Origin of the sequence: Hoeflea phototrophica DFL-43 (assembly GCF_000154705.2) — a bacterium.
Taxonomy (GTDB): Bacteria; Pseudomonadota; Alphaproteobacteria; order Rhizobiales; family Rhizobiaceae; genus Hoeflea; species Hoeflea phototrophica.
Genome location: NZ_CM002917.1, coordinates 3549276 through 3775956, shown reverse-complemented (window position 1 = coordinate 3775956; position 226681 = coordinate 3549276). Strand labels below are relative to the sequence as shown.

Genomic DNA, 226681 nt, shown 5'->3' with positions numbered 1-226681 from the left:
CCGATGGCGCCGAATGTTGATCTCAAGGTGCTGGCGCGCGGGACCCCCGGTTTCTCCGGTGCCGATCTGATGAACCTGGTCAACGAGGCCGCCCTGATGGCAGCGCGCCGCAACAAGCGGCTGGTGACCATGGCCGAGTTCGAGGACGCCAAGGACAAGGTGATGATGGGTGCCGAGCGCCGCTCCACCGCGATGACCCAGGAAGAGAAGAAGCTGACCGCCTATCATGAAGCCGGGCATGCGATTGTCGCGCTCAATGTTGCGGTGGCGGATCCGGTTCACAAGGCGACGATCATTCCGCGTGGCCGTGCGCTCGGCATGGTCATGCAGTTGCCTGAGGGTGACCGCTACTCGATGAGCTACAAATGGATGATCTCGCGTCTGGCGATCATGATGGGTGGCCGTGTTGCGGAAGAACTGACCTTCGGCAAGGAGAACATCACCTCCGGTGCTTCATCCGATATCGTTCAGGCGACCAAGCTGGCGCGTGCGATGGTCACCGAATGGGGCTTCTCGGATGAGCTGGGACAGGTTGCCTATGGCGAGAACCAGCAGGAGGTCTTCCTTGGTCACTCCGTGGCACAGCAGAAGAATGTCTCCGAGGCGACAGCCCAGAAGATCGACAGCGAAGTTCGCCGTCTGATTGATCAGGCTTACGAACAGGCCCGCGGTATCCTGACGAAGAAGAAGAAGGCTTTCATCGCCATTGCCGAGGGTCTGCTTGAATACGAGACCCTGACCGGTGATGAAATTCAGGCCATTATCCGTGGCGAGAAGCCGGCACGCGACCTTGGCGACGATACACCTCCAAGCCGTGGCACTGCTGTTCCAACGGCGGGCCCGAAGAAGGGCGGGGCCGGGAAGAAGGGCGATGAGCCCGATCCCGGCATGGAGCCGCAACCGCAGTAACGGCTAAGACGAGCACTGTCTGATACCGGGTTCGATGTAGCAGCCGCCATCTTGGCGGCTGTTCTGGTTCGTTGAAATTAATTGTAACAAAAGCTGATTTCATTCTTCTGGTGCAGTGACGGAAAACATCGCTTATAGGTATCTGTGAATTGGGGACATCGCGGGAGACGTCATGAGCAGACGATATTTCGGAACTGATGGAATTCGGGGCCAGGCCAACAAATCACCCATGACACCGGACATCGCGATGCGGGTTGGCATTGCCGTGGGCAATCTGTTCCGCCGCGGCGATCATCGCCACCGTGTCGTCATCGGCAAGGATACGCGGCTCTCGGGCTACATGATCGAAAACGCACTGGTTGCCGGGTTCACCGCGGCGGGGCTGGATGTGTTTCTGCTTGGTCCGATTCCGACGCCGGCTGTGGCGATGCTGACCAGATCTCTGCGTGCGGATATCGGAGTGATGATCTCCGCGTCTCACAATCCCTACCAGGACAATGGCATCAAGCTGTTTGGACCCGATGGCTTCAAACTCTCCGATGAGCTTGAGAGCCGGATCGAGGATCTGCTGGATGATGACATCCATCTGCAGCTTGCGCGTCCCGATGCGATCGGCCGCGCCAAGCGCATTGATGGCGTTCATGATCGCTACATCGAATTTGCCAAGCGCACTCTTCCCAAGGACATTACGCTTGCAGGCCTGCGCGTCGTTGTCGATTGCGCCAATGGCGCCGGTTACAAGGTCGCGCCGGCTGCCTTGTGGGAGCTGGGCGCGGATGTGATCGCCATTGGCGAAGAGCCGAACGGCACCAACATCAATCTCAATTGTGGTTCCACTCATCCGGTTGCCCTGTCGCGAAAGGTGCATGAAGTTCGCGCCGATATCGGCATTGCGCTTGATGGGGATGCCGACCGGGTTCTGATCGTTGATGAAAACGGTTCGGTGATCGATGGCGACCAGCTGATGGCCGTGATCGCGGAATCCTGGGCTGCTGACCAGATGCTGCGCGGCGATGGTATCGTGGCCACCGTCATGTCCAATCTGGGGCTTGAGAGATTCCTTGATGATATCGGCCTTTCACTTGCCCGGACAAAGGTTGGCGACCGCTACGTGGTCGAACATATGCGTAAGAACGGTTTCAATGTTGGCGGCGAGCAGTCCGGGCATATCGTGTTGTCGGATTTTGCCACAACAGGTGACGGGCTGGTTGCTGCGCTCCAGGTGATGGCCTGCGTCCAGCGGATGGGCCGCCCGGTTTCGGAAGTGTGCCGCCGTTTTGAACCGGTGCCGCAGGTGCTCAAGAATGTCCGCCATTCCGGTGGCAACCCGCTCAATGACAGCCGGGTCAAGGCGGCGATCACGGATGCCGAGTCCACATTGGGCAACAAGGCCCGGCTGGTGATTCGTCCATCCGGCACCGAGCCGCTGATCCGGGTCATGGCTGAAGGTGATGACCGCAGCCAGATCGAAACGGTCGTGGACCAGCTGATAAGTGTGATTTCCGCAACCCGCGATGCCGCCTGAGGCAACTCCCGTGCCGTGTTCGAGCCGCGGCTGCGCCTGCATAGCGCTTTGAACGCCAGTTGAACCTGTGGCCGTGCGGACCGGCGGAGGCCGTACGGGCGGCGTTTCATCCCGTGCCTGGCAGGCCTTTCAGGCCTTCAAATCTTGCCTCAGGCTTTGCCGTAACAACCAGCCTTGTGACTGGCCTTTCGGCAACGGGTTTTCTCTGTTCTGCAGTCTATCGTGGTAAACATTCGTGGTTAAGTGCACCTTAACCTTTATCCTTCATTGTCCATCCAAAGCAGTTCGCGTGGTGTCTCTTAGACAGTGACCGCGCATTCCTTGACGATGGAGTCGACCATGAAAAAAGTATTGCTGGCCGGTGTGGCCTTGGTGTTGGGTGGCGCAGGGGCAGCTGCTGCAGCTGATGTTCTTCCGCCTATCGTTGAGACACCTTACATCGAGGCGCCTGTCTCTCATAAGGTCGCAGCCGCAAGCGGATGGTACCTGCGTGGTGACGCCGGATATGCATGGAACTCGATCGAGACTCCACACTACTTTCAAGGGTCAAACGCCAACTATGTCGGCTTCAACACCTCGGACCTGCGCGGTTCCTACAGCGTCGGTGTCGGCGTCGGTTATCAGATCCGCAGCTATCTTCGCACGGATGTGACGCTGGACTATTTCTCCGATGCGGATTTCACCGGATCGACCCGCGGTGGCTGCGGTGTTGCCGTTGCCTGTACCTCGCGTGATTTGTCGACAGCCAATGGCTTGAGCCTGCTCGCCAATGCCTATGTCGATTTCTACAAGCATGGACGCTTCACCTTCTACGGTGGTGCCGGTATCGGTGGCACGCATGTTTCGTGGGATGGTTTGAGCAACACCTCCTGTTCTGACGCCGCTCCGACGCTTTGCGATACCACCGTGCACCATTCGGGCGACAAGTCCTGGCGCTTCACATATGCCTTGATGGCGGGTGCATCGATTGATGTGACGTGTAACCTGAAGGCAGACATCGGTTACCGGTATCGCAACATCAGCGGCGGCAAGATGTTCGGCTATGCACTCAATGGCGGACCTGGCTACGACAAGGGCTTTTCTTCGCATGAGGCCCGTGGCGGCTTGCGCTACAGCTTTGGCGGATGTGCTCAGGAAGAAGTCTATATCGAGCCGGCACCGGTCATGCCGGTGGTCTACAAGTAAACCATCCAGCCTCGATCTGGTTTCAGCCGCCCGGTTCATCACCGGGCGGTTTTGCTTTGCGTGGCAGCTTCAGGGCTGTGCCTGAGTCAACTCCGACAGCACCTGTATCGATTTTTTCGCTCTCCAAACATGCTTAACAAACATGCTTAACCGCCACTTAACCTGTCCCGGCCATAGTGGGTGCCAGACGTGTTCGGGCACAGGTTTGCGCGCCCGGAACCATTGAAGGGAAATCAGTCATGTTGACGCGTATTGCGGTGAGTTCATGTCTTGCGGTTTTGGGAATGGCAGCATCTGTGAATGCCGCCGATCTCGATGATATCATCTATGCCAAGGAACTTCCGGTGACCCAGCCGGTTGAAATCGGCACCGGCTGGTACCTGCGGGGGGATCTGGGATACTCCGTCGACACCAGCGGTGGCGCGACCTCCTATCGGGTGTTCAACGCCGGTCCGCCGGTGAGCTACGGCACCGGGCTGTTCAACGGATCGTCGATTTCGAGCGATTGGTCCGGTTCCCTGGGGTTTGGCTACAGCTTTACCGACTATCTGCGCTCGGATCTGACACTTGACTATTCGACAGGAACCTTTGGTTCGGGGACAGGCGCCGGAGCTGACTGCGCCGGGCAATGCGCAAACGTCAATGGCCAGGATTTCGAACAATACACTGTCATGGCAAATGCCTATATCGATCTGGGCACCTATGCCGGCTTCACACCCTATGTCGGTGCCGGTGCAGGCGTGTCCCGTGTTTCCTGGGATCCGATCAGCAGCACGCAATCGGGTGAAGACGACTGGCGCTTCACCTACGCATTGATGGGCGGGCTTTCCTACGACATCTCGAAGAATTTGAAGCTCGACCTCGGCTACAAGTACTCGAAGGTCAACAGCGGAACGCAGTTCAACTTCACCACCGCGAACGTGGCTCTCGGCGCCACCGGCGGTCAGGCCGAGGATGATGGCATCGAAAAGCACGAAGTCCGCGTCGGCCTGCGCTACGCTCTCTGGTAGGGCTGCCGGCAAGAACCTGACTGAGCCTGAGGGCGGGATCTGGTCCCGCCCTTTTGTTTTGGTGCAGCGCATGATGGAACTTGACTTCGGATCGGCCCGGGATTAACCCCGTCAGTGGGCCACCCCTCCCCAACGAGGGGCCACTATCTGGAAGGATAGCCATTATGACGAACCTACCCACGCCGGACTTGCGTCCGGCCAATCCCCGTTTTTCTTCTGGTCCCTGCGCGAAGCGTCCCGGTTGGACGCCCGAAGCGCTCATTGATGCGGCTCTCGGCCGCTCACACCGGGCCAAGATCGGCAAATCCAAACTCAGCCAGGCCATCGACCTGACCCGCGAGATCCTCGGCGTGCCCGATGATTACCGCATCGGCATCGTTCCGGCATCCGACACCGGCGCCGTCGAGATGGCGATGTGGTCGATGCTGGGCGCCCGCGGCACCGACATGGTCGCCTGGGAAAGTTTTGGCGAAGGCTGGGTCACCGACGTGGTCAAGCAGCTCAAGCTTGACGACGTGCGCAAGATCACCGCGCCCTATGGCGAGCTGCCGGATCTTTCGACCATCGATTTCGACCGCGACGTGGTCTTCACCTGGAACGGCACCACCTCGGGCGTCCGCGTGCCGAACGCCGATTTCATCCCCGCCGGCCGCCAGGGCCTGACCATCTGCGACGCGACGTCGGCTGCTTTCGCGCAGGACCTCGATTTCGCCAAGCTCGATGTCACCACCTTCTCCTGGCAGAAGGTCTTGGGCGGGGAGGGCGGCCATGGCGTGCTGATCCTCAGCCCCCGCGCCGTCGAGCGGCTCGAGAGCTACGTTCCCGCCTGGCCGCTGCCAAAAATCTTCCGCATGACCAAGGGCGGCAAGCTGATCGAGGGCATCTTCAAGGGCGAGACCATCAACACGCCGTCGATGCTCTGTGTCGAGGATTACATCGATGCGCTGACCTGGGCTCAAAGCGTGGGCGGCCTCAAGGGCCTTATCGCCCGCGCCGACGCCAATGCCGATGTGCTGCATCGCTTCGTGGCGGAGAACGCCTGGATCGCCAATCTGGCCAAGGTCGATGCGACTCGCTCCAACACCTCCGTCTGCCTGGTGATCGCCGACCCTGAGGTGGCAGCCCTTGCGCCTGACGCGCAGGCCGCCTTCGCCAAGGCGCTGGTTGGCCGCCTCGACGCCGAAGGCGTGGCGCTCGATATCGGCGCCTACCGTGACGCGCCCGCCGGTCTTCGCATCTGGTGCGGGGCAACGGTCGAGACCTCCGATCTCGAGGCCCTGACGCCGTGGCTCTCCTGGGCCTTCGCCCAGGAAAAGGCCGGGCTGAAACAGGCCGCCTGATCAAACGCCTCGCGGCCGCGCGGTGACACCCGCGCGGTCCGGCATCCCGATTTTCCCAATTCAGACACTCTCAATGGAGGCCATCATGGCACCTCGCGTACTCGTATCCGACGCCCTGTCGGAAACCGCCGTCCAGATCTTCCGCGACCGCGGCGTCGATGTCGATTTCATGCCCGCGCTCGGCAAGGACAAGGAAAAACTGCTCGAAATCATCGGCCAGTATGACGGCCTGGCGATCCGCTCCGCCACCAAGGCGACGGAAAAGCTGATCGCGGCCGCCACCAATCTCAAGGTGATCGGCCGCGCCGGCATCGGCGTTGACAATGTCGACATTCCGGCCGCCTCGCGCCGCGGCATCATCGTCATGAACACGCCGTTTGGCAATTCGATCACCACCGCCGAGCACGCGATTGCGCTGATGTTCGCCGTCGCCCGCCAGCTTCCCGCCGCCGACGCCTCCACCCAGGCCGGCAAGTGGGAGAAGTCGAAATTCATGGGCGTCGAGATCACCGGCAAGACGCTCGGCGTCATCGGCGCGGGCAATATCGGCGGCATCGTCTGCAAAAAGGCGATCGGGCTCGGCATGCATGTGCTGGCCTATGATCCGTTCCTGTCGAAGGAACGGGCCGAGGAAATGGGCGTGACCAAGGTCGAGCTCGACGAGCTGCTGGCCAAGGCCGATTTCATCACGCTGCATGTGCCGATGACCGACAAGACCCGCGGCATCCTCAACGCCGAAGCACTTGCCAAGACCAAGCCCGGCGTGCGCATCGTCAACTGCGCCCGTGGCGGCCTGGTCGATGAGGCGGCCCTCGCGGAAGCCATCAAGTCCGGCCATGTCGCCGGCGCCGGCTTTGACGTGTTCGAGACCGAGCCCGCCACCGAAAGCCCGCTGTTCGGCCTGCCCAATGTCGTCTGCACCCCGCATCTCGGGGCCTCGACCACCGAAGCGCAAGAGAATGTGGCGCTGCAGGTGGCCGAGCAGATGTCGGACTATCTCGTCCGCGGCGCGGTCAGTAACGCCATCAACATGCCGTCGATCACGGCGGAAGAAGCCCCGATCCTCAAGCCCTTCATAAGGCTGGCCGACGTGCTCGGCGCCTTTGCCGGCCAGGTCACCGAAAGCCCGATCAAGCAGATAGAGATCCTCTATGACGGCGTCACCGCCGGCATGAACACCAAGGCGCTCACATCCGCGCTGCTGGCGGGCCTGATCCGCAACCAGGTGGCCGACGTCAACATGGTTTCGGCCCCGATCATGGTGAAGGAAAAGGGCATCATCCTCTCCGAGGTCAAGCGCGACAAGACAGGCGTCTATGACGGCTACATCAAGCTCACCGTCACCACCGAACGCCAGACCCGATCGGTCGCCGGCACCGTGTTCTCCGACGGCAAGCCGCGCTTCATCCAGATCAAGGGCATCAACATGGATGCCGATGTCGGCCAGCACATGATCTACATCGCCAACACCGACGTGCCCGGCATGATCGGCTTCATGGGCTCGACGCTGGGCGACGCAGGCGTCAATATCGCCAACTTCCATCTGGGCCGCGAAACCGAAAGCGGCGACGCGATCGCGCTGCTCTATGTCGACGAACTGGTCAGCCAGGACGTCCTCGCCAAGCTCACCGCCCACCACGCCATCAAGCAGGCCAAGCCGCTGGTGTTCAACGTGGACTAGGCTCTAAGGCACTGCTGCCTGAATTAGCCGCCTCCCGGAGCCTGAGGGCTTCGGGGGGCGGTTTTGGTTTTGTGGGGTGTGGGGGCGCAGGCTATGCGTGCCATGCCCCCGGGCCTTCAGGCGAGGAGAGACCTAAACGCTCGTGAAGCATTCGATGCCTATGGTGTTCGATATTCGTTATTAGCTACTACGACGTAGCAAGAGTACTAAGCAGCGCCATCAACGAATAATGGCTCAGAAGGATCGGCATTTAGGGTGAGCGCGGTTCAACGCCCTAAATGGCCTTGCAAAAATTAGCTGCTCAGGAAAGACTGCTTTTCTAGACCCGGTCTGCTTCGAATGTAGTTTGATCGGGAGGCTATGAAATGAGGTCGGAAGCGATTGTTTGGATTGAATAGGATGCGACGAAATGACCTCAACTGACCTGATCGACGAACCCAATGAAGTGCTGCCGTTTGAAGAAAATTTCGTTGAGCAGGCTGAGTACATTGGAAGAGAGAAGTTTTTACTGCTAGCCGCTGAGCACCCCAACGAGGCCAGCATACTAAAGAAGCTGATGGGCGGTGGCGCAAAGTTGCTAATCGGCCCTCGAGGGTGCGGTAAAAGCACCCTGATGCGAAAAGCTTTCTATCGAATTATTGAAGATGATGCGGACAAAGCGGTTCCGATCTATGTGAATTTCAAGCTAGCATTGAAGCTTGAGCCATTTTACGTGAATGGACCAAATGCTTCTTATTGGTTTAAGGCTTGGCTGGTTTTGAAGGTGATTGCGGCGGTTTGGGACACCGAAGAACAATCAAACAACCTTACATTGCCGGAAAATTTCCCTCCTAAGGCCAAAATCACAAAGTTGATCGATGCACTGGAAGCAAGTCGTGCTGATGGAGAAATAATTCAACAGTATACAATTGGTTTTCTCTCCGCTCTTGTAGATGATCTTGCTGTTGAAAACGGTTTGAAAAGAGTAGTCATTTTGATCGATGACGCTGCACACTCTTTTTCAGAGAAGCAACAAGAGGATTTCTTTGATTTTTTCAGAGCCATAAAATCGCGCCTAATCTCACCAAAGGCAGCCGTATATCCTGGAATTACCTCCCATTCGGCCAGTTTTCATGTTGGACATGATGCCGAACAAATTGACGCATGGGTAAAGCCTTCAGGAGATGAGTATGAAGATTTCATGGTTTCACTAGCTCAGAAGAGGTTTGTTGGCACTGGGCTCGACTTCGTTTCTGAAAATGAAGAAGATATTAGATTTCTAGCTTATGCGTCATTTGGCATACCTAGAGGTTTTTTGAGTATGCTTAGATCTATTTACAATTCTCCCGAGTCTTACACTACCTCTGATGGATTGTTGAATAAAAGCAAGGTTTTGCGTTTGTCGCGTGTGGGGCGGGATATGTCACATGCAGTCTTTGATTCGTTGACTGCAAAGCTCCCTTCTTATGAAAGCTACGTCCGGAACGGATCGAAGGTTTATCAAGCCATCCTGTCGCAAATAAAGGAATATAATAAGGGCAAGGCGCTTGAAAAACAGGGGTTTCAATTTGCCATCAAGGCACCCATCGGACCGGATATGGATAAAGTATTTGGATTTTTGCAGTACTCTGGATTAATTATGCCGTCAGGATCAATACTGAAAGGTGAAAAGGGTACCTTTGAGCATTATCAAGTTCACACTGGTGATATAACAACTGAAAATATCATTGTTGGTAAAAGGACTAAATCTATTGCCTCTTTTCTAAAGGTTATACGTGCTCCTAAACATCAGGCTTGGCCCCGCCTTAATACTGCATCAATACTCGAAGCTGCTGGGATTGGTGAAAAGGACTTTGTCCTCTCGCTGCCTCTATGCCATGTCTGTTCAACTCCCAGAAGCAATCCTGAAGCAAGGTTCTGCTCCAACTGTGGAGCGCAACTCAAACCATCTTCCACGTACGAAGCACTTGTTCAACAGAACATATCTGTCCTGCCTATCTCAAAAAGAATGGAAACTCGGATCAAGAATAACTCAAGCATACGCAAAGTGAGGGACATTTTAATTGACGCAAACAAAGAAGCATTGCTTGGTATCCCCTACGTTGGAAAAGTGCGGGCTCAAATAATAGTTGGTCACGCCGAAGAGCATGTATCATGAATTTTTCTATCGAAGATTACGTAAATGCTGCGCCTTCTTCGAGCAGTATTGGTTCGATAGACGCTTTTCTAGAAGAGGTCCAATTTCCAAATCCAATCGACTCTTATATTGAGAATTCACGCAGTCTACTGTCATACGGTACGGCGGTACGATTGTCTGAAAACGAGCACCTAGGGGGATTGCTCTTGCTGGGCTCAGTTTCTGCGGCGGAAGCCTACTTTCGCTCTATACTATCTGTGACACTCGAAACGTGCCCCATCTGTCGTCATGTAGCGGCGGAAAAGCAGATAAATCTTGGCGGAGTGCTCTGGCACGGTCCTGCAGAATTCAGAAGGAGCGCGTTTGAACACCTGTCTTTCAGTTCCAAGGCTGAGCTTGTTAAGGCCGCTCGTGGTTACTTAGGCTTTGAATTAAGAGACTCAAGTTTCAAAGGCCCCCTTGAACAATTCGATATTGCTTGTCATCTGCGGCACGGTATCGTCCATAATGGTGGTGTCTTGCCTGGTAGGAATGCAGTCCAGATAGGTGCAAGAAGCTATAGCAATCCGGTTCGGATAGCAGTGAACTTTGCATTGCTTCAGAGGACGATTGAAGCTGTGGATACACTGGTGCTCACGTTCAACCGTGAGCTTTTTGGGGAGATGTGCAAACGTTGGGCCGTTGACTGGCGACAGCGAGGAGACTGGGACTCTTCAAGAGAAGAAAAGCTCTTCAAGAAAATTTGGGATTCGTTTTTTTGCAAAGAACTCAACAAAACCAGAATCGGAAGGTCTAACATAACGCGTAATCGGTGCGTCACTAAGGTTCGCAATATTTATAACCTTTAACAAGATTAGGCTAATTTATATATATGGAGGATGTCGATTTTCCCGATTTGTAGCCAAGTAAGTATTGGTAATTCTTCGATTATGTACAGCTTTCTGCTACGTGATGTTGCGTTGCATTTTACTATGATCAAAGTAGACGGAAGCGTGGAGTCCGAACCGTCTATATTACCAACAGCAAAATCGCAGTGCTACAATTAGAGGCCTGACTGTTTGTGTCCGTCGCGCGGTTGGTTTTGCTGACCAGACATTGTGAAGCCAAGTCCGTCTCACATCAGGTTTGGCGTAGCGATATTTCAATACCATGCCCTGTCGCCCCCGCTGGGCTTGGTTCCCCCCCCCCCCCTACCGCTTCCCCCGCTCCGACAGCCATATCCCGCCCAGCACCAGGCCCAGCGCCACCACATGATAAAGATGCAGCATCTCGCCGAGGATCATCACCGAGAGCAGCGTGCCGAAGATCGGGACCAGGTTGATGAAGATGCCGGCGCGGTTGGAGCCGATGATTTCGTTGCCCTTGATGAACAGCACCTGGGCGACGAGTGAGGGGAACACGGCGGTGAAGGCCGCGACCAGCCAGCCGGTGGTGTCGGGCCAGGTGACTGAGCCGCGCGCCACCTCGAAGGCCGCAAACGGCAGCGAGATGAGGAAGGCGGAAGCCGCCATCACCGTGATCATCGATTGCCAGTGCAGCACCGGCTTGTAGCGCAGCGCCACGGTGTAACCGCCATAGCACAGTACCGCGAGCAGCATCAGCGCGTCGCCGCGGTTGAGTTCGAGCCCGATCAGGCGCGTGAGGCTGCCGCTCGAGGCGGTGATCGCCACGCCGGCGAGCGTGAGCATAAAGCCCAGGATCTGCGCCGGGGTCACCTTGATGCGGAACAGGATGAAATTGGCGAGGAAGATCAGCATCGGCATGCCCGCCTGCTCGATGGCGACATTGATCGCGGTGGTGTACTGGAGCGCCGAATAGAGCAGGATGTTGAACGAGGTGAAGCCGACCGCGCCATAGGCCATCAGCAGCGGCAGGTTGGCCTTGATAACCTTGATGTCGCGGCGGACCTGCGGCAGCGTGAAGGCCATCAGGATCATCAGCGCCATGGCCCAGCGCAGCGAGGTCAAGAGCATCGGCGAGATGTGGCCGACGGCGAGTTTGCCGGCAACGGCATTGGCGCCCCAGGACAGCGATGTGATGGTCAGGAACAGATAGGCGCGCAGGATCAAGTGAGTCTGTCCGGGGGCTTGCGGGCGTGGCGTGGCGCGGCGCGGGGCCGGCTTTGCCGGGCCGTGCGGGTGAAATCGCTTCGTCGTGGCTCCCTGTTTGGCTCCAGCCAGTCAAAATGTCACGTAAAAAAGCCTTATCGCGCCGGGCAAGGCTCGATTTTGGGCGGCTAAGTCTGTATGCATGCGCGGGTTTTTCATTTCCAGAACGCCGCATCGGGGTTCGTTGCAAAGAGGTTTCCATGGCCAATGTAGTTGTCGTCGGATCGCAATGGGGCGACGAGGGGAAGGGCAAGATTGTCGACTGGCTGTCCGAGCGCGCCGATGTGGTGGTGCGCTTCCAGGGCGGCCACAATGCCGGCCATACGCTGGTCATCGACGGGGTCAGCTACAAGCTGTCGCTGCTGCCCTCCGGCGTCGTGCGTCCCGGCAAGATGGCGGTGATCGGCAATGGCGTGGTGATCGATCCGCATGCGCTGGTCAGCGAGATCGACCGGCTGGCCAAGCAGGATGTGGTGGTCAATGGCGACAATCTGCGCATCGCCGACAATGCCACGCTGATCCTGTCGCTGCACCGCGAACTTGACGCGCTGCGCGAGGATGCGGCGTCCAATTCCGGCACCAAGATCGGCACCACGCGGCGCGGCATCGGCCCGGCCTATGAGGACAAGGTCGGCCGCCGGGCGATCCGGGTGATGGATCTTGCCAATCTGGAGACGCTGCCGGCCAAGGTCGACCGCTTGCTCACCCATCACAATGCGCTCAGGCGCGGTCTCGGCCAGCCGGAAATCGCCGTCAAGACGATCCTTGACGAACTGATCGCGGTGGCCGAGCGGATCCTGCCGTTCCGCGAGACCGTCTGGCTGCTCCTGGACAAGGAGCGCCGCCGCGGCGCGCGCATCCTGTTTGAAGGCGCGCAGGGCTCGCTGCTCGATGTCGATCACGGCACCTATCCCTTCGTCACCTCATCGAACACCGTCGCCGGCCAGGCCGCTGCCGGTTCGGGTCTCGGACCGGGCTCGCTCGATTATGTGCTCGGCATCACCAAGGCCTACACCACGCGTGTGGGCGAGGGGCCGTTCCCGACCGAGCTCAATGACGAGACCGGGCAGTTCCTGGGCGAGCGCGGCCATGAATTCGGCACCGTGACCGGGCGCAAGCGCCGTTGCGGCTGGTTCGATGCGGCGCTGGTCCGCCAGTCGGTGGCCGTCAATGGCACCACCGGCATCGCGCTGACCAAGCTCGACGTGCTTGACGGGCTCAAGCAGCTCAAGATCTGCGTCGGCTATGAACTCGATGGCGTGCGCATCGATCATCTTCCTGCAAGCCAGGGCGCGCAGGCGCGGGTCACGCCCATCTACGAGACCATCGAGGGCTGGGAAGACACAACCGTGGGCGCGCGCAGCTGGGCGGATCTGCCGGCGCAGGCGATCAAATATGTGCGCCGCATCGAGGAGCTGATCGGCGCACCGGTGGCGCTGTTGTCCACAAGTCCGGAGCGCGACGACACGATACTTGTGACGGACCCGTTTGAAGACTAGTTTAAGGCCGATTGGCGCGTCTTGCGCGCAATGGGATGATACCAGGGTAGGACATGGCGGATTTTGTAGCAGTCATCCGGAAGGCGGTCGACAACCTTTCGGAGAACACACCGGAGAACCGGGCCAAGGTCTATGACAAGGCGCGCGCCGCCATCCGCCGGCAGCTCGAAGCGATCAACCCGCCGCCATCGGACGAGGTGATGGCGAGCCAGCTCGACAAGCTGGGCGCCGCCATCGACGAGGTCGAGAGCGAGCACGCCGAGGCGCTGCCCGCGGATCTCGACGAGACCGATGCGCTGATGGCCGAGCTCGAATCGATGGTCGAGAAGAGCCCGGTGGTGGCAGAGCCCGCCCGGGCCGCTCCACCGCCTGCGCCTGTCGCGCCTGAACCTGTTGCATCCGCGCCTGTTGCCCCCCGTATGGAGCAACAGCCCGCAGCGGCTGTCTATGAGCCGCAGGCGGCGGTGCCCCAAGCCGCGCCGATTGATGAGCGTGAACCCGAAGCGGTGATGGCGTCAGGTGACCTCTCCGGCCCGGCGCATGACGATGCCTTCGGCCTCGGGCCTGATGCCAACGCAACGGGCGCTGCGCGCAAGCCGGCCCTGGGCAGCGGCGGGGTGCTGGCGCTTGTCGTGGCGCTGGCGCTGGCGGGTGTCGGCTATGCCGGCTGGGCCTACAAGGACACATTCATGGCGATGTTGGGCACATCCCAGAGCGAGACGGCTGAGCCTGCAGCCCCCAGCGAGACCGCGCCTGAAACCGCGGCCGTCACGCCTGAAACGAGCACGCCCGAAACGCCTGCCGCGCCCGAGACAACGCCATCGGAGCCCGCGCCCGCCGAGCCCGTCACATCCGATGCAGCGCCATCCGAACCGGCCGATCCGGCTGAGGGCGAAAAGTTCACCCAGCGCCTGAACGCCGATGGAACCGAGACCGATGCGGGCCCGGCGCCGGGGCCTGCCACTGATGCCCCTGTCGAGGGACGTTCGGTGGCCGGGCTGACCGACACCACCCCGGCCGATGAAGCGATCGCGGAGGAAAGCACCGCGGAGGCCGAGGTCACGACCGAGGAGGCGGCTGTACCGCAATCCGATCCGCTGGGCGTTTCGCAGAAGATGATCCTCTACGAGGAGCGCCTCGGGCAGCAATCGCTCGAGGTCAAGCCCGGCACCGTGGTCTGGACGCTGGTCAGCGAGCCCTCCAGCGAAGGGCCTGACAGCCCGGTGATCCGAGGCGAGATCAACAATCCCGACACCGGATTGTCGGCGCTGCTGACGATCAAGAAGAACAATGATCCCTCGCTGCCGGCGAGCCATCTGGTCGAGATCGTGTTCGCGGTCCCGGAAGGGTTTTCCGGTGGCTCGATCGATCAGCTGCAGCGGATCTCGTTCAAGCAGACCGAGGCTGACCAGGGCAGCCCGTTGATTGCGGTGCCCGCCAAGATCACCCAGGATTTCTACATGGTGGCGCTGAACGATCTTCCCGAGGCCGCCGAGGCCAACACCGGGCTGATGCGCCAGCGCAGCTGGATCGACATCCCGGTGGTCTATGCCAATGGCCGCCAGGCGCTGATCACGCTGGAAAAGGGGACCACCGGCACCGAAGTCTTCAACCAGGCGCTTGATGCCTGGGCGAGGGGCTCGCAATAGAGCCAGAGGCTGCCTCCTGCCAGCAGGAAGCTTTCACCCTGAAAAGCAAGACCCCTCCCCAAGAAGCAAGACCCCTCCCCAACCCCTCCCCACAAGGGGGAGGGGCTAAGTTGCCGCCAACTCCTGCCCATAAAGCCGGCATCTCAACGGGTTCAAGATTCGAGTTAGGGGAAAGGCCACGAAGCCGGGTCGAGCCCCTCCCCCTTGTGGGGAGGGGTTGGGGAGGGGTCTTATGGAAGTGGGAGGTATCTCGTGCCCCCCACACATCATCCGCAGCCCGTAACCGCTGCAAGCGCCTGCCTGCGCTCACCTTTGCCGAGCCGGCCCAGCCGTGCCACGGCCGCGTAGAAGCGCTCATAGTCGTCCGAACAGAGCTCGAACAGGCGCAGGAAATCCGGCACCAGATCGTTGTAGACCGACATGGCGGCGAGCTTGGCGTTGTTGATCGGGCCGTCGATCCAGCCATCATAGCCGCGGTACCCGCCCCAGCTTCCGTCGCGCAGCTTCCGGTGGCGCGCTCTCAGCCGTTCGATTGCGGCAGCCTTCCCGGCGCGCTTTTCGTCTGCGCTGGCGGGCCGGGAATAGACGCGGGCCAGCTCGCCCCTGGTCTCTGCCACCAGCGTCAGAAAGTCCGCGCTGCGCCTGAGGCCGGCCCGATAGCGCTCAAGCCCTGCCGGATCGCCGCCCGCGCGCAGCCATTTCTTCACGCCGGTGGTCTCCACCGCCACGGCGAAGGCCTCGTTGAAGGCGGTGTCGCCATTCACATAGACACGCTGATGCGCCAGTTCATGAAACACCAGGCCCGCGAGATAGGTTCTGTCCCCGTCAAACATCGTCGAGAGCAGCGGATCGCTGCTCCAGCCCAGCGTCGAATAGGCGGTTATGCCCGAGATATACACGTCAAGGCCATCCTCCTTAAGCCCGCGCGCGGTCTTCAGCGCGGCGTCGCGGGAGAAATACCCCCGGTAGGGCACGCAGCCGAACACCGGAAAGCACCAGAGCTGCGGCGCCAGTGAGAATTCTGGCGCCGCATAAACCGCCAGCGTCACATAATCCCGGCCGATGTCGACGTAGGTGCGGTAGCTCGCATTGTCGGGCAGACCGAGCGCGTCGCTGGCAAATTGCCTGATTGCGCCCGCCGCCGCCATCTCCGCCCGCAACGCCGAGGGCGTCGAAGGCGCACCGATCAGCTTCTCGACACTCTGCCGCGCCGCCAGTATCTCCACATGCCCCTTGAGCGACTGCGCGTAGTAGCCGGGCCCGATGCAGCCGGAGAGCACGGCAGCAAGGGTGGTCAGAAGCAGGGATTGGAGGATGATGCGTAGCACGGTTTGTCAGCAGTTGCCCGGATGCCTGGAAAGCGGGAGGTTTCACATGCCCCACTGTACCAGGTGCTGCCGCGGGGCAATGAGGAGTTACAACTGGTAAAGCGAGTAACGGGTTTGGGCAATATGTAGTCCGTGGTCCCCAGGCATGCAGTCTTATGGGGAAGGTTCCGCGTCAGCGGCAGGGTGCAATCCGTCAAGTGGGCTTAAGGTGGTGTGTGCTATCCCGGATGCGGATCGGCAGACCATTTCAATTCTACAAACGGCGCCTGTGCAAACAAGAACGAGCCCCCGGGGACGTATCCAGGGGCTCTGGTTTTCGGGTTTGGTTCGTTGTCCGGTTAGGCGGCCGCCGGGTTCTGCCGGAATGCTCCCGGCTCCTTACTGGCCGGATCTGATGTGGTTGCTGCCATGAACGGCCTGACCACCAATGCCAAACCAATCGCCGCCAGGGCGAACATTGCAAACATCGCCATGACGGTCAGGCCAAGCCCGGCCATTGCAAGGCCGACAAACAGAACTGCGAAACCGGCTGCGCCGGAAGTGATTTTGGTGAAGAGGTCTTTCATCGGGATGGTCTCCATTGGTCTGTGTGTTTCGATGTGCACAGATATGAAGGTCCGGGTTTGCCGCAGCCTGCGCTGCTGTTTACAAATCTGTAAACTTGACTGTCGCGCGCAGGCCTTTGGGAGTGTTGCGGGTCAATTCCAGAAGCCCGTTGTGGCGGTCGGCCACCGCACGGACCAGCGCCAGGCCCAAACCGGTGCCCTCGGTTTGGCGCGCGGAATCGAGACGCACCATCGGCTTGATGATTTCATCATATAATGCCGGATCCACACCTTCTCCATTGTCGGCAACACCGATGCTGCGCGCATCAGCGAACAACTCAACATCGGGACCGCCGTGAACAATGGCATTCTGAATGAGGTTGGCCATGGCCTGAACCAGCATTGCCTTGTCCGCAAAGACCGATTTGGCGGACACGAGTTTCACCGACAGGCTCTTGTTGTTGTCTTCGACAACCGGTCCAAAGGTCTCGGCCAGTTCGGAGGCAAGATCGCCGAGGTCGACGTTCTCAAAGCCCTCGTCTCCATGCGCGGCCTCGATCCTTGCAACGCGCATGATGGCATCGAAAACACCGGACATGTGTGATGCTTCCTCAAGGGCCGCGCCCCTTTCCTCGCTCTCCGGCAGGGTCTCAAGCCGGGCGCGCAGCCTGGCAAGCGGGGTGCGCAGATCATGGGCGAGGCTGGCGCTTAGATTTCGGGTTTGCGCAACCAGCCGTTCCAGTTCTGCGGCCGTGTTGTCGAGTTGTCGTGCCAACTCATCAAGATCATCGGCGGATCTGCCGGTTCCGGTTCGGGCCTTGAGATCACCTGATCCAAGCCGCTGGAGCACGCCGTTGATGCGGGCCAGCCGCCGTTGCGCCAGCAAGCCTGTCCCGAGCCCGATCAGAACCACGATCACCAGAACAAAGCCGGTGGTGGTCCACAAGGCGTTGCCCAGCACCTCCAGTGCTTCCTCGCTGTCATCGAGGGGGACGGCGACCAACACCGGTGTGCCTTCGTTGTCCCGGGCGACCATGGCCCGCCAGCTTTCCTCTCCCCTGAATTCTCTGCCGAGATCCACGGTGCCGATCCCGGTCTCCAGGATCTCAGCAAATCCGGGCGGCAAATCGGCGAGCTGGGACAGGGGGCGGACCAGCACGGAATAGATGTCTTCACGGTCGTCATCGATCTCGACTGCGGCGGCGAGGTTGGCCAGGTGGGAATCCACCCGGCGGATTAAGGCGTCATGTCCAAGTGTCAGCGCCACGAGAATGGCGACGACCATTCCGAATGCAAAGATGACCGACAGCAGCAATGTCAGCCGCAGAGTCGAGGAGCGGTTGATCCATCCGATTTGCCTGAGCAACCTATTTCCCGAAGACATAACCCTCACCCCGTCTGGTGCGAATCAGCTCTTCGTCGAATGGCTTGTCGACCTTGGCGCGAAGCCGGCTGATATGTGTTTCCACCACGCTCGTGGTCGGATCAAAGCTCATGTCCCAGACCTGTTCGAGCAGCATGGTGCGTGTGACCAGACGCCCCGGGCGCCGCATGAAATATTCGAGCAACTTGAATTCCTTGGCCATGAGATCGATCGGTTGGCCCTGGCGTTCGCAGCTGCGCGCCAGCAGGTCCAGCTTCAGTCCGGCATAGTGAAGGACTGAAGGTTCGCTGTCCTGCGTCCCCTCGCGCCGCCTGCCAAGAGCGTTGACGCGCGCCGAAAGTTCGACGAAGGCAAAGGGCTTGGTGAGGTAGTCGTCGCCCCCGGCTTCAAATCCCTCGACGCGGGAATCGACCTCGCCGAGCGCGGTGAGAAAGAGCGCAGGCGTAGTGTTCTTTGAGGCGCGCAGGGATTTGAGCACCGCCAGGCCGTCGAGCCCGGGGACCATGCGGTCGAGGATCAGCAGATCATAGTCCTGCCCCATCGCGGCGATGAGCGCATCCTTGCCGTCCGGAAAATGGTCGACGACATGACCGGCCTCGCGCAGGCCCTTGGTGATCCACGGACCAAGGTCCCGGTCATCTTCCAGAAGCAATATCCGCATGTGTGTTCATCTCGCAAAGTGTCGAGAAGGCCGCATGGAGATGCGGCCTTCCGGTTTCAGGGGAACCTAGCACACTCAGTTTTTGTCGTCGTCGTCCTCATCATCTTCGTTGTCGTCATCTTCCGCTTCGACGTCCATGACTTCACCGGTTCCGGCGTGGATTTCGACTTCCATTTCCTTGCCCTCGGCGGTGAGGATTTCGATCTCATATACCTGGAGGCCGTCTTCGCTTTCCAGCTCCGTTTCCTTGACTTCGCCGGGAACTTCAGCGAGGGCAATTTCGATGGCCTGCGCTTCGCTCAGGGTTGGTGCCGCCGTCGCGTCTGACTGCGCCAGCGCAATGCCCGCACCGCCAAGTGTTGCCAGGAAAGCTGCTGCAAATCCGCCGGTGATAAGTTTCTTGTTCATCTCATGTCTCCATCTTGGTTGTTGCGAAAGACACCGCGTCTTTCGATGGACCCAAGATGGATGGGCCAGGTTACGGCACGCTCCGGTCTACCTTACAATTCTGTAAGGCGGGATTCCCGAGGTTCGACGGCAAAGCTCAACCCGGGGCGGACATGTCGCCCGGTAGCTCCTGGGCCATGGCGGCCATCAGGAATGTGCCCGCGGGTCCCAGGGCTCGGTCCTTGTGTTTTGCAACCACGGTCTTGAACCGTGGCATGATGTTGGAGGAATCCCATTGTGCCGGCTGCAGGACGACGAGGTCTCCGCGTGCCAGATCGGCCTCGACCATCGGCCGCGGCATCGATCCCCAGCCGACCCCCTGCTTGATCAAGTCATAGCGCAGCCGCACTTCGCTGACGCGCCACTGGTTGACCCCGACAACGCCGTAGATGGTGGCATCGTCTGGTGCCTTGGGGTTGGAGACGACGATCTGCAGATGGTCGCGCATCGCTTCCTTGGGGAAATGCGGCGGCAGTTTTGCAAGCGGGTGATCGGGAGCTGCCACGGCAAGGAAATCCATTTCCGCGACCAGCAGGCTTTCTAGATCCGTCTGCGGCTTTGGTGCCAGCATGAACAGGCCGAGATCGGCGTCGTGTTCCTGCAGCTGCCGGGAGGCATCTTGCGGCCGGACCGAGATGATTTTGAGCTGCACCATGGGAAATTTTACGTGAAAGGCGCTGAGCGCGGGTGCCACCATCGAAAGATGGATGAAGGTTTCCACCACCAGAACAAGCTCGGCCTCGATGCCCTGCGACATGCTCTTTGCCTGAATCCGGAATTCGCCCAGATCTTCCATGATGCGCCGGACCCGCGGCAGCAGGGCGCGGCCCTGCTCGGTCAGAACAGGGCGATAGGCGGTCCTGTCAAACAGCTGCACCGCGCACTGGTCCTCGAGCTTGTGCACCGCATAGGTGATGGCCGATTGCGCGCGTCCGAGCTTGCGGGCGGCCGCAGCAAAGCTTCCCTCCTCGATGATGGTGAGAAAAACGGTGAACTGATCAAGCGTGATGGCGTCCATAACGTTCAATTTATTCGAAGATGTTCTTAAAAACTATCTCTATTTTTTTTGCTCAATATTTCCAGCTATCACTCTCGGCAAGCGTCAACCACCGAAATTCAGGCAAAAGGCTTCCCCGATGACCACCGCAACCGCAAATCTCAATGGTGTCTCAAAAGGCGCCAACATTGGAATCTGGATCGCCCAGGTTCTCGGTGCCGCCGCCTTCATCATGGCCGGCGTCATGAAACTCGGAACCCCGATCCCCGAGCTGTCGGCGATGATGCCATGGACCGGGGAGTATTCCGAAGGCTTCGTGCGCATGATCGGTGCGATCGACCTTGCCGGCGGGCTCGGCCTTCTGCTGCCGTCGCTGACACGGATCATGCCGCGCCTCACCGTGATTGCCGCAGCCTGCTGTGTGCTGCTGCAGATCATTGCCATCGCTTTCCATGCTTCCCGTGGCGAGTTTATGGTGCTGCCGACGAATGCCGTCTACATCGCCCTTTCGCTGATCGTCCTGTGGGGCCGCGGCCACAAGGCGCCGATTGCGCCCCGGTCGTAACAAACGGCGTAAGACACCCGCCCGCTTCTCCCTCTGCATACAGGATAGGCCCTTGCGGCCTGTCTTTTCACCGGTTCGAGGCTTGAATGACACGCGCCCTTCCCACCTATTTCATCTCGCATGGCGGCGGCCCCTGGCCCTGGGTTCCGCCGATGCGCGAGTTCTTTGCAACGCTGGAGACGTCACTCAAGCAGATGGTCGCCGACCATGGCGAAAAGCCCCGCGCGATCCTGATGATCTCAGGCCACTGGGAAGAGGATGATGTGGGCATCATGGGGGCCGCCAGGCCGCCGATGCTCTACGATTATTCGGGCTTTCCGCCCCATACCTACGAGATCACCTATCCCGCACCCGGCGCGCCGGATGAGGCTGCGCGGACGCTCAAGCTTCTGCAGGAGGCCGGGATCGCGGCCCATATCGACCCCGACCGCGGCTTTGATCACGGGCTGTTTGCGCCGATGGAGGTGATGTACCCGCAAGCCGACGTGCCGATCTTCCAGGTCTCGATGCTCAGATCCTATGACCCGGCGGATCACATAGCGATCGGCCGGGCGCTCAGGCCGCTGCGCGATGAAGGGATCATGATCATCGGCTCCGGCCTCAGCTTCCACAATCTTTCCCTGATGCGCGGGGGTGGGGCAGCACCATCAGCCGATTTCGATGCCTGGCTGTACCACTCGATGATGGCTGCCCCCGACGCCCGGCGTCAGGCCATGATCGACTGGGAACAGGCACCCGCTGCCCGGATCTGCCATCGCGAAGAGGACCATCTGGTGCCGATTTTCGTGGCGCTGGGTGCGGCCGAGAACGAGCCGGCCGAGCGGATCTACCATCACACCAGCGAGATGACCGGCATCACCGTCTCGAACTACAGATTCGGCTAGCTGCGCCCGGACCCGGCGCCACTGGAACCCCCTTCAAGACACGATCCTGAACCCACACCCCTTAACCAACACAGCCAAGCCTGGCTCGGGTCGAAGCCGAGCCCTCCCGGAAAGGACACAAACATGAAACTTCTTATCTTGGGCGCCAGCGGGCGCACCGGCAAATTCATTCTCGAACAGGCCCTGGCCCGTGGCCATCAGGTCGTCGCCCTGGCGCGCAACCCCGACAGCCTGGCCGCCCAGGCAAATCTGACCATCATCAAGGGCACGCCGACCGATGCCAATGATCTCGCAATCGCGGCCGCAGGCTGTGAGGCCATTCTGGTGGCGCTGAACAATCCGCGCAGCTCCGATGCGCCCTGGGCGAAGCCGCTGACAAAGGAGAAAATTCTCACCAAGGTCGCGCAGAACATCATCGCGCTGGGTGAAAAGCGGGTGGTCTTCCTCTCGGCTGCCGGCGTTGGCGACAGTTTCGACACCGCACCCTGGATCATGCGCTTTTTGATCCAGCGGACCAATCTCGGCTATGCCTATGCCGACCACAACAGCGTCGAACAGGCCTTCCGCGCCTCGAACGCCTCCTGGACGCTGGTGCGGGCGATGGGCCTGTCCAACAGCGAGAAGGAAAAGAAGCTGATCGTCGGAACCGCCACAGATCCGAAACCGGGCATGATGATCCGCCGCAGCACGGTGGCAGGCTTCATGCTCGACTGCGCAGAATCCGGTGCCCACATCCATGAGACCCCGGTCGTTTCGGAAAAATAACCTTGCACGGCGGGAGGCTTCGGTTTCCCGCCTGTCCGCCGCGCTCCTCATCGCTGGCGACACTCACCCCGCCTTCCGTTGCAACGGATGGGCGGGGTTTTGTTTTGGGTGATGTTGGAGGCTTATATCAGCATGCTGGCAGATGGCCGTTTCGTGCCCTTGTGCCGGCGGTTCGCAATGCTTGCTCCATCTCCCATGAACAGCCATTCGTCGTGTTACGTAACAAGGTCCTGAGAGGGCGGAGAGTGGGCGTTCGCGGCGGAACCCAGCCGGGTTCAACTATGCGAACAAAGCGAATGTACCGCGAGAATAGGCTCAACGGTTGAAACGCTTTGTCTTATATGCGATTCAAACAACCGACTTCGGTGATTTGAAAGGTCAGAATGCGCAGGCATGCAGAATCCTTCTTGCGAGCCATACTGACCATTACGTTGATGGTCGGCATAGTCGCGTCCGCAGGTGCACGCGGTGTTGCCCACGAGCCTCTGGACATCCTGCAAGTTGTAGCTGAGCATAAGGCGGAAATCGCCATGCATGGCCATGCCCACGAGGATATCCGAGACCTGCTCCACCACCATCATGGCCATTCGCATGACTTCTCGGAACATGATCACAACGTGCTATCCCTGCCACCACGTTTGGATGGAACGGCTGCAATGGCCCCGAGCGTTGACCGGACCATGACGGACGATACCATGGTCAGCCGCCGAAATTTCAACCTGGATCGACCTCCGCGCGTTTGATGTAGCGCCTTATTGGGCGCACCCACCCGACACCTCAAACAAACGGAAATCTGAAATGACCATCAACCGATTCGATGGATCGGCGCGCGTGTCGCATGCGATACGGGATGTGCTGATCCCAACCGGTGGGGCTCTCGCAATGCTCGTTGCATTTGCTGCCACCGCCCATGCCCATGACGTCACGCCCGGAGACGCTGGATACATCCAGGAAATCTTCGGCGTTCACATCATCCCGTTCATCTATCTTGGCGCAAAGCACATGATAACGGGATATGACCACATTCTTTTCCTGCTAGGTGTGGTCTTCTTCCTCTACCACATGAGGGACGTTGCGATTTACGTCACCCTGTTCGCTGTCGGCCACTCCGTCACCATGCTCTTGGGTGTCTGGTTTGGCTGGGGCATCAACGCCTACATCATCGATGCCATCATCGGCCTGTCGGTCGTCTACAAGGCTCTCGATAACCTTGGCGCGTTCCAGAGATGGTTTGGCTTCCAGCCCGACACAAAGGTCGCAACATTGGTTTTCGGCCTGTTTCACGGCACAGGTCTCGCCTCAAAAATCCTCGAGTACCAGATTGCCGAGGATGGACTTCTGGCCAACCTTCTCGCCTTCAACGTAGGCGTGGAACTCGGCCAGCTCCTGGCTTTGTTCGTCATCCTGATTGTCATGGGATATTGGCGCAGAAGCCCCAATTTCGTGCGACAGGCCTCTTTCGCAAACATCATCATGGTCTTCCTTGGCGTGTTGCTCACCTATCAGCAAATCGCCGGTTACATCGCCAACACCTAAGGATTGGAGATACAAATGTACAATGCACCACAACCAAAACTCGAAGACCTTCCAACCAATGCGCAGTTGCGTCGCGCGACGGTGATCGCCGTCATTGGCGCTGCAGCCATCGGCGTGATGGTTTACCTGCCAGCCGAGTACGGCATCGATCCAACAGGTGTTGGCAGCGTTCTCGGCCTTACCGAGATGGGCGAAATCAAGCAGCAGCTGGAGGCGGAAGCCGAAGCTGACCGCCTGCTCCATGGTGATGATGCCTCATCGTCGCTGATGGACAGTGTGTTTGGCCTGTTTGTCTCAGCTGCTCATGCGCAAGAGGCATGGACAGACGAGCTGACCTTCACGCTAGAACCTGGCGCTTCCACCGAAGTGAAGGCAACCATGGAGGCCGGTGCGACGCTGACCTATGCGTGGGTTGCGACAGGGGGACGGGTCAATTTCGATCTGCACGCCCATGCTGGCAGCGAGGCCGTAACCTATGAAAAGGGCCGTGGCCAAACTTCGGGTGAAGGCAGCTTCGAGACCCCATTTGCGGGCGATCACGGCTGGTTCTGGCGCAACCGTGATGATCAGCCCATCACAGTGACACTTCAACTGCGCGGTGACTACAGCGGCATCGTTTGGAGCGATTAGCACTCAAGCTGCGGCCATTGACGTTTGTGTCGCCAGTGGCCGCAGCGACCAACGCGAGGTCGGAAACGGGCCCCTTCATGACAGCCATTTTGTTCGGCACGAACGTCCGCTCAGGGCCGGAAATGACGTTGAGCCCGTCAACACCGAATGTTCGCTTCCGGGCTTTGTTCCGATGAGCCGCCTGACAGGTTACATTGCCGACATTGGTCCCAATTCCCCCACCAAAAAAGTCCTGCCACTTTTTCCCCACCCTCTCCCCCCATGCGATACTCGTCCCACCTTCCGTCCCAACGGATGGCCGGAGCGAACGGAGCTTTGGCTGGCGGGAGGCGGTGAGTGCCGGTTTGCGGGGGCCGTACCTGCGGGCCGGGAGCTTGCGAAGCCTGTCCCCGGCCAGCGCGGGGGCCTGTCCCATCGCGGTGGATGGGGCGAGGGCATGTCGCGCGAATGGCCGGAACCGGTTGCGTCCTTTATTAAAGGGGTGCAGCCGGCGGCGTCTGATCCGCATGGTTGTGAGGGCCGGCCGGGCCCCCACGCGATGCGGCGTCACCCCGGATGCCGGCCTGACACGTCCCTGCCGCACCGGATGGAGCTTACCCTCTGGTGCCGGGTGGGAGAGGGCGGGGTTCGCTCCCCAAAGGGGCGAACGTGACGAAACCGCCCAGGGCTTGAGCCTGGTTTCGCTTGAAGGAGGGCCGGCCTCGCGCCCGGAAGGCGCGGGCATCCCTCACCGGTGGGGCGCGGGTGAAACGCGCCAAGCCAATTTCTGCATGCCACCACGGGCCTTTCGCCCGCGCCCCACAGTCCGGCCTTTGCCCGGACCCGCAAATGCCTCAAGCCGCTGGCGGATTTTTCGCGCGCGGGGTTTTGGTGTGGGGTGTGGGTTCGGACTTGAGCGGCGCGCGTGATCTCACAACCGTCATGCCGGACTTGATCCGGCATCCAGCGACCCGGCGTCTGCCGGGTCAAGAGACTCTCTCCGCCCAAGGACTTGGGCGGGCTGGATACCGGATCGAGTCCGGTATGACGGGTGATCGGAGTTGCCTCGGAAGCATGTCGCAGACCACAAAAAACCCCCGAAAGCGCCGCCGCCTCCGGGGTTTCGATGTCAGTCTGGCGGGGCCGTCAGTCTTCGACCGAGACGAGCGCCTTGTCGCTGGCGGCGGCGGCCTTCTGGACCGCGTCCTGGACCTTTTCGAAGGCGCGGACCTCGATCTGGCGGACGCGCTCGCGGCTGATGTCGAATTCGCCCGAGAGATCCTCAAGCGTGATCGGATCGTCGCGCAGGCGGCGGGCCTCGAAGATCCGCTTTTCGCGCTCATTGAGCACCTCGAGGGCGGATTTGAGCATGGCGCGGCGGCTTTCGAGTTCGTCCTGTTCGACCAGCATGTCTTCCTGGCTGTCGGACTCATCGACCAGCCAGTCCTGCCACTGGCCGGATTCGCCCTCGCTGGCCTTGATCGGCGCATTCAGCGAGGCGTCTCCGGAGAGGCGGCGGTTCATCGAGATGACCTCCTCCTCCGACACGTTGAGCTTGGTGGCGATTTCGGCCACCTGGTCAGGGCGCAGATCACCGTCCTCGACAGCCTGAATCTTGCTTTTGACCTTGCGCAGATTGAAGAACAGCCGCTTCTGGTTGGCGGTGGTGCCCATCTTGACGAGCGACCAGGAGCGCAGGATGTATTCCTGGATCGAGGCCTTGATCCACCACATGGCGTAGGTGGCGAGGCGGAAACCGCGCTCGGGATCGAATTTCTTGACCGCCTGCATCAGCCCGACATTGCCTTCGGAGATCACTTCCCCGATCGGCAGGCCGTAGCCGCGATATCCCATGGCGATCTTGGCGACCAGCCGGAGGTGGCTGGTGACGAGCTTGTGCGCGGCCTTGGTGTCCTCATGCTGGAGGAACCGCTTGGCAAGCATGTATTCTTCCTGCGGCTCCAGCATCGGGAACCGGCGGATCTCGGCGAGATAGCGGTTAAGACCGTTCTCGCCGGCGGAAATGGTTGGCAAACTTGTCTGGGCCATATCAGCACCCCCTTTTTGCAATCGTCAGGCTTCCTTGCGGCAAGCCCTGTGGCCCGGATCGTCACACGCCTCCGGGCACAGCTATATCCCATCTAATTGTGGCAAAAGCCGGGTTCAAGACGGGAGGGCTGCGGTGGGTTCACATTCCCGTTACGAGCGGTTGCCGGTCGGGGCCGGATGTCGGGGCCGGATGTTGGGGGCGGACGTTGTCTCAGATCGCCGCAAAGGCCGCGCGCATCTGCTCCATGTCATCAGGCAGCGGGGCCTCGAAGCGCATGGTCTCGCCGGTTGCCGGGTGCTCGAACACCAGAAGAAAGGCATGCAGGGCCTGGCGCTTGAAATCACCGACAATCCCGCGCAACGGCTCGGGCAGGCGGTTGGCCTTGGTGCGGTAGCCTGCGCCGTAATCCTCGTCGCCGATCAGCGGATGGCCGATATGGGCCATGTGCACACGGATCTGGTGGGTGCGGCCGGTCTCGAGCCGGCATTCCACCAGCGTCGCGGCGCAGGTGCCGTCGGGCTTCTCGCCATAGCGCTCGCGCACCAGATAGTGGGTCACCGCATGGCGCACATCGGGGGCGTCATCGGTGCGGACGGCACGGCGGATGCGGTCGCGGGCGCGGCCGAGGCCCGCGTCAATGGTGCCCTTGAGGCCGGCCGGCTTGCCCCAGACGACGGCCTGGTAGGCGCGCTCCAGCGGTCCGGTCAGACCGTGATCGGCGAACTGGTCGGCGAGATGACGGTGCGCCTGGTCGTGTTTGGCGACCACCATCACCCCGGTGGTGTCGCGGTCGAGCCGGTGGACGATGCCGGGCCGGCGCACGCCGCCAATGCCCGAGAGGCTGTCGCCGCAATGGTGGATCAGCGCATTGACCAGCGTGCCGGTCCAGTTGCCGGCGCCGGGATGCACCACCAGCCCGGCCTGCTTGTTGATGACGATCAGGTCCGCATCCTCATAGAGAATGCTCAGCGGAATGTCCTCGCCCTCGGGCTCCGGATCCTCGGGGTCCGGCACCACCAGGCTGATCTCGTCGCCGGGCTTGATCTTGTGCTTGGCCTGACGGGCCGGCGTACCGTTGACTGAGACCGCGCCGGCTTCGATCAATGCCTTGACACGGCTGCGCGACAGACCGGGCGCGAGCGCCTCGGCCAGCCACGCATCAAGCCTGCCTGCGGCGTCTTCGCCCACCACCAGGGTTTCATGGCCCTGTTGGGCTTCCCTATCGGGCATTGCTTCGCTAAACGGTGTCGCGTTCTTCAAATTCAGGGTCCGCCCGGCAAGGAATAAAAATGTCGCAAGTCAACCAGGACGATCTCGAAGAGAAACCGCTCGATCCGGACATGGAGAAAGTGCGGCGCAAGATGGTGCGGCTGCTGGCGGTGTCAATCGGCATCATGTTCATCGGTCTTATGGCGGTGCTTGGCGCAATTGTCTACAAATTCACGCAGGAGGATGCGTCGGGCAGTGGCAGCCAGATCGCGGCAGGCTCGACGATGGCGCTGCCGGGCGATGATGTGAACGAGGCGGTGGCAACGCTTCCGCAGGGGTTTGCCGTTCAAAGCGTGGCGCTTGACGGTGTCCGCATCGGCTTTTTCGGCCGCGCCGCCGATGGTTCGCAGCGCCTGATCATTCACGATGTGTCGCTGGGCCGGATCGTCAGCGACGTCGTCGTGATTTCGCGCTGACAATGGTGACAGCTGGCTCCTGGCCAGACCGCACGATCCGCATCACCGATCCCGCGGATCCCCGCATTGCTGAATTCACCGCGATGCGCGACCGCGATCTCGCGGGCCGGGGCGACCGTTTCATTGCCGAGGGACGGGTGGTTCTGCAGGCGCTGACCGATGTGCTGGATGACGCCGGAAGCGGGCGCGGTGAGGCGCGTTTTGTTATCGAGAAGGTGTTGTTCCTGGAAAACCGGATCGAGGGGCTGGGCGATCTGATCGACCGGTTGGACGCGGATTGCCCGGTCTATGTGGCGGGCCGCGAGGTGCTCGACGCTGCAGTGGGGTTTGCCATGCATCGCGGCATTCTCGCCCTTGGCCGTCACCTGCCGCCGCCGTCGCTTGGCGGATTTCTCGAAGGCCTGCCGGATCAGGCCCTGGTCGTGGTGGCCTGCGGCATTGCCAATCATGACAATGTCGGCGGCATCTTCCGCAATGCCGGGGTGTTCGGCGCGGATGCGGTGGTGCTCGATCAAAGCTGTTGTGATCCGCTGTACCGTAAGGCGATCCGCGTCTCGGTCGGCGCCGCACTGCGGGTTCCGTTCTGCCGGGGCGGTTCGATTTTGGCTTTGGTAGGCGAGCTGGTCAGCCACGGTTTTGAAGTCGTCGGGCTGTCGCCGCGCGGAGCGGAAGAGCTGAGCCGGTTTCAGCCCGGCCGCCGCCAGGTGCTGCTTTTGGGAACGGAAGGCGAGGGATTGCCTGAAGAGCTGCTGAATGCTCTCGCCACCCTCCGGATCGAGCAGGCGCCGGGGCTCGACAGCCTCAATGTGGCGACCACGAGCGGTATTGCGCTTTGGCACATCGCCAAGACCATGGGCCGGATCGGGCGCTGACAAATCTGGGACTGAAACCGCTTCAGGATTGCGAGGCGGCTATCATTTCGCGGGCGCGGGCCGCAAGGCTCGGACCGGAACCTGCAGATCTGGACTGGTCTTCGCTGCCGGCGAGGATCTTGGCAATTGGCGAATCCGTGCCATCGCGTCCGGCTGTCAATTCCACCATCATGGCCGCGACCGTGGCGATTTCCTGGCGCAATGCGGCATCGTTGCCGCTCTTGTCGGCTTTCAACAGCCGTTCGGTCAATGCAGCCTGACGCGCACGCAAACGGTCGACCTTCTCGCTGTCGGAGAAAGCAGGGGATGGTTCTTCTTTGCGAACAGGCTCGGCCTTCTGAACGGGTTCGGCTTTTTGAACTGGCTCGACTTTCGGAACGGGCCCGGTCTTTTGAACGGAGTTGATCTTGGGAGCCGGTTCGGTGGTTTCCTGTTTCGTCTCGGTCTGCGCGGGTTTGCGCGCGGAGATCGGGGTGACGTTGGAGACGGCCGGCGTCTTTGGTTCTGATGTCCGGACCTGGGCCCTGTTCATTTCCGCTGCGGTTCGATCGCGTTTGGCGGCGGCGAGTTCTTCTGAAAGGCTGCGGTTCTTCTGCTTCAAACGGTCCATTTCCGACACGCGCCGATCCAGCGCGTTTTCGCGGTCGGTGAGGGTGGTGATTGCCTTTGCGAGCTTGGCTTCGGCTTCCGCCAGCCGGCTTTCATCGCGCTTGAGCCTGAAGACGAGTTCCTGTTTGGCCTCTTCGGTCTCCTGGAGAGTGTCGCGCAAGGTGCGGCGTTCGTCTCTCAGCTCATTGATCTGGGCCTTGAAATTTTCAGCTTCGGTGTCGAGTGTGGCGACATCGATCCGCAATTCCTCGATCTCGGCGCCGAGACGGTTGATCGTGTCTTCCTTCTCGGCGATTTCCTGACTGCGGAGCTCGGTGAGACGGATGGCGGCGGCGAGATTTCCGGTCAGACTTGTGATGTCATCATCGCTTTTGTGCACTTTAGCACTGAGGTCGCGGATGCTTGCATCGCGCTCCTCGATGGTTTGTTCGGCCGCCAGTTTTTCGGCGCGGATCGCGACGAGCTCATTGCTCAGGCGCGTGCTGCGTGCCGTCGCTTCGGTCAGCGCTTCCCTTTTCTGTTTGAGGTCGACCGCAAGCCGGGCATTTTCAGCGGCATAGCTTGCCCTGGCCATGTCCTTTTCGGCGCGGATCTCGGCTGCAGACAATGGAACACTGGCGCGGATCCTCCGCTCCGTAAGGGTGACCACCCGGCGCTGAATAATCGGCGCCACGATCAGTGCTACCAGCGCAGCGGCCAAAAAGCCCAATCCGAACAGCAGGACAAACTCGATCACGGCGTATTCAAACCCTCAAAATCCGGGCCGAAACGCCCTGACGGATGTGAGGGTGCTTTAAGCACGACCACAGCTGATCAGCAAGCAGATTGGTGCATTGGGGGCATTGGCGGCAAAGAAAAGGCGGCCTTTTGGAACCGCCTTTCAAGAACATTCACAGAAATGGAAGGTTTAGAACGGGTTCCAGGTCGGTGAAGCTGTCATCTTGAGATAGCCGACATTGAGGCCGAGGCGCGCGCCCACACCGGTGCGGATGGGCACCACCAGCACACCGTTGCGCTGAAGCACGGTCATGCCCAGGCCTGCAATGGCATAGGCCGAGCCCGAGACACCGCCAAAGCGGCCGTAGACACCTTCGATGCTTGGCAGATTGTAGACCAGCATCATGGTGCGGTTGCCGTTGCCGCCATAATCCCAGCCAAGAGAGGGCCCCTGCCAGAACACATTATGCTGGCCAGCATTCTTGGTGTACAATTCACCTTCGCCATAGGTCAGTCCACCAATGAAGGCGCCGGAGGCTTCCTGGCCCAGGATGTAGCCATTGGGAAGCCCGTAGGAGGTGAAGGCCTTTTCGACCACCTTGGCGAGACCACCGGAGGTGGCCCCGAAGAAACCATGACCAGCGTCAACGATCTCCTGGGCAGTGTATTGCGATGAATTGGCCGCATTCTGGGCGAAAGCGCCTGATGTCAGGCCGACAGCCAGAAGCAGCGGCAGAAAGAGCGAGGCGAGGGGGCGAAAGCAGGACGCGATCATGAGGTCCACTCCGTTGATGGGACGGCAGATACCGCAGGAAACAGTGATCATATTGTGACGCGCTGATCTTAATAAGCGGTTTACCAAATGTGGTGTCTTTGGGGCAGGCGCGTTTTGTCTGTAAAAGGCTTGCAATAACCCGAAGCCTTGGCGTCAGTTGCGCTTGCGATAATAGCCGCCCGGTGCAATTTTGCCGTTACAATGATTCGGCACCGTGCTGGCAATAGGAGATTTTAATGGCGAAGAACAAGAATCTGACCCTGGCTGGCCCTGATCTTGCGGCATTGCTTTGCAGTCGTGTGTGCCACGATATCATTTCGCCGGTGGGTGCTATCAACAACGGGCTTGAATTGCTCGACGAGGGCGGCGCGGATGAAGACGCGATGGATCTGATTAGAACCAGTGCGCTCAATGCCTCGGTCCGGCTCAAATTTGCACGGCTTGCCTTTGGTGCATCCGGTTCGGTCGGCGCATCGATTGACACCGGCGAAGCTGAAAAGGCCGTGCTTGATTACGTGTCCGCAGACAAAAAGACCGAAGTGAAGTGGTCCGGCCCGCGCGCGATCATCCCGAAGAATCAGGTCAAGCTGTTGCTGAACCTGTTTCTTGTTGCCTATGGGGCAATCCCGCGTGGCGGCGAAATTGATGTGATCCTTGAGACACTGGATACCGATCCAAAGTTTCGCCTTGTGAGCCGTGGCCGGATGGTGCGTGTCCCGCCGAAGTTCCTCGAGATTCACTCGGGCGAGTTGGACGAGGCTATCGATGCGCACTCCATCCAGCCCTATTACACAGTTCTTCTGGCTGATGAGTCCGGGATGGCGCTCTCCTGCTCGGCGAATGCCGATGAGGTTGTCTTCACGGCTCAGCTTGCGGAAATGGCGGTCGCCTGACCACCGTTGCACCGGCGAATGAGCAGTCCCGAAACGCAGATCACGCAAGCCGGGTCTGCGGTTTCTTTTATGCCGGAGTTGCCGGTCCCTCGCTTGGGGACATGCCGGAAGGCCGCTTGCATCTTGCCGTGATGCCAAAACGGGATCGCGGCCGTTGACGCCGATCGTGTTGGCAACCCTCCGTTAAGCCTGTCTGATTACCGAATCTTTGCTCAATCCTGCTAGTCTGCGATCACTCAATGGTGGTTCGGATTTTCGAACCGCCATGGACAAGGAAGAGGAGAGTCGCCATGCGACGCTTGATGATTGCCGATGATTCCGCCGTGATTTGCAAGGTTGCCAAGCGCATCCTGACCGGGCTGGACTATCTTGTCGTAGAAGCTTCGAATGCTGGCGAAGCGATGATCATGTGTGATGCGGAACTGCCCGAGGTGCTGCTTGTTGACTCCGGGATGACCGGCGCACTGGACCTGATCTCTGCTGTTCGGCAGATGGAAGGCGGCAAGGATGTGCAAATCCATTATCTGATGATCGAAAAGGAATTCAAGCAGATGATGATCGGCAAACGCGCTGGCGCCGATGGTTTCCTGCTCAAGCCGTTCGACCGCCGCACCCTGACCGAGGCCTTCGCGCCTTATGCCGCGGCTGCCTGAGGCATTCTCATTTGCCTTATTGGCCGGGACAGCCTTTTATCGGCAATAAAAAAGCCCGCCTTCCGGCGGGCTTTTTTTAACTGTCAGCGTCTGTCCAGGAGGACGTCAGGCGCTTTCCAGGATCTCGCTTTCGTCCGGCTCGCGCAGCACATATCCACGCCCCCAGACGGTTTCGATGTAGTTCTTTCCGCCTGCAGATGTTGCAAGTTTCTTGCGCAATTTGCAGATGAACACGTCGATGATCTTCAGTTCCGGCTCGTCCATGCCGCCATAGAGATGGTTGAGGAACATTTCCTTGGTCAGAGTGGTGCCCTTCCGCAGTGAAAGCAGCTCCAGCATCTGATATTCCTTGCCGGTCAGGTGGACGCGCTGCGATCCAACTTCGACAGTCTTGGCGTCGAGATTAACCACCAGGTCGCCCGTGGTAATGACCGACTGGGCATGGCCCTTCGAGCGCCGGACAATTGCATGGATGCGTGCAACCAGCTCATCCTTGTGGAACGGTTTGGTCATGTAATCATCCGCGCCGAACCCGAGGCCGCGAACCTTGTCCTCGATGCCTGCCATGCCTGAAAGGATCAGGATTGGCGTTTTCACCTTGGAAAGCCGCAAGGTCCGAAGAACCTCATAACCGGACATGTCCGGCAAATTGAGATCCAGCAGAATGATATCGTAGTCGTAAAGTTTGCCGAGATCGACACCTTCTTCGCCCAGATCCGTGGTGTACACGTTGAAGCTTTCAGACTTCAGCATCAACTCGATGCTCTGCGCTGTGGCGCTGTCGTCCTCGATCAATAGAACCCGCATTTTTATCCCCTTTTCCGCCGTCGCAAAGTCTTGATGATCCACCTACGCGATACGGATCCAGTCGTTGCCTGATTTGGAGGCTGCCACGGAATGGTTAACAAATTCTAATCGGGTTACGCAACCGGTATCGAAATGTTAATTTTCATAGGCATACTCCTGATTTTTCTCCAGAAAACCGCTTTGAAAAAATTGATGTGAAACTTGAGAATTCACAGCTAACTGATTCAAACGACTCTGAAAAAGCGGATGAAAAATCGTGTTTCCCGTTTACTCCGCCTTAAACCATGACCGTTATTATTAACGATGCCCGTAAACGAATGGTTACCGTGATGGCAAAAAGTTAACGTCGCGGTCATTATTGGACATAGGGGCTGGCGCTTGCGCCAGAGTTAAGAGTTTTCCGTAACCGGGGTCTCGCATCACGGGAGTATTGCGTATGAAGTCGCGTGAGAGCCACGTCCGCCTGAAACAGTTTCAGGTTAATGAAAAAACCCGTCAGCTTGGACAGATCCAGCTGATGATGGCAGAAATGGAAAAAATGGCGGCCGAACTGGAGTACCAGATCGCGTCCGAGGAAAAGAAGGCGGGTAACACCGATCCTTCCCATTTCGCCTACCCAACCTTCGCCAAGGCGGCGCGTCAGCGGGCGGACAATCTGCAGACTTCAATTCGCGAATTGAAGACGCAGCTTGATGCGGCTGAGTTGGCGCTCGAAGAGGCGCAGGCAGATTATGACAAGGCTGCTGCACTTGAAGAGCGCGACGCCGGTCAAAGGGCCAACCGCGCGGTCTGACCCGTCGATTGGTTTCAGTCTACCTATTGCGTTGAAAGCTTCTCAACGGGTGCGCATCATGATGCGCACCCGTTGCTTTTGTTGTGATCGAACGGGATCCAGCACGCCGGGCTGCCTGCCTGTCCGTAAAAATACTGGTTTGAGTCCCGCCAGCAGACAGATCTTTCCCGGCCGGGGCCGTCAAACATCGCTTGAGGTTACATGACGGCATCGCGCCACTCCGGGTGGCGCTGCGCCTGGGCCTTGAAAAACGGGCAGAGCGGAATGATCTTCCAGCCGCCGGCCCGCGCGGCTTCAACCGCGTAAGCGGCCAGGGCCTGGCCGACGCCTTTTCCGCGAAGACTGTCCGGAACGCCGGTATGATCGATGATGATCAGTTTGTCCGACGTGCGCGAGTAGGTCATTTTGGCCTCTTCGCCATCCAGGCGCGCCAGATACCGGCCGCCGCTGGCGGTGCTTTCCTCGAGGATGTCCATAAAGATCCACCGTTTGCCAAATGAAATGGGACTCGGATATGGAACATAGCAGCGCCCGCTCAGGGATAAAGGGGAAACGGATGCGTTGGATGCTTGTGACGGCGCTGGTTCTGGCCCCTTTGTTTTTCGGGCTTGGCATAGTCTTGCCGCTGGTGCGGTTTGAAACCCTCTATTTTTTCGATCGATCACCATCGCTGTTGGGCGTGGTGGCGGCGCTGTGGAGCGGTGACGATGCTGTTCTCGCTGTTGTGGTGGCTCTGGTGTCGTTGGTGTTTCCGGTGATCAAGATGGTTGCGATCACCGCGGAGGCACTGGGCGAAGGGTTCGATTCCACATTTGCGCGGACATTGCTGCCCCAGCTCAGCCGCTGGTCGTTGATGGATGTGGTGCTGGTTGCGCTGGTCATCGTGGCGGCAAAAACCGGCGGGATCGCCGAGGCTTTCTCCCAGCCCGGGCTCTGGTTTTACGCCGGCTCAGCCTTGATGGCGGTGCTTGCGCATGGGTTGGCCGGGCGCAGAGCCGGAACCTGACCTCACGGTTTGATCACGGTTGCAGCGCTGCATCTGTTGCCGCGGGCCCGGTGGCTTGTTTGGGCTGGTCTCAAAAAGGGTGTTCCACGCAAGCCAACAGGCTGCCTGCTCCCGTCAGAGGAGGTCAGTCTGCCAAGCGTAGCCTGTTTGATCGCAGAATTTACCAGCAGGGATTTTCACACGCCCACAGCGCTGCGCATCCAGGCGGATGCGCCAAGCACTCTGTCATCCCTTGAAATGATGCATTTGCGGTGCCGCTCAATTGAGTCCAATCGAGCGCGACATGCATGGAGCGCGATCAGTGGCGGTATTGCTGGATGCGCGTGGTGCGCAGGCCGGCGAGACCATGATCACTGATTGAGGACTGCCAGGACAGGAACTCCTCAACTGTCAGCGTGTAGCGCTCACAGGCTTCTTCCAGGCTCAGAAGGCCGCCTCGCACTGCTGCCACCACTTCTGCCTTGCGCCGGATCACCCATCGACGGGTGTTGGCTGGAGGCAGATCGGCGATCGTCAGCGGACTTCCGTCGGGGCCGATCACATATTTGACACGGGGTCGTACCATATCGGTCATTGGACTCTCTTACATACTCAAGACCTACTCACCGCAGACTACAGGCGGGGTTTTAAAATTTGCCTAAGGCGCTCTCAAGGTTTCGGTAATCTTTGGCACACCCTGATACGGCTCCCGGACCGCCGGCTTTCTCCGGTCTCCCGCCAAGGTTCGGCAAGCCCGATTGCGATGCCGGATCGCGATGGCCGGATCACGATGACACATTGCTGGGGAAAATCATGATGGCCAGCGCGTTCCAGCGCGATCCATGGCTTGGTCTTGTTGGCGGCATTTGAACGCCCTATAAAGGGAGGGTCCGATGCGGACGTAATTGCAACCGCTTGATCAGCGCCTTGAACGCTGTTGAATGCCGGGGAAGACAGTGAACAGTCTCGATATTGATAAGGACCCGCGTGATACGCGGGTTGTGGTCGCCATGTCCGGCGGCGTCGACAGCTCGGTCGTGGCGGGTCTTCTCGCCCGCGAGGGCTATGATGTGCTGGGTGTAACGCTGCAACTTTATGACCACGGTGCCGCGGTGCACCGGGCGGGGGCCTGCTGCGCGGGTCAGGACATCGATGATGCGCGCCGGGTCTGCGAGGTGCTCGGCATCCCGCATTATGTGCTCGACTATGAAAAGCGCTTCCAGGAAGCGGTGATCAATCCCTTTGCCGAAAGCTATGTCGCTGGCGAAACCCCGATCCCTTGCGTGGCCTGCAACCAGACGGTCAAATTCGCCGATCTGCTGGCCACCGCGCGCGATCTCGGCGCCGACGCTCTGGCGACCGGACATTACATCCGCTCGCGCGCTAACCCCTCGGCGGACAATCCCGGCCGCCGGGCGTTGTACCGCCCGATCGATTCGGAGCGTGACCAGAGTTACTTCCTGTTCGCCACCACCCAGGACCAGCTCGATTATGTGCGCTTTCCGCTGGGCGAGCTGCCCAAGATCCGCACCCGGGAACTGGCCGAGGAAATGGGGCTGACGGTGGCGCAGAAGGCCGACAGCCAGGACATCTGTTTCGTGCCGCATGGCAAATACGCCAATGTGATCGAGAAGCTGAGACCCAATTCAGCGCTTGCGGGCGAAATCGTGCATATTGACGGTCGTGTGCTGGGGGAACATCCCGGCATCGTGCATTTCACCATTGGCCAGCGCCGCGGCATCGGTGTTGCCGTTGGCGATCCGCTTTATGTGGTTCATCTTGATGCCCGCTCCAAGCGGGTGATCGTCGGTCCGCGCGAGGCTCTCGACACAAGGCGGCTGATCCTGCGGGACATGAACTGGCTGGGTGATTTTGCGCTTGACGACTTGGGGCCGGAAGGCCTCTCCTGCTTTGCCAAGGTGCGCTCGACCCGGCCGCCGCGCCCCGCGGTGCTGCGCTATGAGAATGGCGAGATTTCGGTTGAGCTTGTCGAGGGCGAATCCGGCGTGGCGCCGGGCCAGGCCTGCGTGCTCTATTCGGCGCCGGGCGATGAGGCACGGGTGTTTGGCGGCGGGTTCATCGACCGTTCGGAGCGTTCTGCAGCGGCCGAAGCCATGCTTGCCAATCTGTTGCAGCCTGCCGCCTGAGCATCGTAAGCCGGAAAGGCCTGGCGATGGAGGCGGCCTCCTGAGAGGCCGCTCTCCTGCCAGTTTGCGGAACAGGCGGCTCAGTCGTGACGCACGGTGCCTTCGGACAGGATCTCGATGACGGACAAGCCGTCCGCCACCGGGGTGCGCGGCGCGGTGCCGTCGCGGATGCAATCCACAAAATGGGCGCATTCGCGGGTCAGCGGCATGCCGTCCGGGATGTCGGCATAGTCCGGATCGACCATTTCCGATTGCCAGCCATTGTCGTCCTCCCACAGCTTGTGATGGTAGACGGCGAGTTTTTCGTTCCAGGGCGCGACATCATCAAACACCGCCATGGCCTTTGATCCGATCACTGTGAGCTTGCGCTCGCGGTAGGGATTGAGCCTTGAAGTGAAGACATGGCTGCGCACGCCGCCGGGGAACTGCAGATGCAGATGGGCGAAGTCCGACAGGCGGTTGAGCATGGCCGAGCCCACGCCACGCACGCTGACCGGTTTCTCGCCGGTGAGCGCCAGGATCAGCGAGAGATCATGCGGGGCGATGTCCCACAGCGCGTCATTCTCGGCGTGGAACTTGCCCAGGCCGACCCGGTGGGAGTGAATGTAGCGCACGGTGCCGAGCTCACCGGCGGCGACCAGGCCTTCGAGCGCCTCGAAGGCGGGGTGGAAGCGCAGCACATGACCGGTCATCGCCACCAGGTCCGGGCGTTTGGAGGCCGCGTCCACCACCCGCCGCGCATCGGCGATGGAGAGCGCTATCGGCTTTTCAACCAGCACATGCTTGCCCGCCTCGAGCGCGGCGATGGCCATGTCGGCGTGATATTGCGGCGGTAGGGCGAGCACCAGACCGTCGATTTCGCCGTCGTTCAGCAGGTCATCGATGGACACCGTTTTCACGCCGTGCTGGCCGGCCAACGCCCCCGCGCGGTCCTCATGCCGGTCGGCAACCGCACAAAGCGCGCCGAGTTCGGCGAGCGTGCGGGCGTGATTGGAGCCCCAGTATCCGCAGCCGACAACCGCGATTCGGGGCGAGGGGGTGGTGTGCATGGCCGGGGATGTCCTGTGGTGTTGAAACTGCGGTGTGAGGGCAGGGCACCGCGTGTCCTGATGGTTGCGGGCAGGGGCCCTTGCCTGTCCAAACTGCGCATCGTGCCTCTGGCCGGAACGCGATCCCCGCCCCAAGGCCGATATGCTGTACCGGGATTAGACCCGATGCCGCGTCAAGGCAAGCTTTGCCGCTGTCGCAGCCTGCGTGAAGCGGATTTCGCCGTTCGGCGCCATGGCGGAAGAAGCCTGTCCGGTCCGCGCGCTGAGCTTGACTGCGGGGAGCCAGCGAGCGGAGGCTTGTGTCGCGATGCCAAAGCCCCGATCGCGGGCGCCCTGTGCCGCGGGCATTGGCGCGCCAGTGATGCCGGCGGCTGCTTGAAGCGTGCGCGGGTGGCGGAACCGGACGGCGATTTTTCCCGCCTGCTCACAATTGCCGCAAAGCGCGCCGGAAATGCCCAATCCACGCTTGACACCAGCGGGCCCCCACCCTTATATCCCGCCCGTCCAGCGCGGTTCTTCAACCGTTGGCCGGCGGCGGGGTAGCTCAGGTGGTTAGAGCAGCGGAATCATAATCCGCGTGTCGGGGGTTCAAGTCCCTCTCCCGCTACCATTTTTCTCAGTAAAATCAATGCGTTGCAATTTTGCGGTGCGCAGCAAATGCGTAGCGCACCCGTAGCGCACTTTTCTACCAAGCGTGTAGCCGGTCGCGCGGTTTTGCCTTTTTTGTCAGCCGGTTTTGCCACAACGTGATTTTCTGAAACCTTCTTTGAAGGCTTTTCAAAGCGGGTTTGAAGCGAGCGGCCAATTGCGCATGATCAAAGCATCCCGTGGCGTCAGCGTTTCTTGATTGTCCTGTCCCGCCTTGTCTCTTCGCCCAATGGCCGGTTTCCCCATTCCGAGACGCTTCGCACGCCCAACAGGCGTCGAATGATCAGGTGCCCATAGTCACCCGCAGACGGTGTCTTGATCCGGACATCCATGTAGCTGGCTGTGCCGCAACGGGAGCAGGCGAAGGGCGGCGCGTCCACCGGGCGCGAGGAATTGAGCACCTCGACAAGGTCCGTTGCCAGATAGTTGATCAGCCGCCGGCACGAATTGCAGCGCACCGCGATGATCTGCCCGTCATCGGCAGCGTGCTGCAGCGTGCGAATCGGCTGGGCCGGGTGACGGTGATATTTGCGGTATTCCTCTGGCATGGCCCGCAAGAATAGGAACATTCGCAGAACACGCAAGCGCATTGCGGTTGCGTGTTCCAGATCCGCTCAGCGGCGCTGACAGGCTATTTGCACCAGCTCTCGCGTTTGCCGCGCCATTTGCGGACCAGTCCTTCGGACATCATGATCTCGCCGGCGGAGCGATCGCCAATCATGATCTTCGCGAGTGTGCGGCCATAGCGGTCCTGGCCGCTGCGTTTGATCGTGAATTGGTTCTCGGTCAGCAAAATGCGCAGCCGCTCGGTGGCCTTGGCGGCGGCGATGAGTTCCTCATAGCAACGGCCGCGGGGTTCGGGCGCGTCGATGCCCTCTAGGCGAATTTTTTCGCCCTCGATCCAGACCGTGTCGCCATCAACAACGCAGGTCACCCGATTCGGTCCGGAACACAGCTCCATTGCCGCAGCAGGTCCGGTCTCCATCAGGAAGCAAGTCAAAATGAAAGAGACGGATAGACGTAAATTCAACATGCTAACTCTTGTACGCGATTCCGATTAGGAAATCCGCAATCTGCAGTTAGGCTAGTTCCGCTGGCCACGGTGGTTCGGAAAACTCGTTCAAGACAAAAGGATATCAAAATGGGCGCGAAACAGATCATCACTGGCGGATACCAGATGGGTACGGAAACGCCGATGTATGGCGTGCCGGGAACCGGAGTTTTCTATTCAATTCACCCAACCATTGATCAGTTCATGCAGTTCTCCGCGCGCACCCCGTTCCCGGCAGGCATGATCAGCAATTTGAGGCTGAACCTTCATACCGACAAAGACATTACTGGCGGCTCTTTCACAATCGAAGTGCATTCTTCGGGCTGGGTTGACAACACAAGTGGCACTGGCCTGCTCATCAAAACCCAAACAAGAGGCTCATTCGACCGGAAGAAGATCCACATCGCCGTTGAAGAGGGTGATCTGATCAGCATCAAGGTCGCCAACGACCTCAAAGGTCCTGACCGCGTTTCATTTTCCTACAGTTTCGAGTTTGAGTTGGATTGATCTTTGAGCAGGATCCCGGGAAGTGTCTGCAATGTCCGGCTTGATACTGCAGGGCTGAAACCGGTGTCCACCACCTCTGGCTGAATTCCTTGCCAGAGCACGACCATTTCGCTCATACTGAACTCCTAAATAATGGGGTTTCTTGGGGCTCATGGCAAAACGGCAATCAACGCCGGACACAGCATTCGATTCTGTCCGGTCCTGCCGGACGGTGGAGGAGGCTGTTTTTGCTTTCCGGGCCGAGTACCAGGTCGCCCATGCCACCTATCATCTTGCGCAAACCACCATCTCAGCGCTCGATTCAGCTTATGTGAGAACGACCTATTCGGCCGAATGGGTTTCCCGATATCTCCAGCGAAACTATGTCGACATTGATCCGGTGCTCAAGGAAGGCGTGCAGCGGCAGCTGCCGTTCGATTGGTCGGAGCTAGAGATGAGCGCCGCCGTTCTGCCCCTGTTTGAAGACGCGTTGGCCCATGGCCTGGGTCCAAGCGGATACTCGATCCCGATAATCGACAAGAATTTCCGCCGCGCCCTGTTGAGCATCAATTCCTTTGAAACAGGCGAAGCCTGGAGCGATCTGGTCAATCGCCACAAGGCCGCATGGGCGGAAGCCGCGTTCCTCATTCACGATATGGCGATGAAGGAAATCCATGGCGGCAACGACCAGGCGCTGCATCTGAGCCCGCGCGAAATCGAGTGCCTCACTCTGGCTGCCCGGGGCAAGGATCACAAGGACATCGCTCTCATCCTGGGTCTTTCCGGCCATACGGTTCAAGGCTATCTCAAATCCGCGCGCCACAAGCTCGGCAGCGTCAATATCCCCCAGGCGATCGCCGAGGCGATCCGGTCCAGGATCATCAGTCCCTGATCCCCCAATATTGGGGGACCAGCGCGCGGGAATACCTTCGCGCGCCAAAACAACCGACCTTGGCAGGGCAAACAAACCTGCTGGGAGGCTCGATATGTTTTTGACGATTCAGGCCCATCAATATGACACGCACAGACCCCTGCTCGATGACATGTACCGGTTGCGCAAAAAAGTGTTCGTGGATGAAGCGAAATGGACCATTCCGCACCAGAACGGCCGGGAGATAGACCGCTACGACACGCTCGGCCCGGCCTATCTGGTCTGGTGCAATTCGGAGCGCACGCGGCTTTACGGCTCTCTGCGCCTGTTGCCCACCACCGGCCCGACCCTGCTCTACGACACCTTCCGGGCGACCTTTCCCGGCGATGCCTGCCTGGCGGCGCCGGGCATATGGGAAGGCACGCGGCTTTGCATCGACAAGGCCAAACTTGGCGAAGATCACCCGGACATCCAACCGGTCCGCGCCTTCGGCCTGATGCTGCTGGCGCTTGGCGAGTGCGCGCTTGCCCATGGCATCCACACCATGGTGACGAATTACGAGCCGCATGTCTCGCGTGTCTACACGCGCACCGGCTTGTCAGTCGATGAGATCGGCCGGGCCGATGGCTACGGCCGCTTTCCGGTCTGCTGCGGTGTGTTTGAGGTCAGCGAGAACGTGATCACTGCGATGAGGCACAAGCTCAATGTAGGGCTTCCGCTTTACCGCCACGCCCATTTGCCGTCGATCATTCGGAACGCAGCCGCGCCCAGAAACTCCGGGACAAGAAAGGTGGCCGCCCATGCATGACCGGCAGGCACGCTATCAAACGATCGAGGTGCATCTGCGCCATGCCATGGAGGACGCCAGGCAGATGGGGGATGATTTCCTCGCCTATCTGATCGAAGTCGCCCTGATGGAGACCTGTATGAAAACGCTGCAGGACCCGAAAACCGGTGGAGAAGCCCGCGCGCGCGAAGATTGCTGATTGCAATCTGGGGCGGCACACCTAGTTTCCCATGCAACCTTTCTCACGAGATTGCATGGGAGACACTGCTGATGGCAGGCGAGCGCGAATCCAAGCTGCGATTGACCCTTGAGCGCATGCGGACCGAATTCGCCAGAGGCACCCCGGCTGCGGATGCGCATGAAATGGCCCGGTCGGTCTTCGTGCACAATATGCGTGATGCCGGGGATCGTGAGGATCGGTTGGCGGTTGACAGAGAGGCCGAGCCGCCGGCGTGATTTTGGGTGTTGGGGCCTAACGTATGTCAGGCTTCTCGATGTCAAGTTTGCCATAGGCGGCGTCGATCGCCTCGGTGATCGCATGGATCGCTTTGTAGCCATCGCCGAAGGCCGTGAGGCTAATAAACAGCGGAATCATGTCCTTCTTGAAGCCTTGTGCCGCTTCGATGAATTGCGCCTTTTGAGCTGCCGTGAGGTGTTTGTCGCGCTTGTGTCGTTTCATAGGGGTGCTCCACAATTGGTGAATCATCCCGCCCGTAGCCCGACAGTGCCGGAGAGGTGGTCTGCTGGTCAATGGGAGTTGATCGGTGAGAATTCTGCAGTTTTTGGTGCTCTTGGTTTAAACAATAGTGTTGGCGTTTAGCGCAGTCTGTTTATCTCTCTGAGCTCACTGCATCCTAATTCTTCGCCCCCCTGACATGCCTTATCGTAGAAAATGGCGGCTTGTTTGCGGTCAGCGACTACGCCCATGCCGCTCTCAAACAATTTTCCGAGATTTATGCAGCCGAGCATTGATCCATTTTCGCAGGCGTTATTGTACAGTGCAAAGACCTGAACAAGATCTTGGGCGACGCCCCGTCCTTCTCGATATAGGTTCGCGAGAGAATTGCAGGCCTCTGGATGGTTGCCTTTGCATGCTTGATCAAAAAACATGGCCGCACGTGTTGGATCCACACTCGTCCCCAAACCGTCGCGATATGACACGCCAAGATTGGAGCAAGCCTGCATTTCTCCACCGTTGCAAGCCTGTTTAGCAAGTTCGATGGCCCGTTTCAGATCTACCGGCATACCAGTACCATTCACAAAATAAACGGATAAGTAGTGGCAGGCCGTCATTTCTCCAGCATTGCATGCCTGCTCGTAGAGCTCAGAGGCTCGCTTCGGATCTGCTGGAACGCCCAAGCCGCGTGAATAGAAAGTACCTAGATTGGTACAACCCACGAAATCACCGCCGTTGCATGCCTGCTCGTAGAACTGGGAGGCCTTCTTGGGGTCCGTTTTGACGCCGATGCCATTCTCATAAGCATAGCCAAGGCCTTTGCAGGCCTCAGCATCGTTGCCTGTGCACGCCTGGTCCAACGCTTGAACGGCAAGTTCTGGATCCATTGTCTCATTTAGGTCTTCAAGGTAAAGAACCCCAAAATCAGTGCAACCTGCTATGTGTCCTCCCTTACATGCTTTGTCGTAAAGTTCTAAGGCCCGTTTTGTATCTACATTGACGCCACTACCATTCTGGTAAGCGACTCCTAGGCTATGGCAGCCCGCAATTATGCCACCCTCGCAAGCCCGCTCGAAAAGCTCGGAGGCCCGCTTTGGATCTTTGTTTACGCCGCTGCCATTATGATATGCGGCCCCTAGGACCAAGCAGGCAGGCAGTTCACCGCCATTGCAAGCCATTTCGTAGAGTTGCGAGGCCCGTTGAGGATCTGCAGCGACACCTATACCTTTTTGAAATAAGACACCGAGCAATCTACAGCCCGTAATCTCGCTTGCGTCGCACGCCTGCTTGTAAAGCTCGAAGGCCCGCTCTTGATCTGCGTTTACGCCGCTGCCAGCCACATAGGCGCTCCCGAGTTTCAGGCAGCCTGTCGTTTCACCGGCGTCGCACGCCTGACCATAGAGCTCCACTGCCCGCTTTGGATCTGCCTCTACACCCAGTCCATTCTCATAGGCGACCCCAAGATACAGGCAGCCTGACAGTATTCCGGCGTCGCACGCCTGACCATAGAGCTCCACTGCCCGCTTTGGATCTGCCTTTACACCCAATCCATTCTCATAGGCGACTCCAAGATACAGGCAGCCTGTCGTTTCACCGGCGTCGCACGCCTGACCATAGAGCTCCACTGCCCGCTTTGGATCTGCTTCCACGCCGATGCCATTTTCATAGGCGAGGCCGAGGTTTCGGCAGCCTGACATTATTCCCGCGTCGCACGCCTGACCGTAGAGCTCTATTGCCCGCTCTTGATCTGCGTTTACGCCGTTGCCAGTCACATAGGCGACCCCGAGTTTCAGGCAGCCTGACATTGTTCCCGCGTCGCACGCCTGCCCATAGAGCTCCACTGCCCGCTTTGGATCTGCCTCTACACCCAGTCCATTCTCATAGGCGACCCCAAGATTCAGGCAGCCTGACATTGTTCCCGCGTCGCACGCCTGACCATAGAGCTCCACTGCCCGCTTTGGATCTGCCTCTACACCCAGTCCATTCTCATAGGCGACCCCAAGATTCAGGCAGCCTGACATTACTCCGGCGTCGCACGCCTGACCATAGAGCTCCACTGCCCGCTTTGGATCTGCCTCTACACCCAGTCCATTCTTATAGGCGACCCCAAGATACAGGCAGCCTGACATTACTCCGGCGTCGCACGCCTGACCATAGAGCTCCACTGCCCGCTTTGGATCTGCCTCTACACCCAGTCCATTCTCATAGGCGACCCCAAGATATAGGCAGCCTGCCGCTTCAGCGGCGTCGCACGCCCGACCGTAGAGCTCCACTGCCCGATTTGGATCGGTGTTTACACCATAGCCATTTTCATAGGCGAAGCCGAGGCTCAAGCAACCAATGACCTCACCACCCTCGCAGGCGCGCTCGTAAAGTACTGCGGCGCTTGCCTGGTCTGAAGGAATGCCAACCCCATTGCCGATCATCTGCCCCAAGTTATGGCACCCCAACGGATCGCCGCCATCGCAGGCTTGCCTAAATAACTGAGCAGCGATTGCGGGGGATACTACTTCTGCTTTTTCCTCCATATGCAACACGCCTAGACCAACGCAGCCTCGCATGTTTCCACCATCACAGGCTGCTCTTAGCAGTTGCTCCGACCGCTTGGGTTCAATGCTAAATCTCTCACGTCCCTCTTTGAGGCAATCCTCCGTCAACCCGCCACTACAAGCATAGATTTGCAGAAGGAAACGCCCTTCATCAGATTTTGCAATTAGGCTCAGACGATTGCAGATTTCTCCTTGAAAGAGCGCGCAAACTGCCAAATCTAGGTTCGAAAAGCCAGTTTCATTGTCCTTGAGCAACCAAGAGCCGCCCTGTGCACCCAACCAAACAAATAGGCTTAAAAACAGTGCCACGTAGTCAGCAGGTCTGCGCTCTACTTTAAACCATTCCGCAACTTTCAACCGGCTGAACAGCTTCGCGCTCCAGCTTGCAAATATGTAAGCCCATGTCCAAATAGATGTGAAAAATGTTGAATAGAACGGAGCTGTATAAATTGAAAACGCCAAAATAACGGCAAGAGGATCGTCATAATCTCCTCCAAAAATCCCGATGCGTTGAACGGCCCAGATTACTGCGACGATAATGGCAGCAGTTAAGACAAAATCTAGTAGGAGGATAAGAGCCTGCCCGAACCAGCTCCGAATATTGGGAAGTTTACCGAGCAGATAGCGTGTTTCCAGTAACGAGGCATAGTCAGCAATCATGTTGACTACGATGCCGATGACAAGAGCCTCGATCCACGCTCGTTCACCAAGTGCGCCTCGCGTGGATAAGGCGCCAGACTTGTCCATCATCAACCAAATTAGGCTGACGAAAATTATCGAGACTAAGGAAGAGCTGACGAAACATCGGAGTGAGAGGTGCTGCTTGCCAAATAAGGCATCAAAGATGTTTAGATAGCTTTGCGACCACTTTTGCGGATCCCCTTCACTCTTAAACCAGAGTATAAGCTTTTCTCTTTTCTCATCTCTCAGTTCATTGATCGCGATTTTTGTTGCAATAAAGAACGTAGCAGCGATTCCGATCGGGCTTCCTAGAATTGCATAGATCAATGTGAGAGCTTCGAAGCCGATCGACACAATCAGTATCCTATTCAAGAATGCTCAAAAGACCTGCGATAGGGCGCAAAACACCTTCCCAAGTCCAGCTTCATCGATAATCCATAGAACCAACGCAGGCAAACGAGTTGATAACGAAACCACTAAAATTGTCGAGGTTTGAGCTACTCCCCATTCGTTGGACAGTTTCTGGCGTAAATTAAGCTACTCTTTGCACTTGCTGATCGGGTTGGGTTTCGTCTTTTCCCAGCCAATAGACCACGGCAGGTGGTCTTCCACCAAGGGCTGAGTGTGGGCGTTGATGGTTGTAGAACGTCATCCATTTGCGGATGCCCGCCTTCGCTTCTGATCCGGTCTCCCAGGCATGCAGGTAGACACATTCATATTTCAGCGTCCGCCACAGGCGCTCGATGAAAATATTGTCGAGGAACCGCCCCTTTCCATCCATCGAGATGCGCACGCCGGTCCGGCGCAAGCGGTCCGTCCAGGCGAAGGATGTGAACTGGCTGCCCTGGTCTGTATTCATGATCTCCGGCTGGCCGAACTTGTGGATGGCCTCATTCAGCGCCTCGACACAGAAGTCGGCCTCCAGCGTATTCGAGACGCGCCAGGCCAGAACCTTACGGGTGTGCCAGTCCATGATGGCGACGAGGTAGAGAAAGCCACGCCGCATGGGCAGGTAGGTGATGTCCGAGCACCAGACCTGGTTCGGTCGATCCACGCGCAGTCCTTTCAGCAGGTAGGGATAGGTCTTGTGCCCTTTCGCCGGCCTGCTGGTATTGGGTTTCTGATAGATCGGCATCAACCCCATCAGGCGCATCAACCGGCGTATCCGTTTCTCGTTCACCAGATGGCCATCGTTGCGCAGATGCCAGGTCATCTGCCGGACGCCGAAGAACGGCGTTTCAAGGAACTGCTCGTCGATTTGACGCATCAGGTCGAGGTTCTGCTCGGTCTCGCCCTTAGGCGTGTAGTAGAAGGACGAGCGCGCGATCGACAGCAGCTTGCACTGCTGGCCTATCGACAGCTGGGGGTGATCGGGTTCGACCATGCCGCGCCTCACTTCCCGCCCCATGGCTTCAGCTTTCTTTCCAAAAAAGAGTTGGCCACGGCCAGCTCCCCGATCTTGGCGTGGAGTTCCTTCACCTGCTCCTCGTCGATCTCGGGCTTCTTTCGACCGCCGCGTTCGAACACGCCGGACGCGCCCTCAAGGAGCGCACGTTTCCATTGATGGATCATCGTTGGATGCACCCCGAACCGGCTCGCCAACTCAGCGGCGGTTTCCTCGCCCTTCAGGGCTTCCAGCGCGACCTTCGCTTTGAACTCAGGCGCGTGTTGCTTGCGTTTCGACATCTCTGATCTCCTTCTCGTCGAAGATCAGCAGACTGCAAATCGTAGCTTATGTCAGTGTCCAAATTTCGGGGGGTAGCTCAGTTCAACGTTTGTTTGCCTGTTTCGAAACAATGACCTCCTTAACCTTTTTACCAACACCGCCGGCGATCGAGTAAGTGCAGTCGATCGCCTTGATCGCGAAGCCTTTAAAGATCGCACGCACCTCGGGACGGTCGTTCAAAGACAGTATGACGCCGCCTCGAAGCCCCTTCAAAGTGGCTGCCATTTCCTCGAAATCCGATCTTGAGAACATGCCCGGACCATAGTCGTCTTCGTTCCCGTAATAGGGCGGGTCGAGATAAAACAGCATGCCCGGCCGGTCCCAGCGTTTGAGGAAATCGCGCCAATCGAGCTGCTCGATGACGACGCCGGCCATGCGCTCGTGAATGTCTTCCAACACTGGCCCGAGGCGGGTGATGTTGAAGCGGCCGCCGCCATCCTTGGCGACGCCAAAATTCTGACCGGTGACCTTGCCACCGAAACTCAGCCGCTGGAGATAGAGGAAGCGGGCGGCGCGTTCGAGATCGGTGAGGGTTGCCGGATCGCAGCCGACCAGGCGCTGAAACTCGCGCCGCGACGTGATCTGGAATTTGAGCGTTTCCATGAACTGCGGGTAATGCCGCTGCAGGATCCGGAACAAATTGGCGACCTCACCATTGAAGTCGTTGATCACCTCGGTCCTGGGCTTGCTCGCTCGGCGCAGAAACACACCGCCCATGCCGACAAAGGGCTCTGCGTAGCCGGTGTGCGGTGTGGCATTGATTCGCTCAATGATTGCCTTGGCGAGGATGCGTTTGCCACCGATATAGGCGGCTGGCGGCGAGATAGGTTTAACCGGATTTGACAATGTCTGAGCTCCTTGATCGACGCTCCTGGCGTTCGGTCGCGGGCTCGGCTGGCCTCAGATGATTGATGGTGCCGCAACGGCGGCACTTGATTTCGATATCGCCCAAAGTGGCGTTCTGTCCAGCCCTGAACAAGAGGGCCGAACATTTCCCGCATCGAATGTCTTTCATGTCGAATTAACCAGCTGTCGGTCACCCTCCACCTGCCTCGAAAGAGGCGGCGGGTGGTGACGGTTAACTCATCTTGCTGTCCGGCGGATCTGGTTTGGCGACTTGCCCGCCGACCGGAGCGCAAGCCCCGGTCCATCCGTCCATCGTTCACTTGTTGGCGCAGCTTCCGCATTCGTGGTATTCTCGCTGTCATGAGCGGATACGAAAAATCAGAGGATTATGCTGGACCTCCGGTCACCTGGCGCTCCTATGTGGGTGGCGCCATCGGGATCGCGTTTTTGGTGTTCCTCTTCCTCTATCTTCAATTCGGATAGGCTGATTGGCCTAAGCCACCATCTCCCCCCAGAAGCGGGTGATGCCGGCCGAGGCGTAGCCGTCGGTGCTGGAGAACTTGTGCTGAAGCTGCACGGTGTCTCCCGCCATCAGTGGCACGAGGCCGGTGCAGGCCAGGATGATCTTCCCGGAGTTCGCCGCGGCCGTTGTTCCCTGATCGGCTGCCGGCAACAGCTCGTCCGTCCCATTGACAAGGAGCCGGCCGTGACAGTTGGCAGGAAGGTTGGTTCCGTTCTGTGTCCAGCCCATTGTGTAGCCCAGCAGGTATGAAGCCGTTCGAGGCGCGGTGAAGGTTCCCGATGCAAAGACATTTCCGATGTCCAGATCCTCGTTGTTGAGGTCCGTGGTCACATAGCTTGTCGCCGCATAGTGATCGTAATTGAGGTAGGCCGAGAAGCGGCACATATTCGGAAACGACACGCCTCCGGTGTCCTTGTCGACCACCATCGCGTCATGAAAGACCGATCCATCCGGGGTGACCTTGAGGGTAAAATCATCATTTGCCAACAGACCGAACAGCGCGCGGGTGGAAAATCCCGTCTGGAAGGTAAAGCGCGCGTCATCGCCCGCCGCCTGCTTGTTCAGCGTGGCATTGATGTCGTCTGTCTCGCTGTTGAACAGAACCGACGGCGCCGTGACCGAAAGCCGGTTTGTCCAGTCCGCACTGGCATTCACCCCCAGCGTCACGAGCGCGGCGTTCGCCCCGCCCGCGCCAGTCCAGGCCCCGCCATCCCAGGCGATCAGCGTGTCCTCATCGGCCACCCAGGCAAGCCAGCCTTCGCGGGGCGTGTAAAACACCCAGCCGCCGTCGCGCGAGACCGCGATCCTGTTCTCCTGACCGGCCCAGGCGCCGGTCGCGGGGCTGGCGGGAATATAGCGGTCGCCCTCTGTCGCGCCGCCGGGAGGTGCTGTCAGATTGCGGTCAAGAACCGAGATCTGCACCAGGGCGTCCAGATCAGTGAGTGACTCATTGTGGGTCACGTGCTTTTGCGCCTGGCTGGCAGCGAGGAGCGGCAGGGCGAGATTGGCGGTCTGGTCAGGCATGGACGGTGATCCTCTTTGCAATGCCCCGGCCATAGCTGGCCGAAAGCTGGGTGACGGCGATGTCGAAGGGCGCAGCGATCCCGTCGCTGGCGCGCTGGGTGGCGGTGTAGACGGCGGATGGCGAAGAGCTGGCGATGGTGCGCACCGGCGCGCCCAGCCCGTCGAGAATGTCGACCTCGTAGGCCTCGGCCTCTTCGCCAAGCGGCACGTCCGGCTGATCCCAGCTGTCGCCGCTGATGCGGGTGCGCCGGATCCAGCTGATCGCGGTATCGCCCGCAGGCGAGGTGACGGCGCGCAGATGCGCAGGTGCCAGCGGTCTGAGCCCTTTGGCCGACAGCGTCACCTGCTGCTCGGTAAATCCATCCGAGGCGATGTCGAGATTGGCCGGGCCGCTCCGCCAGTTGAGCGGCAGGCCGATCAGCTCCGAGGGCAGTGCGGTCTGACGAAGTGCTGAATTGACCGCCACCACCCGCGCGCCGGCGGGCACCGGATCGCGCATCGCATGCTCGCTGCCCTTCTGGCCGCGCAGCAAGCCGGTCAGCGCCCATTCAAAGGGTCCGGTCGCGGTCGCGGTCGTAAATTGCAGAAGCTCCAATTCGCCATCCTGGTTTTCAACCATCAGCGCGTTGGCGCCGTTCAGCACCAGCTCTTCGGTGGCAGACGACAGCGTACCGCGCGCCAGCCGCAGATGCAGCGTGTTGACCCGGTCCCAGCGCCAGACCGGGCCTGAATGGAAATCACCGGTGGTCTCGCCCAGAATGGCCGGCGCATTCAACAGGCTATCAAGCGTGAAGCCGCTGTCGCCGGGCGACCGCCACAGCGCGATGCCACCGCCAAAGGGCAGCATGATCCCGGCCGCATAGCCGGCATGGCCGGAATCCTCGTCGCCCAGCAGCGGGCCGTCGACAAACACCACCGATGCCGGCCGGGTTGTGGGCGCCGGCCTGGGCGGGCTTGCGGATCTGGGCAGCGGTGCGGATCCGCGCGCCAGCCTGTCGACGCGGAACGCCTCGACCTGCCGCGCACCGGCATCGCCGATGTCGCTCGCTTTGAGCGTCATGCCGGCAGGCACAAAGTCGATCACGTCGCCGGGGTCGAGCGCCAGATATTTTGGCGGCAGCGCGAAACTCGCCTGTTCGCGCGCCGTCCAGGCCGCATGCAGCTCGCGTTCGGCAGCAAGTGCGGCGAGGTTTTCGGCCAGCAGCACCGGCGGCGAGAACTCGCTGATCTTGCGGCCGCCGCCGGCCGCACGCCTTGCCTCGGCGCCGGCCGGCTGGTCGTCTCGGCCCGGATCGCCATAGCGGATCTTCACCGCCGCCGGCAGTTCGGTCTCCTGGGTCCGGGTCAGGCGGTAGCGGACCGGGTCCTCGGGATCGGCCACCAGATCCTGTTCGGTGATGGTCAGCGCCGGGGCGTGGCCGTGGCGGGAGAGAAACTTGATCAGCCCATCGGATTCGACCGCGTCGAACTGGAACACCGGGCGCAGCGCGTCGAGCATGGCGCGCGGGCTGGTCAGGTTTCCCGCCGTCACGCCATCGGCGCCCACGGGCGTGGCCTCGATCAGATAGTCGGCAAAACCCGCATCCTTGAGGATAGCCCGGATGGTCTCCAGCGCCGGCGCGGTGCCGGCGCGGCCGACCAGCCAGTGACCGGTTTCCCAATTGGGCGCGTCGCCCCAGTCGCCGGTCAGCGGAAAATCCGGCCACAGCCTCGCGTCCCAGGACCAGGCGTTGCTGTTCGCCAGATCGATCATCGGCCCGGCATAGACGTTTGAGGCCGGGTTGGCCGCGCCCGACCAGTATCCGATCATCGCCTCCAGCCAGGCCCGCTGCATGGCGTCGTCGCGCGCGCCATTGGAGTAATGCGGGTAGAAGCTCTCGCTCGATTTCGGATCGACAAAGACATTGGGCTGGTTGGCGCCCTTGTCGACCGCCGGGCAGCCGAATTCGATGAAGCGGACCGGCTTGGACTGCGCCGTCCAGCCGGTCGGCGCGCCGGCCTCCACACCGGCCGGGCGATTGTAGTGCGGGTTGAGCCACCAGTTGCGAATGTCCTTCTGGCGGAACACCCAGTGCTTGGCCGCCAGGCCGTCTGTGATCGGTGTCCGGTCTTGCGCGTCGCGCGCGGCCTGGCTGGCATAGTACCAGTCGAAATATTCCCCGCCCTCGATGTTCGCGCGCAAATAGGCCTGGTCGTGGATCGAGGAGCGGCCGGTCGGGCCGTGATCAAGGGCGAGATCGAGATGGCCGGAGCCGTCGCGCCAGTCGCTCAATGGAAAGTAATTGTCGATGCCGATGAAATCGCAATCGGCATGCGCCCAGAGCGGATCGAGATTGAAATAGACGTCGCCTGATCCGTCTGCCGGGCGGTGCGAATGATATTCGCTCCAGTCGGCCGAATAGCCGATGTCCGTTCCCGCGCCGAGAATGGAGCGGCAGTCACTCAAGAGCGCAACCAGCCCGTCGACAAAGGGATAGGTCGAGGCGCCCGAGCGCAATTGCGTCAGCGCCACCATCTCCGAACCGATCAGGAAGCTGTCGACGCCGCCAGCCAGTTGCGCCAATCGCGCATGGTGCAGGATGAAGCGGCGATAGGACCATTCCGCCGGTCCCGAATAGGCGATCGCCGTGCCGGACCCGGAGAAGTGACTTGGCGCTGCTGTTCCCAGAAACGCCGCCACCTGGGCCGCGGCTGTGGCGGTCTTGTCGACGCTTCCGGCATAGCCCACTGCAGGTGAACCGGTGATGCGTCCGCGCCAGGGATAGAGCGGCTGGCCGATGGTGGCCGCATTGTCCGACCAGGGATTGGCGAGCGCGTTGCCGGCGGCGATGTCCATCATGATGAAAGGCAGAAGCGTCACCTTCAGCCCGCGCGCTTTCAGATCCTGGATCGCCCGGATCAGGCTCGCATCATTGGCCGAGCCGCCATAGGCGGGCCTGCCGCCGACCTTGCTGATCACCAGCGCCGTGTCGCGGGTCAGCCCGCTCACGGTCCAGAGATGCGGGCTGGTTTGCTTGGCGTCGTCGTCGACCTTGGGCCGGATCGTGCACTGCCCGCACCGAAGATCGTCGCCGAACCAAGGGGCCACCAGCATGACGCTCTTGGCATTGGGGCAAAGCATCTGCAGCCGGTCGATCGAGGCCGCCCAATCGGTTGCCGCAATCGTCTGGTGACGGTTGAGCGGCCGCTCTTCGCTCGTTCCGGCAAAGGTGTTTCCGGCGCCCTCGTTCACCCGTTGCGTGTCGAAGCCGAACTCGTTGCCGCCGATGATGGCGACGCCCGGAAGCGCTGTTTCCAGATCGCCGGGCGGGCGGAACACCTCGACCGACACTTGAGGAAAGCGGTTGCCGTAACTGGCGAGCGCCAGCCGCTCGAACACGATATAGGCGACGCCGCGATAGGGCGGCGCCTGACCTTCCTTGGCTTCGATCAGCGGATCAGGCATTTGCGTCTCGCTGCCGGAATGGAAGCGGAACTCGATTTCGGTCTGATCGATTTCCTTGCCGTCGGCCCAGATCCGGCCGATGCCTGCGACCGGCCCCTCGCACAGCGCCACAGCGAAATTGCCGAAATAGGCATAGGTGGTGGTCGTCACCTTCGGCCCGCCAAAGCCCTTGCCGCCGGAGGTCTCGGTGGTCACCTGTTCCTCAAAGCGGGTGGCCCAGATCATGTGGCCGGTCAGCCGTGCCCGGCCGTGCAGCCGGTCGATCGGTGCGCCTTCGGTGGCGTCCTGGATGTCGGTGGTGGTGAGCCTCGGCCCGGTGCGTTCGACCGGCGGCGTGAGCGCGCCGACAATGGCCTGGTCGATCAGCGATCCGGCCAGCGCCCCGATCGCCCGTCCGGCGACGACGCCAAGGCCGGGGCCGAACAATCCGCCGCCAAGCGAGGCGCCGGCGAGACCGAGCAGGATCGTCGCCATCAGCGCGCGCCTCCCGGCCTGGGAAAGGCGAAGACGCCTGCGATCCGCTTTTTCCAGTGGCTGACATCGCTCTCGGTGACCTTGCCCGCCGCCTGGTAGGCATGGACCAGCCGGTCGTGTGCTGCCAGAATGCCGCAATGCTTGGCCGGCAGATGCGGCCGCCAGCGGAACACCAGCACATCGCCGGGCTGCGCATTCCCGTCAGAGACTGTTTGAAGGTGGTTTGAAGCGGCTTCGAGAACACTTTCGAGCCCGCGCGCTTCCGACCAGTCGGGCGAATAGGCGAGCATCATTTCAGGCTCTGGACCGTAGAGCGCGCGCCAGACGCCACGGACCAGGCCGACGCAATCGCATCCCGCCAACCTGTCCGAGGCCTGATGCAGATAGGGAGTGCCAAGCCAGGCCCGCGCCTCGCTGACGATGGCGGCGCGCCATTCAGGGTCTCCAATCGCTGTCTGCATCGGTTCAGTCATTGAAGAAGCTCCCCCCGTCATTGACGCCGCCGGTCTTGGCGGTCTGGTAGGCCGCGTCATTGCCCGGAATGTGTGGAAAGCTGCGATGGTTGGCGCCGTTGGAAAACTTCGCCCGGCAGATCTCCCAGGTCTTGCCGCAGCCCGCCGTCACTGTGAAAGTGTCGCCAATCCTGATCGGGCGCTCGGCGCGCCGCCAGAGCTCGATCGTCACCGATCCCGATGCCCCGAGCCGGTGACCGGCGACTTCGCTCCTGGCGCCGGCATTGCTGCCAGCGGTCCAGGTCAGCAAGCCTTGCGCAAACCAGCCGGCCGCAAATCCGCCGAGGCCGGACACCGAAATCAGCCGGTCGTCGGTCACAGCGCTCACCGCGCCGGTGCCCTTGAAGGCCGGCTGATCGAGATTGACGCCGCAGCGCGCGTCGCCGACCACCGCGTCGCAATTGCGCTGAAAAGTGCGCCCGCCGGGTTGCGCCAGCTGGTGCGCCAGGCCGCGGATCTCGGCAAAGAAGCTCTGCGTTCCGCGACTGATTTCGCCCAGCGAGCCCTTGCGCAGGATCACGCGGTTGGCGGTATCGGTCCAGTCGACGCGCCAGATCTCGGCATGGGCATTGTCCCAGAGCCCGAGCGCAATGTCGGCGTCGGTGATCACATCGGCCGACAGCGCGCCCTCGATCTCGGCTGTGTCGACGGCAAGCCCCAGCGACGCGGCGGTCTCGGCCGGGGTGAAGCCGGTTTCGGGCTGGTAGCCGGTCCCGGCAAATCTGAGCATGCGGTCGTGATTGGTGAAGCCGAACACTTCTCCGTCGAGCCGCTCGATGCGCCAGCAGGTGCAGAGCGTGGTGACACCACTGTCGAGCAAGGCCTGCAAGCCGGGTGGTACGGTCTTCATTCCCTGAGCTCCTTGAGAAAGATCGATGGAATGTCGCCGACGGCAGCGGTCCGCATGGCGATCTGGTCGAGCTTGCAGTCAAAGCGCACCGGCACATGAAACTGTCCGCCCCAGGTGAGTTCCGCGTCCACCGCCGGGGCTATTTCGAAACTGACCAGCCCGGTTGTCGCATCGAGGCTCCAGCCGGATGCGGTAGGCACGCCATTGACGGCGATCAGGGTCGTTCCGAATGGGCGTGTGATCCTGCGGTCGAAGCTCTCGCCGGCGAAGGCATAGCGCTTGGACAGCTGGAATTGCGTGGTCACGCCGTCGCCGGTCCCAAGCGCCTGGTCGAGAGCCGCCGGCGCCAGATGCGGCGCGCCGGAGCGGTAGTCGCTCCAGTCGAGAAAGCGGAAACCCCGCAAGCGGCCGAATGCGACCTTGTAGAGCGACAGCACCTCATAAAGTTCGGCCGGGGTGCGCACGCCGAAGCGCGCATCGTAACGCCGCAAGGGCGACGCCCAGGGCGTGTTGCGCTCTTCGTGGCCCGAGGCGAGTTCGACGATCTCCGCCGGCCAGTCCGGTCCGCCGGGCGAACCGCGGCTGATATGGACGGGAAACACCGCGCCGTCGATAAAGCCCGCCATCACATGTGCCTCCCGGCGCGGCCGAGGAACCGCCCGGCGCCGCGGGCGACGGTGGCCTTGGACTCGGCGAAGGCGCGCGGCGAAGCTGTCTCGATGTAGAAATTGTTGACCGTCGATCCGCCGCCATATTTTGCCGCCAGCTGATCGGGCCAGCCGATCTCCTCGCCATCCATGGCGATCACCGGCCGCTCGCCGGGGGCAAACAGATTGCCGCCCTGGCCAACCGTCCCGCCTGTATGCAGGCGCGGCGCGCTGGCAAAGACCGAAAGCGGAACCGTCCTGGTTGGAACCATCGCCGGACCAACCATCGCGCCCTGATGCGCTGTCGGGACCCGCAGGCCCGCCCAGGGATCAGTGGCGCCGAAGGCCGATCCAAGAAAGCCAAGGATCCCGCCCATCCCGCCGCCGCTTGCGCTGCCGGTGAAGATCATGTTGTCGAGCGCCTGAAAGGCGAAATCGACAAACCTGTCCGACACCGATTTGATGACACTGCCAAGTGCCGCGAGCGCATCGCCATTGGTGTTAAGTTCCGAGAGGAACTGGCGGAGCGATCCGCGCAGAACCGCAAAATCTTCGGCGGTGGCGGTCACAATCGAGCCGCCGCTTCTGACCGCGGGAACCGAACCGCCGACATAGCCGCCTGCGGCATAGCCCTTTACGCCTTGCCGGATGGCGTCGAGATTGGAAACGCCGATCCGTCGCGTGGCCTCGGCGTCGAAAACATATTCCTGGCCATGGACGAAACCGGCGATCTGGCTTTCGGGACCGTAACCGGTGTGGCCGCCCCCTGCAAAACCGACTCTGGCAAAATCACCCTCGGCGAAGTCATTCTCGGCAAAGGGAGGGGTCGTCGCCGCGCGCACCGCGTTGAAGGGCCGGAGCGTCCCCGCGCCGCCGATCGCGCCCAGCAGCCGGCTGTATTCTGACAGCGGGGCGATGGCTTGCGTCGCCGCACCGGCGGTAGCGCCGATCGCCTGATTGCTATGGGTTACCGCGCCGCCGGCGGTCGCCGCGCGGTCGGCAAGCGTGCCATATTTCTCGGACTTGCCGCCGAGCGCCGTGGCCGCGGCATCAGCGCTGCCTTTCAATCCGTCGAGCAGATCGCGCGAGCGTTCAAGCTCGGCCTGCAATTGCGCCGCCGCAGTGGTGTCTTCGAGGATCTGCTCGGCCAGGCCGCGGAACGGAGAGTCGGAGGGCAGCGCCTCGGCGATTTCGGCGACCTCGCGGCGGAACGCGATCACATCGGCTGTTCCGTCCTTCAGCTCCTTTCGAAACGCGCTCACCTGATCCCGGAACGGTCCGAAGCGGGCAAATGGCGCGCCCAGCACATCCGAGGGCCGCAAGCCATCGCTGCCGCGAATGAGGTCACGTTGCGCCGCCTCGGCCGAGCGATTGAGGCGGCTCACATTCTGCTGACCCTCGAACCTGAGTTGCGCGATCGAGTCGACGCCGTAGCTCGACGCCGCGCCGCCGGCCTCCGCCCAGGCGTGCTTGATGCGGCCGACCAGGTCTGCATGCGATGTCAGCGCCCGCTCGATCATCGGCTGGTTGGAGGTGATTTCGCGGAAAAGCTCCGCGGCAGCACCCGCGGCGACCCCCAGGCCCTCGCTGACCGCCGTGATGGCGACGCTGGCAGCCAACCCGCCGGCCGCCCCGATGACGACGCTTGAGAGCCCTTCGAATTTCTCCCGCGCCATCCCGGCCGCGTCGCCCGCTTTGGCGATATCCGGTGTGGCGGTCTGCCCCGCTTCGCCCGCGGCCCTTATGCCCGATGCCGCCCGGTCACCCTCGTCGGCGATCTCCTTGAGGCCAAGCCGGGCGCGGGTCGCTTCGCCGCTTTCCCATTCAAACCCCTTGAACGAGGCCTCGACCTTTTTCCCTGCCGTCTCGGCCTTGTTGCCCAGATCCTCGACGGCGATGGCGGTTTCGCTCAGCGCCTTCTTGGCGCCGGCCGGATCGCCGTCAATCACCAGGGCAAGCCGCAGCGTCATGGCAGCATCACCCCGGTCTCGCCATTGAGCGCGTCGCGCGCGGCCATCTCGATGACGGTCAGACGATCAAACAGATCGCTGTCGGGCTCGATGCCGCGCGCCGACCAGGCGATCGCGGCGCCGGCATAATCGAGTCCCAGAAAGCGGGTGACGATGCGTCCGTTCCGGTCCGCGATCATGGTGCGCCATTGGCTGGCGGCAGCGAGGAAGGCGGCGACGGCGTCGGCGTTGTCTGGCCACACGCCGCAAAAGGCAGGTCCGGTTCGGTCAATCGCCCATCGGGCGATCGCAGCTTGCGCCGCAGCGTCGAGACCGGCAGCACTTGCATCGGCGAGCGCGTCGTCATCGGCAACCTGCGGCTGATCGGCAAGTGTCGCGTTTGCCCAGGCCCGCGCCGCCATGATCAGTTTCCCTGGGCGGCCCTGCCGATTCCCTCGACATAGGCGCGCACCATCGCCGCCCTGATGTCCGGCCGGTCGATCAGACGGGCGAGCAGAGGATCGGAAAAGGGGAGCGGGCCGGAACCATCCTCGATGTCTTCCAGTCCGGTGACGGTTGTTTCGAGAAAGCCCGCGACCTGGTCGGGATCGCCAAGGTCGATCTGCTTGAATTCGGACACCGGCATCACCTGGAACCTGGCCCGGAAGCTCTCCGGTTCGGCGTTGGGCAGCCGGACGGTGACGGTCTCCCAGAAGCAGGGCGCGGAATCGATGTTGAACATGCCGGGGTCCTTTTCCGGATTGATTTTACGTCAGGGTCAGCGTCCACTGGTCGTTGCCGGAGACCGGCAGCGGCACCAGCTCAAGCGGCCATTCGGCGATCTTCTGGGCTTCCTCGTAACCGGACAGCCGCTTGAGCTGGGCCGAGGGAACCGACAGCGTGACGATCGAACCGGCGGCGGTTCCATGCACCATCTCGACCGCAACTTTCGTCTGGTCGTTGGCGAGGTCATAAGGATCGAATGTGCTGACCGGCACCGCCTCGACACGCGCCGTGAACGCATCGGCCCGGTCGGTGATCAGGATCGATTCCGATCCGACCAGCAACCTGGGCTCGACCTGGTTGTTGAGCGCCAGCACCGCCTCGCGCAGCACCATGGAAACAGCATCGATCGTGAAATCGGGCGTGTTGGCGTGGGTGACGACGACCGGCGGCCTGAAGCCGGTCAGCACCGGCGCAGGCCGCGCCTGCTCGGAGGGTTCCGACCACAGGCCCAGCATGTCGAATTCGAGATAGGGCAGGCCCTGGGCGGTAAAGCGCATGGTGCACTGGCCGCGGCAGCCGGTCAGTACATGGCGCGTGCCGGCCATCCAGAAATGAAGCGTGCCCGATTCCATGCCGTCGGAAATCGGATTGTAGGTGACCGAGGTTGCCGGCGTGATCGTCTCGGCGACCGCGCAGGCGCGCAGCATCGGCCCCCAGGCCGGCGCGGTGCCCGCTGTGCCGGATCCCGCCAGCTCCACCCGGCCGCGCAGCCTTCCGCGCAGGCCCACCGGGATCATGGCCTGCGCGCCCAGATAGGGCAGCTCCAGATCGCGGCTCACATCCTCGCCTTCCATCGGCGAAAACGAGACATTGGTCATCAGGAAGGCGTTGGCGCCGGCCGGAACCGCGTCGACGCCGTAGCTCGCCTCGATCTTGAACAGGATGATCTTGGATCGCCATTTGAGCGGCATGGCTTAGTCCTTCCTGGGTTTGGCCGACGTGGCCGGCGGATCGGTTTCGGGTTTCGAACCGGTCTCTACCGGCTTCAGCGATCCGTCCTTCTCACGCACGTAACTGCCGCCGACTTGCGGTAACGGGGCCGGTTTCTTTGTCATGCCAAATTCCTCACCTGTCTCTGGATCGAAAAGTCGAGCTGGTACATGACCGCGCCGGCTTCGGCGGAGAGCAGCTGCCCGCGCGCCACGCGGAAGACGCCGATGGCGCCGTCCGGCCCCCAGCCGGCGATGGCGGCGATGAGTGCGTCGACCAGCTCGCCGATGCGCGGCAGCGCGCGTGAGCCGCTGGCGTCGCCGGCCGCGCGCACCACCAGGAGTACGCCGACAGTCTCGTCGAGCATCTGGGTGAACGCCCCGGCGGCCGCGTCGCCCTCGCTGCGCGGCCTCAGCCCGAGCGGCAGGACAAAAACTGTCACGGCGGCCTGAGGCAACGCCTTGCGCCGGACCAGTTCGGCGAGATCGGCGGCCTCTTTGGCGCGGCCATCAAGCGCCGGCACCGCCGCCTCGATCCGGGTGATGAGATCATCGGTCAACATCGACACCTCCCAGCGGATCACCCAGATAGTCGCCGGCGATGTCGCCGATCACTTTCTCGTCGTCTGCGTCAAGGCCAAGGAAGGCGCGCTGTGGAATGTCGACGGATTGCTTGTTGACCCAGCCGCCGGCGACCTGAAAGCGCAGCCCCTTGGCCGTCTTGGCCTTGATAGTCGCACCCATCTGGTGGGGTGCCGCATAAATCACATTGGTGCCGACGGCGACGCCTTCATTGCTCGCCTCATGCGTCATCGAATTCACGAGCCGCCTTGTGTCGGACAGAGTCTTGCCGCCCTCGGTCAGCACCCGGATCGACATCGGCCAGGGCGTGCCGTCAGGCGCTTCCTCGCGTTCGAATCGGTTCTGGGTGGAGACCACCAGCATCGAGCCGATCTCGTCATAAAGCGGCATCGGATCGTCCAGACGGGCCGCGGCAGCGCCAAGTGCGGCCAGAGCGGCCTCCGATCCTTCGAGCTCCAGACGCACACCGGTCATGATGTTGTCCTCGTGCCCAGAACCCAAAACCGGCCGCAGGCCGCAAGGCCGACCGGCCGTCGCGCAGGATTGCGCGCGCCCGCGCAGGGCCAGTGAGCGCAGCGATCGGTGCGGCCCGTGAGCGACATCAGATGTACCCCTTCATGGTCGCCGCTGAGAGCGGCCGCTCCGAATCGTTGGTGCGGACTTCCGAAGCGCCGGACCCGGCGGGCTCCGCGCCCCCGGCGTCGAGCTTGATCAGGCCCGAGGCGATGTCCTTCAATTGCCTCAGTGCCGCCTCGTAATCCTTGGAGATCTTTTCCGAGGCGACATTGGAATGGGCGTAATAGATGGCGATGCGCTGGGCGAGATCGGTGACCAGCGCCGGAATGGTGGCCAGCGGCAGCTGATAGCGGCCAGCGAGATAGCCGTCGATCAGGGCCGTGGCGTCTGTGATGGCGCGGGTGATCAGCTCCGCGTCGATCGTCCCGGTCGGGACATCGGCGCGGTCGGAGATCTCGACGAGCAGTGCCTCGCCGTAGCGGGCTTCGAGCTGGATTTGCGTGCAATAATCCACGTCTCGCCTTCCTTCCGGCGTCAGAGATCCTCGACCACCAGATTGGGTTCGGCCTTCAGCACCTCGATCTCGGCCGCGCTGAAGCGGCCCTCGGGATGATCGACCGCCTCTGCCGGATGATGGACGCCGCAGCGGCGGAACCCTTTTCTCGGCTTGGCGGTAATGCGCAAAACGGGTTCCACCTTCAACGCCTCAGTGGCAGCGTTGTTCGCGGCAGGCGTTGCCTTCGTCTGCGTGGCAGCTTGGCTGGGAGCCGGACTTTCCGACGTTGATGCGTTGGCTTGCTGCGGCATTCCGCCTTGCGCCGCCGCCCCGTTCGCAGACACGGTTTGGTCATTGGCTTTCTTCCTGGCCATAAATGATCTCCTGGTCGGGTTTTGCGTCAGGCGAGCCAGGGCACGACCAGCAGTTCGGCCGTGCCCTTGTAGACATTGGTCGCGCCGGCGGCGTCGCGTTCGGCATTGATGATTTCCAATGCTTCACCCTCCAGCGAGGGCGGGACGACCAGCAGGTCGGGCATGATGCCGAACGGCCGGCCGTAGTCGCCTTTCATGCTCATAAGGGCTTCGCGGGCATTGCGATAATTGGCCTTGTTGAGCGTCTGTTTCGACCCCCAGGTCCACTGCCAGAAACCGAAGCCGGCCGCCCATCGGCCATCGGCGCCGTAGAGAAAACGTTTCTCCATGAAGACATTGTCGTCGGTCGGCTGGTCCTTGGAAACGAATTGCGCTTCCTTTCTGATTTGCAAGATCAGCGGCAGGATCGGCATTTTACTGTCGATCAGATACCAGCCCGCACCGGCACCGCCATCGGTGTTTGCCACGGAGCCGGGACTGCCGTCCTTATCGAGAACCGGATGGTCGGTATCGAAGAAGAACTGGCCGTCATAGCAGGGCGTGGAGAAGCCGGCCTTCAACAGGCCGAAGATAAGCGTGTCCTTGGACGAGGCGACCGCGCGGCCCATGGCCGAAAATCGCGGGGCGTAAATGCCGAGATTGTCGTCCTCGACATTGTCCCGATCAACTCCGATGGTTTCCTCATATGGCTCGTTCTCGATCGAATAGTCGTATTGATTAAGCCCGTGAACGTGGCGTGGTCCGATCCACTTGCGCATGCCGGGAACGTCGCCGAGCCAGCCATATTTGTTGGACGCAGTTGTTGACGTGAACCTCGTGGCGATCTTCGACCACTGGCTGGGCGCCTGAGTGAGGCCTGCCTGGAAGGCGGTGGAAAAGCCGACGCGCAGCGCGTCGAGATTGGCAGAATTGATCAGCATGAAGCTTGCTCCTGAAAGAGGGATTAGAACCCGATCCTGACCCAGACGCCGAGCGTGTCGATCTGGACGATTGTCCCGGCCTTCGACCGTGTGCCGGTGCCGTCGGTCTTGGCCACGGTCTGGTCGTCGACGATGAAACAATCGTCGCCGATTTCGGCCCGGGTGATCTCGTCAGCGGCGGCGGAGTTGTCGAACCGGAACACGCCGGCGCGCACCTTGGCGGTGATCGCCCCGTTGCCGCCTGAGGAATTGTCGGCGCGTTCTTCGGCGCGGCCGGCGGCGATCAGCGTCGTGGCGGTCGTCCCTGGCACCGCCCAGCCGGCGGCGTCGAGGCAGGCGATGGAGCCGGCGTAAATCACTGCGGCAGCCAGCACCGGATATTCCTGGACCTCGCCCAGCTGCGCCAGCGTGTTGCGGTCTTGTGTCAGCGCGGTCATTGCATCGCCTCCCTGGCGTCCCGTTCGGCTTTCAGCGTCTCGGCGTAATCCTTCGGATCGATTCCAAGCATGGTGGCAACGCTGCGCTGTTCTGCGTTCAGCGCCAGCTGGCCATCCTTGGCCGCAGGCGGTGGCTCGATGCTTGCGCCCGAGCGTCCGAGAGACGGAAAGGAATTGATCTCCTTTTCCACCTCCGCCGGATTGGCGGCGTGGCGGGCGATGTAATGGTCGCGCAGCGGCTTGACGCCGACCCGTCCGGCCTTGATCGCGCCGTCGACAAAGGCTGTCGCCCTGTCGGTGGCGATCGATGTCTGAAGTGCGGTGAATTTGGTGGTCACCTCGGTGAGCTCGGCCTGCAGCGCCTTCACGGTCGTGTCGTCACCCGAGGTTTTCGCCTTGGCCATTTGCTCGACGCCGGCCAGCACAGCCTTGGCGTCCGCGCCCTCGGCAAGCCCTGCCGCCCTGGCGATGGGCCCAAGCGCGTCATTGAGTGCTGCCTGCAGCGCGGTCCCACCCTTGGCAGCATTGATGCCAGCGAGCACGGCGTCCTCTCCGGCCTCGTCGCCAAGACCGAGCGCCGCGCGTAACCTGTCCATGAAATCCATCGGGGTCTCCTGGTTGAGCGCGGCCAGTCCGCGCAGATTGGGCTTGTTGACCAGCGACGCGCGCAGGATCGCGGTCACCGTGCCGTCCTTGAGATGCATGATCACCGGCGAAATGTGCCGGTAGGCGCGGTCGGCCAGAAGCGCCAGCCCGGCCCTGGTCCAGTCGACCTTGCCCCAGATGCCATCGGTCCGGGCTTCCAGCGCCGTGATCCAGCCACGCGCAGGCGCCGGCTCCCCTTTGGGCGTTGCCAGATCTGTCGCATGGTTCTCGTCAACGACGCCGGAGCCTGCCATCGCCTCAAGGCTGGCCTCGACCAGCCGGTTGGCGTCTTTGACATGGTAGGGTCCACGCCCGTCCGCACCGGAAAACGATCCGGTCGGCAGCAGATGGATCCACTCTGGTGCCGGCTTGTCCTGGGCGGCATCGGGCAAGGGCAAGGCTGTGCACAGCGCCGTTAGGGCCTGATCGGATCGGGAGTTGCGTTGTGATTGGGCTGCGGTCATCATGGTGACGACAGTGGCCGCCGGGCAGCTCGCAAAACATATGAAACGGTGTTCAGGGGAATGGCCGGAAGGGCATCAGCCCGGTTTGGCGCGAAATGCGGTCGGGCATTCGGTTTCAAATCGAATTTAAAGGGGTTTCAAAGCCCGTGGGTGCGGTTGGCTTGGTTGTAATGTGCAAAGCAGCACAGATCTTCGGATGTGTGCGGTATACACGTAGGCACGCAGTGAGATCCGGCCCGGTTGGCAGCAAACAGGGAATAGTTCGCACGCTTGGCTTGTCCGCGCATGAAAATTGGCAGAGTAAGTTGATGTTGGGGAATCAACGGCAGATAGGAATCCAGGGTGACATTATTGTTCTCCATGAAATCCGGAGACTTGCTGTCCAAGGGAGCAGGCATTGTTGGAAATTTTCGAAAGGATAGCAAAGCGAAACGATAAGCGGACTGAGTCTGAGATTCAAGCCGACGTCCGCCAGTTCATTTTGAGCGCGCCACTCAATCTGCACGAAGACGATGTCACAAATGTCTTGCTCGAATCGCAGACGGGAGACCGCAGGCGCATCGATGTCGAAGTCGGTTCGACGGTTATCGAAGTCAAGCGCGATCTTCGAAAGGGAAAGGTTAAACCGGACGCCGTCGAACAACTGGCCGGATACGTAGAACTACGGATGAACCAGACGGGCCTCCGCTACGTAGGGGTATTGACCGACGGTACTGAATGGCTGTGCTACGACCTCGTCGAAGGTAAGCTGCGTGAAGTATCGACAATAACGGTTGAGCCGACTGCGGTGGATATGGAGAAGTTCACTGTCTGGCTGGAAGGCGTACTTGCAACAGCGCAAAATATCGCCCCAACCGCCCGCAACATTGAGCTGAGGCTGGGTGCCGGGAGCAGCTCGTACCAACTAGACCGCGCCACCATGGCGTCGCTTTATGAGCAATTCAAGGACAGCCCTACTGTCCAAATGAAACGGACGCTTTGGTCGCGGCTGCTGACATCCGCTCTCGGTACCGCATTCGAGGACACGGACGACCTCTTCATCGAACACACGCTTCTTGTGAACACGGCCGAGATCATCGCTCATGCCGTCCTTGGCCTTCCCGTACAATCGCTGAACCCCGCCGCGCTGTTGGCTGGAGAGAAATTTGACGAAAGTGGCATTCATGGGGTGGTCGAGGCGGACTTCTTCGATTGGATCGTAGAGATCGACGGTGGCGACGTTTTTGTCAGGACACTCGCAAAGCGCCTCGCTCGTTTCGAGTGGAGCAAAGTCGAACAAGACGTATTAAAGGTGCTCTACGAGAGCGTCATCGGAACCGAAACAAGGCAACGCCTCGGCGAATATTACACACCTGATTGGCTCGCCGACATTGTCGTTCAGGAAACAGTGACCGAGCCCCTGAATTCCCGAGTGCTCGACGCGGCATGTGGCTCAGGAACCTTTCTCTTCCATGCAATCCGGAGATACATCGTTGCGGCCGAGGCAAAGGGTATGACTGTCGGACAATTAATTGATGGCGTTACGGAGCACGTCATTGGTATGGACCTCCATCCCGTTGCCGTCACGCTGGCCCGGGTTACCTATTTACTGGCTATAGGTAGGCATAGATTAATCGATCCCGACCGCGGAACGATTCACATACCCGTCTATCTCGGCGACAGTCTTCAATGGCAGGAGCAGAACACTGATCTGTGGACGGCCGGGAATCTGGTTATTCAGACGGACGACAAGAAGGACCTGTTCGGCAACAAGCTTTCCTTCCCGGACGCGCTTGTGGACGACGCGGCGAGATTCGACGAACTTGTGAACGAGATGGCCAAAAAGGCTGCGACACGAAAGCCGAAGTCGGCGGTGCCGTCAATGAACGCGGTTTTCCAGCGCCTTGCCATACCGGACAGGTTTAAGCCGACGATTGAGGCGACGTTTGAGACTATGTGTCAATTGCACGATGAAGGTCGTGACCACATCTGGGGCTACTATATCAGGAACCTTGCCCGGCCGCTCTGGCTGTCGCGCCCGAAAAACCGGGTCGATGTCCTAGTCGGGAATCCCCCTTGGCTCGCCTATCGGAAAATGACGTCGGACATGCAGACCTCGTTCCGCAACATGAGTGAGGATCGGGGACTGTGGGCCGGGGGAGAACTTTCGACCCATCAAGACTTGTCAGGACTGTTCGCTGTCAGGGCTTGCGAGCTCTATCTGAAAGTCAATGGCAGGTTCGGACTGGTGCTGCCGAATGCTGCGATCGATCGGGAGCACTACACGGGTTTCCGGAGCGGCTACTATGGAGACGGTTCCGGTAATGCCGCTATAGCATTCGAACCGTCATGGGACTTGCGACGCATCCGTCCGCATTTCTTTCCACGGGCAGCGTCTGTGGTGTTTGGAATGCGCGAAGAACACACTCGTGAGACAAGGCAAGGCGAAGGGACCTGGGCCGGACGCGAGATGCCAGTAAAGGCGGAAATCTGGAGCGGTGGTTTGTCCGAGCCGAACATGCCTTGGATGGAAGCCAGCAAGACCTTAAGCAGGGAGTCGGGTCAGGTCAAATATGTTGGCCAGCTGACGAAATCACCCTACCATCAGGCCTTCGCTCAGGGAGCCACTTTCACTCCAAGGATGGTCTTCGTGGTCGAGGAACAACCCGCAAGCTCGCTTGGGCTTCCAACGGGCAGAAAGGCCATAATCTCCTCAAGGAGCGTTCAGGAGAAGAAGCCTTGGAAAGATGTACCGAGCATAACAGGCGTCGTTGAGACGGAATTCCTTCGCCCCTTCTTCACCGGCGACAACGCCTATCCATTCCGCTTGGGCGACGCGCAGATGGCCGTGCTCCCCTGCCAAAAGAGCGGTATGCTAAATAAATCTCAATTCGATCTTCACCCAGGACTCAGCCAGTGGTGGGAACGCGCGGAGGCTATCTGGCTCGAAAAACGGTCTAGTGATCGGCTAACCCTTACGCAGCGGTTGGACTACCAATCTTCGCTTTCCAAACAGTTCCCGATCCCACAGCTTCGGCTAGTATATAATCGTGCTGGAATGCATCTGATGGCTGCCAAGGTAAAAAACAAGAGGGCTGTAATTGCCAATGGCTTGTACTGGGCTTCAATGGAAACTGAGGCGGAGGCGGACTATTTGTGCGCTGTCATGAATGCACCCGTCACGACCGAGTTGGTGCGACCGTTCATGTCCTACGGTAAGGACGAGAGGGATATTCACAAGCACGTGTGGGAGGTGCCTATCCCCAAATATGATCCGGCGATCGCGTTGCATAACCGCCTCTCCGAACTGGGAAAGCGCGCTGAAGAAATCGCCGCAGTGTTTCCTATCGACCCCAACCTGCATTTTGCGGCAACGCGGCGGCATATCCGTGCTCATCTTGAAGCTACCAGCGAGGGTCAGGAAATAGACGAGCTCGTATTTGAACTGCTTGGGTAGCGGCAACTTAAGACAGAATTAGATCTCACAACTCCCTTCTTCAGAGCTACTGATGAGAAAAATGGGTGCCGCAATGGCTCAGCCAACGCGCCTCTGGTGCACTTGGCAGATGCCTGTTGTCATCCCAATTTGGAGCAGCCATCATCACCCAGTTGGAGGCGGTTTGCCTATCCGGACAAGTTGCAAAAGCCCTAATTTAGGCCATCAAGCAGAATTGATATCCATTTCCCCCAAATTCACCGCAAAACCCGGATCAATCCCCTCCGGCACCTCCACCGGCTTCCGAACGCCATCCACCCCGCGTGCAAACCTGATCACAGTCTTGCGCGACGGCGCTTCCGGCGTAACGTTCAATCCATAGCGCTTAAGATCCCGGTCCGACAACTGCTGCACATGGCAACGGCAGTTGAAGCCGTTGGGCGGGAAATGTGTTTGCCACCAGGGGTCATCAGCTGAGAGGATGATCCCGTGCCAGGCCTTGTGCGCGTCGCGGACGCGGTGGTCGCCGGCGGTGATGTATCTAAGCCAGGGGCGGCGCGCTTTCAGCCGCTGGATCTGCCGCCAGCGTCCGGCTGCCATCGCCTGCGCCGTCATCACCCGGAAGGTCAGCGCCGAACGCCAGCCGACGGTATTATCTCCCGCCCATCCACGCGCGGTGGCGATCGCGTCGAAATCGTCGCGGAAAGTTTCAACCGTTGTACCCTCTTCAAGCGCGGTCAGCACCGCTTCGAGGATGTCGCGCACCATCGCCTCGCTCATCCCGGCAGAGCGATCACGCGCCGCCTTGTCCGCTTCCTGGAACAACTTCAGCCAGACGCCGTCGGGCAGCGCCAGGCGCTGGCGCAGGAAGTTGATCGCCTCGTTGAACTTGACGCTGTCCACCATGGTCTCAGTCCGGACCTGGTAGAGGCTCGATCTCGGCGCGGCCGGCCAGCTCGGCCAGCAGCATCGCCTGGCGCATCGCCGCTTCCAGATCGGCGAGATCGCCGCCGCTGGCCGTTTCCAGCAGGGTGCGCAGTTCGTCCAGGTTCTCCGCTTGGTCCGCGATCTCGCGGATCGTGGTCAGCAGCTGCGCCACCGCTGGCCGGGCCTCAGCCGCTGCGCTCTCGGCGATGGCGTCGAGCGGCAATCGCGCCGGCCTGGGTTCTTCGGCGTGGCGCGCCTCCTTGCGTTCCGGCTCAGGCGGCGTTGAGGTGTTTGAGTCACTGTGTTCGCCTGGTTCGTTGACGGTTGAAGGAACCGGAGCCGCCAGCAAATCATCATCCTCGGCCGGTGCGCCGATGCCGATGATGTCGCGCATCTGGTTTTGTCCGACGCGCAGCCCGAACGGCACCAGCGAGGTCACCGCGTCGACGGCGGTCTTGATGTCGGTCTCCTCGGCGCGGCCGATCTTCACCCGCGGGCAATCCTTCGCCTCGCCATGCTCCAGCATCATCCAGGGCCGGATCAGGTCCCGGTTGATGATCGCCGACAGCGTCTTGGCGTCGGCGCGCTCGATGTCCTCCTGCACCTGGCGGTGCTCGCGGCCGACTGCATGGCCGCCGGCGATGGCGTCGGTGGTCGCGGTCTGGCCAAGCGTGGCTTTGGAGACCTGCTGGTCGAGCCAGTCGGAGCGCTCCAGATAGTTGGAATGACCGGTGCCGAGATTCTTGGCCTCGACAAATTCGATCAGCATCGATTCGGGAATGATGGCGGCGCAGTCGCCGGCGATGTTGGCCACCGCCCGGTAGAGCGTATCGCGGTCCTTCTCGGTGGCGCCGGGGCCGTATTTGCCGATCCGGACCGGCTGGCCATAGGTCTGGGTGAAGATCGCCCAATCGCGCTGGGTAAACGCCTTGAACATCCAGGCCCAGGCGACAATGCGCGCCAGGCCCGAGCGCACCGGCAGGCCGGATTTGGCCCGCATCACCGCGCGCACAAACTTGAAGCCCGGCAGCTGCAACTCCTCGCCATGCTCGCCGATCAGATAGGGCGTGGTGGCGTCATTGCGATCAAACCGGAACCAGCGTGGGTCGCGCCATTCCAGCCGGTCCGGCCGCCATTGGCCTTCCGAGGTGTCCCAGATAATCTCGGTGAAGGAGTAGCCCTTGCCGACGGCGTCGAGCATGTCGAACAGCTCGTCGGCCAGTTCATCGCGCTTGAGCCATTCGCGCACCGCCTCGGCTTGCGCTTCGTGCTGCGCGTCTTCGCAGGCCGCCTCGACGGTGATCTCCAGCTGGCTGACCGAGCGCTTGCGGGTGCCAAGCACGCCGGCATAGTGCAGGTCGCGCTCCTCAACCGTTTCGGCCAGTTCGAGATAGCGCAGTGGATCGCCGGTGTCGGCCTCGCGCAGGATCGCCGCAAGCCGGACCGGATTGAGCCCGTCGCCGGGATAGCCGGTGAGCGGCGAACGCACGCCGGTGATCGTCGGTGCTGCGATCTCCTCGGTCAGCAGCCGCTTTTCGATCGGCCGGCCCCACTGGTCGGTCAGTCCCTTGAAATAGTCCATTCCTAGAAACCTCCTCTAACGCCTGCGCCCAAGGGCGGCGTCCACCAGCCGCGGCCAAAGTCCTCGTCCTCGCCTGGATCGTCGAAACGCCGGGCTTGTTGCGAGGGCGTGGCGGCAGTGACCGGCCGGTAGTCATAATCGGCCCGGCCTTCGGAGGCCGCATGAATGCCGAGAAACGCCGCCCAGGTCCGGTCGGCATGGTCGTCGTCGCGCTCGGCGACAAAACGCGGCGCGCCGGTGGCCGAGGCCACCTTGCGCAATTTGTGCAGATCCGCGCGCAGTTTTGCGTCGCCCATGGTGATGCGCACGCGCCGGTCCTCGAAAGCCTCCTTGCCGGCCGTCGCCATCACCAGCTTGTTGGGGCCGGTGAACAGCACGCCCTCGATGCGGCTGCCGTGACGGGTTTGCGCGTCTTCGACCACCTTCTCGCCCATGCCGGTCTGGTCGATGCAGGCGCGAACCACGCGGTAGCGCTCCATCACATCGTCAAAGGCCGCGTCCATTGAGGCAAAGGTCGCGCGTTTCTGCTCGATCCGCTCGCGCTCCCAGAGCACGTCGCCGACCAGTTCCCAAACCCAGATCACATGCAGATCGTTTCGCCGGCCGATGTCACGGCCGACATAGCAGGGGCCGCCCTGGTACAGATACGGATCGCCCGCGCGCTCGTCCTCGACCGAGGAGATCAGCTCGTAAGACAGCCAGGCCGAAGCCTCGTCGAGCCATTTGAGTTCATATTCCTGCGCCCAGGCGTCCTCGTCAGCCAGGCCCTCGCGCAGCTCCTCGATGTCGCGCGGCAACCCGTCGGCGACGGCTCGGTAGATGTCGACCTCATGCTTGGACCAGCGATCGCCCTCCGCCGTCATCAGCTCATAGAACTTGTTGCCCTTGCCATTCGGGGTCGAGGTGATCCGCAGTTTCCACCCGGCGGAGATAACCGGAAACAGCGCCTTCCAGATTGCGCCCGAATCCTTGTGAAAGGCGAATTCGTCGAGAAAGACATTGGCCGAGAACCCGCGCGCCGTGTCCGGATTGGCTGGCAGCGCTGTGATCTTCGAGCCATGCGGCAGATCCACCTCCATCGCCCGGTAGGAGCCTTCCTGGCCCTGCCAGTCATATTCATGCGCCTCGATGGCCAGATCATAGGCCTTGGCATGCAGCTTGACGCCTTCATTCATGGCCTCGCGCGCCTGGCGTTCGCCGCGCGACAGGATCACCCAGCGCTGCCGCCGGCTGGCGAGCGCTGCGGCGAAGCAATCGTCGACCACCTCAAGCGTGGTGGTGAAGGTCTTGCCGGTCTGGCGGGCGAACATGCCTATTTTGAAGCGCGCCGGATCGAGCATCCATTTGCGCTGGTAACTGTAAAGCGGAACCGCCGGCGTACTCATGATTCGAAAATTCCGTAGACGTCTTCGCGAATGCTCTTGAGCACCGCGGCACCATCGGGCCGGCTGTTCTCGGTGAGCGCGGTTTCCGCCGCGTCAAACACCTCATCCATTTTCTTCCGGGTTGCCGCGTCGTGTTTGGCCCGATTCTCGGCGCTTGAGCGCTGCGCATTGAGCAGCGCCCGCAGCGCGTGTGACATTTCCATGATCTCCTTGGGCTTGGCGTCCCGTGAGGCGATGAACTTGTAGATCGCCGTCATTAGCATCTGCACAAGAAGCAGTGTCAGCTCGTCTGTATCGCCGGGTCCGTATTCCCTGGCGAACGCGGCCGAGATGATCCGGAATTCGCTGGTGCCGGCAAACACAAGGCGTTTTTTCAGCGCGTAGCGGCCGAAGGCCGATTTGGAGACCGGGCCGTGGCCGATCACCGCCAGGCGGTCATTGAACTCGAACAGGATGTCGCTGTCGGTGCGTTTGCCTTCTTCCAGCGTCTTGATCGCCCATTGGATGTCGGCAGTCGCATCTTCCGGCAGAAGGTCGATCGACGAGAGCGCGTGCCTGCCACTGCCGCGCTGCCCCCTGCGACCCATCTCACGCCTCCGGCGACGGGCGGGCGACCCCATCGATCACCGAGCGCCGCTCGACATGGTCGATCCCGGCGCGGGTGATCGAGGCGATGCGCACGGTCCCGGCTTCGACGATCGTGACCGCGCCGAGTTCCTGCAGCTTGGCCATCTGGGTCCGTACCCATTCGCGCGAGCGCCGGTAGCCGAAACTGTCGAGCACCGAGGTCAGGATCGTGTCGTTGAGCCGGCCGTCGGTCTGGGCGGTCAGTTCGCGCAGGATCACCAGCCTGGCGTCCTCGGCCAGATGTTCCTCATAGCCCATCTCAGCTTCCTTCCTTCATCAGGAAATCCTCGACCCGTCGAACAGTCCTCGAAATGCCGTTGAGGCTTTCATCGAGCCGGCCGACCGTGCCGCGCAGTTCGGCCAGCGCCAGTTTGAGATCGTTGACATCGTCCTTGGCCGGCAGATGCTTGAGCTCGCCCTCGATCGCCTGAATCCGCAGCGCGTGATTGGCAAGCGTCGCATCGACGCTTTTGAGGTGCTCTGCATTGACCTTCGAGCGCGAGGTGATCCAGGCATAGATGAAGCCGCCGACCGAGATGGCGAGCGCGGCAAGCCCCAGCCATTCCTTGAGCTCGTTCACCACAGGCCACCCTTCCGGGCCTTCGCCGCTTCTGCGACGCTGCGGCCCAGCTCCTTGATCGTATGGCCGCCCATATAGAGGCCGATGAACCAGCTGGTTAGCGTCATCAGCACGGCCAGGTCGACCGGTTCGATCGGCTGCGCAGCGGCGCGGTTGATGACCGGCAGAACAATGATGCGCCAGATCCAGAAGGCGGCGAGCAGATACATCCAGCCCCAGCGCCATGCCGACTGCCAGAGGCCTTCCCTGGTCTCGGCCTGCAGCAGCGCGAACTGGCCTTCAAGCCCAGCCGCGTAGACGGCGATCAGCTCTGGCGCTTCGGCTTCGGCCTGTTTGATCGCGGTTTCGAGCCTTGGCCGGTCGAGAGCCGGTAGGTCGACAGGTTCCGCGCCGGCTTTCTCGGCAATGGTCTTGATCACCGTCTCGGCCAGCGCTCCGCCGGCAGAACCGATCTTGGGCTCCAGAATTCTCTTGATCAGCGGCGCACCCACTTCGGCGGCGATGCCGGCCAGGATGACCGCGAGCCCGCTCATGCCAGGCCTCCCCTGCGAAGCGTCCCTGACCCCTTCAGGGCAAGCCGCACTTCGTCGCGGTAGCGCCAGGCGAGATAGACCCCGCCAACCACGAGCAACGCCAGGCTGCCGTATAGCACCAGATCGCCATAGCCGGAGACGGCGGCGGCGTGATCGGCCGCGCCAGTTGCCGCGCCTGCTGCTGAACCGGAAGCCCCCTTGGCGGATTTCGCCTTGAGGTCGATCACCCGCTGGAGTTGGTCGAGCGTGGCGCGGCCCATCACCCCGTCATTGCTAAGCTGCGGGTGCGCCTCCTGAAACCGCCGGACGGCCGAGCGGACCCGCTTCATGTCCCCACGCGCTGCGTCTGCCAGATAGCCCAGCTTGATCAGCCAGTCGACGCCCTGTTTGAAATCATCCTCGCCCAGCCGCCAGGCGGGCATGGCAGCCGCGATCTCCTTTGGCGAGGATGTCCGCGGCGCCTTCACCCAGACCGGCCAGCGGTTGAACTCCATGATGGCGGAGGCTTCTGCGCGGCGGCGCACCAGTCCCGGCAGGCGGCGGCCCTTGGCGGTGGTGGCGGTCACTTTCAATCGGCGTGCTGCGTCCTTGATGTCGCCGCGCACAAGCGCCTTGAACCAGGTCCATTTGGCAGCCCCCAGCCCGCAATTGAACAGCATGTCGATCGCCGCCGCCTTGGCATGCGCTGAGGCCTTGGGCGCGTGCTTTTTCACCGGCTGGGAGTATTCCGCGTCAATGATCGCCTTGAGCAGGAAGAAGGCATCGGCTTGCGCGATCGTGTCGCCCAGGCGCAATTGGCGCCCATGCCGTTTGAGCCACCAGTCCTTGAAGACCTTCGAGCCCCAGGTGAAACCGAAGCCGATGGTGATGGCGTTCGCCGGGCAGCGATAGGCCCGCAAGACCTTGCCCTCATGCTGGCCGGTGAACACAATCAGGTTGGGATGATAGTCGGGCATTGCCTTGCTCCGGGGTCACAATCTGTGTCCGGACAATGCAATGGCCAAGCCGGGAAAACCCGATGAAACGGCGTTCACATCAGCGCTCGTCGGCGTCGAACAGGCTTAGTTGAAGATGATCCTGCCGGCCGATAACACGGCGCACGGAAACATGACTGACGCGCATCCTTCTGGCAATCTCGAAGCGGCCAAGGCCGCGCGAGGCGAGCACCCGCATCATCCAGCTCTTGGCCACCGGCACATAGAAATTGCCAGGTCCCCCGAGCGCGTCCGACAGCCTGACCACCCGCTCGCGCCCGAAGCGCTTGACCAGCGGATTGCGCGCGCCGGGATTGCCCGCCAGATAGATCGGCGCGCCGCCATAGTCGTAGAGAAAATCGAAAGCGTCATCCTGGCCGAGGATCTCGACGATGGCCGCAATCTGCGCCGGCGGGCGGATACTCATCTGAGCTGCGCCCGAATGCGCGCGCCGAGCGCGTTCATCGCCCTGTGCCAATCCCGCTCCGAATTGAACTGATTGGGTGCGCCGATCCCGCCAGCTTCACACACCGTCGGCCAGAAATCGCGCGCGCCATGTTCCGGATCGAGGATCAGGCATTGTGCCATGGCGATCCGGCAGCCGTTGCTTGGCTCCCAGTCCTTCCATGCCCGCCAGTCGACGCCGCCATCGCGGGATAGCCATGCCTTCAGCGCCTCGATCGCCTTCGAGGCGTCGTCGGAATAGTGCAGGAACCTGGTATGATCGATGCCGGTCTGGCGTTTGACGAAGGCGAGCAGTGCCGCGTCGTCCCGGTTGCGGATCAGGCCGAGATTGTATCCGGCGATCCACAGCGCTTGCAGCTTGGGTGCATACTTGCCGTCAAGCCGCCGCCTCGACTCCGTCGATGCTGGTTTGAAACCCAGCCGCTTGAGTTCATCAATCAGTGCCTGATGCTGATCCGGCCCCATGGCGCGCAGGCTGCGTTCGCCGGTCAGCCGCTCATAGAGATCGCGGGCATCATCCTCGGCGATGCCCAGCTGCTTCAGGCCAATGTGGATGGTGGCAAGGGCGGTCACTGTCTGGTCTCCAGTCTCAACGCCTCGGTGGTCAGCCGCCTCAATTCCGCCTGCAGTTCGACGCGCCGCCAGGCGTTGGGCTTGAGGGTCTGGATGCGCCGGGCAAGTTCCCGGCGGCGTGCTTGTATGTCGGAGGCCGCGCGCCACCTGAATAGATCGATGATCCCGGTTGAGGCATGTTTGGGCGCGGTCTTGCGCATGGGCTTACGCCTTCGCCAGATCGATGGTGACCGCCTGCCAGGGATCGGTAACGCGCTTGCGTTCGTAGAAGCGCACGTATTCCTTCGAGCCGGTCACCCGCATGGCGTCGCGGATCGCTTCCATGGCGCGAAGCCAGCGCTCGTCCTCGATCTCAAGCCTGAGCAGCATGAAGATCTCCGAGCGGTTGATCTGGCCTTGCTTGTCGGTGTTGAAGGCGCGGGTTACGATTGCGCGGATCTCGGGACGCGAGTCAGCGGACCATTCATTCAGGCACTCGTCGATCAGGGTCTTGGCGACCTGCAACTGCGGGCCGAAATCGACAAAGTCGGCCACAGCGACCGAGACCTTCATCAGCCCGTCAAAACTCTGGTAGGTGCGGTTGCCCTTCTTGCCGCCCTTCCTGGTGCCGTACTCCTGTTCGAGAAGTGCATCGAACTCGCCGAGATCGGTCATGGTGTGACCCCGGAACCGCGCGATCCGGGCCGAGAGATCGCGGGCAAACCCAATGATCTTGCGCACTGTCTCGTCTTCGAGCTTGTCCGCCGCCTTGACCATTTCGAGCGGTACCAGCGCGCCCTTGGCGTCGGCCATGTAGGGCTTACCGTTTACCTGGGTGATGCCCTCATCGGGGCGTTCTTCGAGAATGACGGCCGTGTTCATGGTCATGTCCTTTGTTTGGGCGTTGTGATGTCGGCGACAGCAAAGGCCGCCTTTTCGAGTGCTTTGCGGGCTTGGTTTTCCTCGCTGGAAAAGCGGTTGGCCTCCAGATGCCGCCGGGCTTTGACAAGCGCCTCAAGTGCTGCGGCGAGTTTCGGGTCTCCGCCTGTCATCAGCGGAACGTGAACGATCCCGGGCTTGGCGGTGGCCTGCACAGGCGGCTCCGCCTCGGCCAGAATCATCGCGGCCATGCGCCGGTTGGCGTCTTCAAGCTGCTGGTCGAGGATCAGAACCGCCGCCGCCAGCTCGCGGATCTGGTCGACGGTCAGGTCGAGCGCGGCATGGCGGCTGCCCACCAGGATCCGGGCGGCCTCGACATGGGTGAGCACGGCTTTCTCCGGCGTGTCTGCCTTGAGCGACCTGGCGACATTGGCGTTCATGCCGCTCTCTCCGCGCACCGAAACCGTCATCGCCGTTTCCCCTTGCTGAAATCCGGATAGACAACAGGCGCTCCCTGGGCGCTGTCGAGAACGCCGCCCTGCAGGACTTCCAGGCAGAGATCATCGAGAACACCGGCTGCGCCGCTTGCCTGTTCGACAACGCGGAAGGTGCCGAGTTCGTGTTCAAGACTGGCAATCTGCCGCTTGATCAGGTCGAGCCGCCTGAGGAGAATGCCCGCCTTGTCACCGGGCAGATGAAGACCGTCTTCGCCAAGGTTCTGTGCGATAAGTTCGGCGATCAGGCCAACCTCGCGGCTGACCGGCGATGTTTTTGAGAGCGCCGTGGGCATCTCACATCCCCTCCACATCGCGGTTGGACCAGGCGGCGCGGACAGCCGCCGCATCGACGGGCTTGCCATTGGCTGCAGCCGTCATGGAGGCAAGCTTCAATGTCTTGTCGATCTGGCCGAGCGCGCCGTCCTTCATGCCGATGCCGGTCAGCACCTTGCGGGTATCCGGGTCGGTGATGGCCCAGGCGTCAAGCAGCGCATTGATGTCCTCGGCGCGCGGCTTCGCCAGACGCACCCTTTTGCCGATCCGGCGCTTGATCTGGGCATAGGACGGTCCGTCGGTGTGCCGTGAAAACCGCGAGTAGATTTCCTCGTTGCCGACCAGCGCCACGCCGCAGGAATAGATATCGACAAAGTGCCTGAGCTGATCGACCGCGCTGTCGACCAGGTTTTGCGCCTCATCGACAATCAGCAGCGATCCGCCGCCTGTGTTGAGAAGCCTGCGCCCGACCGCGCGAACCAGCTTGGCCGGATTGTGCTGGGTGACATCAAGCGCAGTTGCCAGTTCGACCAGCATCCCGTGCACGGTCTTGGTGTGCGGGCTCATGGTGACCATGAACACATTGGGCCGGGTGATCGAAAATTGCCTGCAGGCGACCGTCTTGCCGGTTCCCGCCGCCGCCGTGATGGTGACGAAATCAGGCATCATCTGTGCGAACACCAGCGTGTCGGTGATTTCACCCGCCGTGCGTGTGCGGATGAAGCCGGGGCTGGCCGGAACAGTCGCAGAAACTCCCGCCATCTCCTCAACGGCGGCGATCCAGCGTTCGACCTTCTCGTTCTGCGTGTCGAGCCGGCCGTCATACTTGCCGGAAAACCATTGGCTGAAAGTGGCTGTCGGCATGTCGATGCGGCCTGCCACATCCGACTTGCTCCAGCCGTTCATCTCGCCAATCCGGGCAACCTGGGTCACCAGGATGTTCCAGATCTTCAGATCCGCTTCGGAGCGGCCTGGCCGGATCCCGGAAATGTCGGGCTGGATGGTCGGGAGCGCCCAGCCACTGTTCGGGCTGTTCGAATATGCTCCGCTTTGTGTCGGGCTTGTGGCTGCTGTGTCGTTCATCTAGGTCTGTCCTTGCTTCGTTTCTCGGGTCCGCACACAGCACTTAGCGGACCGGTTTTTCTCCTTTGGCGGGAAATTCGACGACGTTTTCCTCAAGCATCCGCATGGCGCGCGAGAACGCTTGCTCCGACTGCTCGTCCCATTCGGTTTGGGCCTGCGGTTCCGCCCGCAAAGCGCCAACCGCGATGCGTTTGAATTTCGGCGGTTCAGGCATGGTGGCGGGAGCGGCCTTGCCCGCTCCATAAATCTCGGCCAGCGCATCGGGTGACAGTTCGGCATGAAGCCGCGCGCTTTCGCGGATCGCCCTGGTCAGTTGATTGCGCTTTGCCGCGTGTTCGCGTGCAGCACTCGTGTCAAAGAAGCCGGTGTCGGCGATGCACTCGGCAATACAGATCAGATTGTCCATGGCGTCATAGACCCGGATGGGCCGCGTCAGATGATCCGGATCGAAGCGGATGGTGACGTGGTCTCCGGCATGGGCGTTGAGCGCCGCGTTCCAGTAGCGGTTGCCGAAGATCTCGATCTCGCCGGATCCCTTCTTGGTCCGGATGCGCTCGCCCGCCAGAAGCCAGAGCGCGCGCTGGTTTTCGGTAGGCCAGCGAATGAGTGTTGCCGGATCCTCAAGCGATGCGGAGAAGGTCTCGTCAAACGACCTGCCCTTGGCGGTGCCGGCCTTGCGTCCGGGCCGCGCATTGTGCTCGGCAATCATCCGGGCGACATGCGGTGTGAATTCATCGAGTGGTATGGCGCGCGAGGCATAGTTCTCGGGCTTGGCGTCCGGCGTGTTGCCTGTATAGGCGCCGGCGCAGAACGGGTGTTTGGCGATGTCCTCGGCCAGATCCCGGAAGGCCCGTTCGATCGGTTTGGATTGGCCGGAATAGGGCATTGCCCAGATGATCTCGACGCCGAGGGTGGTGAACAGGCCCAGAGGGTCTTCGTCCCGGATCTTGAACCGGTAGCGGTTTGGTGAGCCCCCGGAAATCCACTTGGAGGCGAAGGCCCTGCCATTGTCGAGCAGGCACTTGTCGGGAATGCCGTGATTGGTGACCATGTCGCCGATGACCAGGCGAATGGTGTCCTTGTTTTCCGTCGGCGCCAGACGCCAGGCCACGATCTTGCCCGAGTAGAGATCCTGCAACGCAAGCAGGATGACGCGCGTTGGCAGTTTCTTGCCGGGCAGCATCACGAACACATCAATCTTGTGGCCGTCCATATTGACCGCTTCCATGGCGTGCAGCATCGAACGGTCGCGGCGCTGGGCCGGGTAGAGGTTTTTGACCTGGTCGCGCTTCTGCCTTGCGGCGGTCTGAACCGGTTTCGGCACCTCTGCTTCGAGCCTGCGCCGAAGTGCGCGCTCGGCCGGGATCGGGGACCAGCCCTGTTCCTTCGCAGCCGCCTTCATCCGCCGGTAGCAGGCCGAAAAAGCCGGACGTTCGGGCCGCAGGAAATCGCTCTTGAGCGCCGCCCAGGCGTTTGGATCGCATTCGGCAAAGCTTGAGGTGGATTGATACTGGTCCGCGAGCGCGGCGAGCCAGTCCTGCCGTTCATGACCGGCAATGCGCCCGCGCCAGTTCCGCACCGCGCGCGGGCTGACATGATGGGTCTGAGCCGCCATGGCGACCGCCGCCGTTTCGCTCAGCCCTCCGGTGATCAGAAGCGCCACGTCGGCCACGATTTTCAAACGCGCTTCGCAGGCAGCTTTACGGTCTTTCGAGAGGCATTCATATCTTGCCCAGAGTTTTGATCGGGCGTCGGCAAGCTTGTTCCGGTTGGCATTGGCTGGCGCGCCATGGATCACCATCAAACGCGCCTGGGCTGCCTGCGGAAACAGCGAGACATGGTACTCCCAGCCGCCGCCGCGGCCGGCCCGCTTGCGGGCTTTCTGGTCCTGGTGCCGCCAATGCGATTTCCGGGCCATCTGGTTGATCGCCCGCTCGCTGACACCGGCGGCATCGGCGATTTCCTTCGGCGTGAAGAACTGCCTCACGAGAGCCGCCTCCAGTCTTTGGGTTTGACCGGCCGGGCGCGCAGTTTTCTCAGCTCCGCATTGATCGCGCGCCGGTCCTGGTCAAGCCGGGCGATCTCGGCAAGCTTTGCTTCCGAGCCCTCAAGCACGGTCATTCCCGCTTTGGAGACGACGAGATCGAACAGCCATTTGGCGCCTGTCGCATGAACGAAGGCCGAGAACCTGAGCAAGCTGATGTCGTGGCTGTCCTTGCTCTCGGCCGTATAGGCGTCGAGCGTGGTTTTCGACAGGTTCGGCAGGCCGAGATATTGCGCCATGCGAAGCGCAATTGTCTGCCGGTCATAGCCACTCTCGCGGATGGCGCGCGACATCGCCCGTTTGATTTCCGAGCGGAAGCGGTCGAGATCAACGGAACCGGCTTCGATCCGCTCGGGATAGACACGGGTCTCGAACAGGCCCAGCTGGTCGGGATGGTGGTCACTCATGATTGACCGCCTTTTGCTGTGGCCGCGAGACCGGCATGGGCCAGAAATTTCTTGCGGGTGGCGGGCTTCGCGCGCTCCCAGGCGTCGATCAGCCGCGACAGGATCTGCAATTCCGGGTCCGGCTTCTTTGCCGGTGGCTCAAGCAGATCGATTGCCGCCTTGAAATCGCCCTTGGTCTCACGGATCGCTATGTGGGCCTTGGCCCGTTTAGAGGGCTCTAATTTCGCGAGCTTGAGAAGCTGGCTCTGGTGGTTTGCGATCCGAGTGCCGGCGATCTCCTGACGCAGTTCACGTGGTAAATTCTGGGCGATAGTGTTCAGAAGATAAATGGCCCGGCGCGACATCCCGAGACGGTCAGCACATACCTCCGAAAATCCGTTCGCGGTCCCTTGCGCGATTAGATCGACGGGCGAGTTTCCCAATTGTGCAAACTTTGCACTATTGGAGAGTTGTGGGTTCCCGCGCTTTATCTCGCCGCGGGTTTTCTGCCAAATATCGCGATAGGTCTGCACGAACACCGCGCGGTCCATGACCGAGAGATCGTTGCGAAACAGGTTCTCAGCGATTTCCAGCAGCACTGCCTCATTTGCGTCTGCCTTGACCACGATGGCATCGACCTTGTCCCTCTTCAAAAGCTCGATGCCGCGCAGCCGGTGCGCGCCCGCCACAAGTGTGTAGGTGCGTGCGCCATTGGGTGTCTGCCGGATCGTCACCGGGTTCATAAGCCCATGTTCGGCAATCGACTTGCTGATTGCCAATGCATGGTCCTCGTCGACCGCACGAAGCCGGTCAGGCACGAGAATGTTTTCAAGAGGAATGGACTTGGAGATCGCCATCACGCGACCCCCCGCACCTTGTCGTCGAACATGGCGACGGCGCGATCTGCGATGATCCGGTATTGGACCTCGAACTCAGGCTCATCTATGCGGGCATCAACGACTACCAGGGCGCTGTTGACGGCGGTCCGCTTCCGGGCGAACAGTGCACCAGCGCGCTTTTTGACCAGGCCGAACCGTGACACCATTACATGAAGTGCGATCTGTCGGGCAAGTGTGGCATCGAACTGTCCGCGTGGCGGATCGATGATGTTGGCGACGGGAATATGCGGGAAGGCTTGTTTGACCGAGGCCACGCAGACCCGGAAGGTCAGGTCGTAGAGGTCGTCTTCACTGAAACGGTTCATGATGTCGCTCCTACAAAAACAAAAGGGCGAAGACGCCAAGCGCCAGTCCGGTAACCAGCGAACCGATAAGCAGGATCACGGGAACCGGGATCGGCCGGTTGGCGTCAAGGCGAGAGAGAAAAGAGGTCGGGTCCATGTCTAGGCCGCCTGTTCGTTTCGGCGTTGCTCAAGCGTCGGAACCCGTGTCCAATTCTGCGGTGATCGCCGCTGACCGGAGGGCCTGTAACGGGTCGGCCACAGCAGATGTGGTCTTGTGCCGAGAGCAGCGGCGATCGCACGCTCGCCCCTGGCGTTGGGCTCGCGCATGGTGTTTCTGGCGGTGCCATTGGAAAGCTGGTAGATGCGGTCGATCTCGGCGAGGGTCAGCCCTGCCTCAAGCAGCTTGGCTTTGATGCGGGATTGCTCTTTAACGAGCGGATCGACTCTGTCATCGGTCGCGGGCATAGTGTGCTCCGACTCTAAAATTGGAGGGGTTTCAGCCTCCAATCTGGACAACCAAATTCTGCGAATGTGGGGAGAATAGGAACATTTGAAGTTTTTGTAAACCCCAAACGTTCCGATTACCGTATGGCAAGAGCAAGGCAAACCGCACCGGGCGTCGGCGAGCGCATTCAGTCGTTGGTCGGCAAGGACCAGACCCTTGAACAATTCGCGCAAAAAATCGGCGTTTCCAGCAGAACGCTGGGGAACTATCTCCGCGGCGAGCGCGAACCCAGCTACGAATTTCTGCGCCGCGTGAGAACCATATGCGGGGCCGATATCAACTGGCTGATCACCGGCGAGGGGACCGCGGAAAGGGCACTCGCTGTTCGCGGTGAAGCCCCGAACCAGGTCTCGATCCCGAGATATGCCATCCAGGCTTCTGCCGGTGATGGTGCCGTGGTCCTGTCCCAGGAAATCGAGGACTTTTTCACGGTCTCTCCCGATTGGCTTGCCCGCTATTTACCCAAGGGCGCCAAGGCCGGAATCATCGAAGCGCGCGGCGATTCCATGGAGCCCACCATCGCTGATGGCGATATCCTGCTCCTGGATTTCTCAATCTCGAGTTCAGTGGTCAGTGACGGCGGCGTCTTCGTCATCTCCGTCGACGGCGCCCTCCTGGTCAAACGGCTCCAGCTCACTGTCGACGGCCACATCCTGATCCGCTCCGACAACGACCTTTATGAGCAGGAAAAAGTCACCCGCGAATTCGCCGACGAGCGGATCACCGTCCACGCCAAGGTGGTCTGGGCCGGCGGTCCGATCCGGAAGCGCTGACCGGTGATGACGGCCGCGATCTCAGTCATGGCTGCGATCTTAGCTACCCTGATTCTGTTACATCAGCCATTGTGGTTTGTGCTCGGGATGCTTTCCTAAAGCATAGGATTTCTCTGTAAATCAATAGCAAAAGAGATTCGAATATTATCTCTTATGTTCAATCCGAAGTTGACTTATTATTGTTCACGCGATTTTTTCGGGAGGCAAACGTGTTGCAATTAAAGTCATCATCATTTTCATTTTTGGTGTTTTTCTGTTTGGCGTCAATTTCGTTTGCGGACGAGATTGGCAGCAAACACCTACGGCCCGAGAATATGGGGCAGGATTTTAAAGACAATCCGCCAATTTGCTATCCGGTGTCGTCGAAGCCATCGGCTTGGGTCGACCAATACAAAGGTACGCCGCAAGCTGGATATTATTGGGGGGTTGTCGTCTCATGTGATGCGCTGTCCAAGACTCTGAAAAGAAAGTACCAACCTACTGGAGGTGGAATTACACACGCTAGGGACCGAAATAGACAGCTCGTTATTCCTGAGTGGTATCCCGTGCAAATCCAACCGACTGTTCCCTCACCAGGAGTGAATTCCACTGAGGGCTGGAAATGCATTTTTGCGAAACCGAATACAAATATCCCCGAAAATGAATTCACCTGCACGATTAACTGCTGCCAGCTTGGTGATCAGACTGCGGTAGTCACGCCTGCGGAAGAGCCGCCGCTGCCAGCAACCGTGGAGTTGGATCTTCCCAGATACATGACGGATGGTGCTGGTGGCGAGCGACTGGAAGTCCCGATGTTCGCAATTGAAATCGACAAGATACTTTATTTGCCGCGCCTCAAATATACAGCCACCCAAATTTGCTCAGCGATTGAAACCAACGGTAGACCCAAATATGGTCCAGTGGCATTTTTCAATGAAAAATCTGGCTATTTTCGTGTCAATGATAACGGCAAATACAGTGTGTATTCCAACGACGGCTCTGATGGAACACCAATACCTCGGTTTAATATTGGTCAGGGCGAAGTCAGGCTAGTTCAAAGAGTGGTTTGCAAGAATTAGGTTGGTGGGTAGTTCGAATTGTTTCGCCTCAAGCTTGCGGAAAATTACCTAAGGCAGCCTTTGGAGTTTTGGCCGAGCGTCCCGGTCGCATAAAACGGATATATGGAACTGGTTCTGTATCCCGTTGAGTTCGAAGAGCAGCAGAAAATGAAGACCGAGGGTGTCTAGAAAACTCGGGGCTATTCACTTTGACTTCGAACGGCATTCACTTTTCCGCACATTAGCTACCAGCACTACTGACCGGAGATTTCACCTAGCTTCGTCTCCGCGCTAAGAAACATCCACGGTTGAAGCGTTTCATAGAACTTGCTGCTGTCGACCCTCGAGTTGTAGACTTCCGCCCGTAGGCTTTCTGTTGAGATTTGGCCGCTACCCTTGGTTAAAAAGAATGTACAGGAACTGTTCCGGAGGCCGCCCCCCCAACTTGAGATTTCCTCGAACTGCCAGGCTTCTTCATTGCGCCGTGTTCGTGGATCTCGGATCTGACTTATGTTTACGTTGGTCCTAACAAACGATGACTGATCATAGTTCCCTGCCGACAGGCTTTCGGCCCAATTCAGCATGTTGTCACATCCACGCAACAACGTTTCCTGACTAAGTGGAAGTGAAGACAATTGGGTGGCTATTGGGATATCATATAGGCCTGCGTGGTTTACGGTTTCAATCCAAAATATTTGATCCGGCGGTGTTGAAAGCATTTCTATGAAAAGTTCCGGTGAAAGACTCGATTTGCCGTTTTCTGGTGCAACCAATGTCTCCGAAATTTCGCGTATGTCTGCGACTGCCGACTTGTAGGATACGTCAATTGCTGATCGCATAACTTCAACAGGTAAAGTGGTAAGATCGGCGTTCAGTGTGAGGCTTGGAGCATGCAGTCCCAACTTGGCTCTAGCATTCATCACATAAATGTCGAACCGAATATCGGCAAAGATTGATCCGCCAAAAAATGCAATTGCACATGCGGACACGCATTCTGAACCTGCAGGCAGGTATGTAGAAATACCTTTCTCTCGCAGGTAGCGCGCAATCAAAATTCCTTCTGATAACAGCCCGCCGGGACTGTCAAGACACATGTCGAAACCATCACCACCTTGGCCCCAGTAAGGATTTCCTTCCATTAGAGGTGGCTCAAGTTGCCTATATATTTCAGCAAGCTTCTCCGCATCACCCTTGACGATTTCACCTGATAGGGAAAGCTGGCAACTGCCGGCACCACGATCGCTTCCTTTCAGCGGCAATTTACTCTTGACGTAAATTTCCGCCGCAAAAGCCTTAAAGTTCGCTGGGCCAGCCGATAACAAGCATATTGCCAGCAGGACAACTCGCCATATTGTGATATTTAGATTCCAGACCAAATTAAGAAGCCTCCGCGATAGTGGGAATGCAGGCATGATGATCGAAGACAAAATACTAATCATGCGTACGGGCAATGCAATCATGGTTTGTGCGATCAGTCTAATATGTGGCTCTGTCAATGCTGGCGCAGCCGATTACTGGAGGGTATCAGAAGGTCACGTCCGTCAAGGTGGTGTAATTTTCCAGATGGCCTGAGGTCATGATCAGGCGGCTTTCATTGTTATGCTGAGGATGGGGTCGATCTCCTCCTTGTCGATCTGGGCGAAGGCTTCGACCATCATGTAGCGGCTTGAAGTCTGCCACTCGTCATTCTGTTCGAACAACACCGCGCCTATGAGACGCATGATCGAGGCCTCGTTGGGGAATATCCCGACGACGTCGGCACGTCGTTTCACTTCCTTGTTCAGCCGCTCGATCGGATTGGTGCTGTGAAGCTTGGTCCTGTGTTGGCGGGGGAACGCCATGTAGGCCAGCACATCGTTTTCGCTGACATCCATCAGATCGGCGAGCTTGGGCCATCTCGGGCGGAGCTGATCTGCGACCCGTTGCCATGTTTCGCCTGCATGCTTGCGGTCTGGCTGATCGAAGGCCTGCCGGATGGCGGCCGCGACGACCGTGTGCTGGCCCTTTGAGACATGAGCCAGGGCGTTGCGCATCCAGTGAACGCGGCACCGCTGCCAGGTTGCCTCGAAGACCCGGGAGATCGCGCCCTTCAAGCCGCTGTGGGCATCGCTGATCACCAGCTTCACGCCGTCAAGACCGCGGGCCTTCAGCGAGCGCAGGAAGTCCATCCAGAAGGTCTCAGCTTCCGAGGGGCCGACGCCAAGGCCGATGATTTCCCTGCGGCCCTCGGTATTGGCGGCAACAGCGATTATGGCGGCCACGCTGACGATCCGACCGCCCTGGCGCTGCTTGAGGTAGGTGGCGTCGAGCCAGACATAGGGCCATTCGCCGGAGAGCGGGCGATTGAGGAACTCGCCGACCCGCTCGTCGATGTCCTTGCACAGCTTGGACACCGTGCTCTTCGAGATGCCGCTCAGCCCCATAGCCTGAACCAGTTCGTCCACCCGCCTTGTGGACACTCCGCCAATCCAGGCTTCCTGTATCACCGCAACCAGAGCCTGCTCAGAGGTCTTGCGGGCTTCGAGGAAGCCGGGGAAATAGGTGCCCTGCCGCAACTTCGGCACCTTCAGGTTCAGCGTCCCCAATCGGGTATCGAGACAACGGTCACGGTAGCCATTGCGCCAGGTCGTCCGCTGCTCGGCCCGTTCGTGGCGTCCTGCGCCGATCAGGCCGTCGACATCGCTCTCCATCATCAGCTGAAGAACAGCCTCGGCAATCGAGCGCAGCAAGTCGCCCTGATCGTGCTTTTGCAGAAGCTCTGAAAGGTCCATATTGGTCTTGGTCATCGGGGTCTCCGTGTGGCTCGTAGTTGAAGCTGCTAACTCCACCTCGACCATACACCTCGATGGCCACCCAGATTACACCGGCAATGCCGATGAAATTACACCACGTGTACGGACACTACCTATCAGAACAACAGGCGAAATGCCTTCTGGAAAACAAGCATAGCTATCTGGAAGGAGATCGTTCGCCTCTTTTGATTGTGCCCTCGGCCTGCCCGGAGGCGGATACGGTCAAGGCGATGCAACTCGCTTCTCGCAACTCCGCTCTACCTGGCAGCAAAGTGAGCAATAGCGCGCTTGACGATGTCATTGTCTATACTCGGGAGGAGCTAATTTGTCTCAGCAGCGAAATGATAGTGGTTGAAGGAAGCGAAGTCAGGCTGCCATCCAAACCGGAGTGTTAACCACAGGACTTTCTGGGAGATTTGATGAAGATAATTCACTTTGCCAGTATCCGTCGCTGGGTTTCTCTTGCCGCCGAAATCGCGGTAATCGGAGGTGTTGTTTTTGCCGGACTTGCCTATTCCGGTGAATGGCAGCGCTCGCAGCATGAGGCTTCTCTAACATATATTGAGGAGTTCAATAGTGGCGACGTACTGGCAGCACGAAACGAGCTGTACCGGTTTATTAGGCAGAAAGAAAACATGCTGTTGGTCGATATTCCGAATAAGGCGCGATCTGCATTTATCGATAGATCAATGCAAGGCTCAGAAGTCACTGCACACGAATTGGCGGTTGTCACCTTGGTCAATTTCTTTGACAGTGTTGACCTTTGCGCAAAATCTAAGGTTTGCAACCGCGAACTTCTGGAGCAGCATCTCTCCGACTATGCATCACGGTTTAGATGTCTCTACGCCGATTTCATCGACCGCAGGATTGCTGGCGATTTTGGCGCCAGCGGCCCGTTCGGATCTGGGTTGATTGCCCTGGCAGAAAAATCTGGGGACTGCTGACAAGGCCTGCCCCAATAGCTCATTATGAGGCACCTTATTGTCGATGTGAGTTTCGATGTCTGTACGCTGATTCTGTGAAACAGCTAGATTCTATTGCGGAATTGATGTTTCCAACTAGGGCCTGTGGACAATCATCTTGACGCAATCAGGGTCGCGGCAAGGTTCCAACTGGCTGTGTAGCTACAGTCCGTTTTGTCATAGCGTGTTGCTATGCCTCTGAATTCCTTGATCTTCGCGAAGTAGTTTTCAACCAGATGCCGCCACTTGTAGGCTTCGACATCGTAGTCACGCTGTTGCTTTCGGTTTGATTTCGGTGGGATCACGGCGCTTGCGCCACGCTCATCCAACTCCTCTAGAAGCCAGTTCGCGTCGAATGCTTTATCCGCCATTAGCGCGCCGAAGGAGACATCCCGGATCAGCGGCGCAACGCCTTTCATGTCGTGCGCATGACCCGGCAGCAGCAGAAAGCGGACCAAGTTGCCAAGAGCATCGACGAGTGCAACGATTTTGGTCGTCAGGCCGCCGCGTGAGCGCCCGATGGCCTGAGCCTGAGTCCCCCTTTTGCGCCAGCTGCCTTCTGGTGAACCTGAACAATGGTGCCGTCGATGAGCGCATATTCGAGGTCGGGGTCACCGCTCATGGCTTTGAAAAGACCCTCGAATACTCCCGCCTTCGCCCAGCGGCGAAACCGCCGAAACTGACTGTTCCAATTCCCGAAAGCTGGCGGCAGGTCGCGCCATGGTGAGCCGGTCCGAACGCGCCAAAAAACTGATTCAAGAAACAGCCGATTGTCTCTTGCCGTGGCTCCCGCATCGCTGGCCTTTCCACGCAAATGCGGCTCAAGTCGCTGCCATACATCATCCGTCACCACAAAGCGCTGCTCGTTCATTCAAACCTCCGTTTGGAAAGTTTGAATCAGAAATCAAACCCGATGGGAATCCTGAATGTCCACAGGCCCTAGTGGATGGATCTTTTGAATCTGCATTTTCCGCTCAGGTGGCACCAATTCATTGTTTTTTTTGAGTTTTCTGTTGCCGTCTCCAACGGAAAATCGACACCGGAGCTGTCTTCCTGTTTTGGCTTAGAATTAGCCACCATTTTGGCTCCAACCAGCTGACGGCAAAGCTAGGCCTTTGGTTTCGAAAGAGCGTTGATTTGATTGCGTTTCAGGCAGTGCCAAACGGCCCTCACAGCCGTTTTGAAGGGACTTCGAAAGCCCTGCATCACACATCCCGCCCGCCCCGTACTTCCGTTCCCAGGGAACAACCGCCCGTCAAAAACGGCACCCACAGTTCACCCCAACTCCACGCCGTCAAACCCCTGAATTAACGAGCTTTCCCAGCTTTTCCCGCCAAATCCCACCTTTTCCCGCCTCCTGGCAGAACCGGGTGACAAACTACAAAGCGATTTGCGGTTTTTGCTGCGGAAGCACTGTGTTGAACACAGTGATATTGAACGCTGTTTTGAACATACTTTTGCGTTTGGCAGTGCCGGTTTTCGTTGTTTTTGGTGCTGAAACCGGAGAAGCCGTCGTCGAAAGACGGACTTTGCACCGACACTTTCGGCCCTTAGCCGACCTACGTTTATAAGCAGCCCAGGTTCAATTAGAGCCCATACCTACCGAGAGCGCGGTCGAAGTATGCTGACGATCGGATGACATGCCTTCGACAACTGGTTCACTCAAACGCCACAAGTTCACGGTCTTGTCGCAGTTATCATCCAAATTTTCGGGAATATTCCCTCATTTGTGGAGATGTCTTTGATTTCAGATGTTTTTTGTCGATTTTGTTTTTGCCCATATTGCATTGCGTTGCATAAACCTTTGGGTCCGAAATCATTGACTCACTTAACAAAAAGGGTTTTTTTAATCTTTATTTGCAGTCAACCATGGGTGTAACATGATTTTTCTTATTCGCTTTTTGGCGACGCTCGCCCTGGTTTGTTCTGTCACTTCCACAATGCATGCTCAAGAAAACGCTGTCCCATCTGCCAAGGTCGGCAAGGTGATGATCGTGCTTGATGGCTCCAACAGCATGTGGGGGCAGGTCGATGGTGAGGCCAAGATCACCATTGCCAAGGACGTGATGACCGATCTCATCAGCAATTGGGATGATGCGGTTGATCTTGGTCTAATGGTCTATGGTCACCGTCGTAAAGGCGATTGCTCGGATATCGAGGTTGTCGCCTTGCCGGGCAAGGTCAACCGGCCAGCTCTCATTGACAAGGTCCAATCGATCTCTCCACGCGGTAAAACCCCGATCAGCAAGACACTATTGCTTGCGGCCACAAGCGTTGGCTATTTCTCCGGCAAATCGTCCGTGGTGCTTGTCAGCGATGGGTTGGAGACCTGTGATGCTGACCCTTGCGCGCAAGCCAAAGCACTGGGGATCATCAATCCCGGATTTGATGTTCACGTTATCGGCTTTGATGTCACCGAGGAGGAATTCAAAAGCCTGCAGTGCATCGCCACCGAGACGGGCGGAAAGTTCTTCCGGGCCAACAATGCCGAGGAGCTCAAGGACGCGCTCCGCCGGACTGTTGCAACTGCTCCGGTCGTTGAACCGGCGCCCGCGATTGCAGCTCAGCCCGAGCCCGAGCCCGCGCCCGCGCCAGCAGCGGAGCCTGAGCCCGGTTTCTTTCTGTACGCGAAGTTGTGTGAAGCCTGTGAGCGTGCAAAGCCACTCGACGTATACTGGACCGTCCTCAAGGACGGGGAGCCACATTATCAGGGGCTGGGTGTGCTTTATCCAGACGATCCCGAATTTGAACCAGGAGCCTATCAGGTTGCGGCCCGGTATTTGAACTCAGCTCTGCTGCGCGACGCCGAGATCACCATCGGGGACGACGGGCAACAGCTCGGCGAGGTCAATCTCGATGGCGGCGGTGTGTCGCTTTACGCCTTTGCCGGTGATGATGAAACGCTTGCACCGGATCGGGTGCTGTACCGTTTCTACCCGGTGATTGATGGCGTGGACGCCACCACCGAACTGGATGTTGCCATCCAGGGGGGCGATGTCACATGGCTGCCAGCAGGCACCTACAAGGTGGTGGCAACACACCAAACGATCAGCGAAACCGCCCGGATTGAAATCATTGCCGGTGAAATCGTTGAATATACGTTCGATATGCGGTTTGGCAATTTGCAACCGGTCGCGGTCATGACCGAAGGCGGCAAACGGACGGGGCACATGACCTATCGCATATATGCGACAGAAGAGGCTGCGATTGCCGGCGGCATGACGGGCAAGGGCGTTACGGCCGGCATTACAAATGCAAATTTCGCGCTCAAGGCCGGGACCTATTGGGTCTGGGCAAGGTATTCGCCTTCTGCTGCATCATTGGTCGACCGTCTGTTTCCGGTCGTGGTTACGGCCAATGAACTCTCAAGCCCGGTGTTCGATATGAATGTTGGCGTTGTCGACTTCGAAATTACCAGCGCTGGCGAAGACGTCGGAGTGTTTTTCGTGGTGAGAATATTGGAAGTCAATCCGGACGGATCTGATGGCACACAGGCTGGCGGATCTCCAAATCGGGCAGATATCGCCGCACTGCCCCCGGGGCGTTACCGGTTTCTACGACGCCTTCGGGATAAACGCGTGGTAACCGAAGATTTCGAGATTTTCGCGGGACAGACCACGATGTTCAAGGCCACGATCAACTAGGAGACTGCTATGACAAATTCGCTCGTTCTTTCATCAATGCTCGCGTTGTCAATCGGCGGTTTGGTGCTGATGCCAGCCCCGGTCAAAGCACAGGAACTCGATGTTCCGGTTATGGAATATGCGGTTGATGATCTGGACACCTGCGCTTATGGCAAGGTGACCGGATTGAAGGCTGATGGCGATGGTTTTCTGGCTGTGCGTTCAGGGCCAGGGTCGAAATACAAGAAGCTCGATGAGGTTCACAATGATGACGAACTTTGGCTGTTTGAGGAAAAGGGCAACTGGGTTGGCGTGATGTATGACGCGCCGGATATGAGTTGCTCCCGGATAAAGCAGGACCGTGAGGTAAACCACAAAGGCAAAAAGGGCTGGGTTCACAAGAACTGGGTCGAGTTCATCGCGGGTTAAGCCGCGGCGAGTTCACACGGACATGGCGTCACGCCCTGGAACGGGCTGAAATCGCGAGACCTGAGAATGAGCACAAAGATAGCCTCAGCACATCGATCTGGGACATTTCTCTTGTTCCTGGCACTGGCCGCGTCTTGGGCCCGGGCAATGACGCTGGTAGCAGTTCTTTCTCTTGCGCCAAGCGCCGTGGCGCAACCGGCCACAGCTGCCGACAACTCTTTTACCATGATGTATCAGGATGCGGAGCGAAGCTTCAAGCTGATCGGTGAGGTGGTGCAGAATAGCGGCGAGACCGTTCTCAGCTTGTCATCCCGTGAGCCTGAGGGGTCGGATGAATCGATCGTGGAACTGCCCGGCTTTGTCCCCGATTGGGAACCGCCCAAAACCACCACGGCCAGTGCCCAGGAGTTGGTTTTCGAGCACAAGGAACTGGTTGCAATCGTCCAAGGTGAAGAGGCGCGCTATTTTGTTGATGGCAAAGTTGCGACTCAAGAAGCATTCCTGGCCGAACATTGGGTAACTTCCGGTCAATCGTCCAAAAAAAGTGCGCAACGCACTTCACTTTCTCACTTTATTCAAATGTTGGGTGGAGCCGTCGGAAAGAGAGGCGCAGCGCCATTGTACCTTGGAGGATTGCACATTCCAGGCGATGGTCGAAGCATCCTGCAAGGCCTCAAGTTGCGCTTGTTCAATCCACAAAGTGTTGGCCGCACCACGACATGGGATTGGGAGGCCCAGATCGGCTTCGATGGAGCTTTCGGACCTATCCAGAAATTCAGCGGTTCGGCAGAACTGCAAAACCCTATTGTCTGGGGGGCGGCACCGAGAATTGAACAAATATTGGTGGCGTCGGCACAAAAAGCGGTGACCGGCACGCCGCTGGCGCCGGTCTATCCAAAAGTCGAGGAAGGCTCGGTCGAACGTGTCGATGATTCAAAATCGCAGCCGCATCTGCGCGAACTCATCGTCATTGCCCGCGACCTGGAGATTGATGATGCCGAGACGGTTACCAGCCAAACTGATGGAATCACCTATTCCAGTCTGGAGGTTTTCGAACCGGGTTGGGTGCGCGAGCGGCTTAGCAATCTGGCACCCGAGGCGGTGAGCGAGACAGCTCTGAGCGCTGCGCAGGATGCTCAGGCCGATGACGACCTCAAAGTCTATTGGGTCACCGCGACGATCTCGGAACCAATCGAAACAGGTGTTGTTGACCTTCACTATGGAAAGGCCTCGGGCGAATGGCCTCTTCTCTATGGTGATCTGAATGGCCTGATTGCCATTGTCCGCCCCGACACGTCCGAACTTCTTGAAGCAGGAGATGCGGGCAATGAGCTCCGTTCATCGGAGACAACCAGCCGGCCCCTCTATTTTCGTGATGAAATTGTCTTCCAGGCAGAACTCAACAACGAGATTGATCGTGAAACCCTCGCCATTGATTTTGCTGGCGGCAATGTCAGCCTGGCAAGCGAGGCGCGCGCGGGCGCATCTCTGGAGATCAGCCTCAACCGGGTTGCTGGAAAGCCACGAACCTATCGCTCCCAAAGCTATGTTTTGGCGGATAAGGAAACCTATCGCGATTTCGTCTCGGCAGAAGGCAAAGAGACCGGGTTCTTGAAGCTCGATGCTGACGACACGATGGACAGCATCATGCAGTCGACTGGTGGAACGGGTGAAAAGGTCAGATTGGCCAAGACCGATGCCTATGACGATCTGCCAGCGGAGCGGACACTTCTGCTGGCTGAAAACGAATTTCTGAGACCTCGTTTCTCGGACGGGAACTCGAAGATCGAACAGATACCGCCGTCCGGCGATGCGCAGGTGGTGAAAGCTGATGATACAGTTTCCGGCGATTTCATTGCCGCCCTGCGGGAAGCAGCCAAGTGTGCTGATCGTTATGGTACGACCGATTGGGACAAGTTGAGCGTCGAGGAAGAAGAAGCGATTTCCGGTGGCACATTTGTCGCCTCGCACGGGGTACCCATCACGTTCGGGCAGCATGCTGCGATGCTGATGGTTAGAGGCAAGTTTGTTGATACGCTCAACAGCCATATTACGGCAATTGATGGTCTGCTGGACCAGAATGGGGCCAATCCAGCCTTCGCGCGCGCTGCTGAAAGCGTATGGCGTGGCGAGCCTTCGTTCATTACGTTGCTGGCACGATCGCAGCAGAATTCACTTGCTGCAAAAATCCGGCAGCGCAAGGCCAGCGGTGATGCCTTGCGCGGGGCCGATGGCTCCATGTCAGCCGATGTTGCCGGTGATATCCGCGATTTCCTGGCAACTCAGCGCGAAGCCATTGTGGGCACACGCAGCAATCTCAACCTTGTGTCGGGTTGTGATGTCAAAAGACTGCTGGAGATCACGGGCAAGGGCTTCAGCCCGATCATTGATGTACTCAAGAGCACCGTGACCCGTGTTCAGACCAATGGCCGCACCAATGCGCGGGTGCGCCGGCCTGACATGGTGGCGCGTAGGGCACTCGATTCGCTGATCCCAAAATTGGCCGAGTTCGATACGGTTTCGGTTTATGGCAAAGCCCAGTGGGCGACGCTGAATGGGATCGTTTCCACCGTGGGAATCGCCAGTGGCGTCGGTGCCGCCTATTATGGCGCCAGCTATTACGCAGGTCTGGCGCTGGCCGCCAACAGCGCGGATTTTGCCTATACCTGTGCCGACAATTATTGCGGATCGATGGAAGATTATAGCAATCTCACCATCGCGAAGGGGGCGACCGGCGTGCTTGGCGACTCCTATCTCACCGAAGCGGAACGCCTGGCGACCAGTCCGCTCAGGCGTATGTTTGAGGTGGGCTGGTCAGGTCTGGCGCTGCATTCAGGCGTCAAGAGTTGGAAGGCGGGCAATCCTGCAGAGGTGGGGATAGAGGGCTTGCGCAAGCACGTCAAAAGCCTGGACAAGCTCGGGGATATCAGAGATGCACGCACCATTGTCGATTTCGTCAATGGAGAGAATTGAACGGATTCGTTCTGTCGGACGCATGAATTGAATTCACTCACGGAGCAGTACGGCTGTCTGTCTCGTTTCAGCGGGGTGATGCCCTCGCAAGAGCGGTGGTGCTGCTGGCTTCAAATTGGTTTTGAGATCCGAGCACTCGCCCATGTCCTTGTCGCGGCGTCCGGGTTCGCATTTCAGACGCGATGTTGCGGCGGTTCCGTATCTGGCGTGCGCTCGATTGTTTCCACCCAGATGTCGATTGGCCCCAGAAGGCAGCCCACTTCCATGGCGTCGACCAGTTCCGGCGGGCCTTCCAGTTGCAGCTCGATGCGGCCCGAATCTGCCTTTTGAATGATCCCGGTCAGGCCCAGTTTGTGTGCGTAGGCCTCAATCCATGGCACGAAGCTTCCGGCGCTGAACTCGCCGCGCAAGATCATCTGTTCCCGGGCATTTGAGGCTTGCGCCATTTCAGAAATTCTCCACGCCACCAGCATGTTGTTTTCGGTGTGTGCCGAACCGGGTTCTGCCCCCGATTGCAGCTGTTTCGAGAGTCGGGTTTCCGGGTGCGTGCACAATTTGTTTGCACTATTGCAAGTGCATAAAATGCATGCAAGTCTATCTGACGGATATGTGGTGCATCGGGATGGTGCGCTGCTTTTTGAGACAAGTGCGAGTCGGGTTTTCCGTGTTCTTCCCCAATCCAGATTGCCAGTGGGTGCCAGTTGCCCTTTCCAATGATGTGCGGCCAGCAAGTGTTGCGCCGATCAGGACTGTCCAGGGCGCAGCGGCGCTGTGGCGCAGTGCGAGTGGAAAGCTCTCCGCCTGCGCCGACCGGTGCCCGCATCGCGGCATGCGTTTGTCGCATGGCTTTGTGCGTGGTGAAGCGCTCTCATGCATCTATCATGGCTGGAGCTATGGCCTGTCGGGACAGTGTGTGCGCATTCCGGCGCATCCCGACCTGACCCCGCCAACGGCGATCAAGGTGGAAACCCAGACCGCTGCGGAGGTGGGGGGCGTCATCTGGGTGAGCCGCGATGCGGCGGACACGCCGCCGCCTCACATCGCCGGATATGAGCCGCTGCGCTCGATCACCGTGATGGCATCGCCTGACCAGATCAGGTCTTCAGTGGATGAGGCCCGGGAAGAGGGGCTGGCGCTTGGCTGCATGCTTGGCGGGATTGCCGCGAGAGTGCTTTGTGTCGATCAGGGAGACGGCGCGACGCTGGTCCACATTCTGATCGGGCCGGACGCCACCCTGGCGGAGCGTATTGCGGTTTCGAGATCTGCCGAAGCACTGCGGCGGGCGGCCGAGGCGCTGGCGGACAAGGAGCCATGTTCATGAGTGCCAGCGCGATGATCGATCAATGGTATCCGGTTGGCCTTGTCAGCCAGCTCGACGAGGTGGGCAAAGACACCGTGCTGATGGGAACTGCCATCCATGTCTCCAAAGCTGTTGACGGTCTAGCCTGTGTGACGCGGTCCGAGGGGCGCAGCCTGCCGGTGCTGGAACGCTTCGGCCATGTCTGGACATCGCTGGGGACGCCGCCAGAGGATCTGTTCGCATTGTCGGAAGCCGATCAACCAGGCCGTCGGCTGGTTGATGTCGGCGTCGTGCGGGTTCGGTGTTCGCCCTTGCGGGCGGTCGAGAACTTTCTCGATATCGCCCATTTCCCCTTCGTGCATACCGATATTCTGGGCGCCGAGCCGCACACGGAAGTGGCGAAATACGAGGTCGAGATCCGGGAAAAGGAAGATGAGGTCTGGGCGACCAAGGTGTCGTTCTACCAGCCGCAGGCGGCAAAATCGGCCGAGGGCGGGATCACCACGGAGTACATGTACCGGGTGCCAGCGCCCACATGCTCGGTTCTTTACAAGACCTGTCCGGCCCGTCCCGGCGAATGGGACGTGATCTGCCTGTTTGTCCAGCCGATCTCCGAAGATCTGTGTGACGTTTGGCCGTGGATGGCGCTTTATGACGACGAAACATCGATGACGGATCTCATCCATTTTCAGCAGATGATCTTTGTCCAGGACCGTTCGATCCTGGAAAACCAGATCCCGGCGCGGTTGCCGCTTGATCCGGGCAAGGAGATCCCGACGCGCGCGGACATGACATCGGTTGCCTACCGGCGCTGGCTCAAGCGTCACGACTACACCTATGGTGCTCAGTTGGTGGCGCAATGAAGCTTTACGATTACATCCTCTCACCCAGCTGCTACAAAGTCCGCCTGCTGGCCGCGCTGACGGGCACCGAAATCAGTCTGAGATCTGTGGATTTCCATCCCGGCGAGGAACATCGCGGGCCGGAGCTGATGGCGCTCAATCCGGCGGGCTCCATTCCGATCCTTGAGGATGGCGAGCTGATCCTCACGGACTCGTCGGCGATCCTGGTCTACATCGCCGGCAGACACGCGCCGGAGTGGATGGGTGACGGATCGCCCGCGGCAAACGCGCGGATCACGCAGTGGCTGGCTTTCTCGTCGCGGCTGACCGCCTCGCTTGGCGGCGCGAGGCTGTGTGAAATGCTGCTCAGGCCGGGCGATCTGGGAGCCTTGCAAAAGGCCGGCATCCTGGCCCTTCGGGAGTTGGAGGCGGCGCTGTTCGAGCAGAATCTGCGCGGCATGCGCTTTCTTGTCTCCGACCGGCCGACGGTCGCCGACATTGCCTGCTTTCCCTATGTGGCCCTGGCACCCGACGGCAGTGTCTCGCTCGATCCCTATCCAAACATTCGCGAGTGGATGCGCGCGCTCAGGGCGCTTGACGGATTTATCGAGATGCCCGGCATTCACCGTCTGCATGAACTCAAGCCGGAACCCTCCGCCGAAATGGAGCATGGCTGAGATGAGCGGCTATCTTCTGAAAAACTGCGAAGCCGTGATTCTGGAGGAGGGCGCAGGGCCTAAGGTCCATCGCAATATTGACCTTCTCATCGTCGGGCCGGCGGTTGTTGCGGCCGGGGCCGGTCTTGATGCGACCCATTCAATGGATGGCATCGCCACGGTCAAGGCTGATGGCTGGTTTGTCTATCCGGGGCTGGTGAACACGCATCACCATTTCTTCCAGACCTTCGTGCGCAACCGGGCGGATCTGGACTGGACAAAACTCTCCGTGATCGAATGGCTGGACCGGATCTATCCGGTCTTCTCGCGGCTGAACGAGGATTGCTTCTATCACTCGTCGGTGACCGCCATGTCGGAGCTGATCAAGCATGGTTGCACGACGGCGTTTGATCACCAGTACTGCTTTCCCAGGCATGCTGGCAAACGGATCATCGACCGGCAGTTCGAGGCGGCGGAGCTTCTGGGGATGCGGTTTCATGCGGGGCGCGGCGGCAACACGCTGCCAAAATCGGAAGGCTCCACGATCCCCGACGAGATGCTCGAGACGACCGATGAATTCATCGCCGACTGTGCCCGGCTGATCGACAGCTATCATGACGGTTCGCAGTTCAGCATGCGTCAGGTGGCTGTTGCGCCCTGCCAGCCGGTCAATTGCTACCGGGAGACATTCGTTGAATCGGTTGCGCTGGCGCGGGACCGGGGTGTGTTGATGCACACCCATGTGGGTGAGGGCGAAAGCCCGGTGATCGAGGCGCGGCACGGGATGCGCACGGTGGATTACTGCGCCGAACTGGGCTTTGCCGGGCCTGATGCCTTCTACGCCCATTGCTGGGAACTCACCCATGACGAGCTCAGCAAGATGGCAGCTGACGGGACCGGCGTGTCGCATTGCCCGGAACCGGTCTATCTCGTCGGTGCTGAAGTCACCGACATTCCGGCGATGTCGGCATTGGGCGTGCGCGTCGGCCTGGGATGCGACGGTGCGGCTTCCAATGACAATTCCAACCTGATGCACTGTGTGCATTCGGCCTACATGCTGCAGTGCCTGGTGGCTTCGACCCGTGAGCATCAGGTGCCGGAGCCGGCCGAATTTTTCCGCCAGGCGACCAGCGGTGGTGCGTCGCTGCTGGGGCGCAGCGACATCGGGCGACTGGCGCCGGGTATGGCCGCAGATCTGTTCGCCATCGACACCCGCCGCATGGATTATGTCGGCACAAGGCACGACCCTTTGAGCCTCTTGGCCAAGGTCGGCATTGGCATGCCCACCGACCTGACGATGATCAACGGGCGCATCGTCTGGTCGAAAGGCGAGTTTACCGGTCTTGATGAGGCAAAACTGTTTGCCGATGCCGAGGCCGCACTTTCAACCGTGGAATTCTAAACACTCGACAGGAGACAGGCATGACACACAAATTGACACGACGGACACTCATGCAAGGTGCCGCAGCGACCGGCCTTGCAACCGCATTTGGCGGCAAGGCTGCGCTTGCCAGCGAACCGCTGGGTATTTCACTGGTGATCCCGTCGCCGGTGGCCGATGTGGGTTGGGGGCATGCCTTGAAGGCCGGTCTCGATCCGGTCATCGAGGCCTATGGTGATGCGGTCAAGCTGACGGTCATCGAGAACATCTTTGAAGGTCCCGATGCCGACCGGATCATGAACAAGACCGTTGCGGACGGAAACAACTTCCTGATCGCCGGTTCCTTCGGTTATCAGAACGGCGCGCTGCAGATTGCGCGGCGCAATCCGAAGGTCTCGGTGCTGCATGCATCGGGCTTCAAGGTCGCGCCGAATTTCTCGCCGTTTGCCGCGCAGTATTCCCAAGGCACCTATCTGATGGGCATGGCTGCCGCAGCCGTCTCCAAGACCGGCAAGCTCGGTTCGGTGTCCGCTTTTGCCATTCCCGAACTGATCACCTCGATCAATGCCTTCACGCTTGGTGCGCAGGCGGTCAATCCGGACATCGAGGTCTCCGTCGTCTGGCTCAATTCCTGGTTTGATCCGGCCAAGGCGCAGGAAGCCACCAAGGCTCTGGTGGCACAGGATTGCGACGTGATCTTCTCCAACGCGCAGGACACGCCGTCGGTGATCTCGGCTTGCGAGGAAGCCGGTGTCTACGGCTTCAACCTGAACTCCTCGATGAAGGCCTATGCGCCCAAGACCTATCTGGGCTGTGTGCTGACCGATTGGGGTCCGTATTTCAAGGCGCAGGTGGATGCGCATCTTGCCGGCACATTCGAGGGCAAGAGCGCATTCCTCGGTGTTGCCGACAAGGTGGTCGAGGTTGTCGACTGGAGCCCGGATATCCCGGCCGACATGATGGCCACCATCAAGGAAACCGAAGCCAAGATTGCCGATGGCAGCTTCTCGCCCTTCACCGGTCCGATCATGAAGGCCGATGGCAGCGAGGGTGTTGCAGACGGTGTCACGATGAGCGAGGCCGAGGTCGTCTCGATGGACTGGCATGTCAAGGGCGTGACCACGCCGCTGCCGAAGTGAGCTGATGACGGCTCCCCTTCTTTCGCTTCGTGGCGTTTCGAAGAGCTACGGCCAGATCCATGCCAATCAGGGCATAGATCTGGACGTGGCGCCGCAATCCATTCACGCCATTCTTGGCGAAAACGGCGCGGGCAAATCCACGCTGATGAAGCTGATCTATGGTGTGGAGATGCCGGATACGGGCGAGATGCTGTGGGAAGGGGAGCCGCTCAAACTGACCTCGCCGGCGGTGGCGCGGCGCTACGGAATTGGCATGGTGTTCCAGCATTTCTCGTTGCTGGAAACACTCACCGTTGCCGAAAACATTGCGCTTGTCATAGACGGGCGGAAGGCCGAACTGATTGAGCGCATCACCACGCTGGGCCGGGAGTTCGGCCTGGAAGTCGATCCGCTTGCGCATGTTCACGCGCTTTCGGTCGGCGAGCGGCAGCGTGTCGAAATCATTCGCTGCCTGATGACCAATCCCAAACTGCTGATCCTGGACGAGCCCACCTCGGTGCTGCCGCCGCAGTCGGTGACCAAGCTGTTTGAGACATTGAAGAAGCTGCGCGACAGCGGCGTGTCGATCCTGTTCATCTCCCACAAGCTCGAGGAGATCCGGGCCGTATGCGATCACGCGACCATCTTGCGCAGTGGCCTGGTGACCGGAAATGTTGATCCGCGCGAGCATGATGCCCATGATCTTGCGCGGATGATGATCGGCCGGGACATGCCCGAGCCCGCGCCGGCCAAGCCGGTGGATCTGGGCGAGGCGCGGCTCGAACTTTTTGGTCTGTCGCATCAGACGGATGATCCGTTCAAGGTGTCCCTGTCCGAGATCACGCTTTCGGTTCGTTCCGGTGAAATCCTCGGAATCGCGGGGATTTCCGGCAATGGTCAGAGCGAACTCTCGGCCTTGATTTCCGGTGAGACGGTGTTGCCCGAAATGCAGGCCGAGCAGATCCAGATGATGGGGCAGCCGGTCGGCCAAATGATGCCGGCGCAACGCCGGAGCCTCGGCTTCGCCTTTGTTCCGGAAGAGCGGCTTGGGCGCGGGGCGGTGCCTGAACTGCCGCTGGTCCGCAACAGCCTGCTGACGGCTCATCCTCTCGGTCTGCTCAGCTATGGTCTTGTCGACAAGGCGAAGGCCAGGGCTTTCACGCAAGGCTGCATCGACGATTTTGATGTTCGCACCTCCGGGCCCGATGCCGAAGCCGGGTCTCTGTCGGGCGGAAACCTGCAGAAATTCATTGTCGGGCGCGAAATCAAGCTGGCGCCCAAGCTTCTGTTCGTCGCCCAGCCCACTTGGGGCGTGGATATCGGCGCCGCGTCCGCCATCCGCCAGAAGCTGATTGCCCTTCGCAATGAAGGTGTCGCGATCCTGGTGATTTCAGAAGAACTCGAGGAGCTGTTCGAGCTTTGCGACCGGATCCAGGTGCTGCATGCCGGGTCGCTCAGCCCTTCGCTGAACAAGCGCGAAACGCGGCCCGAGGACATCGGCCGCTTCATGATTGGTGCTGAAGCCGGCAAGGAAGCGATTGCGGGATGAGTTGGTTGGCTTCGATGTTCGGTTTTCGTCTGGTCCGCCGTGAACGGGCTTCGCTGATGATGACGGCGCTGGCGCCGGTGGTGGCGCTTGTGGCGGCAACCATTCTCAATCTGGCGCTTTACCTGATTATGGGAAAGAACCCTGTCGGGGTCTTCTACGCAATGCTGCTTGAGCCGTTTCTATCCTGGTACGGCTTCTCTGAGGTGTTGTTGAAAATGGGGCCCCTGCTTTTGGTGGCACAGGGGCTGGCCATCGGCTTTCGTGCCAAGATCTTCAACATCGGGGCAGAGGGGCAGTTCATTCTCGGGGCCATTTTCGCGTCAGCCATTCCGGTGATGTATCCAGAAGCCACCGGTGTCTGGATATGGCCCGCGATGCTGTTGCTGGGGGCTGTGGGCGGGGCGCTTTGGGCGTCGATCACCGCCTTCTGGCGGGCACGTCTGAATGCCAATGAGATTCTGGTCTCGCTGATGCTGAGCCTGGTGGCGGCGCAATTGCTCAACTATCTGCTGCTCGGCCCCTGGAAGGATCCGGCTGGGTTCAATTTTCCGCAAACCGTGATGTTCCAGTATGACGCGATGCTGCCGATCCTGTTTGAGGGAACGCGGGTCAACATATCGCTGCTGTTCGGTCTGTTCTTCTCCGTGCTGGCTTTCATTTTCATGCAGCGGAGCTTTCAGGGCTACAAGCTGGAGGTGGGCGGTCTGGCGCCGGCCGCCGCGCGCTATGCCGGGTTTTCGGAATCCCGGACGATCTGGCTGTCACTGCTGATCGGTGGCCTGGCGGCCGGTTTTGCTGGCGCTGCGGAAGTTGCAGGTCCAATCGGGCAGTTGCAGCGCTCGATTTCGACCGGCTACGGATATGCCGGTATCATCGTTGCCTATCTCGGCGGCCTGCATCCCATCGGCATCGTGTTCGCCTCATTCGTCATGGCGGTTCTCTATATTGGCGGTGACAATGCCATGGTTTCTGCCGATCTGCCGATTGCGGCGGTCCGTGTGTTTCAAGGCAGCATCCTGCTTTGCTATCTGATCGCCTTCACCTTTGTCCGGTACCGGCTGGAATGGGTTGATCAGCTCAAGCGAGGTGAAGCATGAACGCGATCGAGTTTGTTCTCGCCGGGATGCTGGCGGCGGCCACACCGTTTCTGCTGGCTGCGCTGGGCGAGCTTGTGGCCGAGCGCACCGGTGTTTTGAATCTCGGCGTTGAAGGCATGATGGCGCTTGGCGCCGCGATTGGCTTTATCGTGGTTTACAATGGCGGCGGCCATTTTGCCGGTTTCATTGCAGCCGGGATCTCGGCCGCTATGTTGTCGCTGCTGTTTGCCTTTGTTGCCATCGGGCTGCAGGCCAATCAGGTGGCGGCGGGTCTGGCGATCGGGATCCTGGGGCAGGGGCTTTCGGCCCTGTTTGGCAAATCCTATGAAAGCCTGACGATCCGCGGGATCCCGAAAATTGAAATCCCGGGTCTCTCCGATCTGCCGCTTGTGGGCGGTCTCTTCACCCAGGACATTGTCGTCTGGTTGTCGTTGCTGGCGACCCTCGGTGTCTGGTTTGTGTTCGCGCGCACCAAGACAGGCCTGATCCTGCGGGCCGCGGGCGAAAATCCCAAGGCCACTCACTCCATCGGTTATCCGATCATCCTGATCAGGGTGTGCGCGGTGGCTTTAGGCGGTGCCATGGCAGGGTTTGCCGGAGCCTATGCGTCGACGGTCTACACCCCGCTCTGGGCTGACGGCATGATTGCTGGACGCGGCTGGATTGCGATCGCGCTTGTGGTCTTCGGGACCTGGCTGACAGGCCGGATCTTCCTGGGCGCCTGTCTCTTCGGCGCCGTCTCGCTTGCCGGGCTTGCCGCTCAGACGACGGGTGTGGAACTGCCATCGCAGCTGCTTGCGAGCCTGCCCTATCTGGTGACGATCATCGTGTTGGGGATCATCTCGTCCAACCGCCGGCTGCTCAAGCTGAACGGCGTGGCATCGCTTGGTGAACCCTACAAGCCCTGACCCGGATACGGGTTGCCCCGCTCAAGCGCTTGTTAGGCCCTCGGGATCGACCAGCGCACCATGGCGTGTGATGACCTTCGCCGCCAGCTCGGCCCCTGCGGCAAGAGCCCGGGGGAGATCTTTGCTGTCGAGATAGCTTGCCAGAAAGCCAGCGTTGAAGCTGTCGCCGGCGGCCGTGGTGTCAACGATCTCACTCACCGGGGCAGGGGTGAAATGTTCGATCTTGCCCTTGTCCAACGCGATCATTGGGCCGGCACCGTTCTTGACGACGACAAGGGGAACGCCGGCATCGGCATAGCGCTGTGCGGTTGCCTCGAGCGTCTTGTCGCCGAACGCCAGAGCATCGTCGTCAAAGGAAGGCATGACGATGTCGCTGACCTTGGCTGCGGCGATCACCGCATCGCGCATAGTTTCGGGGGTGTTCCAAAGCCGCGGTCTGAGGTTCGGATCGAAGACAATGGTCGCACCGTTTTGGCGTGCCTGTGACAGACTCCCAAGCAGCGTCAGGCGGTGTGCGGGTGACAGGATCGCTATGGTGATTCCTGAAAAAAATATCACCTGCGCCGACCCGAGAGCTTTCGCCAGGGCGGCACGGTCGGCGGCCAGTTGTCGCGCTGCGGAGTCCGACCGCCAATAGGCGAAGCTGCGCTCGCCGTTGCTGAGTTCTATTAGATAGAGCCCTACCGTGCGATCCGGGAGCTTGCGGATGTGGTTGGTGCGGATACCTGCCGTATCCATGAAGCTGCACATGCGTTCCGAGAGCGCGTCCTGTCCAACAGCCGTGAAATAGGCAACGTCCCAACCGGGCCCAAGAGCGTGCTTTGCGTACCAGGCGGTGTTGAGCGTGTCGCCGGCAAATCCAAGCTGATAGTCACCGGTGCCCTTTGGGGCCATCTCGACCATGCATTCGCCGATCGACAGGAATGTCTGCGTCATGCATCGCTCTCGTCTGCGAAATACTGAACATGATCGGCCCTGATCCGGACTATCTGCTCCTTGATGCGTGAGAGGTGCTTGCGCATGTACTTCATGGCACGTTCCTCGTCGCGGGCCCTTATGGCCTCCATCACTTCAACATGATCATTGAAGGCGTCATTGGAGGCAAAGGAGAGGGACAGAAACCGTACCCGGTCCATATGCGCCTTGTTTTCGCGAATGATATCCCACGCGAAGGCAAGGCCCGAGCGCTCGCAAATCTCTCTGTGAAACTGATCGTCGAGCTGATGAAAACTCACTGGGTCGCTTGCCTTGACCGCCTTGTGCTGCGCATCGAGCACGGTATCAAGCCCGCTGAAGTCTTCAGGCTTAAGCACCCGGCACGCGGTGCGCACCGTTTCGGCTTCAATGGCGTTGCGGATGAAGCGTGCCTGCAGCACTGCGGCTGAGGAAATGTGGGACACAAGGGTCGCGCGTTGCGGGCGGATCGACAGGAACCCGAGCTTGGACAGGCGGTAGAACGCGTCTCTGACCGGCTGGCGTGAAACGCCGAGGGCCTTGGCGACTTCAGCCTCCGACATCTTGGTGCCGGGCGCCAACTCCAAAAGAATAATCTGACTGTGCAGTTCATCAAAAACCGTGTCCGCGACAGACGGGCGGTTGAGTGGTTCGAGGGCCCGCAAAGGGGACGATACGGACATGCGGTCACTCCGTTGACTTGAATTGCATACTAGCATATTACATTACTAGTTTGATTGAAAGACCTGCAAAAAGAAGGTCCGCCTGGGAGGGTTAGATTGACACAGTTGGCTCCTGACAGATTGTTTCCGGTCGATCCGCAAAGCCGCGGAATCGCCCGTGAACTCTATCAGAGTGTCGCCGACATGCCGATCATCAGTCCGCATGGGCATACGGATCCGCGCTGGTATGCCGAGAACAAGCCGTTTCCCGACCCTGCGCAACTTTTCATCACGCCTGACCACTATGTCTTTCGGATGCTGTTCTCGCAGGGCATCAGCCTTGAAAGCCTCGGTGTGCCGCGGGCCGATGGCGGTCCCACTGAAACCGATGGCCGTAAGATCTGGCGGTTGTTTGCCGAGAACTATCATCTGTTTCGCGGCACGCCTTCGCGGCTGTGGCTCGATCATGCATTCCAGGATGTGTTCGCGATGATGACGCCAGTGTCGGCGGCGACGGCTGACGAGACCTATGATCATCTTGCCGACTGCCTGGCCCGTCCCGAATTCCTGCCGCGGGCCCTGTTCGAGCGGTTCAACATCGAGGCGATTGCCACCACCGAGAGCCCGCTTGATGATCTGCGCTGGCATCAGATGATCAGGGACAGCGGCTGGCAGGGCAGGGTTGTGACGGCCTATCGTCCGGACGCTGTCGTCGACCCGGAATTTGCGGGATTCGCTGAGAACGTGGAGCGGTTCGGTGAGTTGACCGGCGAAAACACGTCGGACTGGGAAGGCTATCTGCGCGCCCACCGCATCCGCCGCGCCTTTTTCAAGTCCTATGGGGCCACCTCGTCCGATCACGGGCATCCGAGCGCGCGCACCGAAAACCTTGCCGCTTCCACCGCTGCTGCATTGTTTGCCAAAGCGCTCAAGGGTGCGTGCTCGGCCGAGGAAGCGGATGCTTTCCGTGGCCACATGTTGACCGAAATGGCGCGCATGAGCCTTGAAGATGGGTTGGTGCTGCAGATTCATCCCGGCAGTTTCCGCAACCATTCAGATCCGATTGCGGCGGCGTTTGGCCGTGACAAGGGCTTCGATATTCCCACGCGCACCGATTATGTGCGGGCTCTCAAGCCGCTTCTGGATGCTGTCGGTCTGGAACCCGATCTGACCATCATCGTGTTCACCCTGGATGAAACCAGCTACGCGCGTGAACTGGCCCCGCTCGCAGGCGCCTATCCGGCACTCAAGCTCGGTCCGGCCTGGTGGTTTCATGACAGCCCCGAGGGGATGCGGCGGTTCCGTGAAATGACGACGGAAACGGCGGGTTTCTACAACACCGTCGGCTTCAATGACGACACCCGTGCCTTTTGTTCCATTCCTGCCCGCCACGATGTCGCGCGGCGGGTGGATTGCGCTTTCCTCGCCACGCTGGTCGCCACCGGGCGGCTGTCGAACGAGGATGCTTTTGAGGTCGCAAATGACCTCGCATACCGGCTTGCAAAGCAAGCCTATCGGCTCTGAGAGCCATTCTGGGAGGAGAATGAACAATGAAACTCATGAAAACACTGACTGGTGCTCTGCTGGCCACGGCTGCGATGGCCATGGCCGCCGGCGCCTGCGAAATGACCCTGAAATCATCTGATACGCATCCGGATGGGTATCCCACCGTTGAAGCCGTCAAGCACATGGGCAAGCTTCTCGAGGAGCGCACCGATGGGCGCATCTGCATCGAGGTGTTCCATTCCGCACAGCTCGGCCAGGAGAAGGATACGATCGAACAGACCAAATTCGGCGTGATCGACATGAACCGCGTCTCGATGGGACCGTTCAACAATCTTGTCGAGGAAACCAAGGTTGTGTCCCTGCCTTACGTGTTCAAGGGCGTTGACCACATGCACCGCGTCATGGACGGCCCGGTCGGTGAAGACATCCTCAAGGCTTTTGAACCGCATGGCTATGTCGGTCTTGCGTTCTATGATGGCGGCTCGCGCAGCTTCTACAACAAGGTCAAGCCGATCAAGTCGATCGAAGATCTGGCGGGCATGAAGATCCGCGTCATGCAGTCCGACATCTTCGTGGACATGATGACCGCACTGGGCGCCAATGCCACGCCGCTGCCTTACGGCGAGGTCTATTCCTCGATCCAGACCGGCGTCATCGATGGTGCTGAAAACAACTGGCCGTCCTTTGAATCCTCAGGCCACTTCGAAGTTGCCGGTTACTACACACTGGACGAACACCTGATCGTTCCGGAGGTCCTGGTGATGTCCAAGGCATCCTGGGACAAGCTTTCGGCGGAAGACCAGACAGCGGTGCGTCAGGCCGCCAAGGATTCCGTTCCGGTGATGCGCGAGATGTGGGTCGCCCGTGAAAAGGCTTCCGAGGAAAAAGTCCGCGCTGCCGGTGTCGAGGTGATCACCGAGATCGACAAGGCGCCCTTCATGGCCGCGATGGACAGCGTCTATGAAAAGCATGTCACGTCGGACAAGCTCAAGGACATGGTTGCCCGCATTCGCGCAACCGATTGATCACTCGCTTGAGGCCATGGCGGATTGCCCGCCATGGCCGTTCCCTTGTCCCGTATTTCGGGGGTTGAAGTGCAGGATATGATGAAAGCTGTCGCGCGGGCCTTGCGCCATGTCGCGCGTGTTGCGCTGTGGCTGGCTGCTGCCGGACTCATTTTGATGACGGTGTTCATCACCGCCCAGGTGGTCGCCCGCTACATCTTCAATGACTCGCTGGTCTGGAGTGAGCCAGCGGCTGTCATCCTGATGGGCTGGTTCATCTTTCTCGGTGCTGCGGTCGGCATCAGGGAAGGCTACCATCTTAGCTTTGATGTGCTGCTGTATTTTCTCCCCGAGACCGCCAAGCTCTGGCTCTACAGCATTTCCGACCTTGTCGTCGTGGGCTTCGGGTTTGGCATGGTGTGGTTTGGATCCCAGCTGGCGCTGTCGGCCTGGGACGTCAAGCTGCCGTCGCTGGGTATTTCCGGGGCCTTCGATTTCCTGCCGATTGTTGGCGGCGGTGTTCTCGTCGTGCTGTTTTCGCTTGAGCGGCTGGCCCGACGGGCCGCCGGCATGCCCACCGCTCGCTTTGGCGAAGCAGATCTCGTGGAAGACTGATCATGGAAGTCTGGATTCTCTTTGGAACCTTCGTGTTCCTGCTCCTGATCGGCACTCCGGTGGCCTTCTGTCTTGGCGTGTCCTCATTCGCGACGGTTCTCTATCTCGGCCTGCCGCCGGTGGTGGTGTTTCAGCGCTTGAATTCCGGGGTTTCGGTTTTTGCACTGATGGCCATTCCGTTCTTCATTTTTGCGGGCGAACTGATGGTGCGCGGGGATATCGCGCGACGGCTGGTGGCCCTTGCCGGGGCCATGGTCGGTCACATGCGCGGAGGCCTGGGACAGGTCAACATCACCGCTTCCGTTCTGTTCGGCGGCATCTCCGGCTCTGCGGCTGCGGATGCGACCGCGATCGGCGGACTGATGATCCCGCAGATGAAGGAAAAGGGCTACAGCGTCGAGTATGGCGTCAATGTCACGGTGGTCTCCTCGATCATCGCGCTGATGCTGCCACCGTCCCACAACATGATCATCTATTCGATCTCCGCCGGCGGTCGCCTGTCGATCGCGGATCTTTTCACGGCCGGTATCATCCCCGGCCTGTTGCTCGCGGTTTCCTTGATGATCACCGCCTGGTTTGTTGCCCGCAAGGCGGGGTATCCGACCGAGACGTTTCCCGGCTGGGCCATGCTGGGGGCGATTTTCTTCAATGCGATCCCGGGCATCCTGCTGATCGTCATCATTTTCGGTGGCGTTCGCTCGGGCATCTTCACCGCTTCCGAGAGCTCCTGCATTGCCGCGGTCTATGCGCTGCTGGTCACGACGCTGGCCTATCGCACCATGCACTGGGACAGTTTTGTGGAGGCGACAAAAGCGGCCGTTCGTACCACCGCCATGGTGCTGCTGGTGATCGGCTGCGCGGCGTCCTTCGGCTGGCTGCTTGCCTTTCTTCGAATTCCGGCTGAACTCGTGACATTGATGAAGGCGGTCTCGGACAACCCGATCATCATCCTGCTGATGATCAACCTGGTCCTGTTGATGCTTGGCACCTTCATGGACATGTCACCGCTGATCGTCATCACCACACCGATCTTCCTCCCGGTCGCCGTTGCCTTCGGTGTGGATCCGGTGCATTTCGGGGTGATCCTCGTTCTCAATCTCGGCATCGGTCTCTGCACGCCTCCAGTTGGCACTGTGCTTTTCGTCGGCTGTGCGGTCGGCCGTATCTCCGTCTGGGATGCGATCAGGACGATCTGGCCATTCTACGGGGCCGCGGTCTTCACCCTGTTGCTGGTGACCTACATTCCTGCGCTGTCACTCTGGCTGCCTTCGCTTTTCCATTGAGGTTGAAACCATGATCCTGAAATCCTTCCCCGAAGTTCCCGCCGATCCGGGCGTCACCCGGCAGGTCCTCAGCGACAGCCCGGAATTGATGGTCGTCGCCTTCCGCTTCAACGCGGAAGGGGCGGAGGGCAAGCTGCACAGCCATCCGCACGTGCAGTCCACCTATGTGGAATCGGGACGCTTTGCCTTCACCGTAGCCGGTGAGACCTTCGAGGTCGCGGGCGGACAGAGCTTTGTCATCCCTTCCAATGCGGTGCATGGATGCCGTTGCCTGGAGCCGGGAACCCTGATCGACACGTTTGCGCCGCGGCGCGATGATTTTCTCACATCCAACCCATGAAGGGTATTGCCCATGTTGACTGTTGAAACCCGCCACGCCATCGATCCGGCCACAGCCAAAGGCCTCGATACAGCTGGCTTGCGCTCGCACTTCCATGCCGATGGCCTCTTTGCTGACGGCGAAATCCGGCTTGTCTACACCCATTACGACCGGCTGGTGCTGGGTGGCGCCGTACCTGCTGGCGGTTCGCTGGTTCTCGACCACGTCAAGGAATGCGGCACGCCCTCGATTCTTGACCGCCGTGAAATGGGGATCCTCAATATCGGCGAGAGCGGCACGGTTTCGGCTGGCGGAACGGATTACACCGTCAACAAGGGCGATGTGCTTTATCTGGGCATGGGATCTGGCCCGGTCACGCTGTCGGGCGGTGGACGGTTCTACATTCTCTCGGCGCCGGCGCACCGGAGCTGCCCAAGCAGGCTGATCCGGATCGAAGACGCGCGCCGGGTCGAGATGGGGTCGGCTGAAACCTCGAACGAGCGGGTTATCCTGCAGTTCCTGCATCCGGAAGTGGCCGAGAGCTGCCAGCTTCTGATGGGTTACACCCAGTTTGCACCCGGCTCGGTCTGGAACACCATGCCCGCGCATCTGCATGACCGGCGCATGGAAGCCTATCTCTATTTCGAGCTGGATGCGGATCAGCGGGTCTTCCATTTCATGGGGCAGCCCGACGAAACCCGCCATCTCGTGATGGCCAATGAGGATGTCGTGATCTCGCCGCCCTGGTCGATCCATTGCGGTGCGGGCACCGGCGCCTACACCTTCTGCTGGGCGATGGCTGGCGACAATGTGGACTTCACCGATATGGACATGGTCGCCATGGGGGATCTTCGGTGAACGCATTTTCCCTCGATGGAAAAACCGCTCTGGTGACGGGCGCCAATACCGGCATCGGCCAGGCGATCGCAATTGCCATGGCGCGCGCGGGTGCTCAGGTGATCTGTGCGGGACGCCGGTCCTGCGCTGAAACCGTGGCGCAGATCGAAGGCGGGCGCGAGCTGGTCCTCGATTTCGCCGACCCGATGGCGGCCCGCGATGTGTTTGCGGATGAAAAGATCGATATTCTGGTCAACAATGCCGGCATCATCCGCCGCGCCGATGCGACGGATTTCAGCGAAAGCGACTGGGATGATGTTGTCGACGTCAATTTGAAGGCGGTGTTCTTCACCTGTCAGGCCTTCGGCAAGGCGGTACTGGCCCGTGGTGGAGCCGGGTCCATCGTCAATATCGCGTCGCTGCTGTCGTTTCAGGGCGGGATCCGGGTTGCCTCTTACACGGCTGCAAAGCACGGTGTTGCGGGGATCACCAAGCTCCTGGCCAATGAATGGGCCGCAAAGGGCATCAATGTGAACGCCATTGCTCCGGGCTATATCGAGACCAACAACACAGAGGCGCTGCGCAACGATCCCGATCGCAACAAGGCGATCCTCGAGCGGATTCCGGCCGGGCGCTGGGGCGAGCCGGACGATATCGGCGAGGCTGCCGTGTTCCTGGCGTCGCCGGCTGCCAAATACATCCATGGTGCGGTTCTCAATGTCGATGGAGGATGGCTTGCCCGCTGATCCCGAAAGGCTTCGCCGGTCTGCTGCCCCCAAGGTTGGTGCAGGCATCGTTCATCTCGGTCTCGGTGCCTTTTTCCGGGCCTTCGGCGCGATCTACATTGAAGATGCCGTTCGCACGTCCGGTGGCGACTGGGGGATCATTGGCGTGAGCCTGCAAAGCGCAGGCACCCGTGACAAGCTTGCCGGGCAGGATTTCGTCTACAATGCGGTCACCCAGAACAATGATGGCACGGAAAGCCACCGGACCGTCGAAATCATCCGCGATGTGCTGGTCGCGCCTGAGGATCCGGAAGCCGTGGTTGCCGCAATGGCAGATCCGGCAATCCGGATTGTGTCACTGACGGTGACTGAAAAGGGCTATTGCCACGATCCGGCAACCGGAATGCTGAAGCTTGATCACCCCGACATCCGGCATGATCTGTCAAATGCTCTTCCAAGGTCGGCGCCGGGATTTCTGGTCCGGGCCTTGCAGCGGCGACGCGAGGCGGGCGTGCCGCCGTTCACCGTTCTGACCTGCGACAACCTTCCCGAAAATGGCAAGCTGGTTCGCCGGGCGGTCATCGATCTGGCCCAACAGATTGATCCCGCGCTTGCCGGCTGGATCGGCGAACAGGGCCGGTTCCCATCCACGATGGTTGATCGGATTACCCCCGCGACCAAACCGGAGGATGTCGCAAGTCTTGGCCGGAAACTGGGTTATCTGGACCAGGCGCCGGTGATGTGTGAACCGTTCCGGCAATGGGTGATCGAGGATGATTTCGTGCCTTCCTATGGCGACAAGGCGCGCCCCGATCTGGCCGTCGCCGGCGCCGAACTGGTTCGGGATGTCACCGCCTATGAGCTCATGAAGCTCAGGATGCTCAACGGCACCCATTCCTCGCTGGCCTATCTCGGCTATCTGGCCGGCCACGAAACCATTTCCGATGCGGTCGCCGATCCGGCCTTTGCCCGGTTCGTCAAACGGCTTTGGCGCGAGGAGATCATTCCTTCCTTCAAGGCGCCGGACGGTGTGGATCTCGCGGCCTATGCGGATGCGCTGTTTGAGCGTTACTCCAACATTGCCATTCGCCACCGGACCTGGCAGATCGCCATGGATGGCAGCCAGAAGTTGCCGCAGCGCATCCTGGGCACGATTTCCGACAATCTCTCTGCTGGCCGCGAGAGCCCGGGACTTGTGCTCGCGGTGGCCGGATGGATGCGCTATGTCGGCGGGATCGATGAAAAAGGTGAACCGATAGAGGTCAAGGATCCGCTGGCGGAGAGACTGCGCGCGCTTTCCGGTCAGGCCGGGACACCGGAGGAAAAGGTCGCGGCCTTGCTCGGTGTCCGTGAGGTCTTCAGCGCGCAGATGGCAGAGGCCCTGCCGGTGCCGCTCACGAAAGCCTATGCGCGGCTCTGTGACATTGGCGCACGTGCTTGTGTTGGTGAAATTGCTTGAGATGGAGTTTGACCGGATGGGCTGCGGGGTATTCCCGCCGGAATTGGTCTAGGCCGGCAGTTCGATCACCTTGGTTTCCTTGACTGACTCCATGACCGCGAAAGAGTGGGTCTGTGAGACCGATGGAAGCTGGGAAATCTGATCGCCAAGCAGTATCCGGAACTGATTGATGTCACGTGTCCTAACCTTGAGCATGTAGTCAAAGGGGCCGGCAATCATCAGGCACATCTGAACTTCGGGAATGAGTTTGACCGCACGGTTGAAGTCCTCAAGCGAACTGTCGCTGGTTTTCGACAGGTTCACATGCACGATCATGACATGGCCCATGTCGACCTCTGTGGGCGCAATCGTAGCCCCATAGCCTGAAATGACACCTTCGCGTTCGAGCCGCTTCACCCGCTCCGAGCACGGGGTCTTGGTCAGGTGCACGCGCTCTGCCAGGTCCACAATGGAGATCCTGCCATTGGCCTGAAGTTCGTTGAGAATGCGCCGATCGATATGGTCTAATACCCTTCTCATTTGGTCTTTTTTCCCATTTTGAGCCTGAAAAATGGCCTAATGTCTTGAATATAGACCAACAAAAGGCCCATCGGCTAGTCCTTTCGACTAGTATTGCTATTGGGGGGCAACCCGTATTGCAGTTGTCAGCCAGGGCCGGGTTTTATTTCAATAATTGATCAAAGCGGGTTGTGTTTCCCGGTGTCGGCCTGGTTGTAAAAACAACAGAGAGGGACATGAAATGGGAACAAAATTGATTGTTGGCCTGGATGGCCACGGGTCCGGCGACAGGGCCGTGACCTATGCACGAAAGCTGGCGGGGCTGATCGGGGACTGTGAGCTTCTGCTCGTTTATGTCGTCGAGTGGTCGCCTTATTCCTTCCAGACAGCGGAAGAAAACGAGCAGCGTCACAAGCGTCGTGAAGAGGAGATTTCAACAGCGATGCAGCGGGTGGTCGATCCTGCTGTGGCCAAGCTGCATGCCGACGGCGTCAAGGCTTCGGGCAAGGTGCGGCATGGCGATGTGGCTTCCATTCTGATGATGGTTGCTGAAGAAGAGGCTGCCGAACAGATCGTGGTCGGGCGGTCGTCGGAAGGCGGCTTTGCAAAGCGCATCTTCGGCAGCGCAACTTCCAATCTCGTGATGCAGGCCTCCGTACCTGTCACCGTCGTCAACTGAGGGGATGATTATGACTTTTCTTCGTAAAATCATGCCGTTGACTGTTGCGGCAACAGGGCTGACCAGTGTGGCTCAAGCTCAGGAAGCGATGTCCTTCGACCAGCAGGTCAATGAGGTCTTCGCCGCCGTCACCGGCCCGTTTGTCAGTTTCATTTTTGCACCGATCCCGGGAACCGGTTTTCCCTGGATTGTGATGTGGCTGGTAATCGCAGCCTCGGTATTCACCATCTATTTCGGGTTTGTGCAGTTCCGCTTCTTCGCGCATTCCATAGGGCTGGTGAAGGGCGACTATTCCGATCCGAATGATGCGGGTGAGGTCAGCCATTTCCAGGCACTGGCGACGGCGCTGTCGGGAACGGTGGGGCTTGGCAACATTGCCGGTGTCGCGGTTGCCGTGGGCATCGGCGGTCCGGGTGCGACATTCTGGATGATCCTTGCCGGATTGCTCGGCATGGCCTCGAAGTTCACCGAGTGTACCCTGGGTGTGAAGTACCGCAACGAATATGAGGACGGCACGGTCTCCGGCGGTCCGATGTATTACATCTCGAAGGGCTTTGCCGAACTCGGGCTTCCAGGCGGCAAGATCCTGGCGGTGCTGTTCTCGATCTTCTGTATCCTCGGCGCCTTTGGTGGCGGCAACATGTTCCAGGCCAATCAGGCCCATGCGCAGATTGCCGGTATCGTTGGCGACTATCCGGGCTGGATCACGGGTATCGTGTTTGCGGCTGTTGTCTTCGCGGTGATTGTCGGCGGCATCAAGTCGATCGCCAATGTGACCGAGAAGGTGGTGCCGTTCATGGGCATTCTCTATGTCGGTGCGGCACTGGTCATCCTTCTGGTGAACTATGACATGATCGGCTGGGCGTTCGGGCAGATCTTCGCCGGCGCCTTCACGGGTCTGGGTGTTGCGGGCGGTTTCGTCGGCGCGCTTATCCAGGGCTTCAAGCGTGCAGCATTCTCCAATGAAGCAGGTGTCGGCTCCGCCGCCATCGCGCACTCGGCGGTGAGAACCAAGGAGCCAATCACCGAAGGGTTCGTGTCACTGCTTGAGCCGTTGATCGACACGGTCGTGATCTGCACCATGACGGCGCTGGTCATCACCATTTCGCAGCAACTGATCGTGGATCCTGCCACCGGGCTCTACCAGCTCAACGAAGCCGGCACTGCAATCGCAACGGTCGGTGATGTCAGCGGTGTGGCTCTGACCTCGGCGGCGTTCGGATCATCGATCAGCTGGTTCCCCTATGTGCTTGCTGTCGCGGTGGTGCTGTTTGCGTTCTCGACGATGATCTCCTGGTCGTATTACGGCCTGAAAAGCTGGACCTATCTGTTCGGTGAAGGCAAGAACACGGAACTGAGCTTCAAGATCCTGTTCTGCGTGTTCATTGTCATTGGAGCGGCGGCCAGCCTCGGGCCGGTCATCGACTTCTCCGATGCGGCGATCTTCGCAATGGCAGTGGTCAACATCTTCGCCCTCTACTTCCTGATGAAGGTGGTGAAGAAGGAGCTGATCTCCTACAGCGCAAGGCTTGAGGCGGGCGAAATCCGCAAGTTCAAGCACTAGAAGGTTTCACCATGATGCGCTGAGAGGCGCTTTGTGAAACCACGGATCAAACAAACAGAAGCGCCGGTGTAGATGCCGGCGCTTCCTTTTGTTTGAGCTGTCAGTCCGCGCCGCGCACCGGGATGCCAATACCGGGCTTGGGTTTCAAGAAGCGCTGAATGAAGAACACGGCTGCTGCCGTCCCCAAGCCTGCGATATCGCTGTAAAGACCGCCTTCGATCATCAAGAGCGCAGCCACTATCAGGGCTACGCGCAGGAACCAGGCGGCAACGTTGCCCAGGAACCAGCCCTGAACACCGGAGCTCAGCAGGAACACGCCGACGATTGCCGTTCCGGCCGCGCGCAGGATTTCCAGCGTGGTTCCATCCATCAGGAGCGATGAGTTGTAGAAGAACATGAACGGTACGATGAAGGCTGCCAGACCGAACTTGAAGGAGGTTACGGAGGTGGCCATTGGGTTGGCACCGGATATGCCCGCGGCCGCGTAACTTGCCAGCGCGACGGGCGGGGTGATCGCCGAGAGCACCGCGAAATAGAACACAAAGAAATGTGCTGTCAGAAGCGGGATGCCGAGTTGCACCAGACCTGGCGCCACCACAGAGGCCGCAACCGCGTAGGCCGCGGTCGTCGGCATGCCCATGCCGAGCAGGATGGCAATGCACATGGCGAAAAACAGGGCCAGAAGCTGGCTCGTTGCGGCCAGATCAAGCAGCAGGCCGGAGAAACGTGCGCCGACGCCGGTCAGGCTGATCACACCCACGATGATGCCGGCGCAGGCGCAGACGGCGATGATCTGGATCGACATCACGCCGGCAAGCTCAAAGGCCTTGATGATCGATCTCAATCCCATGCGGTGTGGTGTGAACCACGAAACCACTGCCGCCGACATGGTGGCGAGCGTTCCAGCACGGATCACGGAATAGCCCATGAAGAGGGCCACGATCAGGATGATGATCGGGACGAACAGATAGACCCGGGTGATCATCTCCTTGATCTTGGGCAGCTCATCATCGCGCATGCCGCGCATGCCGAGTTTTGCGGCCTCGAAATCGACCATGAAGAAGATCGATACGAAATAGAGGACCGCCGGAATGATCGCGGCGATAGCGATGTCCTGATAGGGAATGCCGGTGATTTCGGCCATGATGAAGGCGCCGGCGCCCATGATCGGCGGCATGATCTGGCCGCCGGTAGAGGCGGCCGCCTCGATCGCGCCGGCGGTTTTCTTCTCGTAGCCGACCTTTTTCATCAGCGGGATGGTGAGCGAACCTGTGGCGACGACATTGCCTGCCGAGGTGCCATTGATCATGCCCATCAGGCCGGAGGCGAAAATGGCGACCTTTGCGGGACCGCCACGCGCCCGGCCTGCGGTCGCGAAGGCGAAGTTGACGAAGTAGTCGCCGACTTTCGAGGCCTGCAGAAAGGCTGCAAAAATGATGAAGAGAATGATGTAGGTCGAGGACACCGCGGTGGTTGGCCCGAGGATCCCGGCGTCGGAATAGACATGGCCGAAGAAGCGCTGCCAGGTGTAGGCGCTCTGAACCGCGAGAATGCCGGGCAAGAGGTGAGCCGTGAAGGTGTAGACCAGGAACACGGCGGTGATGATGACGAGCGCCAGGCCGGCAACCCGCCGGGTGAGTTCAAGGATCATCGCCGCACCTGCCGTGGCCGCGAAGGCGACCCCGATCGGTACGAAGGTGGTGCCGACGGAATTGCGTGCTGCGGTGCCGTAGATCGCGATCAGGTAGCCAGCAACAACGATGCCGCAGAGGGCCAGAACGACATCGGATGCGGCGAAATGCGCCCGTTCGCGGCGTTCGAACCAGCCTGTCACGATGGCGCCGAGTGTGGCGATCAGAAGCGGGATGCCGAACCAGTTGACCTCGGTCTGGAAAATTTCGGTGCCGGGGAAGGCGGCCCAGGTGGTCAGCCCGCCCATTTCCGGCAGGGTTCCGGAATTGATCGTCTGCACGAAGCCGATCACGGTGGCAGCAGCGACGACCGCGGGCACCAGAAACAGAATGGCCAGAAGCGAAACAAGCCTGGTTTCTTTCGGTGCGGCGGTATCGGACCGGAAGGTCTGTGCTGAAAAGAGCAGGAAGCCCAAAGCAAGAGCACCGGCGATGTGCGCGATGCGGAAGTTCCATGTTTCCATCGGGAATTGGGGCAGGAACGGGATGACTATTCCAGTCCATTCCGAGATCGAAACGCCGTTGAGGGCGATCATGTGAAAGGCTGCGTAAAGCGCGGACAGCGCTGCAATCAAAATGTAGGCCCGTCCGGTGAACAGCCGGCGATTGCTCTCAATCGGCTCTTCGTCCACGCCCTCGGCAAGCACGGTTGTGGCAACCTGGTCTTCGACGGTTTCATTGATCTGGTTTGTCATTTTGCTTCCCCACGCAGGATGCGCTTGTTTGTGCGCAACTCCTCGTTACCACTTATAGCAAACCGCGCCCGGTTGGGGGACGCGGTTTGAGCAATGGTCCTGTGCCCGCTGTTTAACGGGCACAGGATGTCTTCTATTTTCGTGAGCGGATCAGCCGCCGTGGATCATGTCGGCTGCGATGTCAGCACCGGCATTTTCCTTGAACCAGCGTGCTGCACCGGGATGCCATTTCATCACGGTATTGCGGTCCCAGAATTCAGGCAGGCTCGAGCGCGCCGCACGGTGTGCGGTGACCATGCGCTCATTGTCCGACATCACGGCATTGACGACGCCGTAGACGAAGGTCTCCGGCAGATCGCAATTGGCGATGGCGAAGTTCCACATCGACACCGAGCGGGCAGGTGCCGTCAGCGTGGTGTAGGCGTCAGCCGAGATTTCGAAAGGAGATACCGGGAAGGCTTCGGCAATCTTGGCCTGTTCTTCCTCGGTGAACTCGATGATGTTGATCTCGGTCTGAACTTCGAGCTGAGAGACTGCCGGAACCGGCACGCCGGCTGCGAAAGCAATCACATCCAGAAGGCCGTCCTGCAACTGACCGCCAAGGTCAGACCAACCGCCGTTGCGGCGCTCGAAATCCACGCCGAGAGTTTCCATCATCCGCGGGAAGTAGGTGTCCGAGGTCGATCCGGCCGGGCCGAAACCGATCTTGGCGCCTGCCGGAATGTCGGCAACAGACTTGATGCCGGATGACGCAAGCGTCGTAACCGAGAACGGGGTCTGGTACATCGGGAACATGGCGCAGGCATTGGTCATCTGAAGACCGGGCGCGATCGGATTGGTTCCGGCAAGCGATTCCGCCGCCGGGCCCATTGTGGTCATGCCGAAGGCTACTTCGCCGGTGTGAACCAGAGCCATGTTCTGCATTGGACCGCCGGTGACTTCGGCACCGCCGGAGACGCCGAGATCCTCAGCCGCAATGGCGGCCCAACCCGAACCGTAACCAAAATAGGTGCCGCCCTGTGAGCCGGTGCCGACGGTGAAGCTTTCAGGCCAACCGGTCTTGTCCTGTGCGACAGCTGGTACGACGAGGCTGGCTGCGACGATGGCAGCAAATGATAGTGTTTTCATGGTGTCCTCCAATGGGCGGGATTGTCCCGCAATTTCTCTGTCCGTTCGCCTCCACGAACGACAGAGGTATTGGAGGAGATTGTACTCCAGCGGAAGGGGAAACGAAGAAATAATTGCGGTGTAAAATGAGCTTCTTTGCAAAAACGGGTGGTTTTGGTGACTCACCGGCCTTGCGATGTGTAGAATTTCACCCGTTAATCGTCTTCGCCGAGATCGCCCCGGGTCAATCCATGTTTCTGCATCTTGTCATAGAGTGTCTTGCGCGACAGGCCGAGCGATTCATATGTCTCTTTCAGCCGGCCATTGTTGGCCTGGATTGCGACGGAGATCAGCGCTTTTTCGTGATTGGCCATTTGCTCCGCCAGGGTCTGGCTTTTGGTTTGGGCTGAACCGGTGTCACCCGCCAGCCCAAGCACAAAACGGTCCGCTTCATTTCTGATCTCGCGCACGTTGCCGGGCCAATCCCGTGCCGCAAGGTTGCTCAACAAATGGGACGGGATCTCCGGAGTTGCCATTTTGTAGCGGTCCGCGGCTTCGCCGACGAGGACGGCAAAGAGGAGAGGAATGTCCTCGCGTCTTTCTGAAATTGGGGGCATCTGGATTGTCACGACATTGAGACGATACAGCAGATCCGGCCGGAATTTTTCCTCCTGGACCGCCTTTGTCAGATCGGTTTTCGAGATCGCAATAACGCGGATATCAAGCGGAATTGCCTCGTTGGATCCCAGCCGGGTGACGCGCCTATTGTGAAGGACATCGAGCAACTTTGCCTGTAGCGGCATCGAAAGGGAATCGATCTCATCGAGACACAGGATTCCACCTCGCGCGTGTTCCAGGCGACCCACCCTGGCGCGCATTGAGCCGGGGAAAGCCCCGGCCTCGCTGCCAAACAATTCGCTTTCCATCAAAGCCTCGGGAAGGGCTGCGCAATTGACATGCACAAAGGGTCCCTTGCCGCGGCCGCTGGCGAGATGGATTGCGCGTGCGGCAATCTCCTTGCCGGTTCCGGTGTCTCCGCAGATCAGCACATCCGCCTCTGTTGCTGCAATCGCCTTGATCCGCTGGCGCAATCTCACCATCGGCCCACTGCGGCCCTTGAGGCGGGCTTCGATGGCATTTAGCGGATTGACCTGTTCGCGCAGCGCGCGGTTCTCCAGCGTCACCCGCCGCCATTCCATGGCGCGTCGCGCAGACGTGACAAGCCTTGCCGGCTCACAGGGTTTTTCGAGAAAATCGTAGGCGCCGTCCTTCATGCAGGAGACTGCCAGATCCACGTCGCCATGTCCGGTTACAAGGATCACCGGGATGTCCGGATCAATTTCCAGAACCCGTCGCAGCAGCGTGACTCCATCCATGCCGGGCATCCGGATGTCGGTGATCAACACGCCGTCAAAGTCTCGCGACATCCGGTTCAGCGCATCTTCCCCTTCCGCCAGACAGAGGCAGTCGATCTCCGCAAGCTCAAAGGTTTGCCCGGCGGCGATGCGCAGATGTTCCTCATCATCAACAAACACGACTGTCTGAGACATCACTGGGCCGCCACCTGGATTAAAGGCAGATCTTCTGCGGGGGCACGCCGGAGCTCAACGGTGAAGATCCCGCCGCCGTCAGGGTGGTTGGACGCGGTCAGTTTGCCGCCGAAATCCTCAATGATGTTGTAGGAAATCGACAGGCCCAAGCCCATCCCGGCGCCTGCGTCCTTGGTGGTGAAGAAGGCTTCGAAGGCCTGGTTCAAAGCATCCTGTTTCAGGCCCGGGCCATGATCGCGCACATGGATCGCGACGGTCTCATCTGCACAGTCTATGGAGATGTCCATCAGTTTCTGGCTCTGCCCTTCCATCGCGTCGATGGCATTGGTCATGATGTTGACCAGCACCTGTTGCAGCCGCAACCTGCCGCCCAGCACCCAATGTTCGGTTTGCCCCGAGGCAAAGCTGATGCGGCTTCCGCTTTTGCGGACCTGCGGGTCCATCAGCGCCACAGCCTCGCGAATGACCTCACAGACCGGTATCGCGTTCAATTTGTCCCCGGGCCGGCGGGCGAAATTTCGAAGGTGCCTCGAGATTTTCGCCATGCGATCGGTCATTTCAGAGATGCGGGCGATGTTTGCCTTGGCCTCGGCGGTCCTGTTTCGCTCGATGTAAAGCGCGGCATTGTCGGCATAGGATTTCACCGCCGCCAAAGGCTGATTGATCTCGTGAGACAGGGCCGCGGACATCTGCCCGAGGGCGGCCAGCTTGCCTGCTTGCACAAGATCCTTTTGCGTCTTTCGCAAGCGCTCCTCGGCAATCTTGCGCTCATTGACTTCGCTGCGCAGGCTGATGTTTGCGGTGTCCAGATCCGCGGTCCGTTCCCGGACCATTTTCTCCAGCAGGTCCCTCTGGGTCTGCTCCACGCGAATACGTTCAAAGATGCGCGCCCGGCGCTGGATCAAGGCAAGGGCAGCCAGCGCGATGGCTCCGGTGGCCAGGTTCCAGACGATCAGCGCATAGATCGCCTGCGATGTGATCGGACCAAGCGGGGTCAGGACGATGGCGTGCCATCCGGAAAGACTGAGCGGCTCGCTTTCGGCCAGGTAGTGAATTTCCGAACCGACCTCTCCCAAGGTCACTTCAACCGCGCTTGGCGCGATGACGTTTGCCGAAAACGGGATTGGCGTGACGGCATTGAGAGGAAACTGCCGGGTCTCGGCGATCCGGGCACGAACACCATCAGACAAGGGGGCCAGGGAGCGGAGGCGATAGTCATCATGGCTGGCGAGAAACGCGACCCCGTTGGGGTCGGCGACGATGATCTCCAGCGGGGATCCTGACCATGCGCCCTCAAAGAGCTCGACCGTGACCTTCAAGGCGAGAACACCAATGACGGATATTCCATCGAGGATGGGAACCGAAAAGAAGAAGCCGCGCTCACCCGAGGTCGTGCCGAGTGCGTGAAACTGAGTGGCCTCGCCTGCGAGGGCCTTGTAGAAATAGGGACGGTAGGCGAAATTGTTGCCCATGAACGACCGCTCGTCGCGATAATTGCTTGCCGCGACTGTCGTGCCGGACGGGTCCATGATGTAGATGTCCGAAGCGCCTACTGAGCCTGCGATGTGGCGCAGCTTTTCGTTCACAAACGGCACAATGCCATTGTTGCCGGTCTGGTGAAGAAGATCCCGGAAGATCGGATCGTCCGCGATCAGTCCGGGAATTGGCTGGTACTTGCCAATGGCCTGATCCACTGCTCCGGAGACCAAACGCAGGGTGGATTTCGCGGCAACTTGTGCATCTTTCACGAAGCTCGCCTGCACCTGCGGATAGGCCAGCAGGCTCATCAGGAACAGCAACGCGAAGACAGCCGCCACAATGGGTGTGGCAACTCTTGTTGTTATCCAATGATCTGACGGTCCATTCATTCGAAGAGATATAGCCGATTATCTGCGGGTCAGTTAAGTGATTATCCTGGCGATGACCGCCATCTCCGAAATGGACAGGCTTCCGGTTCCATTCCGGCAATCAGCACCATCGTCTGTATTGAGCCGGCGACAAGCTCGAAGCCGTTCGGATTCAGGCGGATGTCTCAAGCTCCTCCATGTGCTTGTCGAGTTCTGCGAGAAAGGCGTCCCTGGCCGGGACCCTGGTGTCGCGGAGCCAGACGGCTGACAGGGCAAGCTTGTTTCGGGCCGAACCGGCAGGGACGTCCAGCGGAACATAGGTGACGCCGCCGACCGCGAGGCGGGCAGTCCAGCGCGGAACGATTGCGAGGCCGACCCCGGAGCTTACAAGATTGACGATTGTCTGCTTTTCCTCGGCAATCTGGGCCACTCTCGCGGTCAGGCCTGCTTCGGCAAACAGCTTCATGGTGAGGTCGTGGCTATGGGGCCTGGACTTCCGGTCCGGCACAATGAGCGGCTGGTCCGCCATATCGCCGACCGACACCGTGGCGCGGGCCGCCAGCGGGTGACCATCCGGGATCGCCACGACAGCGGTCTCGAAAAACAGGTGCCTGGAGGCAAGCCTCGGATCGAGTGCTGCGGGCGGGCGAACAATTGCGATGTCGAGCCGTCCGGAGAGCAACTGCGGCAACAAGCGGATGGTCTTCTGCTCCAGCAGCTGAATATCGATCTCAGGATGGCTTTCGCGGAAATGGGAGAGCAGGCGGGGCATCAGCCCGGCAGCGGCACTGTCGATCGCTCCAACCCGGAGGACAGAGGCGGTGTCCGTCCGGGTCTGGCGGAACATGGCTTCGAGATCATTGGTGCGTTTGATGATCTCGCGCGCGGGCCCGACAAATCTGCTGCCCGCGTCGGTGAGTGAAACATTGCGCGTTGTCCGGTTCAAAAGCCGGCAGCCAAGGCTTTCCTCCAGCATTTTGATGTGCCGTCCAAGCGAAGCGGGCAGCATGTCGAGCGCCTGCGCCGCCTGACCGAAATGCAGGGTCTCAGCCACAGCGATGAAACAGCGAAGCTGGCGAAGGTCCAATTGGCAATCCTATTATGTCAATAATTTATATAAAAATGAGACATTGTTGTTGATCCGTCAAGCTGCGAGTTTCCGCGCCTAAAGCGCGGCGGCAGAACAAAACACTGGCCGCTTGCGAGTATCTGCTGTTTCAGGAGACCCGAAATGCGAACCCATAATATTGCTGCCATTCCCGCAGACGGCATCGGACCAGAGGTGATCGAAGCGGGCGCCGGCGTTCTGGCAGCTCTTGCCAGGCGCAATGGCAATGTCGATTACAAGCTCACATTTTTCGATTGGGGGTCGGACTATTACAAGAAGCACGGTGTGATGATGCCGGCCGATGGTCTGGAACAGCTCAAGCCGTTCGACGCCATTTATTTCGGCGCGGTCGGTGCACCGGACGTGCCGGACCACATCACGCTCTGGGGCCTGCGCCTGCCGATTTGCCAGGGGTTTGACCAGTATGCCAATGTTCGGCCGACAAAGATCCTTCCCGGCATCACATCCCCCTTGCGCAATGTCGGTGTCGGCGATCTCGACTGGGTCATCGTGCGCGAGAATTCGGAAGGCGAGTACTCCGGCCATGGCGGCCGTGCTCACCGCGGGCTTCCCGAAGAGGTCGGCACCGAGGTGGCGATCTTCACCCGCGTTGGTGTGACCCGGATCATGCGTTACGCGTTCAGGCTGGCGCAATCGCGTCCGCGGAAGTTGCTCACAGTTGTCACCAAGTCCAATGCACAGCGTTTTGGCATGGTGATGTGGGATGAAATCGCGTCCGAGGTGGCCCAAGAGTTTCCCGATGTGACCTGGGACAAGATGCTGGTGGACGCCATGACGGTGCGTATGACGCTCAATCCGCAAAGCATCGACACGATTGTCGCCACCAATCTGCATGCCGATATTCTCTCCGACCTTGCCGGTGCGCTGGCGGGAAGCCTCGGTGTTGCGCCGACGGCCAATATTGATCCGGAGCGCCGGTTCCCCTCGATGTTCGAACCGATCCATGGTTCGGCCTTCGACATCACCGGCAAGGGTATCGCCAATCCGGTCGCAACCTTTTGGACAGCGGCGCAGATGCTCGATCATCTCGGAGAGCATGAGTGCAGCCAGCGTCTGATGGCCGCGGTGGACCGGGTTTGTGAAGCTGGGATCATGACGCCGGATGTGGGTGGAACCGCGACGACCAAGGAGGTCACCGAGGCGATGATTCAGGCGATCTACGGTTCCAACACGTAAGATCTGTGTTGCCGTGACGAAACCCGGCCCTGGGGATCAAATGCCCAGGCGGTCGCGCAGGCGGAAGAAGGCCACGGACGGGGCCAGGAACCAGGGTGAGCCGGTGTAGAACGGCCGGGTCTGGAATTTCGTACGGCTGAAGGCACTTGGCGTTGCATCCAGGCCTGCCGCAGCCCGGCCGGTGCGCGCGCCGAGATAGCCCGCCATCCCGACACCCGAGCCGCAATAGCCCATGGCGTAGAACAACCCGTTGTCCTCGCCACAATGGGCGAGCGTGTCAAAGCTGAAGGCCACGGTGCCGGCCCAGGAATGGCTGATGCGTGTGGCGGCCAGTTCCGGAAACAGCCGGACCATCTCGTCGCGCAATTTCGGGCCGCTTTTGCGCGGATCGGTTTCCGACAATGATACGCGGCCGCCAAACAGCACCCGTTTGCGGTCGGGCGAGGGACGGTAATAATAGACCAGCTTGCGGGTGTCGGAGAGGATGCGGTTGGTTGGAAACAGGCGGTCCATAAGTTCGGCCGGAATCTCTTCCGTTGCGATCACATAGGAACCGATCGGGATGACGCGGCGGCAATGCCATGGTGTGAGAGCGCCTGTGTAGCCATTGGTGGCGACAATGACCTTGTCGGCGCGGATGCGGCCTTTCGCGGTCGTCACCTCAAAGCCCGCGCCGGTCCGCGTGATCTCCATTGCCCGGCAATGGCTGGTGATCTTCATACCTGTAGTGCGTGCGACGTTCAAAAGCCCCGCGTGGTATTTACCCGGATCAAGGCTCGCGTGGCGGGGAAACACGGCACCGCCATAATAGGCTTCGGTGCCCAGCTCGCTTGCCTGATCCGCGCGCGAAACCATATAGGCCCCGGTCTCGAAGCCCGGATGGTGGATCTCGCAGTCGCGGGCCAGCACATCATATTGCCGCGGCGTGTGTGCGCCATGAAAGCGGCCGACGACGGCGAAATCGCAGTTGATCTCTTCGTCGCGGACAAAATCGCTCACGTGATCGAGCGACGCCTGGCCTTCCTTGAGAAGATCTATGGCCAAGGCTTCGCCATGGCTTCTGCTCAGGGCCGCAAAAGAAGGCTTGACGCTGGTCGAGATCTGACCGCCATTTCGCGTGGAGCAGCCCCAACCAGCTGCTTCCGCGTCGATGACAACAGTGTCGAGCCCGGCGCGTGCCGTCTCGATAGCTGCATGCAATCCGGTGTAGCCGGCGCCGATGACAAGCACATCGGCCGAGCCCGGCAACTCGGTCTGGTCGGCGACCTGTTGCGGGCTTGCGTCCCACCAATAGGGAGTGGGTTTGAAATCGGGGCTGAAAACGGCGTTCCGGGTCATGGTCTCAATCTCCAGCGTGATCGGAAAGGATCATGTCGGCCCGGTCCGCTCTCATGTGGCAAGTGCCCGTCGGGTACAGCACGGTTCCGGAGCGGGCGCGAACATCGGCGATCAATTCCGCATCAGTTACCCGCTGCCGGCCGGGGCGAATTTCCGCATCAATGATGCCGATCGGCACACAGCCGCCCGAGCCCGAGCCGACGATAATGAAATCACGGGTCTGCATGGGTGTATCCAGCCGGAGCAATTGGCGCGGTCACGTCTTCGGCGGGTCGCGTTGAACCAGAACCGACACCAGCGCCAGCAGGGCGGATCCGATCATCAGGAAGAAAGAGACGGCATTGAGCACGGGCGTGGAGCCGACCTTGACCATGCGGTCATACATGGTGATCGTCAGCGGCGCTTCGGAACCGACCAGAAACAAGGTGGTGTTGAAGTTTTCAAACGACACAAGGAAGGCGACGATGCCCGCTGCCGCCATGGCCGGGAACAGGAAGGGCAGTGTGATGGTGCGCAGGACCCGCACCCGGCTGGCGCCGAGATTGTAGGCGGCCTCTTCCATCGACTGATCAAACTTGCGCAGCCGCGCCACGATCACCAGCGAAGTGATGGTGGTGATGAAGGAAAACTGCCCCAGAACAACCAGCACGATGCCTGGTCTGAGGAAGTCGAGATCGAGTGACAATGTCTCTTCAGCGCCATTGGCGATGGTGCTGGCCAGCAGCAGGATCGAAATGCCCAGGATCACGCCGGGGATCACCAGCGGCACGACCATCATGATGTAGAAGAAATCCTTGGCGGGGAAATCGCAGCGGACGAACAGGAATGCATTGCAGGTGCCGACGAACACCGAAAGCAGTGAGACGCCGGTTGCGATAACGAAGGAATAATAGAGCCCGCGCAGCAGCCGCCGGTCATGAAACATGCCGAGCTTGGGCTCGGTGTCATTGAAGAACCAGTCGAGCGTAAAGCCCTGCCAGGGCAGTGACGGAAACAGGGAATCGTTGAAGGCAAACACGCCGGCGGCCACCAGCGGCGCCGCCAGGAAGAGGAAGAAAGCTGCGACGTAAAGCCGGTAGCTTGTCAGGAAGATGGGGTTTGCCTTGATCGCCATCAGCTTTTTGCCACCGTCGAGTTGAGGGTCTGGCCTGACAGTTTCAGCCCGGCCCAGACCACCAGCGATGTGAAGGCCAGCAGCAGGAAGCCGAAGGCCGCACCCGATTCCCAATTGTAGCGGGTGATGAACTGGTCGTAGATCTGCTCGGTGAACCAGCTCGAATTCTTGCCGCCGAGCAGGATCGGTGTGAGGTAGCTGCCGGCGGTCAGCATGAACACCACGATACAGCCGGCGACGATGCCGGGCATCGCATAGGGGATGATGATCCGGCGCAAGACGGTGGGGCCGTTGCCCCCCAGATTGTACCCGGCCTCGATCATCGAATTGTCCATGCCATCAAGCGTCGACACCAGGGGCACGATCATGAACAGGATCACGGTGTAGACCAGTCCCATGATGACCGCGGCATCATTGTAGAGAAACTCGATCGGTGTGTTGATCAGGCCTGCCCATTGCAGGCTCGAGGAGACCACACCGGTTTCACGCAACAGCAGGATCCAGCCAAAGGCACGAATCAGGTCGCTGACCCAGAGCGGGATCAGGCACATCAGGAACAGCGCGCCGCGGGTGCGGTTGCCTGCGATCTTGGCGATGTAATAGGCGATCGGAAAACCCAGTAACAGGGCCAGAACGGTGACCAGCAGCGACATCGAGCCGGTGCGGATCAGCGTGTTCCAGTAGATCGGTTCAGTGAAAAAATTGATGTAATTCTCAAGGCCGAACTCATAGACGCGCGGCGCCACCTTCTCGCGCACAGAGATGTAGAACATGCCCAGATGCGGCAGAATGATCAGAAGCGCGATCCACAGCGCAAAGGGGGCAAACAGCAAAAACAGCGACAGCCGCTTGATGTCCTTTTGCATCATCGCGCGGCCCTCACGTCTTGAAGCTCATGGTCTGCGCCGCCGACCAGTTGAGCGTGACGTCGTCCTTGGGCTTGAGGTCCTCGGGACCGCCGGTCAGCACGACATCGGCCTCGATCAGTTCGCCGGCCCCGTCACGCACCAGAACGCGGCTGTTGGCGCCATTGAACAGGATGCTGTCGATCTTGCCTTCGATCAGATTGCCACCGTCAGCGCCCGATTGAGCGCCGCCACCGGCTCTGGTCGCGGTGATGAATTCGGGCCGCACGAAGGCGTTGACGGCATCGCCGACAGAGGGGCTGGTGCCGCCGCGGACCGATCCGCGCATCGTCAGCCCGGCCTCGGTTGCAACTTCGACAGTGTCGCCTTCGACCCTTGTGACCTTGCCGGCCCAACGGTTGGTGTCGCCGACAAAGCCTGCCACGAAGGCTGCGGCAGGGTTGTGGTAGAGCTCCTGCGGGGTGCCGATCTGGACAAATTTTCCCTCGTTCATGATTGCGACATTGTCGGACATGACGAGTGCTTCGGACTGGTCGTGGGTGATGTAGACGAAGGTGGTGTCGAACTGGTGCTGCAACAGCTTGAGTTCGATCTTCATGGCTTCGCGCAATTTGAGATCGAGGGCGCCCAGCGGCTCATCGAGCAGCAGCACGTCGGGATCGAGCACCATGCAGCGGGCAATGGCGATGCGCTGCTTCTGGCCACCCGAAAGCTGGCTGATCTCACGATTGGCAACGTCGGGCAGCGAGATGCGCTCGAGCACGTCATGCACCTTGGTGCGGATCACATCTTTCGAGGCTCCCGCGCAGCGCAGTCCGTAGGCGATGTTCTCGTAGACATTCATCATCGGGAACAGCGCGAGATGCTGAAACACCATCTTGACGTTGCGCCGGTTGGGCGGCGTGCCGATCACCGACTTGCCCTTGATCCGGATGTCGCCCGAAGACGGCGTTTCGAAACCGGCAATCATCCGCATCAGCGTGGTCTTGCCGCAGCCGGAGGGGCCGAGAATTGAAAAGAAGGAACCTTTGGGAATTTCGAAGGAGACATCATCAACGGCGCGAACGGTGCCAAAGTGTTTCCTGACGTCGAGGCATTCCAGGTCGTTGTCTGTGGTCGATTGCATCGAGCACCCAGTCATTGCGCGGGCATGGCCGCAAAAGTGGTGCGGCTGCGCATCGTTGTCACACGCAGCCGCTGTCAGTCCCCGCCCGCTCCTGACGAGCCGGCGGGTTCAGGGCTTATTCGGAGCCGGTGGCTGCCTTGATCTTCTCAAGCGTCTTGCCTTCCATGTCTTCCACGCCGGGAGGAATGTTGGCAAAGAACTTGAGGTTGTTGATGTCGGCCTCGGTGAAGGCGGCGTTGACGGCCATCTTCTTGTCGTCAGGCAGCATGTCCAGGCCGCCATTAACGGCTGCAATAGCACCGGTGCTGGCTGACATGATTTTCACGTTTTCCGGCTCGAGCACGAAGTTGATCCACTTGTAGGCGGCATCATCCGCTTCGCCCTTACGCGGAAACGCAAAGGTGTCGATCCAGGCTAGTGCGCCGGTTTTCGGCGGAACGAAAACGATGTCCTGGTTTTCACCGAAAAGCTTGTAGGCGGTGGAATCCCAGGTCTCGGACGCCACGATTTCGCCCGAGAGCATCATCGCGGAAAGGTCGTCGCCGCCCTTCCAATAGGCCTTGATGTTGTCCTTGCACTCGATGAGCTTGTCAGCGACCTTGTCGAGGATCTCCTGGTACTTGTCGAGATCGGCATAGGCTGCAAACGGATCTTCGCCCATGTCGAAGGCTGTGCCGAGAAGGATGGTGCGGCGGAGGCGCATCGAGGTCTTGCCCTTGTAGGCCGGATCGCACAGATCGCCCCATGCCTTGATGTCGGGCGCCATTGACTTGTTGGTCATCAGGCCGGAAGTGCCCCACTGATGCGGCACGGCATAGACCTCACCGTCGATCGTGGTGTTGGCCTTGACGCCATCAAGCAGGCTCGTCTGCATGGACGAGGTGTCGATCTTGGAGAGATCGAGCGGCTTGTAGATGTTGTATTCCTGCTGGGCCGCGAAGATGCGGTCATGGCTTGGCTGGGCCAGGTCAAAACCGGCGCCGCCAGTGGCGCGCAGCTTGGCGACCATTTCCTCGTTGTTGGAGAAGGTCACCTCGACGGTGATTTCGGGATATTTTGCTTCGAACTTCTTGACCAGTTCGTCAGGTGCGTAAGAGCCCCAGGTCAAAAGGCGGAGTGTTTCCGCCTGCGCCGGAACGGCTGCAAGCGCGGTCGCAGCCAAAAGGCCAGCGATTGCAATTCTTGTGATCATGATGTTCTCCCTGTGAAGTCTCTGAAAATTAGCGCGTATTGGCCGAAAATTAGCGTCGACAGAGATGAGCGTAACTGCTCATTGGACTGCAACGCATATCCAATATAGATATTTTTCCATACCAATTTGTGACGCCTGTCAGGTCTGCTCCAGCAAGGCGTTCAAGGTTTCGACACCTGATCTTATTTCAGCTTCGCTGGCGGCACCATAGCCGATGACAACACCTTTGCGTTCTATCGGCTCAAGACAATAGCGTCCGATGCCCGAAAGGGTCAGACCCCGCTCGGCGGCGGCGCTGACAAACGCCTCTTCCTTGCGCCCGGGCTCATTGAAAAAGCCGACGGTATGAAAGCCTGCCGAGGCGCGTTGAATCTGCAGGCTGGTGTCCAATCCAAGGGCGTGATGATGCAAGGCCTCATGCTGTTGCTTGTAGTGGTTTCGCATTGTGCGGATGTGGGTGGCGAAATGCCCCTCATCGATGAAGTCCGCCACCACCGCCTGCGGCCAGGTCGCCACCCCGCCGAGCGCTGCGGAGAAGATGCCCGAGACCGCATCGGCCATGTTTTGCGGGGCCACCAGATACCCCAGCCGCAGGGAGGGAAACAGCGTCTTGGAAAAAGTGCCGACATAGATCACCCGGCCATTGGTATCGATGCTCTTGAGCGTCGGAAGCGGCTGGTCACCGAAATAGAAATCACCGTCATAATCATCCTCGATGATGAACGCATTCGCAGTCTCGGCTGCGTTGAGAAGTGCCAGCCGCCGCGACAGGCTGAGAACACGGCTCAAGGGCTGCTGGTGGGACGGGGTGACAAAGGCGAGGCGGAAGTCTGGCGCCTTGGCCAGCCCGTCGGCGACATTGATGCCTTCGTCATCCACGGCCACAGGGACCAGGTCCGCGCCGCAAGCGATGAAGGCGTTGCGCGCGCCGATGGCTCCCGGATTTTCGAACCAGACCTTCTCGCCGCGGTCGAGCAGCATGCTTCCGATCACCGAGAAGGCCTGCTGTGCGCCGCCGGTGATGAAGACTTGTTCAGGGTCGCACTGAATGCCGCGGGTGGCATTGAGGTGAGATGCGATGGCTGCGCGAAGACGCGGATGGCCAAAGGAGTTGCCATATCCCATGACCGCATCGCGGTCTGATCTTAGATGCCGCGCCGAGAGCCGCGCCCATTGCGCCATGGGAAACGCATTGAGCGCGGGCAAGGCGGTGACAAATGCCTGGGACTTGTGCGGCAGCTGCCTGCGGTCTGCGAACAGGCGGTTTGCCTGGACCGCCGTGGGTGAAAGACGCAAGGGTTGCTTTGGTTCCGGGCCGGCGGTCCTCGCCGAGGAAGGCACGCGATCCTTGAGAGTGTGGCTGACAAAGGTGCCGGCGCCGATGCGGGATTCCAGCAGGCCTTCAGAGACAAGCCGGTCGACGGCATCGAGCGCGGTTGTGCGCGAGACCCCCAGCTCGCTGGCAAGGGTGCGGGTTGCGGGCAGCCGCTCGCCTCCGTTCAATCCACCCGAGAGAATGATGTCGCGCAGGCCCATATAGAGCTGAACGCTGATCTTGCGGTCAGAGCTTCGGTCGATCCGGATCGAAGAGAGAATTGCTCCGGCTTTGATCTTCAACAGGCCGCTCCGGTCAACGTCATAAATTGGACTGCAAGCTTTGCCATAATGGACCTTATCGCAAGTCCAATTGATCCGCTACGGGTGGGTCCCTTTTCCAAGCCGGGTGCGAAAATGAAAATTGCCGATATCGAGACCTTTGCCAATGAATTCGTCTGCTTCGTCAAAGTGACGACCGACAGCGGCGAGACGGGGTGGGGGCAGGTCGCGCCCTATTACGCGGACATCACCGCGCAGGTGCTGCACCGGCAAGTCGCACCTTACGCGCTTGGGAAACCGGCCCTGGATATCGATTACCTCGTCGATATCATTCCGGAAAAGGAGCACAAGTTCCCGGGTTCCTATCTGCGCCGCGCCCTTGGCGGGCTGGACACGGCGTTATGGGATCTGCGCGGACGGCTTGAGGGCAAGCCTGTGTGCGAACTGATCGGAGGCACGCCGGGCACGGTGAGGGCTTACGGGTCGTCGATGAAGCGTGACATTACGCCGAAAGACGAGGCGGCGCGGCTGAGCCGGCTGCGCGACCGGTTTGGCTTTGATGCCTTCAAGTTCCGCATTGGCGCCGAGTGTGGCCGCGGGCAGGATGAGTGGCCGGGCCGCACCGAGGAAATTGTCCCGACAATACGTGCTGCCATGGATGACAGTGTCGCACTGCTGGTGGATGCCAATTCCTGTTACGGGCCGGAGCAGGCCATCGAGGTGGGCAAGATGCTCGAGCAGAACGGTATCAGCCATTACGAGGAGCCATGCCCCTATTGGGAGTATGAGCAGACCCAGCAGGTGACCAATGCGCTTTCGATCGACGTGACCGGCGGGGAACAGGATTGCGAGTTGCAGAACTGGCGCCGGATGATCGAGATGAAGGCTGTCGACATCGTTCAGCCCGACATCTGTTATCTGGGCGGGATCACCCGCACGCTTCGGGTAGCGGAGATGGCGCACAAGGCCGGGCTGCCCTGCACGCCGCATGCGGCCAATCTTTCCATGGTGACGCTTTTCACCATGCATTTGCTGCGGGCGATCCCGAATGCCGGCAAATACCTCGAATTCTCCATCGAAGGAGAGGATTACTACCCCTGGCAGGATGATCTGTTCGTTGCGTCGCCCTACGAGATTGTCGATGGCAAGGCGACGGTGACCGATTTGCCGGGATGGGGTGTTGAGGTGAGCCCAACCTGGCTGGAGACATCGGCGCATCAGATCAGCACCTGGCAACGCTGACCGAAGCACAGCAGTGCCGTGCCTGCCTCGGCTTCATTACAAGAGTTTAACTAGGTTCTGATCCTTGGACCGATTACTCCTACCCGTGGCTTGGGAGCCACGAATTGAAGGAGTTTTCCGATGGGCCGGGTTTTGTCGTCGAAATATCTTTTCTGGGCAGTGCTGGCGCTGCCTGCCATTCCGATGTTGTTGGCGGTGATATCCGATCCGGGCAAAGCCGAGGGCCTGTTGCATCCGACCGGTGAGTTTGCCGCGCGTTTCATGATCATCGCGATGATGATCACGCCGCTCAGGATGATCTTTCCCAAGGCCGGATGGCTCAACTGGCTGATGCGCAGGCGCCGGCCCCTGGGCGTGGCAGCGTTTCTCTATGCGGTGCTGCACACGGTGTTTTACATCATGGAGAGCGGCGCGCTTCAGCCGATGCTCGATGAGTTCTGGCAGCTTGGAATCTGGACCGGCTGGCTTGCCTTTGCGATTTTCATCCCGCTTGGACTGACCAGCAACAATGCCTCGCAGCGGTGGCTGCTGGTTGGCTGGAAAACGCTGCAGCGGTTTGTCTATCCGGCTGCGGTGCTGACCTTGCTGCACTGGATCTTCGTGCACAACAATCTGGGCCCGGCGCTGGTTCACTTCATTCCGCTAGCGGCGCTGGAGGCCTGGCGGATCTGGAAAACCCTGTCGAACCATCCCGAGCAACGCATCGCTGTGTAGAGCAACTGGTTGGCCCAACCCTGCTCACCCCCGGCCGGGATCCGATCCGAGCTGCCTGCGAACGCTCTCAAGCAGGCGCCGGTGGACATGGGAGTGGCGGTTGCGCAGATGCATGGAGCAATAGACGCCCTGCGGAATGCGCGGGGCGTCCTCGACATAGTCAAAGTCCTGCGTTGCCACCAGATCTTCTGCCGATTCCTCAAGCACATAGGCTGAGCCGCCGAGCGATGACAAAAGACCGCAAACGGTGATGTTCTGTCCGCTTGAAAGCGGAGCCTCCGCGAGGTCCGCCATCATCGGATTGTGCACCTTTTCGAACGCCGGAGAGAACCGGGTGAAGATGTAGCTCTCGGGCTTGATCTCTGCGATGCGCCGGGCATTGGAACTGACAAGCCTGTACCCAATCTCGCCAATGAGCTCGTGGTGCAGATCCGGCATGTGCTTGGGTGTGAACATGATCGACAGATCCAGCTCGCCGGCCAGGAGATCGATGCTCATCTGGGTGGAAAAATCGAGATCTATGTAGAACGCGGCTTTGGGCAGGATGGCGCGAAAACCTGCAACCCAGTCGGCGATGTGGTTGGAGGCCAGATCATGCTGAATGCCGATGCGCATCGACTGGTCGAAATTGCCGGTGCTCTGCACGGATCGTCGGGCTTCGTTCCATTGGTGGCGCAGGGCGCGGGCATGGTCGAGCAAGCGGTAGCCGGCAGGTGTCGGCTGGGTGCCGGCGCGGCTGCGGGTGAAAAGCTTCTTGCCCAGCGTAGTTTCCAGCGTATGGATCCGTGCCGACACGGTTGACTGGGTCAGGTTCAGCCGATCGGCGGTGCGATTGAAGCTTTTTGTGTCCATAAGATCGAGAAACGTCTCCAACAATTCGATCTGCATGGCCATTCTCCCGGGATTTGCTGCTTTGCACCCTAATCGGATTTGTCGATTAATAATGGTCTTTGGACCCAATTGCGAACTGAAATTTCGGACTCAATACTCACTTTGGACGTGGTGATTTGAGGGAACGACAAGTGAGTGAGATTGCAGGGCAAGCGCGGGTCGTGATCATCGGCGGTGGAGTGGTCGGTGTGTCGGCGCTTTACCACCTGGCAAAGGCCGGCTGGACCGACTGTGTGCTGCTTGAAAAGAATGAGTTGACGGCGGGCTCCACCTGGCACGCGGCGGGCAATGTTCCGACGTTCTCGTCCTCCTGGTCGATCATGAACATGCAACGCTACTCGGCCGAGCTCTATCGCGGTCTGGCGGCGATGGTCGACTATCCGATGAATTATCATGTCACCGGTTCGATCCGGCTGGGCCATTCCAAGGAGCGGCTGCAGGAATTCCAGCGGGTGGCGGGCATGGGCCGCTATCAGGGCATGGATCTCGACATCCTCTCCCCCGAGGAAATCAAGTCCCGCTATCCGTTTGCCGAGATCCATGATCTCACCGGCGCGCTCTATGATCCCAATGATGGTGACATCGACCCGGCGCAGCTGACCCAGGCGCTGGCCAAGGGCGCGCGGGATCTTGGCGCGAAGATCTACCGTTTCTGTCCGGCTGCGGGAGTGCGGCGCGAAAATGACGAATGGGTGATCTCGACGCCCAAGGGCGAGATCCGCTGCGAATATGTGGTCAATGCGGCTGGCTACTACGCCCGCGAAGTGGGCAAATGGTTTGGCCGTGATGTGCCGATGATGGTGATGAGCCATCAATACATGCTGTTTGACGAGGTGCCTGAGGTGGCTGCCTGGACCGCGGAAACCGGCAACAAGCTGCCGCTGATGCGCGATGTCGACAGTTCCTACTATCTCCGGCAGGAAAAGAACGGCTTCAACCTCGGACCCTATGAGCGAAACTGCAAGGCGCACTGGATCACGCCGGATGATCCGATGCCCGAGGATTTCTCGTTCCAGCTCTATCCCGATGATCTCGAGCGGCTGGAATGGTACATCAATGATGCCTGTGAACGGGTACCGCTGCTCGGCACTGCCGGGCTGACCAAGAACATAAATGGTCCGATCCCCTACACGCCGGACGGCAACCCGCTGATCGGGCCGATGCCGGGCGTTCCCAATGCCTTCGAGGCCTGCGTGTTCACTTTCGGAATCTGCCAGGGCGGTGGTGCCGGGAAGGTGCTGGCGGAATGGATTATCGAGGGCGAGACCGAGTGGGACATGTGGTCCTGCGACCCCCGCCGCTTCACCTCGTTCTGTGATCAGGATTATTGCGTGGCCAAGGGCATGGAAGTCTATGGCCATGAATATGGCATGCATTTCCCCCATCACGCATGGCCTGCGGGCCGCAACAAGAAGCTCTCGCCGGTGCATGACCGGGTGGCAGAGCTTAGGGCGCAATTCGGCGCCTACAATGGCTGGGAGCGGGCCAACTGGTTTGCCCGCCCCGGTGATGATGTGAGCGAGGAGGCGACCCAGATCTGGAGCCGCGAAGGCGCCTGGTTCGAGGCGGTCCGTGAGGAGTGCCTTGCCGTGCGGGATGCCGCCGGAATTCTGGATCTTCCCGGCTTTTCGCGGTTCCGGGTCGAAGGAACCGGCGCCCGCGACTGGCTGTCGACGCTGATCACCGGTGTGGTGCCGAAGCCGGGCCGGATCGGGCTTGGCTATTTCGCCGATGCCCAGGGCCGGATCGTCACCGAAATGTCGATCATGGCCATGAGTGAGGATTTCTTCTTCCTGATCACCGCCGCGACGGCGCAATGGCATGATTATGAGTGGCTCCTGAAGCACCTGCCTGATGGTCTGAACATCAAGATCGAGGATGTGACCGAGCAGTTCTCCTGTCACATCCTGACCGGCCCGAAATCACGCGAGATCCTGTCGGGTATCACCGATGCAGATCTTGGGAAGCCATGGCTTACGCATCAGTCAGCCCAGGTGGCCGGGATCTGGTGTCAGCTGATCCGGGTTTCCTTCGCTGGAGAGCTTGGCTGGGAAATCCACTCCAAGGTCGAAGACACGCCGGCGGTGTTTGATGCTGTCATGGCGGCAGGCAAGCCGCACGGGCTCAAGCCCTTCGGGATGTTTGCGCTCAACTCGCTGCGTCTGGAGAAGAGCTACCGCGCCTGGAAGGGCGATCTGTCGACCGACTACACCGTGCTTCAAGGCGGGCTGGACCGTTTTGTCAAATGGGACAAGCCGGAATTTGTCGGTAAGCAGGCGCTTGAGGTCGAACGCCAGCAGGGTGTGTCCAAACGCTTTGTCACGCTGGTGATCGAGGCCGGAGACTGTGACGCGCCCTATATGTCAACGCTCTGGGATGGCAGCGAGGTGGTCGGTGAAACCACTTCGGGTGGCTGGGGCCACCGCATCGATAAATCCATCGCGCTGGGCATGGTGCGCCATGATCTGACTGCGCCTGGCACGAAGCTTGAGGTGGAGATTTTCGGTGAGCGCTTCGCAGCCACCGTTCAGGCGGATCAGCCGTTGTGGGATCCCTCAAATGAAAGGCTTCGTGGGTGAATCTGCCAAGCCTGATGAGCGCTGTTGAATTGACTGCCCATGGCGGGCCGGAAGTGTTGCGCTGCCGGGAGGATGTTGCCACGCCGGTGCCGCGTGACGGGGAAGTTCTGGTTCGGGTGATGGCCGCCGGTGTCAACAACACCGATATCAACACCCGGCTTGGCTGGTATGCAAAGGAGGCCAAGGGCGCCACCTCGGAAGGAGACGTCCATGCCGATGGCGCGTTTGCCGGTGCGCTGGACTTTCCGCGCATTCAGGGTGCCGAATTCTGCGGCCGGATCGTGGCGATCGGAGCGGGCGTCTCGGGCTGGTCGATTGGACAGCGGGTGGTCTGCCCGACCAACCAGTCTGAAGCAACCGATGCTGCGCCAACGGCCTATGTTGCGCTTGGGTCGGATTATGATGGTGCCTTTGCCCAGTTCTGCCGCGTGCCCGCCCGGCATCTTTACGACGTGACGGAATCGCAGCTCTCGGACACCGAGATTGCCGCAATGCCCTGTGCCTTCGGAACAGCGGAAAACCTGCTGACCAGAGCCCAGGTTGGCGAAGGGGATCGGGTTCTGGTCACCGGGGCTTCCGGCGGCGTCGGGCTGGCTGCAGTTCAACTGGCGAAACTGCGCGGCGCTGTTGTGACGGGCCAATGCGCAGCGTCCAAGGCTGATGCGGTTCGGGAAGCCGGTGCGGCGCACATTCTAGTGCGGGATGAAACCGCTGCTCCGAAAAGTCTGGATGTGGTGATCGATGTCGTCGGCGGTCCCGCCTTGGGCGGGTTCCTGGAGGCCCTGCTTCCAGCCGGGCGTTATGCGGTTTCCGGCGCCATTGCTGGGCCTGTCGTTGAGGCGGATTTGCGCACCATCTACCTCAATGATCTGACGATTTTCGGCTGCACCTATCAGCCGCCCTCGGTGTTCCAGCATCTGGTGGACCTGATCAACAAGGGGCTGATCCGGCCGCTGGTTTCCGCAACTTACCCATTGTTCGAGATTGCCCGGGCTCAGGCTGATTTCCTCTCCAAGCGCTATCCGGGAAAGCTTGTTCTTATCCCGCCGGAGTCCAATGCATGACCACACCTCCCACCCATGCACGTGCGGTTATCATTGGGGGCGGCGTGTCCGGCTGTTCGGTCGCCTATCATCTCGCCAAGCTGGGTTGGCGCGATATCGTGCTTCTCGAACGCAAGCAACTGACCTCGGGCACAACCTGGCATGCGGCCGGTCTGATCGGGCAATTGCGGGCGTCGATCAACATGACGCGGCTCGCCAAGTATTCCGCCGATCTCTACGTCAAGCTTGAGGAAGAAACCGGTGTTGCGACGGGGATGCGGCAATGCGGATCGATCACGGTGGCGCTGACGGAAGCGCGCAAGGAAGAGATTTACCGGCAGGCGTCGCTGGCACGGGCCTTTGATGTCGACGTTCAGGAAGTCGGGCCTGACGAAGTGTTGAAGATGTATCCGCATCTCAACATCTCCGACGTCAAGGCGGCGGTGCACCTGCCGCTCGATGGTCAGTGCGACCCCGCCAATATCGCCATGGCGCTGGCCAAGGGGGCGCGGCAGAACGGCGCCAAGATCATCGAGGGGGTAAAGGTCACCGCGGTCAACACTGCGGAGGGCAAGGTCACCGGTGTGAATTGGGAGCAGGGCGAAGAAGCAGGCACGATTGACGCGGACATCGTGGTCAATTGCGGCGGCATGTGGGGCCGCGATCTCGCCGCGCAATCCGGCGTCACGCTGCCGCTGCATGCCTGCGAGCATTTCTACATTGTGACCGAGGCGATTGAAGGCCTGTCGCGGTTGCCGGTGCTCAGGGTACCGGATGAATGCGCCTACTACAAGGAAGATGCCGGCAAGATGCTGCTCGGTGCCTTCGAGCCGGTCGCCAAGCCATGGGGCATGAACGGGATCAGCGAAGATTTCTGTTTTGACCAGCTGCCGGAGGATTTCGATCATTTCGAGCCGATCCTCGAGCAGGCGGTCAACCGGCTGCCGTTGCTCGCCACTGCCGGCATTCACACCTTCTTCAACGGGCCTGAGAGCTTCACGCCCGATGACAGCTACTATCTCGGCGAGGCACCGGAAGTCAGCGGTTATTGGGTTGCCGCGGGCTACAATTCCATCGGCATCGTGTCCTCGGGCGGTGCGGGCTTTGCACTGGCGCAGTGGATCAATGACGGCGAGCCGCCCTTCGATCTCTGGGACGTCGATATCAGGCGAGCGCAGCCGTTTCAGAAGAACCGGCATTATCTGCGCGAGCGGGTGAGCGAGACGCTCGGCCTGCTCTATGCCGATCATTTTCCCTACCGGCAGAAGGCAACGGCGCGCGGTGTGCGCCGGTCGCCGATCCATGAGCATCTGAAAGCCCGTGGTGCGGTGTTCGGCGAAACAGCCGGCTGGGAGCGGGCCAACTGGTTTGCCGACGAGGGGCAGGAACGGGAATACCGGTATTCGTGGAAGCGGCAGAACTGGTTTGAGAACCAGGCCAGGGAGCACAGGGCCGTGCGCGAGGCTGTCGGGCTGTTCGACATGACCTCGTTCGGAAAGATCCGGGTTGAGGGGCGGGATGCACTTTCGTTCCTGCAACGGCTTTGCGCCAATGACATGGACGTTGCGCCGGGCCGGATTGTCTACACCCAGATGCTCAATGCCCGCGGTGGCATCGAATGCGATCTGACCGTGACGCGGCTGACTGAAACCGCCTTCCTGCTGGTGGTGCCCGGCGCCACGCTGCAACGGGATCTCGCCTGGCTCCGGCGGCATGTTGGCGACAGCTTTGCTGTCATCACCGATGTCACCGCAGCAGAGGCCGTGCTATGTGTGATGGGACCGAATGCGCGGTCATTGCTCCAGGCTGTCAGCCCGAATGATTTCTCCAATGATGCGCATCCTTTCGGAATAGCGCGCGAGATCGAGATCGGGATGGGTCTCGCACGGGCGCACCGTGTCACCTATGTCGGCGAACTTGGCTGGGAGCTTTATGTCTCCAGCGACCAGGCCGCGCATGTGTTTGAAACGCTGGCCGAAGCGGGCGGCGATCACGGGCTGAAGCTCTGCGGGTTGCACACGCTCGATTCCTGCCGCATCGAAAAGGCTTTCCGGCATTTCGGCCACGACATCACCGACGAGGATCATGTGCTCGAGGCCGGTCTCGGTTTTGCGGTGAAGACCGGCAAGGGCGACTTCATCGGCCGCGATGCGGTGCTGGCCAAGCGCGAAGCCGGGCTCAGCCGCCGTCTGGTGCAATTCCAGCTCAGGGATCCCGAGCCTTTGCTGTTCCACAACGAGGTGATCGTGCGCGACGGCGAGATCGTCTCGATCATCACCTCGGGCAATTATGGCCATCATCTCGGTGGCGCCATCGGACTTGGCTATGTGCCCTCGGCGGGTGAAAGCGCCGCGGATGTTCTGGCATCCAGCTATGAAATCGAGATTGCGGGCGAACGCCATCAGGCGATTGCGTCGCTCAAACCGCTCTACGACCCCGGCGCGCTCCGCGTCCGGATGTGAATTGGAATTTGCTTCGGACCCAATGGAGACCGCAATGGAACCAACACTTGAGCCACTGGCTGATACCTTGATCGAGGCACCGGTCGCGGAAAAACAGGGACGCCGCTCCGGCGGTCGTGCGGGACGTGTCGCTGTCCGCACGGCCCCTCTCGCCGCTAATCTCAGGCCGGTCCGGCCCGGTATGAGTGGTGGCCAGTATTCGGCGCTCAGTGAGGCCAATGTTCTGCGCATCCATGAGGCAGCGCTCGACGCGCTTGAAACCATCGGCCTGTCGCAGGCACCGCCCTCGGGCATCGAGATCATGACCGGGGCCGGTGCGATCCTCGGCGATGACGGGCGGCTCCGGTTTCCGCGCGCGCTGGTCGAGGACATGCTGGCCTTGGCAAAAAAGGATGTGGTGCTGCATGGCCGCGATCCTGCCTATGACCTCGATCTCTCGGGCACACGGGTGCATTACGGCACAGCCGGCGCCGCGGTGCATGTGGTGGATGTCGAAACCCGGACCTACCGCGAATCCACCGCCAAGGATCTGTTTGAGGCGTCGCGGATCACCCATGCGCTGGACAATGTCCATTTCTTTCAGCGCGCCATGGTCTGCCGCGATGTGGTGGACAATTTCGAGATGGACATCAACACGCTCTATGCCTGTTGCGGCGGCACCACCAAGCATGTCGGGACCAGCTTCTCCGATCCGTCCCATATTGCCGGCTGCATGGATTTTCTTCACACGGTGGCAGGCGGGGAAGAGGCATGGCGTGCTAGGCCGTTCGTCTCCAATTCCAACTGCTTCGTGGTTCCGCCGATGAAATTTGCGGAAGAGAGCTGCATCACCATGGAGAACTGCATCCGTGCGGGCATGCCGGTGCTGCTATTGTCAGCCGGGCAGGCGGGCGCAACCGCGCCGGCGCCGCTCGCTACCGCGATCGTGCAGGCGGTGGCCGAATGCCTGGCGGGCGTTGTCTATGTCAATGCCATGGCGCCGGGCCATCCGGCGGTGTTCGGCACCTGGCCGTTCGTGTCCGACCTTCGTTCGGGGGCAATGTCGGGCGGATCGGGCGAGCAGGCGCTGCTGACTGCGGGCTGTGCCCAGATGCACCGGTTCTATGGCCTGCCGGGTGGCGCGGCTGCGGGCATTGCCGATTCCAAGCTGCCCGACATGCAGGCCGGTTGGGAGCAGGCGACCTCAAACGTCATGGCGGGGTTGAGTGGGCTCAACATGGTCTATGAGTCCGTCGGTATGCATGCGTCGCTGCTGGGGTTCTGCATGGAATCGCTGGTGCTTGGCGATGATATGCTGGGCCAGGTGCTGCGCTGCGTCCGCGGGATCGATGTGACCGAGGACAGCGTTAGTCTGGAAGCAATGCGGGAAGTTTGTCTGGAAGGGCCGGGGCATTACCTCGGGCATTCCCAGACGTTGAGCGTGATGCAGACCGAATATATCTATCCGGTGCTCGCTGACCGGACCAGCCCGAAAGAGTGGGTGGAGATTGGCAAACCGGATCTGGTGCAGAAAGCCATTGCCCGAAAGAACCGAATCCTTGATCAATCAACTGTACCGCTGTTTGATCCTGTGACCGACGCAGCTCTCAGGGCGGCCTTCAACATTTATATTTAAAGGCAGTTTCATGGCGATCAGCGACAATACCGGGCGATTCTACATCAATGGCGAATGGGTTTCGCCATCATCGGGCGCGTCGTTGCTGGATGTGATCAATCCCGCAACGGAAGCCAGCGTGGCCAAGGTCGCAATCGGCAGCCCTGAGGACGCTGAGAAGGCGATCATGGCGGCACGTGCCGCTTTCGCAGGCTTCAGCGCGACCAGCAAGGATGATCGCCTTACGCTTCTGCGCCGGATCCGCGATGTTTACGAAGCGCGAATTGAGGAGATCGCTGACGCCATCACCATGGAAATGGGAGCGCCCGCGGGTATGGCGCGGTCCGACCAGGCAGGTTCCGGCCTCGGACATATCGAGGCGACCATAACAGCGCTTGAGAGTTTTGCGTTCGAGGAGCAGCGCGGAACCACCCGGATTGTGAAAGAGGCCATCGGGGTCGCCGGCCTGATCACGCCGTGGAACTGGCCGATGAACCAGATTGCCTGCAAGGTGGCGCCGGCGATCGCTGCTGGCTGCACCGTGGTGCTCAAACCGAGCGAGATCGCGCCATTGAGCGGGATCGTGTTTGCCGAGATCATGCACGAGGCCGGTGTGCCTGCGGGCGTGTTCAATCTGGTCAATGGTGATGGACCCGGTGTTGGGCAGGTGCTGAGTTCGCATCCCGAAATCGACATTGTCTCGTTCACCGGGTCGACGCGGGCGGGGATCCTGGTGGCCAAGTCAGCCGCCGATACGGTCAAGCGGGTGGCGCAGGAACTCGGCGGGAAGTCGCCCAACATTATCCTGGATGATGCCGAGCTTGAAGCCGCCGTCAAAACCGGTGTCGAGCTCTGCTTCGGCAACAGCGGCCAGTCCTGTGATTCACCGACCCGGATGCTGGTGCCCGAGGGCCGCCATGAAGAGGCCCTTGCCATTGCCAAGCAGGCTGCCGAAGGGCTTGTGACGGGTGATCCGCTGGCGGCGGATACCGATCTCGGTCCGGTGATCAGCCAGGTCCAGTATGACAAGATCCAGGCGCTGATTGCCTCGGGCATTCAGGACGGGGCCACTCTGGTGAGCGGAGGACGCGACAAGCCCGACGGGCTCAACCAGGGCTATTATGTCAAGCCGACAGTGTTTGGTGCTGTCACGCATGACATGCGGATCGCGCGCGAGGAAATTTTCGGTCCTGTGCTCGCCATCATGCCCTATGGCAGCGAGGACGAGGCCGTGCGGATTGCCAATGACACGGTCTATGGGCTCGCGGCCTATGTGCAGTCAGGCGATCTGGACCATGCGCGCTCAATCGCCCGGCAGATGCATGCCGGCCAGGTGCATATCAACTACCCCGACTGGGACATGTTCGCGCCATTCGGCGGCTACAAACAATCGGGCAACGGCCGTGAATATGCCGATTGGGGCATGCACGACTATCTCGAAACCAAGGCGCTGATCGGCCACGGCTAGCGGCGTCAGCATTCTCACAAAGCTTCAAAATCAGGGACGGACAAATGCGCTACGGATTTATCGGGCTGGGCAATCTTGGCGGCCATCTGGCCGTAAGCATGCTCAAAGCGGGCTTCGAGGTTACGGTCAATGACCTCGATCCATCGCTTGGCAAACGCCATGTCGACATGGGCGGCGTCTGGGCGGCGACGCCGGCGGAGTTGGCACGCGACTGCGACGCCATCGTCACTTGCCTGCCGTCGCCGGCAGTGTCTGAGAAGGTGCTCATGGAGGTCCTGACAACGGCTAAGGCCGGGTCCACCTGGATCGAGATGTCAACGCTCGGCCGGGACGAGATCCTGCGGCTTGGGGAGGTCGCAGCCAAAAAGGGGGTGCGCACCATGGAACTGCCGGTGACCGGCGGCGTGCATCTGGCGGCGCAAGGGCAGATCACCATGCTGGCGGGCGGCGACAAGGACCTGTTCGACCTGCACCTGCCGGCGCTGCAGGCGATGGGCAACCAGATCTTCCACATGGGGCCGCTCGGCAATTCCTCGATCATCAAGGTGATCACCAACATGCTGGCCTTCATTCATTTGAAGGCCTGCGGCGAGGCGCTGATGCTGGCCAAGCGTGGCGGTCTTGATCTCGCTCAGGCCTGGGCGGCGATCAAGGCGTCGTCGGGCAATTCCTTCGTGCACGAGACCGAGGGCGCGCTGATCCTCAACGGATCCTACGACATTGCCTTCAACATCGACCTGGCGCTCAAGGATCTCGGCTTTGCGATGGAATTCGGCCGGGAATTCGGCGTGCCGCTGGAACTGGCCTCGATGACCGAGCAGACCTATGTCGAGGCCAAGGCGGCCTATGGCGGAGACGCGCAGTCGCCGATGATCGCCAAGCTGCTTGAAGACCGCTTGGGCACCGACCTGCGCGCCGACGGATTTCCCGCACGGCTGGAGTAGGCTTGATTCCCAGGCGGGGAACACCCTGGATGGCCTCTTCTTGAGGTGGCCAGCCAGCGAGATGATGTCGATCAATACCGGTGGGTCCGGTCTGGTGCATGATGCCCGGGTCAGAGCGACTGGGAGATGTCATGTTCAAGAATGCTGTTCAGATTTTCGAGATATTCGGTTTCAAACTCAAGGTCGATCCAAGCTGGTTGCTGATCGCTGCCCTGATTGTCTGGAGCCTGTCGACATCCTATTTCCCCCAGGTTCTTCCGGGGCTCTCGGGCTCGTTCTACACCGTGCTCGGCATTGTCGCGATGCTGGGCATGTTCGCTTCGCTGATCCTGCATGAGTTGTCGCATTCGCTGATTGCCCGGTCCCATGGTCTGGGCGTGGGCGGCATCACGCTTTTCATTTTCGGAGGCGTTGCCGAACTTGAAGAAGAACCACACGATCCGAAATCCGAGTTCCAGATCGCCATTGCCGGGCCGCTGATGAGCCTGCTGCTTGCGGGCTTCTTCAATATTGCATCAAGCCTGTCCGGCGGTGGTCCGGATGCCAGCATCGCTGGCGCCGTGTTCGGCTATCTGGCGCTGATCAATCTTGTTCTGGCTGTTTTCAATCTGTTTCCGGCGTTTCCGCTTGATGGCGGGCGGATGTTGCGCGCGGTGATCTGGGGTGTCACCGGCGATCTGTTGCGGGCCACCCGGATCTCGAGCCGTATCGGTACATTCTTCGGCCTGTTCCTGATGGTGAGTGGCGCGCTGGCGGTGTTTGGCGGGCAGGGCGTGGGAGGCTTCTGGCAAATTCTGATCGGGTTCTTCATCCTCAACGCCTCCAGTGGCAGCTACCAGAACCTGCTGATCAAGGCGGCGTTGCGTGGCAAGACGGCGCGGGTGCTGATGAGTGAAACGGTCTGGACGGTCGCCTCCGATGCGACGATTTCCGAACTGGTGGATGATGTGATGCTGCGCCATGGCGTCAGCTTCGTCCCGGTGCTGTCTGGTGAGCGGCTGTTGGGCTATGCCGACATTGCCGGGGCGAGATCGGTCGACCGTGCAGATTGGGCAACAAAGCAGGTGCAAGAGATCACCGTGCCGCTTGGGCCTGACAATTCGGTTGCACCGGATGCCCCGCTTGAAGCTGTTTTCAAATCACTGGCCACGGCCGCGCGGCGCAAGTTGCTGGTTGTCCAGGGCGATCAGCTGCTTGGTGTGATTTCGCTGTCCGATCTCACCCATCATCTGGCGTTGCAGCAGGAACTGGGTCCGAAGATTCGCAGCCAGTCTTGATCTTGGTCAACGCCAGCCCGGTCAATCCGGATGATGGTAGGCGACGGAGCCGGAAACCGAGTTCAAACAGATGGGAGACCAGCGTGATCAATGGCCTGACCGACGTATTCACCAAGGTGTTGCAGGCGAATACCCTGGATGCCGGCCTCTACCAGGATGTCATCAGTGCGCTTCAGTCTGCGTTTCCTGACGAAAATTTCGGCGAATCCGGTCCCTTGGCCGACCGCCACCCGACGGAGGCCGTCTTGCATCTGGTCAACACGCATCTTCCCGATTGGTCGATTGTGCTCAAGGGAACGGCGCGTGAGGGGGATGGCGAATGGACGTGCACGCTCAGGCAATCCGACTTGCAAGACAATGACGCAATGCTGGGCAATGGCGCAGGCCCAACCTTGGCACTGGCGATGCTGATCGCCTTTCTCAAGCTGAGTGTCTTCAGAGCGTCACAGTAGCGGTTTAGGGACGGGCTCCGAGCCTCGGGCTGCCGGAAATCTGGTGTTTGCAACAGGCGGAACCGGTGTTGATCAACGCTCATGGCGAAGCTAAGAGGTGTCATCCGTGATCACGGCCCACAGCTCAAGCGGACCGGTGTATGCCCAAATTGCTCATAGTCACCGATGCCTGGCGGCCGCAGATCAATGGTGTCGTGCGTTCGATCGAACATCTGGTCCGCGATCTGGAAGCGCTGAATGTCGAAGTCGACATTCTTTCACCGGCGGAGTTTCGCACCGTTCCGATGCCGGGCTATCCTGAAATCCGGCTGGCGCTGGCCACGCCCTGGCGGGTTTCGAGGCGCATCGCGCAATCGGCGCCTGACTTCATCCAGATTGCCACCGAAGGGCCGCTTGGCATGCTGGCGCGCTTGGTCGCGCGCAAACAGGATGGCTACACGACCAGCTATCACACCCGCTTTCCAGAATATGTTTCCGCACGGTTGCCGGTTCCCGAGGCCTGGATGTATGCGGTCATGCGACGCTTTCACAATTCCGGGCGAGGGTGTTTTGTGGCCACAGAATCCCTGCGCAGGGAGCTCGCCGGCAAGGGATTTGAAAACCTGCACATCTGGTCGCGCGGTGTCGACACCACGCTTTTCAATCCGGACTATCCGCCACCGCTCGATTTGCCGCGTCCGGTTTTTCTGCATGTCGGGCGGATGGCGGTGGAGAAGAATGTCGAGGCTTTTCTGGAGATGGATCTGCCCGGTAGCAAGCTGGTGGTCGGGGACGGGCCGCAACTCGATGATTTCAGAGCGCGCTATTCCGATGTGACCTTCACCGGTGCAAAATCCGGGCGGGAGCTTGCGGCGCTTTATGCGATGGGCGATGTGTTCGTGTTTCCCTCACGCACCGACACGTTCGGTCTTGTGCTTCTGGAGGCGCTGGCTTCGGGGGTTCCCATCGCCGCCTATCCGGTCACCGGCCCCAAGGACATCATTGGCGAGAGTGCAGCGGGCATTGTCGACGAAGATCTTCGCAAGGCGGCGTTGGCCTGCCTTGATCTTTCCCGGGATGACGCAAGAGACCGGGCGATGGCGTTTTCTTGGCAAGCCTGTGCGCGCCAGTTCATGGATGCCGTCTACAAGAGTTACGGTATCGACCGGCCCTGAATCCGGCGGTCATTTTCCACCATCGTGTCCCCAGGCACCTTTGTCCTCGTCGAGGGGATTGCAAGAACTTGCAGTGGGCCCGGCGGCAAGGCTTAACCTAATGGTGCTAGTCAGAGCCGCAACACCATTCTGTTCTGCAAAGACAATACTTCCGTGCAGGATGCTGGACGCGTTTAACAGGGCAAGGTTTCTGATTGGCCGGGTTTCCCGCTCAAAGGGAGCATTGGTGACAAGCCGGCATTTGCTGTCAGCGGCTGAAATCTCGGAGGCCTCGCGATCGGGCATGGATACACGCAGTCTTAAGAAACGGGGTCATTTTGGCGGAGCCAGTGAGCTGGTTTTCGGTTTCCTGATCCTTGTGCTTATCGGCTCGTTCATGGCTGCCGACCAGCTGCTTGGCGTTCCCATTTCGGGTGCGAAAGATATTGTGCATCCCGATTGGCTGGCGCTTGCTGCCATTGGTGGAGCCGGGGCCATATTGTATCTGGGTTTGGCGGTTTTGGCGCTGCGCAATCAAGTCGCCAAGCTGAAGAAGAAGCACAAGAAGGTTGTCGCCCAGTTCGAACGGGACGCCCTGACCGGCGCCCTCAACCGGGAGAGATTTGTCACCGCGACCAAATCCGTTCTCGAGGTACGAGGCCGCAAGCGTTTTGCCGCTCTTTTTCTCGTCGACATTGATCATTTCAAGCAAGTCAATGACACGCACGGCCATCCAATCGGAGATCGTGTTCTCTGCTTCTTCGCCCAGCAGCTCGAGGCCAGCTTCCCGGATGGATGGGTAGGCCGGCTCGGTGGTGATGAGTTCGCCGTGTTCGTCGAGCATTCCGACCCGATAACGGAAGCGTTCGCGCAGAAGCGCTGTTCGGAATTCGTCGAACGGCTTGCCCAAGGACTGGATATCGGCACTCAGCGACTGATGGTCAGTGCATCCGTTGGAATTGCAATGGCTCCGCGCCATGGAAAGACCTGGGGTGCTCTGGTCGCCAATGCCGATATGGCGCTTTATGCTTCGAAGAAAAACGGCCGGGCTCAATCGACAATGTATGCCGAAGCGATGCTGACAGATGTTCGCAACGAAAAGACACTGATGCGGGAGCTGCGCGCCGCCATTCTGCTCAAGCACTTGCGTGTGGCGTATCAGCCGATTGTCGGTGTGAATGGGGACCTGGTTGCCTATGAGGCGCTGCTTCGATGGCATCACAGCCTTCGGGGCGTGATTACTCCGGATGTCTTCATCCCTATTGCCGAGCGGGCCGGCCTCATTTCAGATGTTGGATGTTACGTTGTCAGGCAGGTGTGTGAGGATCTTGAGAAGCTGCCCAAGGTTTCAGTCAATGTGAACATTTCAGCCAACCAGGTCGCTGCCCCCGACCTGGTCGACAGACTGTTGGGCATACTGAGCGAAACCGGCGTGGATCCTTGCCGAATTGTTCTGGAGGTCACGGAAAGCGCCTCCTTGATCTGCAGCGCCGACAATGCCAAGCGCCTCTCTGCGTTGCAGGCACACGGGTTCCGCATTGCTCTGGATGACTTTGGCATGGGGTATTCGGAGTTTAACCAGCTGCGTATGCTGCCCTTTGACATCATCAAGATCGACAAGAGCTTCGTCAATTCGCTGGGCAATGATGTCGTCACCGACGTTTTTGTCAGCGCTGTGGTGGAGATTTCCCGGCGCTCGGGAAAATCAGTCATCGCGGAGGGGATAGAAACGGAAGAAGACAGGTTGCGGGCGTTGGCGGCCGGGTGTGACTGCTTGCAGGGATTTTACTTCGGCAAGCCCGAGTTCCTGGAGGATTCCGGAATCAAGCTGTTGAGCAAAGCAACTGCGGGTGAAGAACCATCCGCAGGCGCCGTTACATGAAACCGGCAACGGCATAGGCGGTTTCATTCCCGCGAATGATCAGCTCTCAGCCATCAGAGCTTTCATATAACTGACACAAATCCGTCATGAAGCTGCAATCGGTGCAGTGGCACATCCTGTTGGATTTAAACGGGAGACTGCACCATGACACGACTTCTCAGCTTTACCTCCATACTCGCCCTTATCGCCGCATCAGCGTCTGCGGCCGACATGAATTTCAACCGTGTCGCCTCTTTTGCCACGCCATCGAACATGGCCGAGGGTGAAGACATCAATCGCGAGACATCGTCTGAAATTATTGCCGCCACTGAAGACGGCCAGCGGCTGATCTACACCGACAGCCCGCTTGGCGCTGTCGGCATGATTGACATATCCGATGCTTCCGCTCCCAAGCCGCTGGGCAATGTGGATGTGCAGGGCGAGCCCACTTCGGTGACCGTTATCGGGTCGACTGCCTTTGTCGCGGTCAACACCTCCGAGGATTATGTGGCAGTGGGCGGAAAGCTCCTGACACTCGACATGGATGCAAAGACCGTGACTGCCGAGTGCGATCTTGGCGGACAGCCGGATTCGATCGCCAGCGCCAAGGATGGTTCGTTCATCGCCATCGCGATTGAAAACGAACGCGATGAGGATCTCGATGATGGCGTGTTGCCGCAGATGCCTGCAGGTCAGTTTGCGATGATCGACGTCAAGGACGGTGCAGCCGATTGCGCCAGCCTGCGTTTTGCCGATGTCACAGGCCTCGCAGAGGTGGGCCCTTCAGATCCGGAGCCGGAGTTCGTCGATGTCAATGGGCTTGGTGAAACCGTGGTCACGCTTCAGGAGAACAACCACCTCGTCGTGCTGGATCGCGATGGCAAGGTTGTCTCGCATTTCTCGGCCGGTTCGGTGACGCTCGAAAATGTCGATCTGACCGATGAACGCGGCGCGTTGCGCTTTACCGAAACCCAGGTCGACCGCAAGCGCGAGCCCGACGCGGTCAAGTGGATCGATGATGATCACTTCGCAACCGCCAATGAAGGCGATTATGAAGGCGGTTCGCGCGGTTGGACCATCTTCAACAAGAACGGCACCGTGGTCTATGATTCAGGCACGTCTTTCGAATATGCCGTTGTCGAGACCGGCCACTATCCGGACAAGCGCTCCGACGCCAAGGGTGTGGAGCCTGAATCCATCGAATTCGCGGCATTTGATGGCATTCCTTACGTCTTTGTCGGCGCTGAACGTGCCTCGGTGGTTGGTGTTTATGATGTGAGCGATCCTGCAGCGCCGGTGCTCAAGCAAATCCTGCCGTCAGGCATCGCACCCGAAGGTATCGTTGCGCTTCCGGCCCGCAACCTGCTGGTCACAGCTAATGAAGCGGATCTGATCGAGGATGGCGGCGTGCGCAGCCACGTGATGGTCTATCAGCGTGAGGAGGCCCCTGCGGCTTATCCACAGATCACATCCGCAGGGGCTGACACCCTGATCGGCTGGGGCGCCCTGTCAGGCCTTGCCGCCGATCCAGACAGCAAGGGCACGCTCTATGCGATCAATGACAGTTTCTATGGCTACCAGCCAACCATCTTCACCATTGATGCCACGCAAACACCGGCACGGATCACTTCGGCGCTCGAAGTCACCCGTGGTGGCGCTCCAGCTCAGAAGCTCGATCTTGAAGGTGTGACGCTGGATGGCAATGGCGGTTTCTGGCTGGCTTCGGAGGGACGCAACGACCGCCTGGGTCCGCATGCGCTCTACCATGTCATGCAAAGGGTGAGATCAAGCACGAAGTCCCGCTTCCCGCCGAGCTTCTGGCCAACGAAGTCCGCTTCGGCATGGAAGGCATTGCCCGTGACGGGGATGTGCTCTGGATGCCGGTGCAGCGTTCCTGGAAGGACGATGCCAAGGGCGAGGAAGTCAAGCTTCTGGCCTACAACATCGACAGCGAGGAATGGGGTGCCGTGCGTTACAAGCTCGACGCGCCTGCTGACAAGGGCTGGGTTGGCCTGTCCGACATCGAGATCCACGGGGATTTCGCCTACATCATCGAGCGCGACAACCAGATTGCCGACAAGGCTGCGGTCAAGAAGATCTACCGGGTTGCCATGAGCGAGATGGTCCCGGCGCCGATCGGTGGAGAGCTGCCGGTCGTGGCAAAGCAGGAGGTTCGCGATCTTCTGCCCGATCTCAAATCGCTCAACGGCTATGTTGTCGACAAGGTTGAGGGTCTGGCGATCGACGCTGATGGCAAAGCCTATATCGTCACCGACAATGACGGTGTCGACGACAGCTCCGGGGAGACACTTTTCTTCACCGTGGATGGAATGGCCAGCGCCTCCAACTGATCATTTTCAATGACTCTTGAACGGCCGGGCGTGGCAATCACGCCCGGCCTTTTGCCGTGCGGCGCTGATCTCCAGGCACGGGGTCTTCCCATCAAATAGCAGATCCGCGGACAATGCACTCGACCAGGGCTGGCCGGCAAAAGCCTGGTCACTGGCAGGTCGCGCGACGGCAAATTGTAAGTTAAACAAGAACTGCAGAGCGATTCTGTCGTCTGCAATTTGTTGTTTTGTCTCCCAAATTGATTTGGGCCCCATGACAGGAGAGACGCGCAATGCCGCCAGTTTCTTGGCAGGCTTCGGTGTTGACCATAGCGGTTGCCGTGCTGGGGGCAGTGTTGTTTGCGGCGCTTTCGTTCCCCGCGCCCTATCTGACCGGTCCGGCAACAATGATCACGCTTGCAGGGCTTGCTGGAATGAAAATCCAGAGCCCGCCGCTGCTGCTGCGTCATGCGGTCTTTGTCATTCTCGGGCTGACCATTGGTCAGGGTGTGACGCCGGAGGTTCTCGATGCGATGCGGACCTGGCCGGTGACACTGACGGCTCTTGCAGCCAGCATCCTGGCAATCATCCTTCTGACACGCGCCGCACTGGTCCGGTACTGGTCGATGGACCCGACAACTGCGTTCCTGTCCTCCTCTCCGGGACATCTGAGTTACGTGCTGGGACTGACCGAGGGCGTGAAGGCCGATCTCAAGACAGTCAGCATCGTCCAGTCGATCCGGGTGCTGGCCTTGACGCTTCTGGTCCCCGCGGCGATTGCCCTCACCGGACAGCTTCCCGAACGTCCCGCTGTCGGCCCGGAGGAAACCGCTTTGGTTCCGCTGGTTCTGATGATCCTTTGTGCCGCACTGGTTGGCTACCTTCTGCATCGTTTGAAGCTTCCGGCAGCCTATCTGATTGGCGGCATGCTGGTGTCGGTCGGCTTGCATGTCACCGGAATTGTTGAAGGTGTGATGTCCTATTGGCTGGCTGCTGCAGCCTTTGTGTCGCTGGGTGCGCTGATCGGATCACGGTTTTCGGGCGTGACCTTGAAAGAGCTCCGGCATGCGTTCAGCGCCGGCGTGGCGGTGACGGTGCTCGGGGTTGTGCTTGCTGGGATCTTTGCCGTAATTGCCGCTGAAATCACCGGCATGGATGTTGTTGCGGTGCTGATCGCCTTTGCTCCCGGCGGCCTCGAAACCATGGCCGCGATGTCGGTGATCCTTGGCATTGATCCGACCTTCGTGGCGTCGCATCATGTGGCGAGGCTTTTGATACTGACCGTGATTGTTCCGTTCTTCGTGCTCCGCGGCAGAACCAACAAGAGCTAGGCAATCGGCTTTTTCTGTTCAGCGCCATTCTATTCGAACTCTGCCTGCATTATGTCATGGGTCGAGAGTTGAACATTTTTGCGGAGTGCATCGTGAGCGTGACCAAGGAAGACATTCTGGCAAAGCTGAAAACCGTCAAGGGGCCGGATCTCGAAAGCAATATTGTCGATCTGGGACTGGTGTCGGATATTTTCATTGCTGATGGGAAAGCCTATTTTTCGCTGACCGTGCCAGCTGCGCGTGCCCGCGAGCTTGAGCCGTTGCGCGAAGCTGCCGAACGGGCAGCCAAGACTGTTCCGGGAATCGAAGGTGCGATGGTTGCATTGACGGCCGCCCGGGAACCGGGAACGAGTGCCCCCCCGCCACAATCGGCCACACCACCAGCGCCTCCCACGCCTCCCGCAACCGCGCGTGCGCAGCCACAGGGCCGCGCCAAGATGGAGGTGCCGGGCGTTAAGACCATCATCGCGGTGGCGTCGGGCAAGGGCGGCGTGGGGAAATCCACCACCGCGGTCAATCTGGCTCTCGGACTGCAGGCCAGCGGCCTCAGCGTCGGTGTGCTCGATGCCGATATCTATGGGCCGTCGATGCCACGGCTCTTGGGGATTTCAGGGCGGCCGGAACAGCTCGAAGGCCGCATGCTCAAGCCGATGGAGAATTATGGCCTCAAGGTCATGTCGATGGGCTTCATGGTCGAGGAAGACACACCAATGATCTGGCGTGGCCCGATGGTGATGTCGGCGCTTAACCAGATGCTGCGTGAGGTTGCCTGGGGTGATCTCGATGTGCTGGTGGTCGACATGCCGCCTGGCACCGGCGATGCGCAATTGACCATGGCGCAGAATGTGCCGCTGGCGGGTGCGGTGATCGTTTCGACGCCGCAGGATCTGGCGCTGATTGATGCCCGCAAGGGGCTCAACATGTTCAACAAGGTCAATGTCCCGGTGCTCGGGATCGTCGAGAACATGAGCTTTTTCCTCTGCCCTGACTGTGGCGGACGCCATGACATCTTTGGTCATGGCGGCGCGCGTGACGAGGCGGCGCGGATCGGGGTTCCGTTCCTGGGCGAGGTGCCGCTGGCGATGCCGATCCGGGAAACCTCGGATGCCGGCAAGCCGGTGGTCGCCACCGCAGCCGACGGGCCGCATGCGAAGATCTACCGCGATATCGCGCTTGCAGTTCGTGCGCGTCTCGATGAACTCGAGGGCACGCGCGCGATGCCGGATATCGTGTTCGAATAGATCAGGTTCGGTTGTACGGCATGCACCGTAACCCGGCGTGGCTCAGGGGGCCGCGCAGATGGCCGCAAACATCGCCAGCATTTCCTGGTCGATCCCATCGCTCTGGGGTTCATGTTGTGACGAGGTGCAGGCGATGGCCGTATCTGTGTCCGGATCGCAGTAGAGAAACTGGCCGTGAATGCCTGCCGCGAGAAACGCGTTGGAACCACCGCCGACCTGATACCAGTTGCTGCGGTAGCGGCCATGCTCGAGAAAATCGGCCTGGGTTCCGCGCGCCCAGGCATCCGGATCGCCCATTGTGCGCATGTCCTTGATCCAGCGCTCGGAGACGATCCGGCCGCCTTTGCCGATGCCACCCGAGAGCAACATTTCCCCAAGCGCCAGCAGGTCATGCGGGCGTACCGAGATGCCGCCGGCAGTGCGAGGAGCGCCAAGATTGTCGACCGTGATGAACGCGTCAGCCGATGCGGCCAGGGGCTGCCAGAGAAGACGCGAGCACAGGTCTGCAAACCGCTCGCCGCTTGCGCGCTCGAGCACAATTCCCAGCATGTCGGAATTGGGCGACAGGTAGGCATGGTCGCCGCCATGGGCGTGCTCCGCCTTGTCGAGTGTGCGCAGCAAGGCAAGCATGCCATCGGTCTCGCTGCCGTCGCCAATTGACGGGTTCCAGCCCATCGCGCGGCGGTATCGTGCATAGGCGCCTTGCGAGAGGTAAGATTCGTCGAAATCAAGGCTGACGCGCATATCCAGCAGATCGCGGATGGTTGCGTCCTCATAGGCACTGCCGCGCACTTCCGGGACCAGTTCCATAATGGTTGTGTCCGGATTGAGCAGGCCCTGATCCTCCAGAATGCCCGCAACCAGCGCCGCGATTGATTTGGAGATCGAGAAGATCAGATGCGGATCGCTGCGGTCGACGCCTGGGGCGTGCCATTCCCAAAGGATCCCGGCGCCGCGCGACACCACAAGACTGTCGGTCTGGGCGCGGGCCAGGAGTTCGGTCATGGACTGCCCGGCACCAGGCCAGGCCGGCCGCGCGAGGATCTCCGGATTGCCGGCAAGTGCGGGCAGGGGGCGCGGTCCTGATGTGCGGATTCGTGCCGAGCGGACCATTTCCGACACGTTGCGAAAGGACCAGAAGCAGTAAGGCCGGGTGCGCCAGTTGGCGAGTGTGATCGTGTCGCGGGCGAAACCGTTGACAGTTTCAAACTGGTTTGGCTGCACCATTAATTGCCTCATGTCTGATTGCCCAGCCGTTCGGGCGGAAAAACTTGAATGAAAGGGTTTTCTTTTTCTGGAAGCATTCTAAACTGTATTTTAGCGGCAATGGAAGTGTCCGCCGGATGAATGGAGCAAGATCATGCGATTGACCCGTCAGACCAATTATGCGGTGCGGATGCTTATGTATTGTGCGGCCAATGATGGGAATTTGAGCCGTATCGGCGACATCGCCAAGGCCTATTCAGTTTCCGAGTTGTTCCTTTTCAAGATCCTGCAGCCATTGACCAAGGCGGGACTGGTCGAATCAGTTCGCGGGCGCAATGGCGGGATCCGGCTCGGCCGGGCGGCGGACAAGATCACGCTGCTTGATGTGGTCAGTGTGACCGAAGACAGTTTCGCCATGGCCGAGTGCTTTGAAAATGATGCGACCGAATGCCCGCTTGTCGATTCCTGCGGTTTGAATACGGCCTTGCGCAAGGCGCTTGGAGCCTTTTTCGAGGTGCTTGCAACCTACTCGATAGATGATCTCGTCAAGGCGCGCCCGTCGATCAATTTCCTGCTCGGGCTGGAAGAACAACCGGCGGCGTAAGAGAAATCCCACATTTGGACTTTGCCTCTTTCCGAGGCAGCTTTCTTTCAGGAGACCGATATGACCAATTCGCAGAATTGGTGGCGCGGCTGTGTCATCTATCAGGTCTATCCGCGATCCTATCAGGACACGTCCGGTGACGGCATCGGTGATATTCGCGGCATCATCGAGCGGCTCGATCACATCGCCTCGCTGGGTGTCGACGCGATCTGGCTGTCCCCATTCTTCAAATCGCCGATGGCCGATTTCGGTTATGATGTCTCAGACTACTGCGATGTCGACCCTATGTTCGGCACCTTGTCGGATTTCGATGAGCTGGTCGAGCTGGCCCATGCCAAGGGGCTCAAGATCATCATCGATCAGGTGATCTCGCATTCATCCGACCAGCATCCCTGGTTCAAGGAAAGCCGGTCGAGCCGGGACAATGCGAAGGCCGACTGGTATGTCTGGGCGGATCCGAAACCGGATGGCACCGCGCCCAACAACTGGCTGTCGATTTTCGGCGGACCAGCCTGGGAATGGGACACCGTGCGGCGCCAATACTACATGCACAATTTCCTGGCGTCGCAGCCGGACCTGAATTTTCACAATCCGGATGTGCAGAATGCCGTTCTAGACACTGTCCGGTTCTGGCTTGACCGGTGTGTGGACGGCTTTCGTCTCGACACGGTCAATTTCTATGTCCATGACAAGCATCTGCGCGACAACCCGCCGCTCAACAAGTCTCTGGAAGACGGCAACTTCATGGGGGTCGATGCGCCCGACACCAATCCTTACGGCTTTCAGGACCATCTCTACGACAAGTCGCAGCCGGAGAATGTCGTCTTTCTGCAGCGCTTCCGCGCGCTTTTGGATGAGTATGAGGGCCGGACCACAGTGGGTGAAGTCGGTGATGGCCGACGCTCGCTGAAGACCGTTGCGGCCTACACCAATGGCGGCGACAAGCTGCATATGTGCTACACATTCGACATGCTCGGTGGGGAGTTTTCGGCCGAACATTTCCGCCGCAGCATCGTCAATTTCCAGTCGGTGGTCAGCGATGGCTGGGTCTGCTGGTCGTTCTCCAACCATGATGTCGAGCGGCATGTCACGCGCTGGCTGCAAGAGGGTGACGACGCCGAACACCTGGCGCGCTTTGCCATCACCATGCTGTCATCGTTTCGGGGATCGATCTGCCTCTATCAGGGCGAGGAGCTGGGGCTGGAGGCAGCCGAGATTGCCTTTGAAGATCTGGTCGATCCCTACGGCATCAGGTTCTGGCCGGCCTACAAGGGCAGGGACGGATGCCGCACGCCGATGGTGTGGGAAAAGGACGCGGCCCATGCCGGATTTTCCGATGCGACGCGGACGTGGCTGCCGGTTCCCGACAGCCAGCGCCTGCACGCTGTTGATCAGCAGGACCATCTGAGCGGCTCGATGCTCAATCATTACCGCAAGACGCTGGCCTTCCGGAAAGCCCATGCCTGCCTTGTCGACGGTTCAATGACATTCCTTGAAACCAATGGCGATCTTCTGGCGTTTACGCGTGGTGAGGGCGAGGGGCGGTTGTTGTTCGTTTTCAATCTCGACCGCGAGCCTGCGGAATGGACACCGCCATCGGATCTGAAGATCGTCGAGGTTCTGAGGCTTCACGGCTTTGCCCCCGGTCATGAGGGCAGCACGGTTCATCTCAGCGGGCTCGATGCGTTCTGCGCCCGGCTCGCCTGAGCTTACGGATCGATGATCTCGAAGGCGTCGACATCGATCATGCCGCGATCGGAAATCTTGAGATGCGGGATCACCGGCAGCGGCAGGAAGGCCAGCTGCAGGAAAGGCTCGTCCAGCGTGCCGCCCAATGATTTTGCCGCCTTGCGTAGCGGGATTAGCGTTTCTCGCACCCATTCATAGGGCTGATCGCTCATCAGGCCGGCCACCGGCAGGGCGATTTCGGCGATCACCTTGCCGTCCTCGGCAACCACGAAACCGCCTCGGATTTCGCTCAGCCGGTTGGCGGCGACGGCCATGTCCGCCTCGGTCGCGCCAACCACGCAGATGTTGTGGCTGTCATGGCCGATGGTAGAGGCGATGGCGCCGCGCTTGAGGCCGAAGCCCTGAACAAAGCCGGTGGCGATGTTGCCGTTCTTGCCATGGCGCTCGATCACCGCGATCTTGAGGATGTCGCGGGCGAGATCGATCTGCTTCTCACCATTGTCGATGGCGAGATCGAGATCGCGGCGTTCGGTGATGATCTTGCCCGGCACGATGCCGATCACCGGTGTCGAACTGCGGTTCTTGCGAACGGTGAAGGAACCTGCCTCGACCAGTGGCGCCCGGACACTGTCGGTGCCGACCAGTTCGGTCTGCTTGCGGGTGGCGAACAGAGCGTCGGTGACGCGGCGGCCAGCGGAGAACACCATCTGGGCGTTGCAATCCTCAAGGCTGTCGAGCACCACCAGGTCGGCGCGCCAGCCGGGCGCCACCAGGCCGCGGTCGCGCAGGCCAAAGGCGCGGGCGGCGGAGATCGAAGCGGCGCGGTAGATCGCCAAGGGCTCCACGCCATTGGCGATGGCATGGCGGATCATGTAGTCGAGATGGCCGTGCTCGGCGATGTCGAGCGGGTTGCGGTCGTCGGTGCAGAGCGCCAGGAAGGGCGAATTGCGCTCGGTGATGATCGGGATCAGCGCGTCGAGATCGCGGCTGACCGAGCCTTCGCGCACCAGCACATGCATGCCCTTGGACATCTTCTCCAGCGCTTCCTCGGCGGTGGTGGATTCGTGCTCGGTGCGGATGCCGGCGGCGAGATAGCCGTTGAGGCCGAGCCCGCGCAAGAGCGGCGCGTGGCCATCGATGTGACCGCCCTGAAACGCCTCGAGCTTGGCCATGCAGGCGGGGTCCTTGAACAGAACGCCGGGAAAATTCATGAATTCGGCGAGACCGATCACCTGGGGGTGGTCGCGGAACGGCAGCAGGTCCTCGATGTCGAGGCGCGCGCCGGCGGTCTCGAGATGGGTGGCTGGCACGCAGCTTGAGAGCTGGACGCGGATGTCCATGATGGTCTGTTCGGAGCAATCGAGGAAGTAACGAATGCCGGTGGCGCCTATGACATTGGCGATCTCGTGCGGATCGCAGATGGCGGTGGTGACGCCGCGCGGCAGAACGCAGCGGTCAAACTCATGCGGAGTGACCAGTGAACTCTCGATGTGGAGATGGGTGTCGATGAAGCCCGGAACCACGATCCGGCCGGAGATGTCGATTTCCTCGATGCCGGAATAGCTCTCAAGCGTGCCGACAATGCGGTCGCCGCAGATGGCGATGTCACCGTCGCGCAGCTCGCCGGTGGTCAGATCAAACAGCTTGCCGCCCTTGAGAACGATGTCCGCCGGTGCCTTGCCCTGGCCCTGATCAATCATGTCACCAAGTCTGCTGGTCATGGCTGGTCTCTCTTTCTGCGCGTCCGAATCAAAAACCGGCCGGCTGTTGCAGCCGGCCGGTCCAGTTTACCCGAAAAGGGTGATCACATGGCTTTCATCTTGTCGGTCACGGCCGATGTCCATGCGCCTTCCGGCACCTTGGTGATGACCGGGTCGGAACCGCCCTTCATCAGCGTGTCGACGGTGCGCTGATAGTCGGCTTCATCGAGCGTACCGTCGGAGCCGGCGGTCAGCTTGGCGATTTCACCCATCATGCGCTTCTGGTGCTTTTCGGTCTGAGCGCCGCTGGCGTCATTTTCGAGAACGATCTCGGCTGCTTCATCCGGGTTTTCCTCGGCCCATTTCCAGCCTTCCATCGAGGCTTTGACGAAACGGGCAAGCTTGTCGACCATCTCCGGATCTTCAAGGCTCGATTCGAGCACATAAAGGCCGTCCTCGAGGGTCGCCACACCTTCATCTTCATATTTGAAGGTGACCAAATCGTCGGCGGAAAGACCTGCGTCGATGACCTGCCAATATTCGTTGTAGGTCATGGTCGACACGCAATCGGCCTGCTTCTGGATCAGCGGATCGACATTGAAGCCCTGCTTGAGCACTTCAACGCCATCGGCGCCACCTTCGGTCGGAATGCCGAGCTGGCTCATCCAGGACAGGAACGGATATTCGTTGCCGAAGAACCAGACGCCCAGCGTTTTGCCCTTGAAGTCTGCCGGCGAAGCAATGCCGGTTTCCTTGCGGCAGGTCAGCATCATGCCCGACGACTTGAACGGCTGGGCGATGTTGACCAGTGCGACACCCTTTTCGCGGCTGGCGAGAGCCGAAGGCATCCAGTCGACGATGACGTCGGCGCCGCCGCCTGCGATCACCTGCGGAGGCGCGATGTCCGGGCCGCCCGGCTTGATTTCGATATCAAGGCCGGCGGCCTCGTACATGCCCTTGTCCTTGGCCACATAGTAGCCAGCGAACTGGGCCTGGGTGACCCATTTGAGCTGCAGCGTCAGCTTGTCGGCTGCAAGTGCCGATCCGGCCATCAGCGAAAGGGCAAGCCCCATGGTGATTGAGATCGTCTTTTTCATGCCATTCTCCTCTGGTTGTGGCTCCGTCTTGTTATGCACCGGCTCTGCGCCGGTAGGACGGATGCCAGAAAGTTACGGCCCTTTCCGCGAGCGCTATCAGCCCGTAGGAAAGTGACCCGGCCAGTGCCGCGACGAAAATCGTGGCCCAGACCATATCCACATTCATGCGCCCGACTTCGGTGGAGATCCGGAAGCCCATGCCGACGATCGGGGTGCCGAAGAACTCCGCAACAATGGCCCCGATAAGCGCCAGAGTCGAGTTGATCTTGAGTGCATTGAATATGAAAGGCATAGCGGCGGGAAGCCGCAATTTGAAAAGCGTCTGCCAGCGCGTCGCGGCATAGGTGCGCATCAGGTCGCGCTCCATCGAGCCGGTTGCGGCAAGGCCTGCGACGGTGTTGACCAGCATTGGGAAGAAGGTCATCACCACCACGACGGCGGCCTTGGACTGCCAGTCGAAGCCGAACCACATGACCATGATCGGAGCGACACCGACGATCGGCAGGGCGGCGACCAGATTGCCGACAGGGATGACGCCCTTGCGCAGGAACGGGCTGCGGTCCACCAGGATCGCTGTGATGAAGCCGATGCCGCATCCCATCACGTAACCGGCGATCACCGCCTTGAGATAGGTCTGCTGGAAATCGGCCCAGAGAATGTGGGCGGAGCTCAGAATTCGGCCCCAGATCATCGAGGGCGCGGGCAGCAGCACGCTCGGCACGTTGAAACCACGGGTCACACCTTCCCAGAGTGCGATCAGGGCCGCGCCAAAGAGCACCGGGATGATGACATTGATCAACCTTGTGACCGACGGATTTTTCGGCTTCAGCCGGGCGAGCCAGACATTGACTGCCCAGGCCGCCAACCAGAACAGGATCGCCGTGAGAAAGGGGCCGTTCATGCCGGTTTCACTCCCATGCGCCTGTTGACCCGTGCGCCGATGATATCGACCAGTGAGACCAGAATTCCCGCAAGAGCCGCCGCCATCAACAGTGCCGACCAGATCTGCACGGTCTGGCCGTAATAGGAACCGGCGAGAAGCCGCGCACCAAGACCAGCCACCGCGCCGGTCGGCAGTTCGCCGACAATGGCGCCGACCAGCGCAATCGAGATCGCGACCTTCATCGAGGTCACGAGGAACGGAACGGCGGCCGGCAGGCGGAGCTTCCAGAAGGTCTGCGACGCGGACGCCGAATAGGTGCGCATCAGATCAAGATGCATCACTTCGGGCGATCTCAGCCCCTTGGTCATTCCCACGGCGATGGGGAAGAAGGAGAGGTACATCGAGATCGTCGCTTTCGGCAGCAGCCCGGATATGCCCACGGCATTCAGCACCACGATGATCATCGGCGCGATTGCCAGGATGGGGATCGTCTGCGAGGTGATGATCCAGGGCATCAGCGAACGGTCAAGCGTCTGGAAATGGACGATGCCGACCGCCAGCGCCACGCCGAGCACCGTGCCCATGGCAAAGCCGAGCAGGGTCGAGGAGAGCGTGATCCAGGAATGGTAGATCAGGCTGCGCTTGGAGGTGATCTTCTTTTCCACTGTGGTTTCCCACAGTTCTGTGAAGACCTGGTGTGGGGCGGGCAGCACCGGGCGTTCCTGGGCCATGGTGCGCGGCAGAATTTCCGAAAAACTGATCTCGGTTCCGGCGCGTTCGGCCTGATCGCGCTCAAACGGCGCGTTGAGGTACACGGCTGCGAGATACCAGATTGCGATGATCGCGAGCACCACCGTTCCGATCGGCAGGATCTTGTCGCGAAGGAGGCTGGGTGAGGTCATGCGGCCTCTCCCGGCCAGCGCATCCACAGCGTCGGGATGCCTTCTTCGGTCTTGTCGTCGCGCCGGGATGGATCCTCGACAAAGCCTTCGCGCGCATAAAACCGCAGCGCTTCGGTGTTTCGTTCGAACACCGTGAGCTCGAGGCTGTCGGGATGGGCAGCCTTGGCTGCGTCGAGCAGCAGCCGGCCTGTTCCCTTGCCACGCGCAGCGGGGCTCAGGTAGAGCGCGGGCACGAAACCGTCCTGCGGGTTCATCGACAGATAGCCCAGGATTTCGCCCCGCTCTTCGGCGATGAAGAGCCTACGTTTTTCGAGAAGTGCCGGAACGAACAGCGCCTCCACTGCATCGCGGCTGGCGGTGCGTGGCAGCCATTCGGTGGCGTCGATGTAATCATTGATGATCGCCGCGCATGTCGGCAGGTCGGCGAGTTCCGCCATGCGTATCAACGGTTCGGCCTGTTGAGTCCGGACAGCGCTAGTCATCATAGCTGTGCCCCGCCTTGAGGCCTTCGCGGACCTGATGGGCGATATGCAGGAACTCCGGCGTTTCGCGGATATCAAGCGGGCGTTCCGTGCCCAGCGCGCTGCAATCGATGACATCGTAAATGCGGCCCGGACGCGGGCTCATCACCACGATCTTGGTCGACAGGAACACGGCCTCGGGGATTGAGTGGGTGACGAAAACCACGGTCTTTTTCGTCTTGGCCCAGAGTTTGAGCAATTGCTCGTTCAGATGATCGCGGACAATCTCGTCGAGCGCGCCGAAGGGTTCGTCCATCAACAGCATGTCCGGCTCCACCGCCAAGGCCCGAGCGATGGAGGCGCGTTGCTGCATGCCGCCGGAAAGCTGCCAGGGGAATTTTTTCTCGAAGCCTGCCAGATTGACCAGTTCGAGATTGCTCTTGATGCGTGACGCGCGCGCGGCGCTATCAAGCCCCATGACCTCGAGCGGCAGGGCGATGTTGTCCTCAATGGTGCGCCAGGGAAGCAGTGCCGCCTGCTGGAACACATAGCCATAGGCGCGCGCCATGCGGGCCTGTTCGGGCGTCATGCCGTTGATCGAGACCGTGCCGCCGGTCGGCTGCTCGAGATCGGCGATGACCCTCAGCAGCGTGGTCTTGCCGCAACCGGACGGCCCGATCAGCGAGACGAATTCGCCCTCTGCGATGTCGAGCGTGATGTCCTTGAGGGCGTGAACCGGGCCGTCATTGGTCTCGAATGTGAGATCCAGATTCTGGGCGGAAATGACTGTCTCAGGCATGGGATGCTGCTTTTTGTTTTACTGTTCCAACGGTCATCGGCTTGCGCGCTCTTGGCCAAGAGCGCGCAGGTTTCATGCCATCACACCCCGCTTGCCGGAATGCCCGAGCGCTCGACCTTGCGTGGAGAGGTGAGTTCCTTCCAGGTCGACAGCGCCTTGTTGATCGGCGTGACCGGCGGGCGCTTGACGAACTGGCCATGGCCTTCCTGGGTCTTGATCTCACCGTCGTCGATGGCGACCATGCCTCTGGTCAGGGTGTAGCGCGGCAGGCCTTTGACGGTCTTGCCCTCGAACACGTTGTAATCAATCGCCGACTGCTGGTTGCCGGCTGAAATCGTCTTGGATTTTTCCGGATCCCAGATCACCAGATCGGCATCGGCGCCGACCAGCACCGCACCCTTTTTGGGGTAGGTGTTGAGGATCTTGGCGATGTTTGTCGAGGTGACGGCGACGAACTCGTTCATGGTCAGCCTGCCGGTGGCGACGCCGTAGGTCCAGAGCATCGGCATACGGTCTTCCAGGCCGCCGGTGCCGTTGGGGATCTTGGTGAAATCGCCGACGCCATAGCGCTTCTGTTCGGTTGTGAAGGCGCAATGGTCGGTGGCGACCACCTGCAGCGAGCCTGCCGACAGGCCCGCCCAGAGGCTGTCCTGATGCATCTTGTCGCGGAAAGGCGGGCTCATCACCCGGCGCGCGGCATGGTCCCAATCGGGATGGGCATATTCGCTTTCATCCAGTGTGAGATGCTGGATCAGCGGCTCACCCCAGACGCGCATGCCCTTCTGACGGGCGCGGCGGATGGCTTCGTGGCTCTGCTCGCAGGATGTGTGCACGATGTAGAGCGGTGTGCCTGCCATGTCGGCGATCATGATGGCGCGGTTGGTGGCTTCGCCCTCGACTTCGGCGGGCCGCGAAAAGGCGTGCGCCTCGGGACCGTTGTTGCCTTCGGCGAGGAGCTTCTGCTGGAGCTGGGCCACCACGTCGCCGTTCTCGGCGTGGACCATGGCGATGCCGCCCAGTTCGCCGACGCGGGAGAACGAGGAATACATCTCGTCATCATCCACCATCAGCGCACCCTTGTAGGCCATGAAGTGTTTGAAGGTGGTGATGCCGCGATCCTTGACCACGGTTTCCATCTCGTTGAACACCTGCTCGCCCCACCAGGTGATCGCCATGTGGAAGGAATAGTCGCAATTGGCGCGGGTCGATTTGTTGTCCCACATGGAGATTGCTTCAAGCAGCGACTGGCCGGGCGCGGGCAGGGCGAAGTCGATCACCATGGTGGTGCCGCCCGACAGTGCCGCACGGGTGCCGCTTTCAAAATCATCGCTCGAATAGGTGCCCATGAAGGGCATTTCGAGATGGGTGTGCGGGTCGATGCCGCCGGGCATGACATAGCAGCCGGTGGCATCGAGCGACTTGTCGCCGACAAGGTTGGGGCCGATGGCGGTGATGACGCCGCCCTCGATCATCACGTCTGCCTTGTAGGTCAGGTCGGCGGTGACGATGGTTCCGTTCTTGATGACAGTGGTGCTCATGATCTGCTTCCCGTGTTTGTTCTTTTGCGGTCATCCCCCTCCCCCTTGAGGGGAGGGGTTAGGGGTGGGGGTGTGCCTCTTGTTCAATTCATCAGTTCTAGCTCCCGAAGGATCTGTTCGATGCAGCCGTCGAATGTGTCAGACAGTTCACCGGTGTTAAACCGGACAACCCGGTAGCCCGCATTTTTCAACCACTCATCGCGTCGTTTGTCGTTAGCCATCCCTTGCCGGGTGAAATGATGCTCGCCGTCCACTTCGATAACAAGCTTGGCGGAGTGAATTGCGAAATCGGCAACGAAAGGGCCGATTGGAACTTGTTTGCGGACATGGAGTCCGTAGAGCCTTTTGAAACCGCGGAGTTCTGACCAAAGTCTTTTTTCACCCTCTGTCATGGTTCGGCGAAGCCTGCGCGCTCGCGGAATCATTTTTGGATCGACGATAGTAGGTGACATGAACAATACCCCCACCCCTAACCCCTCCCCTCAAGGGGGAGGGGGGACGGCAGTGCCGCCCGACCTCTCCCCCGGGGGGAGAGGAACCTGTCGGCTGGCCCTGTGCGTTCGCTCAATCATGTTTCAACGCTTCTGCCTCACTCCGCATAGCCGGGATTTTCACGGTCAAGCACACGTTTCATTTCCTCGAAATGCGAGAACTCGGCGTCCTTGTAGACATCCCATTCGCGCGCCACGGATTCCGCCAGTTCGTCGCTCATGACGTTCAGCGGCTGGCCGGTTGAGTAGGCCAGCACCATGGTCCGCGCGGCGCGCTCGAGATGGTACATCGCGTCGAAGGCCTCGGCGACGGTCGGTGCCAGGGTGGTCACGCCGTGATTGGCCATCATGACGGCCGAGTGATTGCCGATGGTGGTGGCGATGCGTTCGCCCTCGGCTTCCTCTGACGCGATGCCGCCGAAATTCATATCCATCGCCAGCCGGTTGAAGAAGCGTGCGGTGACTTGGTCGACCGGTTTGATCGACGGATCCTTGAGTGTTGCCAGCGTGGTCGCGTAGGGCGGATGAATGTGCAGCGCCACACGGGCGTGGGGCACATTGCGGTGAATGGCAGAATGGATCGACCATGCCGACGGATCGGGCGCGTCGGGCCGGTTCATCGTGTCGGGATCATCCGCGTCCACCAGCAGCAATTCGCTCGCCTTGGCGCGGGAGAAATGCTTCCAGCGCGGATTGATCAGGAACTTTTTGCCATCCGCCGAGACCGCGGCGGAGAAGTGATTGGCCACGCCTTCGTGCCAGTCGTAATAGGCGGCGAGGCGCAGGGCTGCTGCGAGATCGATCCGAAGCTGCTGCTCGTCGTTGCGGTCCATTGGCAAAACTTTGGCTGATGTGGTCATGGACTTGGTCTCCGCTGTTTGTGCGTCGAATGCCGGACGGATCTTCCCCCAAGCCGCACTGCAGCTATGGGGTGTGCCGCGCTGTGGCGCATAGGGAATGGGAAGAAATCGCGGTTCACTGCATTGCAGAGAAGCCGGGTACTCGGCCTAAACGTCGACGAGCCCAAGACGCTTTTCGATGCGGGAAACGCGTTCATCCATCCGGTCGAGCCGGGTCGAAATGCTGGCATATTGCATTTCGAGAGTGCCGAGCCGACCTTTGACCTCCTGCATGTCGTCGGCGAGCCGATCAACCGTCGTGCGAATGGCGTGAAGATGCTCAAGCGCAAGGTTTTCGGTTGCCGGCGACATGGCCGTGGCTCCAGACGATTGAGGTTGTCCCAATATAAGGCCATTTGCGCTATTCCACCACCCCGGCCGTTTCCACCACCGCATGCATCAGCACGTCGCATCCCGCGCCTGCCCATTCCCTTGTGATCTCTTCGGCCTCGTTGTGGCTCAACCCGTCAACGCAGGGGCACATGACCATGGCGGTCGGGGCGACGCGGTTGATCCAGCAAGCATCGTGGCCGGCACCGGAGATGATGTCCATGTGCGAGTAGCCGAGCCGCTCGGCCGCGTCGCGGATCGCCTTGACGCAGCCATGGTCGAATTCCGGCGGGTCGAACTGGCCGACGATCTCTGCCTCGAAGCTGACGCCCAGGGCATCGCAAAGCTTCGGGGCTTCCGCCATCAGCCTGTCGACCATGCCGTTCAAGGTGTCGAGCTCGTGGCTGCGGAAATCGATGGTGAAGACCACCTGGCCCGGAATGATGTTGCGGGAGTTCGGGTAGACGTCGATGTGGCCGATGGCGCCCACGGCGTTCGGCGCGTTGGCCATCGCGATCTCGTGCACCAGCTCGGTGATCTGGGCGAGGCCGCGGCCGGCGTTCTTGCGCATCGGCATCGGGGTCGAGCCGGTGTGGCTTTCCTTGCCGGTCACCGTGCACTGTATCCAGCGCAGGCCCTGGCCGTGGGTGACGACGCCGATGTCCTTGCCTTCGGCTTCCAGGATCGGGCCCTGCTCGATGTGAAGTTCAAACAGTGCATGCATCTTGCGTGCGCCCACTTCCTCGTCGCCCTTCCAGCCGATGCGAACCAGCTCGTCGCCGAAGCGCTTGCCCTTGGCGTCGACCTTGTCATAGGCCCAGTCCTGGGTGTGGATGCCTGCAAAGACGCCGGAAGCCAGCATCGCGGGCGCAAAGCGGGTGCCTTCCTCGTTGGTCCAGTTGACCACAACGATCGGATGCTTGGTCTTGATGTCGAGATCGTTCAGCGTGCGGACCAGCTCGAGGCCTGCAAGCACGCCAAGCACGCCGTCATATTTGCCCCCCGTTGGTTGGGTGTCGAGGTGAGAGCCGACATAGACCGGCAGCGCATCTGGATCAGTGCCGGGCCGGGTCATGAACATGTTGCCCATGGTGTCTACGCCCATGGTGAGACCCGCGTCTTCGCACCATTTGCGGAACAGGTGGCGGCCTTCGCCGTCCTCGTCTGTGAGCGTTTGGCGGTTGTTGCCGCCGGCAATGCCCGGTCCGATCTTGGCCATGTCCATGAGCGATTCCCACAGCCTGTCGGCGTTGATGCGAAGATTTGCTGCAGGTGCGGACATGGTGGTCTCCTATTTCAGTTCGACTTCAACGAAGGTCATCGGTGCGGTGCCGCCGTTGATGACATTGTGTTCGACGCCAAGCGGGCGGCGATAGGCGTCGCCTGCCGCCATTGTGACTTCGCGCGCGCCGCCGCCCGGCTCCTCGAGCACCATGACGCATTCGGTCACCGGTGTGACGACATAATCATGGCCGTGCACATGCCATCCGGTTTCCTGGCCGGGTTCGAAGTCGAAGCGCGTCACGCGGACGCGCTCATCATCGACCAGGGTTGTTGCGGTGGCGGGTTCACGTTTCATGGCTCAGTCCGGTAAATGGATAACGGCTTCACACGGCTCGAAGGCGGGATCTGTCAGTTTCCCGCCGATGACATTTTGGGCGATCTGCATGGTCAGGCAACTTCATTGAGAACAGTGCGCACACAGTCAATCAGTTCATCGATCTGCGATTTTGAAATGATCAGTGGCGGCGACAATGCAATGATGTCGCCGGTGGTGCGAATCAAACAGCCCTTTTCCCAGGCGCGGACGAAGCAGGCAAAGGCGCGCTTGGTCGGCTCTCCGGCAACACCCTGGAGTTCGATTGCGCCAACCAGGCCTATGTTGCGGATGTCGATGACATGTGGCTCGCCCTTGAGGGAATGCAGTGCATCCTCCCAATAGGGCGCAAGCTCTGCGGCGCGCTCGAACAGGCCTTCCTGCTTGTAGGTCTCCAGCGTGCCGAGTGCGGCGGCGCAGGCAATCGGATTGCCCGAATAGGTGTAGCCATGGAAGAACTCGATCATGTGTTCGGGTCCCTGCATGAAGGCATCATGGATTTCCTGGGTGACAAACACCGCGCCCATCGGAATCACGCCGTTGGTCAGTCCCTTGGCAGTGACGATGATGTCGGGCTTCACATCGAAATGCTGCGAGGCAAAGGCGCTTCCGAGCCGGCCATAGCCGGTGATGACCTCATCAAAGATCAGCAGGATGCCGTGCTGGGTGCAGATCTCGCGCAGGCGCTTGAGATAACCCTTCGGCGGAACCAGCACACCGGTGGAGCCCGCCACCGGCTCGACAATCACAGCCGCAATGGTTGAGGGGTCGTGAAGGGTGACGATGCGCTGCAACTCGTCGGCCAGATCGCCGCCATGCTCAGGTTCGCCACGGGTGAACGCATTCTGTTCGGGCAGGTGGGTGTGCGGCATGTGATCGACGCCGGTCAGCAGCGTTCCGAACATCTTGCGGTTGGCAACGATGCCGCCCACGGAAATGCCGCCGAAATTGACACCGTGGTAGCCGCGTTCGCGGCCGATCAGGCGGGTGCGCGAACCGTCGCCTTTCACCCGGTGATAGGCCAGCGCCACCTTGAGCGCGGTTTCCACCGATTCCGAGCCAGAATTAGTGAACAGCACATTGGCCATGTTGTCGGGTGCGATGTCGATCAGCCGGTTGGCCAGTTCAAAGGCCTTGGGATGGCCCATCTGGAACGCGGGCGCATAATCGAGCTCGCCGACCTGTTGGCGGATGGCTTCGGTGATCAGCGGCCGGCAGTGGCCGGCATTGACGCACCAGAGGCCGGCCGTGCCATCAAGCACCTGGCGGCCATCGGCGGCGCTGAAATGCATGTCCTTGGCAGCCACCATCATCCGCGGGTTCTGCTTGAACTGGCGGTTGGCGGTGAACGGCATCCAGAATGCCCGCAAATCATTGGGTGTGGTGTTGAGCCGGTTGGACATGGCTGGCGCGCCTCCTGACGCTTGGATTCCCGATCGTTCAGTCAGGGAAAAATTCGAACGCCTGATCTTGTGTGTCAGGCTGTGTTGCGAATTCTTGACTGTTTGATAAAACTCTAACAGGGCGGACAATCCGGTCAAGGCCAATTGTCCATGTTGGCGCAAGTGAAATTGAGGCCTGGGAAGGGTAAACGTGGCAGAGCGAGAAGCGCCGGACATGAAAGCGCGGGCGATGGAGACCCAACGCAAGACGCGCATTCAAGTTGAAAACGAGGAGCGCATTCTCGATGCGGCGCTGGAAGTTTTTTCAGTGCGTGGTTTTCGTGGTGCAACGATCGACCAGATTGCCGATCATGCGGGCATGTCCAAGCCGAACCTGCTCTATTATTTTCGACGCAAGATCGACATGTATGAAGCCCTGATCAGCAGGCTTCTGGACACCTGGCTGGAACCGCTGCAGGAGCTCGATGCGGCTGGGGACCCGCTTCCCGAACTGCAATCCTACATTCGCCGGAAGCTTGAAATGGCGCGAGATTTTCCGCGCGAAAGCCGGCTGTTTGCCAATGAAATCCTGCAGGGCGCACCGCATATCAAGACGCTTCTGGAGAGTGAACTCAAGCCGCTGGTCGACGAGAAGGCCAAGGTTCTTGCGGGCTGGATGAAGGAGGGGCGGATCAACAGTGTCGATCCGCGCCATCTGATCTTCTCGATCTGGTCGACAACGCAGCACTATGCCGATTTCGATGTCCAGGTTCAGGTGATCCTGGGACCAGACCTGGGCGGTGACGGCCGGTTCGAGGATGCCGCGCGCTATCTCGACATGCTGTTTCTCGACGGGCTCAAGCCGAAGGTCAAATCAGGCGAACAACCAAGGGTCAGGTCTCTCTGACGTGCTTGATCTCCGGGGCTTTGCCAGCGCAACCATCACTTAGCCTCGTCCGGCCCTGACAGTCGCCGGGTCATGAGCGGCCAGGGGTCCTATGCGATCAGGCCAACTGCGCGTCTGCCTTCCTCGGTCTTGAGAGAGAAATCATCGCCGTCATAGGGCCGCCCGGCATCGGTGGCGAGCCAGGCGATTGCCTTGCCGACCCATTCCGTCGAGATGTGCGCAGACCAGTCGAGCTGACTGACGGGATTGATGCCGGAATCCTTGATGGTTCGCTGCATGTCCGTTGCCACGGTACCGGGCGAAAGGCCGACCACACGGATATTGTCCTGCGCGTTTTCCTTGTGGGCGCAGCGGGTGAGCGACAGCACGGCGGCCTTGGTGGCGCAGTAGTGGCTCCAGCCTTCGATTGCACCGGTGGCCGCACCTGACGAGATGTTGATGATGACGCCGCCACCATGCTGTTTCATCACGGGAATGGCTGCGCGCAGGCCGTGATAGACACCCTTGAGGTTGATATCGACGGCCTGGTTCCAGATGTCGGGATCGGACTCTTCAAGCCTGGCGATCGGATCGATCACGCCGGCATTGTTGACCAGAATGTCGAGGCCGCCGAAGCGGTCCCTTGCAGCCGCAACAGCCTTCTGCAGATCCTGAAAGCGGCTGACATCGCAGCTGACGGCCATGGCGTTATCCCCGATTTCGGCGGCAATGCGGTCGATGTCGCTGGTCGAGCGCGCAGCCAGGACAATATTGGCGCCATAGCCTGCCATGACGCGGGCGGCCGCCTCGCCGATGCCGCGGCTGGCGCCAGTGATCAGGGCGGTCTTGCCGGTCAAGTTGATGGTCATTCCATGTTCCCTTCGATTCCAGGTGTTTGGTGGCGGCAATGATCCGCCGGATTTACTTTGCGCCGGTGTCCGGAGCCAAGGTGTTCAATGGCCCAATTCAGCCGCGGTGACCATGGAGCGATCAGGCTGACCAGCATTTTACACCAATCTGGCGCAAGCCTGAGCCTTTAGAACTGTTATCCGGTCGATGATGTGCCGGGTGCGAAGCGGGCTTTTGCAATGTCTCAAAACGGGCTGTCCATCATCCGGGCAAAGGGTGCTTGATGAGTGTGGATCTGAACGGAAAGACGGCCTTGATCACCGGCGCCAGCCGCGGGATTGGTGAGGCCACGGCTCGCATCTTCGCCGATTATGGTGCGAATGTTGTCCTTGCCGCAAGGTCCACGGCCGATCTCAAACGGATTGCTGCTGAAATCGGTCATCGCGCGCATGCGGTGCGTTGTGATGTTTCCCGGTTTGCGGATGTTCAGGATGCCGTAAACGCCAGTGTCGAGCGTTTCGGACAGCTTGACATTCTGGTCAACAATGCCGCTGTGATCGAACCGATCGCCCGCCTCGAAGAGTCCGATCCCGAGGCCTGGGGCCGGGTGATCGATGTCAATGTGAAGGGCGTTTATTACGGGCTTCGAGCCGCTATCCCTGTCATGAAACGGTCCGGTGGCGGTGTTGTGGTCAATGTCTCGTCCGGCGCGGCTGTTTCCGTACTTGAGGGGTGGAGCCATTACTGCGCGTCCAAGGCCGCAGTTCTTTCGCTAACGCGAGCGGCCCACAGGGAGAACATGCAGGACAATGTCCGTGTTGTCGGCTTGTCGCCGGGCACCGTCGCTACGGACATGCAGCGAACGATCCAGGCCTCTGGGATCAATCCCTTGAGCTTTTTGGACTGGTCCTGGCACATTTCACCGGAATGGGTGGGCGAAGCGGCCGCCTGGCTCACCACGGAGAATGGCAAAGAGTATGATGGCGGTGATTTCGAGCTCAAGACCCAAGAGGGCAGACGGGCGGTCGGGCTGATCGCGTAGACGAAACGGGCACTGTTGATCGACAAATCAATAAATCCAGAAATGTTGATGTTAGGCTGGTCTCGCAGCGCAGTTTGGGTTAGGGGAGAGCTTGTCAGATCCCAATCATAAAGAGTCCCATCATGAGCATTGTCATCCATCACAATCCCGGTTGCGGGACGTCGCGGAATGTTCTGGAGATCATCCGCGGCTTTGCCGGTGAACCGGTTGTTGTCGAATATCTTGAAACCGGATGGACCCGGCCGCAACTCTTGGGCTTGTTCGCAGCTGCGGGACTGACCCCACGCGAGGCGCTGAGGGTTTCCAAGTCGCCGGCGGAAGAGCTGGGACTGACCGATCCATCTGTCAGCGACGAGGTGATCCTCGATGCCATGATCGAGCACCCTGTTCTGGTCAACCGCCCGATCGTGTGCACGCCGAAGGGGGTTGCCCTGTGCCGCCCGTCGGAAGCGGTGTTCGCGCTTCTCGATGTGCCCTCCGGTGCGAGCTACACCAAGGAAGATGGTGAGGTTGTCACAGCGCCATGAGCAATGATCTGCCGAATATCGACCCTGACAGTCTGCACCAGCCCGATACAGATCTCCTGAGCCTGTCCGGTGAGCCAAGTCATCCGCCACGGGTGATGATGCTCTACGGCTCGTTGCGTGAGCGTTCCTATTCGCGGTTCATGACCCTGGAAGCGAAGCGTGTGCTCGAGGCCCTGGGTGCAGAGGTTCGCGTGTTCGATCCGGCAGGACTGCCGCTGGTGTCTGACAGTGAGGAAGCGCATCCGAAGGTCCAGGAATTGCGCGAGCTTTCGCTCTGGTCGGAAGCCCAGGTCTGGTGTTCTCCTGAACGGCACGGCGCGATGACCGGGGTGATGAAGACCCAGATCGACTGGTTGCCGCTGGCGCCGATTGGCGGGGTGCGTCCGACCCAGGGCCGGACGCTGGCGCTGATGCAGGTGTGCGGCGGATCGCAGAGCTTCAACACCGTCAACCAGATGCGCATTCTCGGCCGCTGGATGCGGATGATCACGATCCCCAACCAGTCTTCGGTGCCCCGCGCATTTGCGGAGTTCACCGAAGAAGGCCGGATGAAGTCATCTCCCTTTTACAACCGGATGGTTGATGTGATGGAGGAACTGGTCAAGTTCACCCTGCTGACCCGTGGCCGCGCGGCCTATCTGGTGGACCGCTATTCCGAGCGAGTGGAGAGCGCCGAAGAGCTCTCCAAGCGGGTCAATGTACGATCGATCTGAGGTCAGACCGCGCCGGTGTATTCGCCGCGCGCCGGATAGTCGTTCTTGATGGCGAAATCGAGTGCGCCCACGAGCTCCGAGAAGTGAGGGCGGACGAACGGCATGGTCTGCACGGATCCGTAATAGAGGGTCTGCTGCGGCGTCACCATGAACAGGCCTGGCTCGGAAAACAGGGCCGGTTCCTCGATGCCGATGGATGTCGTGCCGCGTGAGGTGGAGATGTACAGGCCCCATTCGCGCGCCTTGTCCAAGGGCAGGTCGTAGCCGAACCGCAAGCTGTCTGCACCGATCTTCTCCGCCATCTGACGGGTGCGGTCCTCACCGTCTGAACTGACGGCGATTGTGGCGACGCCGCGTTCGGCAAAATCGGAGACCCGCTTCTGCAACTCTGTGAGATAGGTGGCGCAGATCGGGCAGTGCAGCCCGCGGTAAAAACAGATCACCGTTCCGCGCTCCGAGCTGTCGGTTGCAAGGTTGAACTCGCCGTGGCTGAGCGTCGGCAATGTGAGGTCTGGTGTCTTCTGGCGTGGCATGAGCATGGTTGGGGCCTTTCTGTGAGCCGGTTGTGATATCAATCTATCGGATTTATGATCAAAGAAATCCGAAATAACTGATAGAAAATCCCGAAATGGCAGGTTTTGATCGTTTGACAACCTTGATGGAGCGCTTCACGCTTCAGGTCGTGCCTGCGGATGCGTCACGGGCGACGCTCGTTGTGAGCGCTGATGAAGCCGGTGAGCCATCACAGATCCTGTTTGGGGCGCCGGGGATTGCGAGCGGCATTGATCCCGATCGGGTGCTGGTCTGTGTCGTGGTGGATTGGGGTGGCGCCGACAACCCCCTGATGGCGGCGCTGCCCAACCGGTTTGAGTTTGCTTTGGCTCAGGACGTGGAGATGGCAAGCGTGGTGAGCCTGATGCGCTCGGAACTTGGCGCCGGGCGGTGTGGTGCGGCCTCGGTGGTCAACCGCCTCGGAGAGGTGCTGATCGTGCGTCTGTTGCGGGCGCAGATCGAAGCGGGCTCCACCGGACCGGGGCTGATTGCCGGTCTGTCCGACCCGCGGCTGAGCCGGGCCATTGTTACCATGCATGATCAGCCGGGCCGGGACTGGCGCAACCAGGATCTGGCGGAGATCGCCGGCCTGTCGCTCAGCCGTTTGGCCGAAACCTTCATGGCAATTGTGGGCGAAACGCCTGCGGCCTATCTACGGCGGTGGCGGCTGACACTGGCGCGTCAGGATCTCCTCAAGGGGGACCGGGTGGACGCGGTTGCGCGGCGCTACGGATATGGTTCGCCGGAGGGTTTTGCCCGGGCGTTCCGGCACCGCTACGGGCGCAATCCTCTGGAAATGCGGGCGCACGCCTAACACGTATCCGATGCCGGAATGGTTGAAAGAAGCCCCCAGTGACGGGCGCGCCTTAGCCGCGCAGCACCGTCCTGTTGCGGAAGTCTTCCATGTCGACCTCGATCTGGCGAAGCTCGGATTGCATCCGCCCGATTTCGCGTTCCAGGTCCCGGATCTTCCAGCGATTGTTGTCAATCCTGCGCTCTGCCTCGCGCTGGTCAACCTGTCCCTTGGCGATCAGGTCCTGGTCTGTGCGGATCGCCTGTTCGAGACTCCTGATCTGGGATTCCGCGCTGCGAATGTCGCTGGATTTGCGATAATAGGCCTGACCCAGGCTGTAGCCTTCGCGGAACCCGGCATCCAGATCAACCGGACAGACATTGGCGTAGGATTTGCCATCGCGGCCGACGGACAGGCCGTTGAGCGGCGTGCAGTAGCGCGGCAGTCCCTGCTGATAACCCTGGTACCAGAGCGTCTGGTCGGCGAGAACACCGGCACGTTCGCATGCCTTGACGTGGCGGGCGAAGCGGCTTTGCGGCTCGTAGCCGGCCGCGCCATCCTGTTCGCCAACCACGCGCCAGTCAGCAACGGCGCACTCTTCCTTCGACATGGTCTGGCACGATGACAGCACAATGGCTGTAATCAGGACCATAACAACGCGCTTCAACATGATGTTCCCCGCAACTCGATCTGAGATGATTTCATAGCCAGATGGTCAGGACTTGGCAATTGTTGTGACCCGGGAGAGAGCAGGCTGCCTGAAACCGCCAAACCAGATCTGTCTGTCGTGTGGCAGAGCGAGGAGCTGAAAACAACTGTGGCCCCGCCATCTGAAAAATGACGGGGCCACGGGTCTTGTTGCCAAAGCTGGATTTATTCAGCAGCCTGCTTCGACATCGGATTGTTCGGGTGCGTTGTCCAGTTGGCGTAATCGGGGTCGATCGGCCGGCTGGTGCGCGGGTCCGAGCCCTCGGTCATCTGCACCATGGTGATGCAGTCATCGACAGGACAGACATTGACGCAGAGATTGCAGCCGACGCATTCGTCGTCCATCACCTCGAAGTGCCTGGCGCCATCCACCATCGAGGTGATCGCCTGGTGCGATGTGTCCTCACAGGCAATGTGGCAGCGGCCGCACTTGATGCACAGATCCTGATCGATCTTCGCTTTCGTGACATAGTTGAGGTTGAGATACTGCCAGTCGGTGACATTCGGGACCGCGCGGCCCTGAAAGTCTGCGATGGTCTCGTAGCCCTTCTCGTCCATCCAGTCGGACAGGCCCTGCGCCATTTCCTGAACGATCTTGAAGCCGTAGGTCATCGCCGCGGTGCAGACCTGAACGGTGCCGCAACCGAGTGCAATGAACTCGGCCGCATCGCGCCAGGTTTGCACGCCGCCAATGCCGGAGATCGGCAGGCCGCGTGTTTCCGCATCACGGGCGATTTCGGCCACCATGTTGAGCGCGATCGGCTTGACCGCCGGGCCGCAATAACCGCCATGCGAGCCCTTGCCGTCGATCGTTGGCATCGGCGCGAAATTGTCGAGATCGACCGAGACAATCGAGGAGATGGTGTTGATCAGCGACACCGCATCCGCGCCACCGGCCTTTGCTGCGCGGGCCGGATAGCGGATGTCGGTGATGTTGGGCGTGAGCTTCACGATCACCGGCAAGCGGCAATATTGCTTGCACCATTCGGCGACCATCTGGATGTATTCGGGGACCTGGCCGACGGCCGAGCCCATCCCGCGTTCGCTCATGCCGTGCGGACAGCCGAAGTTGAGTTCGATGCCATCGGCGCCGGTGTCCTCGACGCGTGGCAGGATTGCCTTCCAGCTTGCCTCCTCGCAGGGCACCATGATCGAGACGATCATGGCCCGGTCGGGCCAGCGTTTCTTCACTTCCGCGATTTCACGCAGGTTGGTTTCGAGGTCGCGGTCGGTGATCAGCTCGATGTTGTTGAGCCCCAGCAGGCGGCGGTCAGGGCCCCAGATCGCGCCATAGCGCGGACCGTTGACATTGACGACCGGCGGGCCGGCTTCGCCAAGGGTCTTCCAGACCACGCCGCCCCAACCGGCTTCGAAGGCGCGCTCGACATTGTAGGCTTTGTCGGTCGGCGGCGCAGAGGCGAGCCAGAACGGGTTCGGCGATTTAATTCCAAGGAAATTGGTGGACAGATCTGCCATGGTCTCGTCTCCTTCCTTAGCCCATCAGGGCTTTGTGAATGCTTTCAGCGGCGATCTTGCCGTCTTCGACGGAGACCACGGTGAGATCTTCGCCGCCGGCAATGCAATCGCCGCCGGCCCAGACCTTGGGATGGGATGTGCGCCGCGCCTCGTCTGTGCGGATGCGGCCCTTCTCCAGCGTGATGTCCACACCTGCGAGCGGGCCGGCATCCGAAGTCTGGCCGATGGCCTTGAACACCTGATCGGCCTGAAGCGTGACGGTTTCGCCGGTGCCGCGAAGCTTGCCGTCGTCTCCAATTTCGCTTTTCTCGAGTGTGATGGCCGAAACTGCGCCGCTTTCGGTGTGCAGCTCTTTCGGCATCATCCAGTGGCGGATGGTGATGTTGTTGGTCTGTGCCAGTTCTTGCTCATAGAGCGAGGCGTTCATCTGTTCCTGGCCGCGGCGGTAGGCGATCGTCACCTCCTCTGCGCCCAGGAGCTTGGATTGCATCGCGGCGTCGATGGCGGTCATGCCGCCGCCGATGACGACGACGCGCTTGCCGATATCCAGAGCCGACAGGTCCTCGGTCTGGCGCAGCACGCCGATGAAATCGACCGCGTCAAGAACACCTTCGGCATCCTCGCCTTCCAGCCCGAGCGCATTGACGCCGGGCAGGCCGACGCCAAGGAAGACGGCGTCGTAATCGCCGGTCAGCCCATCGAGCGTGATATCGCGGCCCAAGGCCTTGCCATTCTCGATGGTGATGCCGCCGATCTGCATGATGAACTCGACTTCATCCTGGGCGAAGTCGTTGGTCGTCTTGTAGGCGGCGATGCCATATTCGTTGAGGCCGCCGGATTTCTCCCGGGCTTCGAAAATGGTGACGTCATGACCGTGCACGGCGAGCCGGTGGGCGCAGGAAAGACCTGCTGGCCCGGCGCCGATGACGGCGATCTTCTTGCCGGTCGGGGCTGCGCGCGTAAACGGATGCGCCTGTTCGCGCTCCATGAAGGTGTCTGTGGCATGGCGCTGGAGCAGGCCGATCTTGACCGGCTTGCCTTCGGCCACTTCGCGCACACAGACTTCCTCGCACAGCGATTCTGTGGGGCAGACGCGGGCGCACATGCCACCCAGAATGTTCTCTTCGAAGATGGTCTTGGCAGAACCGACCGGGTTGCCGGCCTGGATCTTGCGGATGAACATCGGGATGTCGATCGATGTCGGGCAGGCCGTCATGCAGGGTGCGTCGTAGCAGAAGTAGCAACGATCGGCTTCGACCAGGGCTTCGTGTGGTGTCAGTGGCGGGTGAATGTCTGAGAAATTGTCTGCATAGGCAACGTCTGGAAGACGGCCGGACTTGATGTCACTGGATTGGGTTTCTGTCATTCTCTGGACCCCTCGTTGTCGAGATCTTTTTTGCGCGGTCTGTTGTGGTGCAACTCCTCAGTGACACCAGCGCCGCCATTGGCAAAGAATGAAACGATTTTATCAAAAGGTCAAATTTTTTATCAAATGATCAAAAATTGACTTTTATGGTCAAGATTGCGCTTCTGCGGCGGCACGTTAAATATGCTGGCAAAGCAAGGAGCCAGCTGTGACAGTCTATCCGATAACCGACTACGACGATGCCTATGCGAACGGCGCCCATATTGCCGGCGCTGGGGAGTTTCCACCCAGATGGATACAACAGGCCGAAGGTTTCCGCAGCACATTGAAGCAAGCGGGGCGGGCGCGGACCGATCTTTCCTGCGGTCCGGGTGATCGCCATGCCGTGGATCTGTTTTTGCCCGAGGGTGCGCCCAAAGGGCTGGTTGTGTTCGTGCATGGCGGGTACTGGAAGGCGTTCGACAAATCCGTCTGGTCGCATTTGGCCGCCGGGGCTCTGGCTCATGGGTTTGCTGTGGCGATGCCGAGCTACACTTTGTGCCCCGATGCCCGGATTGGCGATATCGCCCGTGAAATCGCCACCGCCGTCAGCTTTTGCGCCGGTGAAATTGCCGGGCCGATCCGTCTGACCGGTCATTCCGCCGGTGGGCATCTGGTGACGCGGATGATCAGCGGCGAGGCGCTGCTGCCTGAAGCGGTGTTGACGCGGATTGCCGGTGTGGTCTCGATTTCGGGGGTCCATGATTTGCGGCCGATCATGCGGACCGAGATGAACGACACCCTCCACATTGACATGGATGAAGCGCGCTCACAGAGCCCGGTGCTGCTTGAGCCGCTGGCTGCGGTTCCGGTTACGGCCTGGGTGGGGGCAAAGGAGCGACCGGAATTTGTGCGTCAGAACAGGGCGCTGTTCGACATGTGGCGCGGTTTCGAGACGCCAATGGCGATTGTGGAGGAAGCCGGCCGGCACCATTTTGATGTGATTGACGGATTGGCTGATCGGGATCATCCGCTGTGCAAGGCGGTTGTCGGGGCCGCCGGTTGAACGGTACCGCGCCGGTGCATCTCCCCGGATTAAAGCTTTGTTGACCAGGTTGGCCTAAGGTTTCGCGCAATTGTATGGATTGCGGGTGCTCAGTGATGAGTGTTGAGAGGCCGCAAGCCAGTCCCGATCACGGAATCCGGAAACAGCCATGACGCATTTCAAGGCCATGATCGGCCTCACTGCATCGCTTGCGGCCTTTGCTTTTCAATCTGATCTCAAGGCGGCCGAGCAACTTCCTGATCCGACCTTCGCCCAGGCGGCGCTGGTTGGCGAGTGGTGGGCAACGCCCAACATCAAATTCGACTATCAGCGCGGTGCGCTCTGCGGCTCTGTTGCCGGTGGAAGCGTCCAGCCCTGGGACGCGATCCTGGGCATCAACGGGGTGCGGCTCGACAAGGGCGAGACATACCGGCTGTCGATCATTGTCTCCGGCGATCCCGGAGGCCCGATGCGGGCGATTGCACAGAAAGGGGCCGAACCCTGGACCGCGGAAGGGGAGATCACCCGGCGCCTCAGTCCAGACAAGCAAAGCGCCAGCACAGATTTTGAAGCCGGAACCACGCACCGCCCGGCCCAGCTTGTGTTTCAGCTTGGTGGCTCGGAAAGAGCCTGGCGCTTCTGTCTGCATTCGGTTTCGCTACTGTCCGGTCAGGCGTCTGCACCGGCGTCCGTCAGCGGCGGGCCTTCTGCCATTCGCGTGAACCAGACCGCTTATCTCCCCGGCGGTCCCAAGCGCGCCACTCTGGTGCAGGCTGGCCGCACTGCCCAGACCTGGACTCTGATCTCGAACACTGGCGCGCGCGTCGCTTCGGGAAAGACCAGGGCCAATGGCCTGGACATGTCTTCAGAGCTTGAGGTGCATACCATCGACTTCAGCGATTTCGACACGCCGGGCGACGGCTATCGGCTGGTTGTGGGTGGGGAAACGAGCCCGCTATTCTCGATATCCCGCGAGGCTTATGCCGCGTTGCGCAATGACGCCTTGTCCTATTTCTACAAGGTGCGAAGCGGCATCGACATCGAGGCGAAATACGCCGGAACGGACTATGCCCGTCCAGCCGGGCATCTGGGAAAATCTCCCAATCGAGGCGACACGTCGGTTGGCTGCGTCGACACACGCACCGCCCGAAAGGTCTACGGCAAGGCCTGGAGCTGTGGCTACAAGCTCAACGTGGCCGGTGGCTGGTATGACGCCGGCGATTTCGGCAAGTACGTCGTCAATGGCGGCATTGCGACTGCGCAGCTGCTCGCGAGCTATGAGCGCGCCCTGAACTACGGCGGCAGCTCTCAGGCGCTGGCGGATCGGCTGGTTTCCATCCCGGAAGCAGGCAATGGTGTCCCCGACATTCTTGATGAGGCGCGCTGGGAGCTTGATTTTCTGGTCTCCATGATGGTGCCGGAGGGAGAACCCCTGGCCGGCATGGCGCATCACAAGATGCATGGCAATCGCTGGACGGTCGGCCCGATCCTGCCGCATCGCGACCGGGAGCTGCGGGTGCTGCATCGCCCCTCGACAGCGGCAACGCTCAATCTTGCTGCGGCGGCTGCTCAGGGGGCGCGGCTGTTTGCGCGTGCTGATCCCGCCTACGCGCAATGGCTGCTCTCCGCCGCGATCCGCGCCTATGAGGCCGCCGAAGCCAACCCGAAACTCTATGCTCCGGTCACCAATGGCACCTTCGGCGGCGGGGATTATTCCGATGACGATGTCTCTGACGAGTTCTACTGGGCCGCATCCGAGCTTTATCTGACAACCAGCGATGCGGCCTGGCTCAAGCGGGCAAAAGCCTCGCCGCACTGGTCGGGTCCGGTGTTTTATCCCGACGGGTTCAACTGGCGTGCGACTGCGGCGCTGGCGCGGATTCAGCTCGCTTCGGTGCCGTCAAACATGCCCTCGGGCGATCTGAGGAAAATCCGCTCGTCGGTCATCAAGGCTGCCGATGCCTATCTCAAGGTGCAGCGCAAAGAAGCGTTCGGTTTGATGTACAGTCCTGACCAGGGCTTTGGGTGGGGATCGAACCAGTCGCTGATCCAGAACATGATCGTGGTTGCCACCGCCTATGACATTACCGGCCAGAAACGTTATCTGCAGGCGGTGCGTGAAAGCATGGACTATCTGCTCGGCCGCAACGCTTTGGGCATCTCCTACGTCACGGGGTACGGGACACTTTACGCCCAGCGCCAGCATTCCAACATGTTCGCGCATGCCAGCGACCCGTCCTATCCCAAGCCGCCCAAGGGCGTTCTGGCAGGGGGACCGAACAGCCAGCCGGCGGATGACTATGCGATCAAGGTGCTCAAGGGCTGCGCGCCGCAGGCCTGTTATGTCGATGATCCGCGCTCGTTCTCAACCAACGAGATCGCCATCAACTGGAACGCGCCGCTGGTCTGGATCGCCTCGTTTCTTGCAGATACCAGGTGAACCGGACGTACTGCACTGAAGCCGGCAACCGCATCTTAACGCCACCGGGCTAGGTTGGGGCAGTTCAATTCGCCGGGATTTCGCCCCATGACCACGATCGCCATTGTCGGCGCTGGCTTTGTCGCAGACTACTACGTGACGACGCGCGCCAATCATCCCGAGTTGCGGCTTGGTGGCGTTTGGGATCGCGATGCCGCGCGGCTCAAGCAGTTTACCGGGTTCCACGGACTCAAAGCCTATGGATCGCTTGAACAGTGTATGGAAGATCCGGATGTTGCGATCGTCGTCAATCTGACGAACCCTGAAAGCCATTTCGCGCTCAATTGCATGGCCCTTGAAGCAGGCAAGCATGTCTATTGCGAAAAGCCGCTGGGGATGACGTTTGACGAGGCGCGCCATGTCATAGATCTGGCTGATCAGAAGGGGCTGACCGTTTGCGGCGCGCCCGCAAATGGCCTGTCGGATGCGAAACGGCTGACGGCACAACTGATCGAGACGGGTCAAATTGGCAAGCCGCGACTTGCCTACGCCGAAATGGAAGACGGTCCCGTCTTCAAGGACAATTGGACCGAGTGGCGCTCGCGATCCGGGGCGAAATGGCCCGGACTGCATGAGTTCGAGGTCGGCTGCACGCTCGAGCATGCTGGCTATGGCCTGTCCTGGCTGGTGGCGCTGTTCGGGCCGGTCGAGAGTGGCCAGGCTTTTTCTGCGCTGACCTTTCCGGACAAGGGGCCCGGTACGCATGATCTCTCTTTGGCGGCGGATTTTTCCGTCGGCTGCCTGACATTCAGGTCTGGCGTGACGGCGCGGCTGACCTGTGGTCTTGCGGCGCCGCGTGATCGCTCGCTAACGATCGTGGGCGATGAGGGATCAATCGTGGTGCGCGATCTTTGGGATGACCGCTCGCCGGTTCATCTCAGCCGCTTTGACGAAAAACGCCCCCTGCTGCAACGGCTGGCCGGCCGCTTCGAGCGTCAGCGCGGTACGGTGTTGCCGCTCAGGCTGACCCATGGAAAACCGGTGGCTTACCCGTTTCCTGCTTCGGCCATGAGCCTCTCGTCGTTTCCCTCGAAGATCGATTTCGCGCGCGGCATCGCCGTGATGGCGGAGGCGATCAGCTCCGGCGAGACGCCGTTTTTCTCTGGTCAGCGCGCGCTGCATCTGAGCGAGCTGGCACTGGCGCTCAATGACGGTGTTGGCAGTTTCGAGCCGCGCTCGAATTTTTGAGAGTTGTTCTGAGCTGGCTTCAGGCCGTTTCCGGCGGGCGAGCAAGCACCTGCCCGATCATTCGCAGAACGGCCAGTGTGTCATCCAGCCTATTGGACGGTTCCTCCAGCCTGCCTTCCCTGATCGCGCTTGAAGCGGCGTCGATTTCAAACTCCATGCCGGTTCCCTCGAAGCGATAGGGATGCCGCGTCACGCCGGGCAGGGGCATCGACCGGGAGAGCTTGCGGCGAAGGCGTGCCGACAGTCCGCTGCCGCCGGGATGGGCGAGGTCTGCGAGCCGCCGCGAGGCGAAGATGGTGTACTCCTCCGCCTTGATGAAAAGCGGGCCGAGAACCATCACGCCCTTCTCGCCCTCAATGATGATCCGGTTTGATCCGTCACGCTCAAAGCTGCAGGAAACATGTGCCTCAACATCGGCGAAACGCAGCGCAAGGTGGGCGCTGATATCGACGCCGGACGGAGCTGCGCGCCAGGTGCCGTCAACATGCTGGGGTTCGCCGAGAAAATACCTTGCGAGAGACAGGGGATAGACACCAAGATCGTGCAGGACGCCGCCGCCCTGGGCCTTGTCGAAGAAGCGGCTTTTCGGGTCGTAAGGCACGTTCCAGGCGAGGTCTGCTTCAAACCGGAGGATTTCACCGATGGCGCCGTAGAGAATGGCGGCACGCGCTGCTCTCACCGCAGGCAGATAGCGGCTCCACATCGCCTCCATCACGAAGCTTTTGGAAATCTCTGCGGCTGCCTTGATATCGAGGGCTTGATCAAGGTTCGCGGTCAGCGGTTTTTCCACGAGCACCGGCATGCGGGCCTTGATGCAAGAAAGGGCCTGATCATGATGGATCGTATTGGGTGTGGCGACATAGACCGCATCAATCAGGCCGGACCCAATCATCGCGTCGAGGGAGGCAAAACCGGTCACGCCATCGAAGTGCTTGGCGAATGACTGCGCTGAAACTTCCGAGCGGCTTGCAACAGCGGTCAGGCGCGCAGCGCGGGCGTGGCGTATGTCACCGGCGAACTGGCGAGCAATGTGGCCAGTCCCGGCTATGCCCCAGCGGATGATGTCGGATTTTGTCATGATAGGATCATAGCGGTGCCCGGGTGAAAACCCGGTAAAGAACGCCGCAGTATCCCGCGATGCTGGAGTTTGAGTTTTCTACCAGGGCAGAGCTTCGCCCTTGTAGTCATAAAAACCGCCGGTTTGTGCGGGCTTCAGCTGGTCAATCACTTCAATCAGCATGGTGGCCGCGTCGGAGGGAGGGCGAACTGTCAGTCCGTTTTTGGCGAAATCACCCGACAGCCCGGTGTCGACGGTTCCCGGATGCAAGGCGACGCATATGGCCTCCGGCGCGCGGCGCTTGAGTTCGATTGCGGCTGAGTGAACCAACTGATTGAGTGCAGCCTTGGAGGCGCGGTAGCTGTACCAGCCACCCAGCGCGTTGTCGCCAATGGAGCCGACCTTGGCCGAAAGGGTGGCAAAGACCGATTTTCCCGATTTTGGAAGAAGTGGCAGAAAATGCTTCATCAGAAATGCCGGGCCGGCCGCATTGACGGCAAAGGCATAGGCCATATGCGCCGGATCAATGGCCGAGAGGGATTTTTCCGGGCTGAAACCGTTGCCGTGGAGAAAGCCTGTGGCGTCAAACACCAGGCGAATGTCGAGCCCTGTGGCCTTGGCCTGTGCTGCTGCGGCCGCGATTGTTGCTTCATCCAGCAAATCGATGCCGGGCTCTGATGTGCGGGAGAAACCGATGACGCTCTCGAAAGAGCCAGAGGCTTCAAGTGCCGCCTTGATGGCTGCACCAATGCCGCCGCTCTGGCCGATGACAATCGCCAGACCGCCCGTTTGAAGACTTTGCATGTGTTCGTTTCCCGCTGTCCGCGCTGCCTATCTGTATGAAGACATCATCTAGGGCTGCGGATGGATGTGTCGATGGCCGGCGCTAGCCTGCGTGGCGGGTCATGACCATCATGTAGTCTGCCATAAACATGTCGGGGTCGGTGTCGACCATCACCAGATGATCGGGACGGCCATTGAATATGGTGGCGCGGCTTTGCGTTCCACCGGGCTGGAAGATGCTCTGGCCGATCGCGGGGCCTTCGGTGAGAACTGCGAGCGCGCCCTTCTGCAACCGGAAGGCACCGGGCACTGTGAGCCAGGACAAGGCCATCACATCATGGGGCACACAGCCGCCAAGCCCCAGATGGGAGCGGTAGAAACGGGCGTAGAACTCCGCCATGGCCGCCAGGGGTGGACCGAGTGTGGTGTTTTCCCGGGCAATTGCCTGCATGAAGTCCGGTGTGAACAACACCGGCATGGTGCAGTCAAGCGGCGCCAGGACCAGAGGCCATGAGGCTGCCAGAACCTTATCGGCGGCATGCGGGTCGTTCCAGAAATTGGCTTCGGCCATGGTCGTGACATTGCCCTTGCGGTGCACCGCACCACCCATCACAACAACCGCCTTGATGCGCGATACGATTTCCGGGTCACGCTCCAGGGCCCGTGCGAGATTGGTCAGAGGGCCCACGGCACACAGCACGATTTCGCCGGGAAAGCGTTTTGTGGCGTCAATGATGTAGTCGGCGGCATCGTGTTCATGCTTCTGGCGGGCGGACTGCGGAATGTCGACGCCGCCAAATCCGTTGAGACCGTGAACCAGGTAGCTTGGCTCATTGGCGGCAATCGCGAGCGGTGCGGTTTCACCTTCGGCCACGTCGGCTTTCGAGCCCCAATGATCGAGAAGTGCGAGAGCATTGCGGGTTGCTTCATGGGTGCGGACATTGCCGAAAATGGTGGTCAGCGCCAGCAAGTCCAGTTGCGGATGAGCGATCGCGTAGGCGATGGCCATGGCGTCGTCGATCCCCGGATCCGTGTCGATGATGATCTTGTATGCCAATTGCAGTTCTCTCCTCTGCACTGCCGGTCCGGACTGCACCATCCAACGGGGAATCGAAGCTGTGTATCCCCAACGCTGCGTGGAGCATTGGCATGGAGGCGGATTTGCCGCAAGCGGGCGGTTTTGCGGCGCAAGGCCCAAGCAAGTTTAAATGTGCATTGTTCGCAGCGACCGGCGGCATGGCGGGAATTCCCGCTGTCGCTAGACGGGCGTCGTCCGAGCAGGGTGGCGCCCGTCTGCCAATCCCCAAAAACATGTTCTGTTTACGACCAACGGGTCTGCCATCTCGTGTACGGCAGCCGTTGATTTTAAGGTGCGATATCACGCAATCGCACCGGATAAGATAATCCCCTAAATTTAATATGATTTTTCCCCCAAATAGGGGATCATTTGTGCCTTTTTCCCAAAATTCACGGGGTATTTTTAGCGTAAGTGGATCCGGTAAGCTTAACCGCATCTTAAGCGGGAACCTCCAACTGTACCAACACAATGGAGGTTCCAATGAACGTTTTCAAAGCTACTCTTGCGACCGGGTTAATCTGCCTTTCAGGCTCTGCAGCTTTTGCCCAGCCGCCCGCGCCAGACGCCCAAAGCCTGATCACTCCCGCGCTGATTGCGGATATGCGGCAGTGGATCGAAACCGACATCGTCCGGATTTCGATCGGTGCTCAGAACGACCGTTTGAAAAAACTGCCCCAGGATCAGATCGACGCGCTCGACCAGCAATGGCGGGCCGAGCGCGAGAGCGACGACAAGCCGTTGATTGCAGCGACATTGTCGAACCCGCTTTCGATCTATCTGACGCGGCTGCAGGGAAAATCTCTTGGGCTCTATGCTGAAATTTTCGTCATGGATCAGAACGGCCTCAATGTTGGGCAAAGCTCCATCACCGGCGATTTCTGGCAGGGCGATGAAGCGAAGTTCCAGAAGACTTATGATGTGTCTGCGGATGCCCTCTTCATTGATGAGCCTGAATGGGACGACAGCGCAAAAATCTGGCGCGGCCAGGTCAGTTTCACTGTGACCGATGAGGGTGAGCCGATCGGCGCGGTCACAATGGAAGTCAACCTTACTGAACTTGAACGCCGAACCGCCGCAGGCGCGTAAGGCACCAGTTTCAAGTTCCCGAACCCCTGGAACAAGCCAGGTGAAGGTTCGAGAGACACAACGGGATTGAGACAATGCTCAAGAATATATCTGTCAGTGCCAAGGGCTTTGTGGCGTTCGCCATCCTAGCATTCATCGCCATCAGTGCATCCAGCCTGATTTATGTTCGTGCGGTGACCACAACCGAGCTCGTTGAGCGCAATCAGAACATGGCACTGTTGCGGGAAGAAACGGTCAAGATCAGCAATGATGTTACCTTCGCCAATATGGCGCTGAAGAACTTCCTTTTGACAGGCAATCGGGATTTCGTGACGGTCTACGAGGAAACCAGCGCTGTTATAGACGCGGACATTGCCAAACTTGAAGCAATGGTCGCGGAGTCTGCTCCTGATCAGGCCTCGACGGTTGCGGATGTCAAGACAATCCTGGCCGAATGGCGTACGACATTGGTTGATCGCCAGATTGCACTGATGCGTGACCCGCTCACCGTTGAACTCGCTCGCGTGCTTGAGTTGACCGGTGAAGGGACAAAACTTCAGGGCGCCTTCAAGGAAAACATTGGATCGATCGCGACTGTTGTTCAGGAACGTTCGCTTGTTACCGCAGAAGAACAGCGCGCAGCGCTGTCCGGAGTGGTTTTCATCAGCCTTGCTGCATCCGTGATTGTGGCGATTGTGGCGGGCTTGATGGGGCTTCTGAACTTCCGCCTTGTTTCACGTCCGTTGAGCCGTCTGGCTGATGCGACCGCACGGCTTGCCGATGGCGATCTGGACGTGACCATTGACAAGGGCGGCAAGGATGAAATCGGCAAGATGGCTGAATCCATGCAGGTGTTCCGCGAAGCTGCGGTGGCCAACAAGCAGCTGCAGGCTGACGCTGAAGCAAACCGTCAGCAGGCCGAAGCTGATCGCCTCGCAGCTCAGGAAGCGGCCGAAGCAAATGCAGCCGAGCGGCTCAAGATTGCCACTTCGGGCCTTGCAACAGGCTTGCAGAGGCTCGCGGATGGCGATCTCTCCTTCCAGCTGGAGGAAGCTTTTGCTCCCGACTTCGAGGCTCTGCGCCATGACTTCAACAAGTCCATACGGCAGTTGAGCGGAACCATGGCTTCGATCACCGAGAGCGTCTCGATGATGGAAACCGGAACCCGGGAAATCGCAAACGGCACGGATGACCTTTCCAAGCGCACCGAGCGTCAGGCGGCGGCTCTTGAAGAAACCGCGGCCGCAGTGGAAGAGATCACGGCCAACGTGACCAACTCGACCCAGCGCACCGAGGAAGCCCGCGGTGTTGCATCCCAGGCAAACTCGTCGGCAGTCGAGTCTTCCGAAGTGGTGGGCCGTGCGGAAGACGCGATGCGCCGGATCGAGGAAAGCTCCAACCAGATCTCCAACATCATCGGAGTGATTGACGAGATCGCCTTCCAGACCAACCTTCTTGCCCTCAATGCCGGTGTCGAAGCGGCGCGGGCAGGTGAAGCAGGTCGCGGCTTCGCAGTCGTCGCCCAGGAAGTGCGGGAACTGGCTCAGCGCTCCGCCAACGCGGCCAAGGAGATCAAGGAGCTGATCCAGAACTCCTCGTCGGAAGTCTCGAGCGGCGTGGACCTGGTCCGCAAGGCAAGCGAGGCGCTGCGCACGATCGGTGGCTTCATTACGGACATCAACACGCATATGGATGCGATTGCGATCTCCGCCAAGGAGCAGTCGACCGGACTGTCCGAGGTCAACCAGGCTGTCAACTCGATGGACCAGACCACGCAGCAGAATGCCGCGATGGTCGAGGAATCCAATGCAGCTTCGTCGGAACTGGCGATGGAAGCCGGAAAACTCCGCGAACTGATCTCGCAGTTCCGGATCGATGGCTCGGCCACGATGCAATCTGCCAGCCTGCATGCAACGGCTCAGGCGATGGCAGATGCTGCTCCGAAAGCCAAGCCCTCTGCGCCGAGCCGGGCACCGTCGAAGGCTCCTGCACCGCAGCCGCAAAGCCATGGCAACGCTGCTCTCGCGCAGGACGACTGGGAAGAGTTTTAAGCGTTCCTGGTCTCAGTAGACGCCCAGAGCGTTTCTACAAAGCCCGCTTGCTGAAGGAGGCGGGCTTTTTCACTTTGAAGGAGGCTGATCGGCTTTGGGCCGCCAGCGGGCCATGAGGGCCGAATTTGCGACGACACTGACCGAGGAAAAGGCCATTGCCGCACCTGCAAAGACTGGCGGCAGTATGCCGAATGCTGCTAGCGGAACCCCGATCAGATTGTAGATGAAGGCCCAGCCGAGGTTCTGGCGGATTGTCCGGCGGGTTTTCGCTGCCACATCGAGGGCGGCTGGAACCAGCCGCAAGTCGGGCCGCATCAGGGTGATTGCCGCCGCATCGCGCGCCGCGTCCGCGCCGCCTGCCATGGCAATGCCGAGACTGGCCGCTGCCAGCGCGGGCGCATCATTCAGGCCGTCGCCGACAAAGGCGACATGGCCGCCGGTCCGGTGCGCCAACTCGCGTATCGCATCAAGCTTCTCTGCCGGCAGCAGGCCTGCACGTATGTCCGAGACCCCGGCCATCTCCCCGATTGCCCGCGCCGTGGCCTGATTGTCCCCGGTGAGCATGATCGTCTGCAACCCGCGGCGATTCAATTCGGCGATGGCTGTGCGGGCTTCCGGCCGTATCGCGTCGGCCAGTCTGATTGCACCGATCAGGCGTTGGTCGGCTGCGACCCAGGCCAGCGTTCCGGCACCGTTGAGATCGATATTTTTGCCGAGCCGAGTGGTGTCGATACCGGCCTCCTCAAGGAAGCGTGCAGATCCGACACGGATGTTGATTTGGCCCTCCATTCCCGTAAGTCCGCGCCCGGGCACGGCGCGGATATCGCTGGCGGGTTTGAAGGCGACGCCGGATCCTTCTGCACGGGCGAGAATGGCGTTGGCGATGGGGTGCTCGCTTCCGGTCTCCACCGCCGCGGCATGGGACAACAGATCAACAGCGCTGACGCCGTCTGCCGGGTAAAGGTCCGCAACTTCGGGCGCACCGGCGGTCAGTGTGCCGGTCTTGTCGAAGGCGATGGCCTTGATGTCGGTGGCGCGCTCCAGGGTTTCGATGTCGCGGATCAGGATGCCTGCCTTTGCTGCAGACCCGGTGCCTGCGACCAATGCGGTGGGGGTGGCGAGCCCCAGCGCGCAGGGGCAGGCGATCACCAGCACTGCGACGGCTGCGACCATCGCTGTTTCAAAACCTGCGCCCACAAGCAGCCAACAGGAAAGCGTGATGCCGGCAATCACCAGTATGACCGGCACAAAGACAGCTGAAATCCGGTCGACCAGCTTCTGGACAGGCGCGTGGCCTGACTGCGCTTCCTCCACCAGACGGGTCATGCGGGCAAGCCGGGTGTCGGCACCGACAGCCCGGACCTCGACTTCGAGGAGTCCATCGGTGTTGGTGGTGCCTGTGATCACCGGTTCGCCCGGGCCTCGGGCGACCGGCATGCTTTCGCCGGTCACCATCGCCTCATCAAGCGAGGACTGGCCAGCTGTGATCACGCCATCGGCAGCGACGCGCGCGCCTGGCTTGACAATTATAATGTCACCCGCAACCAGACGCTCGACCGGCACGGTGCGGACGGATCCGTTCAAGGTCTTGAGATCTGCGGTTTCAGGTTGCAGCCTGCCCAATGCCCTGAGCGCGCCTGCGGCGCCGGACTTGGCCCGTGCTTCGAGATATTTGCCCAGCATGATCAGCGTGAGAACCACCGCGGCAGCTTCGAAATGCAGATGCGCGGATGTGCCGTCATGGGCGGCATGCGGATCACCCCAGTTGCTCAGGAGCACCCACATCGAGAAAACATAGGCGGCACCTGTGCCAAGAGAGACCAGCACCGCCATGTTGGCGGAACCGCCGCGCAGCGCGCCCACGGCTTCGCGCCAGAACCGGCTGCCGGATACGCCCATTACCCCGGTGGCGAGTATGGCTTGCCATACCGGAGATATCCAGGCTTGCCCCATGCCAGTCATCATCGGCAGCATGCCAATCACAATCGGCAGTGTCAGGATTGCGGAAACGACAAGGCGCAGGAGTGTCTGGCGTTCATCGGCCCGGCGTGTCGCGGCCTGAGCTTCATCGGCGTCGCGGTGCGCTGCAAAATCCGCCTGACGGAGCAATGCACCGAAGCCGGCCTTGCCAATTGCCGTTGCAAGCGTACCCGGATCAAGCGCTTCGCCCTCTATATCCGCGCGTTCCAGCGCCAGGTTGACGCGCGCTTCACGGACGCCTGGCTGCCGCGACAGCACCTTTTCCACACGGGCTGAACAGCTGGCGCAGGTCATGCCGCTTATGTCGAAGGTCAGGTGTTGAGGGGCGGCGTTCATCGCCAGATCCATTAATTGCCGATGCCGACCACATCAAATCCGCTGGCCTCGATGGCTCCCTTGAGCGCATCAACGAGCTCCGGTTTGGCGAGATCGGCTGTCAATTCATTGGCTTCTATGCTGACGCGAACATTGGAAACGCCATCGACCGCTTTCGCTGCCTTCTCGACAGAGTTCGCGCAGCCGTTGCAATGCATACCCTCGATTTTGATCGAAACTGTCATTGGCTGTTTCCTTTCAGGGTCCATATGGGGACGCCGACCGGAAAACGTCAAGCGCCGGCGGCAAGCCGGCGCGCTGGATTCAATGACAATAAAGCGTATCGAGTGTCCTGAGCATCTGCAGCACGGGATTGGAATTTATCGAATAGAAGATTGTTTGCGCCTCCCGGCGCGTCGACACAAGCCCCTGATTGCGAAGCTTGGCCAGATGCTGCGAGAGCGCTGACTGGCTCAGTTGCACACGTTCAGCGAGGACACCGACCTGCACTTCGCCTCTTGCGAGATTGCACAGAATTAGAAGGCGTTTCTGGTTTGCCATGGCGCTGAGCAGCGTTGCAGCTTCATCCGAATTGCGTTCCAGGTCTTGTGCGTCGATCATGCTCGATCTTTCGAAATGCGTCGGGCCGGGTGCGGCTAAAGGTTTTAATCCGTTGATTTGGAAACAATTTAATCATGAAGCTTGCCCTGTATACCCCTATTTTTGAGAGGCGAAACGAGACAATTTTACAAGCATTGCGCGAAGCTGGTCGGCCTCCTCCAAGGGCGCTTCGAACTCGATCCGGACGAGTTCATCACCATTGGCGAGATCAAGTCCGGCGCAGTCGATTCCGCAAACCCTCCAGCCGGTTCGCTTTGACCCGGCGAAGGCCCTGGCATAGGCATCGGCGGTGCTGGCATGATCGGTGTTCATGTGCTCGATGGCGCCCGGTTCAAGCGCGGCCATGTCGGCAATGGCCGGCGATCGGATCAGAAAATCGGAAGCCTCGAGCACATAGGCCTTTCCGAAGCCGCCATTGAGGCTGGCTGATTCCGGCACCATCCGGAAGAAGGTGAAATCCGGGAAATCGGCATAGAGAGCTGCCTTGGGGTGGCGTGCAATGAAGCGGGCGCGCAGAGCTGCATGTCTTTCGTCATCGCGCGGAACCCGGACCGCAAGGGTGCGCAGTGTGATGCGCGGATGGGCCAGCGGATCGCCCTTGCCCGGCTCGCCAAACAACAACGACGCTCTTGGATCGTCGAGCAGGGCTGCGGTGTGAACCGACAGGCCTGAAACCAGGATCACCGGAGCGCCATCGGTGTCTGTTCCTGTCAGGACCCGGCTTGTGAAGGGAAAGCCGGTTTCAGGTTCCAGCACCCCGATAGCCGCGAACCGAGCGCCTCTGACCAGACGGCGTGCGAGCTGTCTGGCCTCTTCATCGGTGTCGCGGATGGTTTTGACCGGCTCTTTCATGGCGCTATTTCGGCGCCATTCTGATCGCACCGTCAAGCCGGATGGTCTCGCCATTGAGCATCACATTGTCAATGATGTGCATGGCAAGCCGGGCATATTCCTCCGGCTGGCCGAGGCGGGAGGGAAAGGGAACGGATGCGCCAAGGCTGTCCTGAACTTCCTGTGGCATCCCCATCAGCATCGGGGTGGCGAAAATCCCGGGTGCGATCGTCATGATGCGAATGCCGAAACGCGCCAGTTCGCGCGCGATCGGCAGCGCCATGGCGTGAACTCCGCCTTTCGAAGCCGAATAGGCAGCCTGGCCGATCTGGCCGTCGAAGGCAGCGACCGACGCGGTCGAGATCACAACGCCGCGCTCGCCGTCTGCGAGCGGGTCAAGCTTGGCGGCGCGGTCGGAAAACAGCCGCAGCATGTTGAAGCTGCCGATCAGGTTGACCTCGATGACCTTGCGGAAAATCTCGAGGTCATGGGGCCCCTCGCGTCCAACCACGCGTGTGGCGGGTGCTATGCCGGCACAATTGATGAGAATGCGGGCTTCTCCGTTGACTTGGGCTGCGGCCGAGAGTGCCGCATCGGCGGCTGCGGCGTCGGAGACATCACAGGCAAATGCCTGTCCGCCGATTTCCTGCGCGATGGCTTCCGCCTGCGCCAGATTGACATCAAGCAGCGAAACCTTCGCGCCGGCCTTGGCCAGAGCACGCGCTGTTGCCGCGCCAAGGCCTGAGCTGCCGCCGGTCACAATAGCGGCTTTGCCATCAACTTCCATGGTTTCGTCTCCTCGAATACGATCGGGTTGTCTTGGTGTTTTGGGTCTGAAAGCGCGTTTGGACTAGCGGCGATGCCGGGTCAATCCACGCACAATATCGTCAGCTGTGATGGAACCTGTGACCGCGCCTTTGTCAATGACGCCGATGGTGCCCTCCCGCTTGGCCAGTGCATCCATCACCTCCGCAAGCGGTGTGTCTGGCGTGACGGAGGCAGCGAGCGGCGTTTTGCCTCGCGTGGCGTCAGGCTTTCCAGGTGTCATGACGTCACTGGCCGACAGCATGCCGATCGGGTTCATGTTGGCGACGAAATCGGCGACATACTGGTTGGTCGGCGAATTGACGATCTCGCGCGGGGTGCCGCACTGGATGATCCGGCCGCCTTCCATGATGGCGATGCGGTTGCCGAGTTTCATGGCTTCGTCGAGATCGTGGCTGACGAACACGATGGTTTTTCCCAGCCGGGTCTGAAGCTCGAGGAGTTCATCCTGCAGCCGGGTCCTGATCAGCGGATCAAGGGCAGAAAACGGCTCATCCATCAGGAGGACCGGCGCGCCGGTGGCAAAGGCGCGCGCAAGACCAACACGCTGCTGCATGCCGCCCGAGAGTTCGGCGACCATCCGGTCGGCCCAATCGGACAGGCCGACCAGCGCGAGCTGTTCGGTGACGCGGCTCTTGCGTTCGCTGTCGGGTATGCCTGCGATCTCCAGGCCGAAGCCGACATTGTCAGCCACCGAGCGCCAGGGCAGAAGACCGAATTGCTGAAACACCATCGAGACGGTGTCCATGCGCAACTCCATAAGCCGCCTTTCATCGCAAGCGCCCACATCAACGGTCTCATCGCCGCAATTGACGATGAGTTTGCCGCGGCTGATCGGATTGAGCCTGTTGATGGCGCGCAGAAGTGTCGACTTTCCGGAGCCCGACAGGCCCATCAGGACCAGGATTTCGCCTTCGTTGATGTCGACGGTGCAATTGTGGACGCCGAGCACATCGCCGGTCTGTTCCTGGATCTCGGCGCGGGATTTGCCCGCATCGGCGAGGGCCAGGCTTTGCTCGGTGTTGTCGCCGAAAATGATCGAGACATTGTCGATGCGGACCGAGCCGCGAACCTGCTCAGTGCTCATGATGTGGCTCCCATGCGGACACGGCAGATCCGGTCGAGGATGATGGCAAGGATGACAATCGCGATGCCGGCTTCCAGTCCCAGCGGGATGTTGACGGTGTTGAGCGCCCGGACGACCGGCTTGCCAAGCCCGTTGGCGCCGATCAGGGCCGCGATGACCACCATCGACAAGGACAGCATGATGCATTGGGTCAGGCCCGCCATGATGGTCGGAAGTGCGGCCGGCAACTCGACCTTTCGCAGCAACTGCCCCGGCGAGGCGCCGAAGGCCTGGCCGGCCTCGATCATCGGCTTGGGCACCGAGGTGATGCCCAGATAGGTGAGCCGGATGGGAGCAGGTGAGGCGAAAATGATGGTGACCAGAAGGCCGGGCGCAAGGCCAAGGCCAAACAGGATCAGCACCGGAATGAGATAGACGAAGGTCGGCATCGTCTGCATCAGGTCGAGGATTGGCTGGATATAGGCGTAGAGCTTGGGGCGGTGGGCGAGCCAGATGCCGATCGGTACGCCGATGGCCATGGACATGAAGGCGGCGGAAATCACCAGAACGAGGGTTTCGACGGTTTCTTTCCAGAGATCCTGGTTGATGATGAAAACCAGTCCCAGCACGATGCCAAGCGCGAGCTTCCAGGATTTCTGAATGCGCCAGCCGATCAGGGCAATGACCGCCACCACGATCAGGGGCGGCAGCCACAACAGCCCGTCGATCATTGCGTCGAGCAGGAACTTGAGTGAATCGGCAATCGCGTCAAAGATGAATTCGAAATTGTCGGTGAGAAAGCTGAAGAAGCTTTTGCCCCATTGCCCGACCGGAATTTTCCACGCGGTGAGTAAGTTTTCCAGTCCGTCCATGCCAGTCCCCTCGGCATTGAGCCCGGTCCGGCGCCTGACCTGTCAGGGTCGCCGGACCGGAATGTCGAAATTACATGCCGAGTTTGGCAGTCACGGCTGCGGCGGCATCGCCACCGTCGAATGTGGTCACACCCTCAAGCCAGGGCGACACGGTGTCCGGGTTGGCCTTCAGCCAGGCGAGAGCAGCTTCGTTGGCGTCTTCGCCCTTGAGGATCGCGTCCATGATCTGGTTTTCCATGGTCAGCGAAAACTCAAGGTTCTTGACCAGAGTGCCGACATTCGGGCACTCGCTGGTGAAGCCTGCACGCACATTGGTATGTACGGTCGCCGCGCCAAATCCTGAATCGCCCATGCCGTCGAGATAGACAATGTCCATTTCACCCATGATCGGGTGCGGGGTCCAGCCGAGGAAGGCGATCCATTCTTCGTTCTTGAGCGCCTTTTCGGCCTGCGAAAGCATGCCGGCTTCCGAGCTTTCCACGAGTTCGAAACCGTCAAGGCCGTTGGCTGCATCGTCGATCATCTCGAGCACGATGCGGTTGCCGTCATTGCCGGGCTCGATGCCGTAGATCTTGCCGTCGAACTGGTCCTTGAACTTGCCGATGTCGGTCAGGCTCGTGACGCCACCTTCTGCGGCGTAGGCCGGCACGACGAGGCCGTAGCCTGCGCCTTCAAGGTTCTGCGCGATGGATTCGACTGATCCGTCGTCAAGGAACGGCTGCACGTCGGCTGCCATCGATGGCATCCAGTTGCCGAGGAACACATCCATGTCCTTGTTCTTGAGCGACTGGTAGGTCACCGGCACGCTGAGCACCTGAACTTCCTGGCTGTAGCCAAGCGCATCGAGCACAACGCCGGCGACTGCCGTTGTGGCCTGAATGTCGGTCCAGCCGACGTCGGCGAAACGCACATTCTTGCAGGCTTCCGAATCAGCGGCCTGGACGGTCGCGGTGCCTGCGAGCAGCATAGCTGCGATGGTGATGGTGATTTTTCTTGTCATGTTTCATCCCTCTGGTCTTCGAAGAGCTGAAACAAGCACCTCTAGGCGTTGAACTCAAGCGTCAAAGTCGCCGTAATTTGGCGCAACGGTTACAAAACGGCTGTTGAAAGAGGTCCATCCGGGGTTGGAATTGGCGGGGCGGTATGGGCAAGAAGGGTCACAACCGAAGCACAATGATCTCTTTCACGGGGTCTGAAAACGCCCAACGACCGGAGAGCCGCCGTGGCCAAGCTTTATTTCAGCTATTCGACGATGAATGCGGGAAAATCGACCTTGTTGCTGCAGGCTTCCTACAATTACCGGGAGCGGGGCATGCGCACGGTGTTGTTGATCGCGAGTCTCGACGACCGCGCTGGTGTCGGAAAGATCGCGTCGCGCATCGGTCTTGATTGCGAAGCGCTCCCGTTCCGCCCCGATGATGATCTTTATGCCCAACTCAAGGCGTTGCAAGCCGAGGGCGACATCGCCTGCGCCTTTGTCGACGAGGCTCAGTTTCTGACTGAGGATCAGGTCTGGCAACTGGCGCGCGCCGCTGACCGGCTGGGCATCCCGGTGATGACCTACGGTTTGCGCACGGATTTTCGCGGACAGCTTTTTCCAGGCTCGCAAGCGCTCTTGGCGATTGCCGACGAACTGCGCGAAGTGCGCACTATCTGCGAATGCGGGCGCAAGGCGACCATGGTGGTTCGGACCGATCAGAACGGCATGGTCTTGCGGGAGGGCGCGCAAATCGAGGTCGGCGGCAATGACCGCTATGTGTCCTATTGTCGCCGTCATTGGGACGAAGTCATGAACCCCGAGGTCGCCAATTAGGGAATCGGCCATAATTCTGCCCTGAACCATCTCCCTTTTTGCATGTCGGAAAAAGTGAGTAGGGATTAGGCACATTGCCCTCGCCGCAGCGTGCGCTATAACCTTATTATAAGCAAACGCGAACGGAGACTGTTTATGCGCATATCCCTACCTATGTTGTTCGGTGCCGTTATCGCGGCAGGACTTTCAGCACCAACCGCGGCTCTTGCAGACGGCGACGCTGTCGCAGGCGCGAAAGTTTTCAAGAAGTGTGCCGCCTGTCATGTCGCCACTGAAGCCAAGAACCGTGTCGGGCCGCATCTGGTCGGTATTGTCGACCGGCCGATGGCCTCGGTTGAAGGCTACAAATATTCAAAAGCCATGATCGCCCATGCCGACGAAGTTCCCACCTGGACAGTCGAGGCGCTCGACGCCTACCTTCGTGCACCGCGGAAAGTGGTCAAAGGCACAAAGATGGCCTTTGCGGGGCTGAAGAAGGACGATGACGTTGCAAACGTGATTGCCTACCTCAAGGACCCCTCTGCCGCCGAATAAGAGCATTCGCTCCTGCTTTATTGTAGACCGCTCTTTCGGGGGCGGTCTTTTTTTGTGCACTTGTCATGCTTACGTTGTTACTGGTCGTTTTGTTTGCGCCTGTGGTTCGCGGTGCTACAAAAGAACTGGAATCCGGTGCTTCCGGACAAGGTATTTGGGCGCACGATCTGAGGCGCGAAATTATAAGGAATTCGGGCATGGCCAACATCAAGAGTTTTGACGCTGAAATCGAGAAAACCCGTTCCGTTGTGGAAGACATGCGCTCCAAGATCGAGGCGTCCGGGGTGGTGCTCGAGAAGATGTCTGAGGCTGATGCCGAACTGGGTGATCCGCAATTCGATATCGAGAATGCCCGCATTCAGGATGTGCTTCGCCAGCAGCGGATCATGGAAAGCAACATCGCTGACCTGATCATCGGGCTTGAGGATGCAACCAATGTGTTCGGCTCGGAATTTGAAAGCATGAAGGGCTTTTCCGGCATGGAGAGCTTTATCTCGATCTTTTCCAAGGCACGTGCGCAGCGGATGCGCTCGGACCGGGTCAGGAACATGTCGCTGTCGGGCAATCTTCAGGAACTGTTGAAGAAATCCGACACCATCACCGGAATTCTCAAGGACCAGAAGGACATTCTGGACAGCCGTTACAAGACCTCGGAAGCAAGCCTTATCAAGGTGATCGAGCGCCGCAAGGAGACCATGGCGCAGCTGGAAGCGACGCAACAGCGGATCGAGGAGATCAATCCGCAATTGCTCGATATCGAAAACCAGATCGCGGCGTCGACGGATCAGAAGACACGGACCGAACTGGAAAGCGATCGTTCCAGGCTCGCCACCGAATACAATGAGCAGCAGGCCAAGGAGCAGGAATTGCTGGCCGAGAGCCAGACGCTGGAACGCTACACCTCGATGTTCCAGACTTTTGTGGATTCGCTCAACAATCAGATTGCGGCGCAAAACACGCTGATCAACAAGCTGACCATCGATACCGAACAGCGCATCGTGCTCTACAAGGCGCTTGAGGATTCACTTAAGACCGCGGCGCAGCAGGATGTTGCGCACAAGATCAACACGCTGGGCAGCAGGGTGGACACCGCCGCTGAAGAAACCATGGCGGGCATCGGTGCGGCGGCGCAGAAGCACATTGGTGATCTTCTGGAGATGCATGAGAAGAACATGCTGTCGACGCAGGATATCCAGCGCCGCAAGCAGTTGGCCGATGATGCGTTTGCGCGACGGTTTTCGGAAGTTCTCGAAAAGCACAATTCCGCCAATTACGTGAAACCCTGATTTGGGTGACATGAGGATGGGGCACGGCCATGCGCGCTGATACAGGTGCCGCCGGCGCATATTTCCGGTCGATCCGGGCGGCATTGAAGGGGTTGCGGGTCTATCTCGCCGACGCCAAATCACCGCTCTATACGCATGGCCTGGTCGGTCAGGTGATCATTCCCTATGTCGACCGGCTGGAGGCGACCTTTTCAGCCTGGGAGAACCGGGTCGGTTTCATGGAGCGGTTCCGCATCAGCAGGGCAGACAGCGGTTTCCCGGTGTTCCAGAACGTGCTGACGCTCGAAAACGATCGCGCCAGCGCCAAGGACCGGCTGGCGGCGATGCCGGATATCGAGACCCTCAAGGCCGAGATGGCGGATTTCATCCTGCGTCACCGGGATTTCCCCGCAGCACTGCAGGAACAGATCGCCGAACGGCTCTATCTCGAAGAGATCGGTAGGGATGCGGTGTTTGCTCCATTCAATCTGCCTGAAACCATCAAGGTCTCGGTCAATCCGAAAAACGGGCGGCCGTTCTATGTGGTTCACTGGGGTGTGTTTGACGGCAGCCAGACCTTGCCGATGGTCTATATGGCGGTGATTGAGGATTCCAGCGAAGCGATCGCCAAGATGCTGGTCACCAAGAGCGGCAAGCTCAACCCGGACGTCGAGATCCCGTTGCCTGTCGGCGGGCTGCTCAATCCCGAATTTGCCCATGCGTTCGACGCGTCCGCGGAACGGCATGGCGCCTACTCGCTCTCGCCGGTGACGATTGCGCAGAACATCGATGCTGATTTCGAGTTTCTGCATCCCAAGCAATTGCGCCGTTTTGTCCTCGGACCGTTCTATTCAGCGGGTGCCACCGACAACAACGACAAGATCTCGAAGATCCTGTCGAAAGTACGCAAGGAAGAAAACGCCTGGCTTCTGACCTGGACCATGCAGGAAGTGTTCTCCAAGACAGAACGGCCTGCAAAGCGCGGGCTGTGGAGTTCCGAACCGGCGCGCGACGAATATCACATCGACACCGACGATCTTGAAGCCACCCGCCAGGGCGTGAGTGCTTACCAGAAGCATGCGCTGGTGCCCCATGATGCCTATCAGGCGCTCTATGCATCAGGCGAGGCCGAGAGCATCTTTTCAGGCTTCACCGTGCATGTGGTGTCGGGCAACCAGGTGATCAGCGAGGTATGACCGAATGAGCCAGACAACCGGACTGACCACAATATCCGAAGACGACATCGCAAAGCATCGACCGCTGGCGCAGTCGATGGTCACCCGCGTGATCGTGATGGAAAAACAAGACGGCACATCATCGACGCCGCTTGCGGGGACCAACCGGCGGTTTGTCTCCACCGTTTCGACCAGTGGCATGCGCCGGACCCGCGAGATTGAGCTTGGCAAGACCATTCAGGCCATCCGCCCGGATGATCAGATGCTGTCGATCCCGCAGCACACGCTGCTGTTTCGGAGCCGGCGCGGCCTGGCGGTGGCGCTGGCGGTGGCGGAGATGTTCGGCCGTCAGACCGATCTTGAAAGCCTGCAATCACGCAATGCGGGCGCGCCGCTGCAGGGCGAGGAGGCGGAGCGGTTCAAACGGTTGCTGACCGCGTCCGCCTATGTCGCGGCTTTCAGCTTTGCGGCCTACATTCTCCAGACAGTGGATGGCGAGAGCGAGCCTGCCAATGACACCGAGGAGCCCGATTTCCTGTTCGACACGCCCCAGGATGCCCTCAAGTCGCTGATTGCGGGCCTCGACGCCGCCATTGCCGGTGCGCCCGACGAAGTGACGATGACGGCGCGGGCCAGGGCACTGGCGCGGGTTGCGATTGAGGGGCTGATCAGCCGCCGCGGCCGGTTCGATGCGCTGAGTGCCTTTGCGCAAACGCATCTGAGGCTCGAGAGCGACAATTTCACCCTGGATGGTTTCGATGTGGCGCCGGGGCAGCGGCGCAAGCCGCTGGTGATGAGCTTCAAGAAGCCCAATGAGATCATCGGCAACCATCTTGCCAAGCACCAGGCGATGCGGCTGGCGCGGATGATCGTTGCGTATGATTTCGACCGGCAACTCAATCCGTTTGTCGAACTTGGCGGCTTTCTCTTCACCTTCATGGGCGATGGCGCGCCGGGCACCGGCAAGACCATCCTGATCCAGATGTTGGCCGGCATGATCAATGATTATTGTGAGGTCGCGGGCTACCCGTTCCACTACGAGAATTTCGGTGTCGACCAGATCTCCTCCTACCAGGGCAAGTCGGGTCAGAACTGCAAGGCCTTCGTCGACAATGTGCTCAATCCGCGTGCCATAGGCTTCGGCACCGTCGACGACATCGACCAGGTTGCCGCCAAGCGTTCGGATGATCGTGCCTCGTCCGGGCAGCAGGAAGTGACCGCGGTGCTGATGGAGAGCTTCGCCGGCGCGTCGACCGTGGTGCGCGGCAATTGCAGCTTCGGGATGTTTTCCAACTATCCGGAAAATGTCGATGATGCGCTCAGACAGCGTGCCGGGGCGCGTTGGCTGGTCGATGGGCCGCAATCGCTTGATGACTACATCGACATCTTCGCGCTGCTGGCGGGCAAGAACCATTCGATCCCTCTGGGCGATCATGAGCTGTTTGTCAGCCAGGAGATCAAGCAGGCGGTGGCGCGATCCTATGATGGCCACGACCGGCCGCAGGAAGAGGGGCTTCTGTCGGTCTGGGAAGTATTCGAGAAGGAGCATGGCAAGGTCAAGACCATCGCGGATATCGGTGCCTATCTGCACCGCATCAAGCTTGCCGAACCGCGCTTCACCGGCCGTGCGATCAAGAACATCACCGACGCAATCAAGATGCGGGCGATGGACATCGACCTGCCGGACGTGTGGTTCGAGACGCCTGAAGCTTTCATGCACAAGTCCTATGACGACAAGGTCGCGATGATCTCCGAGCTGCGCAAGCCCTTCACCATCGACATGGTGCTGCAGGAAATCAATCGCTATGCCGATTCCGAGTTCCGCTACACCGACCGTTCGGACGCAACGGCAGTTGATGACATCATTCGCCGCGAGCGGCAGCGTGAGCGCGCGATCCGCGAGATCGAAGAGATGAAACGCGACGGGCGCTGGCAGACATGAAACTTCTCGCCGACAATGAGTTGATTTACGGTCGCCTGCTGCCGATCAGCGAGCCGCATCTGGTCGGCCGTTACAACAAGGCGCTGAAGGCTTTTGGCCTTCCTCAGACGGCCCTTGAGCATTTCCGCATCGACATGACCGGCTTCTCGCCGGAGATCGCCGAAGAGCTTGATGACCGGGACTATCTTGATCCCAACGGAGTGAACCGGCGGTTTGTGATTCTTACACCGGAGCAGGAACACCTGCCGGTGGTGCACACCCAGTTTTCCAACACTGCCGGACTGATGCACCAGTTCTTCGACGGCAACCGCCGGGTCGTGCATGCGATCACCATCAAGGACGCCTTGTTCGGCGAGATCGAGGATCCCATCGCCATCGTGACCGGCGTCGAGGATCTGCTTGCAATCGAGGAGGTCCGTTTCCGTGTCTTGTCGGCCGAGGACATGCTTGGCAAGGCGTCCGAGTTGCGCGGACTGGTGGACCGTCTGAAGAGCTCGCGGGATGGTTGGCGCGATGACGACATGCTTAACCGCATGGTGGCGTTGGCGCGCGAAACCGGCGACATCCGGCAGAACGCGCTGGTGCCAGACAAGCTGGTGTTTGAGCACACCTCCTATTGGGCCAATCATTTTGGCGGCGTGTTCATCTTCCGCGATGACCGCACCACAACGGTGATCTGCAACAATCAGGCGCCAGGCTTCCGCCGCTCCCGGCCATGGGAGGTGAGCTATATCGATATTGCCGATCATGCCCGCATCTTCGAATACCTCTCCAAGAGCGGGCGGCTGCAATTGCCACGGGCATCCTGGGTCGAACCCTCCGGCTTCTTCGAGCACCGTGCCGAGATGGCGATCTTCGATCTTATCGGCAAGGTCGATCCGGATGTGGATCTGAGCCGTGCGGACAAGATCTGGTTGCAAACCTGGATGCATCGCAACGCGGGTCTGATCGCCGAGCAGGGGGTCTATCCGTTCCTGCAGGAAATGATCCGCGAGATATCGGCCACCGGGCAGATCAAGATGGGTGAGGTGCGTTCCGATCGCCGGCTGCTGTTGTGCCGTGCTGCCCCCGCCCATAAGGACCAGTGGCTGATCAACCGCTTGCTAGCGCGGCTGGCGCCGTTTGATTTCGTTTCGCGCTTTGTTTTTGACAAGCAAGGCTTCTATGAAGCCTATGACGGATATTCCGAGGGTTATCGGGCCCATGTTGTGAAGGTGCTGTCGGACACCTATCTGAAGGACAAGGCGGCGCTCAGGGCGCGGCTCTACGGACTTGAAGGAAACCAGGACAATGCTTGATCCCGTGATTGCCTTTTTCGAGCGCATTTTTCATGCCATCGGCCGCGGCATCGGTTTGGTGATCGCGGCGCTGCTCTGGCCATTTGTCACAATGGCCGGCTGGTACCGCAGGCGGGGTTTCATCCTCAAGGCTGTGGTTGGCGGGATCATCGTTCTTTTTGCGGGTCTTTACGGCTACTTCTTCTGGCAATCGCAGATCTGGAGCGGCTTTGATCCCGAATATCCGGCCAAGCGCGAGATGATTGCTTCAACACCAGGCACCGCGACCGGCAATGGGACATGCGCCCCCTCCGCGATGGTCTCGGTGACATCGGATCTGATCGACTTCAACGTCAACCAGAACGCCTGGACTTCCTCGATGATCCTCTACAAGACGGGCTTCTTCGGGATCGACTGGGATCACACGCCGTTCTTCGACAACAAGGCTGCATTTCAGCGCGGGGTGAATCAGGCGATCCGTCGTACGACGGTGGAATTTGTCGATACGCTCGGCCGCGTGCGCGGAACCAGTCAGGTCGATGGCGATTTGCAAGACGCCCGCGGCGCCATGCAGTTTGATGAATACACCTGGTATTTCGGGCTCAACCCGTTTGGACCGAAAACTCCGACACCCTCATTCTACCGTTCCGCAATCGACGATCTCCAGGCCTTTAACGATCGTCTTTCAACCTGCAACGCGATCTATGATGCGCGCGCGGACAACCTGATCCAGTTCCTTGACCGGATCGCCTCGGATGTCGGCTCGACATCCGCGATCCTCAGAGACCGGTCGGAGAATTTCAATGCCGGATGGTTCGACACCCGCGCAGATGACCGGTTCTGGTTCTCCTACGGGCAGCTCTACGGTTACTACGGCATCCTGAAAGCAACGCGCGAAGACTTCCGCGACGTGGTCGCCCAGCGAAACCTTGGGCAGCTGTGGGACGAGATGGACGGACAATTGTCTTCTGCGCTCAAGATCCAGCCCTTCATTATCTCCAATGGCAATGAGAGTGGCTGGATCATGCCGACGCATCTGGCAACCATGGGATTTTATGTGCTCAGGTTCCGCTCCAAACTGGTGGAAATCCGCGGCATTCTCGACCGCTGACCCACGGTCTGCCGGTAATTTGATGCGGGTTCCCCGGATGGTGCGTTCAACCGGATGCGCGGCTCTGCGGCGATGGGAACGTGGCTGCGTCAGACTGTCAGCTGATCAGGTGAAGCCTGAGCGCCTTGGCAACAAGCTGGGTGCGGTTGACGCAGTCGAGCTTGCGCATGGCGCTGTTCATGTAGGTGTTGACGGTATGGTCTGACAGGGACAGGATCGCCGCGATTTCTGTGGAGGTTTTTCCGTTGGCCGCCCAGTGCAGGACCTCAAGTTCGCGTGTGGTTATGCCGTTGGCCTTTGTGCCGGTCTTGTTGGTCATTTTGGAATAGGCGTCAAAGGCATGAAGCACGCAAAGACCCAGTACACCGGTTTCTGCGAAGGACAATGCGGGGCGAGTTCCATAAAAAGCCATCGCTGCCCGGCGGCCATTGGATCCATGGACGGGGAAGTATACGCCCATCGTCATGTTATGTTTTTCAAACACCGCCCTCATGACCTGCTGTTCCTCGGTCGGCCGCTCCTTGACGGCAAGATCAAGGAACCGCGTCATTGGTGCGGTTGACTGCCTAAGCATGGCAAAGACTGACGAGTTGCTCAAAAGGTTGAGCGAGTCGTATTCCTCGATGTATTCGGAGGGCAGATTGGACAGTCTTATATGCTTGGACAAACGGTCGCTGAAGGTCGCAGGAATGTCAAAGATCGAGAAGAATCTGAAATCGAATTCAGATGTCAATGCCTGCAGCGAGACCGCGAGCTCGTGTTCCGTCGTTGCTGTTTTCAACCTCTGAAAAAGGTCTTCGTTGAATTTCATTCACAGCAATCCATCATAGATCTTTCCGCCGTCTCATACTATCGCCATTTGCTTCGAAGCGCCACATAGCGCCCGGATGTTTTCCAAATGAAGCAAACTTAGGTACGACAACTAGATTTATTAGAGAATACTAAAACTCAAACTGGTATTTTCCCAGTGCTCTTTACTTCCTCCATGACAGGGTAAGTGTGTGTTTCACGAACACCCGGGAGCGACAGGATCACATCAGAAAGAAAAGCCCGGTAGGCGTCCATGCCTTTTACTCTTGCTTTGACCAGATAGTCAAAGCCGCCGGCCACCATATGGCATTCCATCACATCGTCGGATCTGCGCACGGCATCCGCGAATGCGTCGAAAACATCCGGTGTGGTGCGGTCAAGTTTGACCTCCACAAAGACGAGCATGCCGCGGTCAAGCATGGAGGCTGAGAGACGTGCCATGTACCCGGTGATGTAGCCATCACGTCCAAGCCGTTTCAGCCTCTCCGCAGTAGCGGTCGGCGACAGGCTGATCTTTTCGGCCAGTTCGAGGTTGGTCAGCCGGCCATCGTCTTGAACAGCGCGGAGAATCTTGCGGTCAATTCGATCAATTGTCTTCATTTATTCACCAAAAAACCGATCTCTTGTAGAGATAATTGGGAGCTATGACGAAAAATATAGCGAGAAAAACCATCGGGCAAGCGATAAGATGGATCATGCACGGGAGAGCGCAATGATCGACGCAAGCACAAGCCATAGCCTGACCGCATTTCACGCGCCGCACGCGGCGGATGATGACCGGTTGATCCGCAGTTTTAGCGAGCAACTGCGCTTTTCCGCGGCGCAAAATCAGGCGATCGATGCCAGGGCTTCAACGTTGATCAACGCGATCCGCGCGGAGTCCGGTCAGATTGGCGGAGTCGACGACTTTCTGCGCGAATACGGGCTTTCGACGCGTGAAGGCCTGGCGCTGATGGTGCTGGCGGAAGCGCTGCTTCGGGTTCCCGATGCGCTGACGCAGGACAGGCTGATTGAGGACAAGCTCAAGGAAGGCGGCTGGAGCGAGCATGAGACCCATGGCGATACATGGTTTGTGTCCGCATCCGCCTGGGCGCTTGGCATGTCGGCACGGGTGATCAAGCCCGGTGAGACGCCTGAAGGTGTGATGCGGGGCCTGGTCAAGCGCATGGGCATGCCCACTGTGCGCAGTGCGACCCGTCAGGCAATGCGGTTTCTGGGGCATCATTTCGTGCTTGGCGAGACCATCGAGGATGCGCTTGGCCGTGCCGCCAAGAATGAAGCCCGCGGCTATCGCCATTCCTATGACATGCTGGGCGAAGGGGCCCGGACCCTGGCTGACGCAAAGCGCTATTTCAAATCCTATGCCGATGCGATTGCGGCCATCGGCAAGTCGGCGGACAAGGTGTCTGCCGGGCGCAAGCTGCCTGACCGCCCGGGCATCTCGGTCAAGCTGTCGGCACTGCACCCGCGTTACCTCCCCACCCATCGCGATCAGGTGCTGGCCGAACTGGTGCCGGACGTGGTCCGCCTGGCGCAGATGGCCAAGGCGCATGATCTCAATTTTACCATCGATGCCGAAGAGGTCGACCGGCTGGAGCTCTCGCTCGATGTGATCGACCAGGCCTTTGGAGATCCGTCCCTGGCTGGCTGGGACGGGTTTGGCCTGGCAATCCAGGCCTATCAGAAGCGTGCCCCGCAGGTGATCGATCACATTGCCGGCCTGTGCCGCAAACACGGCCGGCGGATGATGGTGCGGCTGGTCAAGGGCGCCTATTGGGACACCGAGATCAAGCGCGCCCAGGAACGCGGTCTCGAGGGCTATGCGGTCTTTACCCGCAAGGCTGCGACGGACCTGTCCTATCTCGCCTGCGCGCAGCAGATGCTCGATCTGCGCGACGTGCTGTTCCCGCAATTCGCCACCCACAATGCGCTGACCGTCGCCACCATCATCGAAATGGCCCAGGACCGCAGCGGCTTCGAATTCCAGCGGCTGCACGGCATGGGCGACGTCGTCTATGAGAGCCTCAACAAGAGCAATGATCGGGTGCCGTGCCGGATCTACGCGCCGGTGGGCGGCTATCGTGATCTGCTGGCCTATCTGGTGCGCCGTCTGCTGGAGAACGGGGCGAACTCCTCCTTTGTGGCGGTTGCCGGCGACCGCAAGGTGCCCGTCGCGGATCTTCTGGTGCGGCCGGATGCGAAACTGGGCCTGAGCGAGGGCCATTCCGCCCGCAACAGCCAGATCCCGCTGCCGCTGGCGATCTATCCCGACCGGGCGAATTCGCGCGGCATCGAATTCGGCGACCGGTTCCAGCTGGAATCGCTGATTGCCGGGATGGAACGCTCAACGGCGCGTGTCGAGGCGGGGCCGCTGGCACCGGGTCTGACGGGCGGCAAGGTTCAGGACATCACCTCACCATCGGATCCCTCCAACATCGTTGGCACGGTGCGTTTCACCGATCCCAAGGACGTCGACAAGGCCATTGACGCGGCTCTCAAGGGATTCAGGAGCTGGTCCCGCATGGAGCCGCAGCGCCGTGCCGCCGCTCTCGACAAGGCAGCCGATCTGCTCGAGGAGCGCCGTGACCGGTTCATGGCGCTGCTCTCGGCGGAAGCCGGCAAGACGCTTGATGATGGCATTGCCGAAATCCGCGAGGCGGTTGATTTTCTCCGGTATTATGCGGCGCGGTCGCGCGAGATGTTTGGCGGGATGGTTCCAATGCCCGGGCCAACGGGCGAGGAGAACCGGCTCGGCTGGCGTGGGCGTGGCGTGTTCGTGTGTATTTCGCCCTGGAACTTCCCGCTGGCGATCTTTCTGGGCCAGGTCTCGGCGGGGCTTGCCGCCGGCAATGCGGTGATCGCCAAGCCGGCGGAACAGACGCCGCTGGTCGCGCATGAAGCCGTGCAATTGCTGCACGAGGCGGGCGTGCCCAAGGATGTGCTGATGTGCCTGCCAGGCGCGGGCGATGTCGGAGCGGCACTGACCTCGCATCCAAAGATCGGCGGCGTGGCCTTTACCGGTTCGACCGAAACGGCACGTGCCATCAACCGCACGCTGGCCGCCAAGGATGGACCGATCGTGCCTTTCATTGCCGAGACCGGCGGGCTCAACGCGATGATCGTCGACGCCACCGCGCTGGCCGAACAGGTGGCCGACGATGTGGTGATGTCGGCCTTCCGCTCCGCCGGACAGCGCTGCTCGGCGCTCAGGCTGCTGTTTGTCCAGGACGATGTCGCCGATCACATGCTCGAGATGATCGAGGGGGCCGCGCGCGAGCTCAAACTTGGCAATGCTGCCAGCCCCTCGACCGACATCGGGCCGGTGATCGATCAAGCCCAACGCGACATGCTGGCTGACCATGTTTCAACGATCAGCAAGAGCCAGAAGCTGGTCTATGCCGGCGAGGCGCCGAAAGCGGGTTTGTTCTTTGCGCCGCATATCGTCGAGCTCAAGGATGCGGCAGCACTTGACCGTGAGATATTCGGACCGGTGCTGCATGTGGTGCGCTACAAGGCCAAGAAGCTTGATACGGTGCTTGATGCCGTCGACGCCACCGGCTTCGGCCTGACCCTCGGTGTCCATTCGCGCATCGAGGCAACCGTGCGGAAGGTCATCGACCGGCTCGACACCGGCAATGTCTACATCAACCGCAACATGATTGGCGCCGTGGTCGGCACCCAGCCGTTCGGCGGGTCGGGCCTGTCAGGCACCGGCTTCAAGGCCGGCGGCCCGCATTACCTGATGCGGTTTGCGGTCGAGCAGGCGGTTTCGGTCAATACTGCGGCGGCGGGCGGCAATGCCGGGCTGATTGCGATGGGTGACGGGTGAGGGCTGTTACAGCCCGCGTTTTTCGCTTTCACGGGTCAGATCGGCAAGCGCTTCGGCAAAGCCCTGGCCGGTCCAGGTCCGCTCCCAATCGCGTCCCAATCTGTCCAGGAATGCGAGCCGAAGATGGGCGTCATCGGACAGGCTCACGGCAAACCGCTCGGCTTCGTTGCCCTGAATCAGGCATCGCGCTCCGGCTTCACAACGGGCAGGCTCAAAACCGAATGTATTGGTGTTGTCTTGAATGACTGCAAACCCGCCAGCCTCGAATTCCGTTCCCTTTTCAAAGCTAAAATCGAAGCGGAGTCCTTCACCCGAAGTGCGGGTGACAAACAAGAAAGCTGCGCCGAAGTCGGGGCGCGGGGCGTAAACGTCCACTACTCTGAGATAGCACCGTTTCTCTTCTCCACGGCTCTTGTCAAGTTCGCGGTGATCGCAGGCCACCTCCCAGATTCCAAAAGTCTTGAAGTGGTCCACAACCCATTTCCAGTCGTCAGGCGTGTTTTGTGCCCAAGCCGTTGTTACAGCCAGGTTGGCGATCATCATCAGGGCGGCAAATAGGTTCAATGTCGTTCTCATGTGCGGCAGTATTGGCTGTTAAAATTCATGAGGCAAATCACACGCCATCACGTGTTTGCGATTGTTGAGATCGAAGGATCGGGGTGAGGTGTCGCAATTGGCGCATTGCGAGTCCCGTTTCATGTAGGCATCGGCCACAGTTTCTGTTTCTATCCATCCCCAAAGGCCGCACGGGAGATGCGGGCCAGTTCGGGAAGAGGGAACAACATCATGGCCGAGTACAAATCCGATATCGAGATCGCGCGGGCGGCGAACAAGAAGCCGATCATGGAGATTGGGGCCAGGCTTGGCATCCCGGAGCTGGACCTGGTGCCCTATGGCCACGACAAGGCCAAGGTGTCAGCAGACTTCATCTCACGGCAGTCAGACAAGCCCAACGGCAAGCTGATCCTGGTCACCGCGATCAACCCAACGCCTGCGGGCGAGGGCAAGACCACCACCACGGTGGGGCTTGGCGACGGGCTCAACCGCATCGGCAAGAAGGCCATGATCTGCATCCGCGAAGCCTCGCTGGGGCCGAACTTCGGCATGAAGGGCGGGGCAGCCGGCGGGGGGATGGCGCAAGTTGTGCCGATGGAGGAGATGAACCTGCATTTCACCGGCGATTTCCACGCCATCACCAGCGCGCACAATCTGCTCTCGGCGATGATCGACAACCACATCTACTGGGGCAACGAGCTGGAGATCGATGCGCGCCGGGTGGTCTGGCGGCGGGTGATGGACATGAATGACCGGGCGCTCAGGGACATCGTGGTCAGTCTTGGTGGCGTCGCCAACGGCTTCCCGCGCCAGACCGGGTTCGACATCACGGTCGCATCGGAAGTGATGGCGATCCTGTGCCTGGCGAAGGACCTTGATGATCTGCAGCAGCGGCTGGGGTCGATCGTTGTGGCCTATCGCCGCGACAAGACGCCGATCCATTGCCGCGACATCAAGGCCGATGGCGCGATGACGGTGCTGCTCAAGGACGCGATGCAGCCCAATCTGGTGCAAACGCTCGAAAACAATCCGGCCTTCGTGCATGGCGGGCCGTTTGCCAACATTGCGCATGGCTGCAACTCAGTGGTGGCAACAACCACGGCTCTGAAGCTTGCCGACTACGTGGTGACGGAGGCCGGTTTCGGAGCGGATCTGGGGGCCGAGAAATTCTTTGACATCAAGTGCCGCAAGGCCGGTCTCAAGCCCGATGCGGCGGTGATCGTTGCCACTGTGCGGGCAATGAAGATGAATGGCGGCGTCAAGAAGGATGATCTGGCTGCCGAGAATGTTGCGGCCGTCGAGCAGGGCTGCGCCAATCTCGGCCGTCACGTGGAGAACGTGAAGAAATTCGGCATACCGGTGGTGGTTGCGATCAACCACTTCGTCACTGACACGGAGGCGGAAGTCCAGGCGGTGAAGGATTACGTCGCGACGCTGGGAACCGAAGCGATCCTGTGCAAGCACTGGGCGCAGGGCTCGACAGGCATCGAGGATCTCGCCCACAAGGTGGTGGAACTGGCGGATTCGGGCGAGGCAAATTTCGCGCCGCTCTATCCCGACGAGATGCTGTTGTTTGAAAAGATCGAAACCGTCGCCAAATCGATCTACCACGCAGGCGAGGTGTCAGCGGAGAAATCCGTGCGGGAGCAGCTCAAGCAATGGGAAGCCCAGGGCTACGGCAACTTGCCGATCTGCATGGCCAAGACGCAGTATTCGTTCTCGACCGATCCGAATCAGCGAGGCGCGCCATCGGGCCACACGGTGCCGGTTCGCGAAGTGCGGCTGTCGGCGGGTGCGGGGTTCATCGTCGTCATCACCGGCGAAATCATGACCATGCCAGGACTGCCAAGGGTTCCATCTTCGGAAAAGATCCACCTCAATGACCAGGGGCAGATCGAGGGGCTGTTCTAGGTCCTGACCCTAGGTGTTTGATTCTGGAATTCGAGCCGGTTCTCAGCTCAATCTGAGCACCGGTTCGAAATGGTTCATGTTCTCAAAGGTGCAGAAATCGGCGGGGCCCAGCTCCAGGACCGGGATCTCGGCCTGAAACGCGGCGGTCATCTGCTGCAGGGCCGGCAGATAGGTCTCGACCGCTTCGCTTGGCAGCCAGCGGACAATGTAGGCCATCGTGAGATGCAGGCCATAGCTGTCATGGTCTGGCTTGCGGTATCCGAAGCGCTGAGCAAGCCGCTCGCGGAAATCCTTGATGATCTCCTGGTCACCGCTTGTTGCGCCGGAAACCCGAAGACCGAACGGCGTAATCCGGTCGAGCTTGACGCTGAAAGGCGCGGCCGGCCGTGCGCCGGTCAGGCGGGGCATCAGATAATGCGTGGTGTCTGCGATTGAGGCCTCAAGCGCCAATTCCGCAGGCCAGTGATCTTGTTCACGCTGGCTTTCAATCACACCGTTGAAAACGGTCATGTGATAGCTCGACACGGGTGTCCAGGCAAAATGACCGTTTCTATCCAGCTCGCGCAAACGATCGCGAACCTTGATCATGGCCCTTTGCGTGGGAGAATCCGGCACGACATGGCAGACCACGGTGTTGCCTGGTTCGGACAGAAATGTGCCGCTCTCGTCAAGTCTGATGCCCAGCCTTTCAGGCTTGGGTCCTTGGCCTTTGCCGCAGAAATTTCGAAGGAAGTCGGGTCTTGGGTCGTCGTGCATGGATCACCAGGATTGAGTTCGCATTCGGGCAATAGGCCTCCAGTGTGAACCGTAGATGACAGAGCCTGTGGGTTGGCTTTCATTCACTGGCACAGCCGGTAGCCGCCTCTGCGCCTGGCGATGTCGAAATGGAGATGGTCGTCATGGCTGGCGTTGGCGCCGGGGCCCAGCACGGTGGTGAAATGCAGGCAGGCCCCGGCGCGAACCGCGCGCTGGAAGGCCTCTTCGAAGGAGCCCTTGCCGGTGCGTGGTGTGACTCCAATCGGTTCGCGGCCTTCGAACTCGAAGCCCACTATGTCGATGGCGTTGCCGATGGAGTGTTCCGACATCTTGCCGGTGGGCAGGTTGTTGCGCCGCCGGCAGACATAGGTGGACCCGTGGTTGATTGTGCGCAAGCGCGGGCTGCCGGGAAGTGCCCGTGCTGACGGTACAGCGACATCTCTGACCCATCGCGCCAGTGACAGGGCTGTCTCACAACGCAGCTCGGTGGCGGGTTTCAGGGCGACGCCGTGAGCGATTGCCGTGATGGCGTAGGGGCTTGCAATGCCGCATCCGTTTTCACCGGTGACCGGTTCAAGTCTTTCAAAGTCAACGCCAAGCGTTTCCAGTTCGCTTTCGCAGCTTCGAAGAGCAGCCTCCGTACCCTCAGGTGCCGTGATCGTTACCTGTGGGCTTGCCTTGACGGCTGGTTCAGGGGTGCCGGTCTCGGCCACAGGCTTGGGCTTTGGGACCGGGATCGGGATGTCAGCGGTGAGTTCGGCTCCGGCCAGAACCATGACGATCAGTGGAACAAGAATCGAGTGCTGCAATCGCATGGTCCCGGCGGGTTTTAGGGCCTGAGAAAATCTCTGCTGACCTTACCCCAGGCGCAATGGGGAAAATAGGGATAGCTGTCGGTGACGAAGTAAACGAACTTGCCGTCCAGCATGCCGCCATTGCATTTATCAAGGGTGCCTGAACCGCCGGTGTATTGCCAGTCCTGAACATAGGTGCCGTCATGCTGGCCGCCTGGGCCGCTATTCCGGTTGCCGGGTTTGAGTGTGTAGCCGGGCACGGCCTTGGCTCCAATGTCGTGAATTTCGAAGCCATCAGCTGCAAAGCCCACCAGTGTTTTGTTGCTGCCCTTGAGCAGTCCGTTGGGGCGTCCGTGGTAGTGATAAAGGCCTCGGTGATCGACGTGGGCGTTGTTCTGATCAAGTCCGAGCATCAGGCCAGCTCCCATCCCGTCGAGTTTCCAGCCTGAGGATCTGTCCCGGCTGAAACCGCGTGGTGAGGAGGGGTCGTAATAATCGGCGGTGCCGGGCCTGATCATCACGCCATTGAGCGCAAAACCGCTCGATCCGCGTAGCTCAGTCGCCTTGCTGGTCTTGATCGGATCTTGCGGCACGCAAACTTCTATTGCCTGTGCCGATATCTGATGCGGGTTTCCGGCATTGGGAAAGGAGCCCGTGGCGTGGTCGGGGAGGCCGTTGGAGACCATGCAGATCTCGCCGCGGCTCTTGGTGATGGCGACTGAGCCGGAGGCGGCTTGCGCGGCAAAGGCGCTTGCGGCGATCCCTGCGACCGTGACGCCGACAATGAGCAGGTTGGTACCGAGCTGGTTCATGATGCTTCCCCATTGGGTTTGTTTGTCTTGATTTGACCATTCGAAATTGGCAGATCCAGCCTTTCCGCGGCCTTGCCGATTGATTACGCTTTTGTCATGCAGCCGCGGGATGCCGGAGTGGAACCTGCAAGCTGCAAGCGCACCGGGTTTTCGGATTTTAAAACAGGACCGTTTTTACACATGACAGCATCACCCGTACTGCGCCGACTCACTGACTGGCTGGTCCGCGGCGTGAGGAACGGCGCTGCACACCGGTTGCCGGTTGCCTTGTTTGCGGTGCTGACGTTGGGCGTCTTTGCCTTCATCGCAATTGCCGATGAGATGGCCGAGGGCGAACTTCGCAAGATTGACGAATGGCTGTTTTTGAGCCTCAGGAGTGCGGGCGACCCGTCGCAGCCTTTGGGTCCGGCATGGCTTCAGGAAACCGCGGTCGAGATCACGGCAATCGGCGGATTTCCGCTGATTGTGCTGACCTTTGCAGCGGTCGCCGGGTTCTTCTTTGTCACCGAGCGCTATGGGGCTGCGCTTTATGCGGTGCTTTCGGTTGGCAGCGGCGCGCTGTTGAGTCAGACGCTCAAACAGTATTATGGCCGCCCGCGCCCCGACCTTGTCGATCATCTCGACACGGTTCACACGCTGAGCTTCCCGAGCGGACATGCTCTGGTGACGACGGTCGCCTACCTCACCCTGGCTTCCATTGTGATCGGGTTTCTTGAAAGCCGGAGGGCGCGTTTATACGTGCTCGCGGTGGCGGTTCTGGTTGCGGTGATCGTTGGTGTCAGCCGGGTCTATCTCGGCGTTCACTGGCCGAGCGATGTCGCCGCCGGCTGGGCGCTCGGCGCTGCATGGGCGAGCCTGTCCTGGCTGATTGTGCATTTTCTCACGCGCAGCAAGACAGCAGATGCGGGATGAAAAAGATGCCTTCAGGCATCCCAAGCCGCAACGTCTGCGGCCTTGACGGGCGGTGATGATGACTCCGGTTTACAACAGGCTTCCGTGTTAATTATATGTTGACTTCTTTTGTCATGTTTTTTATGTGGCAGAAACAAGGCGCGTGAAAGCGCCGGATGTAACTCGTAATTCAAGCCAGCCACCCGGGCGCTTTCTTCCCGCAGCCAGCCATAGATCATTGAAAAAGGATCCGATCATGGTTGCCGGAAGACTTCGCAACGCTTTAATGGCTGGCAGTGCGCTTGCCGCTTTCACACTCGTTCCACTGGCTCACGCCCAGGACGCCTCAGAAGGGTCCTCCACCACCGTTCTGGAAAGGCTGCAGGTGCGCGGTGGCGGCGAAGATGCCACCGGGGTTGCCGACACCCCTCTTGCCACCGAGACGAGCAGCGAAGACATCGAGAACGCCCAGATCACCAGCATTGAGGATCTTGGCCGCAGGCTTGAGCCAGGAGTTGGCTTCAACAGCAGCAATGGCAGTGTCAACATCCGCGGTCTTGACGGCGCGCGGGTGCTCACTGCGATCGACGGCATCCAGATTCCCTATCTTGAGGACGGGGCCCGCGGTGCGGACGGCGGCATCAACAGCTTCGATTTCAACTCTCTTGAAGCCATCGACATCGTGCGCGGCGGCGATTCGAGCCGCGGCGGTTCAGGGGCGCTGGGCGGCGCCATGATTCTCAGGACCCTTGAGCCCGAAGACCTGATCCAGGAAGGTCGCGATACCGGCGGCTATCTGCGGTCCATCTATGACAGCAAGGACTCGAGCATCAGTGGCTTTGCCGGTATTGCCGCGCGCATGGGCAACAGCTCTGTCCTGTTCCAGGGCGGTTACCGCTCCGGCAACGAGACCGAGAGCAATGGCAATGTCGGTGGTTATGGTCCGACACGGACGGAAGCCAATCCGGCTGACTATGACGAGAACAATTTGCTGTTCAAGCTGCGGCAGGCGACCGAAGGCGGTCACACATTCGGCCTGACCGCGGAACGCTATGACATCGACACGGACACCGACCTGATGTCCGAGCAGACACCAACCGGAAACTACCGGCCTGGCGACTGGTGGGGCTCCGAGGGGACACGGCGCGAACGGCTGTCCTTCGACTACAATTACGAAGCAGCCGATGACGCTTCGTTCTTCGACACAGCCAACGCCGTTGTTTACTGGCAGCGGCTTCGCCGCTCGAGTGGCACCAGCGGTTCTCGTTACACCTCCGTGATCGGGCCATACTCGCGGCTGAGCGAAGTCACCAACGAGTCCTATGGCCTGTCCGGCCTGGGTGAGAAGACGCTGGAACTGGGCGGGTTGAGCCACAAGTTCACCGTGGGCGGTAATTTCTCGACCGGGACCACGTCGCAGTACTCCTCCGGCCAGGATTCCTGCGCGACCGCGCCGAGCTTCACTTGCAACTTCCTGCACACCAACCAGGCTGACATGCCGGATGTCGATTCCACCCAATTCGGAATTTACATCGATGATGAAATCACCATCGGAGACAGCCGCTTCTCGCTGACGCCGGGCATCCGTTTCGATTGGTACGACCATTCGCCAAAGGATACCGCGGCCTATCAGGTAAATCCGAATTACACCGGTTTGCCCGCAGGCCAGGACGATTATCAGTTCTCGCCAAAGCTTCTCGGCAAGTATGAGGTCACATCTGAATTTGATGTCTTCGCACAGTGGGCGATGGCGTTCCGCGCGCCGACAGCCTCCGAGCTTTATCTGGATTACGGTGCTCCCGGGACCTATTTGAGCATTGGCAATGCGGATCTGGACCCTGAATCCAGCCACGGCTTTGAAATCGGCGGAACCTACGACAATGGCAGCCTGCGTGGACGGGCGACGGCCTTCTACAATCGCTACAAGAACTTCATCGATACGCGGTCCCTTTCGACTGCCGAGCAGACTGCTTTGGGGATTGCGCCGGGAACCTATCCCTTCGGTGTGACACAGAGCATCAACCGCGCCAGTGTCGAGATCTATGGTGCGGAATTCAGCATCGAGAAGCAGTTTGACAATGGTTTCTCACTGAACGGTGGATTGGCCTACGCCCGCGGCGTCGACCGGGACACCGGTGAAGTGCTTGGTTCCGTCGCCCCGTTCAAAGCGGTTATCGGTGCCGGTTATGCAACAGAAACCTGGGGGGCGAACGTCAACTGGATCGGCGTTGCTTCCGTGTCCGAAAACTCGACGGCCAACTTCAAGGCGCCGAGCTATGGTATCGTCGACGCCACCGCCTGGTGGAAGCCGGAAAAGCTCAATGGCTTCAGCGTCCAGGCAGGGGTCTACAACATCTTTGATGAGACCTACTATGATGCTGTCAGCCTGCGCGACGTGACCATGAACCAGCCGGAAGAGTACTATTCGGAGCCCGGCCGCTCCTTCAAGGTCTCGATCACCCAGCGGTTCTAGGCCCGCTATTGCAATCATGTCCCCCGTGCCGCCATTGCGCGTGGCGCGGGGGATTTTTGGTTTGCGAAGCAACGGCTGCAATCGGTGCAATCTGTTGCTTGCAAGAGGCTTGCCCAAAATCCTATTCACCGCTATTGAAACACCCATGAGCACTTGCGCAGCAAACATGAACTGGTGGTGGACCCGCATTCGGCGGCGCTGACCACGCATGTGCGTTGTAGATCAACAAGCCGCCCGGGAGACCTCCAGGCGGCTTTTTTGTTACGTCCACTGGAGGCATCGGCCCGGGGGCGGAAACAGGGGAATGAGATGGCTATGACCGAAACATTTGACAGCGCCGAAAGCTATGTAACCCGCGGCGGGGTGGCGATCACGCGGCGGCGGCGCGAAACACCTTACGGCGATGCGATTTCAGACTATATCGACGCGCTCGACAGCCGCCGTGGCGCGGTATTTTCCTCAAACTATGAATATCCGGGCCGCTACACCCGCTGGGATACGGCGATCGTCGATCCACCACTTGGCGTCTCAGCGCGCGGCCGCAAACTGACCATCGAGGCCTATAATGGGCGTGGCGAAGCGCTGCTGGAGATCCTGAACGTCAAGCTCGCCGGTCAGGATGACTTCACCATTTCATCCCGCACACCGCGCAAGACCGAGATTGATGTGCATGAGCCGGACAGGGTGTTTTCCGAGGAGGAGCGTTCGCGTGCGCCGACGGTGTTCTCGGTGCTGCGGGTGATCGTCGATCTGTTCCACTCGGACGAGGACGGCAATATCGGGTTCTATGGCGCCTTTGGTTACGATCTGGCGTTCCAGTTTGATTCCGTCCCGCTGAAGATTGACCGGCCAGACGACCAGCGCGATCTGATGCTGTATCTGCCCGATGAAATCCTTGTGGTGGACAATCACGCGGCAAAAGCCTGGATTGACCGCTATGATTTCGCCGCCGGCGATGTCAGCACAGAAGGGCGCGACGCGGCCATCGTGCCGGAAGACTTCAAACCGGCGGATCACATTCCGGCCAAGGGCGATCATACGCCCGGCGAATATGCGGAACTGGTCAAGCGCGCCAAGGAAAGCTTCAAGCGCGGCGATCTGTTCGAGGTGGTGCCGGGCCAGACCTTCTTTGAGCGCTGCGACGCCAAGCCTTCCGAAATCAGCCGGCGGCTGAAGGCGATCAATCCCTCGCCCTATTCGTTTTTCATCAATCTGGGGAACCAGGAATATCTGATCGGCGCCTCGCCCGAGATGTTCGTGCGGGTCAATGGCCGGCGCATCGAAACCTGCCCGATCTCCGGCACCATCAAGCGCGGCGAGGACGCAATCGCGGATTCAGAACAGATCCTCAAGCTGCTCAATTCGAAGAAGGATGAATCCGAGCTCACCATGTGCTCGGATGTCGACCGCAATGACAAGAGCCGGGTCTGCGAACCGGGTTCGGTCAAGGTGATCGGCCGGCGCCAGATCGAGATGTATTCGCGGCTCATTCACACGGTCGATCACATCGAGGGCCGTTTGCGCGATGACATGGACGCCTTCGACGGATTTTTGAGCCATGCCTGGGCGGTGACGGTGACCGGTGCGCCGAAGCTCTGGGCGATGCGGTTTCTCGAAAACAACGAGAAAAGCCCGCGGGCCTGGTATGGCGGCGCCATCGGCATGGTCGGTTTCAATGGCGATATGAACACCGGGCTGACGCTGAGAACCATCCGGGTCAAGGACGGCATTGCCGAAGTCCGTGCCGGGGCGACGCTGCTGTTTGATTCCAATCCCGAGGAGGAAGAGGCGGAGACCGAACTCAAGGCTTCGGCGATGTTGTCGGCAATCCGCGACGCGCGGCTTGGCAATGCAGGCGCGACCGGCCGGGAGACGGTGCGGGTTGGCGATGGGGTGTCGATCCTGATCGTCGATCACGAAGATTCCTTCGTGCACACGCTGGCCAATTATTTCCGTCAGACCGGGGCCAAGGTTACGACCGTGCGCGCACCCATTGCCGACGAGATGCTGGATCGCATTTCACCCGATCTGGTGGTGCTGTCGCCCGGACCGGGCAGTCCCAAGGACTTTGATTGCGCCTCGACCATCAAGACACTTCGGGCCCGCGAGCTTCCTATGTTCGGGGTCTGCCTCGGGCTGCAGGCGCTGGCTGAAAGCTATGGCGGCAGCCTGCGTCAGCTCGCGGTTCCGGTGCATGGCAAGCCGTCGCGCATCCGGGTGTCCGCCAACGGGATCATCTTCTCGGGTCTGCCCAAGGAGGTGACTGTGGGGCGCTATCATTCGATCTTTGCGGATTATGCCACATTGCCGAGGGAATTCCGTGTCACGGCTGAGACCGATGACGGGGTGGTGATGGCGATCGAGCATGAGAGCGAACCGGTGGCGGCGGTGCAATTCCACCCTGAATCGATCATGACGCTGGGCCAGGACGCAGGAATGCGTATGATCGAGAATGTGGTGGCGCACCTGACGCGCAAATCGAAGGTGAGGGCAGCATGACCCGAATGTTCAGGATGGGAACGGTTTTTGGAATTGCCATGCTTGGCGTTTGCATCCTCTGCATGCCGGCGAGCCTGTCCCCGGCATTGGCGCAGCCCATTGATGAGATTGAGGCCGGCCGAGACCTGGTCGAGGTGAATTGCGGCGATTGTCATGGCGTCGGGCAATCAGACGCCAGCCCACATGTGGCCGCGCCGCCTTTCCGGATGCTGTCGGACAGTTTTCCCATGGATGCGCTCGAGGAGGCATTTTCCGATGGCCGCATCTATTCCGGCCATCCCGACATGCCGGAATTCATCGCCACACCCGAACAGGTGGATGCGATCATCGCCTATATCGCATCGCTGCAGGGCTGATCGGCCATGCCTGATCGCGCAAGAACGGTAAGGCGGCTCGCCTTCTGGTCGATCCCGCTGGCGCTCGGGGTCATGGCCCTGAAATTCGTTGCCTGGTTTCTGACAGGCTCGATCGCGCTTTATTCCGATGCGCTGGAATCCACCGTCAATGTGATTGCGGCGCTGGCGGCCTTCATCGCCATCGGCTACGCGCAAAAACCCGCCGATACCGGGCATCCCTACGGCCATCACAAGGCCGAGTATTTCTCCGCGGTGCTTGAAGGCGTGCTGATCGTGGTCGCGGCACTGCTGATCGTGCATGAGGCGATTGGCGGCCTGATCGCGCCCATGCAGATCGAAGCGCCCGCCCTTGGTCTGGCGATCAATGGCAGCGCCGCTGTCATCAACGGCATTTGGGCCTTTGTCCTGATCCGGGCCGGGCGGCGCTACCGGTCTCCGGCGCTTTCGGCCGACGGTCATCATATCCTCTCAGATGTTGTGACCTCCGTTGGTGTGATTGCGGGACTGATCCTGGCGATCATGTTCGACCAGCCGCGGCTTGATCCGTTGCTGGCGCTGATTGTCGCCATCAATGTGCTCTGGCAGGGTTCGAAGGTGATCAGCGCGTCGGTCGGCGGCCTGATGGATCAGGCCATCGATCCCGCCGATGAAATCCGCATTCACGAAATCATCAAGGCAGAAGCGGACGGGGCCATCGAGGCTCATGACATCAAGACCCGGATGGCCGGGCAAGTGTCATTTGTCGAGTTTCACCTGGTGGTCGATGGCGGCATGACCGTGGAGCAATCGCACACCATCTGCGACCGGCTGGAGGCCGCGCTCAAGCGCGAGGTCGACGGCATTCAGGTGATCATTCATGTCGAGCCGGGGCACAAGGCCAAGGAAGAGGGCGTGCAGCTGGGGTGAGGGGCGGTGGAGCCGCGCCTACCATGGACAATGGATTTGGGGCAAAACGCCTTGGAGAATCACACCAAAACACTCTAGCCTGCAAACAGCTCACCGACACAGGACACTCGCAGTGGACATCGAGATGATTCGCGCCGCGCAAGATCGGCTGGACGGCCATGTGCGGCGCACGCCCCTTCTCACATCTCCGTTTCTCGATGAGATCGCGGGCCGGCGCGTCTGGGTCAAGCCCGAGTGTTTGCAGCACACCGGCAGCTTCAAGTTTCGCGGCGGCTGGTCCGCTGTCTCGGCAATGGATCCGGATGTTCGGGCGCGTGGGGTCCTCGCCTTTTCCAGCGGCAACCACGGGCAGGGCGTGACGTTGGCCGCCACCCGGCACGGTGCACCGGTGGTCATCGTCATGCCGTCGGATGCGCCGAAAATGAAGATCGACAACACCCGTGCACTGGGAGCCGAAGTGGTGCTGTATGATCGCGCCAACGACGACCGTAATGCGATTGCCGCGGAACTGTCCACAGCGCGTGGCCTGACCCTGATCAAGCCCTTTGACGAGCCGCAGGTCATCGCCGGTCAGGGCACCTGCGGACTGGAAATCGCCGAGCAGGCCAAGTCCGAGGGCGTCACCAACGCCGATGTGCTTGTGTGTTGCGGCGGCGGCGGTTTTGCGTCAGGCATAGCGCTGGCTCTGGAGGCGGACGCGCCCGGGCTGCGGGTCCGGCCGGTGGAGCCAGAAGGGTTTGACGACATGGCCCGCAGCCTGGCCTCGGGCGTCATCGAGAGCAACAGCCGCCGCGCCGGTTCGCTCTGCGATGCCATCATCACCCCGCAACCGGGGGACCTGACCTTTCCGATCATCTCGCGGCTGGCCGGTCCGGGTCTGGTCGTGAGCGAGGATGAGGCGCTTCATGCCGTTGCTCTGGCTTTCTCCCGGCTCAAGCTTGTCGCCGAGCCTGGTGGCGCTGTCGCCCTGGCCGCTGCGCTGTTTCATGGTGACGAGATCGAAGGTGGGGACGTGATCGTCACGATCTCGGGTGGCAATGTCGATGCGGATGTGTTTCGCATAGCTCTGGAACGGTTTGCCGCCTAGGCAGTTTCGGCGCGACCGTTTCCAGCGCAGAAGGCTGTCAGCCATGCCGGCATGGTCAGTTCCGGGGCTTGTGCGCCTGGTCGAGGACCAGGTTGGCGAAAGCTGTCACCGGTCTTGTTTCTTCTTGCTTGCGGCCCTGGGTTTTTGCGGCTTCGCGGCGGCTGGTGCGGCGTTGGGTTGCGCGTGATCCGGCGTTGCCATCTTGCTCAACAACACCTGTTTGAAAACTCGCACCATCGATTCTGTTTGAACTGGCTTGCGCATTTAACAGGTTCCTTCTGAAGCTTTGTCTCCGGCTTGCGGCGTGGCCGGGAGCGTTGATGGTCTCGCCCCCGGCCGCTTCTTTGGTTGGCAGCTCGCTTACGCGCAGATGCCGGTGCAGGTGCCCAAGATGCAGACGCCGTAGCACTGCTTGCCACCGGGGCAACAGGACTGGCCAACCCCTGCGCTGGCTGTCTTCAGGGCGTCACGATTGACGGGTGCAGACTGTTTGGGAGACTTCATGGTTCACTTCTCCGTTGGTTGTGAGCCGCCGCATAGCGCTTTGGGCTCGGGCTAAGACCAATCCACCATGGATTGATCAAACATTGCGCAAGGCAGGCACGCCTTGCGAAAATCACATCTGGGTCAGCGGTGCAGACCATTGGCGCATCGGACCGATGGTTACCGGCAAGGTCTCGCTGACATCGACGGTGAAGCGGTAGATCCGGCCGGCGCGGCGTTCATTTTCGGGATCGAACATCTGCAACTGGACATCCCAACAATCGGAATCGGGCCGGCAAATCGGGCTCTTGTTGACCTTGATGGTGTAAAGCTCCAGCTCCTTCTGGGCGGCTTGGCTGAAAGCACGCGCGGCCTGGAATGCATTGGTGGCGGCGAAATTGATCGCCCGCTCCTGAGGTGCCGCGCCCAGATTGCGCAGCTCGTCATAGACCCGGACGAGGAAGTTGAAGATCTTGTCGTCGGCGGGTGCATCGCCAGCTGAATTCTCCGCAAATTCCCTGACCTGGGCGACCAATTCCTGGGTCTTCCACTCCGCCATGCCGCGTTTGTCGGGGTAGAGCATGGGCAGGATCATGCCGTTCATCAGCCGGGTGGTGCCCTTGATGAGGCCGGGGATGCCGACGCGGTGCATGCCGCTGTCATCGTCCAGCGCCCCTTTTATGGAGTCGATCAGCGCCTGGTAGATCTCGACTGCAAACGGGCCTGCCGGCTGGATCGCGTAGATCGGAATTTGATCCTGCATGAGGACGAAGGTTACACCGCCGGCGAATTCCGGATTGTCCGACAGGAAATCCAGCAGTTGCGCCGGGGTGTTGGCCGCCACCGCACTTCCCATCTGCTGAACGATCGCGTCGTAACGGGCCTCTGTGCCGTAGTCGAACCACAGCGCACCGAGTGCATAGGCGATCGCCGGTGCAGACTCTCCGCCGCAGCCGCAACTCAGTTGCGAGAGTGTCGGGCTGTGCGGGTTGGAGGCGGACTGGGCCACCGGCAAGGCCGGGGAAGCTGCAGGGGGAACTGTCGCGCTGACGGATGTGGAAGCCGTAACCTCTTCCTTCTTGTCCTGGCAGGAACAGGCACTCTGCCCGATGTCAGCGGCGGGCTGCATCATGTCAGTCGCACTTGCCGCAGCTTGCGGCATAACCGGTGCCGGCTGTGGCGCCGGGGCGGGCTGTGCGGCAATTGGGCTTGCTTGGGCAGTCGGGTGTACATCGCTCATGTGAATTCCCTCCAGTGGTTTGGGTTGCGTAAGATGGCTGGGCTGAACGGGGAGTGGGGGTGTCCGTGCAAAGGCTCGCTCCTCGAAGAGTTGAAAGGCCGCAGCGATGTTGAGCCGTCCGGCCAGGATGCGGCTGCAATCCTCGTCCTGCTCGGGAACGCACGCATCAGCGCTATCAAGTATGACCGACATGATGTCGATCGGGTCCATAGCGACGCCGGTGCGTTGGGCCTGTGCCAGCAACTGGCCGGCGACTTGTGTGACCACGGCCGTGGCGTAGCTCGTTCCGGAACGGGTCAACGCCTCGTTGCCGGTGCCGGTGACCTGCAGTTCGACGCCCGGCGCCAGGATGCCATTGGCTTTGTAGGCTGCGCCGAAATTGCTTTTCTCAAACGGACGGCCGTCGAGATCCATCGCGCCGACCGCAAGGACGCCATTGATGGCGGCGGGGACATGCAAGCAGGCGCAGCCGTCATTTCCCGCGGCAGCTATGATGAGGATGCGCTTGCTCAGGCAAAGATTGACCGCGTCCTGGAGATGCCGTCCGGCTTCGGAACTGGCGGCTTTCTGTCCGGCGCTGATGTTGACAATTGCGGCGTCGCGTTCAGCAGCAATGGTCAAAGCGCGGGCCAGATCCATCTGGGACGCCATGGCTGCCGTCGAGCCGGTGCCAGAATGAAAGAAGATCGGCAATGACAGGCATGTCAGGGGATTGTGTTCGGGAGAGCCGTTGGCGCCATTTCCGAAAATCAGGCTGGCGATTTCGGTTGCATGCGAATCCGGCTTGTCGAAACCATCCGGGATCATGGCCCGTTCAACCGAAACCGCAACACCCGACAATGCGTTGCATTCCGCATCAACGATACCATCTATGATTGCAATACAAGCCACGTGTTTACCACCCAGTCATGTCTGTTTCAAAAAGAACGCTGTTTACGGAGTGCTGGCAAAACATAAGATAGCATTAATAGTAGTCAGCAATTTATTGGTGTGTCAAACCCCAAGCGAAACAAAATTTGGAAGTCGATTTACGCTAAATAAAGCATTGATATTGTTTTCTATTTTCCGAGAATTCGAAATCAAAGTTGGTTGTACTGTGGCTTCCCGGAATTTTAATTTCGCCCGATTTCAGGGATCTGCGAATCCCGGGCATGCGTTCAAAAAGTCATGAATGTTCGATTCATGTTTGTTTTTTCGAGTACATTCTGCGCTTCGCGAGCGCTCTGTCCTCAGCGGCGCGGCTTCCAGCAATGGGTGGCGCTGTATTGGTGTGCCGGAAGCTTGCCGCCACACTTATCGCGTGTGTTCAGAGGCGCGGCGGGCATTTTCAGGTCTGCCGGAA

General features: G+C 60.0%; 213 protein-coding genes, 1 tRNA gene and 2 pseudogenes (1 of these 216 running past the window's edge). 98 read left to right on the top strand and 118 right to left on the bottom strand.

All coding sequences use genetic code 11. The features are described 5' to 3' along the window. The 8 genes from ftsH to HPDFL43_RS22040 form a co-directional block, all read left to right on the top strand. A protein-coding gene (ftsH, locus tag HPDFL43_RS17850) for an ATP-dependent zinc metalloprotease FtsH (RefSeq protein ID WP_007198801.1) crosses the window boundary here: on the top strand, nucleotides 1-909 show its end. Its footprint begins 1029 nt before the window's first position; only the last 909 of its 1938 coding nucleotides appear in the window; its start codon lies off the left edge, out of view; its stop codon occupies nucleotides 907-909. Between the two features lie 172 nt (nucleotides 910-1081). After that, nucleotides 1082-2434 (top strand): phosphoglucosamine mutase, encoded by a 1353-nt coding sequence (gene glmM, locus HPDFL43_RS17845; RefSeq protein WP_007198800.1) that lies wholly within the window; start codon nucleotides 1082-1084, stop codon nucleotides 2432-2434. 339 nt (nucleotides 2435-2773) lie between these two features. Continuing rightward, nucleotides 2774-3619, top strand: coding sequence for an outer membrane protein (locus tag HPDFL43_RS17840; RefSeq protein ID WP_040450467.1), 846 nt, complete (start codon nucleotides 2774-2776; stop codon nucleotides 3617-3619). Nucleotides 3620-3858: 239 nt separating this feature from the next. Then, entirely contained in the window at nucleotides 3859-4629 is a 771-nt protein-coding gene (locus tag HPDFL43_RS17835) for an outer membrane protein (protein WP_040449316.1), read from the top strand. A gap of 164 nt (nucleotides 4630-4793) precedes the next feature. Continuing rightward, nucleotides 4794-5969: a phosphoserine transaminase gene (locus tag HPDFL43_RS17830; protein WP_007198797.1), complete on the top strand. Its 1176-nt coding sequence runs from the start codon at nucleotides 4794-4796 to the stop codon at nucleotides 5967-5969. A gap of 85 nt (nucleotides 5970-6054) precedes the next feature. Beyond that, nucleotides 6055-7650, top strand: a complete 1596-nt coding sequence (gene serA, locus HPDFL43_RS17825) for a phosphoglycerate dehydrogenase (protein WP_007198795.1) — start codon at nucleotides 6055-6057, stop codon at nucleotides 7648-7650. 409 nt (nucleotides 7651-8059) lie between these two features. Continuing rightward, on the top strand, nucleotides 8060-9787 hold the full coding sequence (locus HPDFL43_RS17820; RefSeq protein ID WP_007198794.1) for an ORC-CDC6 family AAA ATPase: 1728 nt from the start codon (nucleotides 8060-8062) through the stop codon (nucleotides 9785-9787). Further along, nucleotides 9784-10614 (top strand): hypothetical protein, encoded by an 831-nt coding sequence (locus tag HPDFL43_RS22040; RefSeq protein WP_156970331.1) that lies wholly within the window; start codon nucleotides 9784-9786, stop codon nucleotides 10612-10614. The genes HPDFL43_RS17820 and HPDFL43_RS22040 overlap by 4 nt, the downstream gene beginning before the upstream one ends. 342 nt (nucleotides 10615-10956) lie before the next feature. Here the strand turns inward: HPDFL43_RS22040 and HPDFL43_RS17815 are convergent, their stop codons facing one another. After that, a complete protein-coding gene (locus HPDFL43_RS17815) occupies nucleotides 10957-11835 on the bottom strand; it encodes a DMT family transporter (protein ID WP_007198792.1) in 879 nt (292 codons plus the stop codon). Between the two features lie 239 nt (nucleotides 11836-12074). Here HPDFL43_RS17815 and HPDFL43_RS17810 point away from each other — a divergent pair, with 239 nt between their 5' ends. Both HPDFL43_RS17810 and HPDFL43_RS17805 read left to right on the top strand, forming a co-directional pair. Further along, entirely contained in the window at nucleotides 12075-13373 is a 1299-nt protein-coding gene (locus HPDFL43_RS17810) for an adenylosuccinate synthase (protein WP_007198791.1), read from the top strand. A gap of 53 nt (nucleotides 13374-13426) precedes the next feature. Next, entirely contained in the window at nucleotides 13427-15022 is a 1596-nt protein-coding gene (locus tag HPDFL43_RS17805) for a hypothetical protein (RefSeq protein WP_007198789.1), read from the top strand. 266 nt (nucleotides 15023-15288) lie between these two features. Here HPDFL43_RS17805 and HPDFL43_RS17800 read toward each other — a convergent pair whose 3' ends face one another. The 6 genes from HPDFL43_RS17800 to HPDFL43_RS17775 all read right to left on the bottom strand — a co-directional run bounded on the left by HPDFL43_RS17800 (nucleotide 15289) and on the right by HPDFL43_RS17775 (nucleotide 20405). Beyond that, the gene (locus HPDFL43_RS17800) at nucleotides 15289-16350 is read right to left on the bottom strand and encodes an aminopeptidase (protein ID WP_007198788.1); all 1062 of its coding nucleotides are present in this window, start codon (nucleotides 16348-16350) and stop codon (nucleotides 15289-15291) included. Between the two features lie 338 nt (nucleotides 16351-16688). Beyond that, nucleotides 16689-16916: a hypothetical protein gene (locus HPDFL43_RS17795; protein WP_156970330.1), complete on the bottom strand. Its 228-nt coding sequence runs from the start codon at nucleotides 16914-16916 to the stop codon at nucleotides 16689-16691. A gap of 79 nt (nucleotides 16917-16995) precedes the next feature. Then, nucleotides 16996-18279 carry a sensor histidine kinase gene (locus tag HPDFL43_RS17790; protein ID WP_084594709.1) on the bottom strand — a complete coding sequence of 428 codons (1284 nt, stop codon included), beginning with the start codon at nucleotides 18277-18279 and terminating at the stop codon, nucleotides 16996-16998. Next, on the bottom strand, nucleotides 18263-18940 hold the full coding sequence (locus tag HPDFL43_RS17785; RefSeq protein WP_007198785.1) for a winged helix-turn-helix domain-containing protein: 678 nt from the start codon (nucleotides 18938-18940) through the stop codon (nucleotides 18263-18265). Before HPDFL43_RS17785 ends, HPDFL43_RS17790 begins: the two co-directional genes overlap by 17 nt. A gap of 75 nt (nucleotides 18941-19015) precedes the next feature. After that, nucleotides 19016-19348 (bottom strand): PepSY domain-containing protein, encoded by a 333-nt coding sequence (locus tag HPDFL43_RS17780; protein ID WP_007198784.1) that lies wholly within the window; start codon nucleotides 19346-19348, stop codon nucleotides 19016-19018. Nucleotides 19349-19484: 136 nt separating this feature from the next. Then, nucleotides 19485-20405, bottom strand: coding sequence for a LysR family transcriptional regulator (locus HPDFL43_RS17775; protein WP_007198783.1), 921 nt, complete (start codon nucleotides 20403-20405; stop codon nucleotides 19485-19487). A gap of 118 nt (nucleotides 20406-20523) precedes the next feature. On the opposite strand from HPDFL43_RS17775, the gene HPDFL43_RS17770 reads away from it, so the two are divergent. From HPDFL43_RS17770 to HPDFL43_RS17745, 5 genes are all read left to right on the top strand, one after another. Next, nucleotides 20524-20949, top strand: coding sequence for a DoxX family protein (locus HPDFL43_RS17770; RefSeq protein WP_007198782.1), 426 nt, complete (start codon nucleotides 20524-20526; stop codon nucleotides 20947-20949). A gap of 86 nt (nucleotides 20950-21035) precedes the next feature. Beyond that, nucleotides 21036-21833, top strand: a complete 798-nt coding sequence (locus HPDFL43_RS17765) for a DODA-type extradiol aromatic ring-opening family dioxygenase (RefSeq protein ID WP_007198781.1) — start codon at nucleotides 21036-21038, stop codon at nucleotides 21831-21833. 123 nt (nucleotides 21834-21956) lie between these two features. Next, nucleotides 21957-22598 carry an NAD(P)-dependent oxidoreductase gene (locus HPDFL43_RS17760; RefSeq protein ID WP_007198780.1) on the top strand — a complete coding sequence of 214 codons (642 nt, stop codon included), beginning with the start codon at nucleotides 21957-21959 and terminating at the stop codon, nucleotides 22596-22598. 798 nt (nucleotides 22599-23396) lie between these two features. Further along, the gene (locus HPDFL43_RS17750) at nucleotides 23397-24134 is read left to right on the top strand and encodes a HupE/UreJ family protein (protein WP_007198778.1); all 738 of its coding nucleotides are present in this window, start codon (nucleotides 23397-23399) and stop codon (nucleotides 24132-24134) included. A gap of 15 nt (nucleotides 24135-24149) precedes the next feature. Next, entirely contained in the window at nucleotides 24150-24764 is a 615-nt protein-coding gene (locus HPDFL43_RS17745; RefSeq protein WP_007198777.1) for a hypothetical protein, read from the top strand. Between the two features lie 1125 nt (nucleotides 24765-25889). Here HPDFL43_RS17745 and rpoH read toward each other — a convergent pair. Next, entirely contained in the window at nucleotides 25890-26792 is a 903-nt protein-coding gene (rpoH, locus tag HPDFL43_RS17740) for an RNA polymerase sigma factor RpoH (RefSeq protein WP_007198776.1), read from the bottom strand. A gap of 211 nt (nucleotides 26793-27003) precedes the next feature. Beyond that, entirely contained in the window at nucleotides 27004-28023 is a 1020-nt protein-coding gene (locus HPDFL43_RS17735; protein WP_007198775.1) for an RluA family pseudouridine synthase, read from the bottom strand. Between the two features lie 59 nt (nucleotides 28024-28082). Here HPDFL43_RS17735 and HPDFL43_RS17730 point away from each other — a divergent pair, with 59 nt between their 5' ends. Continuing rightward, complete coding sequence (locus HPDFL43_RS17730) at nucleotides 28083-28478, top strand: hypothetical protein (protein ID WP_007198774.1); 396 nt, start codon at nucleotides 28083-28085, stop codon at nucleotides 28476-28478. 2 nt (nucleotides 28479-28480) lie between these two features. Further along, nucleotides 28481-29350 carry a TrmH family RNA methyltransferase gene (locus tag HPDFL43_RS17725; protein ID WP_007198773.1) on the top strand — a complete coding sequence of 290 codons (870 nt, stop codon included), beginning with the start codon at nucleotides 28481-28483 and terminating at the stop codon, nucleotides 29348-29350. A 22-nt stretch (nucleotides 29351-29372) separates the two neighbouring features. Here HPDFL43_RS17725 and HPDFL43_RS17720 read toward each other — a convergent pair whose 3' ends face one another. Next, on the bottom strand, nucleotides 29373-30695 hold the full coding sequence (locus HPDFL43_RS17720) for a coiled-coil domain-containing protein (RefSeq protein WP_007198772.1): 1323 nt from the start codon (nucleotides 30693-30695) through the stop codon (nucleotides 29373-29375). 171 nt (nucleotides 30696-30866) lie between these two features. After that, a complete protein-coding gene (locus HPDFL43_RS17715; RefSeq protein ID WP_040450460.1) occupies nucleotides 30867-31451 on the bottom strand; it encodes a DUF1134 domain-containing protein in 585 nt (194 codons plus the stop codon). A 236-nt stretch (nucleotides 31452-31687) separates the two neighbouring features. On the opposite strand from HPDFL43_RS17715, the gene chpT reads away from it, so the two are divergent. Together chpT and HPDFL43_RS17705 are read left to right on the top strand one after the other, a co-directional pair. After that, nucleotides 31688-32344: a histidine phosphotransferase ChpT gene (gene chpT / locus HPDFL43_RS17710; RefSeq protein ID WP_007198770.1), complete on the top strand. Its 657-nt coding sequence runs from the start codon at nucleotides 31688-31690 to the stop codon at nucleotides 32342-32344. A 290-nt stretch (nucleotides 32345-32634) separates the two neighbouring features. Further along, entirely contained in the window at nucleotides 32635-32997 is a 363-nt protein-coding gene (locus tag HPDFL43_RS17705) for a response regulator (protein ID WP_040449315.1), read from the top strand. A gap of 105 nt (nucleotides 32998-33102) precedes the next feature. Here the strand turns inward: HPDFL43_RS17705 and ctrA are convergent, their stop codons facing one another. Further along, nucleotides 33103-33804 carry a response regulator transcription factor CtrA gene (gene ctrA, locus HPDFL43_RS17700; protein WP_007198768.1) on the bottom strand — a complete coding sequence of 234 codons (702 nt, stop codon included), beginning with the start codon at nucleotides 33802-33804 and terminating at the stop codon, nucleotides 33103-33105. 436 nt (nucleotides 33805-34240) lie between these two features. On the opposite strand from ctrA, the gene HPDFL43_RS17695 reads away from it, so the two are divergent. Beyond that, nucleotides 34241-34597 (top strand): hypothetical protein, encoded by a 357-nt coding sequence (locus tag HPDFL43_RS17695; RefSeq protein WP_007198767.1) that lies wholly within the window; start codon nucleotides 34241-34243, stop codon nucleotides 34595-34597. Between the two features lie 197 nt (nucleotides 34598-34794). Here the strand turns inward: HPDFL43_RS17695 and HPDFL43_RS17690 are convergent, their stop codons facing one another. Next, nucleotides 34795-35073, bottom strand: a complete 279-nt coding sequence (locus HPDFL43_RS17690) for a GNAT family N-acetyltransferase (protein ID WP_007198766.1) — start codon at nucleotides 35071-35073, stop codon at nucleotides 34795-34797. Nucleotides 35074-35153: 80 nt separating this feature from the next. Between HPDFL43_RS17690 and HPDFL43_RS17685 the strand changes: the two genes are divergently transcribed. Beyond that, nucleotides 35154-35603: a paraquat-inducible protein A gene (locus tag HPDFL43_RS17685; protein ID WP_007198765.1), complete on the top strand. Its 450-nt coding sequence runs from the start codon at nucleotides 35154-35156 to the stop codon at nucleotides 35601-35603. A 298-nt stretch (nucleotides 35604-35901) separates the two neighbouring features. On the opposite strand, the gene sciP is transcribed toward HPDFL43_RS17685, so the two are convergent. Continuing rightward, entirely contained in the window at nucleotides 35902-36177 is a 276-nt protein-coding gene (gene sciP, locus HPDFL43_RS17680) for a CtrA inhibitor SciP (RefSeq protein ID WP_007198764.1), read from the bottom strand. Between the two features lie 361 nt (nucleotides 36178-36538). Here sciP and mnmA point away from each other — a divergent pair, with 361 nt between their 5' ends. Further along, nucleotides 36539-37729 (top strand): tRNA 2-thiouridine(34) synthase MnmA, encoded by a 1191-nt coding sequence (gene mnmA, locus HPDFL43_RS17670; protein WP_040450458.1) that lies wholly within the window; start codon nucleotides 36539-36541, stop codon nucleotides 37727-37729. An 80-nt stretch (nucleotides 37730-37809) separates the two neighbouring features. On the opposite strand, the gene HPDFL43_RS17665 is transcribed toward mnmA, so the two are convergent. Next, nucleotides 37810-38778, bottom strand: coding sequence for a Gfo/Idh/MocA family protein (locus tag HPDFL43_RS17665; protein ID WP_007198761.1), 969 nt, complete (start codon nucleotides 38776-38778; stop codon nucleotides 37810-37812). Nucleotides 38779-39311: 533 nt separating this feature from the next. Between HPDFL43_RS17665 and HPDFL43_RS17655 the strand changes: the two genes are divergently transcribed. Continuing rightward, nucleotides 39312-39388 (top strand) — tRNA-Met (locus HPDFL43_RS17655). Between the two features lie 223 nt (nucleotides 39389-39611). On the opposite strand, the gene HPDFL43_RS17650 is transcribed toward HPDFL43_RS17655, so the two are convergent. Together HPDFL43_RS17650 and HPDFL43_RS17645 are read right to left on the bottom strand one after the other, a co-directional pair. After that, on the bottom strand, nucleotides 39612-39995 hold the full coding sequence (locus tag HPDFL43_RS17650; protein ID WP_156970327.1) for a hypothetical protein: 384 nt from the start codon (nucleotides 39993-39995) through the stop codon (nucleotides 39612-39614). A 62-nt stretch (nucleotides 39996-40057) separates the two neighbouring features. Beyond that, entirely contained in the window at nucleotides 40058-40360 is a 303-nt protein-coding gene (locus HPDFL43_RS17645) for a thermonuclease family protein (RefSeq protein ID WP_245271063.1), read from the bottom strand. Nucleotides 40361-40567: 207 nt separating this feature from the next. On the opposite strand from HPDFL43_RS17645, the gene HPDFL43_RS17640 reads away from it, so the two are divergent. The 5 genes from HPDFL43_RS17640 to HPDFL43_RS17620 all read left to right on the top strand — a co-directional run bounded on the left by HPDFL43_RS17640 (nucleotide 40568) and on the right by HPDFL43_RS17620 (nucleotide 43077). Beyond that, the gene (locus HPDFL43_RS17640; protein WP_007198757.1) at nucleotides 40568-40984 is read left to right on the top strand and encodes a hypothetical protein; all 417 of its coding nucleotides are present in this window, start codon (nucleotides 40568-40570) and stop codon (nucleotides 40982-40984) included. Between the two features lie 151 nt (nucleotides 40985-41135). Next, a complete protein-coding gene (locus HPDFL43_RS17635; RefSeq protein ID WP_007198756.1) occupies nucleotides 41136-41855 on the top strand; it encodes a helix-turn-helix transcriptional regulator in 720 nt (239 codons plus the stop codon). Between the two features lie 94 nt (nucleotides 41856-41949). Then, a complete protein-coding gene (locus HPDFL43_RS17630; protein WP_007198755.1) occupies nucleotides 41950-42642 on the top strand; it encodes an acyl-homoserine-lactone synthase in 693 nt (230 codons plus the stop codon). Then, nucleotides 42635-42820 (top strand): hypothetical protein, encoded by a 186-nt coding sequence (locus HPDFL43_RS17625; protein ID WP_007198754.1) that lies wholly within the window; start codon nucleotides 42635-42637, stop codon nucleotides 42818-42820. Before HPDFL43_RS17630 ends, HPDFL43_RS17625 begins: the two co-directional genes overlap by 8 nt. Nucleotides 42821-42891: 71 nt before the next feature. Further along, on the top strand, nucleotides 42892-43077 hold the full coding sequence (locus HPDFL43_RS17620) for a hypothetical protein (RefSeq protein WP_007198753.1): 186 nt from the start codon (nucleotides 42892-42894) through the stop codon (nucleotides 43075-43077). A 16-nt stretch (nucleotides 43078-43093) separates the two neighbouring features. On the opposite strand, the gene HPDFL43_RS17615 is transcribed toward HPDFL43_RS17620, so the two are convergent. The 5 genes from HPDFL43_RS17615 to HPDFL43_RS22440 form a co-directional block, all read right to left on the bottom strand. After that, nucleotides 43094-43300: a hypothetical protein gene (locus tag HPDFL43_RS17615; protein WP_040449314.1), complete on the bottom strand. Its 207-nt coding sequence runs from the start codon at nucleotides 43298-43300 to the stop codon at nucleotides 43094-43096. A gap of 137 nt (nucleotides 43301-43437) precedes the next feature. Then, nucleotides 43438-46881, bottom strand: a complete 3444-nt coding sequence (locus HPDFL43_RS17610; RefSeq protein WP_156970326.1) for an SEL1-like repeat protein — start codon at nucleotides 46879-46881, stop codon at nucleotides 43438-43440. Between the two features lie 178 nt (nucleotides 46882-47059). Next, a protein-coding gene (locus tag HPDFL43_RS17605) for an IS3 family transposase (protein ID WP_245271052.1) occupies nucleotides 47060-48213 on the bottom strand; the annotation gives its coding sequence in 2 pieces (ribosomal slippage) (nucleotides 47060-47961 and nucleotides 47961-48213; 1155 coding nt in all). Nucleotides 48214-48295: 82 nt separating this feature from the next. Beyond that, entirely contained in the window at nucleotides 48296-49099 is an 804-nt protein-coding gene (locus HPDFL43_RS17595) for a DNA adenine methylase (protein ID WP_007198750.1), read from the bottom strand. Then, entirely contained in the window at nucleotides 49083-49268 is a 186-nt protein-coding gene (locus HPDFL43_RS22440; protein ID WP_084594708.1) for a Com family DNA-binding transcriptional regulator, read from the bottom strand. The genes HPDFL43_RS17595 and HPDFL43_RS22440 overlap by 17 nt, the downstream gene beginning before the upstream one ends. Nucleotides 49269-49459: 191 nt before the next feature. Here HPDFL43_RS22440 and HPDFL43_RS22360 point away from each other — a divergent pair, with 191 nt between their 5' ends. Further along, a complete protein-coding gene (locus tag HPDFL43_RS22360; RefSeq protein ID WP_007198749.1) occupies nucleotides 49460-49582 on the top strand; it encodes a hypothetical protein in 123 nt (40 codons plus the stop codon). A gap of 10 nt (nucleotides 49583-49592) precedes the next feature. On the opposite strand, the gene HPDFL43_RS17590 is transcribed toward HPDFL43_RS22360, so the two are convergent. From HPDFL43_RS17590 to HPDFL43_RS17515, 17 genes are all read right to left on the bottom strand, one after another. Continuing rightward, complete coding sequence (locus tag HPDFL43_RS17590) at nucleotides 49593-50645, bottom strand: DUF2793 domain-containing protein (protein WP_007198748.1); 1053 nt, start codon at nucleotides 50643-50645, stop codon at nucleotides 49593-49595. Beyond that, the gene (locus tag HPDFL43_RS17585) at nucleotides 50638-54564 is read right to left on the bottom strand and encodes a baseplate multidomain protein megatron (protein ID WP_007198747.1); all 3927 of its coding nucleotides are present in this window, start codon (nucleotides 54562-54564) and stop codon (nucleotides 50638-50640) included. The genes HPDFL43_RS17590 and HPDFL43_RS17585 overlap by 8 nt, the downstream gene beginning before the upstream one ends. Beyond that, nucleotides 54564-55037 (bottom strand): NlpC/P60 family protein, encoded by a 474-nt coding sequence (locus HPDFL43_RS17580; RefSeq protein ID WP_245271062.1) that lies wholly within the window; start codon nucleotides 55035-55037, stop codon nucleotides 54564-54566. Before HPDFL43_RS17580 ends, HPDFL43_RS17585 begins: the two co-directional genes overlap by 1 nt. Continuing rightward, nucleotides 55030-55926 (bottom strand): DUF2163 domain-containing protein, encoded by an 897-nt coding sequence (locus HPDFL43_RS17575; RefSeq protein ID WP_007198745.1) that lies wholly within the window; start codon nucleotides 55924-55926, stop codon nucleotides 55030-55032. Before HPDFL43_RS17575 ends, HPDFL43_RS17580 begins: the two co-directional genes overlap by 8 nt. Further along, complete coding sequence (locus HPDFL43_RS17570; protein ID WP_007198744.1) at nucleotides 55923-56552, bottom strand: DUF2460 domain-containing protein; 630 nt, start codon at nucleotides 56550-56552, stop codon at nucleotides 55923-55925. The genes HPDFL43_RS17575 and HPDFL43_RS17570 overlap by 4 nt, the downstream gene beginning before the upstream one ends. Further along, nucleotides 56552-58543, bottom strand: coding sequence for a hypothetical protein (locus HPDFL43_RS17565; protein WP_007198743.1), 1992 nt, complete (start codon nucleotides 58541-58543; stop codon nucleotides 56552-56554). The genes HPDFL43_RS17570 and HPDFL43_RS17565 overlap by 1 nt, the downstream gene beginning before the upstream one ends. Further along, on the bottom strand, nucleotides 58540-58944 hold the full coding sequence (locus tag HPDFL43_RS17560) for a DUF1799 domain-containing protein (protein WP_007198742.1): 405 nt from the start codon (nucleotides 58942-58944) through the stop codon (nucleotides 58540-58542). The genes HPDFL43_RS17565 and HPDFL43_RS17560 overlap by 4 nt, the downstream gene beginning before the upstream one ends. 2 nt (nucleotides 58945-58946) lie before the next feature. After that, nucleotides 58947-59264 carry a hypothetical protein gene (locus HPDFL43_RS17555; RefSeq protein ID WP_007198741.1) on the bottom strand — a complete coding sequence of 106 codons (318 nt, stop codon included), beginning with the start codon at nucleotides 59262-59264 and terminating at the stop codon, nucleotides 58947-58949. A gap of 25 nt (nucleotides 59265-59289) precedes the next feature. Then, nucleotides 59290-60219, bottom strand: a complete 930-nt coding sequence (locus HPDFL43_RS17550; protein WP_007198740.1) for a phage tail tube protein — start codon at nucleotides 60217-60219, stop codon at nucleotides 59290-59292. Between the two features lie 3 nt (nucleotides 60220-60222). Next, a complete protein-coding gene (locus HPDFL43_RS22030) occupies nucleotides 60223-60363 on the bottom strand; it encodes a hypothetical protein (protein ID WP_156970325.1) in 141 nt (46 codons plus the stop codon). Continuing rightward, complete coding sequence (locus tag HPDFL43_RS17545) at nucleotides 60360-60800, bottom strand: phage tail terminator protein (RefSeq protein ID WP_007198739.1); 441 nt, start codon at nucleotides 60798-60800, stop codon at nucleotides 60360-60362. The genes HPDFL43_RS22030 and HPDFL43_RS17545 overlap by 4 nt, the downstream gene beginning before the upstream one ends. Next, on the bottom strand, nucleotides 60787-61293 hold the full coding sequence (locus tag HPDFL43_RS17540; RefSeq protein ID WP_007198738.1) for a phage virion morphogenesis protein: 507 nt from the start codon (nucleotides 61291-61293) through the stop codon (nucleotides 60787-60789). Before HPDFL43_RS17540 ends, HPDFL43_RS17545 begins: the two co-directional genes overlap by 14 nt. Nucleotides 61294-61420: 127 nt before the next feature. Continuing rightward, nucleotides 61421-61849 carry a gp436 family protein gene (locus tag HPDFL43_RS17535; protein WP_007198737.1) on the bottom strand — a complete coding sequence of 143 codons (429 nt, stop codon included), beginning with the start codon at nucleotides 61847-61849 and terminating at the stop codon, nucleotides 61421-61423. Between the two features lie 20 nt (nucleotides 61850-61869). Then, nucleotides 61870-62205: an HI1506-related protein gene (locus tag HPDFL43_RS17530; RefSeq protein ID WP_007198736.1), complete on the bottom strand. Its 336-nt coding sequence runs from the start codon at nucleotides 62203-62205 to the stop codon at nucleotides 61870-61872. Nucleotides 62206-62231: 26 nt separating this feature from the next. Then, a complete protein-coding gene (locus HPDFL43_RS17525) occupies nucleotides 62232-63125 on the bottom strand; it encodes a Mu-like prophage major head subunit gpT family protein (protein WP_007198735.1) in 894 nt (297 codons plus the stop codon). 23 nt (nucleotides 63126-63148) lie between these two features. Continuing rightward, nucleotides 63149-63562, bottom strand: coding sequence for a hypothetical protein (locus HPDFL43_RS17520; RefSeq protein WP_007198734.1), 414 nt, complete (start codon nucleotides 63560-63562; stop codon nucleotides 63149-63151). After that, nucleotides 63559-64674 carry a phage protease gene (locus HPDFL43_RS17515; RefSeq protein WP_007198733.1) on the bottom strand — a complete coding sequence of 372 codons (1116 nt, stop codon included), beginning with the start codon at nucleotides 64672-64674 and terminating at the stop codon, nucleotides 63559-63561. The genes HPDFL43_RS17520 and HPDFL43_RS17515 overlap by 4 nt, the downstream gene beginning before the upstream one ends. Nucleotides 64675-65071: 397 nt before the next feature. Here HPDFL43_RS17515 and HPDFL43_RS17510 point away from each other — a divergent pair, with 397 nt between their 5' ends. Further along, nucleotides 65072-68107, top strand: coding sequence for an N-6 DNA methylase (locus HPDFL43_RS17510; RefSeq protein ID WP_007198732.1), 3036 nt, complete (start codon nucleotides 65072-65074; stop codon nucleotides 68105-68107). Between the two features lie 204 nt (nucleotides 68108-68311). Here HPDFL43_RS17510 and HPDFL43_RS17505 read toward each other — a convergent pair whose 3' ends face one another. The 21 genes from HPDFL43_RS17505 to HPDFL43_RS17410 form a co-directional block, all read right to left on the bottom strand. Further along, the gene (locus HPDFL43_RS17505) at nucleotides 68312-68992 is read right to left on the bottom strand and encodes a phage head morphogenesis protein (RefSeq protein ID WP_007198731.1); all 681 of its coding nucleotides are present in this window, start codon (nucleotides 68990-68992) and stop codon (nucleotides 68312-68314) included. 4 nt (nucleotides 68993-68996) lie between these two features. Further along, nucleotides 68997-70595 carry a DUF935 domain-containing protein gene (locus HPDFL43_RS17500; RefSeq protein ID WP_007198730.1) on the bottom strand — a complete coding sequence of 533 codons (1599 nt, stop codon included), beginning with the start codon at nucleotides 70593-70595 and terminating at the stop codon, nucleotides 68997-68999. A 2-nt stretch (nucleotides 70596-70597) separates the two neighbouring features. After that, nucleotides 70598-71980, bottom strand: a complete 1383-nt coding sequence (locus HPDFL43_RS17495; protein WP_007198729.1) for a terminase large subunit domain-containing protein — start codon at nucleotides 71978-71980, stop codon at nucleotides 70598-70600. Continuing rightward, a complete protein-coding gene (locus tag HPDFL43_RS17490) occupies nucleotides 71977-72567 on the bottom strand; it encodes a phage protein Gp27 family protein (protein ID WP_007198728.1) in 591 nt (196 codons plus the stop codon). Before HPDFL43_RS17490 ends, HPDFL43_RS17495 begins: the two co-directional genes overlap by 4 nt. A gap of 1 nt (nucleotide 72568) precedes the next feature. Beyond that, nucleotides 72569-72865 carry a VpaChn25_0724 family phage protein gene (locus HPDFL43_RS17485; protein WP_007198727.1) on the bottom strand — a complete coding sequence of 99 codons (297 nt, stop codon included), beginning with the start codon at nucleotides 72863-72865 and terminating at the stop codon, nucleotides 72569-72571. Between the two features lies 1 nt (nucleotide 72866). Then, nucleotides 72867-73187: a DUF2730 family protein gene (locus HPDFL43_RS22135; RefSeq protein ID WP_007198726.1), complete on the bottom strand. Its 321-nt coding sequence runs from the start codon at nucleotides 73185-73187 to the stop codon at nucleotides 72867-72869. Then, nucleotides 73184-73720, bottom strand: a complete 537-nt coding sequence (locus HPDFL43_RS17475) for a hypothetical protein (RefSeq protein ID WP_007198725.1) — start codon at nucleotides 73718-73720, stop codon at nucleotides 73184-73186. The genes HPDFL43_RS22135 and HPDFL43_RS17475 overlap by 4 nt, the downstream gene beginning before the upstream one ends. Continuing rightward, the gene (locus HPDFL43_RS17470; RefSeq protein ID WP_007198724.1) at nucleotides 73717-74676 is read right to left on the bottom strand and encodes a peptidoglycan-binding protein; all 960 of its coding nucleotides are present in this window, start codon (nucleotides 74674-74676) and stop codon (nucleotides 73717-73719) included. The genes HPDFL43_RS17475 and HPDFL43_RS17470 overlap by 4 nt, the downstream gene beginning before the upstream one ends. 79 nt (nucleotides 74677-74755) lie before the next feature. Further along, entirely contained in the window at nucleotides 74756-75121 is a 366-nt protein-coding gene (locus HPDFL43_RS17465) for a hypothetical protein (protein WP_007198723.1), read from the bottom strand. Further along, nucleotides 75118-75732 carry a regulatory protein GemA gene (locus HPDFL43_RS17460; protein ID WP_007198722.1) on the bottom strand — a complete coding sequence of 205 codons (615 nt, stop codon included), beginning with the start codon at nucleotides 75730-75732 and terminating at the stop codon, nucleotides 75118-75120. Before HPDFL43_RS17460 ends, HPDFL43_RS17465 begins: the two co-directional genes overlap by 4 nt. Further along, nucleotides 75729-75932, bottom strand: a complete 204-nt coding sequence (locus tag HPDFL43_RS17455) for a hypothetical protein (RefSeq protein WP_007198721.1) — start codon at nucleotides 75930-75932, stop codon at nucleotides 75729-75731. Before HPDFL43_RS17455 ends, HPDFL43_RS17460 begins: the two co-directional genes overlap by 4 nt. Nucleotides 75933-75936: 4 nt before the next feature. After that, the gene (locus HPDFL43_RS17450) at nucleotides 75937-76593 is read right to left on the bottom strand and encodes a DUF3164 family protein (RefSeq protein ID WP_040450447.1); all 657 of its coding nucleotides are present in this window, start codon (nucleotides 76591-76593) and stop codon (nucleotides 75937-75939) included. A gap of 2 nt (nucleotides 76594-76595) precedes the next feature. Beyond that, nucleotides 76596-77060, bottom strand: coding sequence for a hypothetical protein (locus HPDFL43_RS17445; RefSeq protein ID WP_007198719.1), 465 nt, complete (start codon nucleotides 77058-77060; stop codon nucleotides 76596-76598). After that, nucleotides 77057-77380, bottom strand: a complete 324-nt coding sequence (locus HPDFL43_RS17440; protein WP_007198718.1) for a hypothetical protein — start codon at nucleotides 77378-77380, stop codon at nucleotides 77057-77059. The genes HPDFL43_RS17445 and HPDFL43_RS17440 overlap by 4 nt, the downstream gene beginning before the upstream one ends. Before the next feature lies 1 nt (nucleotide 77381). Then, entirely contained in the window at nucleotides 77382-78443 is a 1062-nt protein-coding gene (locus HPDFL43_RS17435; RefSeq protein ID WP_007198717.1) for an AAA family ATPase, read from the bottom strand. A gap of 43 nt (nucleotides 78444-78486) precedes the next feature. After that, a complete protein-coding gene (locus tag HPDFL43_RS17430) occupies nucleotides 78487-80430 on the bottom strand; it encodes a transposase domain-containing protein (protein ID WP_007198715.1) in 1944 nt (647 codons plus the stop codon). After that, nucleotides 80427-80894, bottom strand: a complete 468-nt coding sequence (locus tag HPDFL43_RS17425; RefSeq protein WP_007198714.1) for a hypothetical protein — start codon at nucleotides 80892-80894, stop codon at nucleotides 80427-80429. The genes HPDFL43_RS17430 and HPDFL43_RS17425 overlap by 4 nt, the downstream gene beginning before the upstream one ends. Next, on the bottom strand, nucleotides 80891-81730 hold the full coding sequence (locus tag HPDFL43_RS17420; RefSeq protein ID WP_007198713.1) for a ParB/RepB/Spo0J family partition protein: 840 nt from the start codon (nucleotides 81728-81730) through the stop codon (nucleotides 80891-80893). The genes HPDFL43_RS17425 and HPDFL43_RS17420 overlap by 4 nt, the downstream gene beginning before the upstream one ends. Then, on the bottom strand, nucleotides 81730-82077 hold the full coding sequence (locus HPDFL43_RS17415; protein WP_007198712.1) for a hypothetical protein: 348 nt from the start codon (nucleotides 82075-82077) through the stop codon (nucleotides 81730-81732). The genes HPDFL43_RS17420 and HPDFL43_RS17415 overlap by 1 nt, the downstream gene beginning before the upstream one ends. 10 nt (nucleotides 82078-82087) lie before the next feature. Beyond that, nucleotides 82088-82213, bottom strand: a complete 126-nt coding sequence (locus HPDFL43_RS22355; protein ID WP_007198711.1) for a hypothetical protein — start codon at nucleotides 82211-82213, stop codon at nucleotides 82088-82090. Between the two features lie 2 nt (nucleotides 82214-82215). Further along, nucleotides 82216-82521 (bottom strand): helix-turn-helix domain-containing protein, encoded by a 306-nt coding sequence (locus HPDFL43_RS17410; protein WP_007198710.1) that lies wholly within the window; start codon nucleotides 82519-82521, stop codon nucleotides 82216-82218. Between the two features lie 123 nt (nucleotides 82522-82644). Between HPDFL43_RS17410 and HPDFL43_RS17405 the strand changes: the two genes are divergently transcribed. After that, nucleotides 82645-83334, top strand: a complete 690-nt coding sequence (locus tag HPDFL43_RS17405) for an XRE family transcriptional regulator (protein WP_007198709.1) — start codon at nucleotides 82645-82647, stop codon at nucleotides 83332-83334. Nucleotides 83335-83543: 209 nt separating this feature from the next. Continuing rightward, nucleotides 83544-84392 carry a hypothetical protein gene (locus HPDFL43_RS22025; RefSeq protein WP_156970322.1) on the top strand — a complete coding sequence of 283 codons (849 nt, stop codon included), beginning with the start codon at nucleotides 83544-83546 and terminating at the stop codon, nucleotides 84390-84392. Between the two features lie 233 nt (nucleotides 84393-84625). Here HPDFL43_RS22025 and HPDFL43_RS17400 read toward each other — a convergent pair whose 3' ends face one another. Further along, nucleotides 84626-85831, bottom strand: coding sequence for a COG3904 family protein (locus tag HPDFL43_RS17400; protein ID WP_040449312.1), 1206 nt, complete (start codon nucleotides 85829-85831; stop codon nucleotides 84626-84628). A 120-nt stretch (nucleotides 85832-85951) separates the two neighbouring features. Further along, nucleotides 85952-87157, bottom strand: coding sequence for an IS256 family transposase (locus tag HPDFL43_RS17395; protein ID WP_007196085.1), 1206 nt, complete (start codon nucleotides 87155-87157; stop codon nucleotides 85952-85954). Nucleotides 87158-87216: 59 nt separating this feature from the next. On the opposite strand from HPDFL43_RS17395, the gene HPDFL43_RS17390 reads away from it, so the two are divergent. Together HPDFL43_RS17390 and HPDFL43_RS17385 are read left to right on the top strand one after the other, a co-directional pair. Beyond that, complete coding sequence (locus HPDFL43_RS17390; RefSeq protein WP_040449311.1) at nucleotides 87217-87558, top strand: hypothetical protein; 342 nt, start codon at nucleotides 87217-87219, stop codon at nucleotides 87556-87558. Between the two features lie 24 nt (nucleotides 87559-87582). Continuing rightward, the gene (locus HPDFL43_RS17385) at nucleotides 87583-88107 is read left to right on the top strand and encodes a hypothetical protein (protein WP_040449310.1); all 525 of its coding nucleotides are present in this window, start codon (nucleotides 87583-87585) and stop codon (nucleotides 88105-88107) included. Nucleotides 88108-88238: 131 nt separating this feature from the next. On the opposite strand, the pseudogene HPDFL43_RS21740 reads toward HPDFL43_RS17385, so the two are convergent. Further along, nucleotides 88239-88996, bottom strand: a pseudogene (locus tag HPDFL43_RS21740) (IS5 family transposase). A gap of 1069 nt (nucleotides 88997-90065) precedes the next feature. On the opposite strand from HPDFL43_RS21740, the gene HPDFL43_RS21475 reads away from it, so the two are divergent. The 3 genes from HPDFL43_RS21475 to HPDFL43_RS17360 all read left to right on the top strand — a co-directional run bounded on the left by HPDFL43_RS21475 (nucleotide 90066) and on the right by HPDFL43_RS17360 (nucleotide 95150). Continuing rightward, nucleotides 90066-91769, top strand: coding sequence for a vWA domain-containing protein (locus HPDFL43_RS21475; protein WP_156970321.1), 1704 nt, complete (start codon nucleotides 90066-90068; stop codon nucleotides 91767-91769). Nucleotides 91770-91778: 9 nt separating this feature from the next. Continuing rightward, complete coding sequence (locus HPDFL43_RS17365) at nucleotides 91779-92177, top strand: SH3 domain-containing protein (protein WP_007198702.1); 399 nt, start codon at nucleotides 91779-91781, stop codon at nucleotides 92175-92177. Nucleotides 92178-92288: 111 nt separating this feature from the next. Then, entirely contained in the window at nucleotides 92289-95150 is a 2862-nt protein-coding gene (locus tag HPDFL43_RS17360; RefSeq protein ID WP_156970320.1) for a hypothetical protein, read from the top strand. A 173-nt stretch (nucleotides 95151-95323) separates the two neighbouring features. On the opposite strand, the gene HPDFL43_RS17355 is transcribed toward HPDFL43_RS17360, so the two are convergent. Then, on the bottom strand, nucleotides 95324-95596 hold the full coding sequence (locus HPDFL43_RS17355) for an acylphosphatase (RefSeq protein WP_007198700.1): 273 nt from the start codon (nucleotides 95594-95596) through the stop codon (nucleotides 95324-95326). 248 nt (nucleotides 95597-95844) lie between these two features. Here HPDFL43_RS17355 and HPDFL43_RS17350 point away from each other — a divergent pair, with 248 nt between their 5' ends. Genes HPDFL43_RS17350 through HPDFL43_RS17315 form a run of 8 tightly spaced genes read left to right on the top strand, consistent with a single transcriptional unit; the run spans nucleotide 95845 to nucleotide 104001 of the window. Beyond that, nucleotides 95845-96471, top strand: coding sequence for a Rieske 2Fe-2S domain-containing protein (locus HPDFL43_RS17350; RefSeq protein WP_007198699.1), 627 nt, complete (start codon nucleotides 95845-95847; stop codon nucleotides 96469-96471). Next, on the top strand, nucleotides 96468-97313 hold the full coding sequence (locus HPDFL43_RS17345) for an aromatic ring-hydroxylating oxygenase subunit alpha (RefSeq protein ID WP_040450443.1): 846 nt from the start codon (nucleotides 96468-96470) through the stop codon (nucleotides 97311-97313). Before HPDFL43_RS17350 ends, HPDFL43_RS17345 begins: the two co-directional genes overlap by 4 nt. Further along, the gene (locus tag HPDFL43_RS17340; RefSeq protein WP_007198697.1) at nucleotides 97310-97969 is read left to right on the top strand and encodes a glutathione S-transferase family protein; all 660 of its coding nucleotides are present in this window, start codon (nucleotides 97310-97312) and stop codon (nucleotides 97967-97969) included. The genes HPDFL43_RS17345 and HPDFL43_RS17340 overlap by 4 nt, the downstream gene beginning before the upstream one ends. A 1-nt stretch (nucleotide 97970) precedes the next feature. Continuing rightward, complete coding sequence (locus HPDFL43_RS17335) at nucleotides 97971-99350, top strand: amidohydrolase (protein WP_040450442.1); 1380 nt, start codon at nucleotides 97971-97973, stop codon at nucleotides 99348-99350. Nucleotides 99351-99370: 20 nt separating this feature from the next. Then, nucleotides 99371-100468 carry a BMP family ABC transporter substrate-binding protein gene (locus HPDFL43_RS17330; protein ID WP_040449307.1) on the top strand — a complete coding sequence of 366 codons (1098 nt, stop codon included), beginning with the start codon at nucleotides 99371-99373 and terminating at the stop codon, nucleotides 100466-100468. A 4-nt stretch (nucleotides 100469-100472) separates the two neighbouring features. Further along, nucleotides 100473-101996, top strand: coding sequence for an ABC transporter ATP-binding protein (locus tag HPDFL43_RS17325; RefSeq protein ID WP_007198694.1), 1524 nt, complete (start codon nucleotides 100473-100475; stop codon nucleotides 101994-101996). Continuing rightward, nucleotides 101993-103093: an ABC transporter permease gene (locus tag HPDFL43_RS17320; protein ID WP_007198693.1), complete on the top strand. Its 1101-nt coding sequence runs from the start codon at nucleotides 101993-101995 to the stop codon at nucleotides 103091-103093. Before HPDFL43_RS17325 ends, HPDFL43_RS17320 begins: the two co-directional genes overlap by 4 nt. Beyond that, nucleotides 103090-104001, top strand: a complete 912-nt coding sequence (locus tag HPDFL43_RS17315) for an ABC transporter permease (protein ID WP_007198692.1) — start codon at nucleotides 103090-103092, stop codon at nucleotides 103999-104001. The genes HPDFL43_RS17320 and HPDFL43_RS17315 overlap by 4 nt, the downstream gene beginning before the upstream one ends. Before the next feature lie 21 nt (nucleotides 104002-104022). On the opposite strand, the gene HPDFL43_RS17310 is transcribed toward HPDFL43_RS17315, so the two are convergent. Together HPDFL43_RS17310 and HPDFL43_RS17305 are read right to left on the bottom strand one after the other, a co-directional pair. Beyond that, nucleotides 104023-104937, bottom strand: a complete 915-nt coding sequence (locus HPDFL43_RS17310) for a sugar kinase (protein ID WP_007198691.1) — start codon at nucleotides 104935-104937, stop codon at nucleotides 104023-104025. After that, nucleotides 104934-105638, bottom strand: coding sequence for a GntR family transcriptional regulator (locus tag HPDFL43_RS17305; protein ID WP_040449306.1), 705 nt, complete (start codon nucleotides 105636-105638; stop codon nucleotides 104934-104936). The genes HPDFL43_RS17310 and HPDFL43_RS17305 overlap by 4 nt, the downstream gene beginning before the upstream one ends. Before the next feature lie 96 nt (nucleotides 105639-105734). Here HPDFL43_RS17305 and uxaC point away from each other — a divergent pair, with 96 nt between their 5' ends. The 8 genes from uxaC to HPDFL43_RS17265 are packed head-to-tail and all read left to right on the top strand — an operon-like array spanning nucleotide 105735 to nucleotide 113365. Then, complete coding sequence (gene uxaC / locus HPDFL43_RS17300; RefSeq protein ID WP_007198689.1) at nucleotides 105735-107141, top strand: glucuronate isomerase; 1407 nt, start codon at nucleotides 105735-105737, stop codon at nucleotides 107139-107141. Between the two features lie 26 nt (nucleotides 107142-107167). Next, nucleotides 107168-108148 carry a TRAP transporter substrate-binding protein gene (locus tag HPDFL43_RS17295; protein ID WP_007198688.1) on the top strand — a complete coding sequence of 327 codons (981 nt, stop codon included), beginning with the start codon at nucleotides 107168-107170 and terminating at the stop codon, nucleotides 108146-108148. Between the two features lie 33 nt (nucleotides 108149-108181). Next, nucleotides 108182-108742 carry a TRAP transporter small permease gene (locus tag HPDFL43_RS17290; RefSeq protein WP_007198687.1) on the top strand — a complete coding sequence of 187 codons (561 nt, stop codon included), beginning with the start codon at nucleotides 108182-108184 and terminating at the stop codon, nucleotides 108740-108742. Between the two features lie 2 nt (nucleotides 108743-108744). Then, complete coding sequence (locus HPDFL43_RS17285; RefSeq protein WP_007198686.1) at nucleotides 108745-110025, top strand: TRAP transporter large permease; 1281 nt, start codon at nucleotides 108745-108747, stop codon at nucleotides 110023-110025. A 10-nt stretch (nucleotides 110026-110035) separates the two neighbouring features. Further along, nucleotides 110036-110365 carry a cupin domain-containing protein gene (locus tag HPDFL43_RS17280; RefSeq protein WP_007198685.1) on the top strand — a complete coding sequence of 110 codons (330 nt, stop codon included), beginning with the start codon at nucleotides 110036-110038 and terminating at the stop codon, nucleotides 110363-110365. A 12-nt stretch (nucleotides 110366-110377) separates the two neighbouring features. Further along, nucleotides 110378-111202, top strand: a complete 825-nt coding sequence (kduI, locus tag HPDFL43_RS17275; protein WP_007198684.1) for a 5-dehydro-4-deoxy-D-glucuronate isomerase — start codon at nucleotides 110378-110380, stop codon at nucleotides 111200-111202. Beyond that, nucleotides 111199-111927, top strand: coding sequence for a 2-dehydro-3-deoxy-D-gluconate 5-dehydrogenase KduD (gene kduD / locus HPDFL43_RS17270; RefSeq protein ID WP_007198683.1), 729 nt, complete (start codon nucleotides 111199-111201; stop codon nucleotides 111925-111927). Before kduI ends, kduD begins: the two co-directional genes overlap by 4 nt. After that, nucleotides 111899-113365 carry a mannitol dehydrogenase family protein gene (locus tag HPDFL43_RS17265; protein WP_007198682.1) on the top strand — a complete coding sequence of 489 codons (1467 nt, stop codon included), beginning with the start codon at nucleotides 111899-111901 and terminating at the stop codon, nucleotides 113363-113365. The genes kduD and HPDFL43_RS17265 overlap by 29 nt, the downstream gene beginning before the upstream one ends. A 48-nt stretch (nucleotides 113366-113413) precedes the next feature. Here the strand turns inward: HPDFL43_RS17265 and HPDFL43_RS17260 are convergent, their stop codons facing one another. Then, nucleotides 113414-113884 (bottom strand): winged helix-turn-helix transcriptional regulator, encoded by a 471-nt coding sequence (locus HPDFL43_RS17260; protein WP_007198681.1) that lies wholly within the window; start codon nucleotides 113882-113884, stop codon nucleotides 113414-113416. A 220-nt stretch (nucleotides 113885-114104) separates the two neighbouring features. Here HPDFL43_RS17260 and HPDFL43_RS17255 point away from each other — a divergent pair, with 220 nt between their 5' ends. Continuing rightward, a complete protein-coding gene (locus tag HPDFL43_RS17255; protein WP_007198680.1) occupies nucleotides 114105-114542 on the top strand; it encodes a universal stress protein in 438 nt (145 codons plus the stop codon). A 31-nt stretch (nucleotides 114543-114573) separates the two neighbouring features. Beyond that, nucleotides 114574-116106: an alanine/glycine:cation symporter family protein gene (locus HPDFL43_RS17250; RefSeq protein ID WP_007198679.1), complete on the top strand. Its 1533-nt coding sequence runs from the start codon at nucleotides 114574-114576 to the stop codon at nucleotides 116104-116106. 100 nt (nucleotides 116107-116206) lie between these two features. Here the strand turns inward: HPDFL43_RS17250 and HPDFL43_RS17245 are convergent, their stop codons facing one another. The 5 genes from HPDFL43_RS17245 to HPDFL43_RS17225 all read right to left on the bottom strand — a co-directional run bounded on the left by HPDFL43_RS17245 (nucleotide 116207) and on the right by HPDFL43_RS17225 (nucleotide 124083). Continuing rightward, complete coding sequence (locus HPDFL43_RS17245) at nucleotides 116207-118492, bottom strand: TRAP transporter permease (protein WP_007198678.1); 2286 nt, start codon at nucleotides 118490-118492, stop codon at nucleotides 116207-116209. A gap of 150 nt (nucleotides 118493-118642) precedes the next feature. Then, nucleotides 118643-119620 carry a TAXI family TRAP transporter solute-binding subunit gene (locus HPDFL43_RS17240; RefSeq protein WP_007198677.1) on the bottom strand — a complete coding sequence of 326 codons (978 nt, stop codon included), beginning with the start codon at nucleotides 119618-119620 and terminating at the stop codon, nucleotides 118643-118645. A 194-nt stretch (nucleotides 119621-119814) separates the two neighbouring features. Continuing rightward, nucleotides 119815-121149 carry a sigma-54-dependent transcriptional regulator gene (locus tag HPDFL43_RS17235; protein WP_007198676.1) on the bottom strand — a complete coding sequence of 445 codons (1335 nt, stop codon included), beginning with the start codon at nucleotides 121147-121149 and terminating at the stop codon, nucleotides 119815-119817. After that, nucleotides 121149-122966: an ATP-binding protein gene (locus HPDFL43_RS17230; protein WP_052093229.1), complete on the bottom strand. Its 1818-nt coding sequence runs from the start codon at nucleotides 122964-122966 to the stop codon at nucleotides 121149-121151. The genes HPDFL43_RS17235 and HPDFL43_RS17230 overlap by 1 nt, the downstream gene beginning before the upstream one ends. Nucleotides 122967-123168: 202 nt before the next feature. Next, nucleotides 123169-124083, bottom strand: coding sequence for a LysR family transcriptional regulator (locus HPDFL43_RS17225; protein WP_007198673.1), 915 nt, complete (start codon nucleotides 124081-124083; stop codon nucleotides 123169-123171). Between the two features lie 144 nt (nucleotides 124084-124227). Between HPDFL43_RS17225 and HPDFL43_RS17220 the strand changes: the two genes are divergently transcribed. Continuing rightward, nucleotides 124228-125301, top strand: coding sequence for a tartrate dehydrogenase (locus tag HPDFL43_RS17220; RefSeq protein ID WP_007198672.1), 1074 nt, complete (start codon nucleotides 124228-124230; stop codon nucleotides 125299-125301). A gap of 36 nt (nucleotides 125302-125337) precedes the next feature. On the opposite strand, the gene HPDFL43_RS17215 is transcribed toward HPDFL43_RS17220, so the two are convergent. From HPDFL43_RS17215 to pdxR, 7 genes are all read right to left on the bottom strand, one after another. Further along, nucleotides 125338-126639, bottom strand: a complete 1302-nt coding sequence (locus HPDFL43_RS17215; protein ID WP_007198671.1) for an NAD(P)/FAD-dependent oxidoreductase — start codon at nucleotides 126637-126639, stop codon at nucleotides 125338-125340. 4 nt (nucleotides 126640-126643) lie between these two features. Further along, nucleotides 126644-126865, bottom strand: a complete 222-nt coding sequence (locus tag HPDFL43_RS17210) for a hypothetical protein (protein WP_007198670.1) — start codon at nucleotides 126863-126865, stop codon at nucleotides 126644-126646. Nucleotides 126866-126895: 30 nt separating this feature from the next. Beyond that, entirely contained in the window at nucleotides 126896-127753 is an 858-nt protein-coding gene (locus HPDFL43_RS17205; RefSeq protein ID WP_007198669.1) for an ABC transporter permease, read from the bottom strand. Beyond that, complete coding sequence (locus HPDFL43_RS17200; RefSeq protein WP_040450433.1) at nucleotides 127753-128619, bottom strand: ABC transporter permease; 867 nt, start codon at nucleotides 128617-128619, stop codon at nucleotides 127753-127755. The genes HPDFL43_RS17205 and HPDFL43_RS17200 overlap by 1 nt, the downstream gene beginning before the upstream one ends. 13 nt (nucleotides 128620-128632) lie before the next feature. Next, nucleotides 128633-129745, bottom strand: a complete 1113-nt coding sequence (locus HPDFL43_RS17195) for an ABC transporter ATP-binding protein (RefSeq protein WP_007198667.1) — start codon at nucleotides 129743-129745, stop codon at nucleotides 128633-128635. A gap of 115 nt (nucleotides 129746-129860) precedes the next feature. Then, the gene (locus HPDFL43_RS17190) at nucleotides 129861-130937 is read right to left on the bottom strand and encodes an extracellular solute-binding protein (RefSeq protein ID WP_007198666.1); all 1077 of its coding nucleotides are present in this window, start codon (nucleotides 130935-130937) and stop codon (nucleotides 129861-129863) included. A 138-nt stretch (nucleotides 130938-131075) separates the two neighbouring features. Then, nucleotides 131076-132554: a MocR-like pyridoxine biosynthesis transcription factor PdxR gene (gene pdxR, locus HPDFL43_RS17185; RefSeq protein ID WP_007198665.1), complete on the bottom strand. Its 1479-nt coding sequence runs from the start codon at nucleotides 132552-132554 to the stop codon at nucleotides 131076-131078. A gap of 114 nt (nucleotides 132555-132668) precedes the next feature. On the opposite strand from pdxR, the gene HPDFL43_RS17180 reads away from it, so the two are divergent. Further along, a complete protein-coding gene (locus tag HPDFL43_RS17180) occupies nucleotides 132669-133775 on the top strand; it encodes a mandelate racemase/muconate lactonizing enzyme family protein (protein ID WP_007198664.1) in 1107 nt (368 codons plus the stop codon). Nucleotides 133776-133895: 120 nt separating this feature from the next. Beyond that, nucleotides 133896-134489, top strand: a complete 594-nt coding sequence (locus tag HPDFL43_RS17175) for a protein-methionine-sulfoxide reductase heme-binding subunit MsrQ (RefSeq protein WP_007198663.1) — start codon at nucleotides 133896-133898, stop codon at nucleotides 134487-134489. Between the two features lie 24 nt (nucleotides 134490-134513). Here the strand turns inward: HPDFL43_RS17175 and HPDFL43_RS17170 are convergent, their stop codons facing one another. After that, entirely contained in the window at nucleotides 134514-135377 is an 864-nt protein-coding gene (locus HPDFL43_RS17170; protein ID WP_040450432.1) for a LysR family transcriptional regulator, read from the bottom strand. A 134-nt stretch (nucleotides 135378-135511) separates the two neighbouring features. On the opposite strand from HPDFL43_RS17170, the gene HPDFL43_RS17165 reads away from it, so the two are divergent. The 13 genes and pseudogenes from HPDFL43_RS17165 to HPDFL43_RS17100 all read left to right on the top strand — a co-directional run bounded on the left by HPDFL43_RS17165 (nucleotide 135512) and on the right by HPDFL43_RS17100 (nucleotide 155095). Next, nucleotides 135512-137959, top strand: coding sequence for a GcvT family protein (locus HPDFL43_RS17165; RefSeq protein ID WP_007198661.1), 2448 nt, complete (start codon nucleotides 135512-135514; stop codon nucleotides 137957-137959). A gap of 14 nt (nucleotides 137960-137973) precedes the next feature. Beyond that, the gene (locus HPDFL43_RS17160) at nucleotides 137974-139023 is read left to right on the top strand and encodes an alcohol dehydrogenase family protein (protein ID WP_052093346.1); all 1050 of its coding nucleotides are present in this window, start codon (nucleotides 137974-137976) and stop codon (nucleotides 139021-139023) included. Continuing rightward, complete coding sequence (locus tag HPDFL43_RS17155; protein ID WP_007198659.1) at nucleotides 139020-141464, top strand: GcvT family protein; 2445 nt, start codon at nucleotides 139020-139022, stop codon at nucleotides 141462-141464. Before HPDFL43_RS17160 ends, HPDFL43_RS17155 begins: the two co-directional genes overlap by 4 nt. A gap of 34 nt (nucleotides 141465-141498) precedes the next feature. Further along, nucleotides 141499-143079, top strand: a complete 1581-nt coding sequence (locus tag HPDFL43_RS17150; RefSeq protein WP_156970319.1) for a trimethylamine methyltransferase family protein — start codon at nucleotides 141499-141501, stop codon at nucleotides 143077-143079. 10 nt (nucleotides 143080-143089) lie between these two features. Continuing rightward, nucleotides 143090-144526: an aldehyde dehydrogenase family protein gene (locus HPDFL43_RS17145; protein ID WP_007198657.1), complete on the top strand. Its 1437-nt coding sequence runs from the start codon at nucleotides 143090-143092 to the stop codon at nucleotides 144524-144526. A gap of 44 nt (nucleotides 144527-144570) precedes the next feature. Next, nucleotides 144571-145470 (top strand): NAD(P)-dependent oxidoreductase, encoded by a 900-nt coding sequence (locus HPDFL43_RS17140; RefSeq protein WP_007198656.1) that lies wholly within the window; start codon nucleotides 144571-144573, stop codon nucleotides 145468-145470. 131 nt (nucleotides 145471-145601) lie between these two features. Then, the gene (locus tag HPDFL43_RS17135) at nucleotides 145602-146747 is read left to right on the top strand and encodes a site-2 protease family protein (protein ID WP_007198655.1); all 1146 of its coding nucleotides are present in this window, start codon (nucleotides 145602-145604) and stop codon (nucleotides 146745-146747) included. 83 nt (nucleotides 146748-146830) lie between these two features. Continuing rightward, nucleotides 146831-147199, top strand: a complete 369-nt coding sequence (locus HPDFL43_RS17130) for a hypothetical protein (protein WP_007198654.1) — start codon at nucleotides 146831-146833, stop codon at nucleotides 147197-147199. Nucleotides 147200-147339: 140 nt separating this feature from the next. Then, entirely contained in the window at nucleotides 147340-148353 is a 1014-nt protein-coding gene (locus HPDFL43_RS17125) for a glycosyltransferase family 4 protein (RefSeq protein WP_007198653.1), read from the top strand. 226 nt (nucleotides 148354-148579) lie between these two features. Further along, a complete protein-coding gene (locus tag HPDFL43_RS17120) occupies nucleotides 148580-150214 on the top strand; it encodes a putative bifunctional diguanylate cyclase/phosphodiesterase (RefSeq protein ID WP_210165607.1) in 1635 nt (544 codons plus the stop codon). Nucleotides 150215-150358: 144 nt separating this feature from the next. After that, a pseudogene (locus HPDFL43_RS22395) lies at nucleotides 150359-152544 on the top strand (esterase-like activity of phytase family protein). Between the two features lie 272 nt (nucleotides 152545-152816). Beyond that, on the top strand, nucleotides 152817-153854 hold the full coding sequence (locus tag HPDFL43_RS17105; protein ID WP_007198648.1) for an AbrB family transcriptional regulator: 1038 nt from the start codon (nucleotides 152817-152819) through the stop codon (nucleotides 153852-153854). A 92-nt stretch (nucleotides 153855-153946) separates the two neighbouring features. Next, nucleotides 153947-155095: an Mrp/NBP35 family ATP-binding protein gene (locus HPDFL43_RS17100; RefSeq protein WP_040450427.1), complete on the top strand. Its 1149-nt coding sequence runs from the start codon at nucleotides 153947-153949 to the stop codon at nucleotides 155093-155095. A gap of 42 nt (nucleotides 155096-155137) precedes the next feature. On the opposite strand, the gene HPDFL43_RS17095 is transcribed toward HPDFL43_RS17100, so the two are convergent. Next, nucleotides 155138-156322, bottom strand: a complete 1185-nt coding sequence (locus HPDFL43_RS17095) for a serine hydrolase domain-containing protein (protein ID WP_007198646.1) — start codon at nucleotides 156320-156322, stop codon at nucleotides 155138-155140. Between the two features lie 133 nt (nucleotides 156323-156455). Between HPDFL43_RS17095 and rirA the strand changes: the two genes are divergently transcribed. Both rirA and bglA read left to right on the top strand, forming a co-directional pair. Then, a complete protein-coding gene (rirA, locus tag HPDFL43_RS17090) occupies nucleotides 156456-156905 on the top strand; it encodes an iron-responsive transcriptional regulator RirA (RefSeq protein ID WP_007198645.1) in 450 nt (149 codons plus the stop codon). 60 nt (nucleotides 156906-156965) lie between these two features. After that, on the top strand, nucleotides 156966-158612 hold the full coding sequence (gene bglA / locus HPDFL43_RS17085; protein ID WP_040450426.1) for a beta-galactosidase BglA: 1647 nt from the start codon (nucleotides 156966-156968) through the stop codon (nucleotides 158610-158612). Between the two features lie 2 nt (nucleotides 158613-158614). On the opposite strand, the gene ade is transcribed toward bglA, so the two are convergent. The 13 genes from ade to aptA form a co-directional block, all read right to left on the bottom strand. Continuing rightward, entirely contained in the window at nucleotides 158615-160315 is a 1701-nt protein-coding gene (gene ade / locus HPDFL43_RS17080; RefSeq protein WP_007198643.1) for an adenine deaminase, read from the bottom strand. 83 nt (nucleotides 160316-160398) lie between these two features. Beyond that, nucleotides 160399-161391: an ABC transporter substrate-binding protein gene (locus HPDFL43_RS17075; protein ID WP_007198642.1), complete on the bottom strand. Its 993-nt coding sequence runs from the start codon at nucleotides 161389-161391 to the stop codon at nucleotides 160399-160401. A 31-nt stretch (nucleotides 161392-161422) separates the two neighbouring features. Continuing rightward, on the bottom strand, nucleotides 161423-162292 hold the full coding sequence (locus tag HPDFL43_RS17070; protein ID WP_007198641.1) for an ABC transporter permease: 870 nt from the start codon (nucleotides 162290-162292) through the stop codon (nucleotides 161423-161425). Beyond that, nucleotides 162289-163176: an ABC transporter permease gene (locus tag HPDFL43_RS17065; RefSeq protein WP_007198640.1), complete on the bottom strand. Its 888-nt coding sequence runs from the start codon at nucleotides 163174-163176 to the stop codon at nucleotides 162289-162291. Before HPDFL43_RS17065 ends, HPDFL43_RS17070 begins: the two co-directional genes overlap by 4 nt. Next, nucleotides 163173-163661 carry a GNAT family N-acetyltransferase gene (locus tag HPDFL43_RS17060; RefSeq protein ID WP_084594699.1) on the bottom strand — a complete coding sequence of 163 codons (489 nt, stop codon included), beginning with the start codon at nucleotides 163659-163661 and terminating at the stop codon, nucleotides 163173-163175. The genes HPDFL43_RS17065 and HPDFL43_RS17060 overlap by 4 nt, the downstream gene beginning before the upstream one ends. Next, nucleotides 163651-164436 (bottom strand): ABC transporter ATP-binding protein, encoded by a 786-nt coding sequence (locus HPDFL43_RS17055; protein WP_007198638.1) that lies wholly within the window; start codon nucleotides 164434-164436, stop codon nucleotides 163651-163653. Before HPDFL43_RS17055 ends, HPDFL43_RS17060 begins: the two co-directional genes overlap by 11 nt. An 80-nt stretch (nucleotides 164437-164516) precedes the next feature. Next, on the bottom strand, nucleotides 164517-165974 hold the full coding sequence (gene hydA, locus HPDFL43_RS17050) for a dihydropyrimidinase (RefSeq protein ID WP_007198637.1): 1458 nt from the start codon (nucleotides 165972-165974) through the stop codon (nucleotides 164517-164519). A gap of 83 nt (nucleotides 165975-166057) precedes the next feature. Then, nucleotides 166058-166426 (bottom strand): endonuclease domain-containing protein, encoded by a 369-nt coding sequence (locus tag HPDFL43_RS17045; protein ID WP_040449305.1) that lies wholly within the window; start codon nucleotides 166424-166426, stop codon nucleotides 166058-166060. Nucleotides 166427-166563: 137 nt separating this feature from the next. Continuing rightward, nucleotides 166564-167325 carry a class II aldolase/adducin family protein gene (locus HPDFL43_RS17040; protein ID WP_052093228.1) on the bottom strand — a complete coding sequence of 254 codons (762 nt, stop codon included), beginning with the start codon at nucleotides 167323-167325 and terminating at the stop codon, nucleotides 166564-166566. Between the two features lie 147 nt (nucleotides 167326-167472). Continuing rightward, nucleotides 167473-167676, bottom strand: a complete 204-nt coding sequence (locus HPDFL43_RS17035) for a hypothetical protein (protein WP_007198634.1) — start codon at nucleotides 167674-167676, stop codon at nucleotides 167473-167475. A gap of 49 nt (nucleotides 167677-167725) precedes the next feature. Beyond that, complete coding sequence (locus tag HPDFL43_RS17030; protein ID WP_007198633.1) at nucleotides 167726-168976, bottom strand: Zn-dependent hydrolase; 1251 nt, start codon at nucleotides 168974-168976, stop codon at nucleotides 167726-167728. 9 nt (nucleotides 168977-168985) lie between these two features. Continuing rightward, on the bottom strand, nucleotides 168986-169273 hold the full coding sequence (locus tag HPDFL43_RS17025; RefSeq protein WP_007198632.1) for a cupin domain-containing protein: 288 nt from the start codon (nucleotides 169271-169273) through the stop codon (nucleotides 168986-168988). A 92-nt stretch (nucleotides 169274-169365) separates the two neighbouring features. Continuing rightward, complete coding sequence (gene aptA, locus HPDFL43_RS17020; RefSeq protein ID WP_007198631.1) at nucleotides 169366-170694, bottom strand: omega-aminotransferase AptA; 1329 nt, start codon at nucleotides 170692-170694, stop codon at nucleotides 169366-169368. A gap of 214 nt (nucleotides 170695-170908) precedes the next feature. Here aptA and HPDFL43_RS17015 point away from each other — a divergent pair, with 214 nt between their 5' ends. Further along, on the top strand, nucleotides 170909-171580 hold the full coding sequence (locus tag HPDFL43_RS17015; protein ID WP_007198630.1) for a TetR family transcriptional regulator C-terminal domain-containing protein: 672 nt from the start codon (nucleotides 170909-170911) through the stop codon (nucleotides 171578-171580). An 89-nt stretch (nucleotides 171581-171669) separates the two neighbouring features. On the opposite strand, the gene HPDFL43_RS17010 is transcribed toward HPDFL43_RS17015, so the two are convergent. After that, nucleotides 171670-172428 carry an SDR family oxidoreductase gene (locus HPDFL43_RS17010; protein ID WP_007198629.1) on the bottom strand — a complete coding sequence of 253 codons (759 nt, stop codon included), beginning with the start codon at nucleotides 172426-172428 and terminating at the stop codon, nucleotides 171670-171672. A 263-nt stretch (nucleotides 172429-172691) separates the two neighbouring features. On the opposite strand from HPDFL43_RS17010, the gene HPDFL43_RS17005 reads away from it, so the two are divergent. From HPDFL43_RS17005 to arsH, 3 genes are all read left to right on the top strand, one after another. Then, complete coding sequence (locus HPDFL43_RS17005; protein ID WP_007198628.1) at nucleotides 172692-173450, top strand: SDR family oxidoreductase; 759 nt, start codon at nucleotides 172692-172694, stop codon at nucleotides 173448-173450. 122 nt (nucleotides 173451-173572) lie between these two features. Further along, a complete protein-coding gene (arsC, locus tag HPDFL43_RS17000) occupies nucleotides 173573-173977 on the top strand; it encodes an arsenate reductase (glutaredoxin) (RefSeq protein WP_007198627.1) in 405 nt (134 codons plus the stop codon). Continuing rightward, entirely contained in the window at nucleotides 173974-174690 is a 717-nt protein-coding gene (arsH, locus tag HPDFL43_RS16995) for an arsenical resistance protein ArsH (protein WP_007198626.1), read from the top strand. Before arsC ends, arsH begins: the two co-directional genes overlap by 4 nt. Before the next feature lie 2 nt (nucleotides 174691-174692). Here the strand turns inward: arsH and HPDFL43_RS16990 are convergent, their stop codons facing one another. Then, nucleotides 174693-175229, bottom strand: a complete 537-nt coding sequence (locus HPDFL43_RS16990; RefSeq protein WP_007198625.1) for a peroxiredoxin-like family protein — start codon at nucleotides 175227-175229, stop codon at nucleotides 174693-174695. Between the two features lie 89 nt (nucleotides 175230-175318). Here HPDFL43_RS16990 and HPDFL43_RS16985 point away from each other — a divergent pair, with 89 nt between their 5' ends. Continuing rightward, the gene (locus tag HPDFL43_RS16985) at nucleotides 175319-176056 is read left to right on the top strand and encodes an AraC family transcriptional regulator (protein ID WP_040449304.1); all 738 of its coding nucleotides are present in this window, start codon (nucleotides 175319-175321) and stop codon (nucleotides 176054-176056) included. A gap of 52 nt (nucleotides 176057-176108) precedes the next feature. On the opposite strand, the gene HPDFL43_RS16980 is transcribed toward HPDFL43_RS16985, so the two are convergent. The 3 genes from HPDFL43_RS16980 to HPDFL43_RS16970 form a co-directional block, all read right to left on the bottom strand. Further along, nucleotides 176109-176705 (bottom strand): DUF2799 domain-containing protein, encoded by a 597-nt coding sequence (locus HPDFL43_RS16980; protein ID WP_040449302.1) that lies wholly within the window; start codon nucleotides 176703-176705, stop codon nucleotides 176109-176111. Nucleotides 176706-176908: 203 nt separating this feature from the next. Then, the gene (gene preA / locus HPDFL43_RS16975; protein WP_007198622.1) at nucleotides 176909-178219 is read right to left on the bottom strand and encodes an NAD-dependent dihydropyrimidine dehydrogenase subunit PreA; all 1311 of its coding nucleotides are present in this window, start codon (nucleotides 178217-178219) and stop codon (nucleotides 176909-176911) included. 16 nt (nucleotides 178220-178235) lie between these two features. Continuing rightward, the gene (locus tag HPDFL43_RS16970; protein WP_007198621.1) at nucleotides 178236-179585 is read right to left on the bottom strand and encodes an NAD(P)-dependent oxidoreductase; all 1350 of its coding nucleotides are present in this window, start codon (nucleotides 179583-179585) and stop codon (nucleotides 178236-178238) included. 208 nt (nucleotides 179586-179793) lie between these two features. Here HPDFL43_RS16970 and HPDFL43_RS16965 point away from each other — a divergent pair, with 208 nt between their 5' ends. The 3 genes from HPDFL43_RS16965 (at nucleotide 179794) to HPDFL43_RS16955 (ending at nucleotide 184276) form a co-directional block, all read left to right on the top strand. Next, a complete protein-coding gene (locus HPDFL43_RS16965) occupies nucleotides 179794-180630 on the top strand; it encodes an alpha/beta hydrolase (protein WP_007198620.1) in 837 nt (278 codons plus the stop codon). A 148-nt stretch (nucleotides 180631-180778) separates the two neighbouring features. After that, nucleotides 180779-183049: a glycoside hydrolase family 9 protein gene (locus HPDFL43_RS16960; RefSeq protein WP_007198619.1), complete on the top strand. Its 2271-nt coding sequence runs from the start codon at nucleotides 180779-180781 to the stop codon at nucleotides 183047-183049. 87 nt (nucleotides 183050-183136) lie between these two features. Beyond that, nucleotides 183137-184276: a Gfo/Idh/MocA family protein gene (locus HPDFL43_RS16955; protein WP_007198618.1), complete on the top strand. Its 1140-nt coding sequence runs from the start codon at nucleotides 183137-183139 to the stop codon at nucleotides 184274-184276. 19 nt (nucleotides 184277-184295) lie between these two features. On the opposite strand, the gene HPDFL43_RS16950 is transcribed toward HPDFL43_RS16955, so the two are convergent. From HPDFL43_RS16950 to HPDFL43_RS16940, 3 genes are all read right to left on the bottom strand, one after another. Further along, nucleotides 184296-185354, bottom strand: a complete 1059-nt coding sequence (locus HPDFL43_RS16950) for a Gfo/Idh/MocA family protein (protein WP_007198617.1) — start codon at nucleotides 185352-185354, stop codon at nucleotides 184296-184298. A gap of 78 nt (nucleotides 185355-185432) precedes the next feature. Continuing rightward, nucleotides 185433-186137 (bottom strand): SDR family NAD(P)-dependent oxidoreductase, encoded by a 705-nt coding sequence (locus HPDFL43_RS16945; RefSeq protein WP_007198616.1) that lies wholly within the window; start codon nucleotides 186135-186137, stop codon nucleotides 185433-185435. An 82-nt stretch (nucleotides 186138-186219) separates the two neighbouring features. Continuing rightward, nucleotides 186220-187173 carry a nucleoside hydrolase gene (locus HPDFL43_RS16940; protein WP_007198615.1) on the bottom strand — a complete coding sequence of 318 codons (954 nt, stop codon included), beginning with the start codon at nucleotides 187171-187173 and terminating at the stop codon, nucleotides 186220-186222. Nucleotides 187174-187674: 501 nt separating this feature from the next. Here HPDFL43_RS16940 and HPDFL43_RS16935 point away from each other — a divergent pair. Together HPDFL43_RS16935 and HPDFL43_RS16930 are read left to right on the top strand one after the other, a co-directional pair. Further along, nucleotides 187675-188280, top strand: a complete 606-nt coding sequence (locus tag HPDFL43_RS16935) for a hypothetical protein (RefSeq protein ID WP_040449301.1) — start codon at nucleotides 187675-187677, stop codon at nucleotides 188278-188280. 74 nt (nucleotides 188281-188354) lie between these two features. Further along, nucleotides 188355-190310 carry a methyl-accepting chemotaxis protein gene (locus tag HPDFL43_RS16930; protein ID WP_007198613.1) on the top strand — a complete coding sequence of 652 codons (1956 nt, stop codon included), beginning with the start codon at nucleotides 188355-188357 and terminating at the stop codon, nucleotides 190308-190310. A gap of 69 nt (nucleotides 190311-190379) precedes the next feature. Here the strand turns inward: HPDFL43_RS16930 and HPDFL43_RS16925 are convergent, their stop codons facing one another. The 8 genes from HPDFL43_RS16925 to choX form a co-directional block, all read right to left on the bottom strand. Next, entirely contained in the window at nucleotides 190380-192626 is a 2247-nt protein-coding gene (locus HPDFL43_RS16925) for a heavy metal translocating P-type ATPase (RefSeq protein ID WP_040450421.1), read from the bottom strand. An 11-nt stretch (nucleotides 192627-192637) separates the two neighbouring features. Beyond that, nucleotides 192638-192850: a heavy-metal-associated domain-containing protein gene (locus tag HPDFL43_RS16920; RefSeq protein WP_007198611.1), complete on the bottom strand. Its 213-nt coding sequence runs from the start codon at nucleotides 192848-192850 to the stop codon at nucleotides 192638-192640. 79 nt (nucleotides 192851-192929) lie between these two features. Then, nucleotides 192930-193226 carry an ArsR/SmtB family transcription factor gene (locus HPDFL43_RS16915; RefSeq protein WP_007198610.1) on the bottom strand — a complete coding sequence of 99 codons (297 nt, stop codon included), beginning with the start codon at nucleotides 193224-193226 and terminating at the stop codon, nucleotides 192930-192932. A 96-nt stretch (nucleotides 193227-193322) separates the two neighbouring features. Beyond that, nucleotides 193323-194078, bottom strand: coding sequence for a HugZ family pyridoxamine 5'-phosphate oxidase (locus HPDFL43_RS16910; protein ID WP_007198609.1), 756 nt, complete (start codon nucleotides 194076-194078; stop codon nucleotides 193323-193325). A 4-nt stretch (nucleotides 194079-194082) separates the two neighbouring features. Continuing rightward, complete coding sequence (locus HPDFL43_RS16905) at nucleotides 194083-194844, bottom strand: SDR family NAD(P)-dependent oxidoreductase (protein WP_007198608.1); 762 nt, start codon at nucleotides 194842-194844, stop codon at nucleotides 194083-194085. 63 nt (nucleotides 194845-194907) lie between these two features. Further along, nucleotides 194908-195969: a choline ABC transporter ATP-binding protein gene (gene choV / locus HPDFL43_RS16900; protein WP_007198607.1), complete on the bottom strand. Its 1062-nt coding sequence runs from the start codon at nucleotides 195967-195969 to the stop codon at nucleotides 194908-194910. Then, complete coding sequence (gene choW, locus HPDFL43_RS16895) at nucleotides 195966-196820, bottom strand: choline ABC transporter permease subunit (RefSeq protein WP_007198606.1); 855 nt, start codon at nucleotides 196818-196820, stop codon at nucleotides 195966-195968. The genes choV and choW overlap by 4 nt, the downstream gene beginning before the upstream one ends. A 70-nt stretch (nucleotides 196821-196890) precedes the next feature. Next, entirely contained in the window at nucleotides 196891-197820 is a 930-nt protein-coding gene (gene choX / locus HPDFL43_RS16890; RefSeq protein WP_007198605.1) for a choline ABC transporter substrate-binding protein, read from the bottom strand. Nucleotides 197821-198042: 222 nt separating this feature from the next. Between choX and HPDFL43_RS16885 the strand changes: the two genes are divergently transcribed. The 7 genes from HPDFL43_RS16885 to HPDFL43_RS16855 all read left to right on the top strand — a co-directional run bounded on the left by HPDFL43_RS16885 (nucleotide 198043) and on the right by HPDFL43_RS16855 (nucleotide 205937). Continuing rightward, nucleotides 198043-198633 carry a thymidine kinase gene (locus HPDFL43_RS16885; protein WP_007198604.1) on the top strand — a complete coding sequence of 197 codons (591 nt, stop codon included), beginning with the start codon at nucleotides 198043-198045 and terminating at the stop codon, nucleotides 198631-198633. 135 nt (nucleotides 198634-198768) lie between these two features. Further along, a complete protein-coding gene (locus tag HPDFL43_RS16880) occupies nucleotides 198769-199167 on the top strand; it encodes a c-type cytochrome (protein ID WP_052093225.1) in 399 nt (132 codons plus the stop codon). Nucleotides 199168-199364: 197 nt separating this feature from the next. Then, nucleotides 199365-200453: a coiled-coil domain-containing protein gene (locus HPDFL43_RS16875; RefSeq protein ID WP_007198602.1), complete on the top strand. Its 1089-nt coding sequence runs from the start codon at nucleotides 199365-199367 to the stop codon at nucleotides 200451-200453. 29 nt (nucleotides 200454-200482) lie between these two features. After that, the gene (locus tag HPDFL43_RS16870; RefSeq protein WP_007198601.1) at nucleotides 200483-201628 is read left to right on the top strand and encodes a hypothetical protein; all 1146 of its coding nucleotides are present in this window, start codon (nucleotides 200483-200485) and stop codon (nucleotides 201626-201628) included. A 4-nt stretch (nucleotides 201629-201632) separates the two neighbouring features. After that, nucleotides 201633-203549 (top strand): AAA family ATPase, encoded by a 1917-nt coding sequence (locus HPDFL43_RS16865; RefSeq protein ID WP_007198600.1) that lies wholly within the window; start codon nucleotides 201633-201635, stop codon nucleotides 203547-203549. Continuing rightward, on the top strand, nucleotides 203546-204847 hold the full coding sequence (locus tag HPDFL43_RS16860) for a DUF6638 family protein (RefSeq protein WP_007198599.1): 1302 nt from the start codon (nucleotides 203546-203548) through the stop codon (nucleotides 204845-204847). Before HPDFL43_RS16865 ends, HPDFL43_RS16860 begins: the two co-directional genes overlap by 4 nt. Continuing rightward, on the top strand, nucleotides 204840-205937 hold the full coding sequence (locus HPDFL43_RS16855) for a DUF2333 family protein (protein WP_007198598.1): 1098 nt from the start codon (nucleotides 204840-204842) through the stop codon (nucleotides 205935-205937). Before HPDFL43_RS16860 ends, HPDFL43_RS16855 begins: the two co-directional genes overlap by 8 nt. A 97-nt stretch (nucleotides 205938-206034) precedes the next feature. Here HPDFL43_RS16855 and HPDFL43_RS16850 read toward each other — a convergent pair whose 3' ends face one another. Both HPDFL43_RS16850 and HPDFL43_RS16845 read right to left on the bottom strand, forming a co-directional pair. Then, entirely contained in the window at nucleotides 206035-206748 is a 714-nt protein-coding gene (locus tag HPDFL43_RS16850) for a helix-turn-helix transcriptional regulator (RefSeq protein WP_007198597.1), read from the bottom strand. A 137-nt stretch (nucleotides 206749-206885) separates the two neighbouring features. Then, complete coding sequence (locus HPDFL43_RS16845) at nucleotides 206886-207347, bottom strand: Lrp/AsnC ligand binding domain-containing protein (protein ID WP_007198596.1); 462 nt, start codon at nucleotides 207345-207347, stop codon at nucleotides 206886-206888. 112 nt (nucleotides 207348-207459) lie between these two features. On the opposite strand from HPDFL43_RS16845, the gene putA reads away from it, so the two are divergent. Further along, nucleotides 207460-210576, top strand: a complete 3117-nt coding sequence (gene putA, locus HPDFL43_RS16840; RefSeq protein WP_040449300.1) for a bifunctional proline dehydrogenase/L-glutamate gamma-semialdehyde dehydrogenase PutA — start codon at nucleotides 207460-207462, stop codon at nucleotides 210574-210576. Between the two features lie 6 nt (nucleotides 210577-210582). Here the strand turns inward: putA and HPDFL43_RS16835 are convergent, their stop codons facing one another. After that, nucleotides 210583-211140: an invasion associated locus B family protein gene (locus HPDFL43_RS16835; protein WP_156970317.1), complete on the bottom strand. Its 558-nt coding sequence runs from the start codon at nucleotides 211138-211140 to the stop codon at nucleotides 210583-210585. A 222-nt stretch (nucleotides 211141-211362) separates the two neighbouring features. On the opposite strand from HPDFL43_RS16835, the gene HPDFL43_RS16830 reads away from it, so the two are divergent. Next, nucleotides 211363-213042, top strand: a complete 1680-nt coding sequence (locus tag HPDFL43_RS16830) for a formate--tetrahydrofolate ligase (RefSeq protein WP_040449298.1) — start codon at nucleotides 211363-211365, stop codon at nucleotides 213040-213042. Between the two features lie 42 nt (nucleotides 213043-213084). On the opposite strand, the gene HPDFL43_RS16825 is transcribed toward HPDFL43_RS16830, so the two are convergent. The 3 genes from HPDFL43_RS16825 to HPDFL43_RS16815 all read right to left on the bottom strand — a co-directional run bounded on the left by HPDFL43_RS16825 (nucleotide 213085) and on the right by HPDFL43_RS16815 (nucleotide 215404). After that, nucleotides 213085-213798: a DUF1868 domain-containing protein gene (locus HPDFL43_RS16825; protein WP_007198592.1), complete on the bottom strand. Its 714-nt coding sequence runs from the start codon at nucleotides 213796-213798 to the stop codon at nucleotides 213085-213087. Between the two features lie 83 nt (nucleotides 213799-213881). After that, complete coding sequence (locus tag HPDFL43_RS16820; protein ID WP_169743263.1) at nucleotides 213882-214607, bottom strand: extensin-like domain-containing protein; 726 nt, start codon at nucleotides 214605-214607, stop codon at nucleotides 213882-213884. A gap of 20 nt (nucleotides 214608-214627) precedes the next feature. Next, nucleotides 214628-215404, bottom strand: a complete 777-nt coding sequence (locus HPDFL43_RS16815; protein ID WP_007198590.1) for a YHYH protein — start codon at nucleotides 215402-215404, stop codon at nucleotides 214628-214630. A gap of 180 nt (nucleotides 215405-215584) precedes the next feature. On the opposite strand from HPDFL43_RS16815, the gene HPDFL43_RS16810 reads away from it, so the two are divergent. From HPDFL43_RS16810 to HPDFL43_RS16785, 6 genes are all read left to right on the top strand, one after another. Beyond that, a complete protein-coding gene (locus HPDFL43_RS16810) occupies nucleotides 215585-216316 on the top strand; it encodes a phosphatase PAP2 family protein (protein ID WP_156970316.1) in 732 nt (243 codons plus the stop codon). 235 nt (nucleotides 216317-216551) lie between these two features. After that, nucleotides 216552-218768, top strand: a complete 2217-nt coding sequence (locus tag HPDFL43_RS16805; protein ID WP_040450419.1) for a TonB-dependent hemoglobin/transferrin/lactoferrin family receptor — start codon at nucleotides 216552-216554, stop codon at nucleotides 218766-218768. A gap of 309 nt (nucleotides 218769-219077) precedes the next feature. Beyond that, the gene (locus tag HPDFL43_RS16800) at nucleotides 219078-221267 is read left to right on the top strand and encodes an anthranilate synthase (RefSeq protein ID WP_040449297.1); all 2190 of its coding nucleotides are present in this window, start codon (nucleotides 219078-219080) and stop codon (nucleotides 221265-221267) included. Then, nucleotides 221264-221623, top strand: a complete 360-nt coding sequence (locus HPDFL43_RS16795) for a c-type cytochrome (protein ID WP_052093224.1) — start codon at nucleotides 221264-221266, stop codon at nucleotides 221621-221623. The genes HPDFL43_RS16800 and HPDFL43_RS16795 overlap by 4 nt, the downstream gene beginning before the upstream one ends. 6 nt (nucleotides 221624-221629) lie before the next feature. After that, nucleotides 221630-222529: a cation diffusion facilitator family transporter gene (locus HPDFL43_RS16790; protein ID WP_007198585.1), complete on the top strand. Its 900-nt coding sequence runs from the start codon at nucleotides 221630-221632 to the stop codon at nucleotides 222527-222529. Nucleotides 222530-222653: 124 nt separating this feature from the next. After that, nucleotides 222654-223616 (top strand): threonine ammonia-lyase, encoded by a 963-nt coding sequence (locus HPDFL43_RS16785; protein WP_040450418.1) that lies wholly within the window; start codon nucleotides 222654-222656, stop codon nucleotides 223614-223616. A 105-nt stretch (nucleotides 223617-223721) separates the two neighbouring features. Here the strand turns inward: HPDFL43_RS16785 and HPDFL43_RS22020 are convergent, their stop codons facing one another. Continuing rightward, complete coding sequence (locus HPDFL43_RS22020; RefSeq protein ID WP_156970315.1) at nucleotides 223722-223880, bottom strand: hypothetical protein; 159 nt, start codon at nucleotides 223878-223880, stop codon at nucleotides 223722-223724. A 352-nt stretch (nucleotides 223881-224232) separates the two neighbouring features. After that, complete coding sequence (locus tag HPDFL43_RS16775; protein WP_007198582.1) at nucleotides 224233-226230, bottom strand: S8 family peptidase; 1998 nt, start codon at nucleotides 226228-226230, stop codon at nucleotides 224233-224235. Between the last annotated feature and the right edge of the window lie 451 nt (nucleotides 226231-226681).

What these genes read in the sequence shown, in the direction of transcription:
- HPDFL43_RS17340 (WP_007198697.1), top strand. Translation starts at nt 97,310, where the DNA reads ATGAAGCTTTACGATTACATCCTCTCACCCAGCTGCTACAAAGTCCGC.
- HPDFL43_RS17690 (WP_007198766.1), bottom strand. Translation starts at nt 35,073, where the DNA reads ATGGACATCCTCGAGGAAAGCACCGCCAGCGGCGGCCGGTATCTGGCG.
- HPDFL43_RS17650 (WP_156970327.1), bottom strand. Translation starts at nt 39,995, where the DNA reads ATGTTCCTATTCTTGCGGGCCATGCCAGAGGAATACCGCAAATATCAC.
- HPDFL43_RS22040 (WP_156970331.1), top strand. Translation starts at nt 9,784, where the DNA reads ATGAATTTTTCTATCGAAGATTACGTAAATGCTGCGCCTTCTTCGAGC.
- kduI (WP_007198684.1), top strand. Translation starts at nt 110,378, where the DNA reads ATGTTGACTGTTGAAACCCGCCACGCCATCGATCCGGCCACAGCCAAA.
- HPDFL43_RS16970 (WP_007198621.1), bottom strand. Translation starts at nt 179,585, where the DNA reads ATGACAGAAACCCAATCCAGTGACATCAAGTCCGGCCGTCTTCCAGAC.
- HPDFL43_RS17515 (WP_007198733.1), bottom strand. Translation starts at nt 64,674, where the DNA reads ATGATGACCGCAGCCCAATCACAACGCAACTCCCGATCCGATCAGGCC.
- HPDFL43_RS22440 (WP_084594708.1), bottom strand. Translation starts at nt 49,268, where the DNA reads ATGAAAGACATTCGATGCGGGAAATGTTCGGCCCTCTTGTTCAGGGCT.
- HPDFL43_RS16990 (WP_007198625.1), bottom strand. Translation starts at nt 175,229, where the DNA reads ATGCTCATGCCACGCCAGAAGACACCAGACCTCACATTGCCGACGCTC.
- HPDFL43_RS17310 (WP_007198691.1), bottom strand. Translation starts at nt 104,937, where the DNA reads ATGACGCAGACATTCCTGTCGATCGGCGAATGCATGGTCGAGATGGCC.
- rirA (WP_007198645.1), top strand. Translation starts at nt 156,456, where the DNA reads ATGCGATTGACCCGTCAGACCAATTATGCGGTGCGGATGCTTATGTAT.
- HPDFL43_RS16795 (WP_052093224.1), top strand. Translation starts at nt 221,264, where the DNA reads ATGACCCGAATGTTCAGGATGGGAACGGTTTTTGGAATTGCCATGCTT.
- HPDFL43_RS16800 (WP_040449297.1), top strand. Translation starts at nt 219,078, where the DNA reads ATGGCTATGACCGAAACATTTGACAGCGCCGAAAGCTATGTAACCCGC.
- HPDFL43_RS17030 (WP_007198633.1), bottom strand. Translation starts at nt 168,976, where the DNA reads ATGTCCGCACCTGCAGCAAATCTTCGCATCAACGCCGACAGGCTGTGG.
- HPDFL43_RS17095 (WP_007198646.1), bottom strand. Translation starts at nt 156,322, where the DNA reads ATGGTGCAGCCAAACCAGTTTGAAACTGTCAACGGTTTCGCCCGCGAC.
- HPDFL43_RS17550 (WP_007198740.1), bottom strand. Translation starts at nt 60,219, where the DNA reads ATGCCGCTCAAATGGCGATCCAAGATCATCCTGTTCAAGATCGAGGCG.
- HPDFL43_RS17175 (WP_007198663.1), top strand. Translation starts at nt 133,896, where the DNA reads ATGGGCCGGGTTTTGTCGTCGAAATATCTTTTCTGGGCAGTGCTGGCG.
- HPDFL43_RS17425 (WP_007198714.1), bottom strand. Translation starts at nt 80,894, where the DNA reads ATGAGTGACCACCATCCCGACCAGCTGGGCCTGTTCGAGACCCGTGTC.
- HPDFL43_RS17635 (WP_007198756.1), top strand. Translation starts at nt 41,136, where the DNA reads ATGGCAAAACGGCAATCAACGCCGGACACAGCATTCGATTCTGTCCGG.
- HPDFL43_RS17355 (WP_007198700.1), bottom strand. Translation starts at nt 95,596, where the DNA reads ATGGCGCAAGCCTCAAATGCCCGGGAACAGATGATCTTGCGCGGCGAG.
- HPDFL43_RS17490 (WP_007198728.1), bottom strand. Translation starts at nt 72,567, where the DNA reads ATGGGTCGCAGGGGGCAGCGCGGCAGTGGCAGGCACGCGCTCTCGTCG.
- HPDFL43_RS17730 (WP_007198774.1), top strand. Translation starts at nt 28,083, where the DNA reads ATGTCGCAAGTCAACCAGGACGATCTCGAAGAGAAACCGCTCGATCCG.
- HPDFL43_RS17590 (WP_007198748.1), bottom strand. Translation starts at nt 50,645, where the DNA reads ATGCCTGACCAGACCGCCAATCTCGCCCTGCCGCTCCTCGCTGCCAGC.
- HPDFL43_RS17405 (WP_007198709.1), top strand. Translation starts at nt 82,645, where the DNA reads ATGGCAAGAGCAAGGCAAACCGCACCGGGCGTCGGCGAGCGCATTCAG.
- HPDFL43_RS17260 (WP_007198681.1), bottom strand. Translation starts at nt 113,884, where the DNA reads ATGAGAAGGGTATTAGACCATATCGATCGGCGCATTCTCAACGAACTT.
- serA (WP_007198795.1), top strand. Translation starts at nt 6,055, where the DNA reads ATGGCACCTCGCGTACTCGTATCCGACGCCCTGTCGGAAACCGCCGTC.
- HPDFL43_RS17265 (WP_007198682.1), top strand. Translation starts at nt 111,899, where the DNA reads ATGTCGATGGAGGATGGCTTGCCCGCTGATCCCGAAAGGCTTCGCCGG.
- HPDFL43_RS17040 (WP_052093228.1), bottom strand. Translation starts at nt 167,325, where the DNA reads ATGACCACATCAGCCAAAGTTTTGCCAATGGACCGCAACGACGAGCAG.
- HPDFL43_RS16910 (WP_007198609.1), bottom strand. Translation starts at nt 194,078, where the DNA reads ATGAAAGAGCCGGTCAAAACCATCCGCGACACCGATGAAGAGGCCAGA.
- HPDFL43_RS17580 (WP_245271062.1), bottom strand. Translation starts at nt 55,037, where the DNA reads ATGACTGAACCGATGCAGACAGCGATTGGAGACCCTGAATGGCGCGCC.
- HPDFL43_RS17765 (WP_007198781.1), top strand. Translation starts at nt 21,036, where the DNA reads ATGACACGCGCCCTTCCCACCTATTTCATCTCGCATGGCGGCGGCCCC.
- HPDFL43_RS16850 (WP_007198597.1), bottom strand. Translation starts at nt 206,748, where the DNA reads ATGAAATTCAACGAAGACCTTTTTCAGAGGTTGAAAACAGCAACGACG.
- HPDFL43_RS17495 (WP_007198729.1), bottom strand. Translation starts at nt 71,980, where the DNA reads ATGAGTACGCCGGCGGTTCCGCTTTACAGTTACCAGCGCAAATGGATG.
- HPDFL43_RS17625 (WP_007198754.1), top strand. Translation starts at nt 42,635, where the DNA reads ATGCATGACCGGCAGGCACGCTATCAAACGATCGAGGTGCATCTGCGC.
- putA (WP_040449300.1), top strand. Translation starts at nt 207,460, where the DNA reads ATGATCGACGCAAGCACAAGCCATAGCCTGACCGCATTTCACGCGCCG.
- HPDFL43_RS17450 (WP_040450447.1), bottom strand. Translation starts at nt 76,593, where the DNA reads ATGAACACGGCCGTCATTCTCGAAGAACGCCCCGATGAGGGCATCACC.
- HPDFL43_RS17475 (WP_007198725.1), bottom strand. Translation starts at nt 73,720, where the DNA reads ATGAGCGGGCTCGCGGTCATCCTGGCCGGCATCGCCGCCGAAGTGGGT.
- HPDFL43_RS17005 (WP_007198628.1), top strand. Translation starts at nt 172,692, where the DNA reads ATGAGTGTGGATCTGAACGGAAAGACGGCCTTGATCACCGGCGCCAGC.
- HPDFL43_RS17065 (WP_007198640.1), bottom strand. Translation starts at nt 163,176, where the DNA reads ATGACCTCACCCAGCCTCCTTCGCGACAAGATCCTGCCGATCGGAACG.
- HPDFL43_RS17035 (WP_007198634.1), bottom strand. Translation starts at nt 167,676, where the DNA reads ATGTCGCCGGCAACCGAAAACCTTGCGCTTGAGCATCTTCACGCCATT.
- HPDFL43_RS16790 (WP_007198585.1), top strand. Translation starts at nt 221,630, where the DNA reads ATGCCTGATCGCGCAAGAACGGTAAGGCGGCTCGCCTTCTGGTCGATC.
- HPDFL43_RS22355 (WP_007198711.1), bottom strand. Translation starts at nt 82,213, where the DNA reads ATGGACCCGACCTCTTTTCTCTCTCGCCTTGACGCCAACCGGCCGATC.
- bglA (WP_040450426.1), top strand. Translation starts at nt 156,966, where the DNA reads ATGACCAATTCGCAGAATTGGTGGCGCGGCTGTGTCATCTATCAGGTC.
- HPDFL43_RS17135 (WP_007198655.1), top strand. Translation starts at nt 145,602, where the DNA reads ATGTTCAAGAATGCTGTTCAGATTTTCGAGATATTCGGTTTCAAACTC.
- glmM (WP_007198800.1), top strand. Translation starts at nt 1,082, where the DNA reads ATGAGCAGACGATATTTCGGAACTGATGGAATTCGGGGCCAGGCCAAC.
- HPDFL43_RS17295 (WP_007198688.1), top strand. Translation starts at nt 107,168, where the DNA reads ATGAAACTCATGAAAACACTGACTGGTGCTCTGCTGGCCACGGCTGCG.
- HPDFL43_RS17725 (WP_007198773.1), top strand. Translation starts at nt 28,481, where the DNA reads ATGGTGACAGCTGGCTCCTGGCCAGACCGCACGATCCGCATCACCGAT.
- HPDFL43_RS17345 (WP_040450443.1), top strand. Translation starts at nt 96,468, where the DNA reads ATGAGTGCCAGCGCGATGATCGATCAATGGTATCCGGTTGGCCTTGTC.
- HPDFL43_RS22030 (WP_156970325.1), bottom strand. Translation starts at nt 60,363, where the DNA reads ATGACAAAGAAACCGGCCCCGTTACCGCAAGTCGGCGGCAGTTACGTG.
- HPDFL43_RS17070 (WP_007198641.1), bottom strand. Translation starts at nt 162,292, where the DNA reads ATGAACGGCCCCTTTCTCACGGCGATCCTGTTCTGGTTGGCGGCCTGG.
- HPDFL43_RS17795 (WP_156970330.1), bottom strand. Translation starts at nt 16,916, where the DNA reads ATGAAAGACCTCTTCACCAAAATCACTTCCGGCGCAGCCGGTTTCGCA.
- HPDFL43_RS17280 (WP_007198685.1), top strand. Translation starts at nt 110,036, where the DNA reads ATGATCCTGAAATCCTTCCCCGAAGTTCCCGCCGATCCGGGCGTCACC.
- HPDFL43_RS17410 (WP_007198710.1), bottom strand. Translation starts at nt 82,521, where the DNA reads ATGCCCGCGACCGATGACAGAGTCGATCCGCTCGTTAAAGAGCAATCC.
- HPDFL43_RS16845 (WP_007198596.1), bottom strand. Translation starts at nt 207,347, where the DNA reads ATGAAGACAATTGATCGAATTGACCGCAAGATTCTCCGCGCTGTTCAA.
- HPDFL43_RS17465 (WP_007198723.1), bottom strand. Translation starts at nt 75,121, where the DNA reads ATGAGTATCCGCCCGCCGGCGCAGATTGCGGCCATCGTCGAGATCCTC.
- ade (WP_007198643.1), bottom strand. Translation starts at nt 160,315, where the DNA reads ATGACCAGCAGACTTGGTGACATGATTGATCAGGGCCAGGGCAAGGCA.
- HPDFL43_RS17760 (WP_007198780.1), top strand. Translation starts at nt 21,957, where the DNA reads ATGAAACTTCTTATCTTGGGCGCCAGCGGGCGCACCGGCAAATTCATT.
- HPDFL43_RS17840 (WP_040450467.1), top strand. Translation starts at nt 2,774, where the DNA reads ATGAAAAAAGTATTGCTGGCCGGTGTGGCCTTGGTGTTGGGTGGCGCA.
- HPDFL43_RS16960 (WP_007198619.1), top strand. Translation starts at nt 180,779, where the DNA reads ATGACGCATTTCAAGGCCATGATCGGCCTCACTGCATCGCTTGCGGCC.
- HPDFL43_RS17810 (WP_007198791.1), top strand. Translation starts at nt 12,075, where the DNA reads ATGGCCAATGTAGTTGTCGTCGGATCGCAATGGGGCGACGAGGGGAAG.
- HPDFL43_RS17530 (WP_007198736.1), bottom strand. Translation starts at nt 62,205, where the DNA reads ATGGCCAGGAAGAAAGCCAATGACCAAACCGTGTCTGCGAACGGGGCG.
- HPDFL43_RS17395 (WP_007196085.1), bottom strand. Translation starts at nt 87,157, where the DNA reads ATGACCAAGACCAATATGGACCTTTCAGAGCTTCTGCAAAAGCACGAT.
- HPDFL43_RS17015 (WP_007198630.1), top strand. Translation starts at nt 170,909, where the DNA reads ATGAAAGCGCGGGCGATGGAGACCCAACGCAAGACGCGCATTCAAGTT.
- HPDFL43_RS17155 (WP_007198659.1), top strand. Translation starts at nt 139,020, where the DNA reads ATGACCACACCTCCCACCCATGCACGTGCGGTTATCATTGGGGGCGGC.
- HPDFL43_RS17665 (WP_007198761.1), bottom strand. Translation starts at nt 38,778, where the DNA reads ATGCACACCACCCCCTCGCCCCGAATCGCGGTTGTCGGCTGCGGATAC.
- HPDFL43_RS16905 (WP_007198608.1), bottom strand. Translation starts at nt 194,844, where the DNA reads ATGGAAGTTGATGGCAAAGCCGCTATTGTGACCGGCGGCAGCTCAGGC.
- HPDFL43_RS17630 (WP_007198755.1), top strand. Translation starts at nt 41,950, where the DNA reads ATGTTTTTGACGATTCAGGCCCATCAATATGACACGCACAGACCCCTG.
- HPDFL43_RS17455 (WP_007198721.1), bottom strand. Translation starts at nt 75,932, where the DNA reads ATGCGCAAGACCGCGCCCAAACATGCCTCAACCGGGATCATCGATCTA.
- HPDFL43_RS17170 (WP_040450432.1), bottom strand. Translation starts at nt 135,377, where the DNA reads ATGCAGATCGAATTGTTGGAGACGTTTCTCGATCTTATGGACACAAAA.
- HPDFL43_RS17520 (WP_007198734.1), bottom strand. Translation starts at nt 63,562, where the DNA reads ATGACCGCGCTGACACAAGACCGCAACACGCTGGCGCAGCTGGGCGAG.
- HPDFL43_RS17620 (WP_007198753.1), top strand. Translation starts at nt 42,892, where the DNA reads ATGGCAGGCGAGCGCGAATCCAAGCTGCGATTGACCCTTGAGCGCATG.
- HPDFL43_RS17025 (WP_007198632.1), bottom strand. Translation starts at nt 169,273, where the DNA reads ATGAAACGTGAACCCGCCACCGCAACAACCCTGGTCGATGATGAGCGC.
- sciP (WP_007198764.1), bottom strand. Translation starts at nt 36,177, where the DNA reads ATGACCGATATGGTACGACCCCGTGTCAAATATGTGATCGGCCCCGAC.
- HPDFL43_RS16815 (WP_007198590.1), bottom strand. Translation starts at nt 215,404, where the DNA reads ATGAACCAGCTCGGTACCAACCTGCTCATTGTCGGCGTCACGGTCGCA.
- HPDFL43_RS17315 (WP_007198692.1), top strand. Translation starts at nt 103,090, where the DNA reads ATGAACGCGATCGAGTTTGTTCTCGCCGGGATGCTGGCGGCGGCCACA.
- rpoH (WP_007198776.1), bottom strand. Translation starts at nt 26,792, where the DNA reads ATGGCCCAGACAAGTTTGCCAACCATTTCCGCCGGCGAGAACGGTCTT.
- HPDFL43_RS17290 (WP_007198687.1), top strand. Translation starts at nt 108,182, where the DNA reads ATGGCCGTTCCCTTGTCCCGTATTTCGGGGGTTGAAGTGCAGGATATG.
- HPDFL43_RS17805 (WP_007198789.1), top strand. Translation starts at nt 13,427, where the DNA reads ATGGCGGATTTTGTAGCAGTCATCCGGAAGGCGGTCGACAACCTTTCG.
- HPDFL43_RS17180 (WP_007198664.1), top strand. Translation starts at nt 132,669, where the DNA reads ATGAAAATTGCCGATATCGAGACCTTTGCCAATGAATTCGTCTGCTTC.
- HPDFL43_RS17160 (WP_052093346.1), top strand. Translation starts at nt 137,974, where the DNA reads ATGAGCGCTGTTGAATTGACTGCCCATGGCGGGCCGGAAGTGTTGCGC.
- HPDFL43_RS17060 (WP_084594699.1), bottom strand. Translation starts at nt 163,661, where the DNA reads ATGATGACTAGCGCTGTCCGGACTCAACAGGCCGAACCGTTGATACGC.
- HPDFL43_RS17215 (WP_007198671.1), bottom strand. Translation starts at nt 126,639, where the DNA reads ATGACCCGGAACGCCGTTTTCAGCCCCGATTTCAAACCCACTCCCTAT.
- HPDFL43_RS17505 (WP_007198731.1), bottom strand. Translation starts at nt 68,992, where the DNA reads ATGGTGGACAGCGTCAAGTTCAACGAGGCGATCAACTTCCTGCGCCAG.
- HPDFL43_RS17075 (WP_007198642.1), bottom strand. Translation starts at nt 161,391, where the DNA reads ATGAAAAAGACGATCTCAATCACCATGGGGCTTGCCCTTTCGCTGATG.
- HPDFL43_RS17400 (WP_040449312.1), bottom strand. Translation starts at nt 85,831, where the DNA reads ATGATTGCATTGCCCGTACGCATGATTAGTATTTTGTCTTCGATCATC.
- HPDFL43_RS17200 (WP_040450433.1), bottom strand. Translation starts at nt 128,619, where the DNA reads ATGCAAAAGGACATCAAGCGGCTGTCGCTGTTTTTGCTGTTTGCCCCC.
- HPDFL43_RS17330 (WP_040449307.1), top strand. Translation starts at nt 99,371, where the DNA reads ATGACACACAAATTGACACGACGGACACTCATGCAAGGTGCCGCAGCG.
- HPDFL43_RS17235 (WP_007198676.1), bottom strand. Translation starts at nt 121,149, where the DNA reads ATGTCTCAGACAGTCGTGTTTGTTGATGATGAGGAACATCTGCGCATC.
- HPDFL43_RS17105 (WP_007198648.1), top strand. Translation starts at nt 152,817, where the DNA reads ATGCCGCCAGTTTCTTGGCAGGCTTCGGTGTTGACCATAGCGGTTGCC.
- HPDFL43_RS17750 (WP_007198778.1), top strand. Translation starts at nt 23,397, where the DNA reads ATGACCATCAACCGATTCGATGGATCGGCGCGCGTGTCGCATGCGATA.
- HPDFL43_RS17830 (WP_007198797.1), top strand. Translation starts at nt 4,794, where the DNA reads ATGACGAACCTACCCACGCCGGACTTGCGTCCGGCCAATCCCCGTTTT.
- HPDFL43_RS17500 (WP_007198730.1), bottom strand. Translation starts at nt 70,595, where the DNA reads ATGGACTATTTCAAGGGACTGACCGACCAGTGGGGCCGGCCGATCGAA.
- HPDFL43_RS16810 (WP_156970316.1), top strand. Translation starts at nt 215,585, where the DNA reads ATGACAGCATCACCCGTACTGCGCCGACTCACTGACTGGCTGGTCCGC.
- HPDFL43_RS17385 (WP_040449310.1), top strand. Translation starts at nt 87,583, where the DNA reads ATGAAGATAATTCACTTTGCCAGTATCCGTCGCTGGGTTTCTCTTGCC.
- HPDFL43_RS17365 (WP_007198702.1), top strand. Translation starts at nt 91,779, where the DNA reads ATGACAAATTCGCTCGTTCTTTCATCAATGCTCGCGTTGTCAATCGGC.
- HPDFL43_RS17125 (WP_007198653.1), top strand. Translation starts at nt 147,340, where the DNA reads ATGCCCAAATTGCTCATAGTCACCGATGCCTGGCGGCCGCAGATCAAT.
- HPDFL43_RS17205 (WP_007198669.1), bottom strand. Translation starts at nt 127,753, where the DNA reads ATGGCGATCAAGGCAAACCCCATCTTCCTGACAAGCTACCGGCTTTAC.
- HPDFL43_RS16930 (WP_007198613.1), top strand. Translation starts at nt 188,355, where the DNA reads ATGCTCAAGAATATATCTGTCAGTGCCAAGGGCTTTGTGGCGTTCGCC.
- HPDFL43_RS17195 (WP_007198667.1), bottom strand. Translation starts at nt 129,745, where the DNA reads ATGCAATCGACCACAGACAACGACCTGGAATGCCTCGACGTCAGGAAA.
- HPDFL43_RS16880 (WP_052093225.1), top strand. Translation starts at nt 198,769, where the DNA reads ATGCGCATATCCCTACCTATGTTGTTCGGTGCCGTTATCGCGGCAGGA.
- HPDFL43_RS16920 (WP_007198611.1), bottom strand. Translation starts at nt 192,850, where the DNA reads ATGACAGTTTCGATCAAAATCGAGGGTATGCATTGCAACGGCTGCGCG.
- HPDFL43_RS17560 (WP_007198742.1), bottom strand. Translation starts at nt 58,944, where the DNA reads ATGGCGGCGCGGGCCTGGGCAAACGCGACACTTGCCGATCAGCCGCAG.
- arsH (WP_007198626.1), top strand. Translation starts at nt 173,974, where the DNA reads ATGAGCAATGATCTGCCGAATATCGACCCTGACAGTCTGCACCAGCCC.
- HPDFL43_RS17245 (WP_007198678.1), bottom strand. Translation starts at nt 118,492, where the DNA reads ATGACAAACCAGATCAATGAAACCGTCGAAGACCAGGTTGCCACAACC.
- HPDFL43_RS16805 (WP_040450419.1), top strand. Translation starts at nt 216,552, where the DNA reads ATGGTTGCCGGAAGACTTCGCAACGCTTTAATGGCTGGCAGTGCGCTT.
- HPDFL43_RS16870 (WP_007198601.1), top strand. Translation starts at nt 200,483, where the DNA reads ATGCGCGCTGATACAGGTGCCGCCGGCGCATATTTCCGGTCGATCCGG.
- HPDFL43_RS17685 (WP_007198765.1), top strand. Translation starts at nt 35,154, where the DNA reads ATGCGTTGGATGCTTGTGACGGCGCTGGTTCTGGCCCCTTTGTTTTTC.
- HPDFL43_RS17190 (WP_007198666.1), bottom strand. Translation starts at nt 130,937, where the DNA reads ATGATCACAAGAATTGCAATCGCTGGCCTTTTGGCTGCGACCGCGCTT.
- HPDFL43_RS17790 (WP_084594709.1), bottom strand. Translation starts at nt 18,279, where the DNA reads ATGTCTTCGGGAAATAGGTTGCTCAGGCAAATCGGATGGATCAACCGC.
- HPDFL43_RS17250 (WP_007198679.1), top strand. Translation starts at nt 114,574, where the DNA reads ATGCCGTTGACTGTTGCGGCAACAGGGCTGACCAGTGTGGCTCAAGCT.
- HPDFL43_RS17820 (WP_007198794.1), top strand. Translation starts at nt 8,060, where the DNA reads ATGACCTCAACTGACCTGATCGACGAACCCAATGAAGTGCTGCCGTTT.
- HPDFL43_RS17445 (WP_007198719.1), bottom strand. Translation starts at nt 77,060, where the DNA reads ATGACGGTTTCGGTGCGCGGAGAGAGCGGCATGAACGCCAATGTCGCC.
- HPDFL43_RS16860 (WP_007198599.1), top strand. Translation starts at nt 203,546, where the DNA reads ATGAAACTTCTCGCCGACAATGAGTTGATTTACGGTCGCCTGCTGCCG.
- HPDFL43_RS16955 (WP_007198618.1), top strand. Translation starts at nt 183,137, where the DNA reads ATGACCACGATCGCCATTGTCGGCGCTGGCTTTGTCGCAGACTACTAC.
- HPDFL43_RS17715 (WP_040450460.1), bottom strand. Translation starts at nt 31,451, where the DNA reads ATGATCGCGTCCTGCTTTCGCCCCCTCGCCTCGCTCTTTCTGCCGCTG.
- HPDFL43_RS17745 (WP_007198777.1), top strand. Translation starts at nt 24,150, where the DNA reads ATGTACAATGCACCACAACCAAAACTCGAAGACCTTCCAACCAATGCG.
- HPDFL43_RS16875 (WP_007198602.1), top strand. Translation starts at nt 199,365, where the DNA reads ATGGCCAACATCAAGAGTTTTGACGCTGAAATCGAGAAAACCCGTTCC.
- HPDFL43_RS17435 (WP_007198717.1), bottom strand. Translation starts at nt 78,443, where the DNA reads ATGAACGACACAGCAGCCACAAGCCCGACACAAAGCGGAGCATATTCG.
- HPDFL43_RS16825 (WP_007198592.1), bottom strand. Translation starts at nt 213,798, where the DNA reads ATGCACGACGACCCAAGACCCGACTTCCTTCGAAATTTCTGCGGCAAA.
- choV (WP_007198607.1), bottom strand. Translation starts at nt 195,969, where the DNA reads ATGAGCACTGAGCAGGTTCGCGGCTCGGTCCGCATCGACAATGTCTCG.
- HPDFL43_RS17415 (WP_007198712.1), bottom strand. Translation starts at nt 82,077, where the DNA reads ATGAACCGTTTCAGTGAAGACGACCTCTACGACCTGACCTTCCGGGTC.
- HPDFL43_RS17770 (WP_007198782.1), top strand. Translation starts at nt 20,524, where the DNA reads ATGACCACCGCAACCGCAAATCTCAATGGTGTCTCAAAAGGCGCCAAC.
- HPDFL43_RS17285 (WP_007198686.1), top strand. Translation starts at nt 108,745, where the DNA reads ATGGAAGTCTGGATTCTCTTTGGAACCTTCGTGTTCCTGCTCCTGATC.
- chpT (WP_007198770.1), top strand. Translation starts at nt 31,688, where the DNA reads ATGGCGAAGAACAAGAATCTGACCCTGGCTGGCCCTGATCTTGCGGCA.
- HPDFL43_RS17320 (WP_007198693.1), top strand. Translation starts at nt 101,993, where the DNA reads ATGAGTTGGTTGGCTTCGATGTTCGGTTTTCGTCTGGTCCGCCGTGAA.
- HPDFL43_RS16935 (WP_040449301.1), top strand. Translation starts at nt 187,675, where the DNA reads ATGAACGTTTTCAAAGCTACTCTTGCGACCGGGTTAATCTGCCTTTCA.
- HPDFL43_RS17695 (WP_007198767.1), top strand. Translation starts at nt 34,241, where the DNA reads ATGAAGTCGCGTGAGAGCCACGTCCGCCTGAAACAGTTTCAGGTTAAT.
- ctrA (WP_007198768.1), bottom strand. Translation starts at nt 33,804, where the DNA reads ATGCGGGTTCTATTGATCGAGGACGACAGCGCCACAGCGCAGAGCATC.
- HPDFL43_RS16785 (WP_040450418.1), top strand. Translation starts at nt 222,654, where the DNA reads ATGATTCGCGCCGCGCAAGATCGGCTGGACGGCCATGTGCGGCGCACG.
- HPDFL43_RS17775 (WP_007198783.1), bottom strand. Translation starts at nt 20,405, where the DNA reads ATGGACGCCATCACGCTTGATCAGTTCACCGTTTTTCTCACCATCATC.
- HPDFL43_RS17545 (WP_007198739.1), bottom strand. Translation starts at nt 60,800, where the DNA reads ATGTTGACCGATGATCTCATCACCCGGATCGAGGCGGCGGTGCCGGCG.
- HPDFL43_RS17640 (WP_007198757.1), top strand. Translation starts at nt 40,568, where the DNA reads ATGGGCGCGAAACAGATCATCACTGGCGGATACCAGATGGGTACGGAA.
- HPDFL43_RS16945 (WP_007198616.1), bottom strand. Translation starts at nt 186,137, where the DNA reads ATGCAAAGTCTTCAAACGGGCGGTCTGGCGATTGTCATCGGCCAGAGC.
- HPDFL43_RS17615 (WP_040449314.1), bottom strand. Translation starts at nt 43,300, where the DNA reads ATGAAACGACACAAGCGCGACAAACACCTCACGGCAGCTCAAAAGGCG.
- choX (WP_007198605.1), bottom strand. Translation starts at nt 197,820, where the DNA reads ATGACAAGAAAAATCACCATCACCATCGCAGCTATGCTGCTCGCAGGC.
- HPDFL43_RS17525 (WP_007198735.1), bottom strand. Translation starts at nt 63,125, where the DNA reads ATGCTGATCAATTCTGCCAATCTCGACGCGCTGCGCGTCGGCTTTTCC.
- HPDFL43_RS16865 (WP_007198600.1), top strand. Translation starts at nt 201,633, where the DNA reads ATGAGCCAGACAACCGGACTGACCACAATATCCGAAGACGACATCGCA.
- HPDFL43_RS17255 (WP_007198680.1), top strand. Translation starts at nt 114,105, where the DNA reads ATGGGAACAAAATTGATTGTTGGCCTGGATGGCCACGGGTCCGGCGAC.
- preA (WP_007198622.1), bottom strand. Translation starts at nt 178,219, where the DNA reads ATGGCAGATCTGTCCACCAATTTCCTTGGAATTAAATCGCCGAACCCG.
- HPDFL43_RS17335 (WP_040450442.1), top strand. Translation starts at nt 97,971, where the DNA reads ATGAGCGGCTATCTTCTGAAAAACTGCGAAGCCGTGATTCTGGAGGAG.
- HPDFL43_RS17420 (WP_007198713.1), bottom strand. Translation starts at nt 81,730, where the DNA reads ATGGCGATCTCCAAGTCCATTCCTCTTGAAAACATTCTCGTGCCTGAC.
- HPDFL43_RS17150 (WP_156970319.1), top strand. Translation starts at nt 141,499, where the DNA reads ATGGAACCAACACTTGAGCCACTGGCTGATACCTTGATCGAGGCACCG.
- HPDFL43_RS17585 (WP_007198747.1), bottom strand. Translation starts at nt 54,564, where the DNA reads ATGGCGACGATCCTGCTCGGTCTCGCCGGCGCCTCGCTTGGCGGCGGA.
- aptA (WP_007198631.1), bottom strand. Translation starts at nt 170,694, where the DNA reads ATGTCCAACCGGCTCAACACCACACCCAATGATTTGCGGGCATTCTGG.
- choW (WP_007198606.1), bottom strand. Translation starts at nt 196,820, where the DNA reads ATGGACGGACTGGAAAACTTACTCACCGCGTGGAAAATTCCGGTCGGG.
- HPDFL43_RS17835 (WP_040449316.1), top strand. Translation starts at nt 3,859, where the DNA reads ATGTTGACGCGTATTGCGGTGAGTTCATGTCTTGCGGTTTTGGGAATG.
- HPDFL43_RS16985 (WP_040449304.1), top strand. Translation starts at nt 175,319, where the DNA reads ATGGCAGGTTTTGATCGTTTGACAACCTTGATGGAGCGCTTCACGCTT.
- hydA (WP_007198637.1), bottom strand. Translation starts at nt 165,974, where the DNA reads ATGAGCACCACTGTCATCAAGAACGGAACCATCGTCACCGCCGACCTG.
- HPDFL43_RS16855 (WP_007198598.1), top strand. Translation starts at nt 204,840, where the DNA reads ATGCTTGATCCCGTGATTGCCTTTTTCGAGCGCATTTTTCATGCCATC.
- HPDFL43_RS17240 (WP_007198677.1), bottom strand. Translation starts at nt 119,620, where the DNA reads ATGAAAACACTATCATTTGCTGCCATCGTCGCAGCCAGCCTCGTCGTA.
- HPDFL43_RS17145 (WP_007198657.1), top strand. Translation starts at nt 143,090, where the DNA reads ATGGCGATCAGCGACAATACCGGGCGATTCTACATCAATGGCGAATGG.
- HPDFL43_RS17010 (WP_007198629.1), bottom strand. Translation starts at nt 172,428, where the DNA reads ATGACCATCAACTTGACCGGCAAGACCGCCCTGATCACTGGCGCCAGC.
- HPDFL43_RS17220 (WP_007198672.1), top strand. Translation starts at nt 124,228, where the DNA reads ATGCGAACCCATAATATTGCTGCCATTCCCGCAGACGGCATCGGACCA.
- HPDFL43_RS17210 (WP_007198670.1), bottom strand. Translation starts at nt 126,865, where the DNA reads ATGCAGACCCGTGATTTCATTATCGTCGGCTCGGGCTCGGGCGGCTGT.
- HPDFL43_RS17440 (WP_007198718.1), bottom strand. Translation starts at nt 77,380, where the DNA reads ATGCCCACGGCGCTCTCAAAAACATCGCCGGTCAGCCGCGAGGTTGGC.
- HPDFL43_RS17045 (WP_040449305.1), bottom strand. Translation starts at nt 166,426, where the DNA reads ATGTCACCTACTATCGTCGATCCAAAAATGATTCCGCGAGCGCGCAGG.
- HPDFL43_RS17540 (WP_007198738.1), bottom strand. Translation starts at nt 61,293, where the DNA reads ATGACCGGTGTGCGTCTGGAGCTCGAAGGATCGGAGGCCGCTCTGGCC.
- HPDFL43_RS16950 (WP_007198617.1), bottom strand. Translation starts at nt 185,354, where the DNA reads ATGACAAAATCCGACATCATCCGCTGGGGCATAGCCGGGACTGGCCAC.
- HPDFL43_RS16915 (WP_007198610.1), bottom strand. Translation starts at nt 193,226, where the DNA reads ATGATCGACGCACAAGACCTGGAACGCAATTCGGATGAAGCTGCAACG.
- HPDFL43_RS16830 (WP_040449298.1), top strand. Translation starts at nt 211,363, where the DNA reads ATGGCCGAGTACAAATCCGATATCGAGATCGCGCGGGCGGCGAACAAG.
- HPDFL43_RS17785 (WP_007198785.1), bottom strand. Translation starts at nt 18,940, where the DNA reads ATGCGGATATTGCTTCTGGAAGATGACCGGGACCTTGGTCCGTGGATC.
- HPDFL43_RS17555 (WP_007198741.1), bottom strand. Translation starts at nt 59,264, where the DNA reads ATGTTCAACATCGATTCCGCGCCCTGCTTCTGGGAGACCGTCACCGTC.
- HPDFL43_RS16925 (WP_040450421.1), bottom strand. Translation starts at nt 192,626, where the DNA reads ATGAACGCCGCCCCTCAACACCTGACCTTCGACATAAGCGGCATGACC.
- HPDFL43_RS16980 (WP_040449302.1), bottom strand. Translation starts at nt 176,705, where the DNA reads ATGTTGAAGCGCGTTGTTATGGTCCTGATTACAGCCATTGTGCTGTCA.
- HPDFL43_RS17055 (WP_007198638.1), bottom strand. Translation starts at nt 164,436, where the DNA reads ATGCCTGAGACAGTCATTTCCGCCCAGAATCTGGATCTCACATTCGAG.
- HPDFL43_RS17735 (WP_007198775.1), bottom strand. Translation starts at nt 28,023, where the DNA reads ATGCCCGATAGGGAAGCCCAACAGGGCCATGAAACCCTGGTGGTGGGC.
- HPDFL43_RS17305 (WP_040449306.1), bottom strand. Translation starts at nt 105,638, where the DNA reads ATGTCCGTATCGTCCCCTTTGCGGGCCCTCGAACCACTCAACCGCCCG.
- HPDFL43_RS21475 (WP_156970321.1), top strand. Translation starts at nt 90,066, where the DNA reads ATGCATGCTCAAGAAAACGCTGTCCCATCTGCCAAGGTCGGCAAGGTG.
- HPDFL43_RS17705 (WP_040449315.1), top strand. Translation starts at nt 32,635, where the DNA reads ATGCGACGCTTGATGATTGCCGATGATTCCGCCGTGATTTGCAAGGTT.
- HPDFL43_RS22020 (WP_156970315.1), bottom strand. Translation starts at nt 223,880, where the DNA reads ATGCGCAAGCCAGTTCAAACAGAATCGATGGTGCGAGTTTTCAAACAG.
- HPDFL43_RS17485 (WP_007198727.1), bottom strand. Translation starts at nt 72,865, where the DNA reads ATGGGCTATGAGGAACATCTGGCCGAGGACGCCAGGCTGGTGATCCTG.
- HPDFL43_RS22360 (WP_007198749.1), top strand. Translation starts at nt 49,460, where the DNA reads ATGAGCGGATACGAAAAATCAGAGGATTATGCTGGACCTCCGGTCACC.
- HPDFL43_RS17565 (WP_007198743.1), bottom strand. Translation starts at nt 58,543, where the DNA reads ATGACGCTGCGGCTTGCCCTGGTGATTGACGGCGATCCGGCCGGCGCC.
- HPDFL43_RS17575 (WP_007198745.1), bottom strand. Translation starts at nt 55,926, where the DNA reads ATGAAGACCGTACCACCCGGCTTGCAGGCCTTGCTCGACAGTGGTGTC.
- HPDFL43_RS17470 (WP_007198724.1), bottom strand. Translation starts at nt 74,676, where the DNA reads ATGCCCGACTATCATCCCAACCTGATTGTGTTCACCGGCCAGCATGAG.
- HPDFL43_RS17140 (WP_007198656.1), top strand. Translation starts at nt 144,571, where the DNA reads ATGCGCTACGGATTTATCGGGCTGGGCAATCTTGGCGGCCATCTGGCC.
- HPDFL43_RS17780 (WP_007198784.1), bottom strand. Translation starts at nt 19,348, where the DNA reads ATGAACAAGAAACTTATCACCGGCGGATTTGCAGCAGCTTTCCTGGCA.
- HPDFL43_RS17570 (WP_007198744.1), bottom strand. Translation starts at nt 56,552, where the DNA reads ATGGCGGGCTTTATCGACGGCGCGGTGTTTCCCGTCCATATCAGCCGC.
- HPDFL43_RS17325 (WP_007198694.1), top strand. Translation starts at nt 100,473, where the DNA reads ATGACGGCTCCCCTTCTTTCGCTTCGTGGCGTTTCGAAGAGCTACGGC.
- arsC (WP_007198627.1), top strand. Translation starts at nt 173,573, where the DNA reads ATGAGCATTGTCATCCATCACAATCCCGGTTGCGGGACGTCGCGGAAT.
- HPDFL43_RS17390 (WP_040449311.1), top strand. Translation starts at nt 87,217, where the DNA reads ATGGCCACCCAGATTACACCGGCAATGCCGATGAAATTACACCACGTG.